At 62.4% G+C, this 227472-nt stretch carries 203 protein-coding genes, 1 tRNA gene and 6 pseudogenes (2 of these 210 cut by a window edge); 105 read left to right on the forward strand and 105 right to left on the reverse strand.

Translation table 11 applies throughout. The features are described 5' to 3' along the window. Positions 1–747, reverse strand: the 5' portion of a protein-coding gene (argC, locus tag AAEQ75_RS05490; protein WP_099525804.1) for an N-acetyl-gamma-glutamyl-phosphate reductase. The gene continues 288 nt to the left of window position 1, outside the view; only the first 747 of its 1035 coding nucleotides appear in the window; its start codon is at positions 745–747; the stop codon falls past the left edge of the window. Between the two features lie 135 nt (positions 748–882). Between argC and hemJ the strand changes: the two genes are divergently transcribed. From hemJ to AAEQ75_RS05515, 5 genes are all read left to right on the forward strand, one after another. Next, positions 883–1311: a protoporphyrinogen oxidase HemJ gene (gene hemJ, locus AAEQ75_RS05495; protein ID WP_343351083.1), complete on the forward strand. Its 429-nt coding sequence runs from the start codon at positions 883–885 to the stop codon at positions 1309–1311. A 10-nt stretch (positions 1312–1321) separates the two neighbouring features. Further along, on the forward strand, positions 1322–2284 hold the full coding sequence (locus AAEQ75_RS05500) for an NAD(P)H-dependent flavin oxidoreductase (RefSeq protein ID WP_343351084.1): 963 nt from the start codon (positions 1322–1324) through the stop codon (positions 2282–2284). Further along, positions 2281–3543, forward strand: coding sequence for an alanine racemase (locus tag AAEQ75_RS05505; RefSeq protein ID WP_343351085.1), 1263 nt, complete (start codon positions 2281–2283; stop codon positions 3541–3543). The genes AAEQ75_RS05500 and AAEQ75_RS05505 overlap by 4 nt, the downstream gene beginning before the upstream one ends. A 125-nt stretch (positions 3544–3668) precedes the next feature. Continuing rightward, positions 3669–4649 carry a DUF805 domain-containing protein gene (locus AAEQ75_RS05510; RefSeq protein WP_343351086.1) on the forward strand — a complete coding sequence of 327 codons (981 nt, stop codon included), beginning with the start codon at positions 3669–3671 and terminating at the stop codon, positions 4647–4649. A gap of 9 nt (positions 4650–4658) precedes the next feature. Next, complete coding sequence (locus tag AAEQ75_RS05515) at positions 4659–5447, forward strand: SDR family NAD(P)-dependent oxidoreductase (RefSeq protein ID WP_343351087.1); 789 nt, start codon at positions 4659–4661, stop codon at positions 5445–5447. 8 nt (positions 5448–5455) lie between these two features. On the opposite strand, the gene AAEQ75_RS05520 is transcribed toward AAEQ75_RS05515, so the two are convergent. Further along, on the reverse strand, positions 5456–6937 hold the full coding sequence (locus AAEQ75_RS05520; protein WP_343351088.1) for an AAA family ATPase: 1482 nt from the start codon (positions 6935–6937) through the stop codon (positions 5456–5458). Between the two features lie 123 nt (positions 6938–7060). Here AAEQ75_RS05520 and AAEQ75_RS05525 point away from each other — a divergent pair, with 123 nt between their 5' ends. Next, positions 7061–7888 carry a formylglycine-generating enzyme family protein gene (locus AAEQ75_RS05525; protein WP_343351089.1) on the forward strand — a complete coding sequence of 276 codons (828 nt, stop codon included), beginning with the start codon at positions 7061–7063 and terminating at the stop codon, positions 7886–7888. A gap of 61 nt (positions 7889–7949) precedes the next feature. Then, positions 7950–8597, forward strand: coding sequence for a 2-polyprenyl-3-methyl-6-methoxy-1,4-benzoquinone monooxygenase (gene coq7, locus AAEQ75_RS05530; RefSeq protein ID WP_099525810.1), 648 nt, complete (start codon positions 7950–7952; stop codon positions 8595–8597). 46 nt (positions 8598–8643) lie between these two features. On the opposite strand, the gene AAEQ75_RS05535 is transcribed toward coq7, so the two are convergent. Further along, the gene (locus AAEQ75_RS05535; protein WP_017675647.1) at positions 8644–9066 is read right to left on the reverse strand and encodes an OsmC family protein; all 423 of its coding nucleotides are present in this window, start codon (positions 9064–9066) and stop codon (positions 8644–8646) included. Positions 9067–9299: 233 nt separating this feature from the next. Between AAEQ75_RS05535 and crp the strand changes: the two genes are divergently transcribed. Then, positions 9300–9944: a cAMP-activated global transcriptional regulator CRP gene (gene crp, locus AAEQ75_RS05540; RefSeq protein ID WP_017675648.1), complete on the forward strand. Its 645-nt coding sequence runs from the start codon at positions 9300–9302 to the stop codon at positions 9942–9944. A 48-nt stretch (positions 9945–9992) separates the two neighbouring features. On the opposite strand, the gene trpC is transcribed toward crp, so the two are convergent. The 16 genes and pseudogenes from trpC to AAEQ75_RS05620 all read right to left on the reverse strand — a co-directional run bounded on the left by trpC (position 9993) and on the right by AAEQ75_RS05620 (position 29384). Further along, complete coding sequence (gene trpC, locus AAEQ75_RS05545) at positions 9993–10832, reverse strand: indole-3-glycerol phosphate synthase TrpC (RefSeq protein WP_343351090.1); 840 nt, start codon at positions 10830–10832, stop codon at positions 9993–9995. Then, positions 10829–11875 carry an anthranilate phosphoribosyltransferase gene (trpD, locus tag AAEQ75_RS05550; protein ID WP_343351091.1) on the reverse strand — a complete coding sequence of 349 codons (1047 nt, stop codon included), beginning with the start codon at positions 11873–11875 and terminating at the stop codon, positions 10829–10831. The genes trpC and trpD overlap by 4 nt, the downstream gene beginning before the upstream one ends. Beyond that, on the reverse strand, positions 11872–12468 hold the full coding sequence (locus AAEQ75_RS05555) for an aminodeoxychorismate/anthranilate synthase component II (protein ID WP_296233826.1): 597 nt from the start codon (positions 12466–12468) through the stop codon (positions 11872–11874). Before AAEQ75_RS05555 ends, trpD begins: the two co-directional genes overlap by 4 nt. A 13-nt stretch (positions 12469–12481) precedes the next feature. Beyond that, positions 12482–13972 carry an anthranilate synthase component I gene (trpE, locus tag AAEQ75_RS05560; RefSeq protein ID WP_343351092.1) on the reverse strand — a complete coding sequence of 497 codons (1491 nt, stop codon included), beginning with the start codon at positions 13970–13972 and terminating at the stop codon, positions 12482–12484. Positions 13973–14039: 67 nt separating this feature from the next. Further along, positions 14040–14860 (reverse strand): annotated as a pseudogene (locus tag AAEQ75_RS05565) (phosphoglycolate phosphatase). Then, positions 14857–15531 (reverse strand): ribulose-phosphate 3-epimerase, encoded by a 675-nt coding sequence (gene rpe, locus AAEQ75_RS05570; protein ID WP_013717380.1) that lies wholly within the window; start codon positions 15529–15531, stop codon positions 14857–14859. Before rpe ends, AAEQ75_RS05565 begins: the two are co-directional and overlap by 4 nt. Positions 15532–15704: 173 nt before the next feature. Beyond that, positions 15705–17165, reverse strand: a complete 1461-nt coding sequence (gabD, locus tag AAEQ75_RS05575; protein ID WP_343351093.1) for an NADP-dependent succinate-semialdehyde dehydrogenase — start codon at positions 17163–17165, stop codon at positions 15705–15707. Between the two features lie 59 nt (positions 17166–17224). Next, the gene (locus AAEQ75_RS05580; RefSeq protein WP_017675656.1) at positions 17225–18604 is read right to left on the reverse strand and encodes a membrane protein; all 1380 of its coding nucleotides are present in this window, start codon (positions 18602–18604) and stop codon (positions 17225–17227) included. Positions 18605–18681: 77 nt separating this feature from the next. Beyond that, positions 18682–19830: an iron-containing alcohol dehydrogenase gene (locus tag AAEQ75_RS05585; protein ID WP_343351094.1), complete on the reverse strand. Its 1149-nt coding sequence runs from the start codon at positions 19828–19830 to the stop codon at positions 18682–18684. Between the two features lie 177 nt (positions 19831–20007). Next, positions 20008–21372 (reverse strand): sigma-54 interaction domain-containing protein, encoded by a 1365-nt coding sequence (locus tag AAEQ75_RS05590; RefSeq protein ID WP_343351095.1) that lies wholly within the window; start codon positions 21370–21372, stop codon positions 20008–20010. A 103-nt stretch (positions 21373–21475) separates the two neighbouring features. Further along, positions 21476–22303, reverse strand: coding sequence for an ABC transporter permease (locus tag AAEQ75_RS05595; RefSeq protein ID WP_108234882.1), 828 nt, complete (start codon positions 22301–22303; stop codon positions 21476–21478). Positions 22304–22506: 203 nt separating this feature from the next. After that, positions 22507–23754 (reverse strand): ABC transporter permease, encoded by a 1248-nt coding sequence (locus AAEQ75_RS05600; RefSeq protein WP_106733189.1) that lies wholly within the window; start codon positions 23752–23754, stop codon positions 22507–22509. Positions 23755–23908: 154 nt separating this feature from the next. Continuing rightward, on the reverse strand, positions 23909–24940 hold the full coding sequence (locus tag AAEQ75_RS05605) for an ABC transporter substrate-binding protein (RefSeq protein ID WP_343351096.1): 1032 nt from the start codon (positions 24938–24940) through the stop codon (positions 23909–23911). 53 nt (positions 24941–24993) lie between these two features. After that, a complete protein-coding gene (locus AAEQ75_RS05610; protein WP_343351097.1) occupies positions 24994–26091 on the reverse strand; it encodes an ABC transporter ATP-binding protein in 1098 nt (365 codons plus the stop codon). A 261-nt stretch (positions 26092–26352) separates the two neighbouring features. Beyond that, entirely contained in the window at positions 26353–26982 is a 630-nt protein-coding gene (locus AAEQ75_RS05615) for a response regulator transcription factor (RefSeq protein ID WP_280075476.1), read from the reverse strand. After that, positions 26979–29384 (reverse strand): PAS domain-containing sensor histidine kinase, encoded by a 2406-nt coding sequence (locus AAEQ75_RS05620; RefSeq protein ID WP_430523446.1) that lies wholly within the window; start codon positions 29382–29384, stop codon positions 26979–26981. Before AAEQ75_RS05620 ends, AAEQ75_RS05615 begins: the two co-directional genes overlap by 4 nt. 113 nt (positions 29385–29497) lie before the next feature. Here AAEQ75_RS05620 and AAEQ75_RS05625 point away from each other — a divergent pair, with 113 nt between their 5' ends. Then, a complete protein-coding gene (locus AAEQ75_RS05625) occupies positions 29498–30496 on the forward strand; it encodes an alpha/beta hydrolase family protein (protein ID WP_343351099.1) in 999 nt (332 codons plus the stop codon). Here AAEQ75_RS05625 and AAEQ75_RS05630 read toward each other — a convergent pair. From AAEQ75_RS05630 to AAEQ75_RS05640, 3 genes are read right to left on the reverse strand one after another with little or no spacing between them, the layout of a single operon-like run. Continuing rightward, positions 30493–31254 carry a DnaJ domain-containing protein gene (locus tag AAEQ75_RS05630; RefSeq protein ID WP_125879580.1) on the reverse strand — a complete coding sequence of 254 codons (762 nt, stop codon included), beginning with the start codon at positions 31252–31254 and terminating at the stop codon, positions 30493–30495. The two genes, AAEQ75_RS05625 and AAEQ75_RS05630, sit on opposite strands and share 4 nt — an antisense overlap. Continuing rightward, positions 31255–31926 carry an N-acetylmuramate alpha-1-phosphate uridylyltransferase MurU gene (gene murU / locus AAEQ75_RS05635; protein WP_343351100.1) on the reverse strand — a complete coding sequence of 224 codons (672 nt, stop codon included), beginning with the start codon at positions 31924–31926 and terminating at the stop codon, positions 31255–31257. Further along, positions 31923–32948, reverse strand: coding sequence for an aminoglycoside phosphotransferase family protein (locus tag AAEQ75_RS05640; protein ID WP_343351101.1), 1026 nt, complete (start codon positions 32946–32948; stop codon positions 31923–31925). Before AAEQ75_RS05640 ends, murU begins: the two co-directional genes overlap by 4 nt. A gap of 124 nt (positions 32949–33072) precedes the next feature. On the opposite strand from AAEQ75_RS05640, the gene AAEQ75_RS05645 reads away from it, so the two are divergent. The 11 genes from AAEQ75_RS05645 (at position 33073) to AAEQ75_RS05695 (ending at position 47238) form a co-directional block, all read left to right on the forward strand. Continuing rightward, positions 33073–35886 carry an LPS-assembly protein LptD gene (locus tag AAEQ75_RS05645; protein ID WP_343351102.1) on the forward strand — a complete coding sequence of 938 codons (2814 nt, stop codon included), beginning with the start codon at positions 33073–33075 and terminating at the stop codon, positions 35884–35886. Next, complete coding sequence (locus AAEQ75_RS05650) at positions 35867–37159, forward strand: peptidylprolyl isomerase (RefSeq protein WP_316914918.1); 1293 nt, start codon at positions 35867–35869, stop codon at positions 37157–37159. The genes AAEQ75_RS05645 and AAEQ75_RS05650 overlap by 20 nt, the downstream gene beginning before the upstream one ends. A 99-nt stretch (positions 37160–37258) precedes the next feature. Then, positions 37259–38254: a 4-hydroxythreonine-4-phosphate dehydrogenase PdxA gene (gene pdxA / locus AAEQ75_RS05655; protein ID WP_343351103.1), complete on the forward strand. Its 996-nt coding sequence runs from the start codon at positions 37259–37261 to the stop codon at positions 38252–38254. A gap of 113 nt (positions 38255–38367) precedes the next feature. Beyond that, the gene (gene rsmA / locus AAEQ75_RS05660) at positions 38368–39177 is read left to right on the forward strand and encodes a 16S rRNA (adenine(1518)-N(6)/adenine(1519)-N(6))-dimethyltransferase RsmA (RefSeq protein WP_179574625.1); all 810 of its coding nucleotides are present in this window, start codon (positions 38368–38370) and stop codon (positions 39175–39177) included. 29 nt (positions 39178–39206) lie between these two features. After that, positions 39207–39587 carry a Co2+/Mg2+ efflux protein ApaG gene (gene apaG / locus AAEQ75_RS05665; RefSeq protein ID WP_099525832.1) on the forward strand — a complete coding sequence of 127 codons (381 nt, stop codon included), beginning with the start codon at positions 39207–39209 and terminating at the stop codon, positions 39585–39587. Beyond that, on the forward strand, positions 39587–40405 hold the full coding sequence (locus AAEQ75_RS05670) for a symmetrical bis(5'-nucleosyl)-tetraphosphatase (RefSeq protein WP_280085258.1): 819 nt from the start codon (positions 39587–39589) through the stop codon (positions 40403–40405). Before apaG ends, AAEQ75_RS05670 begins: the two co-directional genes overlap by 1 nt. 32 nt (positions 40406–40437) lie before the next feature. Next, entirely contained in the window at positions 40438–40767 is a 330-nt protein-coding gene (glpE, locus tag AAEQ75_RS05675; RefSeq protein ID WP_179543855.1) for a thiosulfate sulfurtransferase GlpE, read from the forward strand. Positions 40768–41051: 284 nt separating this feature from the next. After that, positions 41052–42974, forward strand: a complete 1923-nt coding sequence (locus AAEQ75_RS05680) for a PrkA family serine protein kinase (RefSeq protein ID WP_343351104.1) — start codon at positions 41052–41054, stop codon at positions 42972–42974. A gap of 74 nt (positions 42975–43048) precedes the next feature. Continuing rightward, complete coding sequence (locus AAEQ75_RS05685) at positions 43049–44320, forward strand: YeaH/YhbH family protein (RefSeq protein ID WP_343351105.1); 1272 nt, start codon at positions 43049–43051, stop codon at positions 44318–44320. 10 nt (positions 44321–44330) lie between these two features. Beyond that, positions 44331–45896, forward strand: a complete 1566-nt coding sequence (locus AAEQ75_RS05690) for a SpoVR family protein (protein WP_099525836.1) — start codon at positions 44331–44333, stop codon at positions 45894–45896. Positions 45897–46017: 121 nt separating this feature from the next. After that, entirely contained in the window at positions 46018–47238 is a 1221-nt protein-coding gene (locus AAEQ75_RS05695; RefSeq protein ID WP_343351106.1) for a multifunctional CCA addition/repair protein, read from the forward strand. 108 nt (positions 47239–47346) lie between these two features. Here AAEQ75_RS05695 and folK read toward each other — a convergent pair whose 3' ends face one another. Then, entirely contained in the window at positions 47347–47874 is a 528-nt protein-coding gene (gene folK / locus AAEQ75_RS05700) for a 2-amino-4-hydroxy-6-hydroxymethyldihydropteridine diphosphokinase (RefSeq protein ID WP_256835756.1), read from the reverse strand. Further along, a complete protein-coding gene (folB, locus tag AAEQ75_RS05705) occupies positions 47865–48221 on the reverse strand; it encodes a dihydroneopterin aldolase (protein WP_037000169.1) in 357 nt (118 codons plus the stop codon). The genes folK and folB overlap by 10 nt, the downstream gene beginning before the upstream one ends. 74 nt (positions 48222–48295) lie before the next feature. On the opposite strand from folB, the gene plsY reads away from it, so the two are divergent. Further along, the gene (gene plsY, locus AAEQ75_RS05710) at positions 48296–48865 is read left to right on the forward strand and encodes a glycerol-3-phosphate 1-O-acyltransferase PlsY (protein ID WP_099525840.1); all 570 of its coding nucleotides are present in this window, start codon (positions 48296–48298) and stop codon (positions 48863–48865) included. A gap of 55 nt (positions 48866–48920) precedes the next feature. On the opposite strand, the gene tsaD is transcribed toward plsY, so the two are convergent. After that, a complete protein-coding gene (gene tsaD, locus AAEQ75_RS05715) occupies positions 48921–49946 on the reverse strand; it encodes a tRNA (adenosine(37)-N6)-threonylcarbamoyltransferase complex transferase subunit TsaD (protein ID WP_099525841.1) in 1026 nt (341 codons plus the stop codon). 204 nt (positions 49947–50150) lie between these two features. Here tsaD and rpsU point away from each other — a divergent pair, with 204 nt between their 5' ends. From rpsU to AAEQ75_RS05745, 6 genes and pseudogenes are all read left to right on the forward strand, one after another. After that, positions 50151–50366 carry a 30S ribosomal protein S21 gene (gene rpsU / locus AAEQ75_RS05720; RefSeq protein WP_003290642.1) on the forward strand — a complete coding sequence of 72 codons (216 nt, stop codon included), beginning with the start codon at positions 50151–50153 and terminating at the stop codon, positions 50364–50366. Between the two features lie 144 nt (positions 50367–50510). After that, on the forward strand, positions 50511–52487 hold the full coding sequence (gene dnaG / locus AAEQ75_RS05725; protein ID WP_343351107.1) for a DNA primase: 1977 nt from the start codon (positions 50511–50513) through the stop codon (positions 52485–52487). A gap of 94 nt (positions 52488–52581) precedes the next feature. Continuing rightward, positions 52582–54429, forward strand: coding sequence for an RNA polymerase sigma factor RpoD (gene rpoD / locus AAEQ75_RS05730; RefSeq protein WP_143507824.1), 1848 nt, complete (start codon positions 52582–52584; stop codon positions 54427–54429). A gap of 156 nt (positions 54430–54585) precedes the next feature. After that, positions 54586–55761: pseudogene (locus AAEQ75_RS05735) on the forward strand (transporter substrate-binding domain-containing protein); the annotation flags it as partial. 136 nt (positions 55762–55897) lie between these two features. Next, positions 55898–55974: transfer RNA gene (locus AAEQ75_RS05740), tRNA-Ile, on the forward strand. A 127-nt stretch (positions 55975–56101) separates the two neighbouring features. Continuing rightward, on the forward strand, positions 56102–57196 hold the full coding sequence (locus AAEQ75_RS05745; protein WP_343351108.1) for a tyrosine-type recombinase/integrase: 1095 nt from the start codon (positions 56102–56104) through the stop codon (positions 57194–57196). Between the two features lie 79 nt (positions 57197–57275). On the opposite strand, the gene AAEQ75_RS05750 is transcribed toward AAEQ75_RS05745, so the two are convergent. Next, the gene (locus AAEQ75_RS05750) at positions 57276–58034 is read right to left on the reverse strand and encodes a hypothetical protein (RefSeq protein WP_343351109.1); all 759 of its coding nucleotides are present in this window, start codon (positions 58032–58034) and stop codon (positions 57276–57278) included. 126 nt (positions 58035–58160) lie between these two features. Here AAEQ75_RS05750 and AAEQ75_RS05755 point away from each other — a divergent pair, with 126 nt between their 5' ends. The 4 genes from AAEQ75_RS05755 to AAEQ75_RS05770 all read left to right on the forward strand — a co-directional run bounded on the left by AAEQ75_RS05755 (position 58161) and on the right by AAEQ75_RS05770 (position 60221). Further along, complete coding sequence (locus AAEQ75_RS05755; protein ID WP_017363018.1) at positions 58161–58379, forward strand: hypothetical protein; 219 nt, start codon at positions 58161–58163, stop codon at positions 58377–58379. Positions 58380–58384: 5 nt separating this feature from the next. After that, positions 58385–59176 carry a helix-turn-helix domain-containing protein gene (locus AAEQ75_RS05760; RefSeq protein WP_343351110.1) on the forward strand — a complete coding sequence of 264 codons (792 nt, stop codon included), beginning with the start codon at positions 58385–58387 and terminating at the stop codon, positions 59174–59176. Positions 59177–59658: 482 nt separating this feature from the next. Further along, a complete protein-coding gene (locus AAEQ75_RS05765; RefSeq protein ID WP_343351111.1) occupies positions 59659–59928 on the forward strand; it encodes a hypothetical protein in 270 nt (89 codons plus the stop codon). Next, positions 59925–60221 carry a LasR-specific antiactivator QslA gene (locus AAEQ75_RS05770; protein ID WP_210389810.1) on the forward strand — a complete coding sequence of 99 codons (297 nt, stop codon included), beginning with the start codon at positions 59925–59927 and terminating at the stop codon, positions 60219–60221. The genes AAEQ75_RS05765 and AAEQ75_RS05770 overlap by 4 nt, the downstream gene beginning before the upstream one ends. 139 nt (positions 60222–60360) lie before the next feature. Here AAEQ75_RS05770 and AAEQ75_RS21925 read toward each other — a convergent pair. Continuing rightward, positions 60361–60576: pseudogene (locus AAEQ75_RS21925) on the reverse strand (GNAT family N-acetyltransferase); the annotation flags it as partial. Between the two features lie 259 nt (positions 60577–60835). Here AAEQ75_RS21925 and AAEQ75_RS05775 point away from each other — a divergent pair. Next, the gene (locus tag AAEQ75_RS05775; RefSeq protein WP_343351112.1) at positions 60836–62164 is read left to right on the forward strand and encodes a TrkH family potassium uptake protein; all 1329 of its coding nucleotides are present in this window, start codon (positions 60836–60838) and stop codon (positions 62162–62164) included. Beyond that, positions 62154–62858: a potassium channel family protein gene (locus AAEQ75_RS05780; RefSeq protein WP_343351113.1), complete on the forward strand. Its 705-nt coding sequence runs from the start codon at positions 62154–62156 to the stop codon at positions 62856–62858. Before AAEQ75_RS05775 ends, AAEQ75_RS05780 begins: the two co-directional genes overlap by 11 nt. Positions 62859–63613: 755 nt before the next feature. On the opposite strand, the gene AAEQ75_RS05785 is transcribed toward AAEQ75_RS05780, so the two are convergent. The 5 genes from AAEQ75_RS05785 to kdpA form a co-directional block, all read right to left on the reverse strand. Continuing rightward, positions 63614–64342, reverse strand: a complete 729-nt coding sequence (locus AAEQ75_RS05785; protein WP_343351114.1) for a response regulator — start codon at positions 64340–64342, stop codon at positions 63614–63616. A 3-nt stretch (positions 64343–64345) separates the two neighbouring features. Further along, positions 64346–67066: a sensor histidine kinase KdpD gene (locus AAEQ75_RS05790; RefSeq protein ID WP_343351115.1), complete on the reverse strand. Its 2721-nt coding sequence runs from the start codon at positions 67064–67066 to the stop codon at positions 64346–64348. A gap of 147 nt (positions 67067–67213) precedes the next feature. Then, positions 67214–67867, reverse strand: coding sequence for a potassium-transporting ATPase subunit KdpC (gene kdpC, locus AAEQ75_RS05795; protein ID WP_343351116.1), 654 nt, complete (start codon positions 67865–67867; stop codon positions 67214–67216). 12 nt (positions 67868–67879) lie between these two features. After that, positions 67880–69874: a potassium-transporting ATPase subunit KdpB gene (gene kdpB, locus AAEQ75_RS05800; protein WP_430523457.1), complete on the reverse strand. Its 1995-nt coding sequence runs from the start codon at positions 69872–69874 to the stop codon at positions 67880–67882. A 56-nt stretch (positions 69875–69930) separates the two neighbouring features. Then, on the reverse strand, positions 69931–71652 hold the full coding sequence (gene kdpA, locus AAEQ75_RS05805; RefSeq protein WP_343351118.1) for a potassium-transporting ATPase subunit KdpA: 1722 nt from the start codon (positions 71650–71652) through the stop codon (positions 69931–69933). Between the two features lie 725 nt (positions 71653–72377). On the opposite strand from kdpA, the gene ectA reads away from it, so the two are divergent. After that, a complete protein-coding gene (gene ectA, locus AAEQ75_RS05810) occupies positions 72378–72983 on the forward strand; it encodes a diaminobutyrate acetyltransferase (RefSeq protein ID WP_343351119.1) in 606 nt (201 codons plus the stop codon). A gap of 60 nt (positions 72984–73043) precedes the next feature. After that, positions 73044–73166 carry a hypothetical protein gene (locus tag AAEQ75_RS05815; RefSeq protein WP_343351120.1) on the forward strand — a complete coding sequence of 41 codons (123 nt, stop codon included), beginning with the start codon at positions 73044–73046 and terminating at the stop codon, positions 73164–73166. 391 nt (positions 73167–73557) lie between these two features. On the opposite strand, the gene rimI is transcribed toward AAEQ75_RS05815, so the two are convergent. The 3 genes from rimI to AAEQ75_RS05830 all read right to left on the reverse strand — a co-directional run bounded on the left by rimI (position 73558) and on the right by AAEQ75_RS05830 (position 77456). Beyond that, complete coding sequence (gene rimI, locus AAEQ75_RS05820; RefSeq protein WP_343352335.1) at positions 73558–74667, reverse strand: ribosomal protein S18-alanine N-acetyltransferase; 1110 nt, start codon at positions 74665–74667, stop codon at positions 73558–73560. A 224-nt stretch (positions 74668–74891) separates the two neighbouring features. After that, positions 74892–75872, reverse strand: a complete 981-nt coding sequence (locus AAEQ75_RS05825) for a magnesium transporter CorA family protein (protein WP_343351121.1) — start codon at positions 75870–75872, stop codon at positions 74892–74894. Positions 75873–75881: 9 nt separating this feature from the next. Beyond that, positions 75882–77456, reverse strand: a complete 1575-nt coding sequence (locus tag AAEQ75_RS05830) for a RimK family protein (protein ID WP_430523447.1) — start codon at positions 77454–77456, stop codon at positions 75882–75884. A 100-nt stretch (positions 77457–77556) separates the two neighbouring features. On the opposite strand from AAEQ75_RS05830, the gene AAEQ75_RS05835 reads away from it, so the two are divergent. From AAEQ75_RS05835 to egtD, 14 genes and pseudogenes are all read left to right on the forward strand, one after another. Continuing rightward, the gene (locus AAEQ75_RS05835) at positions 77557–77724 is read left to right on the forward strand and encodes a hypothetical protein (RefSeq protein ID WP_343351122.1); all 168 of its coding nucleotides are present in this window, start codon (positions 77557–77559) and stop codon (positions 77722–77724) included. A gap of 697 nt (positions 77725–78421) precedes the next feature. Continuing rightward, complete coding sequence (locus AAEQ75_RS05840; protein ID WP_343351123.1) at positions 78422–79543, forward strand: Fic family protein; 1122 nt, start codon at positions 78422–78424, stop codon at positions 79541–79543. Positions 79544–79711: 168 nt separating this feature from the next. Then, the gene (locus AAEQ75_RS05845; RefSeq protein WP_343352337.1) at positions 79712–80482 is read left to right on the forward strand and encodes a nuclease-related domain-containing protein; all 771 of its coding nucleotides are present in this window, start codon (positions 79712–79714) and stop codon (positions 80480–80482) included. 31 nt (positions 80483–80513) lie between these two features. Beyond that, a complete protein-coding gene (locus tag AAEQ75_RS05850) occupies positions 80514–80915 on the forward strand; it encodes a lysozyme inhibitor LprI family protein (RefSeq protein WP_343351124.1) in 402 nt (133 codons plus the stop codon). Positions 80916–81022: 107 nt separating this feature from the next. Continuing rightward, entirely contained in the window at positions 81023–82081 is a 1059-nt protein-coding gene (locus AAEQ75_RS05855) for a nucleoid-associated protein (RefSeq protein ID WP_343351125.1), read from the forward strand. Continuing rightward, positions 82074–83408, forward strand: coding sequence for a hypothetical protein (locus AAEQ75_RS05860; protein ID WP_343351126.1), 1335 nt, complete (start codon positions 82074–82076; stop codon positions 83406–83408). Before AAEQ75_RS05855 ends, AAEQ75_RS05860 begins: the two co-directional genes overlap by 8 nt. Positions 83409–84202: 794 nt before the next feature. Then, entirely contained in the window at positions 84203–84529 is a 327-nt protein-coding gene (gene tnpA / locus AAEQ75_RS21930; protein ID WP_430523448.1) for an IS66-like element accessory protein TnpA, read from the forward strand. After that, positions 84526–84870: an IS66 family insertion sequence element accessory protein TnpB gene (gene tnpB, locus AAEQ75_RS05870; RefSeq protein WP_043106093.1), complete on the forward strand. Its 345-nt coding sequence runs from the start codon at positions 84526–84528 to the stop codon at positions 84868–84870. Before tnpA ends, tnpB begins: the two co-directional genes overlap by 4 nt. Before the next feature lie 35 nt (positions 84871–84905). Beyond that, positions 84906–86414: an IS66 family transposase gene (gene tnpC / locus AAEQ75_RS05875; protein ID WP_343351127.1), complete on the forward strand. Its 1509-nt coding sequence runs from the start codon at positions 84906–84908 to the stop codon at positions 86412–86414. Positions 86415–86417: 3 nt separating this feature from the next. Beyond that, the gene (locus AAEQ75_RS05880) at positions 86418–86996 is read left to right on the forward strand and encodes a plasmid pRiA4b ORF-3 family protein (RefSeq protein ID WP_003291613.1); all 579 of its coding nucleotides are present in this window, start codon (positions 86418–86420) and stop codon (positions 86994–86996) included. 192 nt (positions 86997–87188) lie between these two features. Continuing rightward, on the forward strand, positions 87189–88310 hold the full coding sequence (locus AAEQ75_RS05885; protein ID WP_343351128.1) for a Fic family protein: 1122 nt from the start codon (positions 87189–87191) through the stop codon (positions 88308–88310). A 169-nt stretch (positions 88311–88479) separates the two neighbouring features. After that, positions 88480–89250 (forward strand): nuclease-related domain-containing protein, encoded by a 771-nt coding sequence (locus AAEQ75_RS05890; RefSeq protein ID WP_343351129.1) that lies wholly within the window; start codon positions 88480–88482, stop codon positions 89248–89250. A 38-nt stretch (positions 89251–89288) separates the two neighbouring features. Next, positions 89289–90209 (forward strand): restriction endonuclease, encoded by a 921-nt coding sequence (locus tag AAEQ75_RS05895; protein WP_179574640.1) that lies wholly within the window; start codon positions 89289–89291, stop codon positions 90207–90209. A 75-nt stretch (positions 90210–90284) separates the two neighbouring features. After that, a pseudogene (gene egtD / locus AAEQ75_RS05900) lies at positions 90285–91055 on the forward strand (L-histidine N(alpha)-methyltransferase); the annotation flags it as partial. Between the two features lie 215 nt (positions 91056–91270). Here the strand turns inward: egtD and AAEQ75_RS05905 are convergent. The 5 genes from AAEQ75_RS05905 to AAEQ75_RS05925 form a co-directional block, all read right to left on the reverse strand. Then, positions 91271–91429 (reverse strand): YqaE/Pmp3 family membrane protein, encoded by a 159-nt coding sequence (locus AAEQ75_RS05905; protein ID WP_273655832.1) that lies wholly within the window; start codon positions 91427–91429, stop codon positions 91271–91273. Positions 91430–91544: 115 nt separating this feature from the next. After that, positions 91545–92645, reverse strand: a complete 1101-nt coding sequence (locus AAEQ75_RS05910) for a GGDEF domain-containing protein (RefSeq protein WP_343351130.1) — start codon at positions 92643–92645, stop codon at positions 91545–91547. Positions 92646–92728: 83 nt separating this feature from the next. Beyond that, positions 92729–94024, reverse strand: a complete 1296-nt coding sequence (locus AAEQ75_RS05915; protein ID WP_343351131.1) for a TRAP transporter large permease — start codon at positions 94022–94024, stop codon at positions 92729–92731. Then, positions 94014–94490, reverse strand: coding sequence for a TRAP transporter small permease subunit (locus tag AAEQ75_RS05920; RefSeq protein ID WP_179574643.1), 477 nt, complete (start codon positions 94488–94490; stop codon positions 94014–94016). Before AAEQ75_RS05920 ends, AAEQ75_RS05915 begins: the two co-directional genes overlap by 11 nt. Before the next feature lie 162 nt (positions 94491–94652). Beyond that, a complete protein-coding gene (locus tag AAEQ75_RS05925; protein ID WP_343351132.1) occupies positions 94653–95654 on the reverse strand; it encodes a DctP family TRAP transporter solute-binding subunit in 1002 nt (333 codons plus the stop codon). 297 nt (positions 95655–95951) lie between these two features. Here AAEQ75_RS05925 and AAEQ75_RS21935 point away from each other — a divergent pair. The 4 genes and pseudogenes from AAEQ75_RS21935 (at position 95952) to AAEQ75_RS05950 (ending at position 99062) form a co-directional block, all read left to right on the forward strand. Continuing rightward, positions 95952–96888: pseudogene (locus AAEQ75_RS21935) on the forward strand (LysR substrate-binding domain-containing protein). Between the two features lie 55 nt (positions 96889–96943). Further along, positions 96944–97498, forward strand: a complete 555-nt coding sequence (locus AAEQ75_RS05940) for an NADPH-dependent FMN reductase (RefSeq protein ID WP_106733249.1) — start codon at positions 96944–96946, stop codon at positions 97496–97498. 107 nt (positions 97499–97605) lie between these two features. After that, positions 97606–98187, forward strand: coding sequence for a TetR/AcrR family transcriptional regulator (locus AAEQ75_RS05945; protein ID WP_343351133.1), 582 nt, complete (start codon positions 97606–97608; stop codon positions 98185–98187). Further along, positions 98184–99062: an alpha/beta hydrolase family protein gene (locus AAEQ75_RS05950; protein WP_343351134.1), complete on the forward strand. Its 879-nt coding sequence runs from the start codon at positions 98184–98186 to the stop codon at positions 99060–99062. Before AAEQ75_RS05945 ends, AAEQ75_RS05950 begins: the two co-directional genes overlap by 4 nt. Before the next feature lie 95 nt (positions 99063–99157). Here AAEQ75_RS05950 and AAEQ75_RS05955 read toward each other — a convergent pair whose 3' ends face one another. The 6 genes from AAEQ75_RS05955 to AAEQ75_RS05980 form a co-directional block, all read right to left on the reverse strand. Continuing rightward, on the reverse strand, positions 99158–101113 hold the full coding sequence (locus AAEQ75_RS05955; RefSeq protein ID WP_256835768.1) for a PhoX family protein: 1956 nt from the start codon (positions 101111–101113) through the stop codon (positions 99158–99160). Between the two features lie 160 nt (positions 101114–101273). Next, positions 101274–102062: an energy transducer TonB gene (locus AAEQ75_RS05960; RefSeq protein ID WP_343351135.1), complete on the reverse strand. Its 789-nt coding sequence runs from the start codon at positions 102060–102062 to the stop codon at positions 101274–101276. Further along, entirely contained in the window at positions 102059–102508 is a 450-nt protein-coding gene (tolR, locus tag AAEQ75_RS05965) for a protein TolR (protein ID WP_012019904.1), read from the reverse strand. The genes AAEQ75_RS05960 and tolR overlap by 4 nt, the downstream gene beginning before the upstream one ends. Positions 102509–102518: 10 nt before the next feature. After that, positions 102519–103229, reverse strand: coding sequence for a protein TolQ (gene tolQ / locus AAEQ75_RS05970; protein WP_343351136.1), 711 nt, complete (start codon positions 103227–103229; stop codon positions 102519–102521). A gap of 140 nt (positions 103230–103369) precedes the next feature. After that, positions 103370–105325, reverse strand: coding sequence for a phytase (locus AAEQ75_RS05975; protein WP_343351137.1), 1956 nt, complete (start codon positions 105323–105325; stop codon positions 103370–103372). Between the two features lie 61 nt (positions 105326–105386). Next, positions 105387–107897 carry a TonB-dependent receptor gene (locus AAEQ75_RS05980; RefSeq protein WP_343351138.1) on the reverse strand — a complete coding sequence of 837 codons (2511 nt, stop codon included), beginning with the start codon at positions 107895–107897 and terminating at the stop codon, positions 105387–105389. A gap of 363 nt (positions 107898–108260) precedes the next feature. Here AAEQ75_RS05980 and AAEQ75_RS05985 point away from each other — a divergent pair, with 363 nt between their 5' ends. From AAEQ75_RS05985 to AAEQ75_RS05995, 3 genes are all read left to right on the forward strand, one after another. Further along, the gene (locus AAEQ75_RS05985; protein WP_343351139.1) at positions 108261–109178 is read left to right on the forward strand and encodes a GGDEF domain-containing protein; all 918 of its coding nucleotides are present in this window, start codon (positions 108261–108263) and stop codon (positions 109176–109178) included. 10 nt (positions 109179–109188) lie between these two features. Then, positions 109189–110220, forward strand: a complete 1032-nt coding sequence (locus AAEQ75_RS05990) for an AraC family transcriptional regulator (protein WP_072424989.1) — start codon at positions 109189–109191, stop codon at positions 110218–110220. Between the two features lie 448 nt (positions 110221–110668). Next, positions 110669–111328: an endonuclease gene (locus tag AAEQ75_RS05995; protein WP_343351140.1), complete on the forward strand. Its 660-nt coding sequence runs from the start codon at positions 110669–110671 to the stop codon at positions 111326–111328. A gap of 84 nt (positions 111329–111412) precedes the next feature. On the opposite strand, the gene hutC is transcribed toward AAEQ75_RS05995, so the two are convergent. The 5 genes from hutC to hutI form a co-directional block, all read right to left on the reverse strand. Continuing rightward, the gene (gene hutC, locus AAEQ75_RS06000) at positions 111413–112123 is read right to left on the reverse strand and encodes a histidine utilization repressor (protein ID WP_343351141.1); all 711 of its coding nucleotides are present in this window, start codon (positions 112121–112123) and stop codon (positions 111413–111415) included. A gap of 216 nt (positions 112124–112339) precedes the next feature. After that, on the reverse strand, positions 112340–113875 hold the full coding sequence (gene hutH, locus AAEQ75_RS06005) for a histidine ammonia-lyase (protein WP_343351142.1): 1536 nt from the start codon (positions 113873–113875) through the stop codon (positions 112340–112342). A 116-nt stretch (positions 113876–113991) separates the two neighbouring features. Next, positions 113992–115656, reverse strand: a complete 1665-nt coding sequence (hutU, locus tag AAEQ75_RS06010; RefSeq protein ID WP_343351143.1) for a urocanate hydratase — start codon at positions 115654–115656, stop codon at positions 113992–113994. A gap of 26 nt (positions 115657–115682) precedes the next feature. Beyond that, positions 115683–116618 (reverse strand): formimidoylglutamase, encoded by a 936-nt coding sequence (gene hutG / locus AAEQ75_RS06015; RefSeq protein ID WP_343351144.1) that lies wholly within the window; start codon positions 116616–116618, stop codon positions 115683–115685. Then, complete coding sequence (gene hutI / locus AAEQ75_RS06020; protein ID WP_343351145.1) at positions 116608–117825, reverse strand: imidazolonepropionase; 1218 nt, start codon at positions 117823–117825, stop codon at positions 116608–116610. The genes hutG and hutI overlap by 11 nt, the downstream gene beginning before the upstream one ends. A gap of 226 nt (positions 117826–118051) precedes the next feature. On the opposite strand from hutI, the gene AAEQ75_RS06025 reads away from it, so the two are divergent. Beyond that, entirely contained in the window at positions 118052–118645 is a 594-nt protein-coding gene (locus tag AAEQ75_RS06025; RefSeq protein ID WP_343351146.1) for a HutD/Ves family protein, read from the forward strand. 49 nt (positions 118646–118694) lie between these two features. Here the strand turns inward: AAEQ75_RS06025 and AAEQ75_RS06030 are convergent, their stop codons facing one another. From AAEQ75_RS06030 to bioB, 10 genes are all read right to left on the reverse strand, one after another. Continuing rightward, positions 118695–120473 (reverse strand): acyl-CoA dehydrogenase C-terminal domain-containing protein, encoded by a 1779-nt coding sequence (locus AAEQ75_RS06030; RefSeq protein WP_343351147.1) that lies wholly within the window; start codon positions 120471–120473, stop codon positions 118695–118697. A gap of 174 nt (positions 120474–120647) precedes the next feature. Next, positions 120648–121937: a GGDEF domain-containing protein gene (locus AAEQ75_RS06035; RefSeq protein WP_430523458.1), complete on the reverse strand. Its 1290-nt coding sequence runs from the start codon at positions 121935–121937 to the stop codon at positions 120648–120650. Between the two features lie 145 nt (positions 121938–122082). After that, positions 122083–123888, reverse strand: a complete 1806-nt coding sequence (locus AAEQ75_RS06040; protein ID WP_343351149.1) for a phenylacyl-CoA dehydrogenase — start codon at positions 123886–123888, stop codon at positions 122083–122085. Positions 123889–124057: 169 nt separating this feature from the next. Next, on the reverse strand, positions 124058–124795 hold the full coding sequence (locus tag AAEQ75_RS06045; RefSeq protein WP_343351150.1) for a putative metalloprotease CJM1_0395 family protein: 738 nt from the start codon (positions 124793–124795) through the stop codon (positions 124058–124060). A 54-nt stretch (positions 124796–124849) separates the two neighbouring features. Further along, on the reverse strand, positions 124850–125149 hold the full coding sequence (locus tag AAEQ75_RS06050; protein ID WP_343351151.1) for a hypothetical protein: 300 nt from the start codon (positions 125147–125149) through the stop codon (positions 124850–124852). A 99-nt stretch (positions 125150–125248) separates the two neighbouring features. Continuing rightward, entirely contained in the window at positions 125249–125935 is a 687-nt protein-coding gene (bioD, locus tag AAEQ75_RS06055; RefSeq protein WP_343351152.1) for a dethiobiotin synthase, read from the reverse strand. A gap of 58 nt (positions 125936–125993) precedes the next feature. Beyond that, a complete protein-coding gene (gene bioC / locus AAEQ75_RS06060) occupies positions 125994–126839 on the reverse strand; it encodes a malonyl-ACP O-methyltransferase BioC (protein ID WP_343351153.1) in 846 nt (281 codons plus the stop codon). Further along, positions 126832–127554, reverse strand: coding sequence for an alpha/beta fold hydrolase (locus AAEQ75_RS06065; RefSeq protein ID WP_343351154.1), 723 nt, complete (start codon positions 127552–127554; stop codon positions 126832–126834). Before AAEQ75_RS06065 ends, bioC begins: the two co-directional genes overlap by 8 nt. Further along, positions 127547–128716 carry an 8-amino-7-oxononanoate synthase gene (gene bioF / locus AAEQ75_RS06070; protein WP_343351155.1) on the reverse strand — a complete coding sequence of 390 codons (1170 nt, stop codon included), beginning with the start codon at positions 128714–128716 and terminating at the stop codon, positions 127547–127549. The genes AAEQ75_RS06065 and bioF overlap by 8 nt, the downstream gene beginning before the upstream one ends. 88 nt (positions 128717–128804) lie before the next feature. Then, positions 128805–129863, reverse strand: coding sequence for a biotin synthase BioB (gene bioB, locus AAEQ75_RS06075; RefSeq protein ID WP_112210867.1), 1059 nt, complete (start codon positions 129861–129863; stop codon positions 128805–128807). Between the two features lie 196 nt (positions 129864–130059). Between bioB and AAEQ75_RS06080 the strand changes: the two genes are divergently transcribed. The 5 genes from AAEQ75_RS06080 (at position 130060) to rarD (ending at position 134148) form a co-directional block, all read left to right on the forward strand. Continuing rightward, positions 130060–130353, forward strand: a complete 294-nt coding sequence (locus tag AAEQ75_RS06080) for a hypothetical protein (protein ID WP_017675774.1) — start codon at positions 130060–130062, stop codon at positions 130351–130353. A 43-nt stretch (positions 130354–130396) separates the two neighbouring features. Then, on the forward strand, positions 130397–131137 hold the full coding sequence (locus AAEQ75_RS06085; RefSeq protein ID WP_343351156.1) for a ComF family protein: 741 nt from the start codon (positions 130397–130399) through the stop codon (positions 131135–131137). A 61-nt stretch (positions 131138–131198) separates the two neighbouring features. Continuing rightward, positions 131199–131963, forward strand: a complete 765-nt coding sequence (locus AAEQ75_RS06090) for a TOBE domain-containing protein (RefSeq protein ID WP_343351158.1) — start codon at positions 131199–131201, stop codon at positions 131961–131963. A gap of 98 nt (positions 131964–132061) precedes the next feature. Then, positions 132062–133036: a serine/threonine protein kinase gene (locus tag AAEQ75_RS06095; protein ID WP_343351160.1), complete on the forward strand. Its 975-nt coding sequence runs from the start codon at positions 132062–132064 to the stop codon at positions 133034–133036. Between the two features lie 218 nt (positions 133037–133254). Continuing rightward, positions 133255–134148, forward strand: a complete 894-nt coding sequence (gene rarD, locus AAEQ75_RS06100; RefSeq protein ID WP_256835813.1) for an EamA family transporter RarD — start codon at positions 133255–133257, stop codon at positions 134146–134148. 311 nt (positions 134149–134459) lie between these two features. Here the strand turns inward: rarD and AAEQ75_RS06105 are convergent, their stop codons facing one another. Next, a complete protein-coding gene (locus tag AAEQ75_RS06105; protein ID WP_343351161.1) occupies positions 134460–134978 on the reverse strand; it encodes a glycine cleavage system protein R in 519 nt (172 codons plus the stop codon). Between the two features lie 36 nt (positions 134979–135014). Beyond that, a complete protein-coding gene (locus tag AAEQ75_RS06110) occupies positions 135015–135464 on the reverse strand; it encodes a GNAT family N-acetyltransferase (protein ID WP_343351162.1) in 450 nt (149 codons plus the stop codon). Positions 135465–135768: 304 nt separating this feature from the next. Here AAEQ75_RS06110 and AAEQ75_RS06115 point away from each other — a divergent pair, with 304 nt between their 5' ends. Next, positions 135769–137946, forward strand: a complete 2178-nt coding sequence (locus tag AAEQ75_RS06115) for a malate synthase G (RefSeq protein WP_343351163.1) — start codon at positions 135769–135771, stop codon at positions 137944–137946. Between the two features lie 119 nt (positions 137947–138065). Here AAEQ75_RS06115 and AAEQ75_RS06120 read toward each other — a convergent pair whose 3' ends face one another. Next, positions 138066–140132, reverse strand: coding sequence for an LTA synthase family protein (locus tag AAEQ75_RS06120; RefSeq protein WP_343351164.1), 2067 nt, complete (start codon positions 140130–140132; stop codon positions 138066–138068). Between the two features lie 165 nt (positions 140133–140297). On the opposite strand from AAEQ75_RS06120, the gene AAEQ75_RS06125 reads away from it, so the two are divergent. After that, a complete protein-coding gene (locus AAEQ75_RS06125; protein WP_343351165.1) occupies positions 140298–142229 on the forward strand; it encodes a putative nucleotidyltransferase substrate binding domain-containing protein in 1932 nt (643 codons plus the stop codon). Beyond that, positions 142226–142927 (forward strand): 3'-5' exonuclease, encoded by a 702-nt coding sequence (locus AAEQ75_RS06130; RefSeq protein WP_106733276.1) that lies wholly within the window; start codon positions 142226–142228, stop codon positions 142925–142927. The genes AAEQ75_RS06125 and AAEQ75_RS06130 overlap by 4 nt, the downstream gene beginning before the upstream one ends. Positions 142928–143051: 124 nt before the next feature. Here the strand turns inward: AAEQ75_RS06130 and yegQ are convergent, their stop codons facing one another. The 6 genes from yegQ to creD all read right to left on the reverse strand — a co-directional run bounded on the left by yegQ (position 143052) and on the right by creD (position 149162). After that, entirely contained in the window at positions 143052–144359 is a 1308-nt protein-coding gene (gene yegQ, locus AAEQ75_RS06135; protein ID WP_343351166.1) for a tRNA 5-hydroxyuridine modification protein YegQ, read from the reverse strand. Positions 144360–144523: 164 nt separating this feature from the next. Continuing rightward, positions 144524–145030 carry a hypothetical protein gene (locus AAEQ75_RS06140; protein ID WP_230925814.1) on the reverse strand — a complete coding sequence of 169 codons (507 nt, stop codon included), beginning with the start codon at positions 145028–145030 and terminating at the stop codon, positions 144524–144526. A gap of 91 nt (positions 145031–145121) precedes the next feature. Next, positions 145122–146891, reverse strand: a complete 1770-nt coding sequence (locus tag AAEQ75_RS06145; protein ID WP_343351167.1) for a sodium:solute symporter family protein — start codon at positions 146889–146891, stop codon at positions 145122–145124. 6 nt (positions 146892–146897) lie between these two features. Beyond that, complete coding sequence (locus AAEQ75_RS06150) at positions 146898–147158, reverse strand: DUF4212 domain-containing protein (RefSeq protein WP_003463859.1); 261 nt, start codon at positions 147156–147158, stop codon at positions 146898–146900. A 306-nt stretch (positions 147159–147464) separates the two neighbouring features. Next, positions 147465–147767, reverse strand: coding sequence for a hypothetical protein (locus AAEQ75_RS06155; RefSeq protein WP_256835825.1), 303 nt, complete (start codon positions 147765–147767; stop codon positions 147465–147467). A 51-nt stretch (positions 147768–147818) separates the two neighbouring features. After that, positions 147819–149162, reverse strand: a complete 1344-nt coding sequence (gene creD, locus AAEQ75_RS06160; RefSeq protein ID WP_343351168.1) for a cell envelope integrity protein CreD — start codon at positions 149160–149162, stop codon at positions 147819–147821. Between the two features lie 175 nt (positions 149163–149337). Here creD and AAEQ75_RS06165 point away from each other — a divergent pair, with 175 nt between their 5' ends. The 5 genes and pseudogenes from AAEQ75_RS06165 (at position 149338) to AAEQ75_RS06185 (ending at position 154836) form a co-directional block, all read left to right on the forward strand. Then, positions 149338–150969, forward strand: coding sequence for a VRR-NUC domain-containing protein (locus AAEQ75_RS06165; protein WP_343351169.1), 1632 nt, complete (start codon positions 149338–149340; stop codon positions 150967–150969). Further along, positions 150966–153266, forward strand: a complete 2301-nt coding sequence (locus AAEQ75_RS06170; protein ID WP_343351170.1) for an ATP-dependent DNA helicase — start codon at positions 150966–150968, stop codon at positions 153264–153266. Before AAEQ75_RS06165 ends, AAEQ75_RS06170 begins: the two co-directional genes overlap by 4 nt. A 277-nt stretch (positions 153267–153543) precedes the next feature. After that, entirely contained in the window at positions 153544–154062 is a 519-nt protein-coding gene (locus AAEQ75_RS06175) for a hypothetical protein (RefSeq protein ID WP_125879654.1), read from the forward strand. Positions 154063–154232: 170 nt separating this feature from the next. Beyond that, positions 154233–154568, forward strand: a pseudogene (locus AAEQ75_RS06180) (IS4 family transposase); the annotation flags it as partial. Then, entirely contained in the window at positions 154558–154836 is a 279-nt protein-coding gene (locus AAEQ75_RS06185) for a lysozyme inhibitor LprI family protein (protein WP_256672139.1), read from the forward strand. The pseudogene AAEQ75_RS06180 and the gene AAEQ75_RS06185, both read left to right, overlap by 11 nt. 60 nt (positions 154837–154896) lie before the next feature. Here AAEQ75_RS06185 and creC read toward each other — a convergent pair whose 3' ends face one another. From creC to AAEQ75_RS06215, 6 genes are all read right to left on the reverse strand, one after another. After that, the gene (creC, locus tag AAEQ75_RS06190; protein WP_343351171.1) at positions 154897–156318 is read right to left on the reverse strand and encodes a two-component system sensor histidine kinase CreC; all 1422 of its coding nucleotides are present in this window, start codon (positions 156316–156318) and stop codon (positions 154897–154899) included. A 3-nt stretch (positions 156319–156321) separates the two neighbouring features. After that, complete coding sequence (gene creB / locus AAEQ75_RS06195) at positions 156322–157002, reverse strand: two-component system response regulator CreB (protein ID WP_343351172.1); 681 nt, start codon at positions 157000–157002, stop codon at positions 156322–156324. A gap of 195 nt (positions 157003–157197) precedes the next feature. Then, positions 157198–157638: a CBS domain-containing protein gene (locus AAEQ75_RS06200; RefSeq protein ID WP_179543792.1), complete on the reverse strand. Its 441-nt coding sequence runs from the start codon at positions 157636–157638 to the stop codon at positions 157198–157200. Between the two features lie 58 nt (positions 157639–157696). Beyond that, entirely contained in the window at positions 157697–159727 is a 2031-nt protein-coding gene (locus tag AAEQ75_RS06205; protein ID WP_343351173.1) for a methyl-accepting chemotaxis protein, read from the reverse strand. Between the two features lie 162 nt (positions 159728–159889). After that, a complete protein-coding gene (locus tag AAEQ75_RS06210; protein WP_343351174.1) occupies positions 159890–160399 on the reverse strand; it encodes an ATP-dependent zinc protease family protein in 510 nt (169 codons plus the stop codon). 87 nt (positions 160400–160486) lie between these two features. Then, the gene (locus tag AAEQ75_RS06215; protein ID WP_343351175.1) at positions 160487–161725 is read right to left on the reverse strand and encodes an HD-GYP domain-containing protein; all 1239 of its coding nucleotides are present in this window, start codon (positions 161723–161725) and stop codon (positions 160487–160489) included. A gap of 162 nt (positions 161726–161887) precedes the next feature. On the opposite strand from AAEQ75_RS06215, the gene AAEQ75_RS06220 reads away from it, so the two are divergent. Beyond that, on the forward strand, positions 161888–162778 hold the full coding sequence (locus tag AAEQ75_RS06220; RefSeq protein ID WP_343351176.1) for an acyltransferase: 891 nt from the start codon (positions 161888–161890) through the stop codon (positions 162776–162778). 105 nt (positions 162779–162883) lie between these two features. Here AAEQ75_RS06220 and fdhA read toward each other — a convergent pair whose 3' ends face one another. The 8 genes from fdhA to AAEQ75_RS06260 form a co-directional block, all read right to left on the reverse strand. Then, positions 162884–164083, reverse strand: coding sequence for a formaldehyde dehydrogenase, glutathione-independent (gene fdhA / locus AAEQ75_RS06225; protein WP_179574696.1), 1200 nt, complete (start codon positions 164081–164083; stop codon positions 162884–162886). Positions 164084–164303: 220 nt separating this feature from the next. Next, positions 164304–165167 carry a formyltetrahydrofolate deformylase gene (gene purU, locus AAEQ75_RS06230; RefSeq protein WP_343351177.1) on the reverse strand — a complete coding sequence of 288 codons (864 nt, stop codon included), beginning with the start codon at positions 165165–165167 and terminating at the stop codon, positions 164304–164306. A gap of 134 nt (positions 165168–165301) precedes the next feature. Next, the gene (locus tag AAEQ75_RS06235; RefSeq protein ID WP_099525915.1) at positions 165302–165931 is read right to left on the reverse strand and encodes a sarcosine oxidase subunit gamma; all 630 of its coding nucleotides are present in this window, start codon (positions 165929–165931) and stop codon (positions 165302–165304) included. Continuing rightward, complete coding sequence (locus AAEQ75_RS06240; RefSeq protein ID WP_343351178.1) at positions 165924–168947, reverse strand: sarcosine oxidase subunit alpha; 3024 nt, start codon at positions 168945–168947, stop codon at positions 165924–165926. The genes AAEQ75_RS06235 and AAEQ75_RS06240 overlap by 8 nt, the downstream gene beginning before the upstream one ends. Further along, positions 168944–169270: a sarcosine oxidase subunit delta gene (locus AAEQ75_RS06245; protein ID WP_099525917.1), complete on the reverse strand. Its 327-nt coding sequence runs from the start codon at positions 169268–169270 to the stop codon at positions 168944–168946. Before AAEQ75_RS06245 ends, AAEQ75_RS06240 begins: the two co-directional genes overlap by 4 nt. Positions 169271–169458: 188 nt before the next feature. Further along, positions 169459–170709: a sarcosine oxidase subunit beta gene (locus AAEQ75_RS06250; protein ID WP_003463898.1), complete on the reverse strand. Its 1251-nt coding sequence runs from the start codon at positions 170707–170709 to the stop codon at positions 169459–169461. 122 nt (positions 170710–170831) lie between these two features. Further along, complete coding sequence (glyA, locus tag AAEQ75_RS06255; RefSeq protein ID WP_003463902.1) at positions 170832–172085, reverse strand: serine hydroxymethyltransferase; 1254 nt, start codon at positions 172083–172085, stop codon at positions 170832–170834. 690 nt (positions 172086–172775) lie between these two features. Then, positions 172776–173075: a hypothetical protein gene (locus AAEQ75_RS06260; protein WP_003463904.1), complete on the reverse strand. Its 300-nt coding sequence runs from the start codon at positions 173073–173075 to the stop codon at positions 172776–172778. A gap of 239 nt (positions 173076–173314) precedes the next feature. Between AAEQ75_RS06260 and AAEQ75_RS06265 the strand changes: the two genes are divergently transcribed. After that, on the forward strand, positions 173315–174355 hold the full coding sequence (locus AAEQ75_RS06265) for a low specificity L-threonine aldolase (protein ID WP_003463906.1): 1041 nt from the start codon (positions 173315–173317) through the stop codon (positions 174353–174355). A 75-nt stretch (positions 174356–174430) separates the two neighbouring features. On the opposite strand, the gene gbcB is transcribed toward AAEQ75_RS06265, so the two are convergent. After that, entirely contained in the window at positions 174431–175537 is a 1107-nt protein-coding gene (gene gbcB, locus AAEQ75_RS06270) for a glycine-betaine demethylase subunit GbcB (protein WP_179574703.1), read from the reverse strand. Between the two features lie 314 nt (positions 175538–175851). Between gbcB and gbcA the strand changes: the two genes are divergently transcribed. After that, positions 175852–177138: a glycine-betaine demethylase subunit GbcA gene (gbcA, locus tag AAEQ75_RS06275; RefSeq protein ID WP_343351179.1), complete on the forward strand. Its 1287-nt coding sequence runs from the start codon at positions 175852–175854 to the stop codon at positions 177136–177138. A gap of 142 nt (positions 177139–177280) precedes the next feature. On the opposite strand, the gene rlmE is transcribed toward gbcA, so the two are convergent. Continuing rightward, the gene (rlmE, locus tag AAEQ75_RS06280) at positions 177281–177910 is read right to left on the reverse strand and encodes a 23S rRNA (uridine(2552)-2'-O)-methyltransferase RlmE (RefSeq protein ID WP_003463912.1); all 630 of its coding nucleotides are present in this window, start codon (positions 177908–177910) and stop codon (positions 177281–177283) included. A gap of 202 nt (positions 177911–178112) precedes the next feature. On the opposite strand from rlmE, the gene AAEQ75_RS06285 reads away from it, so the two are divergent. Next, a complete protein-coding gene (locus AAEQ75_RS06285; protein WP_343351180.1) occupies positions 178113–178838 on the forward strand; it encodes a TrmH family RNA methyltransferase in 726 nt (241 codons plus the stop codon). A gap of 106 nt (positions 178839–178944) precedes the next feature. On the opposite strand, the gene typA is transcribed toward AAEQ75_RS06285, so the two are convergent. Together typA and thiI are read right to left on the reverse strand one after the other, a co-directional pair. Further along, positions 178945–180768, reverse strand: coding sequence for a translational GTPase TypA (gene typA / locus AAEQ75_RS06290; RefSeq protein ID WP_343351181.1), 1824 nt, complete (start codon positions 180766–180768; stop codon positions 178945–178947). A gap of 284 nt (positions 180769–181052) precedes the next feature. Then, the gene (thiI, locus tag AAEQ75_RS06295) at positions 181053–182507 is read right to left on the reverse strand and encodes a tRNA uracil 4-sulfurtransferase ThiI (RefSeq protein ID WP_343351182.1); all 1455 of its coding nucleotides are present in this window, start codon (positions 182505–182507) and stop codon (positions 181053–181055) included. Positions 182508–182836: 329 nt separating this feature from the next. Here thiI and glnA point away from each other — a divergent pair, with 329 nt between their 5' ends. The 5 genes from glnA (at position 182837) to ntrC (ending at position 188368) form a co-directional block, all read left to right on the forward strand. Beyond that, positions 182837–184243, forward strand: a complete 1407-nt coding sequence (glnA, locus tag AAEQ75_RS06300) for a glutamate--ammonia ligase (RefSeq protein ID WP_013717510.1) — start codon at positions 182837–182839, stop codon at positions 184241–184243. Positions 184244–184479: 236 nt separating this feature from the next. Continuing rightward, positions 184480–185040, forward strand: a complete 561-nt coding sequence (locus tag AAEQ75_RS06305; protein ID WP_343351183.1) for a DUF4124 domain-containing protein — start codon at positions 184480–184482, stop codon at positions 185038–185040. A gap of 5 nt (positions 185041–185045) precedes the next feature. Continuing rightward, positions 185046–185660 (forward strand): DUF4124 domain-containing protein, encoded by a 615-nt coding sequence (locus tag AAEQ75_RS06310; protein WP_343351184.1) that lies wholly within the window; start codon positions 185046–185048, stop codon positions 185658–185660. A 189-nt stretch (positions 185661–185849) separates the two neighbouring features. After that, positions 185850–186938 carry a nitrogen regulation protein NR(II) gene (gene glnL, locus AAEQ75_RS06315; protein WP_099525926.1) on the forward strand — a complete coding sequence of 363 codons (1089 nt, stop codon included), beginning with the start codon at positions 185850–185852 and terminating at the stop codon, positions 186936–186938. Beyond that, complete coding sequence (gene ntrC / locus AAEQ75_RS06320) at positions 186935–188368, forward strand: nitrogen regulation protein NR(I) (protein ID WP_343351185.1); 1434 nt, start codon at positions 186935–186937, stop codon at positions 188366–188368. Before glnL ends, ntrC begins: the two co-directional genes overlap by 4 nt. Positions 188369–188461: 93 nt before the next feature. On the opposite strand, the gene AAEQ75_RS06325 is transcribed toward ntrC, so the two are convergent. Beyond that, the gene (locus AAEQ75_RS06325; RefSeq protein ID WP_099525928.1) at positions 188462–188860 is read right to left on the reverse strand and encodes an NINE protein; all 399 of its coding nucleotides are present in this window, start codon (positions 188858–188860) and stop codon (positions 188462–188464) included. A 148-nt stretch (positions 188861–189008) separates the two neighbouring features. On the opposite strand from AAEQ75_RS06325, the gene AAEQ75_RS06330 reads away from it, so the two are divergent. Further along, positions 189009–190220 (forward strand): putative DNA modification/repair radical SAM protein, encoded by a 1212-nt coding sequence (locus AAEQ75_RS06330; RefSeq protein WP_125879696.1) that lies wholly within the window; start codon positions 189009–189011, stop codon positions 190218–190220. Beyond that, on the forward strand, positions 190220–191107 hold the full coding sequence (locus AAEQ75_RS06335) for a TIGR03915 family putative DNA repair protein (RefSeq protein ID WP_125879698.1): 888 nt from the start codon (positions 190220–190222) through the stop codon (positions 191105–191107). The genes AAEQ75_RS06330 and AAEQ75_RS06335 overlap by 1 nt, the downstream gene beginning before the upstream one ends. Here the strand turns inward: AAEQ75_RS06335 and AAEQ75_RS06340 are convergent. Further along, positions 191073–192218, reverse strand: a complete 1146-nt coding sequence (locus tag AAEQ75_RS06340; RefSeq protein WP_099525931.1) for a PilT/PilU family type 4a pilus ATPase — start codon at positions 192216–192218, stop codon at positions 191073–191075. The two genes, AAEQ75_RS06335 and AAEQ75_RS06340, sit on opposite strands and share 35 nt — an antisense overlap. Before the next feature lie 126 nt (positions 192219–192344). Then, positions 192345–193379: a type IV pilus twitching motility protein PilT gene (locus tag AAEQ75_RS06345; RefSeq protein ID WP_125879700.1), complete on the reverse strand. Its 1035-nt coding sequence runs from the start codon at positions 193377–193379 to the stop codon at positions 192345–192347. Positions 193380–193450: 71 nt separating this feature from the next. Here AAEQ75_RS06345 and AAEQ75_RS06350 point away from each other — a divergent pair, with 71 nt between their 5' ends. From AAEQ75_RS06350 to AAEQ75_RS06400, 11 genes are all read left to right on the forward strand, one after another. Further along, positions 193451–194143, forward strand: coding sequence for a YggS family pyridoxal phosphate-dependent enzyme (locus tag AAEQ75_RS06350; protein WP_125879702.1), 693 nt, complete (start codon positions 193451–193453; stop codon positions 194141–194143). Between the two features lie 17 nt (positions 194144–194160). Further along, on the forward strand, positions 194161–194979 hold the full coding sequence (gene proC, locus AAEQ75_RS06355) for a pyrroline-5-carboxylate reductase (protein WP_125879703.1): 819 nt from the start codon (positions 194161–194163) through the stop codon (positions 194977–194979). 11 nt (positions 194980–194990) lie between these two features. Further along, positions 194991–195584, forward strand: coding sequence for a YggT family protein (locus AAEQ75_RS06360; protein ID WP_003463941.1), 594 nt, complete (start codon positions 194991–194993; stop codon positions 195582–195584). An 81-nt stretch (positions 195585–195665) separates the two neighbouring features. After that, on the forward strand, positions 195666–195971 hold the full coding sequence (locus AAEQ75_RS06365; protein WP_218893249.1) for a DUF167 domain-containing protein: 306 nt from the start codon (positions 195666–195668) through the stop codon (positions 195969–195971). Positions 195972–196152: 181 nt separating this feature from the next. Further along, complete coding sequence (locus tag AAEQ75_RS06370; protein ID WP_343351187.1) at positions 196153–198129, forward strand: dynamin-like GTPase family protein; 1977 nt, start codon at positions 196153–196155, stop codon at positions 198127–198129. A gap of 84 nt (positions 198130–198213) precedes the next feature. After that, positions 198214–199353 (forward strand): homoserine O-succinyltransferase MetX, encoded by a 1140-nt coding sequence (metX, locus tag AAEQ75_RS06375; RefSeq protein WP_343351188.1) that lies wholly within the window; start codon positions 198214–198216, stop codon positions 199351–199353. Between the two features lie 2 nt (positions 199354–199355). Continuing rightward, positions 199356–199976, forward strand: coding sequence for a methionine biosynthesis protein MetW (metW, locus tag AAEQ75_RS06380; RefSeq protein WP_003463948.1), 621 nt, complete (start codon positions 199356–199358; stop codon positions 199974–199976). Between the two features lie 14 nt (positions 199977–199990). Beyond that, positions 199991–200407 carry a DUF4426 domain-containing protein gene (locus AAEQ75_RS06385; protein ID WP_013717527.1) on the forward strand — a complete coding sequence of 139 codons (417 nt, stop codon included), beginning with the start codon at positions 199991–199993 and terminating at the stop codon, positions 200405–200407. Further along, entirely contained in the window at positions 200400–201008 is a 609-nt protein-coding gene (gene rdgB / locus AAEQ75_RS06390; protein WP_430523449.1) for an RdgB/HAM1 family non-canonical purine NTP pyrophosphatase, read from the forward strand. Before AAEQ75_RS06385 ends, rdgB begins: the two co-directional genes overlap by 8 nt. Further along, positions 201005–202165 carry a radical SAM family heme chaperone HemW gene (gene hemW, locus AAEQ75_RS06395; RefSeq protein WP_343351189.1) on the forward strand — a complete coding sequence of 387 codons (1161 nt, stop codon included), beginning with the start codon at positions 201005–201007 and terminating at the stop codon, positions 202163–202165. Before rdgB ends, hemW begins: the two co-directional genes overlap by 4 nt. Positions 202166–202254: 89 nt before the next feature. Continuing rightward, a complete protein-coding gene (locus AAEQ75_RS06400) occupies positions 202255–202578 on the forward strand; it encodes a DUF3392 domain-containing protein (protein WP_099525941.1) in 324 nt (107 codons plus the stop codon). A gap of 25 nt (positions 202579–202603) precedes the next feature. On the opposite strand, the gene AAEQ75_RS06405 is transcribed toward AAEQ75_RS06400, so the two are convergent. The 6 genes from AAEQ75_RS06405 to AAEQ75_RS06430 all read right to left on the reverse strand — a co-directional run bounded on the left by AAEQ75_RS06405 (position 202604) and on the right by AAEQ75_RS06430 (position 207022). Continuing rightward, positions 202604–203152, reverse strand: coding sequence for a hypothetical protein (locus AAEQ75_RS06405; protein WP_343351190.1), 549 nt, complete (start codon positions 203150–203152; stop codon positions 202604–202606). 73 nt (positions 203153–203225) lie between these two features. Then, the gene (locus tag AAEQ75_RS06410; protein WP_343351192.1) at positions 203226–204569 is read right to left on the reverse strand and encodes a DUF1329 domain-containing protein; all 1344 of its coding nucleotides are present in this window, start codon (positions 204567–204569) and stop codon (positions 203226–203228) included. A 181-nt stretch (positions 204570–204750) separates the two neighbouring features. Then, a complete protein-coding gene (gene trmB, locus AAEQ75_RS06415) occupies positions 204751–205467 on the reverse strand; it encodes a tRNA (guanosine(46)-N7)-methyltransferase TrmB (protein ID WP_099525944.1) in 717 nt (238 codons plus the stop codon). Positions 205468–205534: 67 nt separating this feature from the next. Further along, positions 205535–206329 carry a thiazole synthase gene (locus AAEQ75_RS06420; protein WP_017363115.1) on the reverse strand — a complete coding sequence of 265 codons (795 nt, stop codon included), beginning with the start codon at positions 206327–206329 and terminating at the stop codon, positions 205535–205537. A gap of 18 nt (positions 206330–206347) precedes the next feature. Then, complete coding sequence (gene thiS, locus AAEQ75_RS06425; protein WP_061240208.1) at positions 206348–206548, reverse strand: sulfur carrier protein ThiS; 201 nt, start codon at positions 206546–206548, stop codon at positions 206348–206350. Between the two features lie 102 nt (positions 206549–206650). Continuing rightward, the gene (locus AAEQ75_RS06430; protein ID WP_343351194.1) at positions 206651–207022 is read right to left on the reverse strand and encodes a DUF423 domain-containing protein; all 372 of its coding nucleotides are present in this window, start codon (positions 207020–207022) and stop codon (positions 206651–206653) included. A gap of 234 nt (positions 207023–207256) precedes the next feature. Here AAEQ75_RS06430 and mtgA point away from each other — a divergent pair, with 234 nt between their 5' ends. After that, complete coding sequence (mtgA, locus tag AAEQ75_RS06435; RefSeq protein ID WP_343351196.1) at positions 207257–207985, forward strand: monofunctional biosynthetic peptidoglycan transglycosylase; 729 nt, start codon at positions 207257–207259, stop codon at positions 207983–207985. Between the two features lie 10 nt (positions 207986–207995). On the opposite strand, the gene AAEQ75_RS06440 is transcribed toward mtgA, so the two are convergent. From AAEQ75_RS06440 to ftsY, 5 genes are all read right to left on the reverse strand, one after another. Beyond that, positions 207996–208607 carry a hypothetical protein gene (locus AAEQ75_RS06440; RefSeq protein ID WP_343351197.1) on the reverse strand — a complete coding sequence of 204 codons (612 nt, stop codon included), beginning with the start codon at positions 208605–208607 and terminating at the stop codon, positions 207996–207998. Between the two features lie 62 nt (positions 208608–208669). Beyond that, complete coding sequence (gene rpoH, locus AAEQ75_RS06445) at positions 208670–209524, reverse strand: RNA polymerase sigma factor RpoH (protein ID WP_017675856.1); 855 nt, start codon at positions 209522–209524, stop codon at positions 208670–208672. 143 nt (positions 209525–209667) lie between these two features. Further along, a complete protein-coding gene (ftsX, locus tag AAEQ75_RS06450; RefSeq protein ID WP_099525948.1) occupies positions 209668–210684 on the reverse strand; it encodes a permease-like cell division protein FtsX in 1017 nt (338 codons plus the stop codon). After that, positions 210684–211352, reverse strand: a complete 669-nt coding sequence (gene ftsE, locus AAEQ75_RS06455; protein ID WP_017675858.1) for a cell division ATP-binding protein FtsE — start codon at positions 211350–211352, stop codon at positions 210684–210686. The genes ftsX and ftsE overlap by 1 nt, the downstream gene beginning before the upstream one ends. Next, on the reverse strand, positions 211349–212680 hold the full coding sequence (gene ftsY, locus AAEQ75_RS06460; protein ID WP_343351200.1) for a signal recognition particle-docking protein FtsY: 1332 nt from the start codon (positions 212678–212680) through the stop codon (positions 211349–211351). The genes ftsE and ftsY overlap by 4 nt, the downstream gene beginning before the upstream one ends. A 142-nt stretch (positions 212681–212822) precedes the next feature. Between ftsY and AAEQ75_RS06465 the strand changes: the two genes are divergently transcribed. Genes AAEQ75_RS06465 through AAEQ75_RS06485 form a run of 5 tightly spaced genes read left to right on the forward strand, consistent with a single transcriptional unit; the run spans position 212823 to position 217490 of the window. Next, on the forward strand, positions 212823–214196 hold the full coding sequence (locus AAEQ75_RS06465) for a M16 family metallopeptidase (protein WP_343351202.1): 1374 nt from the start codon (positions 212823–212825) through the stop codon (positions 214194–214196). After that, the gene (locus AAEQ75_RS06470) at positions 214186–215646 is read left to right on the forward strand and encodes a M16 family metallopeptidase (protein ID WP_343351203.1); all 1461 of its coding nucleotides are present in this window, start codon (positions 214186–214188) and stop codon (positions 215644–215646) included. The genes AAEQ75_RS06465 and AAEQ75_RS06470 overlap by 11 nt, the downstream gene beginning before the upstream one ends. After that, the gene (gene rsmD, locus AAEQ75_RS06475) at positions 215646–216248 is read left to right on the forward strand and encodes a 16S rRNA (guanine(966)-N(2))-methyltransferase RsmD (protein WP_343351204.1); all 603 of its coding nucleotides are present in this window, start codon (positions 215646–215648) and stop codon (positions 216246–216248) included. Before AAEQ75_RS06470 ends, rsmD begins: the two co-directional genes overlap by 1 nt. Next, the gene (locus AAEQ75_RS06480) at positions 216245–216463 is read left to right on the forward strand and encodes a hypothetical protein (RefSeq protein ID WP_017363124.1); all 219 of its coding nucleotides are present in this window, start codon (positions 216245–216247) and stop codon (positions 216461–216463) included. The genes rsmD and AAEQ75_RS06480 overlap by 4 nt, the downstream gene beginning before the upstream one ends. Positions 216464–216506: 43 nt before the next feature. After that, entirely contained in the window at positions 216507–217490 is a 984-nt protein-coding gene (locus AAEQ75_RS06485; RefSeq protein WP_343351206.1) for a hydrolase, read from the forward strand. Positions 217491–217534: 44 nt separating this feature from the next. Here AAEQ75_RS06485 and AAEQ75_RS06490 read toward each other — a convergent pair whose 3' ends face one another. Then, complete coding sequence (locus AAEQ75_RS06490) at positions 217535–218194, reverse strand: TetR/AcrR family transcriptional regulator (RefSeq protein ID WP_343351207.1); 660 nt, start codon at positions 218192–218194, stop codon at positions 217535–217537. Positions 218195–218404: 210 nt separating this feature from the next. Between AAEQ75_RS06490 and AAEQ75_RS06495 the strand changes: the two genes are divergently transcribed. From AAEQ75_RS06495 to ggt, 7 genes are all read left to right on the forward strand, one after another. Continuing rightward, entirely contained in the window at positions 218405–219835 is a 1431-nt protein-coding gene (locus tag AAEQ75_RS06495) for a coniferyl aldehyde dehydrogenase (protein ID WP_343351208.1), read from the forward strand. A gap of 42 nt (positions 219836–219877) precedes the next feature. Further along, entirely contained in the window at positions 219878–220423 is a 546-nt protein-coding gene (locus AAEQ75_RS06500) for a twin-arginine translocation pathway signal protein (RefSeq protein ID WP_125879720.1), read from the forward strand. A gap of 266 nt (positions 220424–220689) precedes the next feature. Beyond that, complete coding sequence (locus AAEQ75_RS06505) at positions 220690–222282, forward strand: GMC family oxidoreductase (protein WP_343351210.1); 1593 nt, start codon at positions 220690–220692, stop codon at positions 222280–222282. A gap of 1 nt (position 222283) precedes the next feature. Then, the gene (locus tag AAEQ75_RS06510) at positions 222284–222655 is read left to right on the forward strand and encodes a phosphopantetheine adenylyltransferase (protein ID WP_343351212.1); all 372 of its coding nucleotides are present in this window, start codon (positions 222284–222286) and stop codon (positions 222653–222655) included. A 77-nt stretch (positions 222656–222732) separates the two neighbouring features. Continuing rightward, entirely contained in the window at positions 222733–223215 is a 483-nt protein-coding gene (gene coaD, locus AAEQ75_RS06515; RefSeq protein WP_099525961.1) for a pantetheine-phosphate adenylyltransferase, read from the forward strand. 191 nt (positions 223216–223406) lie between these two features. Continuing rightward, on the forward strand, positions 223407–223658 hold the full coding sequence (locus AAEQ75_RS06520; RefSeq protein WP_004373873.1) for a YfhL family 4Fe-4S dicluster ferredoxin: 252 nt from the start codon (positions 223407–223409) through the stop codon (positions 223656–223658). A gap of 107 nt (positions 223659–223765) precedes the next feature. Then, a complete protein-coding gene (gene ggt, locus AAEQ75_RS06525; RefSeq protein ID WP_343351215.1) occupies positions 223766–225448 on the forward strand; it encodes a gamma-glutamyltransferase in 1683 nt (560 codons plus the stop codon). 5 nt (positions 225449–225453) lie between these two features. Here the strand turns inward: ggt and AAEQ75_RS06530 are convergent, their stop codons facing one another. After that, positions 225454–227289 (reverse strand): Na/Pi cotransporter family protein, encoded by a 1836-nt coding sequence (locus tag AAEQ75_RS06530; protein ID WP_343351217.1) that lies wholly within the window; start codon positions 227287–227289, stop codon positions 225454–225456. 88 nt (positions 227290–227377) lie between these two features. Next, a protein-coding gene (locus tag AAEQ75_RS06535) for a multidrug transporter (protein WP_179574732.1) crosses the window boundary here: on the reverse strand, positions 227378–227472 show its 3' end. It continues 238 nt past the right edge of the window; 95 of the gene's 333 nt are visible here — the last part of the coding sequence; its start codon lies off the right edge, out of view — the gene reads right to left on this strand; it ends in the stop codon at positions 227378–227380.

Consider the following 227472-nt stretch of genomic DNA (forward strand, 5'->3'; position numbering starts at 1 on the left):
GCGTGCATAAAGGGTCGAGTGAATGCCGCGAATCATCGGCGTCAGGTGTGGAACGAAGGTCAGACCAACGTCGCTGCCTGCTGCCTGGCGCAGCCCCTGACGAATTTCCGGGAGGTGACGATGGCCCTTGACCGAGTAGGCCTTCATGCTTTCGCCAGCCTCACAGAACAACGAACCAACGCTGGCTCCGCGGCCCGCACCGCTGACGCCGCTCTTGCAGTCGGCGATCAGGCTGCCGACATCGGCCAAGCCGGCTTCCAGCAGCGGAATCAGGCCGAGCTGAGTAGCCGTCGGGTAGCAGCCGGGTACGGCGATCAGGCGCGCGGTCTTGATCGCCTCTCGGTTGACCTCGGGCAGACCATATACCGCCTCACTCAGCAGCTCGGGCGCGCCATGAGGCTGGCCGTACCACTTGGCCCACTCCTCGGCGTCCTGCAAACGAAAATCGGCGGACAGATCGATCACTCGCGTGCCTGCGGCCAGCAGTTCACCCGCCAGCGCGTGAGCCACGCCGTGCGGGGTGGCGAAGAACACCACGTCACAGGCGCCCAACGTGGCAACGTCCGGCACGCTGAAGGCCAGATTCGGATAGTGACCGCGCAGGTTGGGGTACATCTCATCAACGCGCAGGCCGGCCTCGGAACGGGAAGTGATCACGGCCACCTCTGCCTGCGGGTGTTGCGCCAGCAGACGCAGCAGTTCGACACCGGTGTAGCCCGTGCCGCCGACGATACCGACCTTGATCATCACATGCCCCTTTGCAAAAGCCATTGGAAAGCTGCCGATGATAAAGCCGCATCGGCCAAGCTCCAACCACGGAGGTGACGCAGGGCGTCAGCTGCCTCTACTATCGAGGCCATTTTTTCAGCGCGGGAAGCGAAAATGCTCTATCTCTGGCTCAAGGCTCTGCACATCATCGCCATGGTCTGCTGGTTCGCCGGCCTGTTCTATCTACCGCGTCTGTTCGTCTATCACGCCATGAGCAGCGACGCCGCCAGCCACGAACGATTCTGCGTCATGGAGCGCAAGCTGTATCGCGGCATCATGATTCCCTCAATGATCACCACGCTGGGCCTGGGCATCTGGTTACTCAGCCTCAACTCGGCGTACTACTTCACGCAAGGCTGGATGCACGCCAAGCTTACGCTGGTGGTGGCGTTGGTGATCTATCACCACTTGTGCGGGGCTCAGCTCAAGCGCTTCGCTCGCGGCGAGAACAGCCGCAGTCACGTGTTCTATCGTTGGTTCAATGAAGCCCCGGTACTGGCACTGCTGGGCATCGTCATCCTGGTCGTTGTCCGCCCCTTCTAAGGAATTCGCCATGTCTCTGCCTGCCCTGCTCGAAGAACGCCTGCGCCTGCCCTTGGTAGCTGCACCGATGTTTCTGGTATCCGACCCGGCGCTGGTCAGTGCCTGCTGCAACAGCGGCATTGTCGGCAGCTTTCCGGCGCTGAACCAGCGCGAGAGCGCCGGTTTCGCCGCCTGGCTCGACGAGATCGAAGCCAGCCTGGCGACCAACGCCGCACCCTACGCCGTCAACTTGATCGTGCATGACAGCAACCCGCGCCTGCAGGCGGATCTGGCCATCTGCGTCGAACGCCGCGTACCGATCGTCATCACCAGCCTGGGCGCGGTGAAGGAAGTGGTCGATGCCGTGCATAGCTATGGAGGCCTGGTGTTCCATGACGTGACAACCCGCCGCCATGCCGAAAAAGCTGCCGAGGCTGGCGTGGATGGCCTGATCGCCGTGGCAGCTGGCGCGGGCGGCCACGCCGGCACCTGGAGCCCCTTTGCCCTGCTGGCCGAGATTCGTCAATTCTTCGACAAGACCGTGCTGCTGTCAGGCTGCCTCAACCACGGCCACGAGATCCTCGCGGCACAACTGCTCGGTGCCGACCTGGCCTATATGGGGACCCGCTTTATCGCCACCCAGCAAAACAATGCCTCCGAAGACTACAAGCACATGATTCTCGGTGCCCGGGCCGCCGATATCATCCATACGCCGGCTGTGTCCGGTGTGCCGGCAAGCTTCATGCGCCAGAGCCTGGAACAGGCCGGCTACGACTTGAAGCAGTTGCAGAACAAGGCCGATATCAACTACGGCGAGAAGCTCAAGCCGATGGATGAAGAAGCCAAGGCCTGGAAGACCGTCTGGTCGGCCGGCCAGGGGGTCGGTGGCATTGACGACCTGCCATCGGTGCAGGAGCTGATAGCGCGCCTCGACCGCGAATATCGCGCCGCACTGACGCGCAGCCAGCAGTTGGGGCAATACTGGCCGCGATGAAACGCCGCCACCTGCTCGGTCTGAGCGCGCTCGGCCTACTCGGCGGTTGGGCGCTGCGCCCAACTGATCGCGGTCGCCAGCATGACGCCTACTTCGCCGAGCTCAACCGGCAGTTGCAGCGCGATAGCGAGGGCATTCCGACCCTGCTGCTCGACCTTGATCGACTAGACGCCAACGCCGACCTGCTGGCCGCAAGGCTGGGCGACCGCCTCCAGCTGCGCCTGGTCGCCAAGTCGCTGTCCAGCACCGGCCTGCTGGAATACCTGGCCAAGCGCCTGCAGACCCAGCGTTTCATGGTCTTTCATCAGCCACAGCTCAATCGCCTGGCCAGGAGTTTTCCACAGGGCGATCTGCTGCTTGGCAAACCTTTGCCGGTAGCTGCAGCCCTGAACTTCTATCGCCAGCTTGCGCACCATCTGGATTTCGATCCCGACCACCAGGTGACCTGGCTGATCGACAGCCAGCAACGCCTGGCGCAGTACAGTGAGCTGGCCAAGGCGCTGGGGCGACCGCTGCGCATCGCGCTGGAAATCGACGTTGGCCTGGAGCGTGGCGGTTTCGCTACGCCGCAGGCATTGGCTCAGGCGCTGCAGCTGCTTCGCCAGCAGCCGGCACTGCGACTGCAAGGGCTGATGGGTTATGACGCGCACGTCGCGCACAGCCCGCCCTGGCAGAACCAGTTACGCGCATTCAGCGAGACCGATGAGCGCTATCGACTATTCATCAGCAGCGCCCAGCAATTCAGCGATCTTTGGCCGGCAAAGCCGCTGCTCAACGGTGCTGGCAGCCTGACCTACCCGCTGCACAGCCAGCAGGAGACTTCGCTCAATGAAGTCGCTGTTGGTTCAGCCCTGCTCAAGCCCGCGGAGTTCGACACGCCACTGCTGGCGGAGCATCAGCCAGCCCTGTGGATAGCCAGCCCCGTGCTCAAGGCGGTCGACGGCGCCCTGCCCTATCTGCAACCGCTGCAACCTATGATCAGTGCCTGGAACCCCAACCGCGAGCATGCCTACTACCTCTACGGCGGTCGCTGGCCGGCGCAGCCTGTTTCACCTGCAGGGCTCGACTACGACGACCTGTATGGCCGCAGCGCCAATCAAGAGCGCCTGATCGGTGGTAACGGTACACAACTGACGAGCAACGACTGGGTATTTCTGCGCCCAGCGATCAGCGAAGGTGTGTTGGGTGATTTCAGCGAAATACGTCTACTACGCCGCGGCCAACTGGTCGGCCGCTGGAGCACAATAGGCAATGCCTGAAAAATGCCTGCCCATGGCGCTTCAGGCCGCTTGTATATTGGCCTCGCGGCACTCTAGGCTTATGCCTCGCCTGCATTGACCGGGCACTTTGCTCCCCCACCCTTCCCGCCGACAAGGAAGCTCGCATGAACCCACCGCGTTACAAGATCGTGTTCGACGGCCAACTGATGCCCGAGGCGTCATTGGAAATGGTCAAGACAAACCTGGCACGCCTGTTCAAGAGCGACCTTGCTCGTATCGACGGTCTGTTCAATGGAACGCCGGTGGCGCTCAAGCGTGATCTGAGCGAAAGCGAGGCAGGGCAGTACCTCAGCGCCCTGCAGAAGGCGGGTGCCAACGTGCGCATGGAGCTGGATCAGGCCGCCAGCCTGAGCCTGGTGCCTACGGATGATCATCAGGAGACCGCACCTGAAGAAGTGGCTGCGTCCTCCCCCATCAGCACTCACATGACCTGCCCTAAATGCGGCCATGAGCAAGCCAAGTCTGCTGAGTGTTCCGCCTGCGGCATCATCATCGAGAAATATCTCGCCCGTCAGGCTCAACTGGCCGAAGTTGCTCCAGCCGCGGCTCCCGTCGTAGCGACTGCCTCGCCCTATGCGCCGCCACAGGCGAATGTCGCCGAGCAATTGCCACAGTACTCCGAACTCAAGGTCCTCGGCGTCAGCGGCCGGATCGGCCGCGTACGTTATCTGGGCTGGCTGATGGCGATGACACTGTGCTTCATCCCGATCATGTTGATCGGTACCGGCATTGCAGCGATGTCCTCGACCCTGGCCATGCTGGCGCTGGGCATCGTCAGTATTGCCGCGGTGGTGATCGGTATCTTCATCGGCGTGCAGCGTCTGCATGATATCGGTTGGTCCGGCTGGTTGCTGCTGGTGCACCTGATCCCGGTGGTCGGCAGCGTATTCGCCCTGCTGATGCTGATCATCCCGGGCACTCAAGGCGTCAACCGCTACGGCCCGCCACCGCCCCCCAACAGCACCGCAGTCAAGGTACTGGCCTGGTTGTTCCTGCTCATCCCCATCAGCGGCATCGTCGCCGCCATCGCCATTCCCCAGTATCAGGGCTATGTCGAGCGCGCCGCCGAGTATCAGGAGCAGTAATTCCCGACCATGCGCAGCTATGCATTGATCACCGGCGCGTCCAGCGGCATTGGCCTGGCCTTGGCCGAAGCCCTGGCACGCCGGGGGCGCAACCTGATCCTGGTGGCGCGCCGGCGTGATGCGCTGGAAAGCATCGCCTGCGAGCTGGCCCAGCGCTTCGGCGTCGAGGTGCTGTTTCGACTCTGCGACCTGAGCGAGCCGCTGCAACTGTCCGGCCTGTTGCTGGAGCTTGAGGAAGGCCAGTGGCACGTCGATCTGCTGGTGAACAACGCCGGCCTTGGCTGCGCAGGCTCGTTCCTGGAGCAGGACTGGAGTCGCGAGCTGGAGCAACTGGAAGTCAACGTGCTGGCGTTGACCCGCCTGTGTCACGCACTCGGTCAGCGCATGGCCGAGCACGGCAGCGGGCAGATTCTCAACGTCGCCTCGGTCGCGGCCTTTCAGCCCGGCCCCTGGATGAGCAGCTACTACGCCAGCAAGGCCTATGTACTGAATTTTTCCGAGGGTTTGCGCGAGGAGCTGAGAGGCCGCGGCGTGCGTGTATCAGTACTCTGCCCTGGCCCGACCCACAGCGCCTTCTTCCGCGCCGCGCAGATGGACGTCGCGCGGATCGCCGGCAGCAAGCTGATGATGAGCGCCGAGGAAGTCGCGCTGATCACGGTTCGCGCACTGGAAAAGAACCGCGCCATCATCATTCCCGGCTGGCGCAACCGCCTGCTGGCCCTGAGCCCACGCCTCGGACCGCGCTGGCTGGTGCGCAAGCTCAGTGGTCGCCTGACCCGTCCCTTCACCGGCGCCTGATTGGCTGTTCAGCCGGCATTGACCGTCCGCCCATCGGCCCACTCCCGCAGCGCCATCAATCGCTCGGCCATCACCACCGACAGCGGCGCCGTGCTTTGTAGTGCGCGTAGCAGCAAGCCCTGATCGACCGCCTGCTGCTGCGCCTGACCAGCGTAGAGCGCGCTGACCACCGCCTGCTCGATCTCGGCACCCGAGTAGCCCTCGCTGGCAGCAGCCAGTTGCGCGAGATCGAAGGTGTCTGGTTCCAGTTCACGGCGCTGCAGGTGGATACGGAAGATGTCGGCCCGCACCTCGGCACTGGGCAAGTCGACGAAGAACAGCTCGTCGAAGCGCCCCTTGCGGACCAGTTCCGGCGGCAGACGGTCGATGGCATTGGCCGTGGCCACCACGAACACTGGCGCCTTACGCTCGGCCATCCAGGTCAGCAGGGTGCCAAGTACTCGTTGGCTCACGCCGCCATCGTGGTCGCCACTGGCAAGCCCTTTTTCCACCTCGTCCATCCACAGCACGCAGGGTGCCATCTGTTCGGCCAGACGCAGCGCCTCGCGCAGGTTGCGCTCGGTCTCGCCGAAGAACTTGTTGTACAGGCAGGCGAAATCCAGACGCAGTAGCGGCAAGCCCCAGAGTCCGGCCACTGCCTTGGCCGCCAGGCTCTTGCCGCCACCCTGTACCCCGACCAGCATCACGCCTTTCGGCGCATCGAGGAGCTTGCCCTCGAGAAAGCCAGCCTGACGTTCAGCCAGCCAGCGCTTGAGGTTGACCAATCCACCGACTTCGGCGAAGCGTGCGGTGTCGTATTCGAAGCTGAGCACGCCCTCCAGATCCAGCAGCTGGAACTTGGTCTTGTTCAGTTCAGGGATGTCTTCCTGAGTGATCGCGCCGTCGTCGCAGATCACGTTGCGCGCCAGCGCGCGTGCCTCGGCATGGCTCAGGCCGCGCAGATTCTTCACCACCTGCTGCAGCGTGCGGTTATCGGTGCGCACGCGGGCGCCGCGATTGCCCTCGCTCCAACGCGTCGCCTCGTCACGTACGATGCCCAGCAGTTCGTCTTCCGACGGCAGCGCGAGACTGAAACGTGCCGCGAAACGCTGCACTTCAGCAGGCAGTTTGAGCGCATGTGAAACCAGCACCAGCGTCGGCTTGTGCGCTGCCTCGCTCATGGCGATTTCCTTGAGCAAGCGCACCAGCCTGGGGTTGTCATCAAGGAAGGGATGCAGGTCGCACATCACGTAGAGGTTCGGCTGCAGATCGGCCTTGATCATGCGCAGCGCTGCTTCCGGCTCAAGGGTCGGTGACTCGTCCACCGACGCGCCACCGAAGCCCAGCCGCTGCAGGCCCTCGGTCACTGACCAGGTATGCAGGCCGAGACCACGCTTGATCGCCAAACCGGTCAGGGTTTCCAGCACGCGCAGCTCGTCCCAGGACTCGATCACCACCAGCTTGACCTTGGAGTCCAGCACCAGCCCAAGATCATGAATATCGTTCTTCAACACCGACTCCTTGTGAGATTTGGCCAGCCAGGCACGCAGGGTTACCATCCGCGGTTTAACAGAATCGAGAACTTACAGCATGGGCCGCCTGAACACGCAGATCGTCGCCGGAGGCATCACGCCGTGCAAGTGCTGAACGCGCGTCACGTCACAGTATCCATGGCCATCGCAGCAGGCCTGCTGGTTAACCTGCCGGCCGTCGCCATCGAAACCATCAGCGACCCGTTGCCCAGCGGTGCCAGAGGCCCCGAGATGGTGGTGATTCCGGCTGGCGAGTTTCGTATGGGCGATGCCAGCGGTCGTGGCAATGACAACGAGCGCCCGCCACGGGCGATTGCGTTCGATCAACCGTTCGCCATCGGCCGCTACGAGGTCACCTTCGCCGACTGGCAGAAGTACGCCGACGCCAACGAATTGCCCATGCCTGACAACGAGGGCTGGGGCCTTTCGGCGCAACGCCCGGTGATTCATGTGTCCTGGCGCGACGCTCACGCCTACACCCAGTGGTTGTCACGCGAGACGGGCGCGCGCTATCGCCTGCCGACCGAAGCCGAATGGGAGTATGCAGCGCGTGGCGGCAGCCAGAGCTACTACTGGTGGGGCGACCAGCTCGACAGTAGCGAGCAGGCGCCACGCGCTCACTGCCGCGGCTGCGCCAGCTCGCGCCTGTTACGCAACAAGACGGCAGCCGTCGGCCAGTTCCCGGCCAACGGCTTCGGCTTGCATGACACCGCGGGCAATGTCTGGGAATGGACGGCCTCGAACTTCACCCAGCGCTTCGATGGTAGCGAAACGCAGAGTGCCAGCTTGCTCGACAACAGCCCGCGCGTAGTGCGCGGCGGCGCCTGGAACAGCGGCCCGGTCTATCTGCGCAGCAGCATGCGCGACCTCAAGCAACCGCATCACCGCGACTATGCGCTGGGGTTTCGCGTGCTGCGCGAGCTGCCCTGAGCGCGGACGATCTGGCGACTTTGCAGTAAACTAGTCAGGTTGTTTCTTCTGGAGGTGCCTTATGGCCAGCGAACGCCAGTATTCCCCCGTCGACCGCCTGCTGCTGCAAGCCGATGCCGCGCTGCGCACGCTGCTGCCATTCAGCGGTGCCTCGGGCCGCCCCTCGCCCGCCATCGTGCAGAACGACAGCGAGCTGAGCAGCGAGGAGTCGCGCCACGTAGCCGGCCTGATGCGCATCAACCACACCGGCGAGGTCTGCGCCCAGGCGCTCTATCAGGGTCAGGCGCTGACCGCCAAACTGCCGGAAGTACGCAGTGCCATGGAGCATGCGGCCGACGAGGAAATCGACCACCTGGCCTGGTGCGAGCAGCGCATCCGCGAACTGGGCAGCCACCCGAGCGTGCTGAACCCGCTGTTCTATGGCCTGTCCTTCGGTGTGGGCGCCGTCGCCGGCCTGGTCAGTGATCGCGTCAGCCTGGGCTTCGTCGCCGCCACTGAAGATCAGGTGTGCAAACACCTGGATGAGCATCTGGAACAATTACCCGAGCACGACACCAAGTCGCGCGCCATCCTCGAGCAGATGCGCGTCGACGAACAGCAACATGCCAACAGCGCCATGGCAGCCGGCGGCGTGCGTTTCCCGGCACCAGTCAAGTTCGGCATGACCTTGCTGTCGAAGGTCATGACCAAGAGCACCTACCGCATCTGAAACGAACGAGGGCGCCAAGCGGCGCCCTCGTCATTTCCAGCGGGCCTCAGCCCAGCTCGACGATTTCGTAGTCGTGACTGATGTCCACACCGGCACGGCCCAGCATGATCGAGGCCGAGCAGTACTTCTCCGCCGACAGTTCCACCGCCCGCTTCACCTGAGCCTCTTTCAGCCCACGGCCCTTGACCACGAAGTGCAGGTGGATCTTGGTGAACACCTTGGGCTCCTCGCCTGCACGCTCGGCATCGAGGAACACTTCGCAGCTTTCTACCGGCTGGCGGCCCTTGCGCAGAATGCTGACCACATCGAAGTTGCTGCAGCCACCGAGGCCAATCAACAGCATCTCCATCGGCCGAACACCAAGGTTACGCCCACCGGCATCGGGCGGGCCGTCCATCACCACGGCATGGCCACTACCGGACTCGCCGAGGAACAGAGCTTCACCGGCCCATTGCACACGCGCTTTCATCGTTCTTGGCTCCCAGAGTGGAAAAGTCCGGCAGATTAGCACAGCCGGGCGGCAGTCCGATGTGCGCCGATTACGCTAAAGTTCCGCCGGGTTATGTTACCTAGGTCGCAAAAAAGACCCCACTCATAGCATGTCTGTTAAGCTGACGTCGGATTGCTGGCACACTTGCTGGATAACAAATAAGAAATTGCCGTTGGACAAAGGCCTTCATTTTTCATATTCGGGACTCGGGCATGGTTGCTATTACCCTTACACCTAAAATCAAGAACCTCGACAAGCTTCTCGCGCACTGTCATCGCCGTCGTTACACCGCCAAAAGCACCATCATCTATGCAGGTGATCGCTGCGAAACCCTGTTCTTCATCGTCAAGGGCTCGGTCACCATCCTCATCGAGGACGACGACGGGCGTGAAATGATCATCGCCTATCTGAACTCTGGCGATTTTTTCGGCGAGATGGGGCTGTTCGAGAAGGATGGTTCAGAGAAAGAACGCAGCGCCTGGGTGCGCGCCAAGACCGAATGCGAAGTAGCGGAAATCAGCTACGCCAAGTTCCGCGAACTGACTCAGCAAGACCCTGAAATTCTCTTCGCCCTCGGTAGCCAGATGGCCGAGCGCCTGCGCAATACCACGCGCAAGGTCGGCGACCTGGCCTTCCTCGATGTCACCGGCCGCGTCGCGCGCACTCTGCTCGACCTGTGTAAGCAGCCAGATGCCATGACCCATCCGGATGGCATGCAGATCAAGATCACCCGTCAGGAAATCGGCCGCATCGTCGGCTGCTCGCGCGAGATGGTCGGCCGTGTACTCAAGTCGCTGGAGGAACAGGGCCTGGTGCACGTCAAAGGCAAGACCATGGTGGTCTTCGGCACCCGCTGAAACCAGCCCAAAAAAAAGCCGGCTTGATCGCCGGCTTTTTCATGCGTGCTATTCGGGATCGGTGCCGATCACGGCTGGCCGTCCGCGCTCGGGAAAGAACAGGCGCTGCAATTCACTGCCGGGACTTTCCGCGCGCATGAAGGCTTCGCCGACCAGGAAGGCGTAGACCTCGTTGATCTCCATCAGCTCGACATCGGCGCGATTGAGAATGCCACTCTCGGTGACCACCAGGCGGTCACGCGGAATGCGTGGCAGCAGGTCGAGGGTGGTTTCCAGACTGACATCGAAGGTATGCAGGTTGCGGTTGTTGATCCCCACCAATGGTGTGTCCAACGTATTCAGCGCCCGCTCCAGCTCGGCGCCATCATGCACCTCGACCAGCACGTCGAGGCCGACCTCCTTGGCCACCGAGGCCAATTCGGCCATGCGCACGTCATCCAGGCAGGAGACGATCAGCAGCACGCAATCGGCGCCGAGCGCACGGGCCTCGACGATCTGGTAAGGATCGACCATGAAGTCCTTGCGGATCACCGGCAGCGCACAGGCCGCGCGGGCTTGCTGCAGGTACTGGTCGGCGCCCTGGAAGAAATCGATATCGGTCAGCACCGACAGGCAGGTGGCGCCACCGGCCTCGTAGCTGCGGGCGATATCGGCCGGGACGAAGTCGGCGCGCAGCACGCCCTTGCTCGGCGAGGCCTTCTTGATCTCGGCGATCACCGCCGGTTGCTTGCGTGCAGCCTGTTCCAGCAGTGCGCGGGCAAAACCTCGCGGTGCATCGGCACTGCGCGCAGCGGCCTCGACCTCGGCCAGGCTGACCTGGGCACGGCGCGCCGCCACTTCCTCGAACTTACGGGCGACGATCTTCTCCAATACGGTTGGTACGCTCACCCTTCGTTCTCCTGTTTGAATACCGCGGTAAAGGACACCAGTTCTTCCAGCTTCTCACGCGCCAGGCCGGTATGCAGGGCGTCATGCGCCAGTTGCATGCCTTCGCGCAGGCTGCTGGCATGGTCAGCAGCATAGAGTGCGGCGCCAGCATTGAGCACGATCATGTCGGCAGCCTTCTGGCCATTGTCGGTCTTGCGTCGGCCCAGGGCGTCGCGGATCAGCTCCAGCGACTGCTCGGCGTTGTCGACGGTCAGACCGATCAGGCTCTGGCTCTTGATGCCGAAATCCTCGGGCTGGATACGGTACTCGCTGACCTTGCCGTCCTTGAGCTCGGCGACGAAAGTCGGCGCAGCCAGACTGATCTCGTCCAGACCGTCCTGCGCATGCACCACCAGCACGTGCTCGCTACCCAGGCGCTGCAGCACTTCGGCCATCGGCCGGCACAGTGCCTGGCTGAATACGCCGATGACCTGATGCTTGGCGCCAGCCGGATTGGTCATCGGGCCGAGCATATTGAAGATGGTGCGCAGGCCCAGCTCGCGGCGCGGACCAATGGCATGTTTCATCGCGCCGTGATGAGACGGGGCGAACATGAAACCGACCCCGACGCTTTCCACGCAGCGCGCCACCTGCTCCGGCTTGAGCCCCAGGTAGACACCGGCGGCTTCCAGTAGATCGGCACTGCCGCTCTTGCCGGAGACCGCACGATTGCCGTGCTTGGCCACCTTGCCGCCCGCCGCAGCAACGACGAAAGCCGCCGCAGTGGAGACGTTGAAGATGTTCATGCCATCGCCGCCGGTGCCGCAGGTGTCGACCAGGCGCTCGGCGTCGATCACCACCGGTGCAGCCAGCTCACGCATGACGCTGGCGGCACCGACGATCTCGTCGATGGTCTCGCTCTTCATGCGCATGCCCATGAGGAAAGCGCCGATCTGCGCGTCTGTGCATTGGCCGGTCATGATCTCGCGCATGACCGCCTGCATTTCCTCGGTGGTCAGATCGAGTTGGGCGACGATGCGGTTGAGGGCTTCCTTGATGTTCATACGCGCACGCCTCCGGTCTGCTTGAGGAAGTTGGCGAACAGTTCGTGGCCCTGCTCGGTGAGGATGGACTCGGGGTGGAACTGCACACCCTCGATGTTCAGGGTCTTGTGGCGCAGGCCCATGATCTCGTCGACCGAGCCGTCTTCATGCTGCGTCCAGGCAGTGATTTCCAGGCAATCCGGCAGGGTTTCGCGCTTGACCACCAGGGAATGATAGCGGGTCACAGTGAGCGGGTTGTTGAGGCCGGCGAACACGCCCTTGTCCTCATGGAACACCGGGCTGGTCTTGCCATGCATCACCTGGCGCGCGCGCACCACGTCGCCGCCATAGGCCTGGCCGATGCTCTGATGGCCAAGGCAGACGCCGAGGATCGGCAGCTTGCCGGCGAAATGCAGGATGGACTCGATGGATACCCCCGCTTCGGTCGGCGTGCACGGGCCGGGCGAGACGACGATGCGCTCGGGCTTGAGCGCTTCGATTTCGGCGATGCTCAGTTCGTCGTTGCGAATCACGTGCACATCGGCGCCCAGCTCACCCAGGTACTGCACGACGTTGTAGGTGAAGGAGTCGTAGTTATCGATCATCAAAAGCATGGTACGGCTCCTCTTATTCCTGGGGCTGGACGGCAGTCTGTTCGGCGAGCGCAACGGCGCGGAACATGGCGCGGCGCTTGTTCAGGGTTTCTTCCCACTCCAGCGCGGGCACCGAGTCGGCGACGATGCCGGCGCCGGCCTGCACGTGCAGTTCGCCGTCCTTGATCACCGCGGTGCGGATGGCGATGGCGGTGTCCATGTTGCCGTTCCAGGCGTAGTAACCGACCGCGCCGCCATAGACGCCGCGTTTGACCGGCTCCAGCTCGTCGATGATTTCCATCGCGCGGATCTTCGGCGCACCGGACAGGGTGCCGGCCGGCAGGATGGCGCGCAGGGCGTCCATCGAAGTCAGGCCTTTTTTCAGCTCGCCGGTGACGTTGGAAACGATGTGCATGACGTTGGAGTAGCGCTCGATGACCATCTTCTCGGTCAGTTTCACCGAGCCGATTTCCGAGACGCGCCCAGTATCGTTGCGGCCCAGGTCGATGAGCATCAGGTGCTCGGCGACTTCCTTGGCATCGGCCAGCAGATCTTCTTCCAGCGCCAGGTCCTGCTCCTCGGTGGCGCCGCGCGGGCGAGTGCCGGCGATGGGCCGCACGGTGACCAGGTTGTCTTCGACGCGCACCAGCACTTCCGGCGACGAGCCGACGACGTGGAAGTCGCCGAAGTTGAAGAAGTACATGTACGGCGTCGGGTTGATGCAGCGCAGCGCACGGTACAGGTCGATGGGCGCGGCCTTGAACGGAATCGACATGCGCTGGGAAATCACCACCTGCATGCAGTCGCCAGCGAGGATGTAATCCTTGATGGCGCTGACCGAGCGTTCGTAATCCTCGCGGCTGAAGCTGGAGCGGAACGCCGGCTCCGCGCCTGCCGGCTTGTTCAGATCCACACCCAGGCGCGGGGTAAACGGCTGACGCAGCTTGTGCAGGATGTCCTGCAACTGCGTCTGACCACGCTCGAAGGCGTCGCTCTCAGCCGGATCGGCCAGCACGATGGCGTGCATCTTGCCGGCCAGGTTATCGAACACCACCACGGCATCGGAGACGTTGAGCAGGATGTCCGGCGTGCCCAGCGCATCGGGGTTCACCCCCGCGGCCAGTTTGGGCTCGACGTAACGCACGCTGTCGTAGGCGAAGTAGCCGACCAGGCCGCCATTGAAGCGCGGCAAACCAGCAATGGTCGGCACCTTGTAACGCGCCTTGAACTGCTCGACGAAGGCCAGCGGATCGGCACATTCGTGGCGCTCGACTTCGACGCCGTCGGTGGTGATCACTACGTCATGACCGTGCACACGCAGCACGGTGCGCGCCGGCAGGCCGATGATCGAGTAACGGCCCCATTTTTCGCCGCCCTGCACGGACTCCAGCAGGTAGGAGTTGGGCGCATCGGCCAGTTTCAGGTAGATCGACAGCGGCGTGTCGAAGTCGGCGATGGTTTCGCAGGCAAGCGGAATGCGATTGTAGCCTTCAGCGGCTAAACGCAGGAATTCTTCATGGGTCATGATCAGCCTCATGGCTCGGGGTAAACGGTCGGGTGCAAACGGGCCGCGCAGCGGCGGCAGGACGAGATCAGGCGCGCCAGCGCCAACGGGCCAGGGCCTTGATCACTTTCATCCAGAGTTTGCAGCTAACCACCACGGTGCGATCTCGACAGGCGGGGGAATAAGGAGAGCGGCCACGGTAGCGCAGCCGCTCGGGCTAAGCAACTATCAGAGCAGTTCGGCGAGACTATCGACTACCAGCCCCGGTTTTTCTTCGGCAATCGGCCGGCCATGGTTATAGCCGTAGCTCACTGCGATGCACGGTACGCCCGCAGCGCGCGCGGCCAGCACGTCGTTGCGCGAGTCGCCGATGAACAGCGACTGCGCCGCCTCGACCCCAGCCAGATGCATCACCTGCAGCAGCGCCTCAGGGTCCGGCTTCTGCTGTGGCAGGGTATCGCCGCCGATGATCCAGCGGAAATAACCGCCGAGACCCACCTGTTCCAGCAACGGCGCGACGAAACGCTCCGGCTTGTTGGTCACCACCGCCAGTTCCACGGCTGCAGTGCTGAGCGCCTCGAGCAGCTCGTGCACACCGGGATAGAGCGCGGTCAGATTGTGGCAGTCGGCGTAGATATCGAGAAAGCGCGCCAGCGCCTCTTCCGTCTCGGCTTCACCCACGGCGGCGTGATCCAGACCACCGGCCAGGGCACGGCGCACCAACACCCGTGCGCCATTGCCGACCCAGTCACGGACCTTTTCAACGCCAGCAGGTGCACGCCCCATTTCGACCAGCATGCGGTCGACGGCTTCGGCCAGGTCCGGCACGGAGTCGATCAGCGTGCCATCCAGGTCGAACATCACCAGGCGCGGCAGCTCACCGGCGCACAGCGCGCGCAGCGGTTTCATCCACGCACCTGGGCCAATTCGGCGCGCATGGCATCGATCACCGCCTTGTAGTCCGGCTGGTTGAAGATCGCCGAACCGGCAACGAAGGTGTCGGCGCCCGCCTCGGCGATCTCGCGGATGTTCTGCACGTTGACGCCGCCGTCGATCTCCAGGCGGATCTCGCGGCCGCTGGCGTCGATCAGCGCGCGGGCTTCACGCAGCTTGTCGAGGGTGCCGGGGATAAACTTCTGCCCGCCGAAACCGGGGTTGACGCTCATCAGCAGGATCATGTCGACCTTGTCCATCACGTACTTGAGCACGTCCAGCGGGGTAGCCGGGTTGAACACCAGGCCCGCCTTGGCGCCGCCGGCCTTGATCAGTTGCAGCGAACGGTCGATGTGCTCGGACGCTTCAGGGTGGAATGTGATGTACGACGCGCCAGCCTCGATGAAGTCGCCGATGATGCGATCCACCGGCTTGACCATCAGGTGCGCGTCGATGGGCGCGGTGATGCCGTACTTGCGCAGCGCCGAGCAGACCATCGGGCCGATGGTCAGGTTGGGCACGTAATGGTTGTCCATGACATCGAAGTGGACGATGTCCGCCCCGGCGGCGAGCACGTTGTCCACTTCCTCACCCAGGCGGGCGAAGTCGGCGGAAAGGATCGACGGGGCGATGGCGAAGGGTTGCATGGCGCACCTCTAAGGGCTTGGGTCACGGTGGCGCGCATTGTAGCGGCTGTAGAGCCCTTGATCGACAAGCGCAGGAGACAGAACAGGGACCGTGGGAGGCGCTTTAGCGGCGAGCGCCTGGCTTTGTGCCAAGCCGGTCGCGGTTAAAGCCCCTCCCACAATAGCGACCTGATTCAGATACCGCCGAGGCAGAGGTACTTGATCTCCAGGTACTCATCCAGACCGTACTTGGAGCCTTCGCGGCCCAGCCCTGAAGCCTTCATACCGCCAAATGGCGCCACTTCGTTGGAGATCAGCCCGGTATTGATACCAACCATCCCGTACTCCAGCGCTTCGGCTACACGGAAGGTGCGACCCAGATCGCGGGTATAGAAGTAGCCGGCCAGGCCGAACTCGGTGTCGTTGGCCTGACGCACCACCTCGGTTTCGTCGCTGAAGCGGAACAGTGGCGCCAGCGGGCCGAAGGTCTCTTCACGGGCCACGCGCATATCCACGGTGACGCCCGTGATGACCGTGGGCTCGAAGAAATGCCCGCCCAACGCGTGCGCCTTACCGCCCTGCAGCACCTTGGCGCCCTTCTCCAGCGCATCGGCCAGATGAGCCTGCACCTTGGCCACGGCATTGCCGTCGATCAACGGGCCAATGACCACGCCTGCTTCATCACCCGGGCCAACCCGCAGTTTGGCCACAGCCGCGGCCAGTTTTTCAGCAAAGGCTTCGTAGACGGCATCGTGTACATACAGGCGATTGGCGCAGACGCAGGTCTGCCCAGCATTACGGTACTTGGCCACCAGCGCGCCTTCGACCGCTGCGTCGAGATCGGCGTCTTCGAAAACGATGAACGGCGCATTGCCGCCCAGTTCCAGCGAAAGTTTCTTCAGGGTCGGAGCGCATTGCTCCATCAGCTTGATGCCGACGCCGGTGGAACCGGTGAACGACAGCTTGCGCACGATGGGGTTGGCGCACAGCTCGGCGCCGACTTCGCGGGAACGCTCGGCATCGGCCGGCAGTACGCTGAACAGCCCGGCCGGGATGCCCGCGCGCTCGGCCAGCACCGCCAGCGCCAGCGCACTGAACGGTGTCTGCGGCGCCGGCTTGAGCACCATGGCGCAGCCAGCGGCCAATGCCGGACCGGCCTTGCGGGTGATCATCGCCGCCGGGAAGTTCCAGGGCGTGATGGCCGCGGTCACGCCAATGGGCTCCTTGGTCACGATCAGGCGCTTGTCCGGCTGATGGCCGGGAATGGTGTCGCCGTAGACGCGCTTGGCCTCTTCGGCGAACCACTCGATGAAGGATGCCGCGTAAAGCACTTCGCCACGGGCCTCGGTCAGCGGCTTGCCCTGCTCGGCCGTCATGATCCGCGCCAGATCCTCCTGGTTGGCCAGCATCAACTCGTACCATTTGCGCAGCCGCGCCGCGCGCTCCTTGGCCGTCAGCGCACGCCAGGCGGGTTGGGCAGCCTGCGCCGCCTCGATGGCCTGACGGGTCTGCGCGCCACCGATGTTCGGCACGACGCCCAGCGACTCGCCGTTGGCAGGGTTGAAGATTTCAGTCACATCGCCATTGCTGGCGTCACACCACTGGCCGTCGATATAGGCCTGATGGCGCAGCAGATCGGGATCGTTCAGTTGCATGATTTTTCTCCTGCTGCCGAGGGAGGAGATCCCCTCGGCTGAATTAGGGATTGAAGGCCTCACTCGGCTGGCGGCAGATCCTTGGTGAAGGTCTGGTCGTTCTCGCCGCGGAACATCCGTGCTCCGTAGATCAGCGCACACAGGCCAACGCCGATGGCGAAGGCCCAGCCGGCGCCCTTGATCGCAAGCACTGCGCCGATCACCCCGGCGATGCCCAGGTCACGCTGGCTGCGCGCCTCCATGATGCCCAGGCGTACGCTCACGTAGCCCTGGATCAGCAGGGTCAGTGCCAGCGCCACACCGAGAATCGGCTGCACCAGCGTCACCACCGGCAACAACAGCAGGCCGGTATTGGTGCCCCAACGGAACGAGCCAACCCCACCGTAGATCGACTTCATCGCTTTGGCGCCACCCTTGAAGCGCTCGGTGATTACCACCTGCATGGCCGACCATTGCGGACCACACATGGCCACGTCCGGTCCGAAGATGCTCATGAAGGCATTGCGACCGCCAAAGATCAGGTGCGAGCGGTTGGGGTTGAAGTCGACCTTCTCGTCACGCCGTACATGGTCGGCTTCGCCGAGGATTGCCTTGGCGCCAAGCACGTCGCCGAACACCACCAGATAGGCGGCGAACACCGTGGGGATGGCGGTGACGAACATCATCAGTGGCGGCATGCCGAGGCCGAACACGGTGTATTCGTTCCACAGGGTGACGAAGTCCGGCTGGCTGATGCCCCACTCGATGCTAGGCCAGGGTGCCTCGCCGAAAATCGGCGCGACGATCACCGCCAGCAGGATGATCGGGAAGATGCCCAGCTTGGCGAAATTCCACCAGAAGCGGTTGCGCTTCTTCAGCTCCTGAAAATGGATGGAAAACACCAGGTAAAAAGCGATGCCGATGGCGATGGAAATGGTCCAGGGGAAGCTGTCGAAGCGACCGCCTTCCTTGAATACCGTCACCACCGCGCTAAGGCCGGCGCCCATGATGATGCCGGCCTTGAGCGCAGAGGGCACCAATGACACTACCTTGCGCGCCATGCCCGTCATACCCAGGCCTATCGAGAACACCCCTAGCATCAACTGGAAGGCAATCAGCGCATGCACCCGCTCCGGGCCCTCCGGGAACTGGCTGCAGTAGGCCATCAGCAGTGGGATCGCCGGGGTGATCCAGCCCGGAACGACCGGATCGCCCAGCAAATGGTGAGTCAGGTACAGCAGGCCATTGAGCATGACAACTGCCAGCGCCACCTCGAAGGGCATGCCGAGGAACTCGGTCATCAGCGGAATCGCCGCCAGATCCACCGCGCACATGAGCAGGCCCTGCATGTAGTCGGAGATCTCGAAGCGGTAATGAATGAAAGGCAGACGCACCTTGAATGGCCCCACCGGCCAGTAGGGGGCTTCCACACCAAGGTCTTGTTGATGCAGTTCGGACATTTGAGTCACCCAGCTTTATTAGAGTTGTATTTCAGCCGGCCCCAGCACCCTGGGGCCTTTCATCTTCGTTGCGGTAATCAGTAGGCAGCGCGGTAGATCTGTTCGATGTCGCCAGCCGTCAGGCGCCGCGGATTGTTGCGCATCAGTCGATCGATCTTGCTCGCTTCCTCGGCCATAGCCGGGATGGCGTCTTCCGGCACGCCGAAGCTGCGCATGCCCTTGGGAATGTCGACGCTGGCGCACAGCTCGGCCATGGCCTCGACGGCCAGGTCGGCGGCGGCCTTGTCGCTCAGGCCATGGGGTTGCACACCGAGAGCAGCAGCGATCTCGGCCATGCGCTCGACGCAGGCCAGCTTGTTCCAGGCCATCACGTAAGGCAGCAGCAAGGCATTGCTGACGCCATGAGCGATGTTGAAACGTCCGCCAAGGGGATACGCCAGCGCATGCACCGCACCCACGCCGGCATTACCGAAGGCCATGCCGGCCATCAGGCTGGCGGTCGCCATATCTTCGCGAGCGAGCAGGTCAGCCGGATTGGCATAGGCCTTGGGCAGCGCCTTGGCGATCAGCTTGATGGCGCCAATGGCCAGGGCGTCGGTGATCGGCGAAGCATTGACCGACAGGTAGGACTCCACCGCGTGCACCAATGCATCGACGCCACTGGCGGCGGTCACGCCACGGGGGCAGGTCAGGGTCATCAGCGGACTGACCAGGGCCACGTCGGGCAGCAGGTAGTCGCTGACGATGCCCTTTTTCAGCTGCGCCTTCTTGTCAGAAAGGATCGACACGTTGGTCACTTCCGAGCCGGTGCCAGCAGTGGTCGGAATGGCAATCAGCGGCGGGCCTTTACGCTTGATCTGATCGACGCCGAACAACTCTTCCAATGCACCGTCATGCCCGACATAGCCAGCCACCGCCTTGGCGATGTCGATGGCGCTGCCGCCACCGACACCGATCAGGCCATCGTGACCGCCGTCGCGGTAGACCTTGGCGCAGGCTTCGACGATGGCGATCTCCGGCTCCGGCTCGACACCGTCATAGATGCCATAGCGGCGCTCACCGAGTTGCTTGAGGACATGCTCGACCGTACCGGACTTGATCAGGATGGCGTCGGTAACGATCAGCGGATTGGTGATATTCAATCGAGGCAGTTCGAGCGCCAGTTGCTCCACGGCCCCTTGGCCGGTCAGCAGCTTGTTGGCGATCTTAAATGCGGCAGTGTTCATCAGCAGGCCCCTTATGCGTTGTTATGCTGAACGGGTTCGGGGCTTGCTATAGCCAATCCTGTGCCAGCTCGCTGAAAGCAGCGAGTTAGAAGGCTTGCGTCGATTTGTCACAGCGCGCAGCGGGTTGCGCTTGATCAGAAAACCAATCAGATGAGCCTTTTACGATCCATTTTCCAATCAACCCTGCTCCCAGCGCTTCATTTTCTGCACCAGCGTCGCCTGGCTCAGACCGAGCACCTTGGCCGCTTCACGGGTGGTCTTGTGCTGCATCAGCGCACGGCGGATGAGGCGCCGCTCGAGGTTCTCCACCTGCTTGCGCAATGGCAGCAGGTCGTCGACATCGCTGCGAGCAACGCGCATTTCCTCCGGCAGATCGCACAGTTCGATGCGTTCACCACTGCTGGTCACTACCAGGCGCTCGACCAGATTGATCAGCTCACGGATGTTGCCGGGCCAGGCGTAGTCGGTCAGCGCGTCGAGCGCCTCGAGCTCCCAGCTCAGCACTCGACCATAACGCTGATTGAAATCGGCCAGGTAGAAATCCAGCAACGGCTGAATTTCCTCGGGGCGCTCGCGCAGCGCCGGAATGTGGATCGGCACGACGTTGAGGCGGTAGTAGAGGTCGGCGCGAAAACGGCCCTCGGCGACCATCGTGCGCAAGTCGTGGTGAGTGGCGGTGATGATGCGTACATCCACCTCCTTCAACTCCAGGCCACCGACCGGAATGAAGCGACTCTCCTCAATCACCTTGAGCAGCTTGACCTGCAGCGGCAATGGCAGATCACCGATCTCATCGAGAAAAACCGTGCCCTGGTGCGCCAGTTCCAGCAGACCGCGCTTGCCCTTGCTGCCGGCGCCGGTGAATGCGCCCGGCACATAGCCGAACAACTCGGCCTCGATCAGGTTCTCCGGCAGCGCACCGCAGTTAAGCGCCAGAAACGGCTGCGCCGCGCGCGGGCTGCTCTTGTGGATGTACTGGGCGATCAGGGTCTTGCCGACGCCGGTTTCCCCTTGCAGCAGCACCTTCACGTCGCTGGCCGCGACCTGCCGCGCCTGCATGAAGACGCGCCCCGAAGCGGGCTTGTCGGCGACCGGCGAGGCATCGAGCAGGTCGTCACGCTGCCCGGCATGCAGCTTGGCCGTGCTGTTGCGCAGCTGCTTCAGTTGCTGCAGCTCGTCACGCTCGTGCTTCATGCGCAGCAGCTCGGTCATGTCGCGCACGGTACTGACCACGTAGCGCACGCGGCCATCGGCGGCGAAGATCGGCGTACCACTGACCAACAGGCGTTTGCCCTGGCTGACGCTCTGCATCAGCGACAGCGCCTTGCCTTCCTTGAGCACACGCAAGGACACCGACTGCGAGATCACACCCTGCTCTACCAGCGCCTGCATGTGCTGGCCGACGACGTCCTCGGCACGCAGCCCGGTCAGGCGCTCATAGGCACTGTTGACCTTTAGGGTGATGCCATCGGCGTCGGTGATGTAGACGCCATCGTGCAACGCGTCGATCAGCTCACGAAAACCGGGATCATCGAAGTCCATCTGGCTGCCTTGTTACGAAGGAGAAACTACACATTCTACGCCCGGAAACGAACAAGGCCCCGCTGGTTTCCCGGCGAGGCCCTGAACATGCAGCTGCGGCGATTTATTCCGGCGCTGAAGTACGCAGCTTCTCGCTGCGCCCACGCAGCCATTCCAGGGTCAGCAGCAGCAGGATGGAGAAGCCGATCAGCAGCGTGGCGGCGGCAGCGATGGTCGGCGACAGGTTCTCGCGGATGCCGCTGAACATCTGCCGCGGCAGGGTGGCCTGTTCGGGACCGGCGAGGAACAGGGTCACCACCACTTCGTCGAACGAGGTGGCGAAGGCGAACAACGCACCCGAAATCACGCCCGGCGCGATCAGCGGCAGGGTCACCCGGCGAAACGCCGTCAGCGGCGAGGCCCCGAGGCTGGCGGCGGCACGCACCAGGTTGTGGTTGAAGCCCTGCAGCGTGGCCGACACGGTGATGATCACGAACGGCACGCCGAGCACGGCATGCACCAGGATCAGCGACAGGTAGCTGTTGCCCATGCCCAGCGGGGCGAAGAACAGGTAGCTGGCGACACCGATGATCACCACCGGGACGATCATCGGCGAGATCAGCAGGCTCATCACCAGCGCCTTGCCACGGAATTCGCCACGGGTCAGGCCGATGGCCGCCAGGGTGCCGAAGACCATGGCCAGCAGAGTGGCGGCCGGGGCGATGATCAGGCTGTTCTTCAGCGAACGCATCCAGTCGGCGGACATGAAGAAGTCCTCGTACCAGCGCAGCGAGAAGCCCTGCAGCGGGTAGACCAGAAAGGTGCCGGAGTTGAACGACAGCGGCACGATCACCAGCACCGGCAGGATCAGAAACAGCAGCACCAGGCCGCAGAGAATGCGCAGGCCGTAGTACCAGAGGCGCTCGACGGGTGACATGTAGGGGCTGAGCATGGCTGTGACTCCATTTAGCGTTTAGCTCCCCTCTCACATTTATGGGAGAGGGGTTGGGAGAGAGGGCGCTCTTCTTACGCCATCCTCCCGAGTTCGTTTACCGAGAGGCAGTGGTGCCGAAACAAGCACCCTCCCCCGCCCTTCGGGCACCCTTTCCCATGAATGGGAGAGGGGCATCAGGTGGTCTGCTGCGCAGACCGTGTTTATCCAAGCCGCAGTTTGCTGGCGCCGACCAGCCAGCTGTACACCACGTACAGCACCAGCGTCGCGGCCAGCAGCAGACCGCCGAGGGCCGTGGCCATGCCCCAGTTGATGGTGGTGTTGGTATAGAAGGCGACGAAGTAGCTGATCATCTGGTCGTTCGGGCTGCCCAGCAGCGCCGGGGTGATGTAGTAGCCAATCGACAGAATGAACACCAGCAGGCAACCGGCGCCGACACCGGCCAGGGTCTGCGGGAAGTACACCCGCCAGAAGCTGGCGAACGGGTGGCAGCCGAGCGACACCGCCGCACGCATGTAGCTGGGCGAGATGCCCTTCATCACGCTGTAGATCGGCAGGATCATGAACGGCAGCATGATGTGGACCATGGCCACGTACACACCGCTGCGGTTGAACACCAGTTGCAGTGGTTGCTCGATGATACCCAGCGATATCAGCGCGCTGTTGATCAGCCCTCCGGACTGCAAGAGCACGATCCAGGCCGCGACGCGCACCAGGATCGAGGTCCAGAACGGCAGCAGCACCAGAATCATCAGCAGGTTGCCCTGCCGCGTCGGCAGGTTTGCCAGCAGGTAAGCCAGTGGGTAAGCAAGCACCAGGCAGATGGCGGTGATCACCAGGCTCATCCAGAAGGTACGGGCGAAGATATCCAGATAGATGGCCTGATCCGGCGTGGCCTTGGCCAGTTCGCCGAGGTCGTCGATGCGGTGATCGAGCGCGGCCAGCAGGTAATAAGGCGTGACCGATGAGGCATTGCGGCGGATCACCTGCCAGTAGGCAGGGTCGCCCCAGCGCTCATCCATATCAAGGAAGGCCTCCTGGTAGGACGCCGGCTCCTCGCGCAGCGGCAGCTTGCGTGCGGTCGCGCTGACCAGGCTACGGAAGCCCGCCAGCTCCATGTTCAGGCGCTTGGAGAGATCGCCAAGGCTCTGATTGCGCCGTGCCTCGAGCATATCGCTGGCAATCGCCTGGTATACCGCCTCATCCGGCAGGCCACGGCCATCCCAGGCAGCAATCGCCTCGACGGTGCGCGGCAGGCTGCCGACCACTTCCGGGTTGTCCACACTGCGCATGAGCAACGCGCCGATGGGCAGCAGGAAGGTCAGCAGAAGGAACAGCAACAGCGGCAGGATCAGCGCCTTGGATTTCAGGCGATTGAAACGCTCGGCACGGGCCAGTCGCTGCTTCAGGCTTGGCCCGGGCAAATCATTGGCAGGCAGTACGGCGGCCATGGACAACTCCGCAAGCTAAGGCCGCATCTGGCGGCAGAAATTCGGGGATACGACAAAGATCGATTGGGCAGCTCCGCCCCCTCATCCGGCGCTATGCGCCACCTTCTCCCGCAGGAGAAGGGGACGAGGAAGGCGTCGCTGCGCGACGCACGGGTTAACGGGCGGCCCAGGCGTTGAAACGCTGCTCCAACTGCTCGCCGTAGTCAGCCCAGAAGGTCACGTCGATGGCCACCTGGTTGGCGATGTTTTCCGGGGTGGTCGGCATCAGGTTGAGACGCTCCGGCGCCAACAGATCGATGGCCTGCTTGTTGGCCGGACCGTAGGCGATGTTCTCCGAGTAGGTCTTCTGCGCTTCGGGCTTGATCGAGTAGGCGATGAACTCCTTGGCCAGTTCAGCATTCTTGGCGCCACGCGGGATGGCCCAGGAGTCGAAGTCGTAGATACCGCCGTTCCATACCACCTGCAGGTTGCTCTCGCCCTGCACGGCAGCGATACGACCGTTGTAGGCCGAGCTCATCACCACGTCGCCGGAAGCGAGATACTGCGGCGGCTGGGCGCCAGCTTCCCACCACTGGATGTTCGGCTTCAGCTCATCGAGCTTCTTGAATGCGCGATCCTGGCCTTCCTTGGTGGCCAGCACCTTGTATACGTCCTTGACCGGCACGCCGTCGGCCATCAGAGCGAATTCCAGGGTGTACTTGGCGCCTTTGCGCAGGCCGCGTTTGCCCGGGAATTTCGCTACATCCCAGAAATCGGACCAACTGGTCGGTGCGGCGCTCAGTTTGTCGGCGTTGTAGGCCAATACCGTGGACCACACGAAGAAGCCCACGCCGCACGGCTGGATGGCGCCGTCGATGAAGTTGGACTCATCGCCGAACTGGGCCGGATCGAGCTCCTCGAACAGGCCTTCGTCACAACCGCGGGCCAGTTCCGGCGACTCTACCTCCACCAGATCCCAGCTCACGCTGCGGGTATCGACCATGGCTTTGACCTTGGCCATTTCACCGTTGTATTCGCCGCCCAGCACCTTGTTGCCGGTGTCCTTCTCGAAGGGTTCGTAGAACGCCTTGACCTGCGCCGCCTTGTTCGCGCCGCCGAAGGATACCGCTGTCAGATCCACCGCCAGTGCCGGCATGGCACAGCTAACGCCCAGGGCCAACGCCGCGAGCTTCAGGGATTTCGTCATTCTTATCAGCTCCTCTGTGTTACGGGGTAAAGGTGAAGCACTGCGCGAAAGGCTCACTCGATGTGGAGTGGATCCAGCGCGCGGACATGCTCGACAGACCAGCCGAGCGGAACCAGGTCACCAACCGCCAGCGCCGGATCGAGCTCGGCCACGGGTTGCTTGACGTAGAAATCGGATTTGCCGCAGACCTCCATGCGGATGCGCACGTGGTCGCCCAGGTAGATGAACTCGGCAATACGCCCGGAGAAGCGATTCGGGCAGGCCTCGCTGTGGCCGTTGAGGCGAATGCGCTCGGGACGAATCGACAGGCTCACGGCCTCGCCGACGGCACCGACGTTGACCGCCGTGGCGCGCACTTCCTCACCGCGCGCCAAGCGCACCACGCACTGCTCGCCATCGCGGCTGACCAGCTCGCCAGCCAGACGATTGTTCTCGCCGATGAACTGGGCAACGAAGGTGTTGTGCGGCGCTTCGTAGAGTTCGCGCGGCGGGGCGATCTGCTGGATCTCGCCCTGATGGAACACGGCCACGCGGTCAGACATGGTCAGCGCCTCGCCCTGATCGTGGGTGACGTAGACCACGGTTACGCCCAGGCGCTGGTGCAGGTGCTTGATCTCCATCTGCATGTGTTCGCGCAGTTGCTTGTCCAGCGCGCCGAGGGGTTCATCCATCAGTACCAGCTGCGGCTCGAACACCAGCGCACGGGCCAGGGCCACACGCTGCTGCTGACCACCGGAAAGCTGGCCGGGGTAACGGTTGCGGAAGCTGTCGAGCTGCACCATCGACAGGGCGCGTTTGACCCGCTCGCTGATATCGGTGCGCGACATGCCACGCACGCTCAGCGGGAAGGCCAGGTTCTCGGCCACGGTCATGTGCGGGAACAGCGCGTAGTTCTGGAACACCATTCCGATGTTGCGCTTGTGCGGCGGCAGTTTGTTCAGCGAGCGGCCATCGAGGAGGATCTCGCCAGCAGTCGGCGTCTCGAAACCGGCCAGCATCATCAGGCTGGTGGTCTTGCCGGAACCGGACGGGCCGAGCAGGGTCAGAAATTCACCCTTGCGGATATCCAGGTTGAGGTCTTTGACGATCAGCGTTTCGCCGTCATAGCTCTTCTGTACGCCACGGAAGCTCACCAGTACATCGTTTGCCATCACACCACACCCTTGTTCTTGTCTCAGGCCGATGACTCAAGAGTAGGTCGACAAGACCGGGTGAAAAATCGGGCGGGATGACAAGCTGATATCAGGCGCGAGGAAATTCTTGCGTAGGGATTGCCCTACAAATTCCGAGTGATCGCATCGGTTATACAGCGCATGAAAACCGTGGGAGCGGCTTCAGCCGCGAAGCTCCGGTGGGCGATTCCTCGTGCCTGAAGCGGAGTGCCGCCCAGCCGCTCCTACGAAAGCGCTCGCTCAGACCAGGCGATGCTCCATGGCGTAACGCACCAGCTCTGCCATCGAATGGGCGCCGAGCTTCTGCATCAGGCGCGCCTTGTGCGTACTCACGGTCTTGTTGCTGATTGCCAGGTGCAGAGCGATGTCGTTGACGCCCTCCCCTCGTACAAGGCGCTCGAACACCGAGAACTCGCGCTCGGACAGTTGCGCATGGGGCGGACGTGAATCGGTCAGGCCGACCTCGAAGACCATGCGGTCGGCCAATGCCGGGTCGATATAACGCCCACCGCTGGCGACCTTGCGAATCGCAGTGATCAGCAGCGCCGGATCGCTGTCCTTGGTCGCGTAACCGGCGGCACCGGCCTTGAGCGCACGGGCCGCCATCTGCGCCTCGTCGTGCATAGACAGCACCAGAATCGCCGGCGCCTCGCTCAGCGCGCGGATACGCGGAATGGCCTCCAGGCCGTTGACGCCGGGCATGGAGATATCCAACAGCACCACGTCGCAAGGCGTACGCCGCAGCACTTCGATCAACTGTTCGCCATTGCAGGCCTCACCCGCCACTTCGAGGTCGCGGGCCATGCCGATCAGTTGCTTGATGCCTTCCCGCACGATGGTGTGGTCTTCGGCTACCAGTACCCGAATCACACTGCGACCTCCTCTTCCAGATTGATGCGCGCACACAGGGTAGTGCCCTCGCCCGGCCGGCTGTCAATCTGCAACTGGCCACCGAGCATGAGCATGCGTTCCTGCATGCCAACCAGGCCGAACGACTGCCCGGGCTTGCGCAGCGTCGGATCGAAACCCTTGCCATCGTCGACCACCGACAGACACAGGCTGCCGCCCTCCTGCCACAAACGCACCTCGACGCTGTGCGCGCCAGCGTGGCGCATGATGTTGGTCAGCGCCTCCTGAAGGATGCGGAACAGGCCAATGGCCTGGGCATCCGGCAGATGCGGCAGGTGCTCCGGCACTTCGACCAGGCAAGGAATCTGTGTGCGCTCCTCGAAGCGCCGCACTTGCCACTCGATGGCCGAGGCAATGCCGGCATCGAGAATTGGCGGGCGCAGCGCCGTGGCCACATCACGCACCAGCTGGAACAACTGAGCGATCAGGCGCTTCATGCTATTAAGGCGCTCGTCCAGTTCGGGAATCTGCCCGGCGCAAACCAGCTCGCACATCGCCGTCTCCAGCTTGAGCACAGTCAATACCTGACCCAGCTCGTCATGCACCTCACGGGCGATGCGCGCCTTCTCTTCCTCGCGCACGCTTTCCAGGTGCGCCGACAGTTCGCGCAGACGCGCCCGCGAATCGGCCAGCGCCAGCTCGGCCAGCTTGTTCTCGGTGATGTCCCAGAGGATGCCATCCCAGACCACCCGACCATTACCCAACGGCCGCGCAGTGGTGCGGATGTCGGCCCACAGCACCTCCTGCTCGGCAGTGAGGATGCGTCCCTGCCAGTACCAGTCGCTCTCGCCTTCCAACGCCAGGGTCTGACTATTGAGGTAGCTGCTCAGATCCTGCGGATGCACCAGGCTGCGGATGCCGCGCTCCTCACGCTGCAGCTCCTGCGCCGGCCAGCCGACCATGTCCTGGCTGGCCTCGCTGATATAGGCAAAGTTGACCACCGCTCCCGGCCCGGCGCGCTCCAGGCGAAACACCAGGCCAGGCACGTTGCCGGCAATGCCCTTGAAGCGCGCCTCGCTCTCCTCCAGCGCCGCACGCGCACGGCGGCGCTCGGTCACATCGCTGAGAAACACCACCAGGTACTCGGCCTGGCGATAACGCAGAAAACTCAGCGATACGTCAGCCGGCATACGGCTGCCATCGGCACGCAGGCAGTCCACCTCGAAGCTGGGTGAGCCGTCATCCTGCTCGCGCACGCGTTTCCACAGGTTGAGCCAGCGGTCCATATGCAGGCCGGGCTCCAGCTGGCTCAGCGGCTTGTCCACCAGCTCGCCGGCGGCGTAACCAAGCATGCGTTCGGCGGCGCGGTTGGCGTAGCGCAGGTGGCTATCCCAGTTGACCCAGAGAATACCCACCGTGCTGTGATCGATGGAGAACTGGCTCAGGCGCAATGCCTCGGCGGCCTGCTGATGGCGATCCAGTTCGCCACGTGCGGCCAACAGCCCACGCTCCAGCGAACGTGTCTGCTGCCGCTGCCGATAAAGCGCTGTCGCACCGAGCATCAGAATCAGGGCGAAAAATAACGCCAGGGTCTTCCAGAAGCCGACGAAGTCGGTGGATTGCGGATAGCGCAGCGGCATCCAGGTGTCGCGCAATTCCTCCAGTTCACGGGCAGGCAGCGCTTGCAAAGCCCGGTCGACAATACCGGACAGAAGCGGCTGGTCACGCCGTGTAGCCAGACGCAGCAGCTGCGGCAAGCCGATATCACCGACGATGCTCAAGCTGGAGAAACGTGATTCGCGCAACAGCAGGCTGAGGCTCGCTTCATCCAGCACGGCGTAGCTGACTTCCTGGTTGAGCACCAGCAGCAAGGCGGCGCGCTCCGACGGCGTCGCGCGCAGACGCAGGTTGGTGTGGGTGCGTTCCAGGTATTCGGCAGCCTGGCTCGGCATGCGCAACGCGACCGTCTGCTCCAGCGGCAATTGATCAAGATCCACCGCACCGCTGCCATTGCGCTCGCCGACTACCAGATGCGGCACACGTAGGTAGGGCATGGAGTAATGCCAGATGCGCAGGCCGGCCGGCGTCTGCTGCAAGCCTGGCGCCAGATCCACCTCGCCAGCACTGGCTGCCCGTTCCAGGGCCTCCAGATTCGGATACAGGCGCCAGTCAGGCGCGACGCCCATGCCTTCGAGCAGACGCTGCATCAGCTCGACATTGGCGCCCGTCAGCTGCCGGTTCTGGCCACGCAGAACCCAAGGCGCCTGGTGGATCATGCCCACGCGCAGCACTGGATGCTCCTTGAGCCAGGCACGCTGCTCTGCGTCGAAAGCCGGGCGCAATGGCATGCGCGCACTCTCAGCCCAGACGCCAGATGTGGCCACTATCAACAGGTAAATAAGGGAACGGAGAAGGGACTTCATGCACGGTGAATCCGCTGACGCGATTGCTTACCTTACTCCAGTCTTTCGCTAATGGCCTGACAAAAGCGAAGCTCGGCATTAGGCTCTGTAGCAGACCCCAAGGAGCTTCATCGATGCGCCTGAACTCACTCGCACTGCTCGGTTTCTGCCTGCTCTGCGCCACCACGAGCTGGGCCCAGGAACCGACCGGGGATGCCCAGAGCGCCACGCCTGGCGAAGCCGATACGCCGGCGTCGAACGAGCGGCCGTCTCTACCCGAGCGTAGCATCAGCGACGCGCAGACGTTGAAGCAGCGCCTGGACAAACGTGAGCAGCAGATGCTGCAGGCCGGCGCCGAAAGTTTCCTCGCGCTATGGCTGCCGGCCAACGTCGGTGAACCCAGCGGTGCGGTGATTCTGCTACCCGGTAACGTGGAAAACGCCGACGGCGCCGCCGCAGTGGGCCCGCTACGACGCAAGCTGCCTGACGCCGGCTGGCACAGTCTGAGCCTGACACTACCGGACCCGGACGGAGACCCGCTGCCGCTGCGTGATGCAAGCGCCGAAACCGCAGCAGCGCCCGCTGATCCTGCAAGTACCGAGACAGCTCCCGCTGCCGATAGCCCGCCACAGCCACCGGAAACACAAGCCACACAGGCCACGGACAGCGGCACAATCAGCCCGGATCAACGGCGCCAGGCCCATGTCGAACGTGTGATGGCGCGCATCGATGCCGCCATCGCCTTCGCCAGCCAACAGCAGGCCAAGGAAATCGTCCTGCTTGGCCACGGCAGCGGCGCCTACTGGGCCGCGCGCTACCTGAGCGAACGCAAACCCGCGAATATCCAGAACCTGCTGATGGTGGCGGCGGATGTACCAGCAGGGTTCGCCCCACCGCTGGACGAACTGGTCGCCCAACTGCCGGTGGCCACTGGCGACTTCTTCTACAAGGATCAGGCCACCGACCGCACGGCTGCCCTGAAACGCCTGCAAGCCAGCAAGAGGGCAAAGCTGCCCACCTATGTACAGGTAGCGATGAAGGCACTGCCGGGCAACCTGGATGTCCAGGAGGAGCAGCTGTACCGCCGTCTACGTGGCTGGTTGAAACTGCATATTCGCGCTGCGGGCAGCTAACGAATTCCGCGACGCTGGCGAATCAATGCATAGGCCTGATGCAGCTGACGCGTGGTGTCAGTGGCCTCACGAATGCGCTCAGGCGAGGCGCCCGAGCCAGCCAGTTTGTCCGGATGATGCCGGCTGAGCAGGCGGCGGTAGGCGCGTTTGATCTGCTCAGGCTCGCTGCCTTCATTGACGCCTAGCAGTCGCAACGCCTCCTGATAACTGCCGCCCGCTGGCGCAGGTTGCTGGCTGCGACGTGGCGCGTACTCCTCGCCCAGGCTATCGAGTCGGGCGCTGTCCCAGCCGAGCCACTTGCCCCAGAGCAGGATCAACTCATGCTCGCTGGCCGACACCCGCCCATCGACCCAGGCCATACGCCAGCAAGCTCGCAGCATGGCATCGGCACGCTCGCGTTGACGCTGCAGCGGGGCACGCAGGTTGTCACGCCCGGTCTTGCCACGGGCGAAGGCTTCGATGGCACGACGCTGAGCCACCGCGTCCAACCCCAGCCGCTGCATTTCCGAACGCGCCTGCTGGATATGGCTCTGTACTACCCGGCCGTCACTCTTAGCCAGACGTCCCAGCATCAGAAACAACAAGTCGTCATCCGTCGGCGCAGCACGACCTCCCAGACGCTCACGCAGATTGTCCCAGCCGTGCAGGCGCAGGCGACGGTCCAGCACCTGCCCAAGTAGACCGCCAAGCAGTGCACCCGGAATGCTGGCCAGAGCGAGCCCGGCCGCCGCCCCGAGCATGGTGGCCGGCCACAACACTTAACGTGCCTCCTGCAGCAAGCGTTCGACTTCAGCCAGGCGCTCGTGCGTACCGACGTCGACCCAACAGCCACCATAGTGCTCGCCGCTGACCTGCCCGGCCGTGATCGCCTCACGCAGCAGCGGCGCCAGCTTGAAGGCACCGGGCTGAGAAGAGCCGAACAGACGCGGATGCAGCACGGCAAGACCACTATAGGTCAGCCGCTCACTCATCGTGCCGCTGTCCTGCACCTGGCCGGCCGCCAGAACGAAGTCGCCCTGCGGGTGATGTGCCGGATTATTCACCAGCACCAGATGGGCCAAACCCGCGAGCGGTTTGCGCAGGGCAGCAAAGTCGTAGTCAGTGAACACATCGCCATTGACCACCAGAAATGGCTCGGCACCCAGCAACGGCAGCGCCTTGAAGATACCGCCGCCGGTTTCCAGCGGCTCGCCTTCGGCGGAATAGACGATACGCACGCCAAAGCGCGCACCATCGCCCAGGTAATCCTCGATCTGCTGGCCTAGCCAGGCATGGTTGATCACCAGCTCGGTGAAGCCCGCAGCCGCCAACGCCCGGATGTGGTACTCGATCAACGGCACACCCGCCGCCTTTACCAGCGGCTTGGGCGTATGCAGGGTCAATGGCCGCATGCGCTCGCCCTTGCCCGCCGCGAGGATCATCGCCTTCATGCACGCGCCCCTTCATCTTTCGCCAGGCTGGCGAACAGCTCACCCAGCTCGGCGAGCTCCGGCCGACGAGCCAAAACGGCCTCTATATAAGAGAAGAAACGCGGTACATCGCCCAGGTACTTGGGCTTGCCATCGCGGTGACAGATGCGCGCGAAGATGCCGATGACCTTGAGGTGGCGCTGCACGCCCATCAGGTCGCTGGCCCGTAGAAAGTCGTCGAGCGATGCCTGCACCGGAATACCCGCCGCCTTGGCGCGCTCCCAATACCCGTGCAGCCAGTCCTGCACGCGCGCCTCGGGCCAGCTGAGGAATGCATCCTTGAACAGGCAGGTGATGTCGTAGGTGACCGGGCCGTTGACGGCATCCTGAAAATCCAGCACGCCGGGGTTGGGCGCGCTCTGCATCAGGTTGCGCGGCATGAAGTCGCGATGCACCACCACCTTGGGTTGCTCCAGGGCGCTGTCGATCAACAACCGACTGATGCGCTGCCAGGCGGCCTCCTGCTCGGCGGTAAAGCTGCGCCCCAGGTGACGCTGTACGTACCACTCGGGAAACAGCTGCAACTCACGACGCAGCAACGCCTCATCGTAATGCGGCAGATGGCTGTCGAGCGGCAAGCTCTGCTGCTGCAGCAAGGCCTCGATGGCATCGTCGAACAATTGGTCGGCGTTGTGCTCGTTGATCACGTCCAGATAGGTCTGGCGGCCCAGATCATCGAGAATCAGGAAGCCCTGCTCGAGATCGGCAGCCAGCACCTGCGGCACATGTACACCAGCGCTGGCCAACAGCGCTGCGATACGCACGAAAGGCTCGCAGTTTTCTTGCGGCGGTGGCGCATCCATCAGAATCAGGCTGCGCTCACCGGCCTGCCAACGAAAATAGCGGCGAAAGCTGGCGTCGCTGCTGGCGGGAGTGAGCTCGGCCTCCGGGACCGCTCCCCAGTCGCGTGCTGCGAACAGGAGGGGCAGTTGCTCGGCGAGCCAGGTTTGCAGCTGTTGCAGACGTACATCGTGTTCAGACATCAAGGGGTCTCCGACGGCGCTAGCCGTTGCGCGGGTCATGCTTTATTATCCAGCATCTTTTTCAGCCCATCGAGAGGCGTGCGGCCCCTGGGCCGATAGCGCGCAGGAAGCCCGGACTAACAAGATGGCAGTAAAATACCCCGCGTTCCGCAAGAAATTCCCGCTGCTGGTCACCGGCAGCCTCCTGGCCTTACAGCCCGCGTTCAGCCTACAGTCCTTTGCCGCCGAGCAATACGATTGCCAGGCATCGCCCACGGGCGGCTGGGCCTGCGCGCCGAAATCGGCGGCCAGCGCCCTGCCTCCGCGTCCAGTGCACAGCCGCGATGCTGTCAGCTCGGGTGGCACCACCAGCGAGGCGGTAGCCAAGCAGGATGCTGCCCCGGTGCTGGTCACCGAGAGCAAGGGCCGTGCCCTTACCTCGCGCAGCCCCGATTACAGTCACTTGGACTGGGTCCCGCGCGATAAGTTGACTGCCGCGCAGTTGGCCGAGGCTGGCCCTTACTGTGCAGGCGCCTATGTCGAGCCGCTGCGTCCGGGCATGGACGACACCACGCCGCTGGACGAGTCGCCGATGTTCGTTTCCGCCAAAGCCTCGCGCTTCGAGCAGGAAAAGCAGATCGCTACCCTCGCCGGTGATGTCGTCCTGCGTCAGTCCGGCATGCAGGTCGAGGCCGACGAAGCCAGCCTGCACCAGACGGAAAACCGTGGCGAACTGGTCGGCAACGTACGCCTGCGCGACAAGGGTATGCTGGTGGTCGGCGACCGTGCCGAACTGCAGTTGGATAACGGCGAAGCCCGTATCGACAATGCCGAGTACGTGATGCACCAGGCCCACGTGCGCGGTAGCGCGCTCTACGCCAAGCGCGAAGAGACCGCAATCATCCGCCTCAAGGATGGTACCTATACCCGTTGCGAGCCGGGCGACAACGCCTGGCACCTGAAAGGCAACAACGTCACCCTGAACCCGGCGACCGGCTTCGGCACCGCCACCAACGTGACGCTGCGGGTCAAGGACATTCCGGTGTTCTACACCCCGTACATCTACTTCCCGATCGACGACCGTCGCCAGTCCGGCTTCCTGCCGCCGAGCATCGGCACGTCGAGCAGCAACGGGTTCTCGCTGCAAACACCGTACTACTTCAACCTGGCCCCGAACTACGACGCCACGCTGTACCCGACCTATATGGCCAAACGCGGCCTGCTGATGGAAGGTGAGTTCCGCTACCTGACCGAGAGCAGCGAAGGCCAGGTCGGCGGCGCATGGCTGAACGACAGCGAAGACGAGCGCAAACTGCAGTCCGAGTACAAAGATCAGCGCTGGATGTACAGCTGGCAGCACAAGCAGGGCTTGAACTCGCGCCTGCTCGCCGAAGTCGACTACACGGATATCAGCGACCCGTACTACTTCCAGGACCTGGATACCGATCTGGGCATCGAAACCCAGACCTACGTAAACCAGCGCGGCACGCTGACTTATCGTGGCGATAGCTATCGTGCCCGCCTGAACCTGCATGCGTACGAACTGGCCAATATCACCGATGTGACGCCATATGACCGTTTGCCGCAGATCACCTTGGACGGCAAACTGCCGTTCAATCCAGGCGGCCTCGACTTTACCTATGGCACCGAGTACGTGCGCTTCGATCGCAATCTGCGCTCGGGTTTCTACACGGAAAAAGATGGCACAACAGGTCGACCACAAGATCGCTGGTACGACGAGCGATTGACCGGCCTGAACCGTGCCGACGGCGAACGCTTGCACCTAGAGCCTGGTGTAAGCTTGCCGCTGGACTGGACCTGGGGCTTCATCAAACCCCAAGTCAAGTACAGGCAGACGCAGTACCAGATTAATCTGGATGATAAAGGCAAGTCCGAGCTCGCGACCAACGACCCGAACAATCAATGGTTCGGAGTGGACTACAAGCGTTCGCCCAGCCGTGGTGTCGGGCTGTTCAGCGTCGATAGCGGTCTGTACTTTGACCGCAACACCCAGCTGTTCGGCAAAGACTTCCGCCAGACCCTCGAGCCGCGCGCGTTCTATCTCTACGTGCCAGAAGAAGACCAGACAGATATCCCGGTATTCGATACCGGAGAGCCGACTTTCAGCTACGCCTCGCTGTGGCGTGAAAACCGCTTTAGCGGCAAAGATCGCATCGGTGACGAGAACAAGCTGTCGCTGGGTGTGACCAGCCGCTGGATCGAGCCGAACGGCTTCGAGCGTCAGACTTTCAGCATCGGCCAGGCCTTCTACTTCGAAGACCGCAAGGTGCAGATGCCGGGAATCGACTATCGCGGCCGCCAGGATGCAACCTCGGACGTATCACCGTACGCACTGGAATACCTGTATCGCTTCAACCGCGACTGGCGCTTCTCCTCGACCTTCAACTGGGATCCGGACCAACACGCCACCCGTTCGGGCAGCGCGATGTTCCACTACCAGCCAGAAGCCAACCCGAACAAGGTCGTCAACTTCGGCTATCGCTATCGTAACGACACACTGCGTTATGACCGTGACAGCGGTACCTGGACCACTAACCCAGACTACGGCAATCCGACACTGGGTAATGGGCAGCCGAACCCCAACTACATCAAGAACTACTACAAGATCGACCAGCATGACTTCTCCGTCATCTGGCCGCTGGCTCCGCAGTGGAGCCTGATCTCGCGCTGGCAGTACGACTATGGCCGCAACCGTACTCTCGAAGCCTTCGGTGGTTTCGAATACGACAGCTGCTGCTGGAAGCTGCGCCTGATCAACCGCTACTGGATCGATTACGACGAAGTCAGCCTCAACCCATCGCGCAACGACGAGCCGGACCGCGGCATCTTCCTGCAGATCGTCCTCAAGGGCCTCGGCGGCGTTGTTGGCAACAAGGTGGAAACTTTCCTCGACCAAGGCATTCAAGGTTACCGTGAACGTGAAGACCAAGCTTTCTGATCGCCTGCGCCCCCTGCTGTTGGGCGCAGCACTGCTGGCGGCAACGGCTCAGGCCCAGGTTCGCCCACTGGATCGCGTCGTGGCCATCGTCGACAACGACGTGGTCATGCAGAGCCAACTCGACGCCCGCCTGCGTGAAGTGCAGCAAACCATCGACAAGCGCGGCGGCTCCCTGCCTCCTGGCAACGTACTCAGCCAGCAGGTGCTCGAGCGCCTGATCATCGAGAACATCCAGCTGCAGATCGGCGACCGCTCCGGCATTCGCATCACCGACGAAGAACTTAACCAGGCCATGGGCACCATCGCTCAGCGCAATGGCATGAGCCTGGAGCAGTTCCGTGAAGCACTGGCACGTGACGGCCTGTCCTATGCCGATGCACGTGATCAGGTGCGTCGCGAGATGGTCATCAGCCGTGTGCGCCAGCGCCGCGTGGCCGAACGCATTCAGGTTACCGATCAGGAAGTGCAGAACTTCCTCGCTTCCGACCTGGGCAAGATGCAGCTGTCGGAAGAATTCCGTCTGGCCAACATCCTGATTCCGGTTTCCGAAGGTGCGTCCTCCAGCGAAATCCAGACGGCCGACCGTCAGGCGCAGGAGGTTTATCAGCAACTGCAGCAAGGCGCGGACTTCGCCCAACTGGCTGTCTCTCGCTCTGCCAGCGAGAACGCCCTGGAAGGCGGTGAAATGGGCTGGCGTAAAGCGGGTCAGCTGCCTCCGCCGTTCGACAACATGATCAGCCAACTGAACCCGGGCGAGGTTACCGAGCCGGTGCGTACGCCAGGCGGCTTCATCATCCTCAAGCTGATCGAAAAGCGCGGCGGCGACACCCAGGTGCGCGACGAAGTACACGTGCGTCACATCCTGATCAAGCCCAGCGAAATTCGCAGCGAAGAAGAAACCCGTCGCCTGGTCGAGCGCCTGTATCAGCGTATCGTCGATGGCGAGGATTTCGCTGAGCTGGCGAAGAGCTTCTCCGAAGACCCGGGCTCTGCGCTCAACGGCGGCGACCTGAACTGGATCGACCCGAACGCCCTGGTGCCCGAATTCCGCGAGGTGATGAACAACACCCCAAGCGGCGAGCTGTCCAAGCCATTCAAGAGCCCTTACGGCTGGCATGTGCTGGAAGTCATGGGCCGCCGCGCCACTGACAGCAGCGCGCAGTTCCGCGAGCAACAAGCCGTCAACGTGCTGCGCAACCGCAAGTACGACGAGGAACTGCAGGCCTGGCTGCGCCAGATCCGCGACGAAGCCTACGTCGAGACCAAGCTGTAACTGCGTCATCGCGTACGAAAGCCCGGCCCTGTGCCGGGCTTTTTCGTTATTGGCCCGGCAGCGTAAACTGACGGCCCCGCGCCCACACAGAGAGCGACCATGACTGCGCAGCAATGCTTTGCCCTCACCCCAGGCGAGCCCGCCGGCATCGGCCCCGATCTCTGCCTGCTGCTGGCCCAACAGGCCCAGCCTGCGCCACTGGTCGCCATCGCAAGTCGCGAGCTACTGGCGGACCGCGCAAAACAATTGGGGCTGACTATCGAGTTGCTTACCGTCAGCCCGCAGCACTGGCCAGACAAGCCCGCAGCAGCGGGCGCTCTTTATGTATGGGATACGCCGCTGGCTGCCCCCGCAACCCCAGGCAAACTGACACCCGCCAACGCCGCCTACGTACTGGAAACCCTCACCCGCGCAGGCCTAGGCTGTATGGATGGGACATTTGCCGGAATGATCACCGCCCCCGTGCATAAAGGTGTGATCAATGAAGCGGGCATTGCCTTCTCCGGCCACACCGAGTTTCTCGCCGAGCTGACCCACACCCAGCAGGTGGTGATGATGCTGGCGACCCGAGGCTTGCGCGTGGCGCTGGTCACCACCCACCTGCCCTTGAAGGATGTCGCGGCCGCCATCACCGCCGAGCGTCTGGAACGCGTCACCCGCATCCTGCATACAGATCTGCAAGGTAAATTCGGTATCGCCCAGCCGCGCATTCTGGTCTGTGGGCTCAACCCGCACGCCGGCGAGGGCGGCCATCTGGGCCGCGAGGAAATCGAAATCATCGAGCCGACGCTGGAACGCCTGCGCACGGAAGGCATGAACCTGATCGGCCCGCTGCCTGCCGATACCCTGTTCACCCCGAAGTATCTCGAACAGGCCGATGCGGTATTGGCCATGTACCACGACCAAGGCCTACCCGTGCTCAAGTTCAAGGGCTTCGGCGCCGCGTTGAATGTCACCCTGGGTCTGCCGATCATCCGCACCTCGGTGGATCATGGCACCGCGCTGGACCTGGCCGGCACCGGTAAGGTCGACATCGGCAGCCTGCAGGTGGCGCTGGAGACCGCCTACCAGATGGCCGCCAGCCGCAAGGTGTGAACCGCTGAGTCTACGGCCCGCGCCCGCGGCGCCATTCGCTGGTAGACTGTGCGACTTTCTTTTTTGCATCCAGCCTCGAGCAACACGACTCGGGGCGTTGCGCGGAGCCGTACATGTCCGAATACCAACACCGCGCGCGCAAGCGCTTCGGCCAGAACTTCCTGCATGATGCCGGGGTGATCGACCGCATCCTGCGCGCCATTCGCGCCAAGGAAGACGAACGCCTGCTGGAGATCGGCCCGGGCCAGGGCGCCATTACCGAGGGTTTGCTCGGCAGCGGCGCGCAGCTCGACGTGATCGAACTCGACCTTGACCTGATCCCTATCCTGCAAGGCAAGTTCGGCGACAATCCGCGCTTTCGCCTGAATCAGGGCGACGCACTGAAATTCGACTTCGCCCGCCTCGACGCACCGCCACGCAGCCTGCGCGTTGTCGGCAACCTGCCCTACAACATCTCCACGCCGCTGATTTTCCACCTGCTGGACAACGCACCGCTGATTCGCGACATGCACTTCATGCTGCAAAAGGAAGTGGTCGAGCGCATGGCCGCAGGCCCGGGCGGCGGCGACTGGGGCCGCCTGTCGATCATGGTGCAATACCACTGCCGCGTGGAACACCTGTTCAACGTCGGCCCCGGCGCCTTCAACCCACCACCCAAGGTCGACTCGGCCATCGTGCGCCTGGTGCCGCACGAGACCTTGCCGCACCCCGCCAAGGACCACCGCCTGCTCGAACGCGTCGTGCGCGAAGCCTTCAATCAGCGCCGCAAGACCCTGCGCAACACGCTCAAGCAGTTGATGCCAGCCGATGCCATCGAGGCCGCGGGTGTCGACGGCAGCCTGCGCCCCGAGCAACTGGATCTGGCCGCCTTCGTCCGCCTGGCCGACCAACTGGCTCTACAGCCCTCTGCTGCGCAGGACTAAACTGCAATCACGCCCAACGGATCATTCGCATGTCCGACCCTCGTTATCAGATCGACGTCAGCGTCACCACCCGCTACCTGGCAGCGCAGTCGCAGCCGGAGCAGAGCCGCTACGCGTTCTCCTACACCGTGACCATCGTCAATAACGGCGAGCTGCCGGCTCAGCTGTTGTCGCGCCACTGGATCATCACTGACGGCGACGGTCGCGTGCAGGAAGTGCGCGGCGCCGGCGTGATCGGCCAGCAACCGCATATCGAGCCCGGCGCCAGCCACACCTACAGTAGCGGAACGGTCATGACCACCCAGGTCGGCACCATGCAGGGCAGCTACCAGATGCTCGCCGAAGACGGCAAACGCTTCGATGCGACCATCACGCCGTTCCGTCTGGCTGTGCCAGGGGCCCTTCACTGATGGCGGTGTATGCCGTCGGCGACCTGCAGGGTTGCCTCAAACCGCTCCAGTGCCTGCTCGAGCAAGTGTCTTTCGATCCCGCGTATGACCAACTGTGGCTGGTGGGCGACCTGGTCAACCGCGGCCCGCAGTCGCTGGAAACCCTGCGTTTCCTCTACTCCATCCGCCAGGCGGTAACCTGCGTGCTGGGCAACCACGACCTGCACTTGCTGGCGGTGGCGCACAACATCGAGCGCCTGAAGAAGGGCGATACCCTGCGCGAGATTCTCGATGCGCCGGATCGCAACGACCTGCTCGACTGGCTGCGCATGCAGAAACTGGTACACCACGACGCCGAGCGCAAGGTGACCCTGGTGCATGCCGGCATCCCGCCGCACTGGACGCTGAGCAAGGCGCTGCGCCGCGCCGCTGAAGTCGAAGAAGCACTGCGTGACGATGCTCGTCTGCCGCTGTTTCTCGATGGCATGTACGGTAACGAGCCGGCCAAGTGGAACAAGGAACTGCACGGCGTGACCCGCCTGCGGGTGATCACCAACTATTTCACCCGCATGCGCTTCTGCAAGGCCGACGGCACCCTGGACCTCAAGAGCAAGGAAGGCGTCGGCAGCGCACCGTCCGGCTTCGCACCCTGGTTCAGCTACCCACAGCGCAAGATGCGCGGCGAGAAGATCATCTTCGGCCACTGGGCAGCACTGGAGGGCAACTGCCCGGAACCAGGCCTCTACGCGCTGGATACGGGCTGCGTCTGGGGCGGCGCGATGACCCTGCTCGATGTCGATAGCGGCGCACTTCTCCGCTGCACCTGTCCCAAAGAATAAGCCCGCCACCCACCTGGTAAAGGTCTCCGAACATGAGCGAATTCAAGCGTATCTCCCCGCAACAGGCGCAAGAACTGCGCACCCAGGGCGCCGTCGTGGTCGACATTCGCGACCCACAGAGCTTCGCCAATGGTCATATCAGCGGCTCGCGCCACCTGGACAACCACTCGCTGCATGACTTCATCACTAAGGCCGACCTCGACGCGCCACTGATCGTTTCCTGCTACCACGGCAACTCCAGCCAGGGCGCCGCGGCCTACCTGGTCGGTCAGGGTTTTTCCGAGGTGTATAGCCTCGACGGTGGTTTCGAGTTGTGGCACGCCACTTACCCGAGCGAAACCGCGCAAAGCAGCGAAGAATAAATTTCTTCAGCCGGCAGGCCGCGCCCGCTCTGGCCTGCCGCCATTTCCCGACGCACGGTAACATCCCGTTATCGTTGTCCCGCCCTTGACGCTCTGCAGAACGAACTATTCTGTTACTCAGGCCATCCCACTGAAGGTAGAGCCGGCAAACCGGCATCGGGCCATCGGTAACGACTTTTGGGTTTTGGGGGATTCTTCCCGACTTGTATCCGAGCCGGGGTTACCCAGCACCTGCACGCACGACCGATCCCGAGCCAGCTTTCAGCATCGAGCGAGGTGAAGTCATGAGCATTTTCAGTCACTTCCAACAACGTTTCGAGGCGACCCGCCAGGAGGAGTACTCGCTGCAGGAGTACCTCGAACTGTGCAAACAGGATCGCAGCGCCTACGCCACTGCGGCCGAACGCCTGCTGATGGCCATTGGTGAACCGGAGTTGCTGGACACCTCCAGCGACTCTCGGCTGTCACGCATATTCTCCAACAAGGTCATCCGCCGCTATCCGGCCTTTGCCGACTTCCACGGCATGGAAGAGTGCATCGACCAGATCGTCTCCTACTTCCGCCACGCTGCGCAGGGCCTGGAAGAGAAGAAGCAGATCCTTTATCTGCTCGGCCCGGTGGGTGGCGGTAAATCCTCGCTCGCCGAGAAACTCAAGCAACTGATGGAGAAGGTGCCCTTCTACGCCATCAAGGGCTCGCCGGTATTCGAGTCGCCATTGGGGCTGTTCAACGCCACCGAAGACGGCGCCATTCTCGAAGAGGACTACGGCATCCCGCGCCGTTACGTCAGCTCGATCATGTCGCCCTGGGCCACCAAGCGCCTGCAGGAGTTCGGCGGCGACATCAGCCAGTTCCGCGTGGTCAAACTCTACCCCTCGATCCTCAATCAGATCGCCGTGGCCAAGACCGAGCCGGGCGACGAGAACAACCAGGATATCTCCGCCCTGGTCGGCAAGGTGGACATCCGCAAGCTGGAGGAATACCCGCAGAACGACGCCGATGCCTACAGCTACTCGGGCGCGCTGTGCCGGGCCAACCAGGGCCTGATGGAATTCGTCGAGATGTTCAAGGCGCCGATCAAGGTACTGCACCCGCTGCTGACCGCCACCCAGGAAGGCAACTACAACAGCACCGAAGGCCTCGGCGCCATCCCCTACAGCGGCATCCTGCTGGCCCACTCCAACGAGTCCGAGTGGCACAGCTTCCGTAACAACAAGAACAACGAGGCCTTCATCGACCGTATTTACATCGTCAAGGTGCCCTACTGCCTGCGCGTGACTGACGAGATCAAGATCTACGACAAGCTGTTGATCAACAGTTCGCTGGCCAAGGCCCATTGCGCGCCGGACACCCTGAAGATGCTTGCCCAGTTCTCCACCCTGTCGCGCCTGAAAGAGCCGGAGAACTCCAACATCTACTCGAAGATGCGCGTCTATGACGGTGAGAACCTCAAGGATACCGATCCGAAAGCCAAATCGATCCAGGAGTACCGTGACAGCGCCGGCGTCGATGAAGGCATGAACGGCCTGTCGACCCGCTTCGCCTTCAAGATCCTGTCCAAGGTGTTCAACTTCGACCCGCACGAAATCGCCGCCAACCCGGTGCACCTGTTGTACGTGCTGGAGCAGCAGATCGAGCAGGAGCAGTTCCCCGCCGAGGTCCGCGAGCGCTACCTGCGCTACATCAAGGAGTACCTGGCGCCGCGCTATATCGAGTTCATCGGCAAGGAAATCCAGACCGCTTATCTGGAGTCGTACAGCGAGTACGGGCAGAACATCTTCGACCGCTACGTGCTGTACGCCGACTTCTGGATTCAGGATCAGGAGTACCGCGACCCGGAGACCGGCGAGATCCTCAACCGCGCGGCGCTTAACGAAGAACTGGAAAAAATCGAGAAACCGGCCGGCATCAGCAACCCGAAGGACTTCCGCAACGAGATCGTCAACTTCGTGCTGCGCGCCCGCGCCAACAACAACGGCAAGAACCCCACCTGGCTCAGCTACGAGAAGCTGCGCGTGGTGATCGAGAAGAAAATGTTCTCCAACACCGAGGATCTGCTCCCGGTCATCAGCTTCAACGCCAAGGGCAGCAAGGAGGATCAGCAGAAGCACAACGACTTCGTCAAACGCATGGTCGAGCGCGGCTACACCGAGAAGCAGGTACGCCTGCTGTCGGAGTGGTACCTGCGGGTTCGCAAGTCTCAGTAAGCCCTACCCGGCGCGCGGCGCGCGCCGTGTCATTCGCTGCTCGCCCGTGGCCACGGGCGGGCTAGGGAGACGTCATGAGCTACGTGATCGACCGGCGCCTCAACGGCAAGAACAAGAGCACGGTTAACCGCCAGCGCTTCCTGCGGCGTTACCGTGAACACATCAAGAAGGCGGTGGAGGAAGCCGTCAGCCGACGCTCCATCACCGACATGGAGCACGGCGAGCAGATCAGCATTCCCGGTCGCGATATCGACGAGCCAGTGCTGCATCACGGCCGCGGCGGCAAGCAGACCACCGTTCACCCGGGCAACAAGGAATTCACCACTGGCGAGCGCATTCCGCGCCCACAAGGCGGCGGTGGTGGACGCGGCAGTGGCAAGGCGAGCAACTCCGGCGAAGGAATGGACGAGTTCGTCTTCCAGATCACCCAGGAGGAGTTCCTCGACTTCATGTTCGAGGATCTGGAGCTGCCCAATCTGGTCAAGCGCCACCTGACCGGTGCGGAAACCTTCAAGACCGTGCGCGCCGGCATCAGTAACGAAGGCAACCCGTCACGTATCAACATCGTGCGCACCCTGCGTTCGGCGCATGCGCGGCGCATCGCCCTGTCCGGTTCCAGCCGCGCCAAACTGCGCGAAGCCAAGGCCGAGCTGGAGCGACTGCGACGGGAAGAGCCGGACAACTTCGGCGATATACAGGTGATTCAGGAGGAAATCGAACGCCTCAGTGCGCGCATTCACCGCGTGCCGTTTCTCGACACCTTCGACCTCAAGTACAACCTGCTGACCAAGCAGCCCAATCCCAGCTCCAAGGCAGTGATGTTCTGCCTGATGGACGTGTCCGGCTCGATGACGCAGGCCACCAAGGACGTGGCCAAGCGCTTCTTCATCCTCCTGTACCTGTTCCTCAAGCGGAACTACGACAAGATCGACGTGGTGTTCATCCGCCACCACACCAGCGCCAAGGAGGTAGACGAGGAGGAGTTCTTCTACTCCCGCGAGACCGGCGGCACCATCGTATCCAGCGCCCTGAAGCTGATGCAGGAAGTGATGGCCGAGCGCTACCCGATCAACGAGTGGAACATCTACGCCGCCCAGGCGTCGGACGGCGACAACTGGAACGACGACTCACCGGTATGCCGGGATATATTGATCAACCAGATCATGCCGTTCGTGCAGTACTTCACCTACGTCGAGATCACCCCACGTGAGCACCAGGCGCTGTGGTTCGAGTACGAACAGGTGGCCGAGGCCTTCGCCGACAGCTTCGCCCAGCAGCAACTGGTGTCCGCCGCGGACATCTACCCGGTGTTCCGCGAACTGTTCCAGCGTCGCCTGGTGAGCTGAGGGCCAAGCCATGAATGCCAGCACGAGAAAGCGCGAACCAATCTCCACCGGCTCGGAATGGACCTTCGACCTGATCCGCCAGTACGACAAGGAAATCGCCCGCATCGCCGAGCGCTATGCGCTGGACACCTACCCCAACCAGATCGAGGTGATCACTGCCGAGCAGATGATGGATGCCTACGCCTCGGTGGGCATGCCGCTTGGCTACCACCACTGGTCATACGGCAAGCACTTCCTTTCCACCGAAAAAGGCTACAAGCGCGGGCAGATGGGCCTGGCCTACGAGATCGTGATCAACTCCGACCCGTGCATCGCCTACCTGATGGAGGAGAACACCATCTGCATGCAGGCACTGGTGATCGCTCACGCCTGCTACGGCCACAACAGCTTTTTCAAGGGCAATTACCTGTTCCGCACCTGGACCGACGCCAGCTCGATCATCGATTACCTGGTGTTCGCCAAGCAGTACATCATGCAGTGCGAGGAACGTTACGGCATCGACGCGGTGGAAGAGCTGCTCGACTCCTGCCACGCCCTGATGAACTACGGCGTCGACCGCTACAAGCGCCCTTACCCTATCTCCGCCGAGGAGGAGCGCCGGCGCCAGAAGGAGCGCGAGGAGCACCTGCAGAAGCAGATCAACGACCTGTGGCGCACCATTCCCAGAAGCGCGGACAAGGGCGGCGAGAAAGACAACAAGCGTTTCCCCGCCGAACCGCAGGAAAACATCCTCTACTTCCTGGAAAAACACGCCCCTCTGCTGGAGCCCTGGCAGCGCGAAGTGATCCGCATCGTGCGCAAGATCGCCCAATACTTCTACCCGCAACGCCAGACCCAGGTGATGAACGAAGGCTGGGCAACGTTCTGGCACTACACGTTGATGAACGACCTGTACGACGAGGGCCTGGTCACCGACGGCTTCATGATGGAGTTCCTGCAGTCGCACACCAGCGTGGTCTACCAGCCGCCGTTCGACAGCCCCTACTACAGCGGCATCAACCCCTACGCTCTGGGTTTCGCCATGTACCGCGACATCCGTCGTATCTGCGAGGAGCCCACCGAGGAGGACAAGCACTGGTTCCCCGACATTGCTGGCAGCGACTGGCTGACCACCCTCAAGTTCGCCATGAACAGCTTCAAGGATGAGAGTTTCATCCTGCAGTTTCTTTCGCCCAAGGTGATTCGCGACTTCAAGCTGTTCGGCATCCTCGACGACGACCAGAAGGACGAACTGCTGGTGCCGGCCATCCATGATGAACCCGGCTACCGCACCATCCGCGAGCTGCTCGCCGCGCAGTACAACCTGGGCAACCGCGAGCCCAACGTGCAGATCTGGAACATCGACCGCCGCGGCGACCGCTCGCTGACCCTGCGCCATCAGCAGCACGACCGCAAACCGCTGGGCGACTCCACCGGCGAGGTGCTCAAGCACCTGCATCGGCTATGGGGCTTCGATATTCATCTGGAGGTCTGCCAGGGCGATCAGTTGATCACCACCCAGCATGTGCCACCACGCGGCAGCTCGGAGGGCGACAGCGAATACCCGCGGCTAGACCTGATCATTCCGCCGATTTGATCGGCAGCTGAAGCGCACGCCCAGCTGCCGACCATGGACACACCTTGGCGCGATAAGCCTGTGCACACGACGCGCCCCACCTCGATCTTCGGTATCCTCTGCGCTCAGTGGAGGAACATACATGCAGATCTACAAAGTCGGCGGCGCGGTGCGTGATCGCCTGCTCGGTCGCCCCGTCAGTGAAGTCGACTGGGTCGTGGTCGGCGCCAGCGCCGAGCAGATGCTGGAGCTCGGCTATCGCCCGGTGGGCGCCGACTTTCCAGTGTTCCTGCACCCGCAAACGGGCGAGGAGTACGCACTGGCTCGCACCGAGCGCAAGAGCGGGCGCGGCTATGGCGGCTTCACCTTCCACGCCAGCCCCGAGGTCACGCTGGAACAAGACCTGATCCGCCGCGACCTCAGCGTCAACGCCATGGCCGAGGACGAACAGGGCAACCTGATCGATCCTTATGGCGGCCAGCAAGACTTGGAAGCGCGCATCCTGCGCCACGTATCCCCGGCATTCGCCGAAGATCCGCTGCGCGTGCTGCGCGTGGCCCGCTTCGCCGCGCGCTATGCACCGCTCGGTTTCAGCGTCGCGCCAGAAACCCTGGCGCTGATGCGTCAGTTGGCCGATTCCGGCGAACTGGCTCACCTCACCGCCGAACGCAGCTGGAAGGAAATCTCTCGTGCCCTGATGGAGCCCTGCCCGGACGTGTTCGTCCAGGTGCTGCGCGACTGCGGCGCGCTGGCCGCCCTGCTGCCGGAAGTCGACGATCTGTTCGGCGTGCCGCAACCGCAGGCGCACCACCCGGAAATCGACACCGGCGTGCATGTGTTGAGCGTGTTGCGCCAGTGCGCGGAGCACGACCAGCCGCTGAACGTGCGCTGGGCCTGCCTGCTGCATGACGTCGGCAAAGGCCTGACACCGGAGGGCGAATGGCCACGGCATATTGCCCATGAGCACAAAGGTCTGCCGCTGATCCAGGCGATCAACGAACGCTGTAAAGCGCCTCGTGACTGTGCCGAGCTGGCATCGCTGGTAGGTGAATTCCACACCCACGGCCACCGCGCGTTGGAGCTGCGTCCGTCGACGTTGCTGGAGCTGCTGCAACGCTTCGACGTGTTCCGCCGCCCGCAGCGCTTCGCCGAGTTCGTCGCTGCTTGCGAGATGGATGCCCGCGGGCGCCTGGGCCTGGAGCAACGCGACTATCCACAGGCCGCTTACCTGCTGGGCGCCGCCGAGGCCGCACGGCAGGTGCCGGTCAAACCGCTGCTGGAGAAGGGATTCAAGGGTGCAGAGTTGGGCGAAGCGCTCAATCGCGAGCGCCTTCAAGCGCTCAAGGCCTACAAGGATCAGTAGCCTTGTAGGAGCCGCGCCTCGCGGCGAATCGTGGCCAAGCCGCAGATTTTTCTGAACGGCCACAATCGCTTTCGCCCCGGGGCGGGGCTCCTACACTGATATGCGCGGTTAAACAGAGGCCAGCAACTCAGCCGGCGTCAGGCCGGCGCCACGCCACTGGAAAGCCGCTGGCCACAGTTGCTGATCGATCTGCGCCGAAGCCCACAACTGCGCGAACGAACGGCCGTCGACTGGGTGACACACGTCCGGCGCCAGCAAGGCCAAAGGCCAGAGCACGAAAGCGTTCTTGAGAATTTCCGCGCGCGGCAGGATCAGGCCATTGAAATTGCCGACCTGCTCGCCATACAGCAGCACGTCGATGTCCAGCGGTAAACCCTTGCGGTCCGGCGCGTAGCGGCCATTGTCGGCTTCGATGAATTTCAGCCTGCGGTCCAACTCCAGCAGCGGCAGTTCCGTCTCGCCGACCACCACCAGATTGAAGAAGTTACCGCTCTTGATGCCCACGGCATGGCTCTCGAATACCGGCGAGCAGCGCATGTCGCTGAGCAGCCCCGCCAACGCGTCGAGGCCCGCAACCAGGTGAGCCTCGCGCTCGATATTGCTGCCGAGGCCGAGAAAGACGCGTGTCAGAGGCATCCGCGCTCGATCTCCACGCCTACGCCGCCGCGTGCGGCTGGCACCGCGCCGGGCTTGGTCAGCTTCAGACGCATCCAGGGAATGTTGAACTCCTCCATCAGAGTCTGCACCAGGCGTTCAGCGAAAGTCTCGACCAGGATGAACTGCGACTCGGCCGCGAAGGCCTGGATGCGCGTGGAGACGCTGGCGTAGTCGAGCGCCAGGTTGAGGTCGTCGCCGGCCGCTGCTGGGCGGTTGTCCCAGCCCATCTGCAGGTCCAGACGCAGGCACTGGCGAATGTCGCGCTCCCAATCGTAGGCGCCGATCACCGTGTCGACCTCCAGCCCCTCGATAAATACTCTGTCCACCGCACTCTCCGCGCCACGACAAGGGCGCTGCACCTCGTTAGAATCGGCCCACCCCATGCCCTGGAATGGCCACCATGTTCTGGCTTCTGGCAATCCTTGCCTACCTGCTCGGTTCGTTGTCCTTCGCCATCCTGCTCAGCCGACTTGCAGGCGGGCCAGACCCGCGCGCCAGTGGTTCGGGCAACCCCGGCGCCACCAACATGCTACGCGTCGCCGGCAAGAAGCTCGCCGTGATGACGCTGATCGGCGACCTGCTCAAGGGCCTGCTACCAATCCTGATCGCCAAGCTGCTTGGCCTGAGCCTGCATCAGCAAGCCTGGATCGGCCTGGCTGCCGTGGTCGGCCATCTGTACCCGCTGTACTTCCGCTTTCGCGGCGGCAAGGGCGTAGCCACTGCCGCCGGCATGCTGCTTGGCCTCTATCCACCGGCGGCCCTGCTCGCTCTGGCGGCCTGGGCGCTGGTATTTCTGCTGACCCGCACCAGCTCGCTGGCCTCGCTGATCGCTACGCCGCTGACGCTGCCGCTGCTGGCCTGGCAACAACCGGCTGCCTTGCTGCCAGCCTGCGTGCTGACCGGGCTGATCGTCTGGCGCCACCGTCACAATCTTCGCGACCTTTTCGCCGGACGCGAGCGGCGTTTTTAAACAACGTTCGGAACGTCAATCGCGGCTGAAGCCGCTCCTACAGGGAGCGAGCTCATCAAATCGCCGGCAGCGACTCCATCGGCCAACGCGCCTGCACCTTTATCGCCAGATCCTCATGCTGACCGGCCAGCAAACGCTGGCAACCGGCATAGGCGATCATCGCGCCGTTGTCGGTGCAGAAACGCGGCCGCGCATAGAACACCTTGCCCTTCATCTCGCCCAACATGCGCTCCAGATGCTCACGCAGCGCCTTGTTGGCACTCACGCCACCAGCGATCACCAGGCTGTTCAGCCCTGCCTGCTTGAGTGCGCGCTTGCACTTGATGGTCAGAGTCTCAACCACCGCCTGCTGGAAGGCCAGCGCGATGTCGCGGCGGGCTTGGTCGAGGTCGTCGTCACTGTTACGGCATTGCTGCCAGGTATTGAGTGCAAAGGTCTTCAGACCACTGAAACTGAAATCCAGGCCCGGGCGATCGGTCATCGGCCGCGGGAAGACGAAGCGCCCCGGCGTGCCCTGCTCGGCCAGCTTGGCGATTTCTGGACCGCCCGGGTAATTCAGCCCCATCAGCTTGGCGGTCTTGTCGAAAGCTTCACCGGCCGCGTCGTCCAGCGACTCGCCGAGCAACTGGTACTGGCCGATGCCATCGACGCGCACCAACTGAGTGTGCCCACCGGACACCAACAAAGCGACGAACGGAAAGGCCGGCGGCTGCTCTTCCAGCATCGGTGCCAGCAGGTGACCTTCCATATGGTGCACGCCGACGGCCGGCACGCCCCAGGCAAAGGCCAGCGCCTGAGCGCAGGACGCGCCCACCAGCAGCGCGCCGACCAGGCCAGGGCCTGCCGTGTAGGCCAGCGCGTCGATGTCGCTGGCCTGTTTGCCCGCCTCATCCAGCACCTGGCGGATCAGCGGCAGCATGCGTTTGACGTGATCGCGCGAAGCCAATTCGGGCACTACGCCGCCGTAGACACGATGCAGGTCGATCTGGCTGAACAGGGCGTCAGCCAGCAGGCCACGCTCACTGTCATAGAGCGCGACGCCGGTTTCATCGCAGGAGGTTTCCAATCCCAGTACGAGCATGGAGCTTGAGCCTTGATTTGCCGCGTGGAACAAAGGCGCGCATGATAAGCGCCGCCCGGCGGAGCGGCCAGCGCTTTTCGATCAGAGGCCTTTGCATTCCTCGGCTCGAGGGGGTAACATCCGCAACCCTTAAAAACCGACGCAGCCTGAGCCATTTGCCGGGAGCGCGTCGAACACCGGTAATTAAACGAAGGTACGACCTGGATGCCAGCCGTCAAAGTTAAAGAGAACGAACCCTTCGACGTAGCCCTGCGTCGTTTCAAGCGCTCCTGCGAAAAAGCCGGCGTACTGGCTGAAGTCCGTAGCCGCGAATTCTACGAAAAGCCGACCGCTGAGCGTAAGCGCAAAGCCGCTGCCGCTGTTAAGCGTCACGCCAAGAAAGTGCAGCGCGAGCAGCGTCGCAGCGTTCGTCTGTACTAATCCGTACAGCAACGCCCGAATGCCCGGCTCTGGCCGGGCATTGCATTTGAAAGACTCCGCCTCGCGCTTCAGCGAGTAAGCGGAGTTTTTGCTTTTCTACCAATCGTTGTCCCGCGCTCGCGCCGGGCAGTATGCTGAGCGCCTATGGCCGGCCTGATCCCGCAATCCTTCATCGATGATTTGCTCAACCGCACCGACATCATCGATGTGGTGAGTTCGCGCATCCAGCTGAAGAAGACCGGCAAGAACTACAGCGCCTGCTGCCCTTTCCACAAGGAAAAGACCCCCTCCTTCACCGTCAGCCCCGACAAGCAGTTCTACTACTGCTTCGGCTGCGGCGCCGGCGGCAACGCGCTCGGCTTCGTCATGGACTACGATCAACTGGAGTTCCCCCAGGCGATCGAGGAGCTGGCCAAACGCGCCGGCATGGATGTGCCGCGCGAAGAGAGTGGCCGCGGACACAAACCCAGACAGCCCGTCGACTCACCGCTCTATCCGCTGCTCAATGCCGCTGCCGAGCACTATCGCCAGGCACTGAAAAGCCATCCGCAGCGCAAATATGCGGTGGACTACCTCAAGGGCCGCGGCCTGACCGGCGAAATAGCCCGCGACTTCGGCATCGGCTTCGCCCCGCCCGGCTGGGACAACCTGCTCAAGCAACTGGGCGCCGACGCCCTGCAGCAGAAAGTCATGATCGACGCCGGCCTGCTGATCGAGAACGCCGAGAACGGCAGGCGCTACGACCGCTTCCGCGACCGCATCATGTTCCCCATCCGCGACAGCCGCGGCCGGGTGATCGCCTTCGGTGGCCGCGTACTCGGCGACGACAAGCCCAAGTACCTCAACTCGCCGGAAACCCCGGTGTTCCACAAAGGCCAAGAGCTCTACGGCCTGTACGAGGCACGCAAGCACAACCGCGATCTCGACGAGATCATGGTGGTCGAAGGCTACATGGACGTCATCGCCCTGGCTCAGCAAGGCCTGCGCAATGCCGTGGCGACCCTGGGCACAGCCACCAGTGAAGAACACCTCAAGCGCCTGTTCCGCATCGTGCCCAGCGTGCTGTTCTGCTTCGACGGCGACGCCGCTGGCCGCAACGCCGCCTGGCGCGCCCTGGAGTCCACGCTGTCGAGCCTGCAGGACGGCCGCCGCGCGCGCTTTCTGTTCCTCCCAGACGGCGAAGACCCGGATACCCTGGTACGCGCCGAGGGCACCGACGCCTTCCGCGCGCGCATCAACCAGCACGCGCAACCGCTGGCCGACTACTTCTTCCAGCAACTGAGCGAAGAAGCCGACCCGCGCTCATTGGAAGGCAAGGCACACCTGGTGACCCTGGCCGCGCCGCTGATCGACAAGATCCCCGGCAACAACCTGCGCGCCCTGATGCGCCAGCGCCTGAGCGAGATCACCGGCCTTTCCGGCGAAGCACTGAGCCAAGTCGCCAGCGCCCCGCGCAGCCATGCGCCGAGCACCACCACCCAGGCGCCCAGCAGCGATTACCCGGATTACGGCGACATCCCCGACAGCGCCTACTACGACAACCTGCCGGACGTCGGCGGCTACGAGCAGCCCGCCCCGCCTCACCAACAGCACTACGAGCGCAACAACGAAGGCGGCAAAGGCAGCTGGAAGAAAGACGGCGGCGGCAAGTGGAGCAAGAAGGGCAAAGGCGATTTCGCGCCACGTGCCCCACGCACCGCGGTGAGCGTCGAATCACCGCACCTGATCGCCCTGCGCACGCTGCTGCACCATCCGCAGCTTGCGCAAAAGGTCGAAGATGTCAGCCATTTCGCCGACGAAGACGACACCTACGCTCAGCTTCTCGTGGCCTTGGTCGGTGCCCTGCAGAAAACGCCCAACCTGCGTTCACTGCAACTGATCGCCCGCTGGCACGGCACCGAGCAAGGCCGTCTGCTGCGGGCACTGGCAGAGAAGGAATGGCTGATCCAGGGCGACAACCTTGAACAGCAGTTTTTCGACACCATTACTACACTTGCAAACAGTCAATCGCAGAGGCGGCGTGAAAAGGCGCTCCGCAGCATCATTCATAAAAGCCCCAGCGAGCTCACAGACGAGGAAAAGACATTGCTCAGAGAGCACTACAGCCTGGCCTCCTCCTAGAGCAGCAAGTCCCCAACTGGCGCCTAAAGCCAAAACCGAGGTATAATCCTCGGCTTGTTTTCAGCCCGCCAAGACCTTCAGTGGATAGGGTGTTATGTCCGTAAAAGCGCAGCAGCAATCTCGTATCAAAGAGTTGATCACCCTGGGTCGTGAGCAGAAGTATCTGACTTACGCAGAGGTCAACGACCACTTGCCTGAGGACATTTCTGATCCTGAGCAGGTGGAAGACATCATCCGCATGATCAATGACATGGGGATCCCGGTACACGAGAGTGCTCCGGATGCAGACGCCCTGATGCTGGCCGATGCCGATACCGACGAGGCTGCAGCCGAAGAAGCCGCTGCCGCCCTCGCCGCTGTTGAGACCGATATCGGCCGCACCACTGACCCAGTGCGCATGTACATGCGTGAAATGGGCACCGTGGAACTGCTGACCCGCGAAGGCGAGATCGAAATCGCCAAACGCATCGAGGAAGGCATCCGCGAAGTCATGGGCGCCATCGCTCACTTCCCGGGTACCGTCGACGGCATCCTCGCCGAGTACACCCGCGTCACCACCGAGGGCGGCCGTCTGGCTGAAATCCTCAGTGGCTATATCGACCCGGATGACGGCAGCGTACCCGACGAAGCCGCCGCTCCCGTACCCGTAAAGGATGGCGCCGCCGCTGAAGAAAGCGACGACGACGAGGAAGATGGCGACAGCGACGACGAGGAAGAAGAAGGCGACGGCGGTCCGGACCCGGAAGAAGCCGCACGCCGCTTTGGCGCCGTGGCTGAGCAGCAGGACAAAGTCCAGAAAGCGCTGAAAAAGCACGGCCGTGGCAGCAAGCAGGCCACCGAAGAGCTGGCCACCCTGGCCGAGCTGTTCATGCCGATCAAGCTGGTGCCCAAGCAGTACGACGCCCTGGTCACCCAGGTGCGCGATGCTCTCGACCGTCTGCGTGCGCAAGAACGCGCCATCATGCAGCTATGCGTACGTGATGCGCGCATGCCGCGTGCCGACTTCCTGCGCCTGTTCCCGGGCAACGAAATCGACATGGACTGGTCCGCCGGCCTGGCCAAAGGCAAGGCAAAATACGCCGAAGCCCTGGGCAACCTGCAAGCTGACATCCAGCGTTGCCAACAGAAGCTGGCTGATCTGGAAGCCGAGTGCAGCCTGAGCCTGGCCGAGATCAAGGACATCAACCGTCGCATGTCCATCGGTGAAGCGAAAGCTCGCCGCGCCAAGAAGGAAATGGTCGAGGCCAACCTGCGTCTCGTGATCTCCATCGCCAAGAAGTACACCAACCGTGGCCTGCAATTCCTCGACCTGATCCAGGAAGGCAACATCGGCCTGATGAAGGCGGTGGACAAGTTCGAATACCGCCGCGGTTACAAGTTCTCGACTTATGCCACCTGGTGGATCCGCCAGGCGATCACCCGCTCGATCGCCGACCAGGCGCGCACCATCCGTATTCCGGTGCACATGATCGAGACCATCAACAAGCTCAACCGCATCTCCCGTCAGATGCTGCAGGAAATGGGTCGCGAGCCCACTCCGGAAGAGCTGGGTGAGCGCATGGAAATGCCTGAGGACAAGATCCGCAAGGTATTGAAGATCGCCAAAGAGCCGATCTCCATGGAAACCCCGATTGGCGACGACGAAGATTCGCACCTGGGTGACTTCATCGAGGACAGCACCATGCAGTCCCCGATCGACGTAGCCACGGTCGAAAGCCTCAAGGAAGCCACTCGCGAAGTGCTGGCCGGCCTCACTGCCCGTGAAGCCAAGGTCCTGCGCATGCGCTTCGGTATCGACATGAACACCGACCACACCCTCGAGGAAGTGGGCAAGCAGTTCGATGTTACCCGTGAGCGTATTCGTCAGATCGAAGCCAAGGCGCTGCGCAAACTGCGCCACCCGACGCGAAGCGAGCATCTGCGCTCCTTCCTCGACGAGTGATACCAGAACCCCCGGCCCAGGTCGGGGGTTTTGCTTTCTGAGCAGTGTGCCCGATCACTCGCCAGCCACAGGCAAGCACGGGCACTGCAATCAAACTGCCATCCCGGCAATAGCCGATCTACACTAGGGCGATACTGATCTCGAAACGAGGCTGTTATGCCCCGCTTGCCGGCCATTGTGCTGTTGTGCCTGGCGTACTGGATGACCCCGGCCCTAGCCCTGACACTCAACGAGAACGAGCGCACCTGGCTGGCAGCCCACCCCAAACTACGCCTGGGTGTCGATGCATCCTGGCCACCTTTCGAGTTTCGTGACGAACAAGGCAACTATCACGGCCTCACCGCCGCCTATGTGCGGCTGATCGAAGAGCGCCTTAGCGTGGAGCTGCACCCCGTCGAGCCCAGCAACTGGAGCGCGATACTGGAGCAGTCACGCAGGGGCCAGGTCGACCTGCTTCCCGGTGTGATGTCGACACCCGAACGCCAGGAATACCTGACCTTCACCCGCCCCTACCTGGACTTCCCCATCATCATCCTGGCCCGCACTGGCGGACCACAGCCCAAGCAGCTAACAGACCTGTACGGCCTCAAGGTCGCCGTCGTCAGCGACTATGCCCCGCACGAACTGCTGCGCCAGCAACACCCTGACCTCAACCTGCTGCCCCTGCGCAATGTCGCCGCTGCGCTGCAGGCGCTGGCGACCAACGAAGCTGATGCCATGGTCGGTGACCTCGCCTCCAGCGTCTGGAGCCTGCGCCAGCTCATGCTCGACGGCCTCTATATCAGTGGCGAGACGCCCTATCGCTATCAGCTGGCCATGGCCGCTCCGCGTGGGCAGACCATGCTGATCGACATTCTCGACCGCCTCTTCGCCGAACTCAGCGCCGAAGAAATCGCCGACCTGCAGGAACCCTGGGTCGGCAGCGTGCTGGACAAACGCAACGTCTGGCACGAAACCCTGCTCTACAGCCTGCCCGCCGTTCTTGGCCTGCTGGCGATCATCGCCATCATCCTGCGCATCAACCGCCACCTGAAACGCGAGATGCGCAACCGCGAAGCGCTGGAGCAGGAGCTACACAACCGCGAGCAGCACTTTCGCGACATGGTCGAAAGCCTCTCGGCCATCACCTGGGAGACCGAGTCCAGCGGGCTCACCTACACCTACGTCTCGCCCCATGCGGAAAAACTGCTGGGCTATCCCCTGCACGAATGGCTGGAGCCCGGCTTCTGGCAACGCCATCTGCACCCGGACGATCACCCGCGCACCCTGCGCAACTGCCTGGAACAATGCGCAAGTGGTAACGACCACGCCTTGGAGTATCGCCTGCTCGCCGAAGGCTGCTTGCAGATCCAGGGCTACGTGGTCAGCTGCCCGCTTTCTGCCGAGGCCTTCACTCGGAAATTTCTCCCACCAGGTCAAGCGGTTGGCGCTGGCGAGAACGCGCCGGTATAATCCGCCGGCCTTCTGGGGGCCTATAGCTCAGTTGGTTAGAGCAGAGGACTCATAATCCTTTGGTCCACGGTTCGAGTCCGTGTGGGCCCACCACCTTCAAAGCCGCGCACTGCGCGGCTTTAAGCTTTTTAGGGTTGTGGCATCTGGATCAGCCCATGGTCCAAAGGTACAAAATCGGTACAGTACTGGTTAGCCAGTCTGCCTTTGGAGTCCTTATCTGATGGCAACAATCGTCAAAACCCCTGCCGGCACATGGAAAGCCGTAGTCCGAAAAACGGGCTGGCCGACCAACGCCAAAACCTTCCGCACCAAGCGCGACGCCGAAGACTGGGCACGCCGCACCGAAGACGAAATGGTGCGCGGCGTGTACATCCAGCGCAGCGGCTCCGAGCGCATGACGCTGGAGAAAGCTCTAGAGCGCTACCTGTCCGAGGTGACGCCCAGCAAGAAGCCCACTACGCGCAAAGCCGAAGCCACCAAGGCCAAGCAGTTGATCCAGCACCTGGGCAAATACTCCATAGCCGCCCTCTCCGCTGAAGTCATCGCCAAGTACCGCGATACAAGGCTCGGCACCCTGAGCAAGCGCGGCCTCCCCACCAGCAACAATACCGTGCGGCTTGAACTGGCCCTTCTCAGCCACCTTTTCACGGTAGCTATTCAGGAATGGGGCCTGGGCCTTACCTTCAATCCGGTGCTGAATATCCGCAAGCCCAGCCCTGGAGAGGGCCGCGACCGCCGACTGTCCGCCGACGAAGAAAAGCGTCTGCTCGCTGCGGTGAACAACCACAGCAACCCCATGCTGGGCTGGATCGTCCGAATCGCCCTGGAAACGGGCATGAGATCGTCGGAGATAACCGGCCTACGTTGCCATCAGGTAGACCTGAAAAAGCGTGTGGTGCGGCTCGCAGACACCAAGAACGATAGTGCTCGCACCGTCCCTCTTACCAAGCTGGCAACCGAAACATTCAGGGCCGCCCTGGAAAACCCTGTTCGCCCCAAAGACTGCAATCTGGTGTTCTTCGGTGAACCGGGAAAGGACGATAAACGTCGCCCCTATGCCTTCACCAAGACCTGGGGGCTGCTGAAGAAGAAGCTCGGGATGCCCGACCTGCGTTTCCACGATCTACGTCATGAGGCGGTCAGCCGTTTGGTCGAGGGCGGCCTCTCTGATCAGGAGGTCTCGGCCATCAGCGGCCACAAGTCGATGCAGATGCTCAAGCGCTACACGCACCTGCGTGCTGAAGACCTTGTTGGCAAGCTGGATAAGCTTGAGAGGAAAACGACCAGACGCAGTAAGCAAGCGGCTGACAACTGATCTACAACCATGCAGCCGGGGTATTTTTCAGCAAGCTCATTGAGGGCATGAAACTGACCCTACTTCGGTCACCAGCCCTTCAGGCATCTTCGCTGCCTGGCTTGTAGAAAAGATCCCAGCTGCTCTGGTGCGTAACGCGAGGGTCTTGTCCGTATACTGGGGCCGACGTAAGGCCGAGAGATTTCCTCTCTTCCAAATGCCGCTCCCAGGGCCGGTCAGTGCCTAGCACTCGACCAAGATGCTCAGCACGAGACTCCTCCCGGCGCTCCCACGCACTGACGAGTTCCTGGTACTCATCGCTGGTTGCCAGTCGATAAGCCACGTCAACTAGAGCGCTTCCAACCCAATGCGCCAAGGGAAGCGTCCTCTCAACTGCTGCAAGGCGCGCTTCATCGCTCTCCAGATCGACCTCACCCTCTTCATACAGGCGCTTTGCCAGGGCGATGGCCTTGCTGAAATACGCATCCGCACCAGGCTGCTCCGCATGAAGAAACTCAGGGAAGGTCAGCGCCGTTAATGGTGCCACATGACCATTGGCCGCATCGGTCACACCAGTAACCAGCCAGAACGCGTATTTCGGCCACAGGTGGGCAATCGACTCGATCATGGCTGAGGTCGGCTTCTGCTTGCGCGAGAACGCACTACGCCACCGGGCGGACGGAATGCCTGTTAGCTGGGAGAGCTTTTCCCAGAAGCCGCGACCAGCGTACGGCGGCTGACTCCACAGACTGAGCAGCGCTGAGAACGGCCCTTCGTGGCCCTTCAGGCTCTCAAGGTCAGCCGGAGACATCTGCTCCTTCAGAATCAGAATGACGCGGTCTTCAATCGTGCTTGACATCGTAAGCCTTCGATCATAAAAAGGACTAAATGTCTAAAATATGGACATTTAGTGTTTTTCAAGGACTCTTACGCCTTTTTCGCGTAATGAGCGCAGTGTATCGCAAGCCATACAAGGAGTCGCAAGATGACAGTCGAAGAAACCCTGCTGAACCGCTACGGAGGCTCACCACTGCTTTCCCTCGAGCAGCTCGCAGAGGTGCTACATCGCAGCAAAAACGGCCTGAGAATCTCCCTGAGCGGCGACAACGAGCTGTCCGCGAAGCTACGCCCGTGCAAGGTCAAAATCGGCCGACGGATATATTTCAAAACCTCTGCAGTCGCTCGCGTCATCGAAGAAGCCTGACCGCTATGAGCATCAAAGCCATGAACTGGGCATGGGAGCAGCCGCTCCCGCCCGTGCCAAAGCTAGTCCTCATGGCGCTCGCTGATAACGCAGATGATCACGGCTACTGCTGGCCGAAGATGAAGACGATTGCAGCGAAGTGCAGCACTTCGGAGCGTACCGTCCAACGCACTATCAAAACCCTGCTGGCTGCCGGTCTGCTGAAGAAGGACGCTCGATTTGATGCCAGCGGCCGGCAGGTTTCTAACGGCTACACACTCGCTTTGACCTACCCCGACAAATTGTCACCCCCGGCTGACGACATCGCCAGGGAGGGTGACACCACTGTCACCCCCAGGGTGACACAGCTATGTCAGGGGGAGGGTGACATAGCTATGTCACCCCTAGAACCACCATATGAACCATCAAATGAATCATCAGTAAGCCGCACGGCAAAACTGACGCGGCTGAGTGCTCTGGAGAGTCAACAGATAGCCCTGCTGATCAGCTCCGCTCCTGCTAATCAACAGGAAGCGATCACCTCCCAACTGTTGAACGCCCTGGCCAAGGGAACCATCCGTACTTCCCCATCACGCTGGTTGAACGCTGTCATTCGCCGGACAGCGAGCCACATGCATCCACATAGTCCGCCAGGGCTCTCTGAAGCGGACTATGTGAAACGTCTGGTTCAAGGCGGAATATCGACGGAAGACGCACAGCGCATTGCCCAGAAGACCTTTAGTCGCCGCCTAGTCACTTCATCCTTGAACAGTAGGCGGTGCCCCACCGCCCACCAAATCGCCAAAGACTGCGGCTAAACGGGCTACGAGGCACCTGACGACCAGATTCTCGGCTCGATTCGCAATGTGCGCTGACTGACGCTCAGTGAATCACCTTAACCCGCACTTAGCTCAAACCTTCCAATCTCCCTACGCCATACTTGGTTGCCATCCTGAAACCCTCGGGCTAGAGTGCCCCCGTCGTGGTAAGTCCCACGACCGGGCGTGAGAACCCAGATGTTGTCCAAGGCGCGGTAGCGTCATAGTGCAAGCCAGTGGTTATCCATTGTGCTACTGCATATCTATGGCGGACCGTGTGAGGCAGGCTTTTGCCTGGCCGGTTCCCTTGGACGCCGGTTTCTCACCCTTGCACGGTCCGCCTCCTATGCTCGTGAGAAGGCTGGTAGGCGGCTCCTTAATCCGTCCAAGGAGCATAAGGAAAATGCGCTACCCCTTTTTTACCCAAGAGCTCCGCCTTGGGCTTCAGGTCTTGCTGTCCACCTCTGATCTGGAGGTGCGCCATGGCTGAGTTCGAATCCTGCGTTGTACCTTTTCCGCTGCAGCGAAGCCCGCTGCATGAATCCGAACGCTCTCCCCTACCCTCCGAAGCTGCAGCTGAACTACGCGGCGTAATGCTCGGCAATCTGCTTGATCAACTAGCTGAACCGGATGGGCTGCAGCCGGAAGATCTGCGCGTGCGGATCGCTGCTTACTCAGCTCTGGACCTGCTAGATGAGATGGTCGTGCTCTATCGTCGCGCACTATCCGAGGCGCGAGGAGGTACGAGATGAGCAAAGGCGTAATGACCTGCCTTCCATCGCAGGACGGCCATCCAGGCGTGGAGATCATCTGGGCCGCCGACTGTAGAGAGGCATTCAACCAGGGCGCCAGGCTGGCCCAGAGTTGGCTTGACAATGCTCGCAGCGGCTGGCTCTGGGCAGTGATGATCGCCGAGCGCGACTTACTGCCACGCGCAATAGAACGGAGAGCATTCGAAGTGGGCTTCCTCAGCCGCCTCCACCAGCGCATATGCTCACACAGATGCTGTGGTCCATCGGCCAGCCCCCTTTCCCTGGAGCTGTAAAGCAGACGTACGTGAGCCGGCCTTGCCGGCTTACGCTAAACATAAATATGCCAGCAAACTACTGGGACGAACCCCACAGTACAGAGGCCAGATACAGGCCGAGAACGGCCAGAAGAGGACTGATACCCAGCCGTTTATCTCAGCTATCTACCAGGCGATATAGCGCTTGAGCATGGGATGCAGTTAAACCAGCACGTTGCAGATTTCGGCGACTTTGGGAACTGGCCAGCGCGGTCGCAGCGACCCAGTGGCAGCGCTGTTTCTTAGCTTCCTCTATTCGGTGAGAAATCAGTGCTCCATGATAGCCATACCCCCGGGCATCCTTTCGGATTGCAGCCGTTCCAAGGTATGCACTCTTATAAGTGCTGAGCCAAATCGGATAAGCCCCGCTCTATGACGCTACAAATAATAGGTTCGTGATAACGGAGCAGGACCCGTCACGGCTCCCTTGAGCATGAGTGTTCGCCGTAAATAAATCGTAAATTTTTGCACTATACCCTGCGTGATCTTCAAACACGGAGTTAGCATGCCGGCCTCTCTGACTGCCTGGTGAATCACCAAATCATGCTTACACGCGCTCTGCTGCAGTTCCCTGCTACCTGGGCGCGGCCCGAATGAAAGCTCTTATGCACCCTGCCCGGGCCGTCGCCTTGGTGTTTCTTCTGGTGATACTGATCGGCACGGTCTTGTTGATGCTACCCACTGCTAATGCAGAAGGTCAGTCAAGCCACTGGGTGACAGCTCTATTTACCGCAGTGTCGGCAGTATGTGTAACGGGCCTAGTGGTGGTGGACACCGGCGTCTACTGGTCAAGCCTCGGTCAGGTGGTGATTCTGCTGCTGTTCCAGATTGGAGGTTTCGGCATGATGACTCTGGCTACTTTGCTGGGCCTTCTGGTCAATCGCTCGTTTCGCTTGCGTACAAAAATGGTCGCCCAACAAGAATCTCGCTCTCTGGCCATGGGAGATGTGAGCAGCGTTGCTAAGCTGGTGCTGGTGGTGACGCTAGGCGTAGAGCTGTTCGTTACCCTGCTGCTGACCCTGAGGCTACACCTAGCATACGACCTGTCGTGGTCTGAAGCCGCCTGGAGTGGCCTTTTTCATGCCGTTTCCGCCTTCAATAACGCGGGTTTCTCCATTCATTCTGACAGCCTGATGCGCTATGTCTCCGATGTCCTAATCCTATTGCCAGTGATGACCGCCATCGTGATCGGCGGGATCGGCTTTCCCGTACTGCATGACCTGCGGAACAGATTCAGGGATCCACGTCACTGGTCTTTGCACACCAAGCTAACGCTGAGCGGAACTCTGATTCTTCTGCTGGGCGGTTTTGCTATGTTGCTACTGTTCGAATGGTCCAACCCGGCTACCTTGGGCCCCATGGATCTGGGCAACAAACTACTATCGGCAGCTTTTGCCTCAGTATCGGCGCGCACTGCGGGCTTCAACTCCATTGATATCGGAGCTCTGACGCATGAAAGCTGGGCCCTGCACTACTTTCTGATGTTCGTCGGTGGCGGCAGTGCCGGCACAGCAGGTGGTGTCAAAGTAGGAACCTTGGCTATTCTGGTGTTGCTGGTCATTGCCGAGATCCGTGGACGTAGTGATAGTGAAGCGTTCGGTCGGCGTATTAGCACTTCGGCGCAACGCCAAGCCATAACCGTACTGGTACTAGGGAGCGCAATGATTGTGCTAGGTACCTTATTTATCCTCCGCGGAACCGATGCCCCAACCGACAAAGTCATCTTCGAAGTGATATCGGCGTTCGGCACCGTGGGGTTATCCACCGGCATCACCGCTGAGCTTCCTGAGTCCAGTCAGTTGATGTTGATCCTACTGATGTATGTCGGTCGGGTTGGCATCGTTACCCTTGCGGTTTCCTTAGCGTTAGGCGAACACCGCATGCCCTACCGTTACCCAGAGGAACATCCCATTGTCGGCTAAGTTTCTGTTTACCGAGAGGTTCGCCTTTTCCAAGGGGGACAGTGTTGTAGTGGTTGGCCTCGGCCGTTTTGGCAGCTCGGTAGCCCAGTCCCTGATGCATCTAGGCCATGACGTGATGGGTATCGATCAAGACGCCGAACCAGTACATCGCTGGGCTGATCTGCTAACCCATGCGGTGCAGGCCGACTCCACCAACCTGATGGTTCTCCGCCAGTTGGGTGTTGCAGACTTTTCCCATGCCATTGTCGGTATCGGCACAGACCTAGCCGCAAGCTTGATGACTATAATGACCCTAACTGAACTGGGCATACAAGACATCTGGGTTAAGGCTCTAACTGAGGAGCATGGCCAGATTGCGCAGCGTATTGGCGCTCATCATGTGGTCTATCCTGAGGCCGACATGGGCGAGCGGGTGGCCCACTTGATCAGTGGCCGAATGGTCGACTTTATTGAGTTTGAGGACGGCTTCGCCATTGCCAAAATCCACGCCCCTCACGTAACTCATAACCAAACTCTGGCCGAATCCAGTATTCGGGAAGCGCACGGCGTCACGGTGGTCGGAGTGAAACGGGCCAATCAGGATTTTCAGCATGCCACCCCCAGCACACGAATAATACCGGGAGATCTGCTGATCGTTTCCGGTGCTACTCATCTTATTCAGAAATTTGCCGGGCGGTCCAATGGCCGCCTATGACTTATTCCAATACCTTCACGGCTTCATCTTATCTAGTACGCAGTAACTTGCGGCCGACAGCTTCAGTACCTCTCGGCCTTTTCTAAACATCGGTGCTGCAAAGCTCAATAGCAGGCCGCACCATCTATAAAATCGGAACCGCCACCCTTTAACTTGGTGCCACAGCCAAGGACCTGGACTTTTGAGGCTAACAGCAACTCAACAAATTGCATGGATACTCCTCGTTAAAATGCACAAAGCCAACGACCAAGATACACACGCACTATGCAAGTGCTGAATAATATGCCTACAGCCATGAAATTGCCAAGCATCAGTGGATACCGCTACTCCGCGGCGCGTGCGCTGAGACAACAATAAGCGCCTGTCGAGTTCTATTGGCTATACTTCGACAGTATGGACTGAGAAAAACTACTAGCATCAAGCATTAAGCCCATGGGGGTTTGACTTAAAAATGACGCCGATGAAACCCGAGCTAGAAAGACAGCATGTGGTGCATCGATATGTGCCAGCGCCAAGTATTTTTGATTAGGCCTGACTTTGCGAGAACGATAGCAGAAGAAGTAGATAAACAGTCGGCACGATCAAGAAATTAATCAATACCCAATCCACAGCAATCGGCCCAGTTAACGCTACCATTTCAAGTCAAGTTGCGCCTAGCCAGTTCTAGGACCACGAAGCCAAGATTGAAGTCTCGACGGCATGCTTATGATAAGTGCTTGGAAGGGGATAAACATCTACCCCACTTTCAATGCTCATTACCCGTGCACCCGATCCTTCGACAGAAATCGCAAACCGACTCCAGGCTCTGTGATGATGTATTGAGGCGCGGACGCATTATCACCCAACTTATGCCTAAGCTTACCGACCAGAATGCGCAGATAATGGGTATGCTCCACATGTGCCGGCCCCCATATTTCCCTCAGTAACTGGGTTTGGGTGATTAGGCGTCCAGGCTGCCTAACCAAAAGCGCCAGCAAAGAAAATTCCTTGCGCGTTAATTGTATGGACTGCCCATGCAAATGAACTTCGCGTTCAACAATGTCTATGCTCAAACATCCATCGTCATAAATTGCCGATACATCGTCAGGGGCTCCGCTACTGCGTAGTATCGCCCTTATTCTCGCCATAAGCTCTTCAATGCCAAATGGCTTAGTGACGTAGTCATTAGCCCCGGCATCGAGCAAGGCGACTTTCTGCCCCTCATCGGATCGCACCGTTAGGATAATGACGGGCACTTGCGACCACAGTCTTAGTTCTTTGAGCACGTCCTGTCCATCACGATCCGGCAGGCCCAGGTCCAAGATTACGAGGTCGGCACCCTGGGTAGCCAGCACAGACAAACCTTGTTCGCCATCGGCGGCCAAGATAGTCTTATATCCCTGCGATCGTAGACTAATGTCGATAAACTTGCGGATTTGCGGCTCATCGTCGATGACGAGTATTTGCACCGCCGGCAACGCCCGGCTTCTGTCGTCGTGAAACACTGATTAGGCCCCCTCTGCGGTTGGCTGCTCGCCCCAGGGCAGGATCAGGCGCACCGTAGTTCCGACACCACCAAGCCCCGGTAGAGCTTCCACCTTGCCCATATGGGCTCCGATGATCCCTTGCACAATTGTCAAACCAAGGCCGGTCCCTTGCTGTCCCCGATCCCCGCGCTCCACACTGTAGAACATATCGAAAATCCGTCGGCGCTCATCTTCAGGTATACCAGGGCCCTTGTCGGAAATATCGATTCGCAACTGATCTCCATCAATTTGTCGAACAACAACCTGGATCGCTTCGTTCGGAGGGGAAAATTTTGCGGCGTTCTCCATCACATTGAACAAGGCTTGCTCGATAAGCGCCGGGTGCACATGAATCGGAGGCAAATCCGCGGGAATATCAGCGTCAATTCTGGCATGTGGAACATAGCGTTGCAGGCGGCGAGATGCCGATCCCACTAACTCGTCGATACCGATCCAGTCACGGGTTAACGTTAAACCCTGATGCCCCAGTCGGGTCATGTCCAACAGATTCTGGATATAACGATCCAGTCGCTCACCTTCCATACTGATGGTTTCGAGCAGGCTTGCCCGATCATCCTCGCTCATATCCTTACCGTAACTCGCCAGGCTATCCGCTGCACCGATCATCGACGACAGCGGCGAACGCAAGTCATGGGAAACAGAGGAAAGCAGGGCTGATCGTAGGCGTTCAGTCTCTCCAGCTACCCGCGACGCTTCGAGGTCAGCGACCAGGCGCGTACGCACGGCAGCCTGCCCGATATCGTCCACCATGCTTTCGGCAAGGCGGCGTTGCTCGAAGGTCAGACGCGATACCTGGGACGCAAAATGCAGCCCCACCACACCCAGAATGGTCTGATCCGAGGTCAGCGGCAGGAACCACCAATCAGAGTGCGTTAGCGTGTCGGTATAGCGACCACTGGACTGACCATTCTCCTGTGTCCAGTCTGCAGCGATACGGTCTTTGTCATCCAACTCAGCAGCGGAGGTTGCCGGCCCTGATTCACCGTTGACCCGAATCCAGGCCTTCGCGCCCAAGGTTTGCTGCAGAACGGAGGAACCTGCCGTGATAACTTGGCCCAGATCGGCGGCCGTGGAGAGCTGTCTGCCTAGGTTTTGCATGGCCGTGGCGTGAGTATTCGCTGCACGCAGGGCGATTACCTGCATCCGCAGCTTCGACGCCAGACGGCCGGCAATTAACGCAGCAGCTAGGAACAGCAATACCGTAATTACGCCGCGCTGCGCGCTAATCAGAAAAGTGTAGCGCGGCTCGATGAAGAAGAAATTGTAGGCCAGGAAGCAGAGCACGGCTGTTGCGAATGCGGCCGTCATGCGAGTTCGGGAGGCTACGACCAGTACGGCCACGAGGAAGACCAACGACAGATCCTGCAGCCCGAGGAAACGATCTCCTAGGTGTGCCGCTCCCGTGGCCAGCGCAGTGACTCCGAGAACCGTGGTCGGTTCCCATCGAGCGCGCCCTAGCCCGATCAAGCTGTTTGTATTTCTTATTCCGAGACGCGCCTGAGGAGTGCTGACGATAGTCAGCTCATAACGGACACCCCGACGCAGGATTTGCTGCGTCAGGGTGCGATTAAACATCCGAGCAATAGGCCGCTCACGAGTTCGGCCAATAACGATGGAGCTGGCACTTCTCGCAGCGGCCGCATCAAGAATCGCACCGGCCACATCGGCGCTATGCAGAACTTCCGTTGCCCCGCCTAGGTTACGCGCCAAAGCAAAGGCCCTGTCCAACTCCATCTGACGATCCTGCGCAACACGGGCGGTAGGGTTCGACTTCTGCTCGGTGCAGTCCGAATCCCCCATGTACTGAACGGTAGGTACACCGCCCGTCTCGACGGTAACCACAGACCATGGAGCGCCGCGGCGTTCGGCAATTCTCGCACCCGCGCGCACCAGATACTCCGACTGGCCACACCCGTCGATAGCGATCAGTACATGCCGCTGGATGGCAAGGCCAGGCAGGCCTCGAGCCGCTCGGGTTTCCTGAAGGTCCGCGTCGACATGATCAGCCACCGTTTGCATTGCTAGCTCGCGCAATGCTGTGAGGTTCGATGGTGAGAAAAAGGCCTGCAGCGCCTGCGCCGCTTGCTCCGGTAGATAGACCTTGCCCTCGTTGAGGCGCTCAATCAACTCGCGCGCGGGTAGATCCACCAAACGAATGTCGCGCAGTCTATCGAACACCGAATCGGGCACCGTTTCACTGACGCGGACGCCAGTGATCTGATGCACCACGTCATTCAAGCTTTCCAGGTGCTGGATATTGATGGTGGTATAAACATCGATACCCGCGTCGAGTAGCTCCTCCACATCCTGCCAACGTCGCTCGTGGCGACTGCCGGGGACATTGCGATGGGCCAGTTCATCGACGAGAACGACATCTGGCTTGTGGGCCAGCAGCGCATCCAGATCCATCTCTTCCAAGCGCCGACCCTGATACTCGATCGTCTTCCTGGGGATCATGGGCAGCCCTGTCACCAGCGCCTGGGTCTCGCTGCGCCCATGTGTTTCGACGATACCAACGACGACATCGATGCCCTGCCGCTGCAACTCACGGGCGCGCACCAGCATGGCGTAGGTCTTGCCTACACCTGGGGCCGCTCCGAGAAAAACCGTAAGCCGCCCCGCCTCCTGGCGACGCAGCGCGCCCATTAATGCATCGGCCTGCTCATTAACTTCATATGCCATCTAAGTCTCTTCCATCGCCGCTTCGTCATTCATCTTCACACTGCCGAAACGGCAGGGGGGAAAAGTGCCGATAGCCAGCAGATCAGCAGTTGCAATGCACACAGGCCGGGGAGTATTTCCTCGGCCTGTGACAACTGGCGCCGCTACTTACTTCGCGGTGGCAGGTGCTGGCGCATCGACGGCCGCCAAACTGTCCAGCGCAAGGTTCAATTCCAAAACATTGACCCTGGACTCTCCGAGCACGCCCAATTGCGGGCCCTCAGTATGTTTGGCAACCAACTCCATCACCTCTTCGGCAGTCAGGTTCCTGGCACGCGCAACGCGCCCGACCTGGATTTCAGCAGCCTGCGGGCTGATGTGAGGGTCGAAGCCTGCGCCGGATTGAGTCACCAGGTCGCTCGGAACCTGGACAGGATCCACCCCCTCCCGACTAGCCACCGCGGCGACAGCCTCCTCCACGCGCTGACGCATTTCCGGGTTGGTCCGTGCCTGGTTGCTACCGGCGGTTGCCATCGGCTGATGGGCCGCCGCCGAAGGGCGCGACGCAAAGTAACGGTCAGCGCTGAACGGCTGCGCCACCAGAGAAGATCCGAGCACCTTGCCGTCACGTTCGATCAGGCTGCCATTGGCTGTGCTGGGAAACAGCACCTGCCCAAGCCCGACGCCAGCCAGCGGATAGAGTAGGCCGAGTCCGAGGATAGACAGAAAGGCCAGGCCGAGAGAGCCCCGCAGCAAGCCCTTGTCGGATACACCGGTGGCTGGGGCGGGCGCTGGAACACGGGATGTGTGAGAACTAGCCATGAATACTCGCCTTTAGAAATTGAATAGGGCTGTCAGAACGATATCGATCAGCTTGATGCCCAAGAATGGCAGCAGCACGCCACCCACACCGTAGATCAGCATGTTGTTGCGTAGCAGATCAGTGGCACTGGACGGCTTGAAGCTCACACCGCGGAGCGCCAGCGGGATCAGCAACGGAATGATGATGGCGTTGAAGACCAATGCCGACATGACCGCGCTGGTCGGACTAGTGAGGTTCATCACGTTGAGCGCAGACATCGACGGAATGGTCGCGGCGAACAGCGCAGGCAAGATGGCGAAGTACTTCGAAACATCGTTAGCCAGCGAGAAAGTCGTCAGCGCGCCGCGCGTGATGAGCTGCTGCTTGCCGATCTCTACGACGGACAGCAACTTGGCCGGATCGGAATCCAGATCAACCATGTTGCCCGCCTCCTTGGCGGCCTGGGTGCCCGAGTTCATGGCCAGGCCGACGTCAGCCTGTGCCAGTGCCGGTGCGTCATTGGTACCGTCGCCAACCATCGCCACCAGTTTGCCCTGCGCCTGTTCTTCTCGAATACGCGCAAGTTTGTCCTCAGGGCGGGCCTCCGCAATGTAATCGTCCACCCCAGCCTTAGCGGCGATAGTCGCTGCAGTAAGCTTGTTGTCGCCAGTGATCATGATGGTCTTGACGCCCATCGCACGCAGCCGGGCAAAACGTTCTTTGATGCCGTGTTTGACAACGTCAGACAGTTCGATCACCCCAAGGATCTGACGGCCATCAGACACCACCAAAGGCGTGGCGCCGCTACGTGCAACTTGATCCACCTGTGCACCAAGCTCGGCAGGGGTACGACCACCCAACTGCTGAACATGCTGGACGATCGCATCCATAGCACCCTTACGGATAATGCGCTCGCCTGGCAGATCGACCCCGGACATCCGGGTCTGCGCGGAAAACGCAACGAACTGCGCGTGCTCGGGGTCAACGGCTTTTCCCTCAAACTCGCGCGCCAACTTGACGATGGACTTGCCTTCTGGCGTGGGATCGGCAAGCGATGCCAGGAGGGCGGCCATGCGCAGCTGCGACTCATCTATGCCAGTCATTGGAATGAAGCGGGTCGCCTGACGGTCACCGTGGGTGATGGTGCCGGTCTTGTCGAGCAGCAGTACGTCTACGTCACCGGCTACCTCCACGGCCTTGCCCGACTTGGCCAACACATTGGCCTGCAACGCACGGTTCATGCCGGCGATGCCAATAGCTGGTAACAAGCCGCCGATTGTCGTGGGGATCAGGCATACCAGCAGCGCGATCAGCAGCACGACGTTAACGTCCACCCCAACGAAGCCACCAATGAACGGCAGGGTTACCACCACGATCAGGAAAGTCAGGGTCATTACCAGCAGTAGGATGCCCAGTGCGATCTCGTTAGGCGTCTTCTGCCGATTGGCCCCTTCCACCAACGCGATCATGCGATCAAGAAAGCTATCGCCCGGCTCTGCAGTGACACGCACGATTATGCGGTCCGACAGCACCTTAGTGCCCCCAATGACACTCGAACGATCCGTGCCCGCTTCACGCAATACCGGAGCCGATTCGCCTGTAACAGCGGCTTCGTTGATGGTCGCCAGACCCTCGGCGATTTCGCCATCTGCCGGCACGAACTGCCCTTCTTCGACGACGACCATGTCTCCAGGACGCAGATCAGAGGCCGGAATCGTCGTTTCTGAGCCCGATTTGCTCAGGAGCCTGGCCGTTAGATCCTTGCGTGCCCGGCGCAGCGATGCCGCCTGACCCCGGCCGCGCGCTTCGGCGATAGCTTCGGCGAAGTTGCCGAAAAGCACCGTCACCAGTAGCACGACGGTCACCGACCAACCGAAACCAGGACTGGTCCAGCCCGCCAAAGTGGCGACTGCGGTCAGCAAGGTGCTCAACCAGACGAGGGCCATCACCGGATTCTTGATGATGTGCTGCGGAGCCAGCTTGATGAAGGCATTGACCAGCGCAGACCTGAGGCCCTTCGCTTGCATTCCTGCGGAACGGTCAGCCCGATCCACTGTTTGTATACGAGTCATTTCAATTTCTCTCAGTGCGCAACCAGCGGCAGTAGCGACAGGTGATCAGCAACCGGACCGAGAACGAGCACCGGCATGAACTGAAGCAGGGTGAGAATTACGATCACGGCAATCAGCGTGAGCGCGAAAGTGGGGGTTTCGATCTGCAGGCTACCTGCGCCTTCAGGCGCGCGGCGCTTGCGAGCCAGCATGGAGGCAATTACCAGCGGGATGACCAGCGCCGGGTAGCGTCCCAAGATCAGTAGCAGTACGCAGCTCAGATTCCACCAGACCGTCGCATCGCCCAAACCTTCGAAACCGGAGCCGTTATTGGCGAAGGCGGAAGTGAACTCATAGAAGACTTGGCTGATAGCGTGGAAACCGGGATTGGAGTTCTGCGCCAGATCAGGTACCGCCAGGGTAATTGCTGTAAAGCCAAGCAGTGCCAGCGGCTGAAGCAGCACCAGCACAGCAAGCAGGCGCACTTCGGGAGCCTCGATCTTGCGCCCGAACAGCTCCGGCGTGCGGCCAGTCATCAAGCCCGCCAGAAAGACCCCAAGCAACAGGTAAACGAGAAACTGCTGTAGCCCAGAACCAATTCCACCCCAGATTGCGTTGACCAGCATGTTGCTGATGGTCACCAAACCAGTTAATGGCGCGAGCGAGTCATGCATGGAGTTGACCGACCCATTTGAGGTCTGCGTAGTCAACGAGGCCCACAGCGCAGACGGCTCTGCCCCCAGACGGACTTCCTTGCCTTCCATGAGCGCGATGTCATCGGATGTGGCAGAGAACCCCTCGGACCAGATGGCAAAACCCGCTGAGGTCAGCGACATCAACAGCATGCTGCCAAAAACCAGGCCAGTGAACCTGCGCCGCCCGGTGAGCGGACTGATCATGAACACCACTGAGATCGGAATGAGCACGAGTGCCAGCGTTTCCAGCAGGTTGGAAAGCGGCGTCGGGTTTTCCAGCGGCGCACTGCTGTTCGGGCCGTACCAGCCACCACCGTTGGTACCAAGTTGCTTGACCGCGACCATAGGAGATACGGGGCCGAGCGGGATCTTTTGCTCAGTCATCTCCACCGACGCGTCGACGGGATTGACCACCGGACCGCCGGCCAGCGTGGCCGGCACACCTTGACTGGTCAGCAGCACCGACCAAACCAGGCACAGCGGTAGCATGAAGCGAACGGTCGCACGGGTGACATCCACCCAGTAGTTTCCGACATCTGCATCTCCGGCTTTGTGCTGCTCGCTCGGCGCCGACGCAACTGCGTTACGACCACCGACCAGCCCGCGCAACGTTGCTACAACCAGCGCCAGCCCCATCATGGGAGTGATGACCTGCAGCGTGACAATGCCGGTCATGTGCGCCAGGTAGGAAAGCTGCGCCTGACCCGAGTAATGCTGCTGATTGGTGTTGGTCAGGAACGAGACCATGGTGTGCAACGCCAGGTCCCAGCTCATACTGGGCGCGTCATTAGGGTTCAGCGGTAGCCAACCCTGATTCATCAGAATCAGCCAGACGACGACGCCAAGCACTAGGTTGCTCAGCAGGAAGGCACCTGCATAACCGCGCCAGCTCATGCCCCGCTCCGGGCTCGTACCCAACAGTCGATAGATTGGTCGCTCGACCAAGCCGAAAACCCGATCGCCAGGCATCGATGCCCCGCGCATAACCGCCGCCAAGTATCGGCCAAGCGGCCAACCCAGGCCGATCGCAACAGTAAATACAAGCAAAAACTCAGTCATGACCGACATGCTCCGCCAGAGATCTCAGACAACCGACGGAATGAGCGGCTGCCCTATCTATTGCTCGAATGTTACAACGCATAGTGAACGTCCTCGCTTGAATACTGAATCAAGAGCTCCCAGTGTTCCGCGATGTGCGTAAAGTTTCTATTGCGCTTGCTGTCGCGCACATAAATTCTGCGTAAATTTTTACGGCCGCACATCAAGCACTCGAGAGAAGTCCCTAAGAGGCACTAATCATAATCTTAAAGATTTATGGCAACTTTACCTCGCACTCCGCCATGGACAGCTAAGGTAGCAAGTGAAGAGAAAATCGCGGAGTGGAAAATGCATCAAGCACTGAATGACTTGTTTTTTATAATCGTAGTTATTGCGGTTATTTGGGGTCTTGCTAATGGTACTCAACGACTAATCTATTGGTTAAAAAAACCAGGCAAGCGGAACAATGAAGAAGACGTCAAATGGAGAAGATAAAAAGTAAGCTTTGAAGGTGACCATATATGTCCGACAGCAAAATGTTCTACATACGAGCCTAGCCCATATCACGCCAAGTAAAACGCGAGCGCCTTACCTCTTTATCAAAACTGATAGATGCTTCGGAAAGAATATTCCGCGCCTGACAATTTCCTTTGCCACTTATTATTCTATCAGCACAAAGATTACCTATTTTATTCGCACCCAATTTGCTCTGCCCTCTCGAAGCCGAAAGGAATTTTCAAATTACCATGAAAACACTAAGCTTTCACCCGACCGATCCAAACGAAGGCGCATGTATACCCTCAGCTGACATGGGTAAGTCTGCTACTACGAAAGTTCTACTGCGCCAACCACGAAGTGAAGACGGAGTTGTGGTGCATCAGCTAGTTAAAAACTGTCCGCCACTGGACGAAAATTCCATCTACTGCAACCTGTTGCAAACTAGCCACTTCGCGGGCACCAGTATCGTGGCGGAAATCGACAAGCAACTGGTCGGTTTTGCCTCCGGCTATTTGGTGCCGGAGCGCCCCGACACTCTGTTCATCTGGCAGGTTGCAGTCACGCAAGAGGGACGGGGGCAGGGATTAGCCTGGCACATGATCCAAGGAATTCTGCGCCGCCCAAACTGTATACACGTGCGCAACTTGGAAACCACCATCACTCCTGTCAACACGGCCTCCGAGGCGTTGTTCCGCAGTGTGGCTCGCCGCTTTGGCAGCACTTTTTACGCGACGGTGATGTTCGAGCGCGAGCGCCACTTTCAAAGCCTCCATGACAGCAAGTGGCTACTGCGCATTGGGCTGGGTAACAACCCGGTACCGCGGCTGAATTCCACATCCAGCCAACAGGGTTAAGAAGAGTAGTTCTTCATAATTTTTTTGACGAAATCGAGTCACGTGTACAGAGTTACGCGCGTGCCATTCTTTGTGCTCCGTAAGGAGCAAGGCGAGTTCCTGTATTATCAGGACGACAACAAGCACCTGGGTTTCCTGGCTGGCGCCGGCACTCTCAACCATGGCTACAACAACCCTCTGTAAAGACCAAACTGCTGGACTATGAAGCCGCCGAGGGCATCAGGTGCCACAGTGGCCTTGCCGGCTAGGCTCAAGATACCGCCATAGTTAAAGTTGTCTCCGTCTGTATTTAACTACTCTCTTTAACCGTGGGCGTCTAGACCTAGCTCCGGGTTTTGCACCAACTGCAGACGTCGCCGAATAGCGTGACGAGCTCGTTGGAGGCTTCGAAGAGGACGCTCTGCCTGCTGCTTTACGATAGAACTCCACCTCCGACGCCACTACAGATTTCCAGCCCTGCTCGGTATAGAGCCCGGGCACGCACTTGAGCACATTGCACGGCGACAGTTCGACGGGATGCCTAGTCTGTCGAGAGTGTCGTGAATGATCATCGCCGTCGGCTCGAATGCCCAGATCAGCCTTCCCGGCTCCTACTGCCTGGCTGGCGCAAATAGAGCACGACTGCAGCGCGCAGCTTGTTGCCGCCAAAGGCACGCATGCGGCGGAACTCGGCGTGGCTGACCGGTACGTTCTGGCAGTCCAATGCCGGGCGCTGGCGGCTGGGGTCATGCAGGTAGACGAAGTCTTGGTCGCAACCGGTGATCAGTACCCAGTGCGGCGCCTTGTTGCGGGTGAAGCGGTAGCTGCTGATCAGCACCAGCGGCTGGCCACCGTCGGCGAGCAGCCGGTTCAGGTCCAGCTGGGCGCTGGGCAGGTGTTCGACATCACTGGCCTGCAGCTGCTCGCAGAAGGCCTCGTGCACCAGGCGTATCACCTCGCGCTTGCTCTCGCGGCGCACGCCGTCGAGAAACAGCGGTCCCGACACGCTGGCCTGCAGCTGCACGCGAAAGCCCCGGTGCCAGGCGGCCATCGCCAGCCCTTGTGGGCTGCAGCCGCCGTGCCCGGAGGTCATGAAGATGGTGGTCGCCTCGCGCCACAGCTGGATCTCCTCGCGGCGCTGCAGCGGGCTGCCCGGCTGCAGCGCGGCCATGGCCATCATCAGGCTGGCCGGGCCGCAGGTGAACTCGGTGGTTTGCTGGTAGTAGGGCACCACGCGGGTTTCACCGAGCGGGCGCTGGACGATGCGCTTCTCGTAGCGCAAGGCCTGGGCGTGATCCTCGTAGTAGTCGTCGACCTCGGCGAAACGCCGGTAGCCAGCGTCTTCGTAGAGATGGATGGCGGCGGCGTTGTCGCCGCGCACTTCCAAGCGCAAGTAGGCGCAGTCGTGTTCGCGCGCGCGCTGCTCGGCCTCACTCAGCAGGCGCTTGCCCAGGCCATGACCGCGCGCCTCGGGGGCGATGGCGATGGAGTAGAGACGTGCCAGCGAGGTTCCGCGATGGAACAGCAGCAGCGCATAACCCATCACCCGCTGCTGGTACTGGGCCACGATCAGGCTGGCGTGGGCGCGGGTGATCATCCACTGGAAACTGCGCGGCGACAGACGATCGTGCTCAAAGCACTGGTTCTCCAACCTGAGCAGGGAGTCCAGGTCGTCGGCGCTGGCTTGGCGGACAGAGAAATGCATAGAGGCGTGGCCGGTGATGTGGGGCATGATGAGTGGGCGTCAGTGCCCTGTGGAGGAGTTGCCGTAGCTATCCGTGCTTGGTTGTGCGCACTGTTCGCCAGCCGACTTCAAACGCCGGTCAAAGTAGTTAATGACAAAGGCCAAGAATAGAATCACGGGCAGCATGAGCAGACCGATCGCTTGGGGGGCCATGGTATTTCCTTGGCGTGGGTGATGGGCTAGGGCTAGCGCGCCGCTTGTTCACGGCGGCGCGCCGAAATGTTCAGGGCACCGCCCTGCGGCGAGCCGAACAGGCGGCGCAGGCCCAGCAGCATCAAGCCGGCCAGTCCGACCAGCGAAGCGATGAACAGGGAATAGGACAACCACCAGGGAATGGCCTGGGTCATCATGCTGAACTCGGACATGCCGCCGATTCCGGCGATCAGATTCAGCGGCAGGAACACCACGTTGATCAGGGTCAGCTTGCGCAGCATCTCGTTCATGTTGGCGTTGAGCAGGTTGCCGCGCGCGTCCATCAGGCCCGAGAGCACCGAGGCGTAGATCTCGGCCTGCTTGATGCACTGCTCGTTCTCGATCAGCAGGTCGTCGAGCTGGGCGATGACGGCCGCGCCGAAGCCGGCCCGCTCGCCATAGTCGCGCAGGCGGCTGAGGACGCTGCCGTTACTCTGGATGGCATTGATGTAGTAGATCAGGCTCTCGCTGAGACCGAGCATCTGCAGCAAATGCTGGTTGTGCATGGTCTGGCTGAAGCGCTGCTGCAGTTCGCGGGCCACCAGCTTTATGACCTTGAGATGGCCCTGGTAGTGATGGATGTTATCCAGCAGCAGCGCCATCAGCACATCCAGCGGCTGGTGTAGATCGCGCCGCTGGTGCAGGCCACAGAGCAGCGAGTCGGCGCTGGAGATCAGCAGCAGCTGGCGCTCGCCCAGCAGCATGCCAAACGAGGACACCTCGAAGGTGCAGTTCTCGTTGCCGGAGAAGCTTTCCGGGCGCTTCCAGATCAGGAACAGCGAGCGGGGGTGGAACTCGACGCGAGACACCTCGTCCGGGTCCAGCGCCGAGTCCAGGGTGTGAGCGTCCAGGCCGAAGTACTGGCGCAGCCAGGCGCGCTCCTGGGCATCCGGGGCAATGCACAGCTGCAGCGGCGCGGCATCGTCGTCGCAGGCGAGCAAGGTGCCGTCATGAAGTTGATAGCTCTGGCGCATATAGCCTCCTCAGCGTACGGCACCGCGACGCTTGAGTTCGAGACGGCGGACGAAGTCCTCCAGCACCAGCCGGTACAGCTCATCACCCAGATGTGCGTCCTCGATGCCAGCGTCGAGGTTGGGGTTGTCGTTGACCTCAATCACCTTGACGCTGCCGCCGACCTGCTTGAGGTCTACGCCGTACAGCCCGTCGCCGATCAGGTTGGCGGTCTTCACCGCCAGCTCAACCACTTCCCTGGGTGCGTCTTCGATGGCCACAGTGCGGCACTCGCCGATCACCTCGCTTCCCTTGGCCTTGTGATTGACGATCTGCCAGTGGCCCTTGGACATGAAGTACTGGCAGGCGAAGATCGGCTGGCGGTTGAGCACGCCGATGCGCCAGTCGTACTCGGTGAAGAGGAACTCCTGGGCCAGCAGCAGAACCGAGTGCTCGAACAGCTGGGCGCTGGCCTCGCGTAACTGCTGAGGGTTCTCCACTTTGATCACGCCACGGGAGAAGCAGCCGTCGGGAATCTTCAGCACCAACGGGAAGCCCAGGCGCTCGCCGACCTTGTCCAGCTCCTGCGGGTTGTCACGGTAGAGAATCTCGGTGGCCGGCATGCTCAGCGCCTGGCTGCGCAGCAGGTCGGTGAGGTAGACCTTGTTGGTGCAGCGCAGGATCGAGTTCGGGTCGTCCATGACGATTAGCCCCTCGCTCTCGGCCTTCTTGGCGAAGCGGTAGGTGTGGTCGTCGACGCTGGTGGTCTCCCGAATCAGCAGGGCATCGTATTCGGCCAGCCGCGAGTAGTCTTTCTTCTCGATCAGGTCGACATCGATACCGAGGCTCTTACCCACGCGCACGAAGTTCTGCAGAGCCTTGGCGTTGGAAGGCGGCAGCTGCTCGTCCGGGTTGTACAGGATGGCCAGGTCGTAGCGCATCACCTGAGGTGAGCGCGGCGTGCGCCAGACCTTGCGGCTGAAGCCGTCGAGGGCCTGGGCGAACTGATCTTCCTGCTGCTCGCGCAGCTTGTGCAGAGCCCCGGGGCGCAGTCCGGCGATCTGCCAGCTGTCGCCCTTGCGGAAATCGACCAGCAGGATGGGGCAAGGGAAGGCTTCGAATAGCTGGCGCGCGATGTCCTGAAGCGGTGTCAGGTCGGTCTTGCCGAAGTACAGGCTGAGGGTGAAACCCTCCATGTCGGCGCAGGGATGCTGGGCCAGCGCCTTGTCCAGCGAGCGCTCCAAATCATCCAGAGCCAGGCCGTAGAGCGATTTGCGCGCCAGTTCGCTGACGGTGCGCACCGAGGGGATGACCTTGTGCCCGCGCGCTTCGGCCAGCAGCGAACAGTAGTAGCCGTGGCCCAGGTACTTGAAGTTACGGCACAGGTTGATCACCTGGGTGCGCTTGCCGCTGTCGCTGCCAGGCGACTGCTCCAGATACTCGCGGGCGGTGAGCATGTTTTCGCTGGGCAGGTAGGACGACCAGTCCTCCTTGCGCTCGACGATGATCAAGACTTCGCGAGGGCCTTTCAGCACCTCGACTGCCGGCAGGGGCTCAGGCTCGGGATGGAAGACTGGCATGCAAAGGTTGGCTTGTACCGAAGACATCTGACTGACCCATTGAGGAGTTGGTGTCCTCAATAAACCACCTAATTCTGGGAATGTCTCAGCACTCTACGAAAGCTTTACGCGGTTTGCGCGAATTCTTATGGAACCGCTGCGCCATCACCGCTTCGGGCCGACACCAGAAGATTCCAACAGTCCGCTATTGGCCGACTCCAGCCCGTTACCGGCGCTGCCGCGTTGGCATATCTGTCGGTACTTGGTTGGCGATAAGTTGTTCCAGGTCAGCAACAACCCGGAGTTGTTCAACTGACGCTTGTTCAGCCTGGAGTCCGTCGACGCGGTGATCGCTTGGGCACAGCCCTTGTGGTCAGAATCCTGTCAATAAACCGCCCATTCTTGCGTCGGCATAGCGGTCGATGGCGTGTGCGCTCGAGTAGCGCTGACCTGCCCTCGCCCACCACCCAACGGCGTCGAAGTACCCACTCTCTCTACCTACTTACTCAGCTCAGCGGTTCAGAGTGCACGGAAAAGGTGGAGGGCAAGATAAAAGGGGGCGGCACTTCGTTGGCCTGAAAAGTAGTCTGCACGGGGGTTGGAGACGGCACCCAAGGCATGTATAGGCGTGCCGTGCACAGCGCAAACTCCCGCCAGTTCTGGCTTTGGCGCGTGCCTAACACTCCACATTGCGATCAGCTTGGAACAGGCATCGGGTAACCAAACCTACAACCGGAAACCGATGTAGACACAGAGTCATGCCTGGAAGCTTGTAGCCCTTGAGCTACAAGACAGCTCGGACTGTGCCATTTTGTAGCCCAAGAGCTACAAATGACCTCTTTCAACGATGTTTCTGAAACGCTGAAAAAGCGTGCGCGCAACACCCCTGATCAGACGCGCTCATCAACCTAGCAAGCCCGGCTTGAGAATTAGACAGTGAGCCGAATAGAAGGCATTATCGGCTCACTGAATGAGCCGAATAGGCTCGCCAATCGGCTCACAGATGCCCCCTTATGAATGAACCGCTCTGGATCTGGCAGCAGCCCAACTGGCCGCACTTCAGCTGGCAAGGCGAAACGCTTGCCCCGCTGCTGCGCGCTTGCAGTCAGGCTCAGGGGCGTTTGTTAGGAATGCTCGGTGCGGTGGGCAATGACACCGAAGTGCAGAGCAGCCTGGATGCCATGCTGCAAAACATCGTCACCTCTTCTGCCATCGAGGGTGAGCAGCTGAATGTCGGTTCGGTGCGTTCATCACTGGCGCGGCGCTTGGGGCTGAACGAAGAAGGTCGCACCACCTCACGTTCCGAAGGTCTGGCGGAACTGCTGCTCGATGCCACCCGCCTGCATCAACAACCGCTAGACGAACAGCGACTCTTCACCTGGCACCGTTGGCTATTCCCCACCGATGAGCAACTGCTGACTCGACCATTACACATCGGTGCACTGCGTGGCGAAGAGCCCATGCAGGTCGTTTCAGGTAGGATCGACCGCCCCACCGTACATTTCGAAGCCCCTCCTCGCGCAGGATTGGAAGCGCAACTGACGGACTTTCTCGCCTGGTTCGAGAGCAGCCGCAGCGATGCCAGCCTCGACCCCTTTCTGCGCGCCGGCATCGCCCATTTCTGGTTCGTGACCCTGCACCCCTTCGATGACGGCAACGGTCGCCTCACTCGTGCCATCACCGACCTGGCATTGGCTCAGGGCGAGCAACAGGCCATCCGTTTTTACGCCATGTCGGCGAGCATCCTCGACGACCGCGCCGGTTACTACCGCATTCTCGAAGCCAGTCAGAAAGGTGGGCTGGATATCACCAACTGGCTGCAGTGGTTTCTCGCAACCTTACTCAACAGCCTGGAGCAGGCCCTCGCTCGCATCGACCGCGTACTGGTCAAGGCGCGCTTCTGGCAGACACACCGCAGCCAAACACTATCTGCGGAGCAGATCAAAGTGCTAAACCGCCTGCTCGATGGCGGCGAAAGGGGTTTCGAAAACGGTATCAGCGCAGCCCAGTACCAAGCCGTGGCCAAAGTATCCAAAGCCACCGCAACCCGTCATCTGGGCGACCTGCTGGAAAAAGGCTGCATCGAGCGGCTGCCCGGTGGAGGGCGCAGCACCCGTTACCAGATAGCACGCTGAGCACCTTAGCCGAGCTTGTCAGGCTCTAGTGCGTCATCGCGTCATAGGACAATGGTCACGATCCCCCTTGAGCCATTGAAAGCAATTAGCCATTATCCGGGTGTGCCAGGCATCTGGATTTCGGCACACCTGCTCGCCTCTCCATCAAGCAGCCGCTCAAGGAAGAAAATGGATTACAGCCCGATAGTCGCCCAAGTCTGGGGCATGCTGACCTGGTTCATCCCGGCGGCCCTGCTGATCGGCCTGCTCAAATCGCCCTGGGCCAAGGGGCAGATCGGTGAACTGCTGGTGCGGCTGTTTGCCCATTGGCAACTGGACAAGCAGACCTACCGCCGCCTGCACAACGTCACCCTGAATACGCCAGACGGCACCACGCAGATCGACCACGTATTCCTCTCGCCTTACGGCATCTTCGTGCTTGAAACGAAGAACATGAGCGGCTGGATCTTCGGCAGCGAGAAGCAGGCGCAGTGGACGCAGAAGCTCTACAAACGCACCTTCAAATTCCAGAACCCGCTACGCCAGAACTATAAGCACCTCAAAGCCCTGGAAGCCACCCTTGGTGTCAATCCCGAGCACCTGCACTCAGTCATCATCTTTGTAGGCGGCAGCACCTTTAAAACAGAAGTGCCAGCCAACGTCACCCAGGGCATTGGCTTTATCCGCTATATCAAGTCATTCCAGCAGCCAGTATTCAGCGCGGCTGAAGTCGACGCCATGCTGCACGCCCTGCAAACCGGCCGTCGTGCCCCCACCCTCGCCACCCACCGCGAGCATGTGCAAAACCTGAAGCGCCGGAGCGATCCGACAGCCGAGCGGCAATGCCCGAAATGCGGAAGTGCGCTGCTGATTCGCACCGTGAAATCAGGCCCGAAATCAGGGCAGCAATTTTGGGGATGCTCGGCATTCCCCAAGTGCCGAACCATGCAAAGCCTTTAACAACCATCCATTGATACGCAGGACGCTCATCATGCAATCAAGCAAAAACTGGCTGCTGGCGATTGCCGTCACAGCGCTCAGCGCTGGAACACACGCAGCGGACGATGGCTACAGCGAAACCTATACCGCCTGCATGGATGAGTCCGGCGGCGTGACGGTGAATATGCTCGATTGCATGGGCAGCGAGACGGAACAGCAAGACGCCCGCCTCAACCAAAATTACAAAGCCGCCATGCAAGCGCTAACACCCGCACAGCAAACACAACTGCGCGACGTGCAGCGGCTATGGATCAAATTCCGTGATGCTGATTGTGCCCTGCTCGGTAGCTTTACTGGAGGCACCATCGACCGCATAAACAGCGCCTCGTGCTTTTTGGATATGACCAAGCAGCGCGCCGATAACCTTGCGGGATTGACCGACCCAAGCCTGTGACTGGATGACAGCTATCCGAAAATAAATTTGTCTTCTTTTCGCACAGGCAGAGATAAAAAAATGTGGGCTAACGCTATTAACTCCAAAAACCAATAGAAGAAATAAATATGGCTGACGATGCTACGGAAATAACCGAATACAACATCGCTGACGACGCAGAGCTTGAGCGAATTATTTTTCACATCGTCAGTCCCGACCTAGAGACCCCTAGGATTCTCATGGAGGTCGACACACCTGAAGACTACTCTAAATTCTTCATTGACCGCCTAAAAGAAACGCTAAAAGGAACAACTTATATATTTCAAGAAGAATCTTGGGTGAAATCCCAGATTAAAAATGCCATGACGAGCCCGCACGCATTTGTAGACACCTCAGAGAGACTCGCACAAAAATTCCAAGAGCTATTCAAATCTGACAAAAGACTTATACCTGGAGCGTTAATGCTCCTAAAGATAAAAAATGGAAAAGACACTTATGGCGCATTAATCAAATATGACGACATGAGCGTCATCTCTTACAAAACCAAAACACTAGATAATGGAAAAGTAAAACCAGTACTTGATCAGTTTTTAAATAATTTCGTACAAGACAAGAGGGCCATTCAGAAGTCTGTACTTTTCAACATTAACTCCCCACACTCAAATATAATCTGCACTGACAGAAGCGGCACCAAAGGAGACATAACAGACAAGCTCAAGGGATACTTACAAGCCGACAGACTTTTCACACGCACGCTATTAACAGAAAGACTTATATCCGCGCTAGAAGAAACAGCACGATCCCAATCAGACCTCATCCCACAAGAAATAAAGAGAAAGCTTAAAAGCGCGGTCAGGCATGCCGTCAAAGAAATTGTCGAATTTGACCCAGAGAATCATGAGCAAATTCTTACTGCCGCTTTCGGTGAGGCTCACAAAGAGGAAAAATTAAGAAAAGCATTCAGCGCCGCATTGAAAAGTAGAAAAATTCTACACGAGAAATTTGAGATAGCGCATGAAGCGGTCAAACAACCATCAAAAAGAATTAAACAGACACACGAAGGGGTAAAAGTAATCTACACAAGTGATGACATAGGAAAGAATATTTTCTTCGAGGAAAATGGCGCAAAGAAAACAATTCGTATCGTCACTGACCGATACACATTAGACGACGAAGCAGATGATTGAAATTTTCACACGACTAACGTTTGAAAGCGAGTCATTAGATACTGCATTCTATCGTCCAGAGAAACCGAATGACTCAACGCTCGCACAGGATTTAAATATACTAGCAACGCGAGAAAACATTGACTTTTCGATTCAAATTAGTGACGCCTTCGACGAGCAGATAGCCCTTCCAGCACAAGAGGATCTATCGAGCTTCAACGTTGAGCTAGTATCATTTATAAAAAACAACAAATCCGATACTCAATATTTTTTCACTACTCAAGGCCTACTAAAAAACCTTGAGTCCAGCGAAATATCAAAATCTTCGAACATATACATACTCGAAGACTTTACCGAATTCAAAACACTCACCTGCAACTTCAGAAAATGGGATTTATGTAAGCCGAACATATCCCACAAGCAGGACAGCGAACATCATGTAGACGCTCGAAAAATCGTAAATGATTTTACAGGCTCTCAGATTAATTCAAACCACCTCTTTTGGGTAACTACCGATATTGCGACCGCCCCCAGCGAAATTATTACAGCATGGCTTAAACACTCCACACCCAAGGCCTCAATTTTACTTCTTTCTGAAATATCAACTAACAGCAACAAGACAATATATACACTAAAAGGAAATAAGAATTTAGAATTTCATGCCAATGAAAAGGCTGTCGAACTACCTCACAGCGCACACATCAATATTCACAACGCCTTAAACTGGATATTTGACACAGCCAGAGAGACCGAAATAAGACACACGCTGTTGTGCCAGCGACTATCACACAACAACTCCAAAAAACTAGAAACCTGGACTGAATTCATTGCAAGAACAATAACCCCCTCATTATCAGCCGCTAAAGAAGACTACAAAAAACATCTGCTTATCAAAACAGGGGATTTACTTAAAGCCATTACAGACATTCGAAAAGCAGTTGCCGACGAAACAAACAAAATAATAGAAAGAACGAGCAACCTTACATCCAACCTTCTCCGGGATGCAAGCATAGCATTCGTAATAGCAGTTCTAAGACAAACTTTAATTACGAAAAACCTTCTCACAAAAGAGAACGCATCACTATTACTGCTGGCTACTGCTGCATGGTTAGTGACTAGCATTTGCCTCACCAGCTACCAGAACAAACTCGTCATAAATTCACAAATACGCTTTCGCCGCAACTGGAGCAAAGGATTAAGCTCTTTAGTACCTGAAAGCGAGCTCAAAAAAATATCGAGACGCCCTTTAAAAGACGCAATATCTAATTATAAAAAAATAAAAATTATTGTAAGCGCCATATACGCAACACTAGTACTAATAATTGCAAGCATCCTTATTTTCACATAGCGCTACTCTCTAAAAATGTAAAAATGGGGACAGATTTATTAATTGGCTGCTCCCACCGACCCGAGACCGAAACGTCCACCACATTCCCCTACGCACTAACACAGACTTGATAGGGGACAGATCACGGTTTCTGGAAACTTAAAAATCAATCGTGTCCTTGACGCCCTACAATAGCTCCAAGCATTGGTTGTCGGTCATTTCCAGCTCTGCGGCTCCCTGTAGCGACATGCTGCCTCCTTTCAAGCCGGCCCCAATCAAGAACTCATCAATCCCAGATTGGGACTGATCGATGGCGGTTGCGTCAACGCCTTATCACAGCATCTGCGTAGCCATCGTCCGATGGAAAAGCAAAACCTGACCGTTTCGCGGTACAAAAAACAGTACACTGACGGTACAGTGAAAAGTTTTTGCAGCCTTCGCAAAATTACGCTCCAGCCCAGTAATTACGCTGCCTTCAGCTTATTTTACTTGCGCTGAGTTGCTCACGGTTTTAGTGGTCTCGCGGCGTTTCGAGGCAACTCATAATCCTTTGGTCCACGGTTCGAGTCCGTGTGGGCCCACCACCTTCAAAGCCGCGCACTGCGCGGCTTTTGTGTTTCTGCGATGAGAAAGAATCGCTGCGGCGGCCCACCAACTTCACCCACGCCACCCACAGAGCGTCGTAAGCGTCCGCCCTGCACCCACTGCCTGCCCTAGCCTCGAATAGCCACAATGGTGCCCACTATTTTTTAGTGGACACCATTGTGGATACACCCCCCTCTACTCCTCGCCGCAGTCGCCGCCCAAACTTTTCGGTGGAGTTCAAGCGTCGTGTCGTCGAGGCCACGCTATTGCCCGGCGCATCCGTCGCGTTGATCGCCCGAGAGCATGAGGTCAACGCCAACCTCGTCTTCAAATGGCGCCGTCACTATCGGGAGGGGCAGCTGGGGCCAGTTGCCCACCAGGTTACTTTGTTGCCGGTCAACCTGAGCAAGGCGCCGACGCCCTCAGCGGAAGAGGCAATGCCACTGCCGTCGAGTCCGGGCGGACTGGTTGTGGAGTGCGGTCGGGTCACCTTGCGTATTGAGGGCGTGCCCGACCCGCAAACCTTGCAACTGGTCTTGCAGCAGATGTTGCGATGATTGCTCCGCCCATCGGGACTCGCATCTGGATCGCGGCTGGAGCCACCGACATGCGGCGGGGGTTCGATGGCCTGGCGGCCCTGGTGCAAACCCAACTTGAGGCGGATCCGTTCTCCGGCCAGATCTTCGTGTTTCGGGGACGGCGCGGTGACCGGATCAAATTGCTGTGGTGGGATGGCGATGGTTTGTGCCTGTTCTGCAAGCGGCTTGAGCAGGGGCGCTTCGTCTGGCCGCAAGCCACCAGCGGCAGCGTCTCCTTGACGACGGCACAACTCGCGATGCTGTTGGAGGGCATCGATTGGCGCCGACCGTTGCGCACCGCACCGGTACGAGCAGTCTGATGTTCAACGCTTGAGAACACCAGTAAAATCGCGCCATGACTTGCGCGACCGACTTCCTTCCTGACGACATCCAGGCCTTGAAAGCCTTGGTTACCGCCCAGCACGGGGAAATCGAGCACCTGAAACTGATGATCGCCAAGCTGCGGCGCATGCAGTTCGGTCGGCGTTCCGAGCAACTCGATGGCATGCTCGACCAACTGCAACTGACGCTCGAAGAGTTGCAGGTCAGCCAGGCCGCATTGGCCACGCCACCACCAGCCCAATCGCGCCCACGTACACCCGTACGCCGCAAGCCATTGCCCGAGCATTTGCCCCGTGAAATCCACGTCCATCGACCCGATGCGCAGTGCCCAGGCTGTGGCGGCGAACTTCGTCATCTGGGCGATGACGTGGCCGAAGTTCTGGAGTACGTGCCGGCGCGCTTCAAGGTGATTCGCCACGTGCGGCCCAAGTTGGCCTGCCGCTGCTGTGACGGGATCGTGCAGGTGCCGGCCCCGAGCCGACCGATTTCCCGGGGTCTTGCCGGGCCGGGATTGTTGGCCCATGTGCTGGTGTCCAAATACGTGGATCATCTGCCGCTGTATCGGCAGTCCGAAATCTATGCGCGTGAGGGCGTGTCCCTGGAGCGCTCGACCATGGCCGACTGGATCGGCGAAGCGAGCCGGCTCTTGCAGCCATTGGTCAGCCGGTTGCGACAGCACATCATGGCCGCCAACAAAGTCCACGCCGACGACACGCCGATCGCCGTGCTCGCCCCCGGCCAGGGTAAAACCAAGACCGGACGCTTGTGGACGTATGTGCGCGCCGAGCGCCCCGCAGGTAGTAGCACGCCGCCGGCAGTCTGGTTTGCCTACTCGCCGGATCGCAAAGGCGAGCACTCCCGAGCCCATCTCCGGGGCTTCGCCGGGACGTTGCAAGCCGATGGCTATGCCGGTTTCGCGCAACTCTATGCCTCGGGCACGATTCACGAGGCGGCATGCTGGGCACATGCTCGACGCAAGTTTTTCGACCTGCACAAGGCACTGGCCTCGCCGATCGCGGCTGAGGCCCTGCAACGGATTGGCGCGCTATACGCCATCGAGGCGGAAATTCGCGGACAGCCGCCCGATCAACGACGCGCAGTGCGGCAGCGGCGAGCCAGCCCTCTGCTGGCGCACATGCACACCTGGCTTAATCACACGCTGATGCAATTGCCGCCCAAATCGGCATTGAGCGGTGCGATCCACTATGCCCTCGCACGTTGGCAGGCGCTGACGCGCTACTGCGCGGATGGTCGCATTGAAATCGACAACAATGCCGCCGAACGGGCCCTGCGTGCAGTCGCCCTGGGTCGCAAGAATTTTCTGTTCGTCGGTTCCGACGCTGGCGGAGAAAGAGCGGCGGCGATCTACAGCCTGGTCGGTTCAGCCAAGCTCAACGCATTGAACCCACAGGCTTATTTGACGCACGTGCTGGAGCGCATCGCCGACTACCCAATCAATCAGCTCGACGACTTGCTGCCCTGGAATATTGCTCTGCCTACCCTAGAACATGAGGCCGCTTGACCCATGCCCAACGTCACCCGTTTGCCCAAGCCGGCGAACGACCGTCTCCTGCAACTGCACATCGAACTGACGTGGATAAAACCCGCCATCTGGCGCCGGGTCGCCGTGCCCGAGCGCATCACCCTGAGCAAACTGCACCAGGTTATTCAGGCGGTGATGGGCTGGAGTGACACCCATCTTCATGAGTTTGAAATCGCTGGCGAAAGCTACGGTATTCCCGATCCCGACTGGGGCCCTCCGGTCGTTTCGGAACAGCGCAAGACGCTGACAAAGGTGCTGTATGGGTCGAAGGCGTTTCGTTACGTCTATGACTTTGGCGACAACTGGGAGCACCGGATCAAGATCGAGCGGCTGTTGCCGGCCATTGCGTGCCCGCATGTGCTGTATTGCATCGACGGCGCCAATGCCAGCCCGCCGGAGGATGTCGGCGGTGCACCGGGTTACGCGGATTTTCTGGACGCGCTTGCCGACCCCGAACATCCCGAATACTTGGACATGCTCGACTGGTACGGCGATACCTTCGATCCCACGGCATTTGACCGCGACGACATCAATCAGCGTCTGAAGCGGATTAAAGTCTGAGGGTCAAGACGGTAGAGAGCGGACGCTTACAGAGCGTCTACGCGCTCCAAGGGCTATAACAATCTCCGGGGATGCCAAAACTATGGCCGCACTAGATGGGAGTGATTAGACAGTGAGCCGAATAGCCGGCATTATCGGCTCACTGAATGAGCCGAATAGGCTCGCTAATCGGCTCATAGATGAACACGCCTTATGAATGACCCCCTCTGGATCTGGCAACAGCCCGACTGGCCGCACTTCAGCTGGCAAGCCGAAGCGCTCGCCCCGCTGTTGCGAGCCTGCAGCCAGGCTCAGGGGCGTTTGTTGGGCATGCTCGGCGCGGTGGGCAGTGACACCGAAGTGCAGAGCAGCCTGGATGCCATGCTGCAGAACATCGTCACCTCCTCAGCCATCGAGGGTGAGCAACTGAATGTCGGCTCGGTGCGTTCATCACTGGCGCGGCGCTTGGGGCTGAACGAAGAAGGCCGCACCACCTCGCGCTCCGAAGGCCTGGCCGAACTGCTGCTCGATGCCACCCACGCACATCAAGAACCGCTAGATGAACAACGACTTTTCAACTGGCACAGCTGGCTATTCCCCAACGATGATCAACTGCTGACTCGACCATTACACATCGGCGCGCTGCGCGGCGAAGAACCCATGCAGGTGGTTTCAGGTCGCATCGACCGCCCGACTGTACATTTCGAAGCCCCTCCCCGCGCAGAGCTGGAAGCGCAACTGGCGGACTTTCTCACCTGGTTCGAGAGCAGCCGCAGCGATGCCAGCCTCGACCCCTTTCTGCGTGCCGGCATCGCCCATTTCTGGTTCGTCACCCTGCACCCATTCGATGACGGCAACGGCCGCCTCACTCGCGCCATCACCGACCTGGCATTGGCCCAGGGCGAACAACAGGCCATCCGCTTTTACGCCATGTCCGCTAGTATTCTCGACGACCGCGCCGGTTACTACCGCATTCTCGAAGCCAGTCAGAAAGGTGGGCTGGATATCACCAACTGGCTGCAGTGGTTTCTCGGAACATTGCTCAAGAGCCTGGAGCTGGCCCTTGCCAGTATCGACCGCGTGCTGGTGAAGGCTCGCTTCTGGCAGGCACACCGTAGCCAAACCCTATTAGCGGAGCAGATCAAAGTGCTTAACCGCCTGCTCGATGGCGGCGAGCGCAGTTTCGAGAACGGTATCAGCGCAGCCCAGTACCAAGCCGTGGCCAAGGTTTCCAAAGCAACCGCGACCCGCCATCTGAGCGACCTGCTGGAAAAAGGCTGCATCGAGCGGCTACCCGGTGGCGGGCGCAGCACCCGTTACCAGATAGCACGCTGAGCGCCTAAACCGGGCTCATCAGCCTCTGGTGCGTCATCGCGCCAGAGGACAATGGTCGCGATCCCCTTGAGCGATCGAAAGCAATTAGCCATTATCCGAGAGCGCCAAACATCTGGATTTAGGCACATCTGCTCGCCCAGCCATCAAGCAGCTCGGTTCAAGGAAGAAAATGGATTACAGCCCGATAGTCGCCCAAGTCTGGGGCATGCTGACCTGGTTTATCCCGGCGGCCCTGCTGATCGGCCTGCTCAAATCGCCCTGGGCCAAGGGGCAGATCGGTGAACTGCTGGTGCGCCTGTTCGCCCATTGGCAGCTGGACAAACAGACCTACCGCCGCTTGCACAACGTCACCCTGAACACACCAGACGGCACTACGCAGATCGACCACGTATTCCTCTCGCCCTACGGTATTTTCGTGCTGGAAACTAAGAACATGAGCGGCTGGATCTTCGGCAGCGAGAAACAGGCGCAGTGGACACAGACATTCCGCAAGCGCAGCTTCAAATTCCAGAACCCGCTTCGGCAGAACTACAAACACCTAAAAGCCCTGGAAGTCACCCTTGGCGTCAGCCCCGAGCACCTGCACTCGGTGATCACCTTCGTCGGCGGGAGCACCTTCAAAACCGAAGTGCCGGCCAACGTGACCCAGGGCATCGGCTTTATCCGCTATATCCAATCATTCCAGCAGCAAGTATTCAGCGAGTCTGAAGTCGACGCCATGCTGCACGCCCTGCAAACCGGCCGCCGCGCACGGACCCTCGCCACACACCGCGAGCATATACAAAACCTCAAGCGCCGTAGCGATCCGACGGCCGAGCGGCAATGCCCGAAATGCGGCAGCGCCCTGGTTATTCGCACCTGTAAACACGGGGCCAATGTCGGCAAGCAATTCTGGGGCTGCTCGACCTTCCCCAAATGCAAAACTATGCAGAGCCTTTAGCACGCAGCCCTTACCTCAATTTTGCGTATGGAGTCGCAATGTCCGTCCCAACCTACGACCAGTTCATTGAGCCGATTCTGCGCTACCTGGCGGCCACGCCCGAAGGCGCGACAGCACGTGACGCCCATGAGGCCGCTGCTGATGCGCTGAACTTGTCGGAAGCTCAGCGCCAAGAGCTAATTGCTAGCGGCCAGGCCACGTACAAGAACCGTGCAGGCTGGGCCCACGACCGCCTCAAGCGCGCCGGCCTGTCCAGCAGCGCCAAGCGTGGGTATTGGAAGCTGACCGACGCAGGTATTACCTATGCAGCCCAGAACCCCGCCCCTCTGACTGTGGATCAGGTCGAACAGCTCGCCATCGGTTTTATGAATGTAAAACTGAAAACTCCGACTGACGCTGTCCCACTCGACGGACAAGAACAGTCTGCTCCTGCGGCCAACTCCGCCACTGTTAGCCCTGATGACCGCCTGGAGCAGGCTCTACGTGAGCTACGCGAGGCAACGGCTGCAGATCTGCTGGATAACCTTCTACAAGTCAGCCCGAATCGATTTGAAGTCATCGTGCTGGATGTACTGCATAGCCTTGGCTACGGAGCTAGTCGCAACGATCTACAGCGCGTTGGCGGCAGCGGTGATGGCGGTATCGATGGGGTGATCTCACTAGACAAGCTCGGCCTGGAAAAAGTCTACGTCCAAGCCAAACGCTGGCAGGGCACGGTTGGCCGGCCAGAACTGCAAGCCTTCTATGGTGCACTCGCCGGACAGAAGGCTAAGCGTGGAGTGTTTATAACCACTTCTGGCTTCACCGCCCAGGCAGCAGACTTTGCCCGTTCCGTGGAAGGCATAGTGCTAGTTGATGGGAGTCGACTGGTCAACCTGATGATGGATTATGAAGTTGGCGTGACCTCACGCCTGCTTAAATTGCCGAAACTAGATAGCGACTACTTCGATGAGGAATGACTGGGAAGAAAATAAATCCGTCCCCTTTTCCTTTCTCCTGATGTCAAAACAACGCCGTAGGACGAAATCATCCCGCGCACCGAGGAAACCATCCTGCGCCTGGCGGCGGACTATATCGCCGAGCTGGCCGGGCGTAATGCCAGCCTGGTGGAGCTGGGCAGCGACGCCAGCCGCAAGATCCGCCTGCTGCTCGAAGCCCTGCGCCCGGCGCGTTACCTGGGCATCGATATTTCCCGTGAGTTTTTGCAGGTCTGCACGCGTCGACTCGCGGCGGACTATCGCTGGCTCGATGTGCACGCCCTGTGCGCCGACTTCAGCCAGCCGCTGAAATTGCCCGCTGAGGCGCTGGGGCAACGGCCCATGGCGTTCTTTCCCGGTTCCGGCATCGGCAATTTCGATCCGGATGAAGCCCGCGCCTTTTTGCGCAACCTGCATCGGGCGCTGCCGGCCGGCAGTGGCCTGCTGATCGGTGTGGATCTGGTGAAAGACCGCCAGGTGCTGGAGCGCGCCTACAACGATGCGGCCGGGGTAACCGCACTGTTCAACCTCAACCTGCTCAAGCGCATTCGCAATGAGCTGGACAGCGATATCGACCCGCGCCGCTTCCAGCATCGGGAGGTCGAGTCGCGCATCGAGATGCATCTGGTCAGCCGCCAGGCGCAGCGGGTGCGCATCGAGGATCGCGTGTTCGACTTCGCCGCTGGCGAAACCCTGCACACGGAGAATTCCTACAAGTACACGCCCAGCGGCTTTCGTGAGTTGGCGGGCGCATGCGGCTTCGCCTCGGTCGCCACGTGGTGCGACCCGGTGCAGCTGTTCAGCGTGCATTTTTTGCGGCGAGAATGAAGGACGGCGAGAAACCCACCGTAGCGGGTGGGTTAGCGGCGCCGAATGCCGAGTTTTCCAGACGCAGATGAAGGTGGTGCGCCGCGTAACCCACCAGACGATGGACCGCGTTGCGCCTGCGCGATCATCTGCCCTCTCCCCCGCCCCCTCTCCCGCAAGCGGGAGAGGGGAGAAAGCGCGTTCGACTAGGCAGGCGAATAAGCTCGGAAAGGGCCTCAGCGTTTGACGATGATGTACACCGCATGCACGATGCCGGGGATGTAGCCGAGCAGGGTGAGCAGGATGTTCAGCCAGAATGCGCCGCCGAAACCGACCTGGAGAAATACGCCCAGCGGCGGCAGCAGGATGGCGATGAGGATGCGGATAAGGTCCATGCGGTACTCCTTTGCTTTCCATAAGGGGTACTGAAGCAGACCCACGCTGCGCCTTGCAGTTCAGGTCGAATCATTTGCACCTGATCTGGTTCGGCTTCTGGCCGTTATCGAGCACTCACAGTCGCACGTCGAATTTGTCCAGTAGCAGCTCGGTCGGTATGTCGGTACTGACCAGTTGATTGCGTCCGCGCTGCTTGCCGCTGTATAGGCGGCGGTCAGCGGCGCGGTAAAGCTCGGCGGCGCTGCGACCGTCTCTGGGCCAGGTGGCCAGACCGAAGGTGGCGGACAGCGTGATCTGCTCGCCGTCGTATTCCAGCGGCTGTTCAGCAATCTGCTTGCGCAACTTATCTACCAGCGGGTCGGCGCCGGTGTTGTCGGTGTGACTGAGCAGCAGGCCGAACTCCTCCCCACCCAGGCGACCGAGAAAGTCGGTCACGCGCAGACGCTGCTGGAGGATCTGGCAGATGTGTTGCAGCGCCATATCACCCGCCTCGTGTCCCCATTGATCGTTGACCCGCTTGAAGTGGTCGACATCGAGCAGCACCAGAACCAGATGCCCGCTACTGCGTTCAGCCTCCTGAATGCTGCGTTGCAGCGCGTGATGAAAGCTGCCGCGGCTGGCCACGCCGGTCAGTGAGTCGGTCTGCGCCAGGCGCTCCAGCTCCTCGTAGGCCTGCATGCGCAAGCCGTCGTAGATGTGCACGAACACCAGGATCAGCACGCCGCACAGGGCGGCGTTGCCCAGGTCGATCAGGCCGCGGGTGTCCAGGGCCAGGTGATTGTCGGCGAAGTACAGCAAAAGCCCGGCGAACATGAACGGCGCGGTGAGCGTGAAGGCACGCTGCTTGCCCAGCAGCAGATAAGCCAGCAGCGGGATCATGTACAGCCAGACGAACGCCGCCGCCGAGGCATCCGGCATGACGATGATGTAGAGGATGAAGCAGAAGGTCGGGATCAGGTACAGGTAGATCCACAGGTACAGATGGCGGGCGCGTTCGATGCGCCAGGCGCCGAACAGCAGTAAGGCGGTGCACAGCACTTCGAGGATGGCGAAGGGATAGTTGCCGGCCAGGACCTGCAGCACGGCAAAGCCGCCCAGGGTCAGGCCGGTGGCGAGCAGGATGGTGCGCATCAGCGCACGCTTGCCTGATTCGCGCAGCCCTTCGCAGTGCCCTGCGCCTACGTCCTTGTGATCGTTATAGTTGCCGTCGCCCATTTTATTGCCCAGCGCCGCCGCCCTCAGCGGTACGCAGCCCTCCGCCGCGCACCATCAGGCAACTATAGACCGCCTTGCCTGTTTTACACAGCGTAACCCAGCACACGCGGCAGCCACAGGGCGATTTCCGGGAAGATCGCCACCAACAGCAGGGCACTGGACATCACCACGACGAACAACGCGGCCCAGCCGACGGTTTGTTCCAGGCGTATCTTGGCGACCTCGGCCGTGACCATCAGGTTGATCGCCACCGGTGGGGTGAACTGGCCGATGGCGATATTCATCGCCAGCAGGATGCCGAACCACACCGGGTTCCAGCCGAAGTGCTGCATCACCGGAATCAGGATAGGCATCAGGATCAGGTAGATGGAGATGGCATCGAGCAGCATGCCGGCCAGCAGCACGGCGAGCATCACCAGCGCCAGCAACACCCAGCCATTATCCGACAGCGAGATCAGCCATTCGGCCATATGGCGGAAGGTGCCAAGCATGGTGCCGGCCCAGGCGAAGATGCCGGCCAGGGCAATGATCAGCATGACCACACCGGAAATCACGCCCGCCTCACCGCACAGGCGCCAGAGGCTGCGCCAGTCCAGCTCGCGGGTGACGAACAGGCCGACCAGCACGCCATAGGCCACGCCAACCACGGCGGCTTCGGTCGGTGTGAACAGGCCGCTGCGCAGGCCGCCGAGGATCAGTATCGGGGCGAACAAGGCGGGCAGTGCCTGCTTGAAGCTTTCACCCAGCGGCGGGCGCTCGCCCTGCTCCGGGGACTCCCATCCATAGCGGCGCGACAGCAGCCAGGCCGGCAGCAACAGCACCAGACCGGCGAGAATACCGGGGAACAGGCCGGCGGCGAACAGCGCGCGCAGATCCACGCCCGGCACCACGATGGAGTAGAGAATCAGCGCAATCGACGGCGGAACCAGGATTGCCGTCGAAGCCGAAGCGGCGATCAGCGTGGCGGAGAACGGCTTGGGGTAGCCCGCTTTGGTCATGCTCGGCAGCATCACCATGGCCACGGCAGCGGCATCGGCCGGGCCGGAGCCGCTCATGCCGCCCATGATAAGACAGACCAGCACCGCGACCATGGCCAGGCCGCCGTGGCGCGGCCCGATCAGCGCCTGAGCGAAGCGCACCAGCCGCAGCGCCACACCGGCTTTCTCGAACACCAAGCCGGTGAGGATAAACAGCGGAATGGCGATCAGCGGGTACTTGGCGACGCCGTTGTAGGTGTTGGTGCCCAGGGTCGCGAGCATGTCCGGCGACAGGCCGGCGATGATGCCGATGGCGCCGGACAGGCCGAGGGCGAAGGCCACCGGCACACCGAGCGCGAGCAGTACGACGAAGCTGAAGATCAGCCAGAGATCAGGGCTCATCGCTGATTCTCCCGCGCAGACGATCCAGGGTGACCTGGGTCAGGCGCACGAATACCAGCAGCGCCAGGATCGGTAGCCAGATCACGTACCACCAGTTGGGCAGACCCAAACCGGGCGACTCGGAATCCCACTGGAATTCCTCCCAGGCGAACTGACCACCGAACCAGCACACCAGCCCCAGAACTAAAACGCCGGCCAGCCACTGCAGCAGGATCAGCGGCGTGCGCAGGCGCGGGAACAGGCGCTCGAGCAGACCGATACGAATATGTCGGTTGCTGCGCATGGCCACCGAGGCACCGGCGAAGGTGAGGATGACCAGCAGGAACACCGAGATTTCCTCGGTGAAGGCGAAAGAGGCATCGGTGAAATAACGCACCACGACGTTGGCCAGGCTGATCAGGCTGATGATCACCAGGGCCAGGGTGGCGAGCACGCGCTCCAGCGGCGCGTCGACTTGCTTGCTCATAAAAACCTCGAATGACCGACTTGGCGTTGTTCAGCGCAAGTGCCGCTGGCCCTCTCCCCCAGCCCCTCTCCCATAAATGGGAGAGGGGAGCGGATCAGTGTCGCGCGACAAACTGGCAGCATCACGCCCGAAACCCTTGGGTTTCCGGTCAGATAAAACGAATCAGGGCTGGGCCACGGCCTTGCGTGCGGCGTCCATCAACTTATCGCCAATGCGCGGTGCCCATTTCTCATGCACGCTGGTAGTGGCTTCGACGAAGGCGGCACGCTCGGCGTCGCTCAGCTCGATCACTTCCACACCGCGCTCACGTACATCGACCAGACGCTGCGCCTGGGCGCCGCGCGACAGTTCGATCTCCCACTTGCCGGCGTCGATAGCGGCCTGGCTGAGCAGTTCGCGATCTTCCTCGGGCAGGGATTTCCATACGCGCTGGTTGACGGCGAACACCAGCGGATCAGCCATGTAGTCCCACAGGGTCAGGTACTTCTGGCCGACTTGGTCGACACGCGCCACGTCGAAGACCGACAGCGGGTTTTCCTGGCCGTCCACCGCGCCGGTGGTCAGTGCCGGCTTGGCGTCGGCCCAGCTCATTTGCGTGGGGTTGGCGCCGAGGGCGGTGAAGGTGTCCTGGAACAGCGGCGAACCGACCACGCGGATCTTCAGGCCCGCCAGATCGGCAGGGCTGCGCACTGGTTTGGCCGAGTTGGACAGCTGACGGAAGCCGTTCTCGCCCCAGGCCAGCGGCACGATGCCGCGCTGCTCGATGGCGGCGAAGGCCAGCTTGCCGGCTTCACCCTGGGTGATGGCGTCGAGATCGGCGTCGTTCTTCATCAAAAACGGTAGGGAGAACAGGTTGAGTTCCGGCACCTGCGGCGACCAGTTGATGGTCGAGCCCACGGCCATGTCGATCAGGCCCGAGCGCATGGCGGAGAATTCCTTGGTCTGGTCGCCGGCGACCAGTTGCGCGTTGGGGTAGACGCGCAGGGTGATGCGCCCTTCGGAGCGTTCGTTGACCAGATCGGCCCACTTCTGCGCGGCCTGGCCCCAGGGGAAGGCGTCGGAAAGTACGGTGGAGACGGAGTATTCACGCGCCTGCGCGGTGGCGCACAGGGCGGTCAGCGCAGCGCCGGCGGCGAGCGCGGAGAAGAGTCGCTTGAGTTTCATCGGGGCGTCCTTGTGTGGATCTTGGCGTTATCGTTGTGGCACCGGCAAAGCGGTGCGGATCCAGCGGCGAGCGGATGGCTCGCCTGGCGCGCCTGGTCAGCGCGCAAAAGGGACACGGCAGGTGTCAGGGCTGCCGGACAGGCCTTGTGGGCGATCGGCAGGTGCCGGCGGGTTACGCGCAGCCGCTCAACTATTCCAGAAGCGCGCGGCGAATGCCATTGTCTGATGACTGTTGACATTGCCCGGCCTGACCGGCGCTGCCCATAATCACCGGCATCTCACTCCGGACACTTGCCCATGGCCATCTCCCGCGATGACCTCGACCAGCATGACCTGATCATCGGCGTGTCGCCCGAACGCTTTCGCGCGGTGGCCATGCCGCTGTTGTTCGATCACCTCGATGCGCAGTGCGAGGGCACCATCGAGGTCAATCGCTAGGCGCGGATCGTCTGGATCAACGACAAGTACGCGCAGAAGGTCGGCATCGCCGATGCGCGCACGGCGCTGGGCAAGGAAATCGAGGAAGTGCTGGCGGCCAGCCGCCTGCGTGTGATGGTGGAAAGCGGCCAGCCGAGCTTGCTCGACCTGATGGTCTTCGGCAGCGAGCACTTCGTGGTCACCCGTATTCCGCTGCGCGATGAGGATGGCACCCTGGTCGGCGCGCTGGGCTTCGTGCTGTTTCGACCGTGCCCGTCACCTCAAGCCGCTGACCAAGTACAACAACCTGCAGACGCAACTGCTCAGCGCCATGCCCGCCGAGTTGGAACGACGCCTGCTGCAGGATCAGCTGCAACTGGCCATCGGCTATTTTTCCGGCAACCAGACGGCGCTGGATTATCAGCCACTGTTCGAGGAGCGCCAGCGCCTGTACTGCAGCAGCCAACATCCGCTGTTCGCGCGTGAAACGCTGAGCGCCGACGACCTGCAGGACTGCGACCGGGTTGTGCATCCCTATCGCTTCATCGCCGCCGACGAGCCCTGGCAGGGCGGTAGCAGCAGCGCCCGTTGCGAGCAGGTCGAGGGCAGCCTGGCGTTCATCCTCTCCGGCGCGCACCTGGGCTACCTGCCCGAGCACATCGCCCAGCCCTGGGTGAACCGCGGCGGCCTGCGCGCGCTGCCCGGCACCTGGGATTTCACCGTGCAGTTTCGACTGGCCAGTCATCGCGGCCATCCGCCCAGCGAGGCGCAGAAGGCCTTCAGCGAAGATCTGCTGGCTGCATTCAGCACCTGCTGAAACATCCGGGGTCTATAGTGGTTGTTCCTTCCTCACCACACCTTCTGGAGTACACATGAGCAAGACTTACAACGTCGCCGTACTGGTCGGCAGCCTGCGCAAAGCCTCCATCAACCGCAAACTGGCCCTGGCGCTGGCCGACCTGGCGCCCGCCTCGCTGAACCTGGAAATCCTCGAGATCGGTGACCTGCCGCTGTACAACGAAGACGCCGACGGCGACAGCGCTCCGGCCTCCTACGCGCCGTTTCGCAGCAAGCTCAAGGCGGCCGACGCGGTGCTGTTCATCACCCCCGAATACAACCGTTCGATCCCCGGCGCGATGAAGAACGCCATCGATGTCGGCTCGCGCCCTTATGGCCAGAGCGGCTTCAGCGGCAAGCCGGGCGCCGTACTCAGCGCCTCGCCGGGTGCCATCGGCGGCTTCGGCGCCAACCACCACCTGCGCCAGTGCCTGGTGTTCCTCGACGTGCACGTGCTGCAGCAACCGGAAGCCTACCTCGGCGGCGCTGGCAACTTCTTCGACGAGAACGGCGTGCTCAGCGACGGCATCAAACCCTTCCTGCAGAAGTTCATCGATGCCTATGCGGCGTGGGTGGCCAAGCAGGCCTGATGCCTTGCGCCGCCCTTTCCGGGCGGCGTTTCACACTGCCGATATGCCTTGATACGTGGCCTGAATGACACTGGCGACTAGACCGACCGGTCTACATAATCCAGGCCATGACCAAGACCACTCGCGACAACCTGATCGACACCATGATCGATGCCCTGCAGCGCAAAGGCCTGCATGGCGTCGGTCTGAACGAACTGTTGGCCGCCGCTGAGGCGCCCAAGGGCAGCCTTTACCACCACTTCCCCGGTGGAAAGACCGAGCTCGCCGTGGCGGCCATCGAACGCGTCGGTCAGCGCGCCGAGCAGGCGTTCACCGCACTCTTCGCACATCAGCCCGACCCGCTCGATGCACTGAGCACCTGGCTGCAGAGTGCGCTTGGCCAGTTGCAGGACAGCGCATTCGAACGCGGTTGTCCGCTGGCTGCAGTCGCCCTGGAAAGCGGGCCGGAAGATCACCAGATTCGCGCAGCCCTGGCCAACGCCTTCGTGGTCATTCGACTGGCGCTGCAGCAGCAGTTGCAACGCCATGGTTATCCACAGCCGCAAGGCCTGGCTGCCCTGTTCGTCGCGCTCTACGAAGGTGGCCTGCTGCAGGCGCGCGTCGCCGGCAGCAGCGAGCCGCTGAAACAGGCCGTGACCACCCTGCTCCACTTCATCCGCCAGCATCGCACGGAGCCCCTGTCGCCATGACCACGCCCATTCGCCGCGAAACCCAGCCCCTGCTGGCCCTCGATGATTATCCGTTGGCCGCCACGCGCTATCACGCCGAACAGCCGCGGGCGCAGTTGCTGATTGCCGGCGCGACCGGCGTGCCGCAAGGCTTCTACCGGCGCTTCGCCGAGCATGCCGCCAGCCGCGGCTTCAATACCCTGACCCTGGACTACCGTGGCATCGGCCAATCCAGACCGGACAGCCTGCGTGGCTTCCAGATGGAGTATCTGGACTGGGCGCACCTCGATCTGGCCGCGGCAGTGGATCAGCACCGGCACGCCGAGCGTCCGCTGTTCATGATCGGTCATTCCTTCGGCGGCCACGCCTTCGGCCTGCTGCCCAACCATGATCAGGTCGCCGGCTTCTACACCTTCGGCACGGGCGCCGGCTGGCATGGCTGGATGCCGAAAAGCGAACAATTGCGCGTGCTGGCCATGTGGCGCGTGATAGGCCCGCTGATCACGCGCTCCAAGGGCTACCTGGCGTGGAGCAAACTGGGCATGGGCGAGGATCTGCCGCTGGGCGTCTACCGTCAGTGGAAGCGCTGGTGCCGCTTCCCCCGCTACTTCTTCGACGACCCGCAGATGCCGGGGCTGGCCGAGCGTTTCGCGCAGGTGAGCACGCCCATCGTGGCGCTCAACACGCTGGACGATCTGTGGGCACCGCCCGCCTCACGCGATGCCTTCATGGCCGCCTACGTCAACGCGCCCTATCAGGCACGCACGGTCGATTCGCAGGCCGAGGGCCTGGGCGCCATCGGTCATATGGGTTATTTCCGCCCTGCGGCGCAGCGGCTGTGGGACGAGACGCTGGACTGGTTCGAGCGGCTGCACGCCGAGCGCCGCGCGGCCTGACCTCTTAGGGTGCGCTGCGCGCACCAGCCAAGGCGGGCACAGGCATCGGTGCGCGCGGCGCACCCTACGGAGAGGCTGCGTCGCTGCAGCAGCGATCAGCTGCCGATCACTCCGCCGTCGAGGCGGGTCACCAGCACGGTGGTCGAGCGCGGGCGGCTGCGGCCATCGCTGGCCGGGTAGCTGAGGCTCGGGTGCTGGATATTGGCCCACATCGCCTTGCCGTCCGGGCTCCAGGCCAGGCCGGTGATCTCGCAGCCGCGCGGGCCGACCATGAAGCGGCGCACCTCGCGGGTAGCGGGGTCGGCGCAGAGCATCATGTTGCAACCCATGCCCTGCATCGGCGCCTCTTCGTCGTCGTAGTCGGTCTGGATCCACAGCCGCCCGGCGGCGTCGAAGGCCAGACCGTCCGGCGAGGAGAAGATGTCACCGTTGACGGTGCCGGTGAGGTTGGCCGGCATCGGCTCACCGCCAGCAGTCCGCGCGCCCCTGGCCTCGCCGGCCAGGAGGAACAGCTCCCAGGTGAAGGCGGTGGCGGTCGGGTCGCTACCCTGCTCATTGAAACGCAGGATCTGCCCGTGCAGGTTGTGCGGACGCGGGTTGGCGGCGTCCGTGGGCTGCTTGTCGCCACGGCCGTCGTTGTTGGTCAGGGCGACATAGACCTCGCGGGTGCCGGGGTGCACCGTCGCCCACTCGGGGCGATCCATCGGCGTGGCGCCGGCGCGGTCGGCGGCGGCGCGGGCGTTGAGCAGCACCTCGGCCTGACTGGCAAAACCGTGCTCGGCGCTCAGGCCGTTCTGCCCGTGAACCAGGGCCAGCCACTGGCCGCTGCCGTCGGCATCGAAACGCGCGGCATACAGCGTGCCTTCGTCCAGCAGATCGCGGTTGGCCCGTGGATTGGCGGCGTCGAAGCGCCCACTCGGGACGAACTTGTAGACGTACTCGCCGCGGGCGTCGTCGCCAGAATAGAAGGCCATGCGCCCGTCCTCGCCGAGCGCCAGCGCCGCGCACTCGCGGCTGAAGCGGCCGAAGGCGGTGCGCTTGATCGGCTGCGCACTGGGGTCGAAGGGGTCGATCTCCACCACCCAGCCGAAACGGTGCGGCTCGTTGACGTGCCCGCCGTGGGGCTGGTCGGCATAGGGCGTGGCGTCGAAGCGCGCGTCGGCGGTTTCCCAGGCGTAGTTCTTGCTGGTGCCCTCGGTGGCCAGGCCGTAGCGCTTGTGCGACACACGGCGCTCATAATCCTGTTGGTCGCGATTGATGAAGTAGTTGTGCCAGTTCTCCTCGCAGGTGAGGAAGGTGCCCCAGGGCGTAACGCCGGTGGCGCAGTTGTTCAGGGTGCCGAGCACCGTCAGGCCCTCGGGATCGCTGGCGGTCTTCATCATCTCCAGCCCGGCCAGCGGCCCGGCCAGGCGCATTGGCGTGAGCATGCTGATGCGTCGGTTGTAGGGCGAATCCATGACTCTGTGCCATTGGCCGTCCGAGCCTTTTCTCACCTCGATCACCGAAACGCCATGGGCGGCCTGCTCCTTGCGCACCTCGTCCAGCGGGCGCGGTCGGCTCTGGTCGATCACCCCGGACGGATGCAACGGCGGGTTGACGTACTCGTGGTTCATCACCAGCAGGCCACGATCCTCTTCGCCCTCGAAGGCGAAAAAATTCATGCCGTCATGGTTGTCGCCCGCCTGTTTGAGCTGGGCCTGCCAGTCGTCGCTGGCGTCCGGACGCCAGTCCGTCGCGCCAGGCTCCACCGCATCACCCCAGGAGAAGAACGGCACGGCGCGGTAGCCCGGTGGCACCAGTACCTGGTCGAACTGGGGATCGAACTGCAGCGGCACGCTGGTGAAGTTCAGCAACGGGCTGGCCGACGCCTTGCTACAGGCGGCCAGGCCGCCACCAAAGAAACCCAGGGCGGCCAGGCCCAAGCCGCCCTTGAGCAGGTTGCGCCGGGTGGGGTCGATCAGCGTCGCCAGCGACGGGTTGGCGCTGGGGTTGATCGACTGGTCGTCGTGGGCTTCGAGGCGTTGGTGAAAGTCCTGCGGATCGTGCTTCATCGAGCTTCTCTATGCTGGCTGGTGTTCCCGGATTGCAGCCGGGTCGGGGATACGCGGTTAAATGCCCCCTCTCCCTAACCCTCTCCCCAGAGGTGCGAGGGGACTGATGGTGCGCACGGCGGCCGGCTGCGTATGGGCCAGGTTCCGTTGCGCTGCGTGGTCATTCGATGCGGTAGGTGAAGGTGTTCCTTACGCTCTCCACCGCCACGGCGCGGCCATCGATCACCCTTGGCTGGTAGCGAAAGCTCTTCGCCGCGCTCAGCGAGGGGCGGACGAACAGTGGGTGGCAGTCGGATTCGGCCTCGGGGTTTTCCACCCGGCCCTGCTCGTTGACCCGGTAACGCACCGTGCACTGTCCTTCGAGCCCCTTGTCGAGGGCGCGCTGCGGATAGGCCGGGGCCTGCTTGGCAATCGGCAGGAACTCGCGGCTGGCGGCGGCCGCAGCCTCGGCCTGGCGCGCGCGTTCGGCTGCCGCAGCCGCCTGCTGACGCTCGACCTGTTCGCGCTGCTCGGCCAGGCGCTGCTGCTCGAGCTGCTCGCGGGCCTCGGCCTCGCGGCGCTGGCGCTCCTGCTCACGCCGCTGCGCCTCGCGCTGGCGTTGCTGCTCCTGTTCAAGGCGCTGCTGCTCGGCGCGTTTGCGCGCCAGGGCGGCCTGTTCCAGACGCTGGCGTTCGATGGCCGGATCGGGTTGCGCCGGCTGCGTCGGCTCGGGAATCACGGCAGGCGGCTCCGGCGGTACCGGCGGGTCCAGGGTCAGCAGTTGCAGCTGCACCGTGCTGACCTGCGGCGCGAGAGGCTCGCCGATCTGCCAATGGGCGAGCAGCAGTGCGCCCAACCCCAGGTGCAGGGCCAGGGTGGCCGCCAGCGCGCCGCAACGACGGCGCCAGTGCACGGACGGCACGAACGGGCGTCGTATGTCGTGCTCGGCGGGCAGGGTCAGGCTGCTCATTGCGGCGCCTCGGTGATCAGTCCCAGGCTGCTCACCCCGCCCTGCTGCAGGGCGGCGATACCGGCCACCACACTGGCGTAGTCGGCGGCCTGGTCGGCGCGGATGTACACCTGGGTGTCGCCCTGCTCGGCGACCAGTTGCGCCACTCGCGCACTCATCACCGCCAGGTCCACGGCCTGCTCGCTGGCCGCGCCCAGTTCGGTGTCCAGCTCGCTGCCGAGGTTCCAGTAGTAGCTGCCGTCGGCCTGCACCGACAGGGTGAGGATGCGCTGCTGGTTATCGCTGGGCAGCGCCTCAGCGGCCACCTTGGGCAGCTCGATATGCACCCCCTGGGTGAGCATGGGCGCGGTGACCATGAAGATCACCAGCAGCACCAGCATCACGTCGATGTAGGGCACCACGTTCATTTCGGCCTTGGGGCCGTGCTTGCTCTGTGGCCTGCGCATGGCGTTCCCCTCAGGCCGCTGCGGCGATGCGGCCGCTACCGGCGTGCAGCTTGCGCTGCAGACGACCCTGCAACTCGTTGCCGAAACCGTAGTAACGCGCGCCGAGGCTGGCCACGCGCGCGGAGAAGCGGTTGTAGGCGATCACCGCGGGAATCGCCGCGAACAGGCCGATGGCGGTGGCGATCAACGCCTCGGCAATGCCCGGGGCGACGGTGGAGAGCGTCGCCTGCTGCACCTGGGACAGGCCGATAAAGGAATTCATGATGCCCCAGACCGTGCCGAACAGGCCGACGTAGGGGCTCACCGAACCGACGGTGGCGAGCAGCGGCAGGCCCTTTTCCAGACGCTCTTCCTGTTCGGCGATGGCCACCAGCAGGCTGCGCTCGACGCTCTCGACCACCGCCTCGCTGGCAATGCCCGGCTCGCGCTGCAGGTGTTGGTACTCGCGGTAACCGGCCTGGAACAGCTGCTGCAGGCCGGCATCCTGATCCGCCTCGGCGCCGCACTCGCGCTGCAACTGGGCCATGTCGGCGGTGCTGCGAAAGCGCTGCAGAAAGCCCCGCGCCTCACGCTCGCTGCGGCGCAGCACGGCGCTGCGCTGAACGATCAGGTACCAGCTGGCCAGCGACGCCAGCACCAGGCTGAGCATCACCGCCTGCACCAGCAGGCTGGCCTCGCTGACCAGACTCCAGACGGTCATCTGTTCGAGTGAACTGTGCATCTTCGACTCCTTGCTTGCTGCGCCCGCCATGGGTGGCGGGCGCCATCTCTATTGCGGTTACCGGCGAAATTGCCCCGCTGCCGTGGGAGGGGCTTTAGCCGCGAGATTTTCGCCCCTCGACTACCGCCCCTCATGCGTCGCTATTCCAGGCCCAGGGCCTCGGCCACTGCGCTCCAGGGCAGGTACTTGTAGTTCTGCCGGCCTTCGGGCATGCGCTTGCGGCCGTCCTGCACCACCAGCATCCCCTGACTCCAGGGGCCGCCGAGGTTGGCCGAGGTGACTTCCAGGCCGTCGGTCTCCGACACGCCGTCGATGCCGAGCGCGGCGTCCAGGCCGATGCGGAAGGCACCGCGCACGGCGTACGGCGCCTGGCCGTCGAGCACCACGTAGCTGTCGTTGCCCTGGCTGGAGATCACCAGGTAGTCGCGCTGCTCGCCCTGGTAGAAGGCCAGGCCCTCGATATCGTCGTGTACCACCTCGCCGGCGGCGATCACCTGCTGCAACTCGGCCGGCGCCTCGGCGCGGGCATCCAGGGTCCACACCGCAACGTCCTCCTCGCCGACGAACAGGCGCTGGTTGCGGTCGTCGGCGACGCAGCCTTCCGGCTGGCTGGCGACCTTGAACTGGCGCGCCAACGTGGCCTGCACACGGCCGCTGCTGCCGTCGAGGCGGTACTGCACGAAGGTGCCGTCCTTGTCGTTGGCAATGGCGTGGATGGCGCCATCGGGCTCCTGGAACAGGCACAGGCCGTAGATATCGGTCAGCGCGGTCGGCGCCTGGCCTAGGTCGCTGAGCTCGCCGCTGGCGCGGTCGATGGCGAAGAAGTGCAGGCTGTTATGATCGCGATTGCTGGCCACGGCCAGATCGACGCGCTGCCCGCCAAGCTCGAAGCCGGCGCGCAGATCGACATTGTTCATACGACCGACGCGCAGGTCCTGCAGCTGCCTGCCCTGCAGGTCGTAAACCAGCAGGCCGCCCTGTTTGTCGGTGCCCAGCACGCGACTGCGGCTCGGCTCCTGCGGATGCAGCCAGATCGCCGGGTCGTCCGCCGCGTCGCCCAGGCTCGGCACCTCGTCGGTCTGTACCAGCGGCGTCAGCACCGGCAGCAGCCTGACCAGCGCCGGCGCGGCCGGTGCCCAGTCGAGCTGGACGCGGTGCAGGCCGTTATCGCCGCCGATCAGCAGCTCCAGGCCACCCTCGACCGGCCGCGCGCCGAGGCGCTCCGGCTCGTCCAGCCCTGTCAGCGGCAGCGGCGTCTCGGCGCGCCAGCCTTTACCTTGGCGGGCGTAACGGTGCAGCACACCTGACTCCGGGTCGAGCGCGAGCACCCCGCCCGGCACCACCGCCATGCCGGCCATGGCCTCGGCGATATCGCCGAACGGCTGACGCAGACCAACCGGCTGGCGGATCAGGTCATCCTCGGCGCCAGCGGCATAGGCCCACAGGCCGACGTTCTCCTCGTTGATGTAGAGCAGCTCGGCGTCATCATCCACGCGGCAATGCTCGCTGGCCGGTGGCAGACTGAGGCGCCGCACCAGGCGCGGCTCGGCCAGCGGCTGCAGGGCCTGAGCCACCAGCCACTGTTCGCCAATGCCCTCTTCACCGACCAGGAACAGGAACTGGTTGTCGGCCGCGTCGCGCGACAGGCACAGGCCGTCCACCTTGAAGCTGGCACGCGGCAGATACACCGGCTCGCCCCAGCGCCGGTCGGCGCCGCGCAGGGCCACCAGCATGGGTTGCTGGCGATCGATGTCGACGCTGGCCAGCAGCAGGCCCTCGGCATCGCTGCGCTGGTCCAGGGCGCCGAAACGCCCGGGCAGATGGGCCAGCTTGGCGCCCTGCTCGTCCAGCAGGTAGAGGCCCTGCTTCTCGCTGCTGAGCAGGTAGCGTGCGCCTGGCCAGAAGGCGGCCTGGTCCAGCAGGTACAGGTCTTCCACGGCGATCCGCTCGGCCGGCTGCCAGGGCTGCACCGTCAGCGCCGTCGGGGTCGCGGCGGCCGCCCGCACGTCTGAGGTCCGCGCGTCGCAGCCGCCGAGGGCGAGCAGTCCGGCAAGCAGGGCGACGGCCAGGGGCGCGGGAGAAAATACAGCGTTCATCAAAAGGCGATCCTTGTTCGGGTCGCCCTGCGCTGCCCGGCGGGGCGCGCAGGGCAGTGCATTAGAAGTGGGTGAAGGTCAGGCCGAGCTTGTAGGTCGGGCCGTATTCCTCGTACTGGGCGTTGTAGCGACGGTTGCCGGTGTAGAGGTAATAGGACTCGTCGGTGAGGTTCTGCGCCTCGAATTTGAGCTGCAGGTTGTCGCTGAGGAAGTACCCGGCGCTGAAGTCGACGAACAGCTGCGAATCGGCGTAGAGGTCGTGAGCCTTGTCGTCCATCGCTGCCACTTCGGCCAGGTACCTGGATTTGTAGTTGGCCGCCAGGCGCAGGCTGAGCTTGTCGTTCTCCCAGCCCAGAGTCAGGTTGCCGACCTGGTCGGACTGGTTCGGCAGATCGATGCTGCGCTTGCTGCCCTGACCTTCGATGCGCGCATCGGAGCGGCTGAAGGTGGCGTTGGCGCCGAGTAGCAGGCCGTTCCAAGGTGCCGGCAGCCAGTCGAATTTCTGCGAGTAGGCCAGCTCGATGCCGTACAGCTTGGCGCTGGCGCCATTGGCGAAGGTGTTGGCCTCGCTGAAATCGGCCCAGGCGCCGCTGCCGGCCAGGTCCGTGGCATAAACGAAGTTGTCGATGTCCTTGTAGAAGGCGAAGGCCGAGACCACCCCCGCGCGGCCTAGGTAGCGCTCGATGCCGAGGTCGAAGTTGCTCGACTCCAGCGGCTTGAGATCGGGGTTGCCGAAGCTGGCCTCATCACCATCGATGACGAAGCCGGGTGCCAGCTGGCCGAAGGTCGGACGCACCACCGAGTTGGTCCAGGCGGCGCGGATCTGCGTGTTGGCATCGAGCTGGTAACGTGCGTGCAGGCCCGGCAGCCAGTGGTCGTAGCGCTTGCGGCTGCTGATCGACTCATAGGCGTCGTCGCGCAGACCGGTGCCCTTGGCCTCGAACTCGGTGCCCTCGTAGCGCATCCCGGCGATAAAGCGCCAGTCGTCGATGTCGACGCTGTTCATCAGGTAGGCGGCGTTGATGTCCTCGCGCATCTTGAAATCGTTGATGCGCGACTCCTCCTCGTCGTAGAAGTCAGCCTTGTTCAGCCCGGCGAGCAGGCGCTCGATGGCCTTGGCGCTGATGCCCGGGCCGAAGCGGCCGAGACCGTAGTCGACCTCACCCTTGACGAACTGGCCGAGGTTAAGCTGCTCGTCCGTCAGGCCGAAGTCGCCCAGGTCTTCGTAGACCCACGCCTCCAGGTCGTTGTCCTTCTTGCGCCGGCTGAGCTTGCCACCGAACTTAGCCTGTGCTGCATAGCCGCTCAGCTCGTAGTCGCGGGCCAGGTCGAGCTTGATGTTCTTTTCGGTGTCGGTGGTCTTCTGTTTCTCCCACTGCACCTCGTCGAGGGTGAAGTTGGCCGGGTCGTAGAAGGCCGAGCCGATGGTCAGCTTCGGCTTGCGCGTGCCGCCGAAGCCGACATCGGCAAAGTCGTCGTTGCCCTCGAAGGTGGCGCCGGCGATGCCTTCCGGGGTCTTCTCGCTGGCCTTGCTGTAGCCGACCTGGCCACTGACCGTCCACAGGCCCAGGCTGCGCTCGCCGCCAAACACGTAGGACTGGATCTGCTGGGTTTCTTCGCGGCTCTTGAGCTCACGCCAGCCTTCGGCCTCGCCGCTCTCACCGGGCAACTGCGCGTCGGCGAACTCGACGCCGGCGGCGTTGCGCGTTTCCGTGTCCTTGTAGCGGCTGTAGAGCGTGCGCAGGTAGTAGCTGGAAGCGTCGTCCGGCTTGTAGTCGAAGTTCAGACCGAAGCCGGTGCGCTCGCGGCGGATGTCGTAGGCGCGCTGCTCCAGCTCTTCGAGCCGGGCACCGTCGCTGAAATCCCAGGCGCCGCCGGTTTCCACGTTGTCCGAAGCGAAATCGCGTTTTTGCCAACTCAGCGCCGCAGCCACACCGAAGTTGTCGATACCGTCCCCGAGGCTGAAGCGCTCGCTGATCGCACCGGAGAATTTCGGACTGGTCTGACTACTGTTGTCGTCGTAACTGGCCTCGCCGCTGAGGGTGTAGAACAGACCGTCGTGGTCGAAGGCCGAGAGGCTCTCGACCTGCACGGTGCCGCCGAGGGAGTTGGCGTCCATGTCCGGGGTCAGGGTCTTGACCACCGACAGCGATTGCACCAGCTCGGACGGCAGCACGTCGAGGGCCACGGCACGGCGGTCACTCTCCGGCGACGGCACCAGGGTCCCGTTGATGGTCACGGCGTTGAGATCCGGGCCGATACCGCGCACGCTGACAAAGCGGCCTTCGCCCTGGTCACGCTCCACCGACAGGCCGGGAATGCGCTGCAGCGCCTCGGCGGCGTTGTCATCCGGCAATTGGCCGATGCCATCGGCGTGCACCACGCTGGTGACGCTGTCGGAGCGGCGCTGATCCTGCAGCGCCTTGTCTATGCTCACCGCCTGGCCGACCACCTCGATGTGCTCGAGAAGCACCGGCTCCTCGGCCAGGACGACGGTACTGGCGGCGATGGCCAGCGCCAGGGTGCTGATACGAAAGCCCGCATGGCGGGTGCTGCTGTGACCTAGGCGCATGGCCTGCTCTCCCCAAGAGTGAAATCCACCGGCACGGGGCCGGCTCGCTGGAGGCGCAAGCTAGGTGGGGCGAATGACGCTTCTGTGACAGCCCTGCAGCGCATCCGGCGAAAACCGGGTTTTGTCGGCAATATCCGCAGCAGATGAGCCAAAATGACCTGACGCAGCACAGCTCAGAGCCCGATGGGCGCCTGCAACGAGCCCGGCGCTACAGGTGCGCGCCCCCAGAGTCGGTGCGCGCAGCGCATCCTGAGCAAAATAATCGTGCAACTGCCCTGAGCCAAATCGACCTCCCCCGCTGCAACCAAAGTGTCATGAGCCTCTGTTCTGCTGGCCGTCATTGAAGCCTGCGGAGCCCGCCCGATGCCGCCCCTGTTGAAACTGCATGCCTGGAAACTCGCCGGCCTGTTACTGCTGGCCAACCTCGGCCTGCTCGCTCATCTGATCGCCGGCCATATCAAACCCACCAATGAATGGAACTGGACCGATATCCTCGGCGAAGGAGGCTCGGCGCTGCTGGTGCTGCTGTGGATCGGCCTGCTGCTGAAAAGCCGCCCGGCCGGGCGGGTGACCAACCTGCTGTTCTGCGGCCTGGCCTGCCTGTTCTTCTCGCTGTGGATGGATTCGGTGGACGAGTTCGTCCAACTGCCGGCCAGCGTCCACTGGGACAAGTGGCTGGAGTCCGGACCGATGCCGGTAGGCTTCATCCTCATGACCCTAGGCATCTACCACTGGCACCGCGAGCAGTTGGCGATCAGCGCGCAGATGGAAAAGCGCGAGCGGCTGTTCCGCGAACACCGCCTGTTCGACAAACTCACCCCACTGGGGGGCGCCGATTACCTGCGTCTGCAGGTGCAGCAGGCGCTGCAGCAGAGCCACGAACAGGGCCAGCCCCTGGCGTTGGTGACTCTCGATCTGGATGGTTTCGACCGCCTCAATCGCGAGCATGGTCATGCCGAGGGTGACCTGGTCTTGCAGAACCTGACCCAGCTGTTGCTGCTCAACCTGCGTCGTCAGGATCTGCTCTGCCGTCTGGCCGGCGATCGCTTCGTCGCGCTGCTGCCAGGCACCGGCGCGCAGCAGGCGCAACAGATCGCCGGCGAGCTGCAGGATGCGGTACGCCACCTGGCCTACCGCAGCAGCCGCAACGGCGAACGCCTGTATCTGTCAGCCGGCGTGGCCAGCGTGCTGGCCCAGGACGAGGATGGTGACAGCCTGCTCAGGCGCCTCAACCTGGCCCTGGCGCGCGTCAAGCAGACGCCCGCAGCCAAGCGCGCCTGAGGAAGACGCCATGGCCGTCAAGGGCAGTTGGTACGAACGCGACAGCCGCTTCATCGCCGCCCACCATCAACCAGCGCTGTTGCTCGACCTGGCCCTGGCGCGCGAACTGGACAGCCATCGCCTGCTGCGCGGTAGCGGCCTGTTTCACGAAGACATTCTCAGCGGCCAGGCGCGCATCAGCCCGCAGCAGTTCCTGCAACTGATCGACAACGCGCGACGCCTGCTGGATGCCGACGACAGCAGCTTTCTGTTCGGCCAGCGCCTGCTGCCGGGCCACTACGGTGCCGCCAGCCAGGCCCTGCAGCAGGCCGCCGACCTGCAACAGTCGCTGGAACTGCTGGTGCGTCTACGCGCCCTGCTCAGCCCGCTTTTGGCGCCACGCCTGCTACTCGACGAACAGCGCGTCTACATCGTCTGGCTGGATGCCTGCGGCTGCGGCGAGCAGCGACGATTCCTGCTCGAGGCGAGCATGACCGCGCTGGCCTCGAGCAGCCGCTGGCTGGCTGGCGAACGCCTGCCCTGGCAGTTCGAGTTCGCCCATGAGCAGCCACGCTATATCGAACAGTACTGGGTACACCTTGGCGAGGACGTGGCGTTCGCGCGCCAGGTGGACATGATGAGCCTGCCACGCGAATACCTGACCCGTCCCTGGCCCGGCGCCTCGCTCACTGCCGGGCAGGTGGCCGAACAACAGAGCCTGGCGCAACTGGAGGCGCTGGGATTTTCCGCCAGCCTGCTGGATCGCCTTTACGACCACCTGCACGAGCAGATTCGCGAGACACCGAATCTGGACAAGGTGGCGCACGCTTTCGCCATGAGCCCCGCCACCCTCAAGCGCAAGCTGGGCAAACACGACAGCCACTTTCAGGAACAGCTCGACCTGGTGCGCAAGCACGTGGCGCTGTACCTGTACCGGGTAAAGGGCTACAGCAACGACGAAGTGGCCGCCTACCTGCAGTTCCACGACAGCACCAACTTCCGTCGCTCGTTCAAGCGTTGGACGGGCCTGTCGCCCAGTGCGCTAAGGCAGTTGCTGGGTTGAGATCGCGCCGATCAGCGTAAAAGTCCGGCACGCGCGGCGCGCACTAGGTGGGTAATGCGAGGGAGGATTGAATGAATGTGGGCGAGCGCCCAAAAAAGAAAACCCCGCGATTGCGGGGCCTTGCAGACTGTTGTCCTGACATCCTTGATCTGCTAACCATCCTGGCGGCTGTCCAGCGTGTCCCTGTTCGTCTAGGCGCTTCCTGCGCTGAATCCATGTGCAGCAGAGTACGCCCGTACCTGATCGACCAACAGTGGCGAAAATCGTGACATCGTGTAAGCCATGGCTTACACGAATTCTCCCTCTGTCAGCCGCCTGACTTTGCTCGGGCCATTCCAGATTGGGAGAAAGCATTTGGCCATGTTTTCTGTGACGTACGTCTTGCTAGACTGCATCTTGTCCTACAAAAACAACAGACTCCGACAACGGCGGTCACTGGGGCTAGAGTATGCGCGCAGTCACCTTGCTTCTTGGTTGCCTGGCAACCTGCATCAGCAGCTTCTCCCTGGCCAATGGCCAGACCCAACTGGGCGACGTCAAACAGGCCATCGCTCAGGCGTTCTGGCAGGATCTTTACGGTAATGGCGGCACCACGCTCTATTGCGGCCAGACCTTCGCTCGTGAAAGCGGCACCCTCACTGCCAGCCCGATCTACAGCAGCAAGCAGCTCAAGAGCGCGATGCGCTGCGTCACCGACCGCCAATGCACCATCATGAACCCGCGCTATCCGTACATCGTCGCCGACCTGCACAACTACTACCCGGCGCTGAGCCGCGTGGAGCTGGCACGACGCAATGCCCAGTTCGCCGAACTGGCCGATGACGTACCGAGCAAGTTCGCCGATATCGGCTGCGATCTTAAAACCAGCTTCCAACTGGTGGAGCCGCGCGACGAAGCCAAGGGCAATATCGCCCGCGCGATCTTCTACATGCACATCGAATACGGTTTGCCCATCGTCGGCCTGGTGCCAATGTACAAGGCCTGGCACCGCATGGACCCGCCGGATGCCGAGGAGAAGGCGCGCAACGACAAGATCGAGGTACTGCAGGGCACGCGCAATCGCTTTATCGACGATCCTTCGCTAGTGGATCAGCTGATCAGCGACTGACTTCGATCACTGCAGGAGGGGCTTTAGCCGCGACGAAGCCACTGCAGATCGCCGGCAAGCCGGTTCCTAAGGTTTGTGGACAACCTACGCTCTGCGCTTGTGTAGCGAGCGCAGCTTGTAGCGGTCACCGGGATGGATCAGCCGCGCGTAGCTGATCAGGTGATCGTCCGACCAGGTACGGCGGATCACGCTCAGACAGGGCATGGCCGGGTCGATCTGCAGCAGCTCGGCCGTGCGCGCATCCGCCAGTACCGCCTCCACCACATGCTCGACATCCGAGATCGGGCAACTGGCGACCAGCACTTCGTTGGGCGTGACCTGGGTGAAGTCGCTTTGCAGGTAATGCGGCACCCAGCGCGGATTGACGAAACGATCCTCGAGCTGGATCGGCAGGCCGTCCTGCAGGTGCACGAGGATGCTGTGAAACACCTCGCCGCCCAGGCGCAGCCCCAGGCGCAGGGCCACCTCGTCATCGGCGGCGATGGCTTCGCAACGCACCACTTCGTTGCTGTATTCGTGACCGCGACCGCGCACTTCACTGGCGATATTCATCACCTCATGCAGCGGCGACTCGGCCTTGCGGTCGGTGACGAAAGTGCCCAGCCCGGCCTGACGCACCAGATAACCCTTTTGCACCAGGTTCTGGATGGCCTTGTTGGCGGTCATGCGGCTGACGGAGAAATCCCGCGCCAGTTGCTCCTCGGGCGGAATCTGGTGATTGACCGGAAACACGCCGCCCTGGATACGCTCCAGCAGGAAGGCCTCGATGGCTTTGTAGCGCGGGGTGGTGGTCACGAAAGCTCCTTGGCAAGACCGGGTGCGCGGATGATAGCGCCCACCGCTACGACTGGCAGTAGCGCCGTTGCCGAAACGCCGGAGCGCCAGCGCGTAGGGCGGGCTCAGGAGCGAAGCGAACAGCCCGCCGGGCCATGCCGAGCTCGGCACCACAACCTACGGATAGCACCCCAATGGCGTACTGCTTCGCGAGTACGCCCTACATTTCTGCGCGGCTCAGCCTACCGACGGCAGCATGCCGGCTGGCAGCAGCGGCGTCAGCACGCGCTCGGCGAGCAGCGCATCGGCGGCGGCGATGTCCGGGGCGAAGAAGCGGTCCTCGACGTAGTACGGTACCTTGGCGCGCAGCGCCTGGCGCGCCTGTTCCAGCGCCGGCGTGCTCTTCAGCCCCTCGCGGAAGTCCAGGCCCTGGCAGGCGCCCAGCCATTCCACGGCCAGCACGCCGCGGGTGTTGGCAGCCATGTCCCACAGGCGCTTGCCAGCGGCCGGCGCCATGGATACGTGGTCTTCCTGGTTGGCCGACGTCGGCAGGCTGTCGACGCTGTGCGGATGGGCCAACGCCTTGTTCTCGCTGGCCAACGCAGCAGCAGTGACCTGGGCGATCATGAAGCCGGAGTTCACCCCGCCATTGGCCACCAGGAACGGCGGCAGTTGCGACATGTGCTTGTCCATCATCAGCGAGATACGCCGCTCGGACAGCGAACCGATCTCGGCGATGGCCAGGGCGATATTGTCGGCGGCCATGGCCACCGGCTCGGCGTGGAAGTTGCCACCGGAAATCACCTCGCCTTCAGCGGCGAACACCAGCGGGTTGTCGGAGACCGCGTTGGCCTCAACGCCGAGCACTTCGGCGGCCTGACGCAGCTGGGTCAGGCAGGCGCCCATGACCTGCGGCTGGCAGCGCAGCGAATACGGATCTTGCACCTTGTCGCAGGCGGCGTGGGAGCGGCCGATCTCGCTGCTGTCGCCGAGCAGGTGACGGAAAGCAGCCGCCGCGTCAATCTGCCCGCGCTGGCCGCGTGCGGCATGGATGCGCGCATCGAAGGGCGAGCGCGAACCGAGCAGCGCCTCGACACTCAGCGCACCGCAGACGCTGGCGGCGGCGTAAAGGTCTTCACCTTCGAACAGCCCGCGCAGCGCGTAGGCGGTGGACACCTGGGTGCCGTTGAGCAGCGCCAGACCTTCCTTGGCAGCCAGGGTCATCGGCTCCAGGCCGGCGATGGCCAGCGCCTCGCTGGCCGGCAGCCATTGGCCCTTATGGCGCGCCTGGCTTTCGCCGAGCAGCACGAGCGACATATGCGCCAACGGCGCCAGGTCACCGGAGGCGCCGACCGAGCCTTTCAGCGGGATATGCGGGTAGACCTCGGCGTTGACCAGGGCGATCAGCGCCTCGATCACCTGGCGGCGAATGCCGGAAAAGCCGCGTGCCAGGCTGTTGATCTTCAGCAGCATGATCAGCCGTACCATGGCATCGCTCAGCGGCTCGCCGATGCCGGCGGCATGGGACAGCACCAGCGAACGCTGCAGCTTTTCCAGATCGTCGTTGGCGATGCGGGTCGAGGCCAGCAGGCCGAAACCGGTGTTGATGCCGTAGGCAGTGCGGCCCTCGGCGATGATCTGATTGACGCAGGCAACACTGGCGTCAATGGCCTGATGGGTGCTGGCGTCCAGGGTCAGGTGCACGGGCGCCTGGTAGGCGGCGCGCAGGTCGGCCAGGGTTAGTTGGCCGGGTTTCAGGTTCAGGGTGGTCATGTTCTGTTCTTCCACGGTTGAGTTCGCGCCTGGCGAATCAGAGCCGAATAATGGCTGAAGTCGCGATACGTGCAGTGATTGATGCGCCGGCCCAGCGGGCCGGCGTCGAACGTGTCTTAACCGATCATCGGCAGATTCAGGCCCTGCTCCTTGGCGCAATCGATGGCGATCTGGTAACCGGCGTCGGCATGACGCATCACGCCAGTGCCCGGGTCGTTGGTCAGTACGCGGGCAATGCGCGCGGCGGCTTCATCGGTGCCATCACAGACGATGACCATACCCGAATGCTGGGAGAAACCCATGCCCACGCCACCACCGTGGTGCAGCGACACCCAGGTCGCACCGCTGGCGGTGTTGAGCAGGGCGTTGAGCAGCGGCCAGTCGGACACTGCATCGGAGCCGTCCTGCATCGCTTCGGTCTCGCGGTTGGGGCTGGACACCGAGCCGCTGTCCAGGTGGTCGCGGCCGATGACGATGGGCGCACTCAGCTCACCCGAACGCACCATCTCATTGAAGGCCAGGCCGAGCTTGGCACGCAGACCCAGGCCGACCCAGCAGATACGCGCCGGCAGGCCCTGGAAGGCGATGCGCTCGCGGGCCATATCCAGCCAGCGGTGCAGGTGGGCATCGTCCGGGATCAGTTCCTTGACCTTCGCGTCGGTCTTGTAGATGTCCTCGGGGTTGCCGGACAGCGCCGCCCAGCGGAACGGGCCGATGCCGCGGCAGAACAGCGGGCGGATATAGGCCGGGACGAAGCCGGGGAAGTCGAAGGCATTGCTCACGCCCTCTTCCTTGGCCATCTGGCGGATGTTGTTGCCGTAGTCGAAGGTCGGCACGCCCATCTTCTGGAAGTCGAGCATGGCCTGTACATGCACAGCCATGGACTGCTTGGCAGCCTTGACCACGCCAGCCGGGTCGGTGGCTGCACGGTCCTTGTACTCGGCCCAGCTCCAGCCGATCGGCAGGTAGCCATTGAGCGGGTCGTGGGCGCTGGTCTGGTCGGTGACCATATCCGGGCGCACGCCACGGCGCACCAACTCCGGCAGGATCTCGGCAGCGTTGCCCAGCAGGGCGACGGAGATAGCCTTGCCTTCGGCGCAGCACTTGGCGATGCGCGCCAGGGCGTCGTCCAGATCAGTGGCCTGCTCGTCGACGTAGCGGCTGCGCAGGCGGAAATCGATGCTGGTCTGCTGGCATTCGATGTTCAGCGAGCAAGCGCCAGCCAGGGTAGCGGCCAGCGGCTGGGCGCCGCCCATGCCACCCAGGCCTGCGGTCAGCACCCAACGGCCCTTGAGGTTGCCGGCGTAGTGCTGGCGACCGGCTTCGACGAAGGTCTCGTAGGTGCCCTGAACGATGCCCTGGCTGCCGATGTAGATCCAGCTGCCGGCGGTCATCTGGCCGTACATGGCCAGGCCCTCGGCGTCGAGCTCGTTGAAATGCTCCCAGCTCGCCCAGTGCGGCACCAGGTTGGAGTTGGCGATCAGCACGCGCGGCGCGTTGCTGTGAGTCTTGAACACGCCGACCGGCTTGCCGGACTGCACCAGCAGGGTCTCGTCGTCATTCAGGTTGGTCAGGCTCTCGACGATCTTGTCATAGCACTCCCAGTTGCGCGCGGCGCGGCCGATGCCGCCGTACACCACCAGCTCCTTGGGGTTCTCGGCCACGTCCGGGTCGAGGTTGTTCATCAGCATGCGCAGCGGCGCTTCGGTCAGCCAGCTCTTGGCGGTGAGCGTGGTGCCGCGTGGGGCGCGGATTTCGGTATCGCGGTACTTGGTGGTCACAGCGGTTTCCTCTTGTTGTTCGGCGCTCAGAGGCTGAGCAGATGAATCAGGCGCGCCGCCACCTTGGCGGTGCGGTTGTCGATGTCGTATTCGGGGTTGAGCTCGGCCAGGTCGGCCAGGCGCAGCTTGCCGCTGGCCTTGAGCCGTTCGAGCAGCGGCTCCAGCAGCTCCAGGCGCACGCCACGGGCGGCTGGCGCGCTGACGCCCGGTGCTTCGCAGGCCGGCAGCACGTCGATGTCGATGGTCAGGTAGAGCGCGTCGCACTCGGCGGCAAAGACGTCCAGCTCGGCGCCGATGGCATCGAGGGTCGACTCGCGTATTTCATGATCCTCACGCACCAGCACGTTCAGCTCGGTGGCGCGGGCAAACAGCGCACGGGTGTTGCTGGCGCGGCTGACGCCAAGGCAGGCGTAGCGGAACGGCCAGCCGCGCGCGGCGCACTGCTCGGCGATCTGCGCGAAGGGCGTGCCGGAGGAATGCACATAGGCCGGGTCGCGCAGGTCGAAATGGGCGTCGAAATTGACGATGCCGATCTTGGGAGCGGGGTTGCCGGACAGGTGCTCGGCCAGGCCCGACCAACTGCCGAAGGCCACTTCATGCCCACCACCTATCACCAGCGGCAGATGGCCGGCGTCCAGCAGCGCGCAAACGTTTTGGCCAAGACGCGCCTGGGCAGCTTCCAGGTCGCCATCCTCGCAGGTCACGTCACCGGCGTCATAGGCCGGCGCCTGGCGATGCCAGGCCAGGTTGGCCAGCGCTTTGCGCACGCATTGCGGCGCAGCGGCGGCGCCGACACGGCCATGGTTGCGGCGCACACCTTCGTCGCAGGCGAAACCTAGCAGGGCCAGACCCGGCTGGCTGTTTTCTGCCAGCGCCTGGATACGTTGGTGCCAGCGTGCGCTGTCGGTTTCCGGGTCGGTACGGCCGCTCCAGGCGGCCATGCTGTGACGATCAGCGAGCATAGGTAATGGCTCCATTGAACACGCGCTGGCGCAGACGCCCGGCCTGCACCGCGTAGGCCAGTTCGGCCGGTTGCTGGATATCCCACAGGCACAGATCCGCTGGCCCGCCGACAGCAATGCGGCCGAGATCTGGCAGGCCGAGGGCTCGGGCGCCGTGGGTGGTCATGCCGGCCAGGGCTTCGCGCGGGGTGAGGCGAAACAGAGTGCAGGCCAGGTTGGCCATCAGCGTTGGCATGCAGATCGGCGAGGTGCCGGGGTTGGCATCGCTGGCCACGGCCATCGGTACGCCGTAATGGCGCAGCAGTTCGATGGGCGGCAGCTGGGTTTCACGCAGCACATGGAAGGCGCCGGGCAGCAGCACGGCGACCGTGCCGGCCTCGGCCATGGCGCGCACGCCGGCTTCGTCCAGGTATTCGATATGGTCGGCGGACAGCGCGCCGTAGCGTGCGGCCAGGGCACTGCCGCCCAGATTGGAGAGCTGCTCGGCATGGGCCTTGATGGCCAGGCCATGGTGCTGCGCGGCCTGGAAAACCCGCTCGCACTGGGCCGGAGAGAAGGCGATGCCTTCACAGAACACGTCCACTGCATCGGCCAGGCCTTCGGCGACAGCGGCCGGGATCATTTCGTCGCAGACCAGGCTGACGTAGTCGTCAGCGCGGCCAGCGTATTCCGGTGGCAGGGCATGGGCACCGAGCAGGGTGGTGAGCACCCGCACCGGGCGCAGTTCGCCGATGCGACGGGCCACGCGCAGCATCTTCAGTTCGTCGGCAACGGTCAGGCCGTAGCCGGACTTGATCTCCAGCGTTGTCACGCCATCGGCCAGCAGCGCGTCGAGACGCGGCAGGCTGGCGGCGATCAGATCGTCTTCGCTGGCCGCACGGGTGGCGCGCACGCTGCTGATGATTCCGCCGCCGTTGCGGGCGATGGTTTCGTAGCTCACCCCTTCCAGGCGCTGCTCGAATTCACCGGCACGATCACCGGCGTGCACCAGATGGGTGTGGCAATCGACCAGCCCCGGAGTCATCACGCCGCCGCGCCCTGCTTCGACTGCACCTTGAGCCAGCGCCTCGTCGAAGGCGCTCGACGGCCATAGGCCGGCAATGCAACCGTCCTCGACCAGCACGTTCATCGCCTCGTCCAACTGCGCCAGGCCATCGAAGACCTGCACATCGCGCCAGAGCTGTTTCGAGGTGGAATGCATCCGCATGGGATTCTCCCGGCTTATTTTGTATATACAATATGGACTGATTCAATTGCCGTCAAGCCATGACCATCCGTACGATCCAATGATAAAGCCACTTAGCGAGACGCCAGCTGTCTATGTAAATAGCCTATGAGCCAGCTAGAAGCTTTTATTCAGAGACACCAATACTTGCTCCGTGATCGAAGCCACTCGGCGCATCACTCATTATGTATATACATTTGGAGAGCCCATGCCTTTCACCCTGCTCGATCCCACAATGGCCCTCGCCATGCCCTGGAAGAACGGCGGCGGTACGACGCTGCAACTGGCCATCTCGCCTGCGGGCGCGGGCCTGGAGGATTTCGCCTGGCGCATCAGCAGTGCTCTAGTGGCGGTGGATGGAGCCTTTTCCAGCTTCCCGGACATCGACCGCAGCCTGGCCGTGCTCGCCGGCAAGGGCTTGTGCTTGCAACGCGAGGATGGCCGGATCGAAACGTTGCACAGCGGTGGTGCCATAGCGGCTTTTCCAGGCGAAGAGGCAATCGACGCGCAATTGCTGGACGGCCCGATCACCGACCTCAATCTGATGACCCGACGAAGCCTCTGGACGCATCAGGTGCAGTTGCTGAAATGGCAGGGAACCCGGAGGCTGGAGAATGATGCGGCGGTACTGCTGCTGTGGAATGCAGCCCAGAGCGCAGTCGAAGTGAAGGCTGGCGACGCGATGCACCCGCTAGCGGCGGGAAACGGCCTGCTGATAGAGAACGAACCCGGCCAGTTGCACCTGCACGCACAACGCCCCGCCCTACTCTACGTGGCCAGGCTGAACCCGTGCGCCCCATGAAATGAAAAGCCCCGGCACACGGGCCGGGGCTCATTTAGATGCAGTGTGATTAGAACTGCGTAGCATCCAGCAGATACAGCGACTCGCTGCCGGCTTTGACCGATGCGCTCAGCGAGTGGATACGCGGCAGCAGGCGAGCGAAGTAGAAGCGTGCGGTGCCCAGCTTGCTGGCGTAGAACTCGTCCTGTTCTTCCTTGCCCAGCGCGGCGCGGGCCATCAGCGCCCACATGTAGGCGTAGGCGGTGTAGCCGAAGGCCTGCAGGTACTCGACCGAAGCGGCGCCGATTTCGTTGGGGTTGCTCTGCGCCCGATCCACGACCCAGGCGGTCAGCTCATCCAGGTTCTGTACGGCAGCCGCCAGCGGCTGGGTAAATTCGGCCAGCGAGGCATCAGCCGAGCCGACGAAGGCTTTGATCTCGTCGGCGAAGTGCTTGTAGTAGCTGCCACCGCTACCGACGATCTTGCGCCCGACCAGATCCAGCGACTGGATACCGTTGGTGCCTTCGTAGATCTGAGTGATGCGGCAGTCGCGCACCAGTTGCTCCTGGCCCCACTCGCGAATGAAGCCGTGGCCGCCGAAGATCTGCTGGCCATGCACGGTGGTTTCCAGCGCCATGTCGGTGAGGAAGGCTTTCGCCACCGGAGTCAGCAGCGCCACCAGCTCATCGGCACGCTTGGAGGTGGCCTTGTCCTCGCTGTACTTGGCGGTGTCGAGCTGCATGGCGACATAGCTGGAGAAGGCACGACCACCCTCGTTCAGCGCCTTCATGGTCAGCAGCATGCGGCGTACGTCCGGGTGCACGATGATCGGGTCGGCCGCCTTGTCCTTGGCCACCGGGCCGGTCGGCGCGCGGCTCTGGATACGCTCGCGGGCGTACTCGATGGCGCTCTGGTAGCTGCGCTCACCGAGGGACAGACCCTGAATGCCGACGCCCAGGCGCTCGTAGTTCATCATGGTGAACATCGCCGCCAGGCCCTTGTTGACCTCGCCGATCAGGTAGCCGGTGGCACCGTCGAAGTTCATCACGCAGGTGGCCGAGGCCTTGATGCCCATCTTGTGCTCGATGGAGCCGCAGCCCAGGGCGTTCTTCTCGCCCAGCGAGCCGTCGGCATTGACCATGACCTTCGGCACCAGGAACAGCGAGATGCCTTTCGGGCCAGCCGGTGCGTCCGGCAGCTTGGCCAGCACCAGGTGGATGATGTTCTCGGTCAGGTCGTGCTCGCCGCCGGTAATGAAGATCTTGGTGCCACTGATCTTGTAACTGCCGTCGGCCTGAGGTTCGGCCTTGGTGCGGATGATGCCCAGGTCGGTACCGGCATGCGGCTCGGTCAGGCACATGGAGCCGGCCCAGACGCCGGCGTACATGTTCGGCAGGTACTGCTGCTTCAGCTCTTCGCTGGCGTGATTGAGGATCGACAGGCAGGCGCCCGAGGTCAGCATCGGGTACAGGCCGAAGGACAGGCTGGCCGAGTTGACCATTTCCTCGACCTGGGCGCCGATCACCTTGGGCATGCCCATGCCGCCGAACTCCGGCGCGCCACCTACACCGACCCAGCCGCCTTCGGCGTAGGTACGGTAGGCCTCGGGGAAGCCTGCCGGAGTCTTCACATTGCCGTTGTCCCAGGAGCAACCCTCCTCGTCGCCGCTGCGGTTCAGCGGGGCGATGCTGCCGGCAGTGACCTTGCCGGCTTCTTCGAGAATGGCGTTGGCGGTGTCTTCATCCACCACTTCGGCCAGGGCCGGCAGCTCGGCCCAGAGCTTGGAGACTTCGAATACTTCATTGAGCACGAAGCGCATGTCGCGCAGGGGGGCTTTGTAATCGGCCATGACACATCCTCGGAAACGGACTTACGTGAGAGAACCGAGTTTACTTGAACAACTCTATAGACACATAGGGTCGTGTTGTGACCAATAATCCACAAAAGGTCAGAAACTACCTAATGTAAAAACTACGCCCTTCATCCACCGCAAAGGCTTTTGCACCGTTCGTCTGTAAACGTCTCAATCTCGGCCCGACGTCAGCCTGACTGCGCCCCGCCGCTGCCCGGCAATGCGAATGCAGTTGCGCCCGGCCGCCTTGGCGCTGTACAGGGCCTTGTCCGCTTCCTTGATCACTTCCTGCGGGTTGCGCTGCTCGCTCTGACGCTCGGCAACGCCCATGCTCACGGTTACCGACACTTCGCTGGCAGCCTTGCCAGCACGGCGCTGCTTGCCCTCACGATCATCACGTGGCCGGCTTTGCTTGTCGCGCAACTGCATGCGGTATTGCTCGATGGCCAGACGCACCGCCTCCATGTACGGTACGCACTGCTCCACGCTCTTGCCGGGGAATAGCAGGGTGAACTCCTCACCACCGTAGCGATAGGCCTTGCCGCCGCCACCGACCTTGCGCAGCTGGCTGGCGACCAGGCGCAACACCTGATCCCCTACGTCATGGCCATGGGTGTCGTTGAATTTCTTGAAGTGGTCGACATCGACCATGGCAATAACGTACTCACGCCCCAGGCGCTGCAGACGCTCGTTGAGCGCACGCCGCCCCGGCAGCCCGGTGAGTTCGTCACGAAAGGCCATCTGGTAGGCCTCGTGCGCTACCGCCGCGACCAGCATGAGCATCACCATGCTGATCATCACCTGCAGCGCATTGGCCAGGATGAACACCTGCGGCAGCATCCACAGCAAACCGCACAGCCCCATCAGTTGCGCCGCGTGCAGCGGCCTTGGCCGACGCAGGTACTGCACCAGCAGAACGATGAAGGCGACCAGGAACGCCACGTAAACCAACTGCGCCAGGCTCATCCAGGCGCCATGCAACGATGGCCAGTGAATCTTAGCCAACCAGTCGGCAATACCCTGCGGATAACGGCGCGCCAAACCAAAGGCCACCGCGCTGACTGCCAGCAAGATCAGGGCGCGGGCGAACATGTCCTGCAGCAGGTGCGAACGCTCCTCCCAGCAGCCGTAGAGGGCATAGAGCAGCGGTAGCAACAGGCAGATCAGATGGAAGACCAGAACCGCATCGTCGCGGATCTGACCATTGTCACGAAAGTGATCGACCTGGGTATCCAGCAGGAAGTAACTGACATACAGCGCCAGCAACAGGAACACTTCACGCTGACGGCCGTAGACCAGGCAGAAGGCGCCACCAAGCAGCAGCAGTAGAGTCGGTAGCACGTTGAACAGGGAGATGAAGAACTCGCTCAGCACCGGCAAGCGCGCAGCCACCAACCCGCCGACCAGCAAGGGCAACGACGAATAGAAGTGACTGAGGCGCAAATTGGCCAGACGGATCACGCTGACATCCTGGGCGAGAGATGGAGGCATTCTGCCTGCTTCGACTCTTGAAAACAGCGACAGGATGCGACATTCCCTTCAGTGTCCGGCGCAAAAACGACAACGCCGCCCCAGGGGGCGGCGTTGTGGTTCAACCGATCAGGTCTTAGAAGCCGAGCGCAAAGTGCTCTTCATCCATTTCCATCAGGTTGCTGGCGCCCGACAGCATGGCTTCGACATGCGTGCGGGTACGCGGCAGGATGCGCGCGAAGTAGAAGCGAGCGGTCTGCAGCTTGGCCTTGTAGAAAGCCTCGTCGCCAGTACCGGCAGCCAGCTTCTCGGCAGCCAGGCGCGCCATGTCGGCCCAGAAGTAGGCCAGGCAGGCGTAGCCGGAGTACATCAGGTAGTCCACGGAGGCGGCACCGACTTCTTCGCGATCTTTCATCGCAGCCATGCCGACTTTCATGGTGATGTCGCCCCACTCCTTGTTCAGCTTGGCCAGCGGCTCGACGAATTCCTTGACGGAATCGTTGCCTTCGTTGACCTGGCAGAACTTGTGGACGATCTTGGTGAAGTTCTTCAGGGCACCGCCCTGAGTCATCAACACCTTGCGGCCCAGCAGGTCGAGCGCCTGAACGCCGGTGGTGCCTTCGTACATCATCGAGATGCGGCAGTCACGCAGGTTCTGCTCCATGCCCCACTCGCTGATGAAGCCGTGGCCACCATAGATCTGCATGCCGTGAGAAGCGGACTCGAAGCCCACTTCGGTCATGAAGGCCTTGGCGATCGGGGTCAGGAAAGCCAGCAGTTCGTCGGCAGCTTTCTTCTCTTCTTCGTCCTGGCTGTGCTGAACGATGTCCACCTGCTTGGCGGTGAAGTAGACCATGGCGCGGTTGCCTTCGGCGAACGCCTTCATGGTCAGCAGCATGCGGCGTACATCCGGGTGCACGATGATCGGGTCAGCGGCTTTTTCCGGCGCTTTCGGGCCAGTCAGCGAACGCATCTGCAGACGCTCGCGAGCGTACTTGATGCCACCCTGGAAGCCGACTTCGGCGTGGGCCAGACCTTGCAGTGCGGTACCCAGGCGAGCGGTGTTCATGAAGGTGAACATGCAGTTCAGGCCCTTGTTGGCCGGGCCAATCAGGTAGCCAGTGGCGCCGTCGAAGTTCATCACGCAGGTGGCGTTACCGTGGATGCCCATCTTGTGCTCGATGGAGCCACAGGAAACGGCGTTGCGCTCGCCTACGCCGCCTTCGGCGTTCGGCAGGAACTTCGGCACGATGAACAGCGAGATACCCTTGGTACCGGCTGGCGCATCGGGCAGACGGGCCAGAACGATATGGACGATGTTCTCGGCCATGTCGTGCTCACCCGCGGAGATGAAGATCTTGGTACCGGAGACTTTGTAGCTGCCGTCAGCCTGCGGTTCGGCCTTGGTGCGCAGCATGCCCAGGTCGGTACCGCAATGCGGCTCGGTCAGGCACATGGTGCCGGTCCACTCGCCGGAAACCAGTTTGGTCAGGTAGGTGTGCTTCTGCTCGTCGGTGCCGTGAGCGCTCAGGGTGTTCATCGCGCCGTGGGAGAGGCCCGGGTACATGCCCCAGGACCAGTTGGCCGAACCGACCATCTCGCTGACAGCCAGACCGAGCGACTCAGGCAGACCTTGGCCGCCATGCTCGACGTCATGGGCCAGGCTCGGCCAGCCGCCTTCAACGAACTGCTGATAGGCCTCTTTGAAGCCAGTCGGGGTTTTCACACCGGATTCGCTCCAGGTGCAGCCCTCGATGTCACCCACACGGTTCAGCGGAGCCAGAACCTGCTCGCAGAACTTGGCGCCTTCTTCGAGGATGGCGTCGACCATGTCTGGAGTGGCGTCCTGGCAGCCAGGCAGGCTCTGGTAGTGCGCTTCATAACCCAGCAGTTCGTCGCGAACGAAACGAATGTCACGCAAGGGGGCCTTGTAGTCAGGCATAACGGTAAACCTCTGCGGTGGATTCCTAGTAGTTGGGGTGACCGTCTTGGCGGTCGCTCTCGGGATCACTCCCGGCTGCCTGGCCACGAGGCTGCGGCCGAAGCAATCAAACAGGCGTTTGAAACATACGTTTACGCCAACCCCTTGTCAAGCGCTGCCAATCGGCCGACTACGCGACCAGATCAATGCGGGGCTCCGGCGCAGGCAATTCACCCAGACGCCGATACAGATCAAGATTAGGCGCTGGCGGCGAAGCCTGCTGTGACTGCTCGGCGGGCTGTTCATCGGCGGAGCCAGCGTCGTCACGGGCCTTGCGCTCTTCGACGGTATTGCTGGCCTCGTCACGCCGCAACTCGGCCAGTTCGACGCGCGCCTGCGCCGCTTGCGCCTGGGCCAGAGCGGCTACGCGCAAGTCTTGCGGGGAGGGTTCGATGGGGGCGAGCGCTGCGCGCAGAACGATTTCCATCTTGCGCAGCGTCGCTTCGGGGTCATTGGGGACGGGGGCGGTATCAATGCTGACTTCACCGGAAACGGCGTAACGCTGCCCATCAGGGCCGCGCTTGAAACTGTAGGTCGGTGCTCCCGCGTATTGCCCGCCAACGGCAGCATGCGCCTGCTCGTGAGTACGGACCTCACGGTCACGCTGCACGAGGTCGTCGATTTCCAGCTGTTGCTGGCGCTGCTCCTGAGGGCTTGGCTCGGGCTTGTCTACGCGATTCGATGCGTTGCCTTCGCGATCCGCCTCCTCTCGGCCGGAGGCAGCGGAGTCGGCTTGCTGCTCCTGCGGCGCCGCAACAGGTGCCTGATCGGCACGGGCAATATCAGGGGAAACGTCGGACGACAGAGGCCTTGCCGAACTGACGGACGGCGCGGGAGTGAACGGTGGCAGGCTGCTGCCAATCTGCATGAGCGTCCTCCTGCCCCGCTGCTGGCCGCATCCGCGCGGCCGGGGTGAGACGACTTAAGCGCGGGTATCGATCAGGGTGCCCAGCACCTCGTCGGCGGTGTCGACGACACGTGCATTGGCGCGCACTTCGTTTTCACCGACACGCAGCGCCACGAGGCTTTCGGTCAGGTCAGGGCGGTTACGCTCGGATACCTGCGAACTCGGATTGACCTGATTCTGCGGTGGGGTCTGAGTAGTCTGCTGCGACGGGTTGATGGTGCTGCTGGCGATATCACCGGCGGCCTGCTCGACACGGCGTTGCCCGGCCTGAATACCGTTCAAACCCGAATTGAATGCGTTGGCGGAGATTTCCATCGGCAGCCCCCTGAGGGATGTAGAACCTGATAACGGGCATTGAAGCAGAAATCGGCTAAAAAACGTACAGGCAAAAGGCTATGGTCAGTTTGCTGTTTATTACCAGTCAGCCAACAACTCCAGTTTGAGGTGTTCCGCCACAGCTGCGGCCGTCACATTGCCCAAGTGTGGCACACGCCCCAGGCAAGGCGCTGGTAGGCGCTCGGTGAGGGTGGCGAGGTTTTCCTCCAGACGTGAGGTCTTCGGCTCGACGATATTGGCCACCCAGCCGGCCAGTTTCAGCCCATCACGCTCGATCACCTCTGCGCTCAGCAGCGCGTGGTTGATACAACCCAGGCGTACACCTACCACCAGAATCACCGGGATGCCCAATGCCACGGCCAGGTCCGACAGGTTTTCCTCACCGGCCAGCGGTACGCGCCAGCCGCCTGCGCCCTCCACCAGCGAGAAATCCGCGCCCTTGCTCAGGATCGCCTGCACCGGCGGCAGCAGGCTGGCGACATCCAGTTTGATACCCACTTCGCGAGCGGCCAGGTGCGGGGCAATGGCCGGCTCGAAGGCCAGCGGGTTGACCTCTTCATAGTGCAGCGGCAATGAACACTGGGCGAGCAAGGCCAGCGCGTCGTCGTTGCGCAGCCCATCGGCGGTTCGCACGCAACCGGAAGCGACCGGCTTGGCCGCTGCGGTGCTCAGGCCCTGCTGACGCGCCGCATGGAGCAGGCCAGCGGCGATAGTCGTCTTGCCGATTTCGGTATCCGTGCCGGTGACGAAGTAGGCTTGGGTCATCTGATCCTCGTGGGAGCGAGCTCTGCTCGCGAAGCGGGTTGGCGAGCGAGGTTCGTGCCTAGGAAGGCTTCTGCAGCACGCCGTACACCACCTGATAGGTGGCCGGCAGGCCCTGCGGCTGGCGGAAGTGCTCGTAAGCCTCGATCAGTGCACGAATGCGCGAGCGCCCCGTCAGCCCACCCGGACGCCCCGGGTTGAGATTGTGCGCACCGAGGTCCTTGAGCGAGGTGGTCAGGCTGCGCAGATCGGGAAAGTGCAGGACCTCCGCCTCACGTTGCAGCGCCAGCACCTGCAGGCCACTGACCTTGCACATGTGCTGATAGGCCTCGAAATGGCGGAAGCGATTTACGTGGACCAGGCCGTCGACCGCCAGCCAGCTATCACGCAGCTCCTGCAATGTACCGACACACAGGCTGGAGAACGCCAGCACGCCACCGGGACGCAACACCCGCTGCGCTTCGCTCAGAACGCGCGTGAAATCGGCACACCATTGCAGCGCCAGACTGGAGAACAGCAGATCGACGCTGGCGCTTTGCAGCGGTAGCGCTTCGGCATCGCCGGCAATGAAATGCGCAGCACCGCCCTGAGGCCTGGCGTGGCGCAACATGCCCTCGGCGATATCCACCGCCAGGCCCTCGCTCGGTGCATAACGTTCGGCCAGGGCGCGGGTGAAATGGCCTGTGCCGCTGCCCAGGTCCAGCCACAGTCGCGGCTGTAGCGAAGCAGGCAAATGCGCCAGCAGTTGGTTGCCGACACTGCGTTGCAGCTCGGCCACCGAGTCGTAACTGGCTGCCGCACGGGAAAACGACGCGGCAACCTGACGTTTGTCCGGCAACGCCACATCTCCGTAGGGTGCGCCGTGCGCACCAGAGAACTCATGAGGCGCCACACGCAGCTCAGACATCGCTGGCCTCACGGATGAAATCGAGCATCAAGACCGCCAGGGCATCTGCCTGCTCGCGCACGAAGGCATGGCCGCATTCTTCCAGCACGTCCACCTCACCCGCTGGCAACAGCGCCAGCAGTGCGTCGCTTGCCGCTGCTGGCACCAGCGCATCCTGCTCGGCCAGCAGATGCAATTGCGGCCCGCTGTACGCCGCCAGCGCACCGCGATTGTCCAGGCTCGCCAGTAGGCGCAGCCCGGCCAGCAGAGCGGACTCGTCGCTGGTCGACAGATAGCTTTGCAGCTGCCGTGACAGGCCGCGCGCGTCCGCGCCACCCTGGGCACAGAGTATGGCAAAACGTTTGAGCGTAGCGCCGGCGTTATCCTGGCAGCTCTCATAGAAGGCTGCGTAGGTCTGTGCCGGCATGGCCGTCGGCCAGGTATCGCTGGCGACGAAACAGGCATTGCTGGCCAAGGTGATCAAGCCACGGCAGCGCTTGCCACGACGCGCAGCCAGGGCGGCGGCGAGCATGCCGCCAAGTGACCAGCCGACCAGCCAGCAATCATGCGGCAGACGCGTATCCAGCTCGTCGAGCCAATCGGCAGCGGCCGCACTGCTCAGTCGCGGCAGGGCTGGCACCTGCACCTGCATATCGCCACCCAAGGCCTTGGCCAGCGGTTGCAGCAAGGCGCCGTCCAGGCCCCAGCCCGGCAACAGAATCAGCGTCTCACGCATCGGTCTGCACCTGCGGCCAGCACTCGGCCAGCGCCTCGAGTAGCAGTTCGAGCTGCGCATCGCTGTGCGCAGCGGACAGGGTCACGCGCAAACGGGCGCTGCCAGCCGGTACGGTCGGTGGGCGAATGGCGCCGACCAGCAGGCCGCGATCCTTGAGCAGCGCAGACAGCTTGAGCGCACGCGCACTGTCGCCGACCAGAATCGGCTGAATCGGGGTGGGACTGTCCATCAGGCTCAGGCCGATCTCGGCGGCGCCCTGACGGAAGCGGGCGATCAACCGCTGCAAGTGTTCGCGGCGCCAGCTTTCGCTGCGCAGCAGCTCCAGGCTCGTCAACGTGGCGCAGGCCACCGCCGGCGGTTGGCTGGTGGTGTAGATGTAGGGCCGGGCGAACTGGATCAGCGTCTCGATCAGCTCCTCGCTGCCGGCGACGAAGGCGCCGGCGGTACCAAAGGCCTTGCCCAGTGTGCCGACCAGCACCTGCACGTCATCCTGGCCCAGGCCAAAGTGCTCGACGATGCCACCACCGGTGGCGCCCAGCGGGCCGAAACCATGGGCATCATCGACCATCACCCAGGCCTTCGCGGCACGCGCCTCGGCGCACAGGGCCGGTAGATCGGCCAGGTCGCCGTCCATGCTGAACACACCATCGGTGACCACCAGGCAGTTGCCAGTGACCTTGCGTAGGCGGTTGGCCAGGCTCACTGCATCGTTGTGCAGGTAGCGGGAAAAACGCGCGCCGCAGAGCAGGCCGGCATCGAGTAGCGAGGCGTGGTTGAGACGATCCTGCAGTACGCTGTCGCCCTGCCCGAGCAAGGCGGTGACGACCGCCAGGTTGGCCATGTAACCGGTGGAGAACAAAAGTGCACGCGGCCTGCCGGTGAACGCGGCCAGGGCCTCCTCCAGCTCGTGATGCGGGGTGCTGTGGCCGATCACCAGATGCGATGCGCCGCCGCCGACGCCCCATTTTTCCGCGCCCTGCTGCAGGGCGCGGATCACTTCGGGGTGGTTGGCCAGGCCTAGATAGTCATTGGAACAGAAGGCCAGCAGCTCCTGACCATCGGCCCGCACCTGCGGGCCCTGCGGGGTCTGCAGCAGCGGACGCTGGCGGAACAGATCGGCGGCCTGGCGCTCGGCCAGTCGCGTAGCAAGATCGAAGCTCATGCACGTTTTCCGTAGAAGCGAGCGTGGCGAGCGAAAAACCAGGACAGGAGGTCATTCGCGAGCAGAGCTCGCTCCCACATAAAAGGAATCAGGCCGAAGCGGCGTTGTAGAACAGCTTGGAATCGCGCTGCTCGACCAGCGCCTGTTCGATGGCCGCCTGGTGCACCTCGTCGGCGTGTTCTTCGCGCTCCTCAGGCTTGATGCCGAGGCGCTTGAACAGGGCCATGTCCTTATCCGCCTGCGGGTTGGCGGTGGTCAACAGCTTCTCGCCGTAGAATATCGAGTTGGCGCCTGCCATGAAGGCCAGGGCCTGCATCTGCTCGTTCATCGCCTCGCGGCCGGCAGACAGGCGCACGTGGGATTTCGGCATCATGATCCGTGCCACGGCCAAAGTGCGGATGAAGTCGAACGGGTCGACGTCCTTCTCCTCGGCCAGCGGCGTGCCCTTGACCTTGACCAGCATGTTGATCGGCACGCTTTCCGGGTGCTCCGGCAGGTTGGCCAGCTGGATCAGCAGCCCGGCGCGGTCATCCACCGACTCGCCCATGCCGAGGATGCCACCCGAGCAGATCTTCATCCCCGCCTCGCGCACGTAGGCCAGGGTCTGCAGGCGCTCACCGTAGGTGCGAGTAGTGATGATGCTGCCGTAGAACTCCGGCGAGGTATCGAGGTTGTGGTTGTAGTAGTCCAGGCCCGCGTCAGCCAGCGCCTGGGTCTGCTCCTGATCGAGGCGACCAAGAGTCATGCAGGTTTCCAGGCCGAGCTTCTTCACGCCCTTCACCATTTCCAGCACGTAAGGCATGTCCTTGGCGGACGGATGCTTCCACGCGGCGCCCATGCAGAAACGCGTGGAGCCGATGGCCTTGGCCTCGGCGGCCGCCTCCAGCACCTTCTGCACTTCCATCAGCTTTTCCTTGTCCAGGCCGGTGTTGTAGTGGCCGGACTGCGGGCAGTACTTGCAGTCTTCCGGGCAGGCGCCGGTCTTGATCGACAGCAGGGTCGAGACCTGCACGCGGTTCGGGTCGAAGTGCTGGCGATGGACGCTCTGCGCCTGGAACAGCAGGTCGTTGAAAGGCTGCTCGAACAGCGCGCGAACCTCGGCGAGGCTCCAGTCGTGGCGGGTGGTGATTTCGGCGGTTGCGCTCATCTGAGAGGTCCTTCGACGCTTGGTGGCATCTGTTGTCAGGCCCACGCGGGGCATTCAGGCTTGGGCCATCATAAGTGGCGATTGGATGCTGTCAACCACGAGAAAGACACAGGTTTACATATGATCAATTAATAACCAATAGAACTTATGTCATGGCACAAGGCCAAATGCTTACCCCTCCCACAGGATGTTCTGCATGCAGGTTGAAGGTTTTTTTGAAGGGCTCGGCGAAGCGCTGGGTCGCGCCATCCGTTTCATCGTCGACATGTTGTCTGGCGTGCTAGGCGCCATGGCCGATGCCATCGACGACTTTCTCCAGGGTATGGCCAGGGCCATTGGCATGGACGTGTCGATCTTCAGCATCATCCTGCTGATCATCGGCCTGCTGTTCCTGTTCAGCGGCGCTCGTTCACTGCTGCGCGGCTCGATCATCGGCGGGGTGATCTGGCTGTTTCTCGGCCTGATCGTCATGGGCTGGCTCATCCGCTGACGCGAACTACACTTATGGCACCACCGCTCATGGATGAGCCGCGATGCCATTATTCGACCCAACCCTTCTGCAACGCCTCCCCTGGCTGCGACCGCACCGCCATTGCCAGCTTTGCGACGAAACCACCGATCACCCCACGCACGCGGTCTGCACGGCTTGCGAGGCCGAGTTGCCGTGGCTCGGTGCACATTGCCAGATCTGTGCGGTGCCATTGCCGGCCCACGGCATGATCTGCGGCGCCTGCCAGAACAAGCCGCCGAGCTTCAGCCGCGTGGAGGCGCCCTGGCGCTATGCCTTCCCCGTCGACAATCTGATCACCCGCTTCAAGCATCAGGCGCAATGGCCGTACGGCCGTCTGCTTGCCGAGCTGTTGGCCGAACACCTGCACCATGCCTTCGATGAGGGATTGCCCCGCCCCCAGGCGCTGTTGCCCGTTCCATTGGCCCGCAAGCGCCAACGGCGACGCGGCTTCAATCAGGCGCAGATGCTCGCCGAATGGCTGGGCGCCAGCCTCCACCTGCCGGTGCAACATGACTGGCTCCAGCGCCGTGTCGATACGCCCGCACAGCAAGGGCTGGATGCCGCGACACGCAAGCGTAATCTGCGTCAGGCCTTCAGCCTGGAACTGCAGGCCAAGGTGGCTGGCGCGCACCTGGCGCTGGTCGACGACGTGCTCACCACCGGCGCCACGGCGGGCGTACTCGCCCACCTGCTGCGTCGCGCCGGCGCCCTGCGCGTCGATGTGTATTGCCTGGCCCGCACGCCACGGCCGGGCGACGCCTGACTTGACGCGCCAGGCGCAGTCACGCACCTTGCCCGACATCCTTCCTGGCCACGCCTCAATCATGTCGCAGCTCGATCCCCTCGCCCAATTGCTCAGCCGCCGCCCGAAACGCCTGGCCCTGCTCGAGCAGATCGCCGAACAAGGCTCCATCACCCGTGCCGCCAAGGCCGCCGGGCTGAGCTACAAGGCCGCCTGGGATGCCATCGACGAGTTGAACAACCTCTCGGAGCAGCCCCTGGTCAGCCGCAACGTCGGTGGCAAAGGCGGCGGCGGTGCACGCCTGACACCCGCTGGCGAACGTCTACTGGCACTGCAACAACGCCTGCAGGCGCTGCAGGTGCAACTGCTGCAGGCCGCCGGTGACGACGCCGACCTGGCGCTGCTCGGCCGCCTGATGCTGCGCACCAGTGCGCGCAACCAGCTCACCGGCCGCGTGCGCGCGATTCACGCCCACGGCCACAACGACCTGATCGATATCGAACTGCCCGGCGGCAGCCGTCTGCAAGCGCAGATCACCCATGACAGCACCGAGAACCTGCAACTGAGCGAAGGCAGCGGCGTGGTCGCGCTGATCAAGGCTGGCTGGCTGGAACTGCAGCCACTCGATGCAGCGCCAGCAGAACAGCACAATGCACTCGAAGGCCGTATCGAACAGATTCTGCCGGCCAGCGACGGCCCCAGCGATGTGCGCATCAGCCTGCCTAATGGCCAAACCCTGTGCGCCCTGCTCGAATCCGCTCGCCTGGCCGAACTGGGACTGCGCGTCGGCGACCAGGTACGCGCACAGTTCGCCGCCAGCCAGGTGCTGCTCGGTACGCAACTGTAGGGCGGCTGCAACTCGCTAATAACGCCAACGGCGGGTTACACCCGCCCTAGGTTCAGCGCAAGCCGGTAGACTGGGCGCCCACTCACGCGGAGCCGTTCATGAGCCACCCCTTTTCCACCCTCACCCCGGATCTGGTGCTCGATGCCGTGGAGAGCCTTGGCTACCTCAGCGACGCCCGCGTATTGGCACTCAACAGTTACGAGAACCGCGTCTATCAAGTCGGCATCGAGGACGAAACACCGCTGATCGCCAAGTTCTATCGTCCGGATCGCTGGAGCGATGCGGCAATCCGCGAGGAGCACAGTTTCAGCGCCGAGCTGGCCGAGCACGAGGTCCCGGCGGTGGCGCCACTGGCGCGCGATGGCGAGACACTGTTCGAGCACGGTGGCTTCCGATTTGCCCTGTTCCCACGCAGGGGCGGCCGCGCGCCAGAGCCGGGCAACCTCGACCAGCTGTACCGCCTTGGCCAGTTGCTCGGACGCATGCATGCCATCGGCGCCAGCCGGCCTTTCGCTCACCGCGAAACCCTGGCGGTGGACAACTTCGGTCACGCAGCCCTGGCCTCTCTGCTCGACGGCGGCTTCGTGCCGCACAGCCTGCTGCCGGCCTACGAGTCGGTAGCGCGCGACCTGCTCACCCGCCTCGATGAACTCTTCGCCCGTGTGCACTACACGCCGATTCGCCTGCACGGCGACTGCCACCCAGGCAACCTGTTACACCGCGACGACGCCTTCCATGTCGTCGACCTCGATGACTGCCGCATGGGCCCGGCGGTGCAGGACCTGTGGATGATGCTTGCCGGCGAACGTCATGAACGCCTCGGCCAATTGGCCGAACTGGTCGACGGCTACCAGGAATTCCACGACTTCGCCGCCCGCGAACTGCCGTTGATCGAAGGCCTGCGGGCGCTGCGCCTGATGCATCACAGTGCCTGGATCGCCCGACGCTGGGACGACCCGGCGTTCCCTCTGGCCTTCCCCTGGTTTGCCGGCGAGCGCTACTGGGGCGACCAGATTCTCGCCCTGCGCGAACAGATGGCTGCACTGGATGAAGAGCCGTTGCGACTGTTCTGAGCCGATGACATCCGGGACCGCAGTTCCCGGACTGCATCCGGGCTACGCACCGACCGCGCCAAGTCCGCGTACCCATACAGTTGCGCGCACCGCGTAAAGTTTGCCTTACGACTTTGCCGGCGTTTCGGTATACATAAAAAGCTGAACGGACAGACAAGGCAGAGGCCAGAGCGCTAGAATTTCGCGGCAACCGTTAGCTGCCTAACCAAGGATTCTCGATGGCCACCGCCAACCCGCAACGCGGGTACGTTCTGGGCCTTACCGCCTACATCATCTGGGGCCTGTTCCCGCTCTACTTCAAAGCCCTGCAAAGCGTGCCGGCGATGGAAATCATCGTGCACCGCGTGCTCTGGTCCGCGCTGTTCGGCGGCCTGCTGCTGCTCGTCTGGAAGCACCCTGGCTGGTGGCGCGAGCTGCGCGACAACCCCAAACGCCTGGCGGTGCTGGCCGGCTGCGGCCTGCTGATCGCGACCAACTGGCTGGTATACGTGTGGGCGGTGAACAACGACCGCATGATCGAGGCCAGCCTGGGCTACTACATCAACCCCTTGATCAACGTATTGCTCGGCCTGCTGATTCTCGGTGAGCGCTTGCGTCGCCTGCAGTGGCTGGCCGTGGCCCTGGCCGCGATAGGCGTACTGCAACAACTGTGGCAGGTCGGCAGCCTGCCCTGGGTATCGCTGGTGCTGGCGCTGACCTTCGGCTTCTATGGATTGATCCGCAAACAGGCGCCTGTGGCGGCATTGCCCGGATTGGTGGTGGAAACCTGGCTGCTGGTGCCGGTGGCGTTGGCCTGGCTGGTTTTGCACCCTACAGCGATGAGCAGCCAGGCCAGCTTCTGGACCAGTAGCGAAGCACTGTGGCTGGCCGCCGCCGGGCCGATCACCCTGGTGCCGTTGGTGTGCTTCAACGCCGCGGCGCGGCATCTGCCCTACACCACGCTGGGATTCCTGCAATACCTGGCTCCGACCCTGGTACTGCTGCAAGCCATCTTGCTGTTCGATGAGCACTTCTCGCCAAGTACCCTGCTGGCCTTCGCCTGCATCTGGGCGGGGCTTTTTGTGTATAGCCTGGATATCTGGCTGAACCTGCGTAAGCGGCGCAGCGCGTAAGAGCTGGTGTGCACAGCGCACCCTGCGCAGGTCGCGGAAGCCGCAAGGTGTCGCGGGTCCACCTAAGCCGTGTGCACCGGCTTTCCTGCTAGCACTCGCTGAACAGAAAACATCCACCCAGCGCCAAGCCTCGCCAGCCCTGGCGCGGCGCCTTTCATCCCCGGTTTATCCACAGCTCCATCCCCGGCCTTTGTGCACAAGCTATTGATCCTGCTGAATTTTTAGTCAGCCCATGAAAAACCCCGGAGCACTAAGCTATGCGCCGGGGCTCCCCAGTTTATCCACAGGCTGATCCACGCATACCGTGGATATCAATCCTCAGCGCGCAGATTCAGCTCCACCATCAGGTCATCGGCCAGGGTTTCCAGGCGCGCCTGCAATTGCTCCAGGGCCAGCGTCTCCGGCACGGCCAGCAGCGCTTCGGCTGTGAACAGCAACTCACCACTCATCGGCGCTGGCGCCACCTCGGTGAGCAGACTCTCCAGGTTGACGCCCTGTTCGGCCAGCACGCGGGTGATGTCGCGGACGATACCGGGCCGGTCGTTACCCACCAGTTCCAGGCGAATCGCGGTGAAGCGCCCGCCTGGCTCGCTGCCGCTGGCCGCCAGTTGCACGCGAATGCCTTGCGCGCTGAGGGCTTCGAGCTCCTTGATCAGGCCGCCGTGGGCCTCGGCCGGTACATCCACCCGCACGATCCCGGCGAACTGCCCGGCCATGCGCGCCATGCGGCTCTCCAGCCAGTTGCCGCCATGGGTCGCGACGCAACCCGCCAAGCGCTCGACCAAGCCGGGTTGGTCCTCGGCAATCACCGTCAGTACCAGATGATCCATGTACTACCTCACTCGTTCACACAGGGTTCGAAAAGGTCAGCCGCGCAGCGACAACCAGTAGGTGAAGAACTGTTCGTCACGCACGTAGCCAAGTCGCTCGTAAAGGCTCTGGCCGGCCAGGTTGGTTTTCGCCGTTTCCAGTTGCAGACCACAGGCGCCGGTCGCCTCGGCATGTGCGCGGGCGGCATTCATCAATGCCTCGCCCACGCCTGAGCGGCGGGCGCGTTCGTCGACATACAGATCGCTGAACAACCAGGCCGGTTCCAGCGCCAACGAGGACTGAAAGGGATAAAGCTGCACGAAGCCCTGCGCCGCGCCCTCCGCGTCGCGGGCGATGAACAGTTGCGAATCACCGCGCTGTAGGCGCTGGCCAAGAAAGCTGGCAACTTCCGCCGCCTCCCGCGGCACTTGGTAGAAGTGCAGGTAGCCGACGAACAGACGGGTGAGATCAACAAGGTCAGCAGCAACAACAGCGGATACCGTCATGGCAGGCTCCGGAATGACTGAAAAGCAGTATAGGCGAGGTGGCGTAGGCCATATCGGCGCACTTGTCAGAAGCCAACTCAATTAATCGTGTACGATTTTGCTTATTTTGTGGAACAATAGCGCACCTTTTTTGCACGCACAGCGCACTAAATGTGACCATAAATAGTCTTTTGGTCGCAGACTGACGCCACCCCACTGCATTTACCCAGGATCTTGATGTAGTATGCCGCGCTTTGGACTACAAGACGGAAAACCCGTCTCCAAAGCGGCTATTGAGTAGAGCTCAGAGAGAGTGAGGCAAGTGATGACTGAACGCGTTCAAGTCGGCGGCCTGCAGGTCGCCAAAGCCCTGTACGACTTCGTGAACAACGAAGCCATTCCCGGTACCGGCATCGCTGCCGACCAGTTCTGGGCCGGTGCCGCTGCGGTCATCAAGGACCTGGCGCCGAAGAACCACGCCCTGCTGGCCAAGCGCGACGAACTGCAGGCGCAGATCGACGCCTGGCACCAGGCGCGCAAGGGGCAGGCCCATGACGCGGCTGCCTACAAAGCTTTCCTCCAGGAAATCGGCTATCTGCTGCCTGAGCCGGAAGACTTCCACGCCACCACCACCAACGTCGATGAAGAAATCGCCCGCCTGGCCGGCCCGCAACTGGTGGTACCGGTGATTAACGCGCGCTTCGCCCTGAACGCCTCCAACGCCCGCTGGGGCTCGCTGTACGATGCGCTGTACGGCACCGACGTGATCAGCGAAGAAGGTGGCGCCGAGAAGGGCAAGGGCTACAACAAGGTCCGTGGCGACAAGGTCATCGCCTTCGCCCGCGCCTTCCTCGACGAGGCCGCGCCGCTGGCTGCCGGCTCGCACGTCGACTCCACCGGTTATGCCATCGTCGACGGCAAGCTGGTCGTCGCCCTCAAGGGTGGCAGCAACAGCGGCCTGCGTGACGACGCGCAACTGGTCGGTTTCCAGGGCGAGGCCAGCGCGCCGATCGCCGTACTGCTCAAGCACAACGGCCTGCACTTCGAAATCCAGATCGACGCCTCCAGCCCGATCGGCAGCACCGATGCCGCCGGCGTCAAAGACGTGCTGATGGAAGCGGCGCTGACCACCATCATGGACTGCGAAGACTCCGTCGCCGCCGTCGACGCCGATGACAAGGTGGTGGTCTACAAAAACTGGCTGGGCCTGATGAAAGGCGACCTGGCCGAAGAAGTGTCCAAAGGCGGCAAGACCTTCACCCGCACCATGAACCCGGATCGCGTCTACACCAAGCCGGACGGCTCCGAGCTGACCCTGCATGGCCGCTCGCTGCTGTTCGTGCGCAACGTCGGCCACCTGATGACCAACCCAGCCATCCTCGACGCCGAAGGCAACGAGGTTCCGGAAGGCATCCAGGACGCGCTGTTCACCAGCCTGATCGCGGTGCACAACCTGATCGGCAACACCACGCGCAAGAACACCCGCACCGGCAGCGTGTACATCGTCAAACCGAAGATGCACGGCCCGGAAGAAGTCGCCTTCACCAGCGAAATCTTCGCCCGCGTCGAGGATGTGCTGGGCCTGGCCCGCAACACCCTGAAAGTCGGCATCATGGACGAAGAGCGCCGCACCACCGTCAACCTCAAGGCCTGCATCAAGGCTGCCTGCGAGCGCGTGGTGTTCATCAACACCGGCTTCCTCGACCGCACCGGTGACGAGATTCACACCTCCATGGAAGCCGGCGCCGTGGTGCGCAAGGCCGCCATGAAGAGCGAAACATGGATCGGCGCCTACGAGAACAACAACGTCGACGTCGGTCTGGCCACCGGCCTGCAGGGCCGTGCACAGATCGGCAAGGGCATGTGGGCCATGCCGGATCTGATGGCGGCGATGGTCGAGCAGAAGATCGCCCACCCGCTGTCCGGCGCCAACACCGCCTGGGTCCCCTCGCCGACCGCCGCCACCCTGCACGCCCTGCACTACCACAAGGTCGACGTGTTCGTCCGTCAGGCCGAACTGGCCAAGCGCACCCCGGCTTCGGTGGACGACATCCTGACCATCCCGCTGGCCAAGGACACCAACTGGAGCCAGGAAGAGATCCGCAACGAGCTGGATAACAACGCGCAAGGCATCCTCGGCTACGTGGTGCGCTGGATCGACCAGGGCGTGGGCTGCTCCAAGGTGCCGGACATCAACGACGTCGGCCTGATGGAAGACCGCGCCACCCTGCGTATCTCCAGCCAGCTGCTGGCCAACTGGCTGCGCCACGGCATCGTCAGCGAAGCGCAGGTGGTCGAAAGCCTCAAGCGTATGGCGCCGGTGGTGGACCGTCAGAACGCCAATGACCCGCTGTATCGCCCCATGGCCCCGGACTTCGACAACAACGTCGCCTTCCAGGCCGCGCTGGAGCTGGTCGTCGAAGGCACCAAGCAGCCCAACGGCTACACCGAGCCGGTGCTGCATCGCCGTCGCCGCGAGTTCAAGGCCAAGAACGGTCTGTGATTCGCTCATTGCGCGAATGAATAAACCGCCCTCCGGGGCGGTTTTTTATTGAGCAGTCGCGACTGAAGCCCTCCCACGGGCGCTAATGTTGTGGGAGGGGCTTTAGCCGCGACAGGCAGTCAGGGCTTGTTCTGCGCTGTTTTGTCCGCCGTCACGCCAGTGGTATTGCTCAGCAGGCTGGCGGTGGCGGTCTGCACGAAGGCCGACAGCTTGCGCTCAAGATCGCTGCGCCGCTGCGCGTCGTCGATCACTTCGCCGCGCGCATCATGGCCAAGCTGGTAGCGATACAGGCGCGCATCACGATCACGCGGTTTGACCAAGATGCTGTCACCGGTCACCAAACCCACGGTCTGGTCGCTCCCGGACGGTTTGATCACCGCCACACCGGCATCACCCTCAGGCAGCGCCAGCAGATCGCGGCCCCAGCATTGCTGCTGCACTGGCTGACCGAGGCGGCCCATGATGGTCGGCACCACGTCGATCTGGCTGCCAACGGTGTCGCGGCTGCTGCCGAAGGTGTCCTGCACGCCAGGGCCGATCAGCAGCAGCGGAATGCTGAAGCGCGACAGATCCATCTCGGTAATCTGCTCGTCGTTGCCGAAACCATGGTCACCCAGGATCACGAACAGGGTGTCCTTGAAATAGGGCTCCTGGCGCGCCTTGGCGAAGAACTGGCCGAGCGCCCAGTCGGCGTAGCGCATGGCAGTCAGGTGTTCGTCCAGTGAACCGTGGCCGGTGACGCGCTCGACCGGCAGGTCTTCCGGCAGCGCGTAAGGCGTGTGGTTGGACAGCGTCTGCAGCAGTGCATAGAACGGCTTGCCCTGGCTGCCGAGCTTGGTCAGTTCGTCGGCACCGCGGCTGAACATGTCCTGGTCGGACACGCCCCAGGTCGGATCGATGAACACCGGGTCGACGAAATCGTCGCGACCGACGAAGTTGCGCATGCCCTGGTTAGCGAAGAAGCCGGACTGGTTATCCCAGGCGAAGCTGCCGTTGTAGACATAAACGTCGTCATAGCCACGAGCACTGAGCAACTGCGGCAGGCCTGAGAACTGATGGCCGCCTTCAGGCATGCGCATCAGGTATTCGAACGCCGGCAAGTTGGGGAAGCAGGCCATGGTGGCGAACATGCCCTGATGGGTATGGGTGCCGTTGGAGAATACGCGCTGGAACAGCAGCCCTTCCTTGGCCAGGGCATCGAAGTTGGGGGTAATGCCGTCCTGGTTGCCCATGGCGCCGATGTAGCGGCCGGCCATGCTCTCCATGAGAATCACCACCACGTTGCGCACCTGCGGCAGTTGGCCTTCGGCCGGCGGCGTGTAAACGCGGCGCACGGCGGCCTGGTCAGGGTCGATCAGCTCATCGCGCGGGGTCAATAGCAGGTCGCGGGTGATCTGCTGTGCTTCGTCAGCCGGCAGGGTGGCCTTCCAGCTGTTGTCGCGGTGATCGGAGAAGAAGTTCTCGGCGGCGTCGACCAGAGTCAGGGTGCCATTAAGGCCCAGGTGATTGGCGAACATCGAATCGGTGGTATAGGCGTCGCCCCAACGCAGCGGCGGGCCGGAGCGCAGGGTGCCACGGGCAGCAACCACGCAGACCAGCAGGAACAATACGAACACGGCGGTGCGGGCCGGCCAGCGCGGCGGCGCAGCATGCCCGCGCGCACGCGTTGCGCGCTCGATACGGCGGAACAGCCAGGCCAGCAGCAGCGTCGCCAGGGCCCAGGCCAGCAGCAGGCGCAGCACCGGGAAACCGTTCCAGATCATGCTGGTAACGGTGCCCAGGTCTTCCTGCATGTACTGGAACACCAGGCTGTTCAGGCGCTGGTGAAATTCGCGGTAGAAGTTCAGCTCGACCACGGCGAAGAACAGGCACAGGCTGGTGGCGAACGTCAGCCAGGCCACATGCAGCCGCCGGGCACGCATCGCCGTGACGCTGAGCAGCGAGAGGCTCAACGGCACGCACAGGTAGACGATCAGGCGCAGATCGAAGCGCGCGCCATTGATAAAGGCTTCGACGAAGGTGCTGGCCGGCGTATCGGCGATCAGCGCGTGGTTGTAGGCCAGAAGCCCCAGGCGAGCGAGGGCGAAGAGCAGCAGCATGCACAGCGCGCTGCCGAGGATGAACGCCAGGTGACTACCAACACTGACCTGCGCCGCCTTGTGGGCAGCTGGTACGGATGACTGCATGGATATGCCTTGCTCTTTACGGAATACGTGGGCGGGAGCAGTCTGCCTGGGCACCAGTCAAAATTTCGTCAAAACGGCGCTGCCTGCACCCTACTTAGGTGCAATGGGCAACCCGGCGGGCCAGAGCCACACTGACAACATCCCGAAACTGCGAGGCGCAAGCCCATGAGCAAGGCCGACGCAATGGCCGATGCGGGCAAGACTGCGGTGCTTCAGAACATCCACGGCACCATGGAGTTCCTGCACAAGTTCCCGCCTTTTAACCAGATGGACACCGCTCACCTGGCGTATCTGGTCGAGCACTGCCAGCTGCGCTTCTATGCCGAAGGTGACTCGATCATCAAACCCAGCGATGGCCCGGTCGAGCACTTCTACATCGTCAAACAGGGCCGCGTGCACGGTGAGCGCCCACACAGCGCCCGGCGTGGTACGGAAACCACCTTCGAGATCACCGCCGGCGAGTGCTTCCCCCTGGCGGCGCTGATCGGCGAACGCGCCACGCGTACCGAGCACCTGGCCGCCGAGGACACCTTCTGCCTGCTGTTGGCCAAGCACGCCTTCATCAAGCTGTTCGCCGTTTCCAACCCGCTGCGCGACTTCGCCCTGCGCGGGGTCAGCAGCCTGCTCGATCAGGTCAACCAGCAGGTACAGCTGCGCGCGGTGGAAACCCTCGGCGCGCAATACTCGCTGGACACCCGCCTGGGTGAACTGGCCATGCGCCAACCCATCGGCTGCGCCCCCGCCACGCCGCTGCGCGAGGCGGTGCGGCTGATGCACGAACAGCATGTCGGCAGCATCGTCATCGTCGATCCGGCCGAGCGGCCGCTGGGCATCTTCACCCTGCGCGACCTGCGCCGGGTAGTCGCCGATGGCGTCGACCTGGCCCAGCCCATCGACAATCTGATGACACCCAATCCATTTCATCTGGCGCCGGATGCCAGCGCCTTCGATGCCGCCATCGCCATGACCGAGCGGCACATCGCCCACGTCTGCCTGGTGGAGCACGAGAAACTCTGCGGGGTGATTTCCGAGCGCGATCTGTTCAGCCTCCAGCGCGTCGACCTGGTGCATCTGGCACGCACCATCCGCCATGCCGGCAAGGTCGAAACCCTGGCCGGGCTGCGCAGCGACATCCGCTTGCTGGTCGACCGCATGCTCGCCCACGGCGCCAGTTCGACGCAGATCACCCATATCGTCACCCTGCTCAACGACCACACCGTATGCCGGGTGATCGAGCTGACCCTCGAGGAAATGGGCGATCCGGGCATCCCCTTCACCTGGCTGTGCTTCGGCAGCGAAGGCCGCCGCGAACAGACCCTGCACACCGACCAGGACAACGGCATCCTCTTCGAGGCGGAAAACGCCAGCGAGGCTGCGGCGATTCGCGAACGCCTGCTGCCGATCGCCCGCGAGATCAACCAGCGCCTGGCGCAGTGTGGCTTTACCCTGTGCAAGGGCAACATCATGGCCGGCAATCCCGAGCTATGCCTGTCACGCCAGGAATGGTCACGGCGCTTTGCTGGCTTCGTTCTCGAAGCCACGCCGGAGAATCTGCTGGGCTCGTCGATCTACTTCGACCTGCGCACTATCTGGGGGCCGGACGAAGGCTGCGAACAACTGCGCGAAGAATTGCTCCGCCGCGTCGCCAGCAACAGCCTGTTCCAGAAGATGCTGGCCGAGAATGCCCTGCGCCACCGCCCGCCGGTTGGACGTTTCCGCGACTTCGTGGTGGCCCGTTCGGGCGCCGACAAGGACACCCTCGACCTCAAGGTGCAGGGCCTCACGCCCTTCGTCGACGGCGCCCGTTTGCTCGCGCTGGCCAACGGCATCAGTGCGGTCGGTACCCTGGAGCGCCTGCGCGCGCTGATCAGTAAGGGCGTGATCGAGGCCCTGGACGGCGCCGCCTACGAAGAGGCCTACCACTTCATTCAGCAGACGCGCATGCAGCAACATCAGTTGCAGGCACGCGACGAGCTACCCTACTCCAACCGCGTCGACCCCGACCACCTCAACCACCTGGACCGGCGTATTCTGCGCGAGTCGTTCCGCCAGGCGCAGCGCCTGCAGAGCAGCCTGGCCATGAGGTATCAGTTATGAGCAAGTTCACCTGGTTCACCGGCCGCGGTCCGGCCCTGACCCAGCAGCAGTTGCAACGCCGCGACGCCTTGAGCGCCCCGGCAGCGTTCGACGACCGTCCGCTGCACCAGCAGCGCTTCGTCGTGCTCGACCTGGAAACCACCGGCCTGAACATGCGCCGTGATCAGGTGCTGGCCATCGGCGCGGTGGTGATCGACAACGGCGCCATCGACTTCGCCGAACAGTTCGAATGCACCCTGCACCGCGCCGATCACCAAGCCAGCGCCAGCACCCTGATTCACGGCATCGCCCCCAGCGAAGTGGCCCGTGGCGTCGAGCCGAGCGAGGCGCTGCTGGATTTCATGGAGTTCGTCGGCAGCAGCCCGCTGCTGGCCTTCCATGCCGAATTCGACCAACGCATGCTGGCGCGCGCACTGCGCCAGAGCCTGGGCTATCGCCTGCAACACCATTTCTTCGATGTCGCCGAAATCGCCCCGCTGCTGTGCCCGCAAGCGCGCATTCGTCAGGGCGGGCTCGACGACTGGGTCGCCGAATTCGGCCTGCAGGTGCACCAGCGCCACAACGCCAGTGCCGATGCGCTGGTCACCGCCGAACTGGCGCTGATGCTGTTCAGCAAAGCGCGCCGCCAGGGCATCGACAGCCTCTGCGAGCTGGAGCGTCAGTTGGCCAGCCGGCGGCGGCGGCAGCAGGCCATGTAGCAACGCCCAGCGCATCGCCCGCAAGCGGGCGCCTACAGATAGCCTTTATCGCGGCTAAAGCCGCTCCCTGGGTTCGTAGTCGCCGCGGGCTGCGCATAGTTCGTTTTATCCACCGGCCGAGAGCCTACAGATTGCGCATCAGCAGCCCGTATTCCAGTTGCACATCTGCCGGCAGCGGCAGATAAAGCACGTGACCGTCGCCCGGAGCCACCTGCTGCGCCTGGCCCTGGGCGTTCTGCAGGTGTTCCAACGTGAAGTGCAGATTGCCCTGCGGCGTCATCAGCTCCAGGCCGTCACCCACGGCGAAGCGGTTCTTCACCCGCACCTCGACCAGCTCGCCACGGCGCTCACCGGTGAGTTCGCCAACGAACTGCTGGCGCTCCGCGACCGAGCTGCCGCGCTCGTAATTCTGGTATTCGTCGTGCACATGACGACGCAGAAAGCCTTCGGTGTAACCGCGATGCGCCAATGACTCCAGGCTGCCCAGCAGGCTCGGGTCGAAGGGTTTGCCGGCCAGCGCATCGTCGATGGCTCGGCGGTAGACCTGCGCCGTGCGCGCCACGTAGAAATGGCTCTTGGTGCGCCCCTCGATCTTCAGCGAATGCACGCCCATGCGCAGCAGACGCTCGACGTGCTGCACCGCGCGCAGGTCCTTGGAGTTCATGATGTAGGTGCCGTGCTCGTCTTCGAAAGCGGCCATTTCTTCACCTGGACGGCCGGACTCTTCGAGCACGAAAGCCTGGGTGCTCGGTGCGCCTTGCCCTAATGTCGGCTCGACCACACGGACGATTTCGCCCAGTTCGTTCTCGCTTGCCGGCGTGGCCTGGTATTGCCAGCGACAGGCGTTGGTACAGGTGCCCTGGTTGGGATCGCGGCGATTGATGTAGCCCGACAACAGGCAACGCCCGGAATAGGCCATGCACAGCGCGCCATGGACGAACACCTCCAGCTCCATGCCCGGCACCTGGCTGCGGATTTCCTCAATTTCTTCCAGCGCCAGCTCACGCGAGAGGATCACCCGCGTCAGCCCCTGCTGACGCCAGAACTCGACACTGGCCCAGTTCACCGCATTGGCCTGCACCGAGAGGTGAATCGGCATCTGCGGATAATGCTGACGCACCAGCATGATCAGGCCCGGGTCGGACATGATCAGCGCATCCGGCGCCATCTCGATCACCGGCGCCAGATCCTTGAGAAAGGTCTTCAGCTTGGCATTGTGCGGGGCGATGTTGACCACCACGTAGAACTGCTTGCCCTGAGCATGTGCCTCGGCGATGCCCAGGGCTAGGCTGGCGTGGTCGAACTCGTTGTTGCGCACGCGCAGGCTGTAACGCGGCTGCCCGGCATACACCGCATCGGCGCCGTAGGCGAAGGCATAACGCATGTTCTTCAGGGTGCCGGCTGGCGACAACAGCTCAGGGAAACGGGGCATGGCCGCACGCTCGAAAATCAGGGGCTGGCGATTCTATGCAGGTGGCAGGCGTGGATATTGATCTGGGTCTATCGGGGGCGGAAAAGCACCTGGTGGGTTAAATGGATCAGGCGGTCGCGTAGGGTACGCCGTGCGCACCACTGCCGCGACGCAAACATGGAAGGCTAGCGACACACCTGGCGATACAGCGCGTCGTCCTGGTCGATACGCTTGAGTTGCGCCAGCAGGGGCTGCTGTTTCTCATCCAGCGGCAACAGCTCGGCCGTCGTGCAATTGAGCAGATGGGCGCGGTGCGATACGTGATCGATATGCTGCTTCTCGAACCGATAGAGCATGAACTCGGCCACTTGCGCATCCGCCAGCTGCTTGTGCACGACGCTCTTGCTGTCGAGCACGGTAAAGGCAGTGACCATCGGCACGAAGTAACTCCACGGACGCCAGAACACATGCCCCGCCTCGGTCGCCACCACCACTGATTCTGCAGGCTGGCGCGCCTGCTGATGCTCGAACCAGGAATACTCGTAGAACACCTGATAACCCAGCATCCCCAGGCCACCGAACAGCGGCACGATCCACTTTGGCAGCTTGTTGCGCGTCAGTTTGCGCAGCAGCAGAGCGATACCGGCAGTACCGAGCCCCGCCACCACGATGGCAAGCAATGTCCACAACATAGAAATGTTCCCGAAAAAAGACGGGCCTCCAATGGAGGCCCGTCTGTCAGAGCCTGGACCATCAAGCGATGGCGTCAGGCCAGGATTATGCTTAGTGGTCCAGAGCGGCACCAGCACCTTTTGGAGTACGTACGCTTTCCACCAGGTCCTGGATTTCCTGCGGCGGTGCAGCAGTGACCTGCGATACGGCGTAGGCCACGGCGAAGTTGATCAGCGCACCGACGGTACCGAACGAAGCCGGCGAGATACCCATGAACCACTGGTCCGGGGTGTTCGGCAGCATGTTGGTACCCGGAATGAAGAACCAGCCCAGGTAGGTGAAGATGTACAGCAGGGTGATCACCAGGCCGGCGATCATGCCGCAGATCGCACCCTTGTCGTTCATGCGCTTGGAGAAGATCCCCATCATCAGCACCGGGAACAGCGTTGCAGCGGCAATACCGAAGGCCAACGCCACCACCTGCGCAGCGAACCCTGGTGGATTGAGGCCCAGATAGGTCGCCAGCAGAATCGCTGCCGCCATCGATAGCCGCGCTGCGAGCATCTCGTTCTTCTCGCTGATCTTCGGATTTATCAGCGTCTTGATCAGGTCATGACTGATCGCCGAAGAAATCGCCAGCAACAAACCAGCCGCCGTCGACAGTGCCGCCGCGATGGCGCCCGCTGCGATCAGACCGACCACCCAACCCGGCAGGTTGGCGATCTCGGGGTTGGCCAGTACCAGGATGTCGTTATTCACGGTCAATTCGTTACCGTTCCAGCCACGTTCCTGCGCGGTCGCAGTGAAGGCCGGGGCGGCATCGTTGTACATCTGGATGCGACCGTCACCGTTCTTGTCTTCCCAGGCGATCAGGCCAGTCTGTTCCCAGGTCTTGACCCACTCAGGACGCTCTTCATAGGACAGAGCCGGTGCCGAAGCGCCTTCCGGATAAATGGTGGTGATCAGGTTCAGACGTGCCATGGAAGCAACAGCCGGCGCGGTGAGGTACAGCAGGGCGATGAAGATCAGCGTCCAACCTGCGGACCAGCGCGCATCGGCCACTTTCGGCACGGTGAAGAAGCGGATGATCACGTGCGGCAGACCGGCGGTACCGATCATCAGCGACATGGTGAACAGCACCATGTTCAGCTTGTTGTCGACATCGGCGGTGTAGGCGGCGAAGCCCAGTTCACGCACGACTTCGTCGAGTTTCTGCAGCAGCGGCACGCCGGAATCGACATGGTCACCGAACAGGCCCAGCGGCGGAATCGGGTTACCGGTCAGCTGCAGGGAGATGAAGATGGCCGGAATGGTATAGGCCACGATCAGCACCACGTACTGCGCCACCTGGGTGTAGGTGATGCCCTTCATGCCGCCGAATACGGCGTAAGCGAAGACCACGGCCGCAGCGATCCAGATACCAGTGGAGTTGCTCACTTCGAGGAAGCGCGAGAAGGCAACACCGGCACCAGCCATCTGACCGATCACGTAGGTGACGGAGATGATCACCAGGCAGATCACCGCAGTCAGGCGTGCGCCGCGACTGTAGAAGCGATCACCGATGAAATCCGGCACGGTGAACTTGCCGAACTTGCGCAGGTAGGGCGCCAGCAGCATCGCCAGCAGCACGTAGCCGCCGGTCCACCCCATGAGGAAGGTGGAGTTGGCATAACCACCAGCGGCGATCAGGCCCGCCATGGAAATGAAGGATGCAGCGGACATCCAGTCAGCGGCGGTCGCCATGCCGTTGGTGACCGGATGCACACCACCGCCAGCGACGTAGAACTCTTTGGTGGAGCCGGCACGCGCCCAGATGGCGATGCCGATGTAGAGCGCGAAGGACGCCCCTACGAACAACATGTTGATAACGAACTGGCTCATGACCACTTACTCCTCGACGCCAAATTCTTTATCAAGTTTGTTCAATCTCCACGCGTAGTGAAAAATGAGCCCGATAAAGAAGAGGATTGAGCCTTGCTGCGCAAACCAGAATCCGAGGTCGGAACCGCCAACGGAGATTCCCGCGACCATCGGGCGCAGGATCATGGCGAATCCGTAGGAAACCAGCGCCCAGACGATCAGGCTCCAGGTGATGAGCCGCACATTGGCCTTCCAATAGGCCGCGGCATTGCTTTGTTCAGAAGTCATAGACGCCTCCGGTTATTGTTATTCTGATGCAGCTTCAAACTAGCAGCAGGCCAGTACCGACCGACAGATAGACATTGGTATTAGCCGCATCGCAGAGCACACCTGGAGCGTCTGGGAATTGCCTGACGCAATACTCCCGGACTGCACCGGGCTACAAAATTTCCCTCCTCAAGCACGGCTTCTGCCGCACCTCAGCACATTCCTTTTGATCACCCTGCCTCGCCTGCAATCGAAGAAACAACCCAGCAATCCGCCGCGCCAGAAGGTACCCGGCACGCGCCTCCTCGCGCAGGCCGACATACCCGCTCATGGCCGATACCACAGGCGCATAAAGCCCAGTGCCAGCAGCAGGCCGACCTGGCCCAACGCTGCGCACAGCGACAGAAAAGAGCGCAGCGTGCTGTTTTGCGCCGCGTCCTGAATGCCGGTCAGCGCGCTCCAGAAACCGTCCGGCAGCAGCATCAGGCTCAGGCTGGCGAGCGGCTTTCCAGTCATCAGCAGGCCGTCGATCAGGTTGAACCAGCCGCAGAACATCAGGCCGATGAGGATCATCACCGCCACCACCAGACCGAGGCCAAGGCAGGCGGAGAATTGCACGAGAAGACGCATGGGGATTACCTCCGACAAGAGGGCGGCCTGCACTGACCGCGCCGATCAGATTCAGGCTTGCGGAGCGCTACGGCCAACGCCGTACCAGTCCAGTTTGCGGGTCAGCACCATCACGCTGCCGAGCACGCCGAACACCAGCAGCGAGCCCATCAACAGGGCGTAGTCCTCGGCATTGAGCAGGCCGTAGAGCATGGCGTACAGCGCCGCCAGCAAAGCGCCAAAACCCAGGCCGCGCCGCCAGCTGTGCAGCACGAAGCTGACGTAGAAACCAATCAGCCCAACGCAGGCGCTGGCAGACAGGCCGTAGGCCAGGGCGAAGTCCAGATGCTCGGAGAGCGACAGCAGCAGCAGGTAGAACAGCGCCAGCGACAGGCCCACCAGGGCGTATTGCACCGGGTGCACGGCCAGGCGCTTGAGCACCTCGAAGAGGAAGAAGGTGGCGAAGGTCAGGGCGATGAACAGCAGCGCATATTTGATCGCACGATCGGTCTTCAGGTACTGATCCACCGGGTCGACGAAGCTGACCCCGAAGTTGCGGCCGAACAAAGCCTGGCAACGATCACCGCCCACGCAGTCGCGCAATGCCTCCTCCAGATTGGTGGCGAAGAAGCTGGTCTGCCACTCGGCAGTGAAGCCTGCGGCACTGATCTCGCGGCTGCTCGGCAGGTATTCACCGACGAAGCTCGGGTGCGGCCAGTCGGAACTCAGCTTGACCCGGCTGTCCCGCCCGACCGGCACCACCGAGAGCTGCTCGGTGCCCTGCAGTTTCAGATCGAAAGCGAACTCGAGAATCTGCCCGCCCTGCGCATCCAGAGCCGGGATCGGTGCATGCACGCCAGCGCCGAAGTTATCGTCAGCACTGCCCGGCGCGAAGCTCAGGGTCTGGCCATTCAGACGCAACTGCAGATCGTTGCTGATGCCACGGATATCGCTGATGCCGACCGAAAGAAAGGGTTTCTCGAAGCGGTAGAACCCCAGGTCGTCGCCCAGCCCCAGGCGCGACGGCAGGCGAAAATGGCCGCTGACCTGGCTGTCGCTGCGATACAGGCGCGCTTCATAAATGCCACGGGCACGCAATTCGGTGCCCACCTGACCTTCGAGTACGAAGCGCTCCGGCAGGAAGTACAGGCGACCACGCCGTTGACGCTCTTCGCTATAGCGCTCACCGGTCTTCTCGTTGGTCTTCCACTCATGAGTGGTCTTGATATACGGCAGCACCAGGATCGGCCCGGTGATCTGCTGGCTGTAGCTGGAACTGCGGGCAATGCCCTGCATCACCTCATAGCGCAGGCCCTGGCGCTCATCGACCAGGCCATCGATCATCAACAGGGGAATCATCAGCAACAAAATCAGCAGGGCGATGGCGCCCAGCTTGAAGCCTAGGGAACGGCTCATGGTACGGCTCTCCGTAGCGAGTGAAGGTACAGCAGAGTCTGGGCAGCGATGGTGGGAGGCGTGTGGGGCGCACGTGGAGATTGTGTGGAGAATGCGGGAGCGCTGTACGCCGATTCGTCATCCAGCAGCTCGGCGGCACTGGCATCTGTATAAAAAACCAGTAAAACTTCGCCCCATGCTCAGCCTCGACGCTCCCGAACTCTATTATCTGGCCAACTTCCGCAAGGCCCTCGCCTGGCTCGACACCCATCACCGTGAACTGATGGATGACGCCGAGCGCGCCTTCGTTGCGCACTTTCCCCAGTTGCCATTGCCCACCCAGGCGCTGCTGGTACGCCTGGTGATGCGCAAGGGCATTCACTTTCGCGCGAGCAAACTGCGCTACGCCGAGATCGGCGATATCCCAACTGCCGCAGAACCATTGCTGGAACTGGGCTGGCTGATCGACTGCGCCGCACTGAGCTTCGACGAACTCGGCGCCCTGCTGCTCAAAGACGAACTGGCCGCGCATTTCGCCGCCGACCTGCCGCGCGGGACGTTGAAGAAAAGCGAAGTGCTCGAGCACCTGCGTGAGCTGCATATCGAACCGCGCAGCCTGGCCGACTGGTGCCCGAATATGGAGGAGAGTCTGCTGAGCCTGGCCATCGGCCCGCTGTGCGACCGCCTGCGCCTGATGTTCTTCGGCAACCTGGCGCAGGAGTGGTCGGAGTTCGTACTCGCCGACCTGGGGATATTCCGTTACGAACAGGTGCCAATCACACCGGGCTCGCGCGGCTTTCGCCACCGCCAGGACGTCGACGACTACTTGCACCTGCGCGCCTGCCGCGAGGCTTTCGAGGTCGGCATGCCGGTGACCGAGGTTCTGCAGCACCTTGGCGATTTCTCCAGCGACAGCCCGCATATCGGCGAACGCCACCAGCGCCTGCTGCTGCAATTGGCGCAGCATCTGGAGCGCGCTGGCGAGCTGGACTCGGCGCTGGCGCTATACCGCGACACCCGCGCGGTCGGCTCGCGGCAACGGCAGATCCGCGTGCTGGAGCGCCTCGGCCAGGATGCCGAAGCATTGGCACTGGCCGAACAAGTAATCGCGGCGCCGCACAACGCCGAAGAGGCGCAACTGGCCGAACGAGCCCGCACACGGTTGCGCAAACGCCTCGGCCTACCACCTGCGACCAAGGCGGCGAAGCTGATCGAGGACCGCCTCGACCTGCGCCTGCCGCGCGCTGCCAGCGTCGAGCTGGCTGTGGCCATGCACTTGGCAGAACCCAATGCACCCGTGCATTACGTGGAGAACACGCTGATCTGCGGGCTGTTCGGCCTGCTCTGCTGGGAGGCGATCTTCGCCCCCATGCCCGGCGCCTTCTTCCACCCCTTCCATACCGGCCCGGTGGATCTGCACCGCGGCGATTTCCATGAACGTCGCCGCGAACTGTTCGACGCCTGCCTGGCGCGTCTGGACGACGGTAGCTACATCGAGGCCATGCGCCGCACCCATGCCGAGAAATTCGGCATCCAGTCGCCCTTCGTGTTCTGGGAACTGCTCGATGCCGAGCGCCTGGAACAGGCCATGGCCTGCCTGCCACCGCAGCACCTGGGGGCCTGGTTCCGCCGCCTGCTGGCCGATATTCGCGAGAACCGCACCGGCATGCCTGACCTGATCCAATTCTGGCCGACCGAAGGCCGCTACCGGATGATCGAAGTAAAAGGCCCCGGCGACCGCCTGCAGGACAACCAGAAGCGCTGGCTGGCCTTCTGCGCCGAGCACGGCATGCCGGTCAGCGTGTGCTACGTGGAGTGGAGCGATTGAACCTGCGCGTCGCCGTGCGCGAGCTGTGCGAGTTCACCGCCAAGGAAGGTGACCTCGACCTGCGCTTCACCCCCTCGCCCACTGCGCAGGAAGGCATGGCCGGGCACGCCACGGTGGTGACCCGGCGCGGCCCGGATTACGTGGCAGAGCTGCCACTGATCGGCGAGTTCGAGGGGCTGACGGTCAGTGGCCGCGCCGATGGTTTCGATCCCGAGTTTCGCCTGCTGGAAGAGATCAAAACCCACCGTGGCGACATCTCGCGCATCCCCGCCAACCACCGCCTGCTGCACTGGGCGCAGGTGAAGATCTACGGCTGGCTGCTGTGCCAGGAACTGGGCTTCGAGGAACTGGATCTGGCAGTGGTGTACTTCAACGTCATGACCCAGCAGGAAACGATATTCCGCGAGCGCCATAGCGCCGCGTCGCTAGGTGAATTCTTCGCCCTGCACTGCCGCCGTTACATCGAATGGGCGCGGCAGGAACAGGCGCATCAGCACGCACGCAACCAGGCATTGGAAGCGCTGGAGTTCCCCTACGGCGAATTTCGCCATGGCCAACGGCAACTGGCCGAAGCCGTATACCGCGCCGCGCGTGACGGCCACTACCTGCTGGCGCAGGCCACCACCGGCATCGGCAAGACCCTCGGCACCCTGTTCCCGCAGCTCAAGGCCATGCCCGGCCAGCAGCTCGACCGCCTGTTCTTCCTCAGCGCCAAGACGCCAGGCCGGCGCCTGGCACTCGATGCCCTGCAACGCCTGCGCGAACCCGACACGCCGCTGCGCGTGCTGGAACACGTAGCCCGCGACAAGGCCTGCGAACACCCAAGCAAAGCCTGCCATGGCGACTCCTGCCCGCTGGCCAAGGGTTTCTATGACCGCCTGCCGGCGGCGCGCAGTGCGGCGCTGAAGGAACGCTGGTTGGATCAGCAGGCGGTGCGCAATATCGCCATCGCCCATGGCGTGTGCCCCTACTACCTGAGCCAGGAGCTGTGCCGCTGGAGCGACGTAGTGGTGGGCGACTACAACTACTACTTCGACCTCGGCGCCCTGCTGCACAGCCTCACCCTGATCAACCAGTGGCGCGTCTGTCTGCTGGTGGACGAGGCGCACAACCTGGTGGAACGCGGGCGCGGCATGTACAGCGCCGAGCTGGATCAGGCGCGCTTCAAGGCCATGTGCCGAGACGCGCCGAAACGCCTGAAAAGCGTGCTGGAACGGGTCGACCGCCACTGGGATCAACTGCACCGCGAGCAAGCGGTGCCTTACCAGGTCTACCCGCTGGCGCCGGACTTGCTACTCGCCGCCCTGGGCAAGGCGGTCAGCGCCATCACCGACCTGCTCACCGACCAGCCCGAAGGCAATGGCGGCGAACTGCTCAGCTTTTACATGGACGCCATGCTGTTCTGCCGCCTGGCGGAAAGCTTCGGCCCGCACTCGCTGTTCGACATCAATCGCGACGAGGCAGGTAACGGTCGCAGCTACTCGACCCTGTGCATCCGCAATATCCTGCCGGCGCCCTTCCTCGGCCCGCGCTTCGAGGACGCCCACAGCGCCACGCTGTTCTCCGCCACCCTCAGCCCCAGCCACTACTACCTCGACCTGCTCGGCCTGCCGGAAGAGACCCAGTGCCTGGACGTCGCCTCGCCATTCAGCGCCGAACAACTGCACGTCCAGGTGGTGCGTAACCTGTCCACCCGCTACCAGCACCGCGACGCCTCGCTGGCGCCGATCTGCCAGTTGATGGCGCGCCAGTACGCCGAACGCCCCGGCAACTACCTGGCCTTCTTTAGCAGCTATCAGTACCTGGAACAGGTGCTACAGGAATTGCGCCGCGATCACCCGCAGATTCCGGTATGGACGCAGTCACGGCAGATGGACGAAGCGGCGCGCCAGGGCTTTATCGAGCGCTTCCAGATCGGTGGCCGCGGTATCGGCTTCGCCGTGCTCGGTGGAGTATTCGGCGAAGGTGTCGACCTGCCCGGCGAACGCCTGATCGGCGCCTTCGTCGCCACCCTCGGCCTGGCCCAGCTCAACCCCATCAACGAAGAAATCCGCCAGCGCATGGACACCCTGTTCGGCAATGGCTACGACTACACCTACCTCTACCCCGGCCTGCAAAAGGTCGTGCAAGCCGCCGGCCGGGTGATCCGCACGCCCGAAGACCAGGGCGTGCTCTACCTGATCGACGATCGCTTCGCCCGCCCCGAAGTGCGCCGCCTGCTGCCAAGCTGGTGGCGGGTGGAGTTGTTGCGCTTGCCGCACAGAACATCCACACCTGAACCACAACCTCTCCTGTAGGAGATTTATCCGCGATCATCACCGCCAAAGAACCGTAGCCTGGGCTGAGCGAAGCGATACCTGGGAGGATCGGGAGCACCTGTAAGGCTCACCTGAATACGAGTTGCCAGCGGTTATCCGACATGGTGTATAACCTGCCAAACGCCCCACCGCCTCGCTGCAGGCCGAGAAATAGAGAAGGATTTCGAAAATGACCAGGAAGGTTATCCACCAAAACAGCCCGCAGGTTATGCACCACTTGGTGTCTATTTGTAGTTATGCACCTAGGTAAGCCCACATGAACCTAGAAATTCCGGAAATCGATAATTGTTGCGAAAAAGAGACCTATGCTTTTTTTGGTCTTGCAGCATATTGGGCACAGGTGCTAGAGCACTCAGCATTAAATCTTGCGATTGTTCTTAATCTTCCTGGCGCTTCACTTATGAGCCAGGAGATATTTGATAACACATACAACTCACTAACGAAGAAAACCTTTGGTCAATTACTAAAAGCAACCAAAGATATCTTAAATATATCTGAAGCTGACGAGTCATATCTAAGCGAAGCTCTAGAACTTCGAAATATATTAATTCACCACTATTTCAGGGAGCATGCCGAAAATCTTGTTTCCGTCGTCGGCCGCCAGGAAATCAAGAAAGAACTTCAGTTAATAATTTCAAAATTCAAACGCGCCGACAAAATCCTTGAAGGCATCCATGCACCTCTATGGGAAAAATATGGCGTAACTGAAGAATTTATTAGCGAGCATCTTGAAGAGCTTCGTGTTAAAGCTGAAATTCGAGACAAGAATGCATAACAACTGGTTCAAACCGTTCGCTTCGCTCACTGGGGGGGGCTAAAGCCCAATGTCATCAACTTTGGGAATTATCCATAAATATCATATAATTAGCGCTCAAATCAGTGCATGGGAGAAGCCCTTTTGACTACCTATACCGCATCGCTTGACACCGCCAGCCAAGCCCTGGTTTGAAAATTGTACATAAAATAACCAGCCCGCTCGATTGTCCCGCCTTCATCGCCGCCCACCGCCAGAATCCTCAAGACTTTACCCGCCGACGCCAGCTCACCTTCAAGAACCTCGTCCTGTTCCTGCTCAATCAGCCGCGCACGGCCCTGCAAACCGAACTCGATCAGTTCTATCGCGTACTCAATCAGGCGTCGACTGAGACGCAAATGGTCACTGCGCAGGCCTTCTGCAAAGCGCGCAAAAAGCTCAACCCCGAGGTATTTGAAAGTCTCAATCGCCTCCTGCAGCAACAAATTGACTGCTTCGGGCTGCGCCAGAAGTGGCGTGGGCGTCGCCGATGACCAGCTCAATGCCGAATACAAGAAAGCCAGCCAGAGAACGGAAGACGAGCAGGCAGCATTGCGCCAAAACTGGCCAAACACGGAGCTGGTCAGCCTGCTCCGCTCGGCACAGCGGGCCTGGCTGAGGTTCAGGGATTCGGAGTGTCAGTTCACGGGGATGTCCTCGACACCCTCGCCCTGGCAGGGCGTTCAGGTGGAGGAGTGCAAGTTGCGCATGACCATCGAGCGTACGGAGTACCTGAAAGGCGTTCACTCAGGCTGAACCGTGCAAAAGGCTCGCGGCTGAAGCCCCTCCCACAGGTCGGCCGATAAGAGACGCAGCCTAGATGGGTAGCGCCAGGCTCACTTCCACCCCACCTTCGACATTACCGATCTGCAACTCGCCACCATGAAGCTCGGCCACTTCCTGCACGAAGTTCAGGCCCAGACCAGTGCTCTTACGGCCGCCGTTGGGGCGCGGCAGGGAGTAGAAGCGCTCGGTTAGGCGGGCCAGGGCGTAGTCGGGGATGGCTTCGCCCTGGTTGAACAGGCGCAGGACGATGTGCTCGCCCTGGCGTTCGGCGGCGATACGGATGCGGCCGTCGGGCGGGGTGAAGTCGAGGCCGTTGTCCAGCAGGTTGGCCAGCGCCTGACGCAGCAGGAAGCGCTCGCCGCGCAGGCTGAGGCCGGTTGGTATTGCCTGATCAATCTGCAGATGGGCAGCGGTGATACGCGCCTGCTGCGCTTGCAGCAGTTCGTCCACCAGTGGCGCCAGCGGCACGCTCAAGCGTTCTTCCAGGCCCTGGCGTTGTTCCACCTGGGCCAGGTGCAGCAACCGCTCGATCAGGTTCTGCAGGCGCGCACTTTCCTGTTGGATATTGCCCACGAAGCGCTGGCGTTGCTCGACCGGCATATCACCCTCGAGCAGTTCGGCGGCGCCGCGGATGGCGGCCAGCGGGCTTTTCAGTTCGTGGGTCAGGGTGTGTACGTAGCGCTCGACGTAGGCCTTGCCTTCCAGTTCGGTGCGCATGCGCTCCACCGCCTTGGCCAACTGGCCCAGCTCACCGCCACGCACGTTCGGCGCCTCGGCGCGCTGGCCTTCGCTGACGGCCTGAGCGTAGCGAGTGAGCTTGCCCAGCGCGGCGCTGAGCCACCAGGACAGCAGCGCACCGATCAGCAGGCCAAGACCGATCAGCCCCGCGCCGAGCCAGCCAAGGCGCGTTTGCGAACGCTCGATATAAGGTTGCAGGGTGCGGTTGGGTTTGGCCACCGAGACCACGCCGATGATCTGCTCGCCGTCCTTGATCGGCGCCGCCACGTACATCACCGAGGAGTCCGGATCGTTCGCATCTTCACGGGTCGAACGGGCACCGTACTGACCGCGCAAGGTCAGCAGCACATCATTCCAGCGCGAGTAGTCCTGGCCGACCGCCAGGCCAGTGGAGTCGAGCAGGACGATGCCCTGGGCATCGGTGACGTAGATGCGGTGGTTGACCTCGGCCTTGGTCACGCCCCAGATGCTCGCCTGGGGCTGGCGCCGGCCATAGGCTTCCAGCGCCTCGTGCAGGCGGCCCTGGCCGAGGGTGCCGGCCTTGACCTCGTCACGCAGTATCTCGGCCAGCAGGTTGGCGGTATCGACCAGCGTCTCCTCGGTGCTCTGGCGCACGCCGGGGCGAATCTCGTCCATCACCGTGCTCAGCACGAACCAGCCGGCCAGGCCAACGAAGAGGAAGTAGACGAGGAAGATGCGCACGCCCAGTGGCATGACTCAGGTCTCCGGTTCGAAACTGTAGCCCAGGCCGCGATGGGTCTGGATCGGCTCTTCACTCGGGGCGATGGCGCGCAGCTTGGCGCGCACACTCTTGATATGGCTGTCGATATTGCGCTCGTAGCCCGCCTCGCTGGCCACGCCGAGGGCATCGAGCAACTGCTCGCGCGAATAGACCCGGCATGGCTGACCGAGCAGCGTGCGCAGCAGGCGAAATTCGTGGCGGGTCAGACTCAGGGCCTGGCCGTGGTAGTGAATGCGAAAGGCAGCATCGTCGATCTGAAAGGTGCTCGGCGCGCTGGCTACTGGTGCTTCGCGCGGCGCCACACGCTTGAGGATGGCCTTGACCCTGGCCGCGACTTCACGCGGGCTGAAAGGCTTGACCACGTAGTCGTCGGCGCCGATTTCCAGGCCCACCACGCGGTCGATTTCCTCGCTGCGCGCGGTGAGAAAGATCACCGGCAGCTCAGAGAAACGGCGCAGGCGCTTGCACACTTCAAAGCCGCTGATATCGGGCAGGCCGACGTCGAGAATGGCCAGGTCGAAGGCGCCGTTTTCCAGCAGCGTCAGCGCCTCGCCACCCAAGCTCGACCAGTGCGTGGCGAAACCTTCGGCCTGCAGGGCATAGACCAGCGTATCGGCAATCGCGGCTTCGTCTTCGACTATGAGGATCTGCGGCATCGGGCGTCCTGCACCTGTGGGGCGACGGCAGGAGACTGCCGAGCGCGGGAGCCAGCGTCAAGCGAGGTATTGGCGAGTTTCACCCGCCCTACACGACAAGCGCCACTGCGACTGGATGGATGCAGGAGGTAGAACGAAGCAGGAGGCCAGAGTCGAAAGCGCCTCCCACGAGGTTGTCGCTCACCTGTAGCCCGGTCAGGGAATCTCGCCGCGAATGTACTGCTCCAGTTGACGGATCAGGTCGGCCTGTTCGGCAATGGTTTCCTTGACCAGGTCACCGATGGACAGCAGGCCGATCAGCTCGCCTTCGGCCAGCACCGGCAGGTGACGCAGGCGGCGCTCGGTCATCAGCTCCATGCAGTACTGCACGCTGTCACGCGGGCCAACGCTGATGACTTCGCTGGTCATGATTTCGTTGATCTTGGTGTTGAGCAACGAGCGCTCGGCCAAGGCCACCTTGCGCACGTAGTCACGCTCGCTGACGATGCCGACCAGGCGCCCACCGGAAAGCACCACCAAGGCACCGATCCTTTGCTCGGCGAGGATACGCAGCCCGTCGAGCAGCGAATCCTCACTGTCGACGCTGTAAACGTAGGCGTTGGCTTTATTGCGAATAACCTCTGCGACGGTTTTCATGCGGGCGGCTCCTGTTGTTGTTATCCGGTTTTAGCAGAGTTGGCCGCCGCGGTCAGCCTCAGTCGAGGCTGAATCGTCCAGTATTGTGCGCCAGCCCTTCGCTGCCTCGACGCAGTTGCTCGGCAGCACTGCTCACGGCCTGGGCGCCATCGAGCAGTTGTCCGGCGGCCTGATCGACCTGCTGGATATTGCCACTGACCTCATCGGCGGTGGCCGCTTGCTGCTCGGCGGCCGTGGCGATCTGCGCCAGGCGGTCGCTGACGCGCTGCACCGAGTCGACGATGTTCTGCAGTTCATCACCCATGGCCAGCACGCTACCAATGTCGCCGTCGGCCTGGCTGCAAGCTTCTTCCATCAGGGTGACCGACTGCCCAACCACGCGCTGCAGGTTGTCCACGGTCTGGGCGATTTCCTGAGTCGAGTCCTGGGTGCGCTTGGACAGCGAGCGCACTTCATCGGCGACCACGGCGAAGCCTCGCCCGGCCTCACCCGCACGCGCGGCCTCGATGGCGGCGTTGAGTGCCAGCAGGTTGGTCTGCTCGGCGATGCCCTTGATCACCTCGACCACGCGGTTGATCTGCTGGGTCTGATCACGCAGTTGCTGCAACGCTGCAGCGCTGTCGCCGAGACGGCTGCTGAGGTGGCGCATGCTGGCGCTGGTGCGCTCACTACGCTGGTTGCTGCTCAGCGCCACTTCACGGGTCTGCTGCGCTTCCACCGCCGCCTGCTCGCAGCTTTGCGCCACGCTCTGTGCGGTGGCGGCCATCTGCGTCGCAGCGGTGGCGATCTGGCTCATCTGCGCCTGCTGCTGCTCGACGGCGTCCAGCGCATCACGCGCCTGGCCACCGAGCAACTGCACCGTGCTATCCAGTTGCTGGCTTTCGCGATTGACGCCCTGCAGCGAGTCGCGCATCTGCTCGACCGCAGTATTCAGCGCCTGGGCGATGGCGGCCAGGTCGTCACGGCCGTTGACCTCCATGCGCACGCGCAGGTCGCCGTCACGCAGACCGCGCGCGGCTTCGATGATGTTGCTGGTGCTGATGCGGATCGAGGTGTTCAGGCACATCAGTACATACATCGCCAGCAGGGTCAGCGCGATGAATGCGCCAATCACCTGGATCATCGAGTGCAGCGCCTGCTGCCGGTAATAACCGAGGCTGGCGGAGAACTGCTGATAGAGCGCTTGCTGCAGGCCCTGCAGTTGGGTTTCCAGCGCTTCGACACGTTGCACGAACTGCTCGGGCGTGAGCGCCATGGGGCTGGCCTCGAACATGTCGCGGTCGATCTGGACGAGGAAGTCGTCGAACGCCTTGAGCGAGGCATCAAACGGCGCGCTCAGTTGGCGCATGGCCTGCGGCGCCTCGCGTGACAGGGTGATCTGCGCCTTGACCAACTGCGCCCGTTGCTCGTCGAGGCTGCGCCGCAGGTCGCGGATCAGCACCCGGCTCTGCAGGGTGAAATGCTGCGAGACCACGGCGCCATGGCCCTGAGCGGCGAAAGTGCCGAGCTGCTCGAGCAGCCGCGGCATGATGTAGGTGATCTGCTCCATCATCAGGTAGGTGTCGAGGCGCGGATCGAGAATCAGGGTGCTGTCGGTCGCCACCTGCTCACGCAGGGCGATCAGGTACAACAGCGCCTTCTGGTAGCGCTCCAGCGCGTCAGGCAGAGCGACCTTGGTCAGCCCCGCGGCTCGCAGACCGTCGCGCTCGCCCTGCAGGGCCTGGAAATGCTGGCGCGCCTGATCACTGATCAGCTCGCTCTGCAGCGGCTCGGCCGCCTGCTGCAAGGCCTCGTCGAGCTTGGCCTCGCGTTGCTGCAGCAAACCTTGCGCGGCATTCTCGGTGCCTTTCCATCGCGCCAGCAGGGTGCGCTGGGCGATCAGCTCATGTTGCACCTGAGCCATACGTTCCAGCGCCTGCGCGCCTTCCACTTCGTAGTCCACGGATTGCAGGCGCGACAGGTAGTCACTGCTGATGACCCACAGCGCATAACCGAGCGGCAACGCGAACAACAGGAACACCAACTGAAACTTGTGGGCAAAACTGAAACGCTGCAGCAGCCGTACACCCGGCTTGAGTACTCCCGTCATAGCGACACCTCAACGACCTAAAGGGCCTACAGGCCTGGCAAAGAATTGCATGTAGCAAAAAGCAGGCCCGACGCCCATTTTGGGCAGCTAGTCGTTACGGGGCACTCTCAACGAGTGTAATGGCCAATGGGTATCAGCCTTTTCCGAAATGCGACAATTAACTCAGCACTGGGGACGATCACGGGTGTAGCGCTCGGCTGGGTCCACCGCTGCACCAAGATCGCGCATGGCGCTGGCACCGATCAGCAGCGGATAGCTGAAAGTGCTGCGGTCGGTCAGGTTGACCTCGATGGTGCGCTCTTCCTCACCCAGGCAGATCGGCATCTCGATCACCGGGCGCTGCGAGTAGGCGACTTCTTTGACCTCGGCGTCGCTCTCTTCGGTACGCTTCTTGATCTCGGCGATGCGTACCAGCGGATGTTCATACACCTTGTCTTCAGCACCATCGACGGCCAGGCGGAAGCGCACCCAATCCTCACCATCGCGCTTGAAGGGTTCGATGTCCTTGGCCGATAGCGAGGCGGTCATCGCGCCGGTGTCCATCTTGGCCTTGAGAGCCTGGCCCAGAGCGGGGAGCTTGATCAGTTCGTAGCGGCCGTAAAGGTCCGGTTGTTCATCGGCCATGGTCGGCAGACTGATGGCGGCGGCCAGCAGGAGCAGAGCGTATTTCAAGGTTAGGTCCTCTCGTTTGCGGTGACCGAACCTACGACTGCCATGCGCCTGGCATGTTCCACCAGAAGCGTTACAACGTACTGCAAACTAGCGGCCGCGTCCTTCCAGATCCACGCCACTCCACAGCTCGTCGAGCCGCTCGAACCCCCATTCTTCGGCCGATTCACGCCCGACGATACGATCCTGATCGGTGATTTTGCTCAGGTCGACGACGCTCTGCGGCAGCGGCAGACGCGACCTCGCCGAGAAGAACACCTTGACCCTGGGCGCCAGCAGCGCCTTGGGATTCTGCTCCATGACCACCGCCAGGCGTCCACTTTGCAGACGCACCAGGGCGCCGACCGGATAGATGCCGACGGTCTTGACGAAGGCCTGGAACACCACTTCGTCGAAATGCCCCTTCCATTCGGCCATCTTGCGGATCGACTCGGCCGGGTCCCAGCCCTGCTTGTAGGGGCGATTGGAGGTGATCGCGTCGTACACGTCGCAGACCGCGCCCATCTTTGCCAGCAGGCTGATCTGGTCACCTTGCAGATGATGCGGATAGCCGCTGCCATCGACCTTCTCGTGGTGATGCAGGCACACGTCGAGAACCAGAGCGCTGACCTGCTTGCTGGCAATCAGGATATTGCCGCCAGCCTCCGGGTGCCGGCGCACCTTGGCGAACTCGTTGTCGGTGAGCTTGCCGGGCTTGTCCAGCAGCTCCTGCGGTACGGCCATCTTGCCGATATCGTGCAGCAAACCGGCCAGCCCGGCCTCACTCACAGCGGCCTCGGGCAGGCCAAGCTGGCGCGCCAGGGCGATCATCAGAGCGCATACCGCCACCGAATGCATATAGGTGTATTCGTTGCTGTGCTTGAGTCGCGCCAGGCTGATCAGCGCATTGGGGTGGCGCATCACCGACTCGGAAATTTCCTCTACCAGCGACTCGGCCTGCTCGAACTGCAGCGCCTGACCCATGCGCGCATCGCAGAACATGTCCATCACCGCCTGCTTGGAGCGCGCGCAGAGTTTCACCGCATTCTCCAGCTCCTGCTCCATCGACAGTGCCTTGACCTTGGGCGGCTCGATGGCTGCCAACAGGCGGGCCTCGGCCTCGCATTGGACCTCGGCCTCGGTAGCGGCATGGACACCAGCGGCGACATCGGTGCCCTTGCTGACATCGATCCACAGCTCGCTGATCGCACTATCGCGAATACGAGCGAGATCTTTTTCGGAGTTGAGAAGAAATTTGGACTTCCAGAAGGGATGATCCATCCAGGAGCCGCAGAATTCCTGAATGAACATTCCGACGCGTAGATCAGCGACGGCGATCCGTTTGAGCATGGTGCGTACCGGCAGGTTGAAGCGCCTTCCGTGGGCGGGATGTCCCGTGGTGACGATCATTGGCTTATAGACACTGATCTGGCAATAGGCCAGTGGGTGGAGCTTTGAGCAAGTTGTTGCGCTTGCATAAGATGTCCGCTCACCGCCCGCCATGGAGTCGACATGCGCCCTCTGCTGACCGGCCTAGCCAACATCGTTTTGCTGCTCGCCAACACCCTGATCCTGATCGGTCCGCTGCTGCTGATCGCCCTCGCCAAGCTCGTGGTACCCGGCCAGAGCGCCCGCGATACCTGCTCACGCGGGGTGATGTGGGTGGCCGAATTCTGGGCCGAGAACTGCAAGCGCATCTTCGCCCTGCTCACCCCGACTCACTGGGACATTCGCGGCAACGCCGAGCTGCGCAGCGACCGCTCCTACCTGGTGATCAGCAACCACCAATCCTGGGTCGACATCCCCGCGCTGGTGCAGGCCTTCAACCGCAAGACGCCCTACTTCAAGTTTTTCCTCAAGCAGGAGCTAATCTGGGTGCCCTTTCTCGGCCTGGCCTTCTGGGCGCTGGACTACCCCTTCATGAAGCGTTACTCCAAGGCCTTTCTGCAGAAGAACCCGCATATGAAGGGCAAGGACCTGGAGATCACCAAGGCCGCCTGCGAGAAGTTCAAGCGCCTGCCGGTCACCGTGGTCAACTACCTGGAGGGCACCCGCTTCACCCCGGCCAAGCAGGCGCAACAGCAGTCGCCCTACCGCTACCTGCTCAAGCCCAAAGCCGGCGGCGTGGCGTTCGTACTCGCGACGCTGGGTGAACAGATCGACGCCGTGCTGGACGTGACACTGGTGTATCCCGAGGGCAAAGCGCCGGGCTTTTGGGCGCTGCTCAGCGGTCAGGTGGACAAGGTGATCATCGATATCCAGATGCGCAACCTGGCTGCCGAACTGTGGCAGGGCGACTACCAGAACGACCCGGTATTTCGCCAGTACATGCAGGACTGGGTCACTCAGCTCTGGCAGGAGAAGGACGCGCGCATAGCGCAAATCCGTGCCGAGTGGCAGTGATTGCACGTAACAGAAAATGGGAGCCCGAAGGCTCCCAAAAAAAGGCGCGGACCAATGCGCCTAGGCCGTGAAAGGGCGGCCTGGGACTACGCCCAGGTCACGCCGTCACGCTGCACTGAAGGTCTTGTGCGGGTCGATGACGAATTTCTTCGGCACGCCGGCATCGAATTCGCCGTAGCCACGCGGCGCGTCATCCAGGCTGATGACCTGCACACCGACCACTTCGGCGATGTTGATGCGGTCCCACATGATCGCCTGCATCAGCGCGCGGTTGTACTTCATCACCGGGGTCTGGCCGGTGTGGAAGCTGTGCGACTTGGCCCAGCCGAGGCCGAAGCGAATGCTCAAGGAGCCGATCTTCGCCGCGGCATCCACCGCGCCCGGATCTTCGGTGACGTAGAGGCCAGGAATACCGATTTTGCCGGCTACGCGCACGACGCCCATCAGCGAGTTGAGCACCGTTGCCGGCGCCTCCTGCTGGGCACCGGCATGGCCGTGACCACGGGCTTCGAAGCCCACGGCGTCGACCGCGCAATCCACTTCCGGCTCCCCCAGCAGATCGGCGATCTGCTCGTGCAATGGGGTGTCCTTGGACAGGTCGGCGATTTCGAACCCTTGAGCCTTGGCATGGGCCAGGCGCGTTGGGTTGACGTCACCGACGATCACCACCGCAGCGCCAAGCAGACGCGCCGAGGCGGCAGCCGCCAGACCGACTGGGCCCGCGCCAGCGACGTAAACGGTAGAGCCCGGGCCGACGCCAGCGGTGACGGCACCGTGGTAACCGGTGGGCAGGATGTCGGACAGGCAGGTCAGATCACGGATCTTCTCCATGGCCTTGTCGCGATCCGGCAGCTTGAGCAGGTTGAAGTCGGCGTAAGGCACCAGCACGTACTCGGCCTGGCCGCCGGTCCAATCACCCATGTCGACGTAGCCGTAGGCGCCGCCGGCACGCGCCGGGTTGACGGTCAGGCACACGCCGGTGTGCTGCTCCTTGCAGGAGCGGCAACGACCACAGGCGACGTTGAACGGCACGGAAACCAGATCGCCGATCTGCAGACGTTCGACGTCGCGGCCCTTCTCGATCACCTCACCGGTGATCTCGTGGCCCAGCACCAGGCCGACCTGCGCAGTAGTACGGCCACGCACCATATGCTGGTCGGAGCCGCAGATATTGGTGGAAACGACTTTGAGGATGACCCCGTGCTCGATCTTCTTGCCGCGCGGGTCCTGCATTTTCGGGTAGTCGATCTTCTGTACTTCGACCTTGCCCGTACCGAGATAAACCACACCACGATTACCAGACATGCGTAACTCTCCTTTCTTGTTGTGGACACAAGACGCGACCGACTGGCCGCGCGGCCTTGCACTGGAGCTTGTTGCGTCTGTTGCCGGAAACCGCCGGTGAAACCTGGCAGAGCGGGTTCCGTAAGATGGGCCGAGCGGCGATCCGCTTCAGCCCACCAATAGCGTTCTTCGTTGCGACTGGTGGGCTTTAGCCCACCAAATATTCGGGTTGGCGATGCATTCAGGCGTTAAGCACCACCGTGCGGTTAGCGTTGAGGAACACCCGACGCTCGATGTGATAACCAACCGCGCGGGCCAGGGTCAGGCATTCGATGTCGCGGCCCTTGGCGATCAGGTCTTCGGGGTAGTGGGCGTGATCCACCGCCTCCACGCCCTGGGCGATGATCGGCCCCTCGTCGAGGTCGTTGTTGATGTAGTGCGCCGTAGCGCCAACCAGCTTGACGCCCTTCTGGTAAGCCTGGTGATAGGGCTTGGCGCCCTTGAAACCGGGCAGCAGCGAGTGGTGGATATTGATCGCCCAACCGTCCAACTTGCGGCACAGCTCGGGCGACAGCACCTGCATGTAGCGGGCGAGCACCACCAACTCCGCGCCGGTGTCCTCGATCACCTGCAGCACCTTGCGCTCTTGCGACGGCTTGTCGGCCGGATCGAGCGGGAAATGGTGATAGGGAATGCCGTGCCAGCGCGCCAGCGGCTCGAGGTCGGGATGGTTGGACACCACCGCCACCACGTCCATGGCCAGTTGGCCGATACGCTGGCGATACAGGAGGTCATGCAGACAGTGGTCGGCCTTGGACACCATCAACACCACCTTGGCGCGGTAGCCCGGCGGGGTCAGCTCGACCTGCATGCCGAAGGGCGCCAGACGCTCAGCTACACCGGCGCGAAAGGCAGCCTCGTCGAAATCCTGCGGTTGGCGGAACTCGACGCGGATGAAGAAGCGCGAGGACAGCCGGTCATCGAAACTGTGATGCTCGGTGACGTAGCAGCGCTGCTCGAAGAGAAAGCGCGTCACCGCATCCACGGTGCCGAGCACGCTCGGGCAATGGGCGGTGAGAATCCAGGTGTCGGGGGTGCGGCTCATAAAAAACTCCAGAACAAACTCCGCTGCTTTGCACCCCTCTCCCATTCATGGGAGAGGGGCCGGGGGAGAGGGCCGCCGGTACAATGCGATCCGCCCTTCCCCTCTCCCAAGAGGGGAGAGGGAGCCGTTCGATATCAGGCCTCGACGGCGAGGCCGTACTCGGCACTGGCATCCTGCAACCACAGCCAGAAGTAGTCGGAGAAGCTGCGGCGAATCACCAGCTCCCAGGTCTCTTCGCCGGTGTGGCGAATCACCAGCTGCGACTTGGCGAACACGGTGCCCACCGCCTTGCCGACCGGGAAGTTGCTCGGGTGCACGTCGTAGCTGCTGGACTTCATCAGCAGCTCGCGCACCTTCGGCCCGGACAGCTCCAGCAGGGTTTGCCCGCCGCTGACGTTGACCACCGAGAAATGCTGACCGTCCAGCGCTGTACGCAGCTTGCGCTCGACCTCGAACTCGCTGCCGCCAGGCACGATCAGCAGCCACTCGTCCGGGCCCAGCCACTGCAGCGAGGTGTCGCCGTCGGCAACCAGGGTCAACGCCACCGGCAGCTCCAGGCCCAGGGCCTTGTGCACACCGCCGGAGAAGCCAGCGTCCTTGGCATCCCCACGAATGACCAAGTGCCCGCGCAGTTTCTTCTCGCGCAGGGTGATGCCGGCGTTCTTGCGACCCTTGCCGACCAGCTCATGCAGGCCGGCGTGATGCAGCGGCGACTGCCCGGCGATGTCGGCGGGACGTTGTTGGTAGACGTTGACGTTAGACATTCTGGCGATCCCCTTTCGGGTCATAGAACACGGAGCTGCAGATTTCGGCTTCGATCAGGCTGCCATCGGCCAGCGGCGCGAACACACGCTCGCCCATGCGCTTGAGACCGCCCTTGACCACCGCCATGGCGAAGCTGTAACCCATGGCCGCGCTCATGTAGCTGGAGGTGACGTGGCCGACCATCTGCATCGGGATGGACTGTTTCGGGTCGAACACCAGTTGCGCGCCTTCCGGCAGCACCTGGTTCGGGTTGACCGGTTTCAGCCCGACCAACTGCTTGCGGTCTTCGCGCAGGCAGTCGTCGCGGTTCATACCGCGCTTGCCGATCCAGGAGAACGGCTTGGTGCGCCCAACGCACCAGCCCATGTTGAGGTCGTCCGGGGTCACCGAGGCGTCGGTGTCCTGACCGACGATGATGAAGCCCTTCTCCGCCCGCAGCACGTGCATGGTCTCGGTGCCGTAAGGGGTCAGGTCGAACTCCTTGCCGGCTTCGATGATCTGCTCCCACACGCCCAGGGCGTAGTCGGCCTGCACGTTCACCTCGTAGCTCAGCTCGCCGGTGAAGGAGATGCGGAACACCCGCGCCGGCACGCCGCCGACCAGGCCTTCCTTCCAGCTCATGAAGGGAAAGGCGTCCTTGTCCAGGTCGATGTCGGTGACCTTGGCCAGCAGCTTGCGGCTGTTGGGGCCGGACAGGGTCATGGTCGCCCAGTGGTCGGTGACCGAAGTGAAATACACCTTCAGCTCCGGCCATTCGGTCTGGTGGTAGATTTCCAGCCATTCCATCACGCGGGCAGCGCCGCCGGTGGTGGTGGTCATGACGAAATGGTTGTCGGCCAGACAGGCGGTGACGCCGTCGTCGAAGACCATGCCGTCTTCCTTGCACATCAGGCCGTAGCGCGCCTTGCCCACGTCCAGCTTGGTCCAGGCATTGGTGTAGACGCGGTTGAGGAACTCGCGCGCATCCGGGCCCTGGATGTCGATCTTGCCTAGGGTCGAGGCATCGAGAATGCCCACGCTGTTGCGCACGGCCAGGCACTCACGCGCCACGGCGGCATGCAGGTCCTCGCCATTTTTCGGGAAGTACCAGGGGCGCTTCCACTGGCCGACGTCCTCGAACTCGGCGCCGTTCTTCACATGCCATGCCTGCATCGCGGTGTAACGCTTGGCATCGAACAGCTCACCACAATGACGACCTGCCACGGCGCCGAAGGTCACCGGGGTGTAGTTCGGGCGGAACATGGTGGTGCCCATCTGCACGATGCTGATGCCCATCGAACGCGCGGCGATAGCCAGGCCGTTGATGTTACCCAGCTTGCCCTGGTCAGTGCCAAAGCCCAGTGCGGTGTAACGCTTGACGTGCTCGACCGACTCGAAGCCTTCACGCGTTGCCAGCTCGATGCCGGCCGCGGTGACATCGTTCTGCAGGTCGACGAACTGCTTCGGCGCACGCGCCGTGGACTTGTCATGCGGCACCTGGAACAGCGCCAGCATCGGCTCCTCCTGGCGCGCCTCGGCCTGCGGCAGGCTGCCGCTGACGGCCTTGTAACCAGCCTCGGCAGCTGCCTTGGCGCCGGCCTCGAAACCGTTGGCGAGTACGTCGCCGAGGGCAAACACACCGTTCACCGCGCCGGCGTCGATGCGCTGCTGAATGCCGTTGCCCGGCCCCGGCACGAAACCGAGGATGTCTTCACGCCACTCCGGGCGACCGCCCAGGTGCGAAGCCAAATGCACTACCGGGCTATAGCCGCCGGAGCTGACGATCAGGTCGCAGTCCAACACTTCGCCGGGGCTGGTGACTTTGTGGGCCTTGACGTCGATGGCGCAGATACGCGCGCCGGTGACGCGCTTGCTACCGCGCGCCTCGACCACTGCGCTGCCGGTGAGGATGCGTACGCCACGCGCACGCGCCTCCTCGACCCAGCTGCCGCGCGGGTTGCTGCGGGCATCGGCGACAGCCACCACCTTGCGCCCGGCATCGAGCCAGTCGAGCACCACGCGGTAGGCGTAATCGTTGTTGGTCGACAGCACCAGTTCCTGGCCCGGTGCCACGCCATAACGGCGGACGTAGGTCGACACGGCGCCAGCCAGCATGTTGCCGGGCACATCGTTGTTGGCGTACACCAGCGGCCGCTCATGAGCACCGCTGGCCAACACCACGCGCTTGGCGCGGACGCGGTGCATACGCTGACGAGCCTGCCCCATCGGAGCGACTTCACCGAGGTGATCGGTCAGGCGCTGATGGATGGTGAGGAAGTTGTGGTCGTGGTAACCGTTGACTGTGGCGCGTGGCAGCAGGGTGACTTCCGGCAGCGTCTTCAGCTCGGCGATGGCCTGCGCTACCCATTCGGCGGCAGGCTTGCCATCCAGGGTTTCGCGGGTGTCGAGCAGGCTGCCACCGAACTCTTCCTGTTCATCGGCGAGGATCACTCGCGCACCGCTGCGGCCGGCCGCCAATGCGGCAGCCAGGCCGGCAGGGCCGGCGCCGACGATCAGCACGTCGCAGTGCTGGTTCATCTGGTCATATATATCCGGGTCGACCTCGGTGGGCGAACGGCCCAAGCCTGCGGCCTTACGGATGTACTTCTCGTAGGTCATCCACAGGTTCTGCGGATACATGAAGGTCTTGTAGTAGAAACCGGGCGGCATCATGCCGCCGCCGACCTTGCCGAGAATGCCCATCAGGTCGGTGTTGACGCTCGGCCAGCCGTTGGTGCTGCTGGCCACCAGGCCGCTGTACAGCGCCTGCTGGGTGGCGCGCACGTTGGGAATCTGCGCCGCCTCGCTGGAGCCGATCTGCAGCACGGCGTTGGGCTCTTCCGCGCCAGCCGCGACGATGCCGCGTGGGCGCGAGTACTTGAAGCTGCGGCCGACGATGTCGACGCCGTTGGCCAGCAACGCGGCGGCCAGGCTGTCGCCGGCGAAGCCCTGATAGGTCTGGCCATTGAAGGTGAAACTCAGCGCCTGGCTGCGGTCGATGCGACCACCCTTGGCAAGACGATTGACCTGGCTCATGCCGTTACTCCTTCTGCCACGGCTTGCTTGTCGGTGGCCGCGGCCGCGGTGACCGAAGGCTTCTCGCCGACCTTGTAGGTCTCGAGGATCTCGTAGGTCACGGTGTGGCGGGTGACGTTGAAATACTTGCGGCAACCGGCCGCATGCACCCACAGCTCGTGGTGGATGCCGCGCGGGTTGTCGCGGAAGAACATGTACTCGCCCCACTCGGCATCGCTGCAGGCATCGGGATCGAGCGGGCGGGCGATGTGCGCCTGGCCCTTGGCGTGGAATTCCTCTTCGGAGCGCAGTTCGCCACAGTAAGGGCAGAAGATGTGCAGCATGTTGGCCTCCTGAAACACTCCCCGCTCGCAGATGCCAACGGGGTTTATCTTGTCTCCCCTCTCCCACTTGTGGGAGAGGGGTCGGGGGAGAGGGCATTCGGTGTTGGCCGCGCTACCCTCTCCCGGCCCTGCGGGCCACCCTCTCCCGCAAGCGGGAGAGGGTCATCAGCTTTGCGCTACGCGCGCTTTTAGTGAGCCACCGCAGCGGCGCCGTGCTCGTCGATCAGTGCGCCGGTGTGGAAACGGTCAATGGAGAACGGCTTGGCCAGTGGGTGCATTTCACCCTTGGCCAGGCTGGCGGCGAAGACGTGGCCCGAACCCGGCGTGGCCTTGAAGCCACCAGTGCCCCAACCGCAGTTGAAGAACAGGTTGTCCACCGGAGTCTTGGAGATGATCGGGCAGGCATCCGGGCTGGTATCGACGATGCCGCCCCACTGGCGGTTCATACGCACTCGCGAGAGCACCGGGAACATCTCGACGATGGCCTGCAGGGTGTGCTCGATAGTGTGGTAGGAGCCGCGCTGGCCGTAGCCGTTGTAGCCGTCGATGCCGGCACCGATGACCAGATCGCCCTTGTCCGACTGGCTGATGTAGCCATGCACGGCGTTGGACATGATCACGCTGTCGATGATCGGCTTGATCGGCTCGGACACCAGCGCTTGCAGCGGGTGCGATTCCAGCGGCAGACGGAAGCCGGCGAGCCCCGCCATGTGCCCGGAATTACCGGCAGTGACCACACCGACGCGCTTGGCGCCGATGAAACCCTTGTTGGTCTCCACGCCGATCACCGCACCGTTCTGCTTGCGGAAACCGATCACCTCGGTGTTCTGGATCAGATCGACGCCCAAGGCATCGGCGGCACGTGCGTAGCCCCAGGCCACGGCGTCGTGACGGGCGACGCCACCGCGACGCTGTACGGTGGAACCCATCACCGGGTAACGGGTGTTCTTGCTGCAGTCGAGGTAGGGAATCTCCGCCTCGACCTGCTTGGCATCCAGCAGTTCACCATCCACGCCATTGAGGCGGTTGGCGCTGACGCGGCGCTCGGCGTCACGCATGTCCTGCAGGGTGTGGCAGAGGTTGTAGACACCGCGCTGGGAGAACATGACGTTGTAGTTGATGTCCTGCGACAGCCCTTCCCACAACTTCATCGCGTGTTCGTAGAGCTGCGCGGACTCGTCCCACAGGTAGTTGGAACGCACGATGGTGGTGTTGCGCGCGGTGTTGCCGCCGCCGAGCCAGCCCTTCTCCACCACTGCGACGTTCTTCACGCCGAACTCCTTGGCCAGGTAATAGGCTGTGGCCAGGCCGTGGCCGCCACCGCCGACGATGATCACGTCGTACACCGGCTTGGGCGTCGGGTTACGCCACATGCGCTGCCAGTTCTCATGGTGGCTGAACGAGTGCTTGAACAGGCCGAAGCCGGAATAACGTTGCATGAAGATGCTCCTTGAATCTGTTCTCGAACGCCTAACCTGTAGGAGCCAGCTTGCTGGCGATCCATTACAACGAGCTCGGCTGGATCGCCAGCAAGCTGGCTCCTACAACAGAGCAGAAGGCTTTAGCGGTATACGGGGTAGTCCGCGCACAGCCCGGCGACCAGCTTGGCCACCTGCGCCTCGACATCGGCATCGCCAAGGTGATCGAGGATGTCGCAGATCCAGCCGGCCAGCGCCTGGCACTGGGCGACCTTGAAGCCACGGGTGGTCACCGCCGGCGTGCCGATACGGATGCCCGAGGTCACGAACGGCGACTGCGGGTCGTTGGGCACGGCGTTCTTGTTCACGGTGATGCCGGCGCGGCCAAGGGCAGCATCGGCCTCCTTGCCGGTCAGCCCCTGCTTGATCAGGCTGAGCAGGAACAGGTGGTTGTCGGTGCCGCCAGACACCACTTCGTAGCCGCGCTCGATGAACACCTGGGCCATGGCCTGGGCGTTGTCGATGACCTGTTGCTGGTAGGCCTTGAACTCCGGCTCCATGGCCTCCTTGAAGCACACCGCCTTGGCGGCGATGACGTGCATCAGCGGGCCGCCCTGAGCACCGGGGAAGACGGCGGAGTTGAGCTTCTTCTCGATCTCTTCGTTGGCCTTGGCCAGGATCAGGCCGCCACGCGGGCCACGCAGGGTCTTGTGGGTGGTGGTAGTGACCACATCGGCGAAGGGAATCGGGTTCGGGTACAGACCGGCGGCGACCAGGCCAGCGACGTGGGCCATGTCGACGAACAGCAGCGCACCGACCTTGTCGGCGATGGCGCGAAAGCGCGGGAAATCCAGGGTCTTGGAGTAGGCGGAAAACCCGGCGACGATGATCTTCGGCTTGTGCTCCACGGCCAGGCGCTCGACCTCGTCGTAGTCGATCAGCCCGGTAGCGGTGTCCAGGCCGTACTGCACGGCGTTGTAGAGTTTGCCCGAGGACGACACCTTGGCGCCGTGAGTCAGGTGGCCGCCGTGGGCCAGGCTCATGCCGAGGATAGTGTCGCCGGCATTGAGCAACGCCAGGTACACGGCGCTGTTGGCCGAGGAACCGGAGTGCGGCTGAACGTTGGCGTAATCGGCGCCGAACAGCGCCTTGGCGCGGTCGATGGCCAGTTGCTCGACCTTGTCGACATACTCGCAGCCACCGTAATAACGCTTGCCCGGATAACCTTCGGCGTACTTGTTGGTCAGGCCGCTGCCCTGCGCTTCCATCACCCGCTGGCTGCAGTAGTTTTCCGAGGCGATCAGCTCGATGTGCTCTTCCTGACGGCGTTCTTCCTGATCGATCGCCGCGAGCAACTCGTCGTCGTAACCCTGAATCTGATCCTGCTTGCTGAACATCTCAACTCTCCTGCAGCGCCTGTGGGCGGCGGTCTTGGACGGGCAGGCCGGCAAGGCCCTGTGCAGCGATGGTAGGGCCGCCCCTGCCCGCCCAAATGCCTGCCAACGCCGTGAGAGCATTCGTTTGCGACATGGCCTTGTCGCAATCAGGCGCGTCGCGGGTGCGCCGCTGGTTTGCACACAAATCACGGGGATCAAACTGTGGATAAACCGTGCATACAACGCCCGCCCCCAGGAATGGCAGGGGCTCCCGCAAAAAGGTCATTCCTGATCGATATCAAGCAGTTAACAACATCAGCCATACACAGAAGCCGTGGACTAGCCTGTGGAAAAGCTGTCAGCAGATTGCTGCCGGCCTTGCACTCACTGCGATACAGGGCTGCGCTCAATATCCATACACCCGCACCGCCACCCTGGCTTATCCACCAGCGACATGAGCGAGAGGCAGGGATCGGTTGGGGATATGCACAGAAGATGTGGATGAAACTGTGCATAGGCTGTTCGACGCAGGCGCGAAGCCAGAGCAGCCGGGGCTTGCCGAGATACGGCTAAAAATCGAACAGGATCAAATAGATAGACGCGGCTTGTGCACAAATACTGTGGGCGCCACTGTGCACTGCCTGTGGAAATCCGGCGCCAGGCCAGAGCCCACGGGGCTCCGGCACAAGCGCACGTTATTTACTCAGCCACTTATGGCTTGAGTTTCTCTCCGCAACTGCTGGAGGCATTCACCAGGCGCTGCTGCATGGTAGGGTCAGGCGGAGACTGGCGACTCATTTCCTGCAACTCGGCCTCGCTGAATTCCTTGCTGACGCTGGTCGCAGCGCAGTCGCAATAAGCACGCAGTTGTGGCTCCTCGTAGCCTGCCGGTGCGCCAGCGATGCACTGCTGAACGAATTCGGTCTTGGCATCATCCGACCACTCGGCAGCGGAAACGGGCAGCGCCACGGCCAGCGGCAGAGCAAGGGCGAGCAGGTGACGATAAGTCATGGGAAACTCCTTCTCTTGATTGCGGAGAGCGGATCGACTGCCGCCCTCTGGTAAGTGTGAACGCCAGAGCAAGCTTCAAGTTCCATCTGCTAGCCGAACGTTTGGCCACGAACCGACTCGGCAGTACGCTTCAGCGCAACAACTCGTCGCGGCGACGGACGCCTGACAGATAGCCGCAGGGTTAAAGTAGAGGCTTTCCCGGCAGACCCGCCGGCAGGTTTTTCAGAAGGAACGCGCCAATGCCCGACAATGCCCAGCAATTCGCCAGCGACAACTACTCCGGCATCTGTCCCGAAGCCTGGGCCGCCATGGCCGAGGCCAACCAGGGCCACCAGCGCGCCTACGGCGATGACGAATGGACGGCGCGCGCTGCCGATCACTTCCGCCGCCTGTTCGAGACCGACTGCGAGGTGTTCTTCGCCTTCAACGGCACCGCGGCCAACTCCCTGGCCCTGGCCTCGCTGTGCCAGAGCTACCACAGCGTGATCTGCTCGGAGACCGCCCACGTCGAAACCGACGAATGCGGCGCACCGGAGTTCTTCTCCAACGGCTCCAAGCTGCTGCTGGCCAAGACCGATAACGGCAAGCTGACCCCGCAAGCGATCCGCGAGATCGCCCGCAAGCGTCAGGATATCCACTACCCGAAACCGCGCGTGGTCACCCTCACCCAGGCCACCGAAGTAGGCACCGTCTATCGCCCGGAAGAAGTCCGCGCCATCAGCCAGGTCTGCGAGGAGCTGGGCCTGCACCTGCACATGGACGGCGCACGCTTCTCCAACGCCTGCGCCTTCCTCGGCTGCACCCCGGCAGAGCTGACCTGGAAGGCCGGCGTCGATGTGCTGTGCTTCGGCGGCACCAAGAACGGCATGGCCGTCGGTGAGGCCATCGTCTTCTTCAACAAGGATCTGGCCGAGGACTTCGACTACCGCTGCAAGCAGGCCGGCCAACTGGCCTCGAAGATGCGCTACCTGTCCGCGCCCTGGGTCGGCATCCTGCAGAACGATGTCTGGCTGAAATACGCCAACCACGCCAACCGCTGCGCGCAGTTGCTGGCCAACCTGGTGGCGGATGTACCCGGCGTCAGCCTGATGTTCCGGGTGGAAGCCAACGGCGTGTTCCTGCAACTGTCGGAGCCGGCCATCGCTGCCCTCACCGCACGCGGCTGGCGTTTCTACACCTTCATCGGCGCTGGCGGCGCGCGCTTCATGTGCAGCTGGGATACCGACGAAGCCCGTGTGCGTCAGTTGGCTGCAGATATCCGTGAAGTGATGAGCGCCTGAAACGCCTTAAGGCCACGAACGGTGTTTATGGCTAAGTAGCCCGGATTTCATCCGGGCTACGGATATTCATGACGATCAATAGTCGATTGCCACATCCCCTTTCGGCACGCTGCAGCACGACAGGATGTAGCCCTCGGCCACATCCTCGTCGGTGATGCCGCCGTTGTGCTCCATTTCCACTTCCCCGGCAGTCTTCATCACCTTGCAGGTACCGCAGATACCCATGCCACAGGCCTTGGGGATATGCAGGCCAAGCTTGGCCGCAGCGGCGTGCACGGTTTCGCCAGGCACCACACGGATGCTCTTGCCGGTACTGATGAACTCCACCTGATTGAGCTCGGCCACCGGCACCTCGGGCGCCTCGGCGGCTTCGGCGGCCAGTTCCTTGACCTCGGCGCGGATCTCCGGTGGCGTCGGGCCGAAGGCCTCCTCGTGGTAGCGGCTCATGTCATAGCCCGCCGCCTCGAGCAGACGCTTGACCGCGCTCATGTAGGGCGTCGGACCACAGCAGAATATTTCGCGTTCGAGGAAGTCCGGTGCCATCAGCTCCAGCATTGGCTTGTTCAGGTAACCGCGATAGCCAGCCCAGGACTCACCCAGGCCATGCTTCTCGCAAATCACGTGCAGGCTGAAGTTGTTGATGCGCGCGGCCATGTGCTCCAGCTCGCGCTGGTAGATGATGTCCTTGGGCGAGCGCGCGCTGTGCACGAAGATCATGTCGACGTTGGCGTTGGTGTCGTAGAACCAGCGCGCCATCGACATCACCGGGGTGATGCCGACACCGCCGGAGAGATAGAGCACCTTGTCGGAAGGGAAATCGATGGCATTGAACAAGCCGACCGGGCCGTGCACCGGTACCTCGTCGCCTTCCTTGAGGTTGTCGTGCAGCCAGTTGGAGACCTTGCCGCCCGGCACCCGCTTGATGGTGATGGAGAAGCTGTAAGGCACCGAAGGCGAGCTGGAAATGGTGTAGGAGCGCATGATCGGCTGGCCATCGATCTCCAGCTCCAGGGTGACGAACTGCCCGGGCTTGAAGAAGAACAGCACGGGCTGGTCGGCCATGAAGCAGAAGGTGCGCACATCCCAGGTTTCCTGGATCACCTTGACGCAACGCACCAGGTGGCGGCCGTTGGTCCAGGTCTGCGTGGTAACCGGGTTGAGGAAGGCGTTGGTGGTGGTCATGAACAGCTCTCCACACGGCCGGATGTCGGCCTATATGTCACCGATTGTGCGAAAGGCCGAGCGCCGTCATTTATCTACCAGCGACATCCACATGCTTATCGCGACCTGCCTGATAGCACGGGGGCTAGCGCGTCGGAAACGCATCCGGCCATGTCGCCCATGGATAAGGTTTCGCCTTGGCTCGGCTCCACACTCCGCCTCACCAAGCATGCACGCCCATCGCAGGCGGCAGTGATAAACGACCACCTTGCGGCACATACCGTATCAGCCACTTTTTCCGGCAGGCATAACGCGCCAGCCACTGAGGAGCCAACATGGACTGCACCCAAAATCTGAGCCTGGGCGACCCGCTGGAGCCCGTCCGCAAGGCCACCGCGCAGATGCTGCACGAACGCGACCACAGCTTCTCGCTGCCGCAGCCGTTCTACAACGACGAGCGCCTGTTCCAGGTCGACATGCAGGAGATCTTCCACAAGGAATGGTTGATCGCCGGCATGACCAGCGAAATCCCGACCAAGGGCAACTTCCTCACCCTGCAGATCGGCGACAACCCGATCATCGTCATCCGCGGCGCCGAAGGTCAGATCCATGCCTTCCACAACGTCTGCCGCCATCGTGGTTCGCGCCTGTGCGTCTCCGACAAAGGCAAGGTCGCCAAGTTGGTCTGCCCCTACCACCAATGGACTTATGAGCTCGATGGTCGCCTGTTGTTCGCCGGCACCGAGATGGGCGAAGGCTTCAAGCTCTCCGACTACAACCTCAAACCGGTCAACTGCAAGACCGCTGGCGGCTTCATCTTCATCAGCCTGGCGGACAACCCGCCGGCCATCGACGAGTTCCTGAGCACCCTGGCTCATTACATGGAGCCGTACGACATGGAGAACACCAAGGTCGCGGTGCAGAGCGTCATGCACGAGAGGGCCAACTGGAAGCTGGTGATCGAGAACAACCGCGAGTGCTACCACTGCAACGGTTCGCACCCGGAACTGCTCAACACCCTGCTGGAATGGGATGACGTCACCGACCCACGCGCCAGCCAGGCATTCAAGGATCAGGTGGCCGAATGCACCGGCCGCTGGGACAAGGACAACATTCCCTACGCCCACGCCAGCTTCGGTCTGCGCAACCGCATCGTGCGCATGCCGCTGCTCAAGGGCACCGTTTCCATGACCATGGACGGCAAGCCGGGCTGCAACAAGCTGATGGGACGCATCACCGACCCGGACCTGGGCTCCATGCGCATCCTGCACCTGCCGCATTCGTGGAACCACTGCATGGGCGATCACCTGATCAACTTCACCGTATGGCCGATCAGCGCCCAGGAGACGATCGTCATCACCAAATGGCTGGTGCACAAGGACGCCGTCGAAGGCGTCGACTATGACGTGGCTCGTCTGCGCCAGGTATGGGATGCCACCAACGACCAGGATCGCCGTCTCGGTGAAGAAAACCAGCGCGGCATCAACTCCACCGCCTACCAGCCGGGCCCGTACTCCAAGACCTACGAGTTCGGCGTGATCAACTTCCTCGACTGGTACAGCGAGCGCATGCTCAACAACCTCGGCGACACCCCGGCGCAACTGCGCCAGGTTGAGGGCTGACAACGCCCCGACGGGCCATGCCAGTGGCCGGCCTCATTAGGCCGGCCACTTCCCCCGTAAGCCTCCCCGCAGCAAGCGCATCACTGAACGCCGAGCGCTGGCTGGCTCAGCACAAACGCCGCGCGTGCGCGCAAACTGATCCTTACTGAGCGTCGCCCTTGAAGCCCTTGGCGACGAAGTACACCTCACGCGAACGCGGACGCGAGGCTGCCGGCTTGCGCACCATGACCTTCTCGAAGGAACGCCGTACGTCGCGCAGGTACTCATCCGAACCCTCGCCCTGAAACACCTTGGCGACGAAGTTGCCGCCAGGTTTGAGCACCTGTCGGGCCATGTCCAGCACCAGTTCCACCAGATACATCGACGCTGCCTGATCGGCCACGCCGACGCCGCTGATATTGGGGGCGATGTCAGAGACGATCAAATCCGGGCGACGACCATCGAGCAGATCGAGAATCTGCTGGAACACCTTGTCGTCGGTGAAGTCACCCTGAATGAAGTCGACGTTATCGAGCGAATCCATCGGCAGGATGTCGCTGGCGATTACCCGGCCGGTGGCCCCCACCATACGTCCGGCGATCTGCGACCAGCCACCGGGGGCCGAGCCCAGGTCCATCATCAGCATACCGGGACGAATCAGCTTGTCCTTTTCGTTGATCTCGATCAGCTTGTAGGCGGCACGCGAGCGGTAGCCGTCCTTCTGCGCCTGCTTCACGTAGGGATCGTTCACATGTTCGTTCAGCCAGCGGCTGCTGCTTTTTGAGCGTTTCATCGTTCAACCAGATCAATTCCAGGAAGGCAGCCCGCCGGCATGGTGACCCGGGCTGCACAATTGTCGCGAGTATAAGCCATCGCAGCCCTCCGGCTCACGCCGGCCGGCCCTGCAGCCTGACAGCCCGCCGGGTGGCAGGTACAATCGCAGCGGCCTCGCTACCGCGAGGAGCCCCGCTTTCACGCCCCTTTCCAGGCCTTCCATGAAACTCGACGACGTCAAGAAACTGCAGCAGAAAAAGTACCGGGAGCAATTCGGCCACTTCCTCGTCGAGGGCGAACACCTGGTACTGGAACTGCAGAAAGCGGCGCAGCACGCGCCCCTGCTGGCAAGCAGCGAACTCTACGTCACGGCCGCCTACGAGCACTGGCAGAGCCCGTTCAGGACGCACCTGATCAGTGACCGGCAGATGGCGCAGATCGCCGACACCAAGACCCCCCAGGGGATCATCGCGGTAGTGCCGATGGCGGCGATTGGCTCCGGCCCGTCGGCGCCGGCCGGCAAGGCCATCTACCTGCACGAGATCCAGGACCCCGGCAACCTCGGCACCATCCTGCGCAGCCTCGCCTGGTTCGGCGGCTTCCGCTGCCTGCTCAGCCCCGGCAGCGTCGACCCCTTCAATCCCAAGGTGGTGCGCGCCAGCATGGGGGCAATCTTTCACACCTCCATCGAGCAGGATGTCAGCCTCGACAACCTGAGCACGCGCTTTGCACGCATCGCCTGCCTCGACATGCAGGGCCAAAGCCTGCGCGCACCGGCCTTCGCGCAGGCCGAGTGCTACCTGTTCGGCAACGAAGCGCGCGGCGTCCCAAGCCAGGCGCTGAGCGAGCTCAACGCCACGCCGTTCACCATCGCCGGCAGCGGCGCGATCGAGTCACTGAACCTGGCCAGCACGGTAAACATCTGTGTGTATGAGCTGAGCCGCTAGCCCGCGACTCATGCCCGCGCGTCCCGGCGCTCGGCGAAAGCCCACAAAAAAGCCCCGCCAGATCGCTCTGGCGGGGCTTTTCAGTTACAGCGCTAAGCTAGCCGCATCAAGCCTTGTTGGCTTTCTTGGCAGCGCGGGTGCGCTCGCCTTCGTCGAGGATCTTCTTGCGCAGACGGATCGACTTCGGCGTCACTTCGCACAGCTCGTCATCCTGGATGAACTCCAGAGCCTGCTCCAGGGTGAAGCGAACCGGCGGTACCAGGGCGATGGTTTCATCCTTGCCCGAAGCACGCATGTTGTCGAGCTTCTTGCCCTTGGTGGGGTTGACGCCCAGGTCGTTGTCGCGGCTGTTCAGGCCGATGATCTGACCGTTGTAGATTTCCTGGCCGTGCTCGATGAACAGCTTGCCGCGCGCCTGCAGGGTTTCCAGGGAGTAGGTCAGCGCCTTGCCGGTATCGATCGACACCAGTACGCCGTTCTGACGGCCAGACATGGTGCCCGGCTTAACGGTGTCGTAACGGTCGAAGATCGAGGTCAGGATGCCGGCACCGTTGGTCAGGGTCAGGAACTGGTTACGGAAACCGATCAGACCGCGAGCCGGGATGTTGTATTCCAGGCGCACACGGCCTTTGCCGTCCGGCGCCATGTTGGTCAGGTCGCCCTTACGCAGGCCCATCTCTTCCATGACCTTGCCCTGGGATTCTTCCGGGATGTCGATGGTGACGTTCTCGTACGGCTCCTGCTTGACGCCGTTGACTTCACGGATGATCACTTCCGGACGGCCGACGCCCATTTCGAAGCCTTCGCGGCGCATGGTTTCGATCAGTACCGAGAGGTGCAGCTCGCCACGACCGGAGACCTTGAACTTGTCGGCGCTGTCGCCCTCTTCAACGCGCAGGGCCACGTTGTACAGCAGCTCCTTGTCCAGACGCTCCTTGATGTTGCGGCTGGTGACAAACTTGCCTTCCTTGCCGCAGAACGGCGAATCGTTGACCTGGAAGGTCATCGACACGGTCGGCTCGTCGACGGTCAGCGGCTTCATCGCCTCGACATGGTTGATGTCGCACAGGGTGTCGGAGATGAACAGCTGGTCCATGCCGCTGACGCAGACGATGTCACCGGCGGTGGCTTCTTCGACGTCTACGCGGTGCAGGCCGTGGTGGCCCATCAGCTTGAGGATACGGCCGTTACGCTTCTTGCCGTCGACGTCGATGGCCACTACCGGCGTGTTCGGCTTGACGCGACCACGGGCGATACGGCCGACACCGATGATGCCGAGGAAGCTGTTGTAGTCCAGCGCGGAGATCTGCATCTGGAACGGGCCGTCGAGGTCGACGTTCGGCGCCGGCACGTGGTCGACGATGGCCTGGTACAGCGGGGTCAGGTCTTCGGCCATGGCGGTGTGGTCGAGACCGGCGATGCCGTTCAGGGCGCTGGCGTAGACGACCTGGAAGTCGAGTTGCTCATCGGTGGCGCCGAGGTTATCGAACAGGTCGAAGATCTGATCCATGACCCAGTCAGGACGCGCGCCCGGACGGTCGATCTTGTTGATCACGACGATCGGCTTGAGGCCGGCTTCGAAGGCCTTCTTGGTCACGAAGCGGGTTTGCGGCATCGGGCCGTCCTGGGCATCAACGACCAGCAGTACGGAGTCGACCATGGACATCACCCGCTCTACTTCACCGCCGAAGTCGGCGTGGCCGGGGGTGTCGACGATGTTGATGCGGTAGTCGTTCCACTTGATGGCGGTGTTCTTGGCCAGAATGGTGATGCCGCGCTCTTTTTCCTGGTCGTTGCTGTCCATCACGCGCTCGTCGTTGAGCTCGTTACGCTCCAGGGTGCCGGATTGACGCAGCAGGGCGTCGACGAGGGTGGTTTTGCCATGGTCGACGTGGGCGATGATGGCGATGTTGCGCAGTTTTTCGATCACTGTATGTATCTCGATCAGAGGATTCGGTGTGTCGCCCAGCCTGGACGACGAATATGTAGAAACTGGGATCAGCGAGCTGATCGGGGCACCTCTAAAAACGTAGGCGAGGCAGTCAGTGCAAGGCAGAAACAAGCGAAAAACGGTCGGAGTCGCGCTCGACTTTACGAGCTATGTGAGCATTTTAAGCTTGTTTTTAACGCAGCAATGACAACGCAGGTAGTTTTTAGAGGTGCCCCGGGTCGGGAGGGCGATGGCGGATACTGCCGCCATTAAGCCCCGGCGTCTTATGTCGGACGATAAACGCGCACATTGGCATGCCCCTCGCTCAGCAGGTGATGGGCATGCAGGCGGCTCATGACGCCCTTGTCGCAATACAGCAGGTACTGGCGGTTCTCATCCAGTTCCTTGAATTTGTTGTTCAAAGCATAGAACGGCAGCGCCTGCACCTCGATACCCGGCACGTCGAGCGGCTCGTCTTCAGCGGCGTCGGGGTGGCGAATGTCGATGACGATCTGCCCGGCCAGTGCTTCGCGCACTTCCTCGACCTGCACGTCCTTGCCCAGTTCGTCGATCACGCGGTCGATGGGCAGTTGAGTCGCGCGTTCGAGGGCGCGTTCGAGGATGGCCATGTCGAACTGCGCCTCCTCGTGCTCGATGCGGTAACCGCGCGCCTTGGTGGTCGGGTTGACCGAGATCACGCCGCAGTACTCGGGCATGTTCTTGGCGAACTCGGCGGTACCGATTTGCGTGGCGGTGTCGATGATGTCCTGCTTGTGGCTGGCAATCAGCGGGCGCATGACCAGCATGTCGGTCGCCGAATCGATCACCGCCAGGTTGGTCAGAGTCTGGCTCGACACCTGGCTGATCGCCTCGCCGGTGACCAGCGCTTCGATCTGCAGTTTTTCGGCAACACGGGTGGCGGCGCGCAGCATCATGCGCTTGAGGATCACACCCATCTGGCTGTTGTCGACCTTACCGAGAATCTCGCCGACCACTTCCTCGAACGGCACGCTGACGAACAGCACACGCTGCGAGCGGCCGAACTTCTGCCATATATAGTGCGCCACTTCCATCACGCCCAGTTCATGGGCACGGCCACCGAGATTGAAGAAGCAGAAGTGGCTGACCAGGCCGCGGCGCATCATCTGATAGGCCGCGACGGTGGAGTCGAAGCCGCCGCTCATCAGCACCAGGGTCTGTTCCAACGAGCCCAGCGGGTAACCGCCGAGGCCTTCGTGGCGGTTATGCACCACGAAGAGGCGCTGGTCGCGAATTTCCATGCGCACTTCGACGTCCGGTTTCTTCAGGTCGATACCGGCTGCACCGCACTCCTGACGCAGACGTGAACCAACATGGCGTTCGACATCGATTGAGCTGAACGCGTGCTTGCCGCCACGCTTGCAACGCACGGCGAAGATCTTGCCCGGCAACTGGTCGGCGTAGTGGCGCTTGCAGTGTTCGGTGATCTCGTCCAGATCGCCCAGCGGGTACTCATTCACCTCGAGGAACAGACCAATGCCCGGCGTGTTGCGCAGGCGTTCGGTCATCTCGGCCAGCAGCTTGGGATCGTCCAGGTCGGTCTCGACCTCGAGGTTATCCCAGACACCCGTGACCCGCAGAGCAGGGTCAAGATCACGCAGCACGGAGCGAATGTTCTTCCCCAACTGGCGAATGAACTGCTTGCGCACCGGGCGGCTCTTGATGGTGATTTCCGGGAAAACTTTGACGATCAGCTTCATGAATAGGCCGCCCGCTTGGGGGACGAAAAAACAGGGGCGCGGATTATAGCGGAAATTGTTCAAGCTTTGACCAAAAATACTGCAACCCCAAGTTGGCGCACCAAAATAGGCCTTTTCCATAAACAGCAGCCCTTAAATGGTGCAAATATCTCCGCGGAATCGGCGCGCAGCCGGCGTAGCGCCTGAGTTTCGCGGCCTCTGCCCAATAAAGGGCACTGGCATGCAATTTGCTCCCTTGTGAGGCAGGTCGCCCTGAAGGACTATCCCGCCGGGCTTCACCGCACATATCGGGGCTCCACGAAGCGAGCCTTTTCCATCTGGAGGACAACATGTCTAAGGCTGTTCAACTGATCAAAGAACACGACGTGAAGTGGGTAGACCTGCGCTTCACCGACACCAAGGGCAAGCAGCACCACGTGACCATGCCGGCCCGTGACGCCCTGGACGAAGATTTCTTCGAGCACGGCAAGATGTTCGATGGCTCGTCTATCCATGGCTGGAAAGGCATCGAAGCCTCCGACATGATCCTGATGCCGGTCGACGAAACTTCGGTACTGGACCCGTTCACCGAAGAGCCGACCCTGATCATCGTTTGCGACATCATCGAGCCAAGCACCATGCAGGGCTACGATCGTGACCCGCGCTCGATCGCCAAGCGTGCCGAAGAGTTCCTGAAAACCACCGGCATCGGTGACACCGTATTCGTCGGCCCGGAGCCCGAGTTCTTCATCTTCGACGAAGTGAAGTTCAAGTCCGACATCTCCGGCTCGATGTTCAAGATCTACTCCGAGCAAGGCTCCTGGATGACCGACCAGGACGTGGAAGGCGGCAACAAAGGCCACCGTCCGGCCGTCAAAGGTGGTTACTTCCCGGTTCCGCCGTGCGACCACGACCACGAAATCCGTACTGCCATGTGTAATGCCATGGAAGAAATGGGTCTGGTCGTCGAAGTACACCACCACGAAGTGGCCACTGCCGGTCAGAACGAAATCGGCGTGAAGTTCAACACCCTGGTCGCCAAGGCTGACGAAGTTCAGACCCTGAAGTACTGCGTGCACAACGTGGCCGACGCCTACGGCAAGACCGCTACCTTCATGCCCAAGCCCCTGTACGGCGACAACGGTTCGGGCATGCACGTGCACATGTCGATCTCCAAGGACGGCAAGAACACCTTCGCAGGCGAAGGCTATGCCGGTCTGTCCGAGACCGCCCTGTACTTCATCGGCGGCATCATCAAGCACGGTAAGGCCCTGAACGGCTTCACCAACCCGTCGACCAACTCCTACAAGCGCCTGGTTCCGGGCTTCGAAGCGCCGGTCATGCTGGCCTACTCGGCTCGCAACCGCAGCGCTTCGATCCGTATTCCGTACGTTTCCAGCCCGAAAGCCCGCCGTATCGAAGCGCGCTTCCCGGACCCGGCTGCCAACCCGTACCTGTGCTTCGCTGCACTGCTGATGGCCGGTCTGGACGGTATCCAGAACAAGATCCACCCGGGCGATGCCGCCGACAAGAACCTGTACGACCTGCCGCCGGAAGAAGGCAAGCTGATCCCGCAGGTCTGCGGCAGCCTGAAAGAAGCCCTGGAAGAGCTGGACAAGGGCCGCGCGTTCCTGACCAAGGGCGGCGTGTTCTCCGACGACTTCATCGATGCCTACATCGAGCTGAAGTCCGAAGAAGAAATCAAGGTACGTACCTTCGTACACCCGCTGGAATACGACCTGTACTACAGCGTCTAAGCCAGTCTGCGCCGCCTCGTGCGGCGCTTTCGAAAGCCCCGCCCGGCTCTGCCTGGCGGGGCTTTTTCATTTTCCGCCGCAGGGTACGCCGTGCGTACCGAGAGCCCGAGCCCTACGCAATCGTCTCAATGACCGGTGCCGATTTGTAGCCAAACATCACAGCCATAGCGCCCTGCGCTTGCCAGGAACCGATAGCAGTGCAAGGCTTAGCGCATCACCCGCGGAAGGATCGGCCCATGCGCCCGTTACTCGCCTGCCTGCTGCTCGCCCTGGCCCTGCCGGCCAGTGCGCAGATCTACAAATACGCCGACGCCAACGGCAACACGGTCTTCACCAATCAGCCACCCGATGGCACGGCCGCCGAAAGCGTCAACCTGCCCCCGACCAACACGGTGGAGATGCAGACGCCGAGCATTCCTGCGACCGACAACACGCCAGCGCAGAGCGAAGCGCCCTACTCGGTGCTGAGCCTCACCGGCATCCCTGACGACGAAGCGATGCGCGCCAACAACGGCACCTTCATCGTCGGCGTGAACATTCAGCCGCGCCTGCAGCCCGGCCACCAGCTACGCCTGATTCTCGATGGCGAGCCATACGGCCAGGCCAGCAACGTACCGAGCCTGCAACTGACCAACCTTGACCGTGGCGCACACAGCCTGGCGGTAGCAGTGGTGGCCGGCGAACGCATCGTCCAGCAGAGCGCTACCGAAACCTTTACCGTGCAGCGCATCAGCGTCAACAGCCCTGCTCGCCCACCGGCCACGCCACCGCGCCCGACCCCAAGACCGACGAACTGACCACGATGCGTGCACTGCTGCTCTGCCTGCTGTTCATCACCCAAACGGCTTTGGCTCAGGTCTATACCTACATCGACGCCGAAGGTAACCGTGTATTCACCGACAAACCACGCAACAGCAATGCCGAGCGGGTGATGCTGGCGCCGTCCAACAGCGCGGCTCTGAATCACCCCACACCCACGGTGCGCGTTGCCCCGCCTGCCGTCACCAAACCGACCGTGCATTACCAGGTACTGCGCATCCTCGTGCCGGAGCCGGATGCCTCGATTCACAACGGCTCAGGCGACATGATCGTCACCCTCAACAGCGAGCCGGGCCTACTGCCCGGCCACAGCTACCGCCTGCTGCTGGACGGCGAACCCCAGGGCGAGATCAGCCGCAGCCCGGTGTTCTCCCTGCAGCACGTCGACCGCGGCACGCACCAACTGGTGGCAGAAATCATCGACTCCGCCGGGCTCATCGTCGAGCGCACGCCGGCACAGCCCTTCCACATGCACCGCATGAGCCTGGCGCAGAAGCGCAAGGTCAACCCGTGCAAGAAAGATGAATACGGCGTTCGCCCCGAGTGCCCGCTGAAAGACAAGCCCAAGGAAAAGGCCAGCATCCTTCCTTTCCTCTGAAAGCAGATTGCACCTTAATGATGCAATCTGGCGCACCACCTCCTAAGCTCTCCCTGTTTTGGGTCGCTTTTCCCCGCCCGGCCTCGCCCCAGCACCACCAAAACCTGGCAGACCGCACAAATAATGCGTCTTTTCGGGGCCTTGGTTTGCTTCTTGCATTTTCCTGCCTATCGCCGGAACGCACTGCCTATGACCATCAACGACGCGCTGCACCGCCTGCTACTCGACAATCTGACCACCGCCACCCTGCTGCTCAACAGCCAGCTGTGCCTTGAGTACATGAACCCGGCGGCGGAAATGCTCCTGGCCGTCAGCGGCCAACGCAGCCACGGTCAGTTCATCAGCGACCTGTTCACCGAATCGCCCGAGGCGCTGTCATCCTTGCGCCAGGCGGTGGAACAGGCGCACCCATTCAACAAGCGCGAAGCCGTATTGACCTCGGTCACCGGCCAGACGCTGACCGTGGACTACGCGGTAACACCGCTGTTCAGCATGGGCGAGACCCTGCTGCTGCTGGAAGTGCACCCGCGCGACCGCCTGCTGCGCATCACCAAGGAAGAGGCGCAGCTGTCCAAGCAGGAAACCACCAAACTGCTGGTGCGCGGCCTGGCCCACGAAATCAAGAATCCGCTCGGCGGCATTCGCGGTGCGGCGCAACTGCTGTCGCGCGAACTGCCCAACGAAGAGCTCAAGGACTACACCAACGTCATCATCGAAGAGGCCGACCGCTTGCGTAACCTGGTCGACCGCATGCTCGGCTCGAACAAGTTGCCGTCGCTGTCGATGACCAACGTGCACGAGGTGCTGGAGCGCGTCGCCAACCTGATTGAGGCGGAAAGCCAAGGCAGCATCACCTTGGTACGCGACTACGACCCAAGCATTCCAGATCTGCTGATCGACCGTGAGCAGATGATCCAGGCCGTGCTCAATATCGTGCGCAACGCCATGCAGGCCATCGCCGGGCAGAAGCATGACATGGGCCTCGGGCGCATCAGCCTGCGTACCCGCACCCTGCGCCAGTTCACCATTGGCCATACGCGCCATCGCCTGGTGGTCAAGGTCGAGATCATCGACAACGGTCCCGGCATTCCGCCGGAACTGCAGGAAACCATCTTCTATCCCATGGTCAGCGGTCGTGCCGACGGCACCGGCCTGGGCCTGGCCATCACCCAGAACATCATCAGCCAGCACCAGGGGCTGATCGAGTGCGAGAGCTATCCCGGCCACACCGTATTCTCGATCTTCCTACCGCTGGAACAAGGAGCGCCCACGCCATGAGCCGCAGTGAAACCGTCTGGATTGTCGACGACGATCGTTCCATCCGCTGGGTACTGGAAAAGGCCCTGCAACAGGAAGGCATGACCACCCAGAGTTTCGACAGTGCCGACGGTGTACTCGCCCGCCTGACCCGCCAACAGCCGGACGTGATCATCTCCGACATCCGCATGCCCGGAGCCAGCGGCCTCGACCTGCTGGCACGCATCCGCGAGCTGTATCCACGCTTGCCGGTGATCATCATGACCGCGCATTCGGACCTGGACAGCGCAGTAGCCAGTTACCAGGGCGGCGCCTTCGAGTACCTGCCCAAGCCGTTCGACGTCGACGAGGCCGTTTCACTGGTCAAGCGCGCCTTCCAGCATGCTCAGGAACAGCAGAGCCTGGCCGTACCGGCGGCACAGGCGCGCACTCCGGAAATCATCGGTGAAGCACCAGCGATGCAGGAGGTGTTCCGCGCTATTGGCCGCTTGAGCCACTCCAATATCACCGTGCTGATCAACGGCGAATCCGGTACGGGTAAAGAGCTGGTGGCGCACGCCCTGCACCGCCATAGCCCACGCGCAGCAGCGCCGTTCATTGCCCTGAACATGGCGGCAATTCCCAAGGACCTGATGGAGTCCGAGCTGTTCGGCCACGAGAAAGGCGCCTTCACCGGCGCGGCCAACCAGCGTCGCGGCCGTTTCGAACAGGCCGATGGCGGCACCCTGTTCCTCGACGAAATCGGCGACATGCCGGCTGACACTCAGACTCGTCTGCTGCGCGTATTGGCCGATGGCGAGTTCTACCGCGTTGGTGGTCACACCCCGGTGAAGGTGGACGTGCGCATCATCGCCGCCACCCACCAGAACCTGGAAACCCTGGTGACAGCCGGCAAGTTCCGTGAAGACCTGTTCCACCGCCTCAACGTCATCCGCATTCACATCCCCCGCCTGGCCGATCGCCGCGAGGACATCCCGACCCTGGCCCACCACTTCCTCGCCCGCGCCGCGCAGGAACTGGCGGTGGAGCCGAAATTGCTCAAGAGCGAAACCGAGGACTACCTCAAGCACCTGCCCTGGCCGGGCAACGTGCGCCAGTTGGAGAACACCTGCCGCTGGATCACCGTCATGGCCTCGGGGCGCGAGGTGCATGTCGACGACCTGCCACCGGAACTGCTGACCCAGCCGCAGGACGCCGCGCCGGTGACCAACTGGGAGCAGGCGCTGCGCCTGTGGGCCGATCAGGCCCTGGCGCGTGGTCAGTCCAACCTGCTCGATGTCGCCGTGCCGGCCTTCGAGCGGATCATGATCGAGACCGCGCTCAAACACACCGCTGGCCGCCGCCGCGATGCGGCCCTGCTGCTGGGCTGGGGGCGTAACACCCTGACGCGCAAGATCAAGGAACTGGGCATGAAGGTCGACGGCGGGGACGATGACGACGGCGACGACTGATCCCGCCAGCGCTACGAAAAAAGGGCATTCCGTGGGATGCCCTTTTCATTTTCCCCGGAGTGCATCCGGGCAACGGCGCTTGATTCCCCTGACTCAACCGCGCTGTGCGTTCTTGATCGAGATCTGCGTATTGAGCGTCCAGAAGTCGTAGAGCACGCCGATCAGGAACAGGCCGCCGGTAAACAAGTAGATGATCCCGGTGATCCACTTGCCCTGATACATGCGGTGCACGCCGAACACGCCGAGGAAGGTCAACAGAATCCACGCCACGTTGTAATCGGTTTCACCTGCGGTAAAGCGCAGATCGGCCTCGCGATCCATCGCCGGGATCAGGAACAGGTCGATGATCCATCCGATGAAGAGCAATCCCAGGGTGAAGAACCAGATGGTACCGGTCACCGGCTTGCCGTAGTAGAAGCGGTGCGAGCCGAGGAAACCGAAGATCCACAACAGGTAGCCGATCAGCTTGCTGTGCGTATCGGGTCGTTGCATGGCGAACTCCTTGATAGACATATAGCTTCAGACGCTGCCTGCAGACATAAGGTTTCACGCGCTCAGAGGCGACACGACACAACGAATGACTTGATAGCTGTACGGAGCCCATATACTGTATAAAAAAACAGTATAGATATGGCCTGCCATGCAACTGATCGAAAAGCTCACCATCCTCGCCGACGCCGCCAAGTACGATGCCTCCTGCGCCAGCAGCGGCGCACCAAAGCGCAGCTCCAAGGGCAAGGACGGCATCGGCTCGACCAATGGCATGGGCATCTGCCACAGCTACACGCCGGACGGTCGCTGCGTGGCGCTGCTGAAGATCCTGCTGACCAACTTCTGTCTGTACGACTGCCAGTACTGCATCAACCGTCGCTCCAGCGACGTGCCGCGTGCGCGCTTCACCCCCGAGGAAGTGGTTACCCTGACCCTGGACTTCTACAAGCGCAATTGCATCAGTGGCCTGTTCCTCAGCTCCGGCATCATCCGCTCGGCCGACTACACGATGGAGCAGCTGATCCGCGTCGCCAAGCTGCTGCGCCAGGAGCACCAGTTCCGCGGCTACATTCATCTGAAGACCATCCCCGATGCCGCACCGGAGTTGATCGCCGAGGCCGGCCTGTACGCTGACCGCCTCAGCGTCAATATCGAGCTGCCCACCGAAACCAGCCTGGTACGCCTGGCACCGGAAAAGAACGTCGGCAGCATCCACCAGGCCATGCACAAGATTCATCTCGGCGAGCGTGAGGCCAAGGAAGAACACCGCGCGCCGCGCTTTGCCCCGGCCGGGCAGAGCACGCAGATGATCGTCGGCGCCGACGCCACCGATGACAGCACCATTCTGCACAACGCCCAGAGCCTGTATCACGACTACCGCCTGCGCCGCGTCTACTACTCGGCGTTCAGCCCGATTCCTCAAAGCCCGAAAACCGTGCCCTTCGAGGCGCCGCCGCTGCTGCGCGAGCATCGCCTGTACCAGGCCGACTTCCTCATGCGCGGCTACGGTTTCAGCGCCACGGAGCTGCTCGCCGGTCCCGGCAACCTGGCGCTAGACATCGACCCCAAGCTGGCCTGGGCCCTGGCCAACCGCGAGCAATTTCCCGTCGATCTCAACCGTGCCGACGAATCACTGATTGCCCGCGTGCCCGGCATCGGCGTGCTCAGCGCACGGCGCTTGGGCGCTCTGCGGCGGGAACGACGTATCCGCTACGAAGACCTGACCCGACTTCGCTGCGTACTGGAAAAGGCCAAGCCCTTTATCGTCACTCAGGACTACCGGCCACCGCGCGCCGAGCACGAGTCCATAGTGCTGCGCCAGCAACTGCGCGACACCCCGGCACAGATGGCGTTGTGGTGATGCACAGCCTGCGCTTCGACGGCACCTTCGCCACCTGGCGCCAGGCCGCACGCCGCGCCTTGTTGCAAGGCCTGGCCCCGCACCAGTTGCAATGGCTGGACGAGGAGGCCCCACCCAGCCTGTTCGATAAGCCCGCCGAGGGCGCGCCGGAGCCTAGCGGCCGCTTGCGCGTCTCCCCCGAACTGCTAGATCTGCTGGAAAGCGCCGCCCAGTACCGCGGCGATGAACGTTGGAGCCTGCTCTACCGCGTGCTCTGGCGTTTCGTGCAGGGCGAACGCAGTGCCGTGCTGGCCGGCGATCCCGATGGCAGCGAGCTGCATCGCCGGCTCAAGGCGGTGCGCCGCGAGGCACACCACCTCCATGCGTTCGTGCGTTTCCAGCCGAGCAAGGTGCGAGGCGCGCCGGACTTCGTCGCCTGGTTCGAGCCCGCGCATGACATTCTTGCCTCGGCCAGCGGGCACTTTGCCGAGCGCCTGGGCAAGCACAGCTGGCTGATCGCCACGCCACGCGACGGCGTTTACTGGGATGGCGAGCACCTGCGGCATGAGCGCCGCTGCCCGGCGCAATGGCAAGCCTGGGCACAACAGCCCGAGGATGATGGCCAAGCCCTGTGGCGTGCCTACTACGGCAGCACCTTCAACCCGGCACGCCTAAACCGAACGGTGATGCAGCAGCATCTGCCACTGAGATTCTGGAGGCATCTGCCGGAAGGCCCGCTGATTCCCCAACTGATGAGCGAGGCACGCGCCGGTGCGCAGCGCGATGGCCAGGCATTGGTGCTCGCCGGCAAGAAAGGCAAACGCATCGCTCAGATAAACGAAGGGGACGCATCGCGTCCCCCGTCTGGCAGCATCAGCGGAAGCGACGCCCCGGATCTTCCTCGCTGACCTCCAGCGCCAGACCCTGAGCCATGCTGGTCAGGTGATCGCCGTCGGTTTCCGATCCGAGCTTGATCATCAGGCGCAGGTCGTTGGCCGAGTCGGCGTAGAGCAGCGCATCTTCGTAGGTGATCTCGCCCTGGGTGTAGAGGTTGTACAGCGCCTGATCGAAGGTCTGCATGCCCTGTTCGGTGGAACGCTTCATCAAACCCTTGAGCTCGTGCACTTCGCCCTTGCGGATCAGGTCAGCGGCCAGCGGGGTGTTGATCAGCACCTCGATCACCGCGCGGCGACCTTTACCATCTGGAGTTGGAATCAACTGCTGAGCGACGATGGCCTTGAGGTTGAGCGACAGGTCCATCCACACCTGGTTCTGCCGGTCGGCCGGGAAGAAGTTGATGATGCGATCCAGCGCCTGGTTGGCGTTGTTGGCGTGCAGGGTGGCCAGACACAGGTGACCGGTTTCGGCGAAGGCCACGGCATGATCCATGGTCTCGCGGGTCCGCACCTCACCGATGAGGATCACGTCCGGCGCCTGACGCAGGGTGTTCTTCAGCGCCACTTCGAACGATTCGGTGTCGATGCCCACTTCACGCTGGGTGACGATGCAGCTCTGGTGCTGGTGGATGTATTCGATCGGGTCTTCGATGGAGATGATATGGCCGCTGCTGTTCCTGTTGCGGTAGCCGATCATCGCCGCCAGAGAGGTCGACTTGCCGGTACCCGTGGCACCGACGAACAGCACCAGGCCGCGCTTGGTCAGCGCCAGTTTCTTGAGAATTTCCGGCAGCTTGAGTTCGTCGATGGTCGGGATGGTGGTCTCGATCCGGCGCAACACCATGCCCACCAGGTTGCGCTGGTAGAAGGCGCTGACGCGGAAACGACCGATACCACGGGCGCTGATGGCGAAGTTGCACTCATGGTTCTCGGCGAAGTCGCGACGCTGTGCCTCGTTCATCACGCCCAATACGGTCTCGCGGGTCTGCTCCGGCGACATGGCGTTCTTGGTCACCGGCATGATCTTGCCATTGACCTTCATCGACGGCGGTACGCCAGCGGTGATGAACAGGTCGGAGCCGCCTTTTTCGACCATCAGGCGCAGTAGTTTTTCGAATTCCATCGTCGTTCTCGCAGCTTCGTGTGCAATGCCGTTCGGCAGCCATCTGCCGAATCATGGGAGCGAGCTGTGCCCGCGAACAGGGTGACGCAAAAGCTTCGCGAGCAACGCTCGCTCCCACACCAGTTCCTAGAAGTTTTCCGGGCTCTTGGCCTTCTCGCGCGCACTGTCGCGGCTGACCAGTCCCCTGGACACCAACGTCTTCAGACAGGCATCGAGGGTCTGCATGCCCAGCGCGCCACCGGTCTGGATCGCTGAATACATTTGCGCGACCTTGTCCTCACGGATCAGGTTACGGATGGCCGGCGTACCGATCATGATTTCGTGAGCAGCAACACGACCGCCGCCGATCTTCTTCAGCAGGGTCTGCGAGATCACCGCCTGCAGCGACTCGGAGAGCATCGAACGCACCATCGACTTCTCCTCGGCCGGGAACACGTCGACCACCCGGTCGATGGTCTTGGCGGCGGAGGTGGTGTGCAGGGTGCCGAACACCAGGTGACCGGTTTCCGCGGCGGTCAGCGCCAGGCGGATGGTTTCCAGGTCGCGCATCTCGCCCACCAGGATGATGTCCGGGTCTTCCCGCAGGGCCGAGCGCAGGGCTTCGGAGAAGCCGTGGGTGTCGCGGTGCACCTCGCGCTGGTTGACCAGGCACTTCTTCGACTCGTGGACGAATTCGATCGGGTCTTCGATAGTGAGAATGTGGTGGTACTTGTTGCTGTTGAGGTAGTCGAGCATCGCCGCCAGGGTGGTCGACTTGCCCGAACCGGTGGGGCCGGTGACCAGCACCAGGCCGCGCGGCACGTCGGTGATCTTGCGAAACACCTCGCCCATGCCCAGGTCTTCCATGGTCAGCACCTTGGACGGAATGGTACGGAACACCGCACCGGCACCACGGTTCTGGTTGAAGGCGTTGACCCGGAAGCGCGCCACACCCGGCACTTCGAAGGAGAAGTCGGTCTCGAGGAACTCTTCGAAGTCCTTGCGCTGCTTGTCATTCATGATGTCGTAGATCAGCGCGTGTACCTGCTTGTGATCCAGCGGCGGCAGGTTGATGCGGCGTACGTCGCCGTCGACGCGGATCATCGGCGGCAGACCCGCCGAGAGGTGCAAATCCGACGCGCCTTGCTTGGCGCTGAAGGCGAGCAGCTCAGTGATATCCATGGGACTCCCCAATTACAAGCAAGCAGGTAGAATGCCGCAAACGCAACGGCCAGGCTTATAGAGCGCAGGTAATGTCCACGATAGCAGAGAATATTGCAAAGGTCGGAGCGCGCATCCGTGAGGCGGCGCAAGCCTCGCAGCGTAATTTGACGGATATCGGCCTGCTCGCGGTGAGCAAGACCAAACCGGCAGCAGCCATTCGTGAAGCTCATGCGGCCGGTTTGTGCGATTTTGGCGAGAACTACCTGCAGGAAGCATTGGGCAAACAGGTCGAATTGAACGATCTACCCTTGATCTGGCACTTCATCGGCCCCATTCAATCGAACAAGACCCGGCCCATCGCCGAGCATTTCGACTGGGTACATTCGGTGGATCGCCTGAAAATCGCCCAACGCCTCTCCGAGCAGCGCCCCGCCCACCTGCCGCCGCTGAATATCTGCCTGCAGGTCAATGTCAGCGCTGAGGACAGCAAATCCGGCTGCAGCCCGGAAGCGTTACCAGAACTGGCCAAAGCCGTCGCTGCCCTGCCCAACCTGCGCCTGCGTGGACTGATGGCGATTCCCGAACCTACCGACGATGGCGCCGCGCAACATGCCGCCTTCGCCCGTTTGCGCCAATTGCGTGATGACCTGGCGCTGAACCTCGACACCTTGTCCATGGGCATGAGCCATGACCTGGAGGCCGCCATCGCCGAAGGCGCCACCTGGGTGCGCATCGGTACCGCCCTGTTCGGTGCCCGCGACTACGGCCAGCCCACTCACTGAATGAAGGATTTTCTGCAATGAGCAACCCGACCATCGCCTTCGTCGGCGCCGGCAACATGGCTGCCAGCCTGATTGGCGGCCTGCGTGCGCAGGGCGTGGCAGCCAGCGCCATCCGCGCCAGCGAACCTGGCAGCGAACAACGTACTCGTCTGCAGCAGGAACACGGCATCGCCACCTTTGCCGATAACGCTGAAGCGATCAAAGGCGCGGACCTGATCGTGCTGGCGGTCAAGCCACAGGTCATGAAGACAGTGTGCCTGGACCTGGCCGCAAACCTGACGCCGAATCAGGTGATCATCTCAATCGCCGCCGGCATCAGCTGCGCCAGCCTGGAGAGCTGGCTTGGCCAGCGCCCGGTAGTGCGCTGCATGCCCAATACGCCGGCGCTGCTGCGCCAGGGTGTTTCCGGCCTGTTCGCCAACCCGCGCGTCAACGCCGCGCAGAAAACCCAGGCCGAGCAGGTGCTGAGCGCCGTCGGCCTGGCCCTGTGGCTGGACGACGAAGCGCAGCTCGATGCAGTGACTGCCGTCTCTGGCAGCGGCCCAGCCTATTTTTTCCTGCTGATCGAGGCGATGACCGAAGCTGGCGAGAAACTCGGCCTGCCGCGTGAGACCGCCGCGCGTCTGAGCATCCAGACCGCACTGGGCGCCGCGCGCATGGCCAGTGAAAGCGATGTCGACGCGGCCGAATTGCGTCGCCGTGTTACCTCACCGAACGGAACCACCGAAGCGGCAATCAAAACCTTCCAGGCCGGCGGCTTCGAAGCGCTGGTACAACAGGCACTGAATGCCGCTGCCAATCGCTCGGCCGAACTGGCTGAACAACTGGGTCAATAAAGGAAGCACACATGTCCGGACTCATCGAAGCCCTGATCTACATCATTCAGACCCTCGGCAGCCTGTATCTGCTGATCGTCCTGCTGCGTTTCATCCTGCAACTGGTACGTGCGGACTTCTACAATCCGCTGAGCCAGTTCATCGTCAAGGCCACGCAACCGCTGGTGACTCCACTGCGGCGGATCATTCCGGGCTTCGCCGGGCTGGACCTGGCTTCGCTGGTGCTGGCTATCCTGGTACAGCTGCTGCTGATGATCGTCACCCTGACCCTGATGGGCTACAACGTCGGCGGTTTCATCCTGCAGCTGCTGGTGTGGTCGATGATTGGCGTGACCTCGCTGTTTCTCAAGGTGTTCTTCTTCGCCCTGATCATCAGCGTGATCCTCTCCTGGGTCGCTCCGGGCAGCTACAACCCGGGCGCACAGTTGGTGAACCAGATCTGCGAGCCACTGCTGGCGCCATTCCGTAAGCTGCTGCCAAACCTCGGCGGCCTGGATATCTCGCCGATTTTCGCCTTCATCACCATCAACCTGATCGACCGTTTCGTGATTGGCGGCCTGGCGGCCTCCACTGGTCTGCCGCCGATGCTCAGCCCCTTCCTTTAAACATAAAAGTCGCGCAGCGACGCTTTCCTTGCCGACCTTCTCCCAACGGGAGAAGGTGGCGCGCAGCGCCAGATGAGGGGCATGTCCATCAAGACCGCAAGCTTCTACCGCTGGGACGGCGAGGACCTCATCCTCGACTGCCACCTGCAGCCCAAGGCGAGCAAGGACGAGTTCGCCGGGCTACAGGGTGAGCGGCTGAAAATCCGACTCACCGCCCCGCCGGTAGACGGCAAGGCCAACGCCCACCTACAGGCCTTCCTGGCCAAGGCCTTCGGCGTCGCCAAGAGCCAGGTGAGCCTGGAAAGCGGCGAACTCAATCGACATAAACGCCTGCGTATTCGCGCCCCGCGAAGCCTGCCGCCGATTCCTGGGCTGCAGCGCGCCTGACGACCGCTCAGTCGCCGCACCCGACCATAAGGCGGGACTGTCGAAGAGGCCAATTGACGGCTGCCTTGCAGCTCGCATAATGCAAACTGTTCTCGCGAAATGCCGTGCTTCCTGGCGGCACCCCGAACCGAACCGTTACGCAGCCCCCGCAAGAGGTGATCTTGCCGAGAGGAGAGCCAGGATGAGCATGGAACGTCTCAGCCAGCAGGTTGACGCCTACGTCGCCTGGAAACGCGAACTGATGCGCGAGATCACGCGTTATCGCAGCTGGCTGGAGCACAACCGGCTCAACTCCGAGGCGGTTCAGGCCAAGCTCGAACGCGCGCTGAAGATCCTGCGTACCGACCACATCACCCTGGCTTTCGTCGGCGAGTTCTCGCGCGGCAAGACCGAGCTGATCAACAGCCTGTTCTTCTCCGAATACGGCCAGCGCATGCTGCCTTCGCATGCCGGGCGCACCACCATGTGCCCCACCGAGCTGTTCTTCGACCCACGCTCGGAGCGCCCCTACATTCGTCTGCTGCCGATCGAGACCCGTACGGCCTCGGCCAGCGTCGCGCAGTTCAAGCGTATTCCCCGGCACTGGGTGAACATCCCGCTGGACATCAGCGACCCGGCCAACATGGCGCTGGCTTTCAGCCAGGTGGCCAAGACCAAAGCCATGCCGGTGGAACAGGCGATCCAGCTCGGCTTCCACCCAGACATGCTCGAAGGCACCGGCAAACGCGGCCAGGTGCTGGTGCCGGCCTGGCGCCATGCGATGGTCAACTTCGATCATCCGCTGCTGCGCCAGGGCTTGCGTATTCTCGACACCCCCGGCCTAAACGCCTTGGGCAGTGAACCCGAGCTGACCCTGTCGATGCTGCCCAATGCCCAGGCGATCATCTTCCTGCTGTCCGCCGATACCGGCGTCACCGCCAGCGATATGCACATCTGGCAACAGCACATTCGTCAGCTCGACGAAGACACCCGAACCAGCCTGTTTGCCGTACTGAACAAGATCGACGTGCTATGGGACGACCTGGCAGGCGAGACTTTCGTGCAGAACGCCATCGGCCAGATCCAGAGCGCCACCGCCAAACAGCTGGGCATCGCCAAGCAGGACGTGCTGCCGCTGTCGGCCAAGCAGGCGCTGCTGGCCAAGGTGCGCAAGGACGAGGCGCTGCTGGCTCGCAGCCAGATGGCCAACCTGGAAACCTTACTGTGCGAGCGCATTGTGGCGCAGAAGGAGCGCCTGATCGAAGATCATGTGGTGCGCCAGGTCCTGGCGCTGCTGAACAACAGCCAGCATGTGCTCAACCTGCGCCTGGAGAAGGTCGGCGAACAACTGGCCTTGCTCGGCAATCATCAGCAGGACAACGGCCAACTGCTGTTCGAGCTGACCGCCAAGACCAAGGAAGACCACAACCAGCACCACAAGCGCCTGCTCGGCCTGAAGACCAACCAGCGCCTGCTGCAACGCCAGGGCCAGTTGCTGCGTCATGCGGCACGCGCCGAGCGTCTGGAGCAACACCTGAACGAGGTGCGTCGCAACCTCACCGGCAGTTGGACCACCCTCGGCATCAACCAGGCCATCCTGCATTTCTTCCGCGCCGTCGAGCAGGACCTGCACAACCTGGAGCACGAAGCGGAGATGGCCAACAAGATGGTCGCCGCCATCTATCGCCGACACAACGAAGAAAGCCCGCTGGGCGGCGTCGATGCGCCGCAGTTCAAGATCCAGCGCTACCTGCGCGAGCTGAAGAAGCTGCAGGACAAGGGCGATCAGTTCCGCCTGCACGTGAAAACGTTGCTCACCGAACAACGCAGCCTGACCCGACGTTTCTTCGCCACCCTGGCCCAGGAGGTGATCGGCCTGCACCAGCGCCTGCGCCTGGACGCCGAACAGTGGGCCGCCGATGCACTGATGCCGCTGATGCAGCACACCCTGGAACACAAGCAGATGCTGGAAAGCCACATGCTGCGCCTCAAGGCGCTGGCCCAGGAAACCCAGCAAACGCGCAAGCGCAGCCTGCAACTTGCGCGCTACCAGGAAGAGCTGGAGCAGCAACTGGCCCAGGCCAGCGACATGCTCCGCGTGCTGCGCCGCCCGGCACCAGTGCAGCGCCAGGGCAAGGTGGTCAGCCTGCCGGTGGCGGCACGGCAACAAAGCCAGTAGCACAAGCGGGCGGCATGCTCGCTTGCCGCTACCGGCGGTGCTCTTTAGACTGGCGCCCTCCTCCGATTCATTAGCAGCGCCTCCATGCCCACTGCCTTTCCCGAAGATTCCGTCGGCCTGGTCAGCCCCCAGGTGTTCCGTTTCAGCGAGCCATTGGCGCTCGCCTGCGGGCGTAGCCTGGCCGAGTACGAACTGGTCGTCGAAACCTATGGCGAGCTGAACGCCGCGCGCAGCAATGCCGTGCTGATCTGCCATGCCCTGTCCGGCCACCATCACGCCGCCGGCTACCACAGCCCGGATGATCGCAAACCCGGCTGGTGGGACAGCTGCATCGGCCCCGGCAAGCCAATCGACACCAACAAGTTCTTCGTCGTCAGCCTCAACAACCTCGGCGGCTGCAACGGTTCTACCGGCCCGAGTAGCACCAACCCGGCAACCGGCAAACCCTATGGCGCCGACTTCCCGGTGATGACCGTGGAAGACTGGGTACACAGCCAGGCGCGCCTGGCCGATGTGCTCGGCATCGAGCAATGGGCAGCGGTGATCGGCGGCAGCCTGGGCGGCATGCAGGCCATGCAGTGGACCATCAGCTACCCAGAGCGCGTGCGTCACTGCCTGGCCATCGCCTCGGCGCCCAAGCTGTCGGCGCAGAACATCGCCTTCAACGAAGTGGCGCGCCAGGCGATTCTCACGGACCCGGAATTCCATGGCGGGCATTTCCAGGAACAAGGCGTTATCCCCAAGCGCGGCCTCATGCTTGCGCGCATGGTCGGGCACATCACCTACCTGTCCGATGACGCCATGGGCGAGAAATTCGGCCGTGGCCTGAAGAGCGAAAAGCTCAACTACGACTTCCACAGCGTCGAGTTCCAGGTGGAAAGCTACCTGCGCTACCAGGGTGAGGAATTCTCCGGCCGCTTCGACGCCAATACTTATCTGCTGATGACCAAGGCCCTGGATTACTTCGACCCGGCCGCCGCCAACGAAGGCGACCTGGCCAAGACCCTGGCTGTGGCCAAGGCGGACTTCTGCCTGATGTCCTTCACCACCGACTGGCGCTTCTCCCCTGCCCGCTCGCGAGAGATCGTCGACGCGCTGACGGCGGCGAAGAAGAACGTCTGCTATCTGGAGATCGACGCACCGCAGGGCCACGACGCCTTCCTCATGCCGATCCCGCGTTACCTGCAGTCATTCGGCAGCTACATGAAGCGAATCGAGGTATGAGCATGCGTGCGGATCTGGACATCATCCAGGAATGGATCGCCCCGGGCAGCCGTGTGCTCGACCTGGGCTGCGGCGACGGCGAACTGCTCGCCTGGCTGCGTGACAACAAGCAGGTTTCCGGCTACGGCCTGGAAATCGACCCGGACAAGATCGCCTTGTGCATCGAGCGCGGCGTCAACGTCATCGAGCAGAACCTCGACCTGGGCCTGGGCAACTTCGCCAGCAACAGCTTCGATGTGGTGGTCATGACCCAGTCGCTGCAAGCGCTGCACTACCCGGACAAAGTGCTGGCCGAGATGCTGCGCGTCGGCAAGACCTGCATCATCACCTTCCCCAACTTCGGCCACTGGCGCTGCCGCTGGTACCTGACGACAAAAGGTCGCATGCCGGTGTCGGACTTCCTGCCCTACACCTGGTACAACACACCGAACATCCACTTCTGCACCTTCGAGGACTTCGAGCGCCTGTGCCACGCCCAGGGTGCCCGTGTGGAAGAACGCCTGGCGGTGGACCGTGACCATCGCCATGGCCTGGCAAGCCGCATCTGGCCCAACCTGCTGGGCGAGATCGGCATCTACCGCATCAGCGGCGCGGACCTGTCCGCCCACCGCGTCGCGGTCTGAACGAGGAGAACAACATGCGCCGCATCATTCCCTTCCTGATCGCCCTGTGCCTGGCCCTGCCGGCCGCCGCCGAGCGCAAACAAAGCTTCGGCGATCTCGACGTGCACTACAGCGTGTTCAATTCCAGCTTCATCCAGCCGGATATCGCCAGCGCCTCCGGCCTGGTACGCAGCAAGACCCAGGGCGTGATCAACGTCGCCGTGCTCAAGGCCGGCAAGCCCAGCACTGCAGTGGTCGGTGGCGAGGTGAAGGACCTGTTGGGCAAGAGCACCGCACTGACGTTCCGCCAAGTCACCGAAGGCGAGGCCATCTATTACCTGGCGCAGTTCCCCTTCAAGACCCGCGAAATGCTCAGCTTCACCCTGAACGTGCGCCAGGGTGATGACGCACACCGCATCACCTTCAACCAGGAAATGTTCCCGGATGACTAAGCCAGTGAGTGGTTTCAAGGAGCTGGTCCTGGCCAGCCATAACGCCGGCAAGCTCAAGGAGTTGCAGGCCATGCTCGGCGACGCCGTGCGCGTGCGTTCAATTGGCGAATTCAGCCAGGTCGAACCGGAAGAGATCGGCCTGTCGTTCGTCGAGAATGCCATCCTCAAGGCGCGCAACGCCGCGCGCATCTCCGGTTTGCCGGCACTGGCCGACGACTCCGGCCTGGCGGTGGACGCCCTCGGCGGCGCCCCCGGCATCTACTCGGCGCGCTATGCCGATGGCCAGGGCGACGCGGCGAACAACACCAAGCTGCTCGATGCCCTGAAAGACGTGCCGGACGCCGAGCGCGGCGCCCAGTTCGTCTGCGCCCTGGCGCTGGTTCGACATGCCGACGATCCACTGCCGATCCTCTGCGAAGGCCTGTGGCACGGCAGCATCCTGCATGAGGCACGTGGCGAGCACGGCTTCGGCTACGATCCACTGTTCTGGGTGCCGGAAGGTGAGTGCTCCAGCGCCGAAATGCCGCCTGAGCAAAAGAACCGCCTCAGTCACCGCGCCCGCGCCATGGCCCTGCTCAAGCAGCGCCTGGGGCTGGCATGAGCGATTCCGCTGGCGGGAGTTTCCTGCTCCCGCCCCTGGCGCTCTACATCCACATCCCGTGGTGCGTGCGCAAATGCCCCTACTGCGACTTCAACTCCCACGCCGCCGGGCCGACGCTGCCTGAAGAAGAGTACGTCGACGCGCTGCTGGCCGACCTCGATATCGACCTGCAGCACGTCCATGGCCGGCAACTGACCTCGATCTTCTTCGGCGGCGGCACGCCCAGCCTGTTCTCCGACCGCGCCCTGGGCCGTTTGCTGGAAGGCGTAGAGCAACGTGTCGGCTTTGCGCCGGATATCGAAATCACCCTGGAGGCCAACCCTGGCACCTTCGAGCAAGCCAAGTTCAAGGGCTACCGGGCGCTGGGTATCAATCGCCTGTCTATCGGCGTGCAGAGTTTTCAGGAAGCCAAGCTCAAGGCACTGGGGCGCATCCACGATGGCGGCGAAGCCATCCGCGCTGCCGACATGGCCCGCGCCGCCGGCTTCGACAACTTCAACCTCGATCTGATGCACGGCCTGCCCGAGCAGAGCATCGAGGACGCCCTGTTCGACCTGCGCACCGCCATCAGCCAGGGCCCGACGCACCTGTCCTGGTACCAGCTGACCATGGAGCCGAACACGGTGTTCTGGAGCCAGCCGCCAACGCTTCCCGAGGACGATCTGCTGTGGGATATCCAGGAAGCCGGCCAGGCCCTGCTCGCGGCCGAAGGCTACGCGCAGTACGAAGTGTCCGCCTACGCCAAGCCTGGCAAACAGGCACGACATAACCTCAACTACTGGACTTTTGGTGATTTCCTCGGCATCGGCGCTGGCGCCCACGCCAAGCTGAGCACACGTGCGGGGCGTATCCAGCGCACCTGGAAAACTCGCCTACCGAAGGACTACCTCGACCCAGCCAAGGCATTCCAGGCCGGCGAACGCCTGCTGGAAGCTGACGAGTTGCCCTTCGAGTTTCTGATGAACGTGCTGCGCCTGACCGAAGGTGCACCGGCCGAACTGTTCAGCCAGCGCACTGGCCTGCCTTTGCAGCAGCTCGAACAGGCGCGCCGCGAAGCCGAACGCCAGGGGCTGCTGCAGGCCGATCCAGCCCGCCTGGCAGCTACCACCAAGGGGCAACTGTTCCTCAACGATCTGCTGCAGCAGTTCCTGGCGTAGTTCACCCACAGAGCGGCATGAATCCGGTAGGCTAGCGCGCCTGATTCGCGCGGCCATTGCTCACGTCGCGCTGCACTGAAGGAGCCCGCATGGATCTGCTACTGGACCTGATCGTCACCCTTTCGCGCTGGAGCCGCAGCCACCTCAGCGATATTTCCCTGGCCATCATGGCCACGTTGCTGGTGCTGTTCGGCCCCGCCATCAACGCCTGGGTTCAACGCACCATCGGTAATCTCAATTTCGTCCTGCGTACCTTGCTGTTCGTGGTGTTCTGCGCGGTCGGCTATGGCCTGGCCATCGTCTTCCTCACGCCCTGGCTGGCCAAGGGCCTGGCGCACTTCAACAACTACACGCTGGCGCCAGTGCTGATTCTGATCTTCGCGGTCATCGGCATACTCGCCGACCGCAATTAGCGGGCGCAGCGCACAGGCTGCCCCATCAACCTTGCAGCCACACCATCACCTGCTCAACCAATTGCGCAGGGGGGGCATGCGTCGAATCCAGGCGCAGCAACGGACACGTCAGGTGCTGCTCGATCCAGGTCTCGTGCATGAGTCGGCTGCGCGTGTGCCGGTCGCCCTGCTCGTAGCCGGCCGCCCAGTCGAGAAAGGCCAGACTCTGGGCGTGCATATCGCCGCCCGGTTCAATTCGTTCGCCGTAGCGCTGCGCCTCGCGCTGACGTAGCCGGTGCATGCGCTCGTCATCGTCCAGATGCAGGAACAGTGCATGACTGAACGACGGGATCAATGCCTCTCCCCAACTGCATAGAGAGCCACTCAACACCCAGCTCGACGCCTGCGCGGCGCACTCGCGGATCAACTCCACCCGTTGTGGTGGTGGACGCTTGTGCAGGTACGGCGGCTCGCTGGGTAACCAGTAGAAGTCGTCGGTATCGAGGTGCAGCCAGCCGCAGCTATTGGACAGGGCATTGCCCAGCGTGGTGGTACCGGAGCCGGATGCGCCGAATATATGCAATCTGATGCTCATGCATCCTCCCTGATCAGATGCGCAAAAATACAGAAGCCGCCCAAAGGCGGCTTCGTGAACGACCGTAGCCCCGTCAGTTGCCTTCGCGGCGCAGCGCCTGCGGGGTGAAGTCACGCGGGCTCAACCTGGCGTTGAAGTCGTACATCTTCTCGTTGTTATCCAGGCCGTCGGCGAAGTAGCGGCCGCCCTTGAGGTCATAGATGGTCTCCAGGGTCGAGCCGAACATCGGCACGTCGTAGTAGCTGATCGGGTGAGCTTCCTGCAGGCCGATCAGGTTGCCATTACGGTCATACAGATCGACCGCGAGGATCTGCCAGCTGTCCTCGTCGAGATAGAAACGACGCTTGCCATACGGATGGCTGAAGCCGGTGCGCAGGTCCGCCTCCACCACCCAGACGCGGTGCAACTCGTAACGCAGCAATTCCGGATTGATGTGCTTGGCCTGCAGGATGTCGGCGTAGGGAATGCCCTTCTGGTGCACGGCATAGCTGTTGTAGGGCACCAGCATCTCGCGCTTGCCCAGCAGCTGCCATTCGTAGCGATCCGGTGCGCCATTGTAGGAGTCAACCTGGTCGGCAGTGGCCATGCCATTGGTGTCGGGTTGCAGGGTGTCGTAGGCAAGCATCGGCAGGCGGCGCACACGGCGCTCACCACGATTGAAGCGCCAGGCCTTGCGAATCGCCAGCACCTGGTCGAGGGTCTCCTGCACCACCAGCGCCGAGCCGGCCAGCTTGGCCGGCGCTACCACCTTGTACTTGTAATAGAACAGGGTGTTGTCCAGATCCTGCGGGGCAACGCCTTCGCGGCCATAGAGGAAGTAGACGTCGCGCTCGAGCTTGAGCAGGTTGTAGCTACCGTTGGCGAGCACCGCCGCCTGGTTGGTGGCCATGCTGATCTGGTCGCCGCGGTAACGCATGACGTGGTTCCAGATGGCCTCCTGGCCGGTCTGCGGCAGAGGGAACGGCACGCCGGCAGCTGCGCCCTGCACACCATTGCCACCGGAAATCAGCTCGGCATTCTGTGCATTGAAACGCGTGGCGTCATAGATACGCTGCGGCGCAGCAGCGCTGCGGCGGGTCGGGAAGACCCGCAGGTAGAAGCTGGGGTTTTCCTGCAGCAGGGTCTTGAGGCCGATCGGCAGTTGCGGTTCGTACTGCGCCAGGTTCTGGCTGTCGACGCGATACAGCAGTTTGTCGCCTGCGTATGGGTCCGGGTGGTGCATGCCGGGCTGGTAGCCGGCTGGCGGAGTCGCCAGGCCGCCCGTCCAGGCGGGAATGGTGCCGGCAGCATTACCTGCCCGCTCGCCACCCAGTGGTGTCAGGTCCTGACCCAGACGCGCGGCCTGGCTGGCATCGACCTTGGCCTGGACCTGAAACGCCAGGGCAGTCAGCAGAAGAAGGGAAACCGATCTCAACACAATGCTCTCCTCGCGGCACCATGCAAGCGGTGCCGCTAATGTCTGCGCGCCTTGCAGGCGCACTTATCGTTGTTGTGTCTTGCGGTGAGGCGCCGTCCTGGCCGTCGGGTTATCCCGATCTAATCGTGCATCCTGCCGGTTCTATATACGGGCGATCCCTACGGACAGGATCGCTCGGCAATCACTCCTGGCGCTGAAACTTCAGATCCCATACACCGTGGCCAAGGCGCTCGCCACGACGTTCGAACTTGGTAACCGGGCGCTCTTCTGGGCGCGGCACGTAAGTGCCATCGGCCGCCAGGTTGCGGTAGCCCGGCGCCGCGTTCATCACTTCGAGCATGTGCTCAGCATAGTTCTCCCAGTCGGTGGCCATGTGCAACACGCCGCCGACCTTCAGTTTGCTGCGCACCAGTTCGGCGAAAGCCGGCTGGACGATACGGCGCTTGTGATGACGCGACTTGTGCCAAGGGTCGGGGAAGAACAGCAGCACGCGATCGAGGCTGGCGTCGGCCACGCAGTCACGCAGCACCTCCAGCGCATCGCAGCTGTAGACCCGCAGGTTGCTGAGGTTTTGCGTCATCGCACCGTTGAGCAGCGCACCCACGCCAGGCTTGTGTACCTCGACACCGATGAAATCCTGCTCAGGCGCAGCAGCAGCCATCTCCAGGGTGGAGTGGCCCATGCCGAAGCCGATCTCGAAGGTGCGCGGTGCGCTGCGACCGAACACTTGGTCGAAGTCGCGCAGGCCGTCTTCCAGCTCGAGGCCGAACAGCGGCCAGCCCTTGTCGATGCCACGCTGCTGACCTTCGGTCATGCGCCCGGCACGCATCACGAAGCTCTTGATGGTACGGCGCTGGCGACCGTCTTCGGTCAGTTCGGGCTGTTGGGTATCGGTCATGCTGGACTCTTGTAGATTGCGTTACGACTGGCGCGCCGGCGGACCGGCACGCAGCCAATCGTCATCCTTAGTTGATCAGGCCAGTCAGCGGCGACGACGCACTGGCATAGAGTTTCTTCGGCATACGGCCGGCCAGGTAGGCCAGGCGACCGGCCTCGACGGCATGCTGCATGGCGCGCGCCATCAGCACCGGGTTCTGCGCTTCGGCGATGGCGCTGTTCATCAGCACCGCCTCGCAGCCCAGCTCCATGGCGATGGTGGCGTCGGAGGCAGTGCCCACGCCGGCATCGACCAGCACCGGCACCTTCGATTCCTCGAGGATGATGCGCAGGTTGTACGGGTTGCAGATACCCAGGCCGGAGCCGATCAAGCCGGCCAGCGGCATCACCGCGATGCAGCCGATCTCGGCCAATTGACGAGCGATGATCGGATCGTCGCTGGTGTACACCATCACATCGAAGCCATCCTTGACCAGCACTTCGGCGGCCTTGATGGTCTCGATGACGTTGGGGAACAGGGTTTTCTGGTCGGCCAGCACTTCCAGCTTGACCAGGTTGTGACCATCGAGCAGTTCGCGGGCCAGGCGGCAGGTGCGCACGGCCTCGACCGCGTCATAGCAGCCGGCGGTATTGGGCAGGATGGTGTACTTGTCCGGGCTGATCACGTCGAGCAGGTTCGGCTCACCGGGATTCTGGCCGATGTTGGTGCGGCGTACCGCCACGGTGACGATCTCGGCGCCGGAAGCGGCGATGGCGTCGCGGGTCTCGTCCATATCCTTGTACTTGCCGGTACCGACCAGCAGGCGCGACTGGAACGTACGACCGGCCAGGGTGAAGGGCTTGTCGCTGCGAACTTGGCTCATGGAATACTCCTCGTGAGGTCAGCCGCCGCCGATGGCGTGCACCACTTCCACCTGGTCGCCTTCGGCGAGCTGGGTGCTGTCGTGCTGGCTGCGTGGAACGATGTCCTGATTGAGCTCGACCGCCACACGGCGTCCGGTCAGATCGAGGCGAACCAACAGGTCGGCGACGCTCTGGTTATCCGGCAGTTCGAAGGGTTCACCATTCAACTGGATACGCATGACGACTCGGTCACAACTGGAAAGAGGGCCGGCATTCTAGCCCGTTAACTGGCCACGACCAAGGCTAAAAGGCGCCATTCGTCCTCATTTCTGACGCCAGGGTCAGGTCAGCTTCCAGGCGCTCAGGCCCAGGCACAGCCAGCCAACGAGGAAGGCGACGCCACCGAAAGGCGTGATGATACCGAGCTTGCCGATGCCGCTGAGGGTCAACAGATAGAGACTGCCGGAGAACAGCAGGATACCCAGCGCGAAGGCGCCGCCAGCCAGGTTCACCAACCGTCCGGGCGCATGCATCGCCAGCAGGCCGACGCCGAACAGGGCCAGCGCGTGAGTCAGCTGGTAATGCGTACCGGTCTGGAACACCGCCAGATATTCGGGAGTCAGCCTGTGCTTCAGACCATGGGCCGCGAACGCGCCCAGAGCGACACCGGTGAAACCGGCGAATGCGGACAACAGTAGCCAGAGACGGGCCATGGAAACTCCTGAATAAATCGACCTGTGCGCAGTTTAGCCATCGGGCCTGAAGACGAAATGGTCGTTATTGTCACACCTGCGCCCAACTCTGTGGTTCCGCAGCAACTGACTCGGCACTTTTTGTTGCCCGCCACCCCTGGCGGCAACCCTTCGGGCCGTCGCAAAGCGACGTCAAAAATCGCTCCCGGCGATTTTTTGTTTTAATAGCGCCACATCCGATCATTGCGAGACCTCATGCTCCGAGCCCTGACCCGCCGCCTGCTTAAACTGCTGCTCTGGCTGATCCTGGCCAGCGTACTGCTGGTGCTTGCTCTGCGCTGGGTGCCGCCGCCCGGTACGGCGCTGATGATCGAGCGCAAGATCGAATCCTGGGGCAGCGAACAGCCCATCGAGCTGAAGCGCCAGTGGCGCCCCTGGAAAGAACTCCCGGATCACCTGAAGATGGCGGTGATCGCCGCTGAAGACCAGAAATTCGCCGAACACTGGGGGTTCGATGTCGGCGCTATTCAGGCGGCGCTGGCACATAACCAGAGCGGCGGCTCACTAAGAGGCGCCAGCACCCTCAGCCAGCAGGTGGCGAAGAACCTGTTTCTCTGGTCCGGACGCAGTTGGCTGCGCAAAGGGCTGGAAGCCTGGTTCACCGCACTGATCGAAGTGCTCTGGTCGAAAGAGCGCATCCTTGAGGTGTACCTCAATAGCGTCGAGTGGGGCGATGGCATCTTTGGCGCCGAAGCCGCGGCACAACACCATTTCGGTGTCGGCGCGCCTTATCTCAATCGCCAGCAGGCCAGCCAGCTGGCAGCGGTGCTACCCAATCCACTGCGCTGGAGCGCTGGTCGCCCGAATGGCTACGTGGTGCGACGCGCCGCCTGGATTCGCCAACAGATGAACCAGCTGGGTGGCAGCCACTACCTCGACCTGCTCAAGGCAGCGCGCCCAGACTGGTGGCCACGCTGGCTGTAAGCGAGGCTAGCTAGCGGGTCGCGCGAAAAGCCTGGCGCGGCACCGCGTGCAGCAGCGCGACCTCATCGCCGCGCAGATGCACGGTCAAGCCCCATTGCGGATAGACCCAAGCCTGACCGTCGGCCAATTCCAAGGTCAGACGCGGCTGCCCGAGACTGGCAGCCAGGCGCTCGCTGGCCAGGGCTTGCGGGGCATTCAGATTGAGGCTGGCTATGGAAAAACCGGCCATCTGATCGACCAGTGATTGACCAAGGACCTGCTCGCTATCACCGACCTTGAGGCCTTGCGCCGTCATCAGACTGTCGCGCTGCTCCCGGCTCAACCTCAGCTCGGCCTCGAGCGACCACTCGCCCTCCTCCCCTTCGAGTGGCGCACGATAGACAAGCCGTGCGCCGTCGAGGCGCGGCTCCAGCCATAGCTCGCCCGGCGCTGACGCCTGCACATCACGCAGCGTCAATTCGTCTTCGGCCAGCGGCTGCAACAGTGCATCGCGCCACTGCTGCAGATTGGCCACCGGCTCAACTTCAGTACTGCGCATCAGCCAGGCGCCCCAGGCGAAGAAAAGCACGGCGACGAGCGCAAATATCAGCCAGTGCTGCACTTTCAGTGGGGCTTTGTTCAAGGCAATTGCTCCAGACAGAAAAAAGCCGCACCTGGGTGCGGCTTTTCGGGATAACGGCAGACTCAGGCGGCGATACAGCCTTTGAGCTTGTTCATCGCGTTCTTCTCGAGCTGGCGAATACGCTCGGCCGACACGTTGTACTTGGCAGCCAGGTCGTGCAGCGTCGCCTTTTCCTCGGCCAGCCAGCGCTGGTAGAGGATGTCGCGGCTGCGCTCGTCCAGGCTTTCCAGCGCTTCGTGCAGGTTGCTGCTGGAACTGTCGCTCCAATCGGCATCCTCGAGCTGACGAGCCGGGTCGTAGCGATGGTCTTCCAGGTAATGCGCGGGCGACTGGAAGGCGCTGTCGTCGTCGGCATCAGCTGCCGGGTCGAAGGCCATGTCCTGGCCGGTCAGGCGACTTTCCATCTCGCGCACTTCGTGCGGCTCGACACCCAGGCTGGCGGCCACGGCGGTCACTTCATCGTTGTTCAGCCAGGCCAGACGCTTCTTCTGGCTGCGCAGGTTGAAGAACAGTTTGCGCTGGGCCTTGGTGGTGGCCACTTTGACGATGCGCCAGTTCTTCAGAATGAACTCGTGGATTTCCGCGCGAATCCAGTGCACAGCGAAAGACACCAGGCGCACGCCCATTTCCGGGTTGAAGCGCTTGACCGCCTTCATCAGGCCGACGTTGCCTTCCTGGATCAGGTCGGCCTGGGCCAGACCATAACCGGAGTAGCTGCGGGCGATATGCACCACGAAACGCAGGTGGGCCAACACCATCTGGCGGGCGGCCTCGAGATCCTGCTGGTAAAAGAGATTTTCGGCCAGTTCACGCTCCTGCTCGGGTGTCAGCAGCGGGATGCTGTTGACGGCATGCACGTATGCTTCCAGGTTGGCGCCTGGAACCAGAGCATGAACAGGTTGCAAGGAAGTGGACATTCGAATCCTCCGATTCACGAAACTCATGCAGTGTAGCACTGCGCTATCTGATGCGGGGCCTGTGGATAAGTTCCCTGATAGATAGTCAATATCAACCAAAACAATGACTTGTCAGCTTGCGTTCAGCCTCGCCGAACAGCGCCCTAACGGGGTGCAAGTTCGTTCAGATGACGCGCCACCGCCAGCCAGGCACCAATATAGCCCAACAGCACGGCGCCGAGCAGCAGCGAAAAACCGTCGGAAGAAGGTACGCCACCCAGCGCGAAATCGCTACCGTAAAGGCCGGCCAAACGTACTACAGCATCATTCAGCCAATCCAGCCCGAACGCCAGCAGCAGCCAGGCGAAGATACCTGCGCCGAAACCGTACAACGCGCCCATATAAAGGAAGGGACGTCGCACATAGCCATCGGTTCCACCTACCAGCTTGATCACCTCGATCTCGGCGCGGCGGTTCTCGATGTGCAGACGGATGGTATTGCCGATCACCAGCAGCAGCGCCAGGATCAGCAGCAGGCTGAGACCGAAGACGAAGCGGTCACCCAGCTTGAGGATCGCGGTCAGGCGCTCGACCCAGACCAGATCGAGCTGTGCCTGCTCCACCTTGGGCAGCTCCGCCAGGCGCTGGCGCAAGGCTTCGAGCTTGGCCTTGTCGACTTCCTTCGGCGTCACCAGCACCACGCCCGGCAGCGGATTCTCCGGCAACTCCTTCAACGCCTGGCCCAGGCCGGATAGCTGCTGGAACTCTTCCAGCGCCTGCTCGCGGCTGATCCACTCGGCATCGGAGACGTCATCCATCGCTGCGATCTGCTCGCGCAACGCCTGGCCGTCGCGCTCACCGGCGGACATATCGAGGAACAGGGAAATCTGCGCCGCCCGCTGCCAGGAGCCGCCAAGCTTCTCGACGTTGTCCAGCAGCAGCGACAGTCCCATGGGCAGGCTCAGCGCCACGGCCATCACCAGGCAGGTGAAGAAACTGCCAATGGGCTGGCGCGCCAGGCGGCGCAGACTGTCCACCAGGCTGGCGCGGTGGCTTTCCAGCCAGGCATTGAGCAGGGTGCGAAAATCCGGCTCATCCGCCGGACCATCGACCACCTTGTTGCGCGGCGCCGCGCCGACACGTTCGGCCGGTTGCGGCGTGGGCATCTTCGATGCGCTCATCAGGCAGCCTCCCCATCACCGATCAGGCGACCGCGTTGCAGGGTGAGCATGCGCTGACGCATGCGCGCGATCAGCGCCAGGTCGTGGCTGGCGATCAGCACCGTGGTACCCAACTGGTTGATGTCTTCGAACACCCCCATGATCTCGGCGGCCAGGCGCGGGTCGAGGTTACCGGTGGGCTCGTCTGCCAGCAGCAGAGCGGGACGGTGAACGATGGCACGGGCGATACCGACGCGCTGTTGCTGACCGGTGGACAGATCGCCAGGCGACTGCGCCGCCTTGTCGCTGAGGCTGACGCGCTCCAGCGCAGCGCCGACGCGTTTGCCGATCTCTGGCTTGGACAGACCGAGAATCTGCAGTGGCAGGGCGACGTTGTCGTAGACAGTGCGATCGAACAGCAACTGGTGGTTCTGGAACACCACGCCGATCTGTCGGCGCAGGAAGGGAATCTGCGCGTTGGTGATGGTCGACAGATCCTGTCCGGCCAGCAGCAGCTTGCCGCTGGTGGGCCGCTCCATCGCCAGCAGCAGGCGCAGCAGTGTGCTCTTGCCAGCACCGGAGTGACCGGTGACAAAGAGGAATTCGCCGGGGCGAACGCGGAAGCTCAGCTCGTGCAGCCCGACATGGCCATTAGGATAACGCTTGGCGACCTGCTCGAATCGGATCATGCCCGCTCGCGCTCCTCGAAGAGTGCCTGAACGAAAGCCTGCGCCTGGAAGGGCCGCAGGTCATCGATGCCTTCGCCCACGCCGATGTAACGAATCGGCAGGCCAAACTGCTTGGCCAGGGCGAAGATGACGCCGCCCTTGGCGGTGCCGTCGAGTTTGGTCAGCGCCAGGCCGGTGAGGTTCACGGTCTGGTTGAATTGCTTGGCCTGATTGATGGCGTTCTGCCCGGTGCCGGCGTCGAGTACCAGCAGCACTTCGTGCGGTGCGGTGTCGTCCAGCTTGCCGATCACCCGACGCACCTTCTTCAGCTCTTCCATCAGGTTGTCTTTGGTGTGCAGGCGCCCGGCGGTGTCAGCGATCAGCACGTCGATGCCGCGCGACTTGGCCGCCTGCACCGCATCGAAGATCACCGAAGCCGAGTCGGCGCCGGTGTGCTGGGCGATCACCGCGATGTTGTTGCGCTCACCCCAGACCTGCAACTGCTCCACCGCAGCAGCGCGGAAGGTATCGCCGGCAGCGAGCATGACCTTCTTACCTTCGAGTTGCAGCTTCTTGGCCAGCTTGCCGATGGTGGTGGTCTTGCCCACGCCGTTCACGCCCACGACGAGAATCACGTAAGGTTGTTTGGCAGTGTCGATGACCAGCGACTGCTCGACCGGCTTGAGCAAGGTCACCAGCTCTTCCTGCAGCGCCTTGTACAGCGCACCGCTGTCTGCCAGCTCCTTGCGTGCCACTCGCTTGGTCAGGTTGCCGATGATCGCGGTGGTCGCCTCGACGCCGACGTCGGCGGTCAGCAGGCGGGTTTCCAGATCATCGAGCAGGTCATCGTCGATGACCTTCTTGCCGAGGAACAGGCTGGCCATGCCCTCACCAAGGCTGGCGCTGGTCTTGGACAGGCCTTGCTTGAGGCGGGCGAAGAAACTCGGCTTTTCCTGAGTGGCTGGCACAGCGACGAGAGCGGGCGCAACAACCTCGGGCAAGGCTTCGGCAACAGGCTCAGGCACGGGCGGCGGCTCAACGACAACAGGCGGGGCGACCGAGGGTTCGGCAACCAGCGGCTCAGCCTGTGGCACTGGAGCAGGCGCGGCCTCAGCCACTTCGGGCTCGAGTGCCGGCAAGGCTTCGGGCGCGCTCTCAGGTGTCGACGGCTCGGCAGGTGGTTGAGCAGACTCGGGCTGCTCGACGGGCGCGGGCTGAGTCGGCTCGGCTGCGTTCTCAGCGGGCTTCTTGCGCCACCAACTGAACAGGGATTTCTTTTCTTCGGTCACAGGCGGAGTCTGCGCGCCAGCCTCGGCCGGCGACTTCTTGTCGTCATTGGAACCAAACATGGGTCGCTTGCATCTCAGGGGAGCGGACGCTAACAGGCTGCAAAGCCTTGCCGTGCCGCCCCGGAAAAGGATGGGGTATCCTAGCACCTCTTCGCCCGTCGGCGGTACGACCGCCCAGGCTATCCGACAGGTCTGACTTTCGATGAATGCCATTGCCCGCCGTTCCCTCGGCCTGCTGTTCGGCGCAATCTGCGTGCCACTTGCAGCCTTCGCCTCCCCCGCTCAACCCACCCACGAATTCAAACTGGACAATGGCCTCAAGGTCATCGTCCGCGAGGATCATCGCGCCCCCGTGGTGGTTTCGCAGATCTGGTACAAGGTCGGCTCCAGCTACGAAACGCCCGGCTCCACCGGCCTTTCCCACGCCCTGGAACACATGATGTTCAAGGGCAGCGGCAAGTTCGGCCCCGGCGAAGCCTCGCGCATCCTGCGTGAACTGGGCGCCGAGGAGAATGCCTTCACCAGCGACGACTACACCGCCTACTACCAGGTGCTGGCCAGTGACCGCCTGGGCGTGGCCCTGGAGCTGGAAGCCGATCGCCTGGCCAGCCTGACGCTGCCGGCCGACGAGTTCAGCAAGGAGATCGAGGTAATCAAGGAGGAGCGTCGCCTGCGCACTGACGACCGCCCGTCCTCGCTGGCCTACGAACGCTTCAAGGCCATGGCTTATCCGGCCAGTGGCTACAGCATCCCGACCATCGGCTGGATGGCCGACCTCGATCGCATGCACATCGACGAACTGCGCGCCTGGCACCAGAAGTGGTACGCGCCGAACAACGCCACCCTGGTGGTGGTCGGTGACGTCAGCGTGGATGAGGTGAAAGCCCAGGTTCAGCGCTACTTCGGCGGCATTGCGCGCGGTGAAGTGCCGACCGCCAAGCTGCCGCTGGAGCTGGCTGCGCCGGGTGAACGCCGCACCACGCTGTATCTCAAAACCCAGCTGCCGAACCTGATCATGGGCTTCAACGTGCCAGGTCTGGCCACCGCCGAAACGCCACGCCAGGTCTACGCCCTGCGCCTGGCCGCTGCCTTGCTTGACGGCGGCTACAGCGCGCGTCTGTCGACTCGCCTGGAGCGTGGCGAAGAGCTCGTTTCCGGCGCCAGCGCCTGGTACAACGCCTTCAGCCGCGGCGACAGCCTGTTCATCCTCTCGGCCACGCCCAACGTGCAGAAGGGCAAGACCCTGGAGCAGGCCGAAGCCGGCCTGTGGCGCGAACTGGAAGAGCTTAAGAAAGCCCCGCCGTCCGCTGCCGAACTGGCCCGCGTACGCGCCCAGGTCATCGCAGGCCTGGTCTATGAGCGCGACTCGATCACCAGCCAGGCCACCAGCATCGGCCAACTGGAAACCGTTGGTCTGTCCTGGCAACTGATCGACCAGGAACTGAACGAACTGCAGGCCGTCACCCCGGCCGATATCCAGCAGGCGGCCCGCACCTTCTTCGTCCGCGACCGCCTGAGCGTCGCCCACGTTCTGCCTGAAGCATCCCGTCATGAGGAGTCCCGCCATGAAGACTGAGCACCGCCGCCTGGGCCTGCTCGGCCTGGTACTGTCCAGCGCACTGCTACTGGGCGCCTGCGCCAACCTCTCTGACAAGGCCCCGACGGGCGATGCCGCCAAGCTGCAGTCGCTGGCCGCGCTCGACGGCAAGGCACCGACCCGCCGTACTCTGGATATCCAGACCTGGAACACCGCGCAGGGTGCCAAAGTGCTGTTCGTCGAAGCCCATGAGCTGCCGATGTTCGACCTGCGCCTGACCTTCGCTGCCGGCAGCAGCCAGGACGACGGCGTGCCAGGCCTTGCCACCTTGACCAACGCCATGCTCAACGAAGGCGTGCCAGGCAAGGACGTTGGCGCCATCGCCGCCGGTTTCGAAGGCCTCGGCGCCGAGTTCGGCAACGGCGCCTATCGCGACATGGCAGTGGCCAGCCTGCGCAGTCTCAGCGCGCAGGAGCAACGTGAGCCGGCACTGGCGCTGTTCGCCGATGTACTGGGCAAGCCCACCTTCCCGGCCGACTCGCTGGCGCGGATCAAGAATCAGTTGCTCGCCGGCTTCGAGTTCCAGAAGCAGAACCCGGGCAAGCTGGCCAGCCTGGAGCTGTTCGAGCGTCTCTACGGCAAGCACCCCTACGCCCATCCGAGCGACGGCACGGCGCAATCGATTCCGGCCATCACCCGCCAACAGCTGCAGGCCTTCCATGCCCGCGCCTATGCGGCCGGCAATGTGGTGATCGCGCTGGTCGGCGACCTCTCGCGAAGCGAAGCCGAGGCCATCGCCAACCGTGTGTCGGCCGCCCTGCCGCAAGGCCCGGCACTGGCGAAGATCGCCCAGCCGCAGACGCCCAAGCCCGGCACCAGTCATATCGAATACCCGTCCAACCAGACCCACCTGATGCTCGCCCAGCTCGGCATCGACCGCCGTGATCCGGACTACGCCGCGCTGTACCTGGGCAACCAGATCTTTGGCGGCGGCGGTTTTGGCACGCGGTTGATGAGCGAAGTGCGCGAGAAACGCGGCCTGACCTACGGCGTCTACTCCGGCTTCAGCGCCATGCAGGCACGCGGCCCGTTCATGATCAACCTGCAAACCCGCGCCGAACTCAGCGAAGGCACCCTGGCGCTGGTCAAGCAACTGCTGGCCGACTACCTGCGCGATGGCCCGACCCAGCAGGAGCTGGATAATGCCAAGCGCGAGCTGGCCGGCAGCTTCCCGCTGTCCACCGCGAGCAATGCCGATATCGTCGGCCAGCTGGCATCGATGGGTTTCTACGACCTGCCGCTGAGCTACCTGGACGATTTCATGCGTGACGTGCAGAACCTGAGCACCGATCAAGTGAAAGCGGCGATGGCCAAGCACCTCGATCCCGAGGCGCTGGTGGTGGTTAGCGCTGGTCCGACAGTAGCGCAGAAGGAGCTGCCGCCGCCCACCGAGCGCCCGGTCGAGCTGCCCAGCACGGTGCCACACTGATGCGCGGTCGCCCCCCTCAGAAACCCGCCGCAGGCAAGGCCCACGGCGGCCAGGGCCAGTTGCGCATCATTGGCGGGCAGTGGCGTTCACGGCGCTTCGCCTTTCCTGATGGGCCGGGCCTGCGCCCGACCCCGGATCGGGTGCGCGAGACGCTGTTTAACTGGCTGGCGCCCTATGTCGAAGGCGCCCATGTGCTCGACCCTTTCGCCGGCAGCGGCGCATTGCTGCTCGAAGCACTGTCGCGCGGCGCCGCCAGCGGCCTGGCCTGCGACCTCAGCCCGGCGTCGGTGGCCTCGCTGCGCGGGCATCTGGCGACGCTGCAATGCCGCAACGGCGAAATCCAGCTGGGCGACGCTCTGCAACTGCTGGCGCGCCCGGCGCCACGGCGCTTCGATATCGTCCTGCTCGACCCGCCGTTTCACAAGGATCTGCTGCAAGGCGCCTGCACGCTGCTGGAGGCACAAGGCTGGCTGGCCGACGACGCCTGGATCTATACCGAAAGCGAAACAGCGCCCTCGACCTTGGGCCTGCCGGGCAACTGGCGTCTGCACCGCGAGAAGCACACCGGCCAGGTGCATTACGCGCTGTGGCAGCGTGGATGAAGGACTTCATCTACGCCCACCTGCCCTACCTGCTGCTGATCGTACTGGCGCTACCAGTACTGTTCAGCCAGCAGGAAATTCCGCTCAATTTAAATCGCACGATACTGTTAGAGCATCAGCACGGTATCGTCATAGGGCTTACCAATCAGCGTATCGTCGCGTTACTGGTATTGGCCTGGTGTGCTTGGCGCATACTCCGCAAGCGCCGGCGCTGACTAGCCTGGATCCGTGTGCGACCAACTCACTGCCCAGAACCCCATGACCACGCCCTTCAAACCCGCCTGGTGGCTCCCCAGCCCGCATCTGCAGACGCTGTGGAACCCCTTCTGCCGCAAACCGCCGCAACTGGAGCGGCAGCGCGAACGGCTGTGGCTGGACGATGGTGACTTTCTCGATCTCGACTGGCACGGCCCACACGATGCCCAGGCACCGCTGGTGCTGGTACTGCATGGCCTGACCGGCAGTTCCAGCTCGCTCTATGTACTCGGCCTGCAACAGGCTCTGGCTGCGCGCGGCTGGGCCAGCGTGGCACTGAACTGGCGTGGCTGCTCCGGCGAGCCCAACCTGCTGCCGCGCGGCTACCACTCCGGCGCCAGTGAGGATCTGGCGTCGGCGGTCGCGCATCTGCGCGCGCAACGGCCGATGGCGCCGCTGTACGCCGTCGGCTATTCGCTGGGCGGCAACGTGCTGCTCAAGTATCTGGGCGAAAGCGGCGAGCAGAGCCAGCTGCAAGGCGCTGTGGCAGTGTCGGTGCCGTTTCGCCTGGATCAGTGCGCCGACCGCATCGGTCTGGGCTTCTCGCGGGTGTACCAGGCGCACTTCATGCGCGAGATGGTCGCTTATGTGAACAACAAACAGCGCCTGTTCGCCGAAAGCGGCTTGAGCGAGCGCCTGTCGGTGCTGGAGCGCTTGGGGCCGCTGGATGGCATGCGCACCTTCTGGGACTTCGACGGGCGCATCACCGCGCCGCTGCATGGTTTCGCCGATGCCCACGATTATTACCGGCGTGCCTCCAGCCGCTTCTACCTGGGGGCAATCCGCACGCGTACGTTGATCATCCAGGCCGAGGACGATCCCTTTATCTTCCGCCATAGCCTGCCCGAGGCCAGCGAACTGGCCCCCGGCATCGAGTTCGAGCTGCATGCCAAGGGCGGGCATGTCGGCTTCGTCGAGGGCAGCCCGCGCAAGCCGGTGTATTACCTGGAACGGCGCATCCCACAGTGGTTGGCTGACCTCGGCTAATCGCGGCTGAAGCCGCTCCTACCAAGGCCGAGCGCGCGAGGTCATCACCCCAGCACCTGCTCCAGCGGCACATGCAGCCGGCCATACAGCGCCTCGACCGCTTCGCGCGCCGCAGGTGCCAGGTAGCCCCCTTCCAACGCCAGAACCTGATAGATCCCGCGGCGCAGCATGTCCTGGCTGAGGTCGTCCGGGTTGGCGCCTGTGGTGCAGAGAAAGCGCACCCAGGAGGTCATGATGATCCAGCTGTTGAGCGTCAATGCCTCGATCTGCGCCGGACTCATCAGCAGGATGCCTGCCTCGACGAACCCCTGATAAATCGATTGCGCGCCCACCAGGCAGCGGCGGGCGAAGGCACGGTAGCGCTCGGCCAGCTCAGCATCGGACTCCAGCAGATGCTCCAGATCGCGGTGCAGAAAGCGGTAGTGCCACATCGCGGCCAGCAACGCCTCCAGGTAGAAGGTCTTGTCCTCCACCGTCAGGGCACGACCTTCGGGTGGACGCAGGAAGCTGTCCACCTGCGCTTCGTACTGGGCGAACAGCTCGGCGATGATCACCTGCTTGTTACGGAAGTGGTAATACAGGTTGCCCGGCGACATGCCCAGGTGCGCGGCAATGTGATTGGTGGTGACGTTGCGCTCGCCCTGGCTGTTGAACAGGGCCAGGCTCTCGGCAACGATGCGGTCGCGGGTCTTGGGTGGCGCCATGACGCAGCTCGATCTCGACTTCAAAAGTGGCAAAGGTACAGGCGAATCCGCCGAAGTGTTACCCCCACATGCACCGCATAGGCTGCAGCAGGCCTTTGGTTAGGGTGCAGCGATGACAGCGACGCGGCATCCTATTTGACACATTAGAGTAATTGCTCTAAAAATCCAGCACAGTCCCAAGCAGCCCGCTGGAACGTCGAGGAGAAACCCATGGTCGCCGACATCGCCTATCTGCAGCAGAGCCAACAGCAGATCAACCAGCTGGACGCCACCTTCGCCCAGCAACGCTCTGCCTTTGCCGCCAATCCGATGCCGTCGGCTGAACAACGTATCCAGTGGCTGAAGTCCCTGAGCGAGCTGCTGACCCAGCAGCAGGACGCCCTGGTGGCGGCGATCTCCACAGACTTCAGCAACCGCTCAGCCGACGAAACCCTGCTCGCCGAACTGATGCCCAGCCTGCATGGCATTCACTACGCCACCAAGCGCATCAGGAAGTGGATGAAACCCTCACGACGTAGCGTCGGCATGCAGTTCATGCCGGCCTCGGCTAAGGTCATCTACCAGCCGCTGGGCGTGGTCGGCATCATCGTGCCGTGGAACTACCCGCTGTTTCTCGCCATCGGTCCGCTGACCGGCGCACTGGCCGCCGGCAACCGGGTGATGATCAAGATGAGCGAATCCACCCCGGTCACCTCGCAGTTGGTCAAGGATCTGCTGGCGCGCGTCTTTCCCGAGGATCTGGTCAGCGTCGCCCTGGGTGAAGCGGAAGTCGGCATGGCCTTCTCCAAGTTGCCTTTCGACCACCTGCTGTTCACTGGCGCCACCAGCATCGGCAAACACGTGATGCGCGCCGCCGCCGAAAACCTGACTCCGGTGACCCTCGAACTGGGTGGCAAATCACCGGCCATCGTGTCCGCCGACGTACCACTGGCCGACGCCGCCGAGCGCATCGCCTTCGGCAAGACGCTCAATGCCGGGCAAACCTGCGTGGCGCCGGACTACGTGCTGGTGCCGCGAGACCGCATCGACGGTTTCGTCAGTGCCTACCGCGACGTCGTGCAGCGCTTCTACCCGCAGCTCAAGGACAACCCGGACTACACCGCGATCATCAACGAACGCCAGTTGGCACGCCTCAACGGCTATCTGCAGGACGCACAGACCAAGGGCGCGCGCATCGTCCCGCTGTACCCCGAAGCCCAGGGCCGGCGGCTGCCGCAGATTCTGGTGCTCGACGTCAACGACGATATGAAGCTGATGCAGGACGAGATCTTCGGCCCGCTACTGCCGGTGGTGCCCTATGACCGCATCGAAGACGCCTTCGCCTACGTCAACGCCCGGCCGCGCCCACTGGCGCTTTACTACTTCGGCTACGACAAGCGCGAGCAGCAGCGCGTGCTGCACGAAACCCACTCTGGGGGCGTGTGCCTGAACGACACCCTACTGCACGTGGCGCAGGACGACATGCCGTTCGGCGGCGTCGGCCCGTCGGGCATGGGCCATTACCACGGTCACGAAGGCTTCCTGACCTTCAGCAAGGCCAAGGGCGTGTTCATCAAACAGCGCTTCAACGCAGCGCGGCTGATCTACCCGCCCTATGGCAAGGCGATCCAGAAGCTGGTCTACAAGTTGTTCGTACGCTGATCCACACGGGCAAAGCCCGTTTTACGCCTGGTGATAACAACAATGAATGACACCACTCTTCACGCGCCGCAGCTGTCGCGACGCAGCCTGCTCAAGGTCGGCCTGCTGGGCACGACGCTGCTCGGTACTGCCGGGCTGACCGCTACGCTCAGCGGCTGCTCGGCCAGCACGCCGGCCAGTGGTTATCTGATCCTGCGCAGCAGCGACCTGCCGTTTCTACGTGCGCTGATTCCAGTGATGCTCGATGGCGCCGTCAGCGCCGAGCAGATGCCAGAGGCTATCGACGGCACACTGAAGAGCCTCGATAACAGCCTGGCGCACCTGTCGCCGGAGATGCTGAAACTCACCGTGCAGCTGTTCGACGTGCTGGCCCTGCCCATCACCCGCGGCCCGCTGACCGGCGTATGGGGCAGTTGGGAAAACGCCAGTGGCGATGACGTGCACAACTTCCTCAGGCGCTGGCAGAACAGCAGCCTGAGCCTGCTGCGCATGGGCCATGCCTCGCTGCTGCAACTGGTGATGATGGCCTGGTACAGCCGCCAGGAAGCCTGGGCGCATTGCGGCTATCCCGGCCCACCCACCGTATAACGGCTGATTCGTAGGGTGGGCCGACCGGCGATCCGCTTAAGCCCACCAATAGAGACAGCTTGGCGGGCTGAAGCCCACCCTACCAACTGGAACTTAGCCAACCGCGATTATCAGAATGAGGCCTCTGAAACCGTAGCGAGCGGTTCGAGTGCAAGGAAGGCTCGCAGCACGTGGCGAGGCTGTACTGAAGTACGCCGAGCCACGGGCGAGAACCTGACGCCGCAATCGGATCGCGCAGTAGGTTTCAGTGACTCCGAGGAAAAACAATGCCTGTACCCGATCTGTTCAAACAAGGCCTGACCAAAGGTTGGAAGACATACGACGGTTCACGCCTGGAAAACGACCTGACCCTGGAAGCCGATGTCGCCATCGTCGGTAGCGGTGCCGGCGGTGGCACCACGGCGGAGATTCTCAGCGCTGCCGGCTACAAGGTATTGCTGATCGAGGAAGGCCCGCTGAAGACCAGCGACGACTTCAAGATGCAGGAGGCCGAGGCCTATCCGAACCTCTATCAGGAAGGTATCGGCCGCATGAGCAAGGATGGCGCCATCACCATCCTGCAGGGTCGCGCCGTGGGCGGCACGACCCTGATCAACTGGACCAGCAGCTTCCGCACCCCGCCACAAACCCTGGCGCACTGGGCCGAGGCCCATGGTGTGAAAGACCATGACGTCGAGTCAATGGCGCCCTGGTTCGAGAAAATGGAGCAGCGTCTGGGCGTCGCGCCTTGGGTGGTACCGCCAAATGCAAACAACGAGGTGATCCGCACTGGCTGCGACAAGCTCGGCTATCACTGGGCAGTGATCCCGCGCAACGTGCGTGGCTGCTGGAACCTCGGCTACTGCGGGATGGGCTGCCCGACGAACGCCAAGCAGTCAATGCTGGCCACCACCATCCCCGCGACCCTGGATGCCGGCGGCGAGCTGCTCTATCTGGCGCGCGCCGACAAGCTGCTGATCGAGGGCGACAAGGTGGTCGGCATCGACTGCCTGGGCATGGACGAGCGCTGCGTGGCGCCCACCGGCAAGCGCATCCGGGTCAAGGCGCGGCATTACGTGCTGGCCGGAGGCGGCATCAACACCCCCGGTATCCTGCTGCGCTCCGAGGTGCCCGACCCGCACAAACGCGTCGGCCGGCGCACCTACCTGCACCTGGTGAACTTCTCCGCGGCGCAGTTCGAGCAGGTGATCAATCCCTTCTACGGCGCGCCGCAGTCGCTCTACTCCGATCATTTCCAATGGGACGACGGCACCAGCGGGCGTCTGTCCTACAAGCTGGAAGTGCCGCCGCTGCAACCGGCGCTGACCGCCACTTTGCTCGGCGAGTTCGGCCGCGAGAACGCCCTGCGCATGGAGCAGTTGCCGCATACCAACGTGATGCTCGCCCTGCTGCGCGACGGTTTCCATCCGGACAGCGCCGAGGGCCGTGTGGAACTGCGAGGCGACGGCAGCCCGGTGCTCGACTACCAGATGACCGACTACACCTGGGACGGCGTACGCCGCGCCTTCCTGACCATGGCCGAAATTCAGTTCGCGGCCGGGGCCAAGACAGTGATGCCGATGCACGCCGATGCCGGCTACGTGAAAACGTGGAAGGAGGCCAAAGAACTGATCGAACAGCTCGATCTCGCGATATACCGCACCCGCCTCGGCAGCGCCCACGTCATGGGCGGCTGCGCCATGGGCGAAGACCCGCAGCAGGCAGTGGTCGACAGCCTGGGTCGTCACCATCAGCTAGGTAACCTGTCGATCCACGACGGTTCGCTGTTCCCCACCAGCATCGGCGCCAACCCGCAGTTGTCGATCTACGGGCTGACCTCGAAACTGGCCACCTTGCTGGCCGAACGGCTGGGGGCCTGAGATGAGCAAGCTGATCGCCTTTTTCCTGCTGGTAGCCGGGGTCATTCACCTGCTGCCAGTGGTCGGCGTGCTCGGCGGTGAACGCCTCAATGCGCTGTATGGCATCGCCCTCGACGAGCCCAACCTGCAGATACTGATGCGCCACCGAGCAGTGCTGTTCGGCCTGCTCGGCACCCTGCTGGTGGCAGCGGCTTTCGTTCCGGCGCTACGCAGCGCGGCCCTGACCGGCGGACTGATCAGCGTGCTCGCGTTCCTCCTGCTGGCGTGGAGCGCGCCCGTCTACAACGAGGCTTTGCGCCGCGTGGTAATCGCCGACTGGATCGCCCTCGCCTGCCTGATACCGGCACTGCTGCTGCACCTGCGCAGCCACTGAGCTTTCGTCACGCTTGGCCGCGAGGGAAACGCTGCGCTACCATCCGCGACTCTTGCCGCCTCGAACAGGACGAAGCGATGAATCGAGTGTTGTACCCGGGTACCTTCGACCCCATCACCAAAGGCCATGGCGATCTGGTCGAGCGCGCCGCGCGGCTGTTCGATCACGTCATCATCGCTGTCGCCGCCAGCCCCAAGAAGAACCCGCTGTTCCCGCTGGAACAACGTGTCGAGCTGGCCCGTGAGGTGACCAAGCATCTGCCGAATGTCGAAGTGGTGGGTTTTTCCTCGCTGCTGGCGCACTTCGTCAAGGAACAGAACGCCAATGTCTTCTTGCGCGGCCTGCGTGCGGTGTCGGACTTCGAGTACGAATTCCAGCTGGCCAACATGAACCGCCAACTGGCGCCGGACGTCGAGAGCCTGTTCCTCACCCCGTCGGAGAAGTACTCCTTCATCTCCTCGACCCTGGTGCGCGAGATCGCCGCCCTGGGTGGTGACATCACCAAGTTCGTTCACCCTGCCGTGGCCGACGCGCTGAACGAGCGCTTCCGCAAGCATTAAAAGCAGGGCGGGAGAGGGTAAAAGCGGCGCCACGATTCATTACCCCTCCCCCGCCCCTCTCCCGTAAACGGGAGAGGGGAGCAAAGCGCTTAACTGACCAGGCTAATGGCACAAGGCTCGCCAATCCGGCACAATTCGCAGCATCGTTGCCCGTAAAGTGTCGAAGCCAGCGCCTCGACAGGAGTTGCCCCATGTCCCTGATCATCACCGACGATTGCATCAACTGCGACGTCTGCGAACCCGAGTGCCCCAACGGTGCCATTTCCCAAGGTGAGGAGATCTACGTGATCGACCCCAACCTGTGCACCGAATGCGTCGGCCACTATGACGAGCCGCAATGCCAGCAGGTGTGCCCGGTGGACTGCATCCCGCTCGACGAGAACAACGTCGAGAGTAAGGATGAACTGATGCAGAAATACCGCATCATCACCGGCAAGGCCTGATCCACCCCGGGAGGCAGCAGGCCTCCCGTTTCCCCCGTGCCGTTCTGCCCTCCTCTGAGCAGGGCTGTTAAGCTTCCAGCCTCCCTCAGCCGCCCCTGGTAGATCGCATGTTGCGCAAACTCCTGCTATCGACCCTGCTGCTCGGCGCCAGCCTTCTCGCCCAGGCCGCTCCGCAGCAACCCGCCATTGCCACCGCTCACCCAGCGGCGACCGCTGCAGCGCAGCAGATGCTCGATGCCGGCGGCAACGCCTTCGATGCCGCCGTGGCAGCCAGCGCCGCACTCGCCGTGGTCGAACCCTATGGCTCAGGGCTTGGTGGCGGCGGTTTCTTCCTGCTACGTACTGCCGGGGAAACGCCTGGCTACGACTTCCTCGATGCCCGCGAACGCGCGCCCCTGGAGGCCAAGCCGGACCTCTATGTCCGCGATGGCAAGGTACAGCGTGAGCTGTCGCTCAACGGTGCGCTGGCCGCTGCCATTCCGGGGCTACCGGCGGCGTTGGTCGAACTGGCCGAAAAGCACGGCCGCCTGCCGCTGAAAACCAGTCTGGCTCCGGCAATCCGTCTAGCCAGTGAAGGCTTCGCGGTCGACCGTGTCTACCGCGAACGCGCAACCTGGCGCCTGGCCGCGCTGCGTGACGATACCGAAAGTGCCAAGCTATTTCTCGACCAGGGCGAAATTCCCGCCGAGGGCCATCTGCTGCGTCAGGCGGATCTGGCTGCCACCCTGCAAGCAGTGGCCGAGCATGGCCGGGAGGGCTTCTATACCGGCCCGATAGCCGAGCGCCTGGTCAGAGGCGTGCGCCATGCCGGCGGCATCTGGTCCGAGGATGACCTGCGTGAGTACCGTATTGCCCGCCGAGCGCCACTGCGCTTCCCCCTGGAAGATGGCCGCGAGCTGATCAGCGCACCGCCACCCTCGGCTGGTGGCATAGCCCTGGCGCAAAGCCTGGCGATACTCGAACAACTGCCCTGGCGCGACGCCGAGCCCGTACAGCGCGTGCATTACGTGGTCGAGGCGCTGCGCCGCGCTTATCGTGACCGCGGCCTGCTGGGCGACCCCGACTTCATCAAGAATCCCGTAGAGCAATTGCTGTCGCCAGGGCATCTGGCCGTGCTCGCCGGCAGCATCGACCCCGAGCAAGCGACCCCCAGCTCGAGTCTGCCGCCTGCCGGCACCTGGCACGAAGGCGACCACACCACTCACTTTGCCGTACTCGATGCCGAGGGCAATGCTGTCGCTGCAACGCTGTCGATCAACCTGCCGTTCGGCGCCGCCTTCACCGTGCCCGGCACTGGCGTGCTGCTCAACGACGAGATGGACGACTTCGCCGCAGACGTCCAGGGCGCCAACGCCTATGGCCTGGCCGGCAGCCAGGCCAATACCATTGCAGGCGGCAAACGCCCGCTGTCATCCATGAGCCCGAGCTTCATCGAAAGCAGCGACGAATTCACCGCCTTCGGCACCCCCGGCGGTAGCCGTATTCCAAGCATGGTGCTGCTGTCGATGCTCGAATACCTGGACGACAAGCCCATCGAGCGCTGGCCCGCGGTGGCGCGCTACCACCACCAGTTCATGCCCGACGTGATCGAGCATGAGCCGGATACCTTCAGCGATGAACAAGTCGCCGAGCTGCAACGGCGCGGCTACAGACTCAAACGCCTGGATCGGCAGTACGGCAACCAGCAGGTGCTGTTCTGGGACAAGGTCAGCGGCGAGGTACAGGCGGCGAGCGACCCACGTGGGATCGGCACAGCTCTTCCACAAGCTGTGAACGAAGGCTCGGAGTGACCGGATCAGGAGAGCCGGATCAGACTCTCCTGTTCGTCACCGAACTTGCGCAGCTCCCGGAACAAGGCCTGCTCGCTGCCCAGCATCAGCACGTTGCGCAGGCTCTGGAAGATTCGACTGACGTAGCCCAGGTCATTCATCAGCGAGCTGGTCTGCAGGCCGTCGAGATGGCCGTAGCGCACCTCAGCGAACAGCCGTTGGCGGAACTGCGCATCAAAGCTCGCCGCCTGCTCATCCAACCACCGCAGGCGTGACTGCCACATTTCGTCAGGCATGTCCGAGCGTGCCAGCTCGCGCACCTCGTGCAGAGTCGTCAACAGATGACGACGCAACTCCACATAGGCATCGCGCGCCGCCGACGGTGGCGCATCGAGGTAATGGCCAAGGTTCTTCTGCAGGTGCTTGGCATCCTTGACCGCATCTACCAGTTGCAGCGCCGCCAGCTGGCAGCTGATCCAGAACTGCTGGTGCGCTTCATCCATGGGCAAGTCCATGCGCCCCATGAAGCTCAGCAGATCGCCATACACACCCTTGATGTGAAACTGATACAGGTGCTCGGCATCGAGGCCACCCGGTGCGGGCTTGGCCTGCAACACCCGCTCATCTCCTTTGGCCTGCGCCAGTTGATCGACCGGCAGATACAGGGCATGGCAGATCACCTCCAAGCTCAAGCGGCCAAGATGCCCCAGCTCCTGCACTACCGCGCCGGATGCTGCATCGACCGAATCCAGAGCGCGCTCGTTCAGATAGCGGGCGCGGGTACGCTCGGGCTCGGTCACCTGCTCGGACGCCAGTTCGGTAATCAATACCTGCGGCTCGACTCGGTCCGGCAGCCAACGAATCAGGTACTGAGCCAGGCGCCTCTGAAGTGGCCAGAACAGCGCCACCCCCATGGCATTGAACAGGGTGTGGAACATCGCCAGCTGAATCAGGCTGTTCTCGCCAAGGCCCAACGGCTCGGCCAAGACACGCACCAGCCAGGTCAGCGGACCGAGCAGACAGAAGGCGATAACGCCGGTGGTGATGTTGAACAGCACATGAGCCAGCGCCAGGCGCTGGCCGTTGCGGTTACCGCCGAGCGAGCCAACGAAAGCGGTGGTCACGCTGCTGCCGATATTCGAGCCAATGGCGATGGCCAGGCTCTGACCGAGCTCCAGCTGACCGCTGGCCAATGCCGCCAGAGTCAGCATCAGCGTGGCGTGGCTCGATTGCAGCACCACGGTAATAGCCATGCCGATGGCGGTGAACAGCAGCGCCCCACGCAGCCCGCCTTCCTGCAGACCGGTCATGTCCAGACCATCGCCAAAACTGGCGAAACCTTCCTTGATCTGGTCGATGCCGAGAAAGATGAAAGCGATACCCAGCACGATACGTCCGGCAGCCTTGCTCTTGGGCCCGAAGAAACCGGCCAGCACACCGAACACCAGCAGCGGCAGGGCCAGCGGACTCAGGCTGAGATTCTGCCCGGCCAGTGCCAACAACCAAATGCCGCTGGTGGCGCCGAGATTGGCACCGAACAGAATGGCGATACCGCCGGCCAGCTGGATCAGGCCGGTACTGATAAAGGCGATGGTCAGCAGCGATACCAGGGTGCTGGACTGCAGCAACAGGGTGCCGCCGACGCCGAACAACAGGCTCTTGAAGGGCGTGGACGTACTGCGCCCGAGTATCTGCTCCAGCTTGCTGCCTGCCAGCTGACGCAGGCCGTCTTCCAGGCACTGCATGCCAAACAGGAAGATCGCCAGCCCGGCGCAGAGTTGCAACCAGCCCTGGCTGAACCAGAACGAGGCGATCAGCCCCGACACCACCAGCAACAGCATCACCCAGCGCAGGGACTTCATTACCACCGCTTCTTCCTTTTCTCGGCGTTCAAACGTAAACAGCCCCTGGCTCGTTACCGAGCCAGGGGCTGCCAGAACTGCATTTTAATTATTGGCGCTGGTTGTAACCATCCCCAGTACAACCCAGGCAGCGTACGAACGCTGCTTTCCCTGGCTCGACAACCAGAGCCTTGCCAGCCGCAC

The sequence above is a fragment of the Pseudomonas sediminis genome (assembly GCF_039555755.1).
Taxonomy (GTDB): domain Bacteria; phylum Pseudomonadota; class Gammaproteobacteria; order Pseudomonadales; family Pseudomonadaceae; genus Aquipseudomonas; species Aquipseudomonas mendocina_D.

Excerpts from the sequence above, each read along its gene's own strand:
- AAEQ75_RS06090 (WP_343351158.1), top strand. The coding sequence starts at position 131,199 with ATGTCGCAGCTCGATCCCCTCGCCCAATTGCTCAGCCGCCGCCCGAAA.
- AAEQ75_RS05505 (WP_343351085.1), top strand. The coding sequence starts at position 2,281 with ATGAAACGCCGCCACCTGCTCGGTCTGAGCGCGCTCGGCCTACTCGGC.
- plsY (WP_099525840.1), top strand. The coding sequence starts at position 48,296 with ATGTTCTGGCTTCTGGCAATCCTTGCCTACCTGCTCGGTTCGTTGTCC.
- AAEQ75_RS05595 (WP_108234882.1), bottom strand. The coding sequence starts at position 22,303 with ATGCTCAGCCCCTACATGTCACCCGTCGAGCGCCTCTGGTACTACGGC.
- bioC (WP_343351153.1), bottom strand. The coding sequence starts at position 126,839 with ATGTCTGAGCTGCGTGTGGCGCCTCATGAGTTCTCTGGTGCGCACGGC.
- AAEQ75_RS05745 (WP_343351108.1), top strand. The coding sequence starts at position 56,102 with ATGGCAACAATCGTCAAAACCCCTGCCGGCACATGGAAAGCCGTAGTC.
- AAEQ75_RS06470 (WP_343351203.1), top strand. The coding sequence starts at position 214,186 with ATGAAGACTGAGCACCGCCGCCTGGGCCTGCTCGGCCTGGTACTGTCC.
- AAEQ75_RS05760 (WP_343351110.1), top strand. The coding sequence starts at position 58,385 with ATGAGCATCAAAGCCATGAACTGGGCATGGGAGCAGCCGCTCCCGCCC.
- AAEQ75_RS06165 (WP_343351169.1), top strand. The coding sequence starts at position 149,338 with ATGCTCAGCCTCGACGCTCCCGAACTCTATTATCTGGCCAACTTCCGC.
- tolR (WP_012019904.1), bottom strand. The coding sequence starts at position 102,508 with ATGCGCAGGCCACAGAGCAAGCACGGCCCCAAGGCCGAAATGAACGTG.
- thiS (WP_061240208.1), bottom strand. The coding sequence starts at position 206,548 with ATGCGTATCCAGTTGAATGGTGAACCCTTCGAACTGCCGGATAACCAG.
- AAEQ75_RS05585 (WP_343351094.1), bottom strand. The coding sequence starts at position 19,830 with ATGAACACTGCCGCATTTAAGATCGCCAACAAGCTGCTGACCGGCCAA.
- gbcA (WP_343351179.1), top strand. The coding sequence starts at position 175,852 with ATGGACTGCACCCAAAATCTGAGCCTGGGCGACCCGCTGGAGCCCGTC.
- trmB (WP_099525944.1), bottom strand. The coding sequence starts at position 205,467 with ATGACCGATACCCAACAGCCCGAACTGACCGAAGACGGTCGCCAGCGC.
- AAEQ75_RS05880 (WP_003291613.1), top strand. The coding sequence starts at position 86,418 with ATGCCCAACGTCACCCGTTTGCCCAAGCCGGCGAACGACCGTCTCCTG.
- AAEQ75_RS06040 (WP_343351149.1), bottom strand. The coding sequence starts at position 123,888 with ATGCCTGACTACAAGGCCCCCTTGCGTGACATTCGTTTCGTTCGCGAC.
- bioD (WP_343351152.1), bottom strand. The coding sequence starts at position 125,935 with ATGACCCAAGCCTACTTCGTCACCGGCACGGATACCGAAATCGGCAAG.
- AAEQ75_RS05640 (WP_343351101.1), bottom strand. The coding sequence starts at position 32,948 with ATGTCTGAACACGATGTACGTCTGCAACAGCTGCAAACCTGGCTCGCC.
- AAEQ75_RS05695 (WP_343351106.1), top strand. The coding sequence starts at position 46,018 with ATGCAGATCTACAAAGTCGGCGGCGCGGTGCGTGATCGCCTGCTCGGT.
- coaD (WP_099525961.1), top strand. The coding sequence starts at position 222,733 with ATGAATCGAGTGTTGTACCCGGGTACCTTCGACCCCATCACCAAAGGC.
- AAEQ75_RS05765 (WP_343351111.1), top strand. The coding sequence starts at position 59,659 with ATGGCTGAGTTCGAATCCTGCGTTGTACCTTTTCCGCTGCAGCGAAGC.
- AAEQ75_RS06485 (WP_343351206.1), top strand. The coding sequence starts at position 216,507 with ATGACCACGCCCTTCAAACCCGCCTGGTGGCTCCCCAGCCCGCATCTG.
- AAEQ75_RS05885 (WP_343351128.1), top strand. The coding sequence starts at position 87,189 with ATGAATGACCCCCTCTGGATCTGGCAACAGCCCGACTGGCCGCACTTC.
- ntrC (WP_343351185.1), top strand. The coding sequence starts at position 186,935 with ATGAGCCGCAGTGAAACCGTCTGGATTGTCGACGACGATCGTTCCATC.
- AAEQ75_RS06385 (WP_013717527.1), top strand. The coding sequence starts at position 199,991 with ATGCGCCGCATCATTCCCTTCCTGATCGCCCTGTGCCTGGCCCTGCCG.
- AAEQ75_RS05685 (WP_343351105.1), top strand. The coding sequence starts at position 43,049 with ATGAGCTACGTGATCGACCGGCGCCTCAACGGCAAGAACAAGAGCACG.
- apaG (WP_099525832.1), top strand. The coding sequence starts at position 39,207 with ATGTCCGACCCTCGTTATCAGATCGACGTCAGCGTCACCACCCGCTAC.
- creD (WP_343351168.1), bottom strand. The coding sequence starts at position 149,162 with ATGAGCCGTTCCCTAGGCTTCAAGCTGGGCGCCATCGCCCTGCTGATT.
- hutI (WP_343351145.1), bottom strand. The coding sequence starts at position 117,825 with ATGCGGATGCATTCCACCTCGAAACAGCTCTGGCGCGATGTGCAGGTC.
- AAEQ75_RS05950 (WP_343351134.1), top strand. The coding sequence starts at position 98,184 with ATGACCACGCCCATTCGCCGCGAAACCCAGCCCCTGCTGGCCCTCGAT.
- AAEQ75_RS06215 (WP_343351175.1), bottom strand. The coding sequence starts at position 161,725 with ATGCTCAAACGGATCGCCGTCGCTGATCTACGCGTCGGAATGTTCATT.
- trpE (WP_343351092.1), bottom strand. The coding sequence starts at position 13,972 with ATGACCCATGAAGAATTCCTGCGTTTAGCCGCTGAAGGCTACAATCGC.
- pdxA (WP_343351103.1), top strand. The coding sequence starts at position 37,259 with ATGACTGCGCAGCAATGCTTTGCCCTCACCCCAGGCGAGCCCGCCGGC.
- AAEQ75_RS05625 (WP_343351099.1), top strand. The coding sequence starts at position 29,498 with ATGCGCCTGAACTCACTCGCACTGCTCGGTTTCTGCCTGCTCTGCGCC.
- AAEQ75_RS05850 (WP_343351124.1), top strand. The coding sequence starts at position 80,514 with ATGCAATCAAGCAAAAACTGGCTGCTGGCGATTGCCGTCACAGCGCTC.
- tsaD (WP_099525841.1), bottom strand. The coding sequence starts at position 49,946 with ATGCTCGTACTGGGATTGGAAACCTCCTGCGATGAAACCGGCGTCGCG.
- AAEQ75_RS06345 (WP_125879700.1), bottom strand. The coding sequence starts at position 193,379 with ATGGATATCACTGAGCTGCTCGCCTTCAGCGCCAAGCAAGGCGCGTCG.
- AAEQ75_RS05755 (WP_017363018.1), top strand. The coding sequence starts at position 58,161 with ATGACAGTCGAAGAAACCCTGCTGAACCGCTACGGAGGCTCACCACTG.
- trpD (WP_343351091.1), bottom strand. The coding sequence starts at position 11,875 with ATGAACATCAAGGAAGCCCTCAACCGCATCGTCGCCCAACTCGATCTG.
- AAEQ75_RS05680 (WP_343351104.1), top strand. The coding sequence starts at position 41,052 with ATGAGCATTTTCAGTCACTTCCAACAACGTTTCGAGGCGACCCGCCAG.
- ggt (WP_343351215.1), top strand. The coding sequence starts at position 223,766 with ATGTTGCGCAAACTCCTGCTATCGACCCTGCTGCTCGGCGCCAGCCTT.
- metW (WP_003463948.1), top strand. The coding sequence starts at position 199,356 with ATGCGTGCGGATCTGGACATCATCCAGGAATGGATCGCCCCGGGCAGC.
- AAEQ75_RS06480 (WP_017363124.1), top strand. The coding sequence starts at position 216,245 with ATGAAGGACTTCATCTACGCCCACCTGCCCTACCTGCTGCTGATCGTA.
- AAEQ75_RS06200 (WP_179543792.1), bottom strand. The coding sequence starts at position 157,638 with ATGAAAACCGTCGCAGAGGTTATTCGCAATAAAGCCAACGCCTACGTT.
- AAEQ75_RS06240 (WP_343351178.1), bottom strand. The coding sequence starts at position 168,947 with ATGAGCCAGGTCAATCGTCTTGCCAAGGGTGGTCGCATCGACCGCAGC.
- coq7 (WP_099525810.1), top strand. The coding sequence starts at position 7,950 with ATGGCCAGCGAACGCCAGTATTCCCCCGTCGACCGCCTGCTGCTGCAA.
- AAEQ75_RS06050 (WP_343351151.1), bottom strand. The coding sequence starts at position 125,149 with ATGGAAATCTCCGCCAACGCATTCAATTCGGGTTTGAACGGTATTCAG.
- glnL (WP_099525926.1), top strand. The coding sequence starts at position 185,850 with ATGACCATCAACGACGCGCTGCACCGCCTGCTACTCGACAATCTGACC.
- ftsE (WP_017675858.1), bottom strand. The coding sequence starts at position 211,352 with ATGATCCGATTCGAGCAGGTCGCCAAGCGTTATCCTAATGGCCATGTC.
- AAEQ75_RS06235 (WP_099525915.1), bottom strand. The coding sequence starts at position 165,931 with ATGTCTAACGTCAACGTCTACCAACAACGTCCCGCCGACATCGCCGGG.
- AAEQ75_RS06520 (WP_004373873.1), top strand. The coding sequence starts at position 223,407 with ATGTCCCTGATCATCACCGACGATTGCATCAACTGCGACGTCTGCGAA.
- AAEQ75_RS05605 (WP_343351096.1), bottom strand. The coding sequence starts at position 24,940 with ATGACGAAATCCCTGAAGCTCGCGGCGTTGGCCCTGGGCGTTAGCTGT.
- rpoH (WP_017675856.1), bottom strand. The coding sequence starts at position 209,524 with ATGTCCACTTCCTTGCAACCTGTTCATGCTCTGGTTCCAGGCGCCAAC.
- glnA (WP_013717510.1), top strand. The coding sequence starts at position 182,837 with ATGTCTAAGGCTGTTCAACTGATCAAAGAACACGACGTGAAGTGGGTA.
- AAEQ75_RS05990 (WP_072424989.1), top strand. The coding sequence starts at position 109,189 with ATGGCCGTCAAGGGCAGTTGGTACGAACGCGACAGCCGCTTCATCGCC.
- AAEQ75_RS06245 (WP_099525917.1), bottom strand. The coding sequence starts at position 169,270 with ATGCTGCACATCTTCTGCCCTTACTGTGGCGAACTGCGCTCCGAAGAG.
- metX (WP_343351188.1), top strand. The coding sequence starts at position 198,214 with ATGCCCACTGCCTTTCCCGAAGATTCCGTCGGCCTGGTCAGCCCCCAG.
- AAEQ75_RS06105 (WP_343351161.1), bottom strand. The coding sequence starts at position 134,978 with ATGGATCATCTGGTACTGACGGTGATTGCCGAGGACCAACCCGGCTTG.
- AAEQ75_RS06350 (WP_125879702.1), top strand. The coding sequence starts at position 193,451 with ATGTCCACGATAGCAGAGAATATTGCAAAGGTCGGAGCGCGCATCCGT.
- AAEQ75_RS05500 (WP_343351084.1), top strand. The coding sequence starts at position 1,322 with ATGTCTCTGCCTGCCCTGCTCGAAGAACGCCTGCGCCTGCCCTTGGTA.
- AAEQ75_RS06420 (WP_017363115.1), bottom strand. The coding sequence starts at position 206,329 with ATGAGCCAAGTTCGCAGCGACAAGCCCTTCACCCTGGCCGGTCGTACG.
- AAEQ75_RS06220 (WP_343351176.1), top strand. The coding sequence starts at position 161,888 with ATGCGCCCTCTGCTGACCGGCCTAGCCAACATCGTTTTGCTGCTCGCC.
- AAEQ75_RS05975 (WP_343351137.1), bottom strand. The coding sequence starts at position 105,325 with ATGAACGCTGTATTTTCTCCCGCGCCCCTGGCCGTCGCCCTGCTTGCC.
- AAEQ75_RS06500 (WP_125879720.1), top strand. The coding sequence starts at position 219,878 with ATGAATGACACCACTCTTCACGCGCCGCAGCTGTCGCGACGCAGCCTG.
- glpE (WP_179543855.1), top strand. The coding sequence starts at position 40,438 with ATGAGCGAATTCAAGCGTATCTCCCCGCAACAGGCGCAAGAACTGCGC.
- AAEQ75_RS06260 (WP_003463904.1), bottom strand. The coding sequence starts at position 173,075 with ATGACTTATCGTCACCTGCTCGCCCTTGCTCTGCCGCTGGCCGTGGCG.
- AAEQ75_RS05835 (WP_343351122.1), top strand. The coding sequence starts at position 77,557 with ATGGAACCGCTGCGCCATCACCGCTTCGGGCCGACACCAGAAGATTCC.
- AAEQ75_RS06065 (WP_343351154.1), bottom strand. The coding sequence starts at position 127,554 with ATGCGTGAGACGCTGATTCTGTTGCCGGGCTGGGGCCTGGACGGCGCC.
- AAEQ75_RS05775 (WP_343351112.1), top strand. The coding sequence starts at position 60,836 with ATGAAAGCTCTTATGCACCCTGCCCGGGCCGTCGCCTTGGTGTTTCTT.
- AAEQ75_RS05895 (WP_179574640.1), top strand. The coding sequence starts at position 89,289 with ATGTCCGTCCCAACCTACGACCAGTTCATTGAGCCGATTCTGCGCTAC.
- AAEQ75_RS05915 (WP_343351131.1), bottom strand. The coding sequence starts at position 94,024 with ATGAGCCCTGATCTCTGGCTGATCTTCAGCTTCGTCGTACTGCTCGCG.
- AAEQ75_RS05910 (WP_343351130.1), bottom strand. The coding sequence starts at position 92,645 with ATGGGCGACGGCAACTATAACGATCACAAGGACGTAGGCGCAGGGCAC.
- AAEQ75_RS06490 (WP_343351207.1), bottom strand. The coding sequence starts at position 218,194 with ATGGCGCCACCCAAGACCCGCGACCGCATCGTTGCCGAGAGCCTGGCC.
- AAEQ75_RS06120 (WP_343351164.1), bottom strand. The coding sequence starts at position 140,132 with ATGCAGTCATCCGTACCAGCTGCCCACAAGGCGGCGCAGGTCAGTGTT.
- hutG (WP_343351144.1), bottom strand. The coding sequence starts at position 116,618 with ATGCTCGCTGATCGTCACAGCATGGCCGCCTGGAGCGGCCGTACCGAC.
- AAEQ75_RS05980 (WP_343351138.1), bottom strand. The coding sequence starts at position 107,897 with ATGCGCCTAGGTCACAGCAGCACCCGCCATGCGGGCTTTCGTATCAGC.
- glyA (WP_003463902.1), bottom strand. The coding sequence starts at position 172,085 with ATGTTCAGCAAGCAGGATCAGATTCAGGGTTACGACGACGAGTTGCTC.
- rimI (WP_343352335.1), bottom strand. The coding sequence starts at position 74,667 with ATGCATTTCTCTGTCCGCCAAGCCAGCGCCGACGACCTGGACTCCCTG.
- AAEQ75_RS06205 (WP_343351173.1), bottom strand. The coding sequence starts at position 159,727 with ATGACGGGAGTACTCAAGCCGGGTGTACGGCTGCTGCAGCGTTTCAGT.
- hemJ (WP_343351083.1), top strand. The coding sequence starts at position 883 with ATGCTCTATCTCTGGCTCAAGGCTCTGCACATCATCGCCATGGTCTGC.
- creB (WP_343351172.1), bottom strand. The coding sequence starts at position 157,002 with ATGCCGCAGATCCTCATAGTCGAAGACGAAGCCGCGATTGCCGATACG.
- AAEQ75_RS05610 (WP_343351097.1), bottom strand. The coding sequence starts at position 26,091 with ATGGCAAACGATGTACTGGTGAGCTTCCGTGGCGTACAGAAGAGCTAT.
- AAEQ75_RS06340 (WP_099525931.1), bottom strand. The coding sequence starts at position 192,218 with ATGGAATTCGAAAAACTACTGCGCCTGATGGTCGAAAAAGGCGGCTCC.
- rsmD (WP_343351204.1), top strand. The coding sequence starts at position 215,646 with ATGCGCGGTCGCCCCCCTCAGAAACCCGCCGCAGGCAAGGCCCACGGC.
- mtgA (WP_343351196.1), top strand. The coding sequence starts at position 207,257 with ATGCTCCGAGCCCTGACCCGCCGCCTGCTTAAACTGCTGCTCTGGCTG.
- AAEQ75_RS06115 (WP_343351163.1), top strand. The coding sequence starts at position 135,769 with ATGACTGAACGCGTTCAAGTCGGCGGCCTGCAGGTCGCCAAAGCCCTG.
- ectA (WP_343351119.1), top strand. The coding sequence starts at position 72,378 with ATGAAAACACTAAGCTTTCACCCGACCGATCCAAACGAAGGCGCATGT.
- AAEQ75_RS05860 (WP_343351126.1), top strand. The coding sequence starts at position 82,074 with ATGATTGAAATTTTCACACGACTAACGTTTGAAAGCGAGTCATTAGAT.
- AAEQ75_RS05515 (WP_343351087.1), top strand. The coding sequence starts at position 4,659 with ATGCGCAGCTATGCATTGATCACCGGCGCGTCCAGCGGCATTGGCCTG.
- AAEQ75_RS05535 (WP_017675647.1), bottom strand. The coding sequence starts at position 9,066 with ATGAAAGCGCGTGTGCAATGGGCCGGTGAAGCTCTGTTCCTCGGCGAG.
- AAEQ75_RS05890 (WP_343351129.1), top strand. The coding sequence starts at position 88,480 with ATGGATTACAGCCCGATAGTCGCCCAAGTCTGGGGCATGCTGACCTGG.
- AAEQ75_RS06080 (WP_017675774.1), top strand. The coding sequence starts at position 130,060 with ATGCAGGTTGAAGGTTTTTTTGAAGGGCTCGGCGAAGCGCTGGGTCGC.
- AAEQ75_RS06155 (WP_256835825.1), bottom strand. The coding sequence starts at position 147,767 with ATGCGTCTTCTCGTGCAATTCTCCGCCTGCCTTGGCCTCGGTCTGGTG.
- AAEQ75_RS06365 (WP_218893249.1), top strand. The coding sequence starts at position 195,666 with ATGTCCATCAAGACCGCAAGCTTCTACCGCTGGGACGGCGAGGACCTC.
- AAEQ75_RS06175 (WP_125879654.1), top strand. The coding sequence starts at position 153,544 with ATGAACCTAGAAATTCCGGAAATCGATAATTGTTGCGAAAAAGAGACC.
- AAEQ75_RS05645 (WP_343351102.1), top strand. The coding sequence starts at position 33,073 with ATGGCAGTAAAATACCCCGCGTTCCGCAAGAAATTCCCGCTGCTGGTC.
- rpsU (WP_003290642.1), top strand. The coding sequence starts at position 50,151 with ATGCCAGCCGTCAAAGTTAAAGAGAACGAACCCTTCGACGTAGCCCTG.
- AAEQ75_RS05580 (WP_017675656.1), bottom strand. The coding sequence starts at position 18,604 with ATGTCCGAACTGCATCAACAAGACCTTGGTGTGGAAGCCCCCTACTGG.
- AAEQ75_RS05690 (WP_099525836.1), top strand. The coding sequence starts at position 44,331 with ATGAATGCCAGCACGAGAAAGCGCGAACCAATCTCCACCGGCTCGGAA.
- AAEQ75_RS06335 (WP_125879698.1), top strand. The coding sequence starts at position 190,220 with ATGCACAGCCTGCGCTTCGACGGCACCTTCGCCACCTGGCGCCAGGCC.
- AAEQ75_RS06370 (WP_343351187.1), top strand. The coding sequence starts at position 196,153 with ATGAGCATGGAACGTCTCAGCCAGCAGGTTGACGCCTACGTCGCCTGG.
- fdhA (WP_179574696.1), bottom strand. The coding sequence starts at position 164,083 with ATGTCTGGTAATCGTGGTGTGGTTTATCTCGGTACGGGCAAGGTCGAA.
- AAEQ75_RS06265 (WP_003463906.1), top strand. The coding sequence starts at position 173,315 with ATGCCCGACAATGCCCAGCAATTCGCCAGCGACAACTACTCCGGCATC.
- AAEQ75_RS05620 (WP_430523446.1), bottom strand. The coding sequence starts at position 29,384 with ATGAAGTCCCTTCTCCGTTCCCTTATTTACCTGTTGATAGTGGCCACA.
- proC (WP_125879703.1), top strand. The coding sequence starts at position 194,161 with ATGAGCAACCCGACCATCGCCTTCGTCGGCGCCGGCAACATGGCTGCC.
- kdpA (WP_343351118.1), bottom strand. The coding sequence starts at position 71,652 with ATGACTGAGTTTTTGCTTGTATTTACTGTTGCGATCGGCCTGGGTTGG.
- AAEQ75_RS05670 (WP_280085258.1), top strand. The coding sequence starts at position 39,587 with ATGGCGGTGTATGCCGTCGGCGACCTGCAGGGTTGCCTCAAACCGCTC.
- AAEQ75_RS05920 (WP_179574643.1), bottom strand. The coding sequence starts at position 94,490 with ATGAGCAAGCAAGTCGACGCGCCGCTGGAGCGCGTGCTCGCCACCCTG.
- bioF (WP_343351155.1), bottom strand. The coding sequence starts at position 128,716 with ATGAGCTTCGATCTTGCTACGCGACTGGCCGAGCGCCAGGCCGCCGAT.
- AAEQ75_RS05590 (WP_343351095.1), bottom strand. The coding sequence starts at position 21,372 with ATGGACTTCGATGATCCCGGTTTTCGTGAGCTGATCGACGCGTTGCAC.
- AAEQ75_RS06030 (WP_343351147.1), bottom strand. The coding sequence starts at position 120,473 with ATGGCCGATTACAAAGCCCCCCTGCGCGACATGCGCTTCGTGCTCAAT.
- AAEQ75_RS06495 (WP_343351208.1), top strand. The coding sequence starts at position 218,405 with ATGGTCGCCGACATCGCCTATCTGCAGCAGAGCCAACAGCAGATCAAC.
- rlmE (WP_003463912.1), bottom strand. The coding sequence starts at position 177,910 with ATGAAACGCTCAAAAAGCAGCAGCCGCTGGCTGAACGAACATGTGAAC.
- tolQ (WP_343351136.1), bottom strand. The coding sequence starts at position 103,229 with ATGCACAGTTCACTCGAACAGATGACCGTCTGGAGTCTGGTCAGCGAG.
- AAEQ75_RS06095 (WP_343351160.1), top strand. The coding sequence starts at position 132,062 with ATGAGCCACCCCTTTTCCACCCTCACCCCGGATCTGGTGCTCGATGCC.
- AAEQ75_RS05940 (WP_106733249.1), top strand. The coding sequence starts at position 96,944 with ATGAGCAAGACTTACAACGTCGCCGTACTGGTCGGCAGCCTGCGCAAA.
- rdgB (WP_430523449.1), top strand. The coding sequence starts at position 200,400 with ATGACTAAGCCAGTGAGTGGTTTCAAGGAGCTGGTCCTGGCCAGCCAT.
- AAEQ75_RS06465 (WP_343351202.1), top strand. The coding sequence starts at position 212,823 with ATGAATGCCATTGCCCGCCGTTCCCTCGGCCTGCTGTTCGGCGCAATC.
- AAEQ75_RS05750 (WP_343351109.1), bottom strand. The coding sequence starts at position 58,034 with ATGTCAAGCACGATTGAAGACCGCGTCATTCTGATTCTGAAGGAGCAG.
- yegQ (WP_343351166.1), bottom strand. The coding sequence starts at position 144,359 with ATGCCCCGTTTCCCTGAGCTGTTGTCGCCAGCCGGCACCCTGAAGAAC.
- AAEQ75_RS06045 (WP_343351150.1), bottom strand. The coding sequence starts at position 124,795 with ATGCAGATTGGCAGCAGCCTGCCACCGTTCACTCCCGCGCCGTCCGTC.
- AAEQ75_RS05845 (WP_343352337.1), top strand. The coding sequence starts at position 79,712 with ATGGATTACAGCCCGATAGTCGCCCAAGTCTGGGGCATGCTGACCTGG.
- AAEQ75_RS06510 (WP_343351212.1), top strand. The coding sequence starts at position 222,284 with ATGAGCAAGCTGATCGCCTTTTTCCTGCTGGTAGCCGGGGTCATTCAC.
- AAEQ75_RS05825 (WP_343351121.1), bottom strand. The coding sequence starts at position 75,872 with ATGCGCCAGAGCTATCAACTTCATGACGGCACCTTGCTCGCCTGCGAC.
- dnaG (WP_343351107.1), top strand. The coding sequence starts at position 50,511 with ATGGCCGGCCTGATCCCGCAATCCTTCATCGATGATTTGCTCAACCGC.
- folK (WP_256835756.1), bottom strand. The coding sequence starts at position 47,874 with ATGCCTCTGACACGCGTCTTTCTCGGCCTCGGCAGCAATATCGAGCGC.
- AAEQ75_RS06285 (WP_343351180.1), top strand. The coding sequence starts at position 178,113 with ATGAAACTCGACGACGTCAAGAAACTGCAGCAGAAAAAGTACCGGGAG.
- AAEQ75_RS05790 (WP_343351115.1), bottom strand. The coding sequence starts at position 67,066 with ATGGCATATGAAGTTAATGAGCAGGCCGATGCATTAATGGGCGCGCTG.
- AAEQ75_RS06360 (WP_003463941.1), top strand. The coding sequence starts at position 194,991 with ATGTCCGGACTCATCGAAGCCCTGATCTACATCATTCAGACCCTCGGC.
- kdpC (WP_343351116.1), bottom strand. The coding sequence starts at position 67,867 with ATGGCTAGTTCTCACACATCCCGTGTTCCAGCGCCCGCCCCAGCCACC.
- creC (WP_343351171.1), bottom strand. The coding sequence starts at position 156,318 with ATGCCACTGGGCGTGCGCATCTTCCTCGTCTACTTCCTCTTCGTTGGC.
- AAEQ75_RS05830 (WP_430523447.1), bottom strand. The coding sequence starts at position 77,456 with ATGTCTTCGGTACAAGCCAACCTTTGCATGCCAGTCTTCCATCCCGAG.
- AAEQ75_RS05770 (WP_210389810.1), top strand. The coding sequence starts at position 59,925 with ATGAGCAAAGGCGTAATGACCTGCCTTCCATCGCAGGACGGCCATCCA.
- AAEQ75_RS05985 (WP_343351139.1), top strand. The coding sequence starts at position 108,261 with ATGCCGCCCCTGTTGAAACTGCATGCCTGGAAACTCGCCGGCCTGTTA.
- AAEQ75_RS06530 (WP_343351217.1), bottom strand. The coding sequence starts at position 227,289 with ATGAAGTCCCTGCGCTGGGTGATGCTGTTGCTGGTGGTGTCGGGGCTG.
- AAEQ75_RS06325 (WP_099525928.1), bottom strand. The coding sequence starts at position 188,860 with ATGCAACGACCCGATACGCACAGCAAGCTGATCGGCTACCTGTTGTGG.
- AAEQ75_RS06405 (WP_343351190.1), bottom strand. The coding sequence starts at position 203,152 with ATGAGCATCAGATTGCATATATTCGGCGCATCCGGCTCCGGTACCACC.
- hutH (WP_343351142.1), bottom strand. The coding sequence starts at position 113,875 with ATGACCACCCTGAACCTGAAACCCGGCCAACTAACCCTGGCCGACCTG.
- AAEQ75_RS05945 (WP_343351133.1), top strand. The coding sequence starts at position 97,606 with ATGACCAAGACCACTCGCGACAACCTGATCGACACCATGATCGATGCC.
- bioB (WP_112210867.1), bottom strand. The coding sequence starts at position 129,863 with ATGAGCGCAACCGCCGAAATCACCACCCGCCACGACTGGAGCCTCGCC.
- AAEQ75_RS06430 (WP_343351194.1), bottom strand. The coding sequence starts at position 207,022 with ATGGCCCGTCTCTGGCTACTGTTGTCCGCATTCGCCGGTTTCACCGGT.
- AAEQ75_RS06130 (WP_106733276.1), top strand. The coding sequence starts at position 142,226 with ATGAGCAAGTTCACCTGGTTCACCGGCCGCGGTCCGGCCCTGACCCAG.
- AAEQ75_RS06145 (WP_343351167.1), bottom strand. The coding sequence starts at position 146,891 with ATGAGCCAGTTCGTTATCAACATGTTGTTCGTAGGGGCGTCCTTCGCG.
- AAEQ75_RS06505 (WP_343351210.1), top strand. The coding sequence starts at position 220,690 with ATGCCTGTACCCGATCTGTTCAAACAAGGCCTGACCAAAGGTTGGAAG.
- rsmA (WP_179574625.1), top strand. The coding sequence starts at position 38,368 with ATGTCCGAATACCAACACCGCGCGCGCAAGCGCTTCGGCCAGAACTTC.
- AAEQ75_RS06310 (WP_343351184.1), top strand. The coding sequence starts at position 185,046 with ATGCGTGCACTGCTGCTCTGCCTGCTGTTCATCACCCAAACGGCTTTG.
- rarD (WP_256835813.1), top strand. The coding sequence starts at position 133,255 with ATGGCCACCGCCAACCCGCAACGCGGGTACGTTCTGGGCCTTACCGCC.
- ftsX (WP_099525948.1), bottom strand. The coding sequence starts at position 210,684 with ATGAGCGCATCGAAGATGCCCACGCCGCAACCGGCCGAACGTGTCGGC.
- gabD (WP_343351093.1), bottom strand. The coding sequence starts at position 17,165 with ATGCAACTGAACGATCCCGATCTGCTGCGCCATCAGGCCTATATCGAC.
- AAEQ75_RS05955 (WP_256835768.1), bottom strand. The coding sequence starts at position 101,113 with ATGAAGCACGATCCGCAGGACTTTCACCAACGCCTCGAAGCCCACGAC.
- AAEQ75_RS05555 (WP_296233826.1), bottom strand. The coding sequence starts at position 12,468 with ATGCTTTTGATGATCGATAACTACGACTCCTTCACCTACAACGTCGTG.
- AAEQ75_RS06085 (WP_343351156.1), top strand. The coding sequence starts at position 130,397 with ATGCCATTATTCGACCCAACCCTTCTGCAACGCCTCCCCTGGCTGCGA.
- AAEQ75_RS06305 (WP_343351183.1), top strand. The coding sequence starts at position 184,480 with ATGCGCCCGTTACTCGCCTGCCTGCTGCTCGCCCTGGCCCTGCCGGCC.
- kdpB (WP_430523457.1), bottom strand. The coding sequence starts at position 69,874 with ATGCAAGCGAAGGGCCTCAGGTCTGCGCTGGTCAATGCCTTCATCAAG.
- AAEQ75_RS06250 (WP_003463898.1), bottom strand. The coding sequence starts at position 170,709 with ATGCAACGTTATTCCGGCTTCGGCCTGTTCAAGCACTCGTTCAGCCAC.
- gbcB (WP_179574703.1), bottom strand. The coding sequence starts at position 175,537 with ATGACCACCACCAACGCCTTCCTCAACCCGGTTACCACGCAGACCTGG.
- AAEQ75_RS05855 (WP_343351125.1), top strand. The coding sequence starts at position 81,023 with ATGGCTGACGATGCTACGGAAATAACCGAATACAACATCGCTGACGAC.
- hemW (WP_343351189.1), top strand. The coding sequence starts at position 201,005 with ATGAGCGATTCCGCTGGCGGGAGTTTCCTGCTCCCGCCCCTGGCGCTC.
- AAEQ75_RS06330 (WP_125879696.1), top strand. The coding sequence starts at position 189,009 with ATGCAACTGATCGAAAAGCTCACCATCCTCGCCGACGCCGCCAAGTAC.
- AAEQ75_RS06400 (WP_099525941.1), top strand. The coding sequence starts at position 202,255 with ATGGATCTGCTACTGGACCTGATCGTCACCCTTTCGCGCTGGAGCCGC.
- crp (WP_017675648.1), top strand. The coding sequence starts at position 9,300 with ATGGTTGCTATTACCCTTACACCTAAAATCAAGAACCTCGACAAGCTT.
- AAEQ75_RS06150 (WP_003463859.1), bottom strand. The coding sequence starts at position 147,158 with ATGACTTCTGAACAAAGCAATGCCGCGGCCTATTGGAAGGCCAATGTG.
- rpoD (WP_143507824.1), top strand. The coding sequence starts at position 52,582 with ATGTCCGTAAAAGCGCAGCAGCAATCTCGTATCAAAGAGTTGATCACC.
- tnpC (WP_343351127.1), top strand. The coding sequence starts at position 84,906 with ATGACTTGCGCGACCGACTTCCTTCCTGACGACATCCAGGCCTTGAAA.
- AAEQ75_RS06125 (WP_343351165.1), top strand. The coding sequence starts at position 140,298 with ATGAGCAAGGCCGACGCAATGGCCGATGCGGGCAAGACTGCGGTGCTT.
- ftsY (WP_343351200.1), bottom strand. The coding sequence starts at position 212,680 with ATGTTTGGTTCCAATGACGACAAGAAGTCGCCGGCCGAGGCTGGCGCG.
- thiI (WP_343351182.1), bottom strand. The coding sequence starts at position 182,507 with ATGAAGCTGATCGTCAAAGTTTTCCCGGAAATCACCATCAAGAGCCGC.
- AAEQ75_RS05960 (WP_343351135.1), bottom strand. The coding sequence starts at position 102,062 with ATGAGCAGCCTGACCCTGCCCGCCGAGCACGACATACGACGCCCGTTC.
- AAEQ75_RS05925 (WP_343351132.1), bottom strand. The coding sequence starts at position 95,654 with ATGAAACTCAAGCGACTCTTCTCCGCGCTCGCCGCCGGCGCTGCGCTG.
- AAEQ75_RS06140 (WP_230925814.1), bottom strand. The coding sequence starts at position 145,030 with ATGTTGTGGACATTGCTTGCCATCGTGGTGGCGGGGCTCGGTACTGCC.
- purU (WP_343351177.1), bottom strand. The coding sequence starts at position 165,167 with ATGAGCCGCACCCCCGACACCTGGATTCTCACCGCCCATTGCCCGAGC.
- AAEQ75_RS06025 (WP_343351146.1), top strand. The coding sequence starts at position 118,052 with ATGCCTTTCACCCTGCTCGATCCCACAATGGCCCTCGCCATGCCCTGG.
- AAEQ75_RS05905 (WP_273655832.1), bottom strand. The coding sequence starts at position 91,429 with ATGGACCTTATCCGCATCCTCATCGCCATCCTGCTGCCGCCGCTGGGC.
- murU (WP_343351100.1), bottom strand. The coding sequence starts at position 31,926 with ATGAAGGCGATGATCCTCGCGGCGGGCAAGGGCGAGCGCATGCGGCCA.
- AAEQ75_RS05840 (WP_343351123.1), top strand. The coding sequence starts at position 78,422 with ATGAATGAACCGCTCTGGATCTGGCAGCAGCCCAACTGGCCGCACTTC.
- tnpB (WP_043106093.1), top strand. The coding sequence starts at position 84,526 with ATGATTGCTCCGCCCATCGGGACTCGCATCTGGATCGCGGCTGGAGCC.
- AAEQ75_RS05510 (WP_343351086.1), top strand. The coding sequence starts at position 3,669 with ATGAACCCACCGCGTTACAAGATCGTGTTCGACGGCCAACTGATGCCC.
- rpe (WP_013717380.1), bottom strand. The coding sequence starts at position 15,531 with ATGCAACCCTTCGCCATCGCCCCGTCGATCCTTTCCGCCGACTTCGCC.
- AAEQ75_RS05600 (WP_106733189.1), bottom strand. The coding sequence starts at position 23,754 with ATGGCCGCCGTACTGCCTGCCAATGATTTGCCCGGGCCAAGCCTGAAG.
- AAEQ75_RS05995 (WP_343351140.1), top strand. The coding sequence starts at position 110,669 with ATGCGCGCAGTCACCTTGCTTCTTGGTTGCCTGGCAACCTGCATCAGC.
- AAEQ75_RS06110 (WP_343351162.1), bottom strand. The coding sequence starts at position 135,464 with ATGACGGTATCCGCTGTTGTTGCTGCTGACCTTGTTGATCTCACCCGT.